Below are 230,686 nucleotides of genomic sequence, written 5' to 3' on the forward strand. Positions count from 1 at the left end.
CAGGGCCTGCGGGGCGATAGTGGTACTTGATCGTTGACCGATGCTGACCAGTGCTTCCGGGGCATCAAAGAGTTGCATCATCGGAATCAGCTGACTCCGTTTGATTTTGAAATAGATGCTCCGACGCTGGTTATCGGTCTTCAGTGAACCGGGGCCGTACATGGTTGTATCCAGACGATCGCCGACATACAGAATCGAATCACGAATGGCTTCCCCTTCAAGACGTTGAGGCGTGCGTCGCCAGTGCAGCTTGTTTTCGGGATCCAGCTTTGCCTTGTCTGCATCGAAGTCGGTCGACTGTCGATACGTAGCACTGAGCATGATCTCTTTATGCAACGGCTTGAGGTGCCACTGGTGTTTGATGAGCTGGTTCGCCAGGAAGTCGAGCAGCTCCGGATGTGTGGGGCGTTCTCCCTGCAGCCCGAAGTCGTTTGGTGTGCTGACGATGCCGGCTCCCATGTGATGCTGCCAGAGTCGGTTCACCAGCACTCGAGCCAGCAGAGCCCCGGCACCCTGATTGGTATCGGTCATCCAGTTGGCCAGTGAGGTGCGTCGATACGAGGTGGTCGCTGATTGCGGAGGTTCTTCAATCCACTTCTGTTCCTGCTTTGGGTTTCGCATCAGTACCTGCAAGAAGCCCTGTTCGGCGACTTTCCCCTTTTGATCGGTGTCACCCCGCGTGAGGTAGTATGTAACGTCGAAGAAGTCTTTTCCCTGGGTGTGGTGCCGAACCGGTTTGATTTCAGGACCTTCACTACAAATCATGACTTTCGTCAACGCGGGCTGTGGTTCTGTTTTCAGGTGCTGTTCGACCTTGCCGGACAATGCGACCCACTCCGAATCCTGTTTGCGATAGTAGCGCTTGAGAATCTGTTTTAGTCCTGCATTCAGCTTTTTCTGGTCTCCCTGCTCTACTAACTGCAGGGCCTGGGCCAGCTGTTCGGGACTGCCGGTTCCCGTTTTGACAGGAGGAGCACTCGCGCTGCTGACCGAGAATCGCGGGTGTCCAATGCTGTGGTTCACATTGTTGGTGAATGACATGGTGATTGTCAGCTCGGTTTCGCCTGTGAACTCCAGCGGCTTTTCCAGGTCAAAGACAATTGCCTGATCCTTGCCGATTCCGCCCAGGTCAACGGCCCAGCCGGATCCGTATTGACCATCGATGGCACTGGCTGCAGAGAGCGTGGTCTTGTTCTGCTCGTGCGTCGCACGAGCGTTGGTCAGCTTCAGGTCCTGGCTCTTCGCCTCTTTCTCATTCAGTGATTTGGCTTTGACCTTAAATGCGGTTAGCGAAAAATTGCCGTTCACCGCGCGACCGGGTCCCTGGTGGGGCAGGCTGCGATGCGTCAATGTTTCCAGGCGAATGGAACGCAGGGGACTCACACTGGTTTTCAGACGGAATGTGTAGTGATCCTGGTTGATGTTCGGGCCACTGACCAGGATCGAGCCATCTTCGAGTTTTTCAAAGCGGGCTTTCCCCTTAGATGAATGGCTGGTGACTTCGGGGACAATCCACTGATCCAACTGACTCCGATCGACTTTACCCTGCGTGAACCACTGTTCGAACTGCGGGTTGAGCTGATTCGCTTCATAGTCGCCTAAGGCTTTCACCAGCGGCGCGTGTGCCTGGTCAAAGGCGGCTTTCTCCCGCTGATATTTTTCGGGATCGAGATCGATTTCAATCTCGGTGCGGACGGTCGTGGTGAATGTCGAGAGCATCCGGTAGTAATCGCGGGTAGGGATGGGGTCAAACTTATGATCATGGCAGCGGGCACAGCCGACGCTCAGGCCCAGCATGGCCAGACCGGTGGTATTGAGCATGTCGTCCAATGCATCATAGCGGGTGCGTTCCACTTCATTGGCCGTGATCTGGGTTGGAAATACACCTGCGCCCAGAAAGCCGGTCGCCATTAGTGCCAGCGGATTTTCGGGAGCGATTTCATCCCCCGCCAACTGCCAGCGGACAAACTGATCGTAAGGCATGTCCTGGTTAAGGGCTTTGATGACGAAATCGCGGTAGTGATAAGCATAGTTACGGTCATAGTCGTGTTCGAAACCATGGCTCTCCGCGAAACGGGCGATGTCGAGCCAGTGTCGCGCCCAGCGTTCCCCGTAGCGGGGGCTGGCCAAAAGCCGATCGATCAGTTTTTCATAGGCGTCGGGACTCTGATCTGCCAGGAATTCTTCGATTTCCGCAGGTGTGGGGGGCAGGCCGATCAGGTCGAAATAAGCACGACGTATATAGGTTCGTTTGCTGACCTCGGCATTGGGGGTTAAACCTTGGGGTTGCTGGGCAGCGAGGATGAACTGATCGATCTCATTGCGGGCCCAGTCGTTGGATTTCACTGACGGGACAGCAGGTTGACTCAGCGGTTGAAACGACCAGAACTTGCGATCATCGTCTGTTACTGCGAGTGGGCCGGCTTCTGCTTTGTCGCCTGTGGCCAGGGGTTTGTCGTAGGGGGCCCCCAGGTCGATCCATTTAGAGAGGCTGGCAATCTCTTTGTCGCTGAGCTTCTTCTCCTTGAGCGGCATGTAGGGCTCTTCGCGGTGTTCGACCAGCGCCATCAGGTAGCTCTCTTTGCCAGTCTTTTCAATCATACCGCTGTCGAGCAGCTTCTTACGGGTGGAGAGGTCAAAGTCTCCTTTGACAGACTGGCCTCCATGACATTTCAGGCATTTTGCATCCAGCAGGGGGCGGACTTCCTTCTTGAACAGTTCCAGTCCCTGCTGCATTCGTTTCGCATGGTCTGCCGGAAGAGCCGGTTTCTTTTCGGCGGCGGTCAGTGCGCTGCTGGACAGGCTGGCGATTAACAACATGAGCGCGATCGTAAAATTTCGCATCAATGCCTCTTCGTCTGGAAGTTTCAGCGGGAATGAAGTTCTGGTATGTCAGGTCTCTTTAACTATGTCACAAAAGTGGAGCCGGGAAATCAATTACAAACCTGGTTTTCCGGCCTGGTAAAGTCTGGAAATCTCGTCTGAGGAAAGTGCCCGGCCAAACAGGGCAAACTCATCCAGGCGGCCATTCAGACTGCGAATGCTGTGTGCGCCTGAGTGATTCTGTGGACGCCAGTTTCCGATTTCCGCAGGTCCAATGACCAGCGGGACCGGTTTCTCAATTTTATGATGACTGACGGGAACGCCGTCCAGGTAATGTACGACCTCCCGCTTTTGCTGATCGTAAACCGTGACCAGGAAAATCCAGCGGCCCAGGTCGGTGGGCTGCAGGACGACGGGGGAGAAAAAGTTCTTCACCTCGCCGGTATTCACGCCGAGGATGATCTCCCCTTTGTCACTTAGCTGCCAGTGGGGATTTCCGGGTTTGAAGCCATCAGTCAGCATCAGGGAGCTCAACCAGCGGTCGAAGCCCTCGATGCGAACCCAGGCCATAAATGTGAGGGACTGGTATTCCCCCGGAATCTGCAGCCGCACACGGTCACTGGTTCGTTTGAACTCGAGTCCCTGTTTATCGGGCCAGCGACCTGAAGTCCACTGGCAGCCAACGATCGCGCCGTCGGTCGCAGAGGACAATGGCTGCCGGGCTTTGTTCTTCAGTGTTCGGACCCAGTGCGATGGTTCTTCAAAGTCATAATAGGCGAGCAGGCTCGGATCTGTTTTGAGACGTTGATTCTGCTCACGCCAGTGTGAAAGCTGCTGTTCCTGCTGACGGGCCGCGAGTTGAGAAAGTTCCTCGAGGTCGATCAGCGGTCGGATTGCTTCCTGTAACTCGTTGAGCGTTCCCTGGGCATCGAAGTTGACTCCTTCTCCGGTAGTCAGGCTCTGCAGCGGTGGAGCACTTTGCTGCTGGTTGGCAGCGTGCAGTTCGACCTTGCCATCAATAACCTGTACCTGCCCGTTCCCGGTTTCATCCAGGGAGAGGGTGAATTCCGTACCCAGATCGACCACGTTCAGTCGGGAGGTAGCGACGGAAAAGCCCTGGGCCTGTTCTGGAACAGAGGCACGCACCTTTCCGTATTCACAGAAGGCTTTAAGGGGGGAGATCAGCTTGATCGCTGCGGGACCTTCGATGAGCACCGATGCGCCGCTGATCATCTCGACCTGAATCGTACCGCTTTTCAGTTTCAACCAGCCGGCCGACAGACCGGCACCGGCCTGGAGATCGCGGGGTGTTTCCCACTCAACGCCCACGGCCTGGGTGAGCAGAGCGATGTGATCGGTTTGTGGTTCACTGGCGGCGGGAAAGTTCTCAGAGGATTTCGTTTCCGGAATATTAACGATTTGTGACTCTTGCCCGGATCCAATGCTCCAGCCGGCGTAATAGGAGAGCGAAAGCAGAAGGGTTGCCGCGACGACGGAGGAGATTAGTAACAGGACAAACCGAGAGGCATTCCACTGGGAGTCAGTTCGCATCTCAACATGCTGTGGGACCCACGGATCGGCGTCTCGTGTCTCGGCGGCCCAACTGGCCAGGCCGGAATGCACCTGCAGATAGTCAATGTAGAGCTGACGCTGGTCGGCATCCTCTTTGAGAATCTGCTCCAGCTCCGTCTGCTCGGATTCGCTGATGGTTTCCTGGAGCAGGGCATCGATCAGCTGAACAGTTCGATTGTCGGAAGAAGGGGATGAATTCATGAGCCTGCCTCCGTGGATGGTAGTGACTGCTGCATGCAGTCCATGAGTTTCAGACGCAGACGGGCGAGCTTTTTGTAGATCGCATCGCGGGAGCGGCCCAGCTGATCAGCAACTTCCTGAATCGTCTGTGGGCCATGGTAACAGTCGAGAATCAGTTTTCGGTTCTCATTGTCCAGTTTCTGAATGCAGTCCTGCAGAGCCTGTTTCCGCTGTTCTGACTCCGGCAGTGACTTATTCTGCTGGGCTGCGATCAGCGAGAGGACTTCATCGGAGAAATAATGACGGTCCCGGCTCTGAACCCGTTGGAAGTTCTTCACCTCGTAGAAAGCGATCCCGCAGGCCCAGGCAGCAAAACTCTGAGACGTATCGAAGGTCTGCCATTTCCGCCACAGGACCAGGCAGGTTTGCTGGAACACATCTTCCGCATCGGTCTGGTGCGGCAGCAGCGTACCGATAAAGCCCCGGATCAGGCTGTGATGCCGGGCCAGCTGAGTGACGAAGTGCTCATCAGGCACGGCGCCTGCCGTCGTTTCAGGATTTCCGGTTGTTTCTCGGTTTGAGTCCATACTGATAATCGTACACAAGGTCGGAGATTGGACGGTCTGTAGAGGGATTTTTTCCCGATGAGAACGGAATCAACGTCTCTGCTTTTGTATAAGTTCCTGTTTTGTATTGCTTTATAAGAATCTCGATTATATCAGTCTTTTCCACGCTTTACAGAAGATTTGATTTTTCCAGCGACAGAATGACCGACAGACAGTTGTTCAACTGTTGCGACCCTTGGGACAGTGCTTCATCGCGGTTAGTTGATTTCAGGGAAAAAGATTTTCAGACGCGGAACGTTTTCAGAACTGTCCCGCATTCTAGATCGAATCACAAATCTCGCTGGTCGCCCCACTTGCGAGTTTACGGTAGAACGGGTACTCTCCTTGAGTTATCATTTAACATTTCACCCTGCGCGGCGGTCTCTGCCGGGCAGCCTGTAATCTTCGTGACAACATACATCGATCAGAGTGGTATCAATCAATGGATGATCAAAGCCGGATTGTCATTACCGGAATTGGCCTGACAGCTCCGAATGGCAATAACCTGGAGGAATTTCGGCAAAGTCTGCTGGCAGGACGTTCGGGTGTTGTAGATTATGACATTCGTTACATGGGGCATGTCCTCGCGGGTGTCTGTGATTTCGATGAACTGCGCTATCAGAAACGCAAAGAGGTCCGCCGGGGAACGCGTGCGGGCTCTATCGCTGTCTACTGTGCGAACGAAGCCGTCAATCAGTCCGGCCTCGACTGGGAAAATGTCGCCCGCGACCGCGTCGGCGTTTATCTCGGCATTACCGAACATGGCAACGTTGAGACCGAGAACGAAGTCTACGAAATTTCGCAGTTCGATTACGATACAAAAGTCTGGTCGCACCACCATAATCCCCGCACCGTGGCGAATAACCCGGCGGGGGAAGTCACCCTGAATCTGGGTATCACCGGCCCGCACCTCACTCTCGGCGCCGCCTGTGCTGCCGGGAACGCTGGATTTATTCAGGGCGTGCAGATGCTGCGGCTGAATGAAGTCGATATGGCCCTGTGTGGTGGTGTTTCTGAGAGTATTCACACGTTTGGAATCTTCGCCAGCTTCCAGAGCCAGGGCGCTCTGGCCGTCAATGAAGATCCGACCAAAGCCTGTCGCCCCTTTGACGTGAACCGGAACGGCATCGTCGTTGCCGAAGGGGGCGCGGTCTGTACGTTAGAACGTCTTCCCGACGCACTGGCTCGTGGAGCTACTATTTACGGTGAAATCGTCGGCTACGCCATGAATTCCGATGCCAGCGATTTCGTGCTGCCCAACTCCTCGCGTCAGGCGGAATGTATTCGGCTGGCCCTCAATCGGGCGGGATTGGAACCCTCCGATATTGATATTCTGAGCAGTCATGCCACCGCCACCCACCAGGGAGATATCGAGGAAGCCAAGGCACTCGCTTCTGTGTTTGGAGATTGCCCGAATCTGGCGATTAACAACACCAAGAGCTTTATCGGCCATGCGATGGGCGCTGCGGGGGCTCTGGAACTGCTGGGGAACCTGCCCGCCTTTGATGATGGCATCGCGCATGCGACTTTGAATCTGGATGAGCTTGATCCGGAGTGTAAGTTGTCGCAGATCGTCGCCAACGAACCACGGCAGATGGAACAGGTTGAGTGCATTCTGAATAACTCCTTCGGGATGCTGGGAATCAATTCAGTTCTGATCGTGAAAAAGTACGCTACCTGAACTGAACGGTAGACATACCCCGCTTTTCCACTCTGCGCAGTCTGATTCTCTGCCTAAACTGAGCTTCCTTTCGTAATTAAGCCGCTTCTGCGCAGATTTTCTGAAAAACTCTGTGTTCTTATGACCTGAGTCGGTTTAAATCTCGGTTTAAATCAAGTTATAGTATTTTCCCCGAGGGGCGGGTTTTTGTTTCCCGGCTTCTAGCGGGGAGGTTGTTGGTTTGCTATAAGTGGCTTCCCCTCTCAGGGTTTCGCGGCGGATCTGTACATATCGCCGCTGGAAATCGACGTTACAGGATTTTAGAAAGTTTGGAGTTTCTGCATGGCGCCGGAACAAATCAGATCGGTTATCTTGGATATCTTGGCTCGAATTGCTCCCGATGAAGATCTTTCGGAACTCGATGATAGCGTTCCTTTTCGGGATCAGATGGAACTGGACAGCATGGACTTTCTGGATATCGTCATGGAGCTGCGAAAGCTCTATCGCGTGCAGATTCCGGAAGAAGACTACGGCGAACTGGTAACCATGGACAGCACCGTGACCTACCTGACTCCCCTCCTGAAGGATGCTGAAAGCACCGTCTGATTCTCCAACCTTCCCGACGCCATGACCTACGATTCGATTATTATTGGTGCCGGCCTTTCCGGGCTGGCTGCAGGAATCCGACTGGCGTACTATGGGAAGCAGGTGTGCATCCTCGAACGGCACACCACCATTGGCGGATTGAACTCCTTCTATCGCCTGCGCGGTCGCAATCATGATGTCGGTCTGCATGCCGTCACCAACTATTCGCCTCCAGGCGGAAAACGGGGCCCCCTGAATAAGATTCTCAGGCAGCTCCGTTTTCAGTGGGATGACTTCGACCTCAGCCCCCAATGTGGCTCTTCGGTCGTGTTCCCCGGTCATACTCTGCGGTTCAATAATCAGTTCGATTATTTCGAAGCCCAGATCGCCGAACAGTTTCCCAGCCAGATCGACGGCTTCCGACGACTCGTTGCTGACATCGACTCTCACAACATCGGCGATCTCGGACAGACCTGGATCTCGGCCCGCAAACGTATGGCGGAACAGATTTCCGATCCGCTGCTGATCAACATGTTGCTCTGCCCGCTGATGTTTTACGGCAGTCCCTCGGAGCACGATATGGACTTTAACCAGTTCGTGATCATGTTCCGCAGCATCTATCAGGAAGGCTTTGCCCGCCCCTACAAAGGGGTGCGGCTGATTCTCAAAAACCTCGTTCGCAAATTCAAAGAACTCGGTGGTGAACTCAAGCTCCGCGCCGGTGTCCAGCAACTGCTTACCGACGGTCAGCAGGTGAACGGCGTCATGCTCGATGACGGGCAGATCCTCCAGGCTAAAAACGTGCTTTCCTCGGCTGGATCCGCGGAAACACTCAAGCTCTGTGGCGCTGATGTCACTGCAGATGAACGTTTTACGCCGGGTGAAATTTCGTTCGTCGAAACGATCTCCGTGCTCGATCAACAGCCGGCGGAATTCGGACACGAGGAGACGATTGTCTTCTACAATGAATCGGAAGACTTCTACTACGAGCAGTCCAAAGAACCGGTCGACGTCCGTAGCGGAATTATCTGCTCGCCTAATAATTTCGAGTACGATCAGCCACTCGAAGAGGGCTCGATCCGCATCACGGCTCTCGCAAATCCCGATTACTGGATGAATCTCCCCGAAGACAAGTACGTCGCCGAGAAGAAATACTGGTACGATCAGATTCTTGAGTCCTCGATGCGTTACATCCCCGACTTCCGCCCGCACGTTATTGATGTGGACACGTTCACACCCCGCACCATTAAGAAATTCACCGGGCATATCAATGGGTGTGTGTACGGGGCGCCTCAGAAAATCCTGGATGGTACCACCCCCTTCGATAATCTCTTTCTGTGTGGCACCGATCAGGGCTTCCTCGGCATCATCGGTTCGATGCTCTCCGGGATCAGCATTGCTAACCTGCACCTGCTGAACGCGAAGTGAGCCGTTTACCGGCTTTCTGACATGCTGTACTTCTGCTTCACTGTGCGATAAATCCCCTGTTTCTATAACTCTGCGGCTGCGAATTGTCACACTTTTGTCACAGTATTCTCTTTTACTCTGGTATAGTAGACAAAGCCCCTGATTTTCGATAAACAGGAGAAGCAATGTTGTCATCTTACGCCCGGGCATGAGTCCCTTCATGGTCCCGTTTTTTCTTCTCTGCTGATTTAAATACGACGCTGAATTATTATGGCCAAAGACTTTTTGAAAGACGCAAAAGACGAATACGATGTCATCGTCATCGGTAGTGGTCTGGCAGGCATGACCTCCGCCAACATTCTGGCCCGGCAGGGGTACTCCGTGCTGCTGCTGGAACATCATTACCAGTTGGGAGGCATGGCCACCTGGTTCAAACGGCAGAACGGGCACATCTTTGACATCTCTCTCCACGGCTTCCCCTACGGCATGCTTAAGAGCTGCCGCAAATACTGGACCCAGGAGATCGCAGATAACATCGTCCCCCTGCGAGGCGTCCGCTTTGAAAATCCGCAGTTTTCGCTGGAGACCACCTTCACTCGTGATGACTTCACCCGCCTGCTGATCGAAAAATTCGGCATCGAATCCGAAACCGTCAAGAACTTCTTTGATACTGCCCGTAAGATGAACTTCTTCGACGATCAGGGCAAAACCACAAGAGAGCTGTTCGAAGAGTTCTTCCCCGGCCGCGATGATGTCGTCCGCCTGCTCATGGAACCGATCTCCTACGCCAACGGTTCGACCCTCGAAGATCCCGCGATCACCTACGGCATCGTCTTCTCGAACTTCATGCAGAAGGGCGTCTATACCTTCCGCGGCGGTACAGATCACCTGGTCAAACTGATCAAGGCTGAAATGGAACGCAATGGCGTCGATGTCCGCATCCGGACCCAGGTCGAAAAGATCGAAGTCACCCCCGACCGTCGCGTGACTGGCGTGGTGGTCAACGGACGTCGCATTGGCTGTAAGGCCATCATGTCCAACTCGAACATCAAAGGCACCATCCTCAACCTCGTGGGCGAAGAACATTTCGATCCCGAGTACGTCGAGGAAACCAAAGCCGTCCGTCTCAACAACAGCAGTACCCAGGTCTATATCGCGCTCAAGCCGGGCGACGAACTCGATTTCTGCGGCGACCTGCTCTTCCATTCCGAGCACAAAGGCTTCGATATCAAAGCCATGCTCAGTAAAGAGGTTAGTAGCCGTACCTTCTCGTTCTACTATCCCGAAACCCGGCCCGGCAGCGAACGCTCTCTGATCGTCTCGTCGACCAACGCGAATTTCAGCGACTGGGCTAATCTTCCCGACGACCAGTACGAAGCCGATAAGAATCATCTGATCGAGACGACCCTCGACTGCCTCGAACAGTACGTTCCCAACATCCGCGAACGTGTAGACCACCTCGAAGCTTCCACCCCGCGGACCTTCCAACGCTACACGCAGCACCTGCAGGGAGCCTCGTTCGGAACCAAGTTCGAAGGTCTCAAGGTCAGCAAGGAACTGCCAGAACAGATCGAAGGCCTGTACCATGCCGGCTCGGTCGGAATCATCATGTCGGGCTGGCTCGGCGCTGTGAACTACGGCGTGATCGTCAGCAACGACGTTGATAAATACCTGACACCCGCTGCCGCCAGCATCTGAACCGCAGCCCCTGTTCGCACAGACCCGCTCACACAATAGAAACGGATTGATCTCGTGAATCTGGATGAAATCAAAGCCTGTATTCCGCACCGGGAACCTTTTCTGTGGCTCGATGAAGTCGTCGCGCTGGATGAAAACAGCATCCACGCCCGCAAGTTCGTCTCATCCGATCTGGACCTCTTTCAGGGACACTATCCCGATCACCCGGTCCTGCCTGGCGTGATCCTCTGTGAAGCTGCGATGCAGGCTGCCGCTGTCTTCATCGCGAAGACGGATGCCCCGTCCAGCGACAAAGTACCCGTTGCCACCCGGCTGAACAACACCAAGTTCCGCCGGATGGTCAAGCCGGGAGAGACGATTGATATCCAGGTGACTCTCAGTGAAAAAATGGGTGGTGCCTGGTTCTTTACCGGCAAACTCTCGGTTGGCAAAGAGACCGCTGTCCGTCTCGAATTCGCCGTGACCGCAGCCGAGGCTTAAAACAAAACCCTCAACGCGTCGCTTATTTACCCGCAGACTGATCTTCAATCCGATACAGGAAATGCTCGGTGCGCAGGATCAACGACTTACCAGCGACCGCCAGCGATGCCACACAGCCTTCCTCCAGCTGGTTCGCAGCCAGTTCCTTGTACTCTTTTCCGGGCACAAACACCCGTGTGACTCCTTCACGGTCCGGAGCATAGATCTTTCCATCTGCAAAAATGGGAGAGGCTGAAAACGAACTGCGGTCCATCCGTTCTTTCCAGACCAGCTTGCCGGAGTCCTTAGCATCCAGGCACGACGCGATGCCCTTATCGTCGATCATATAGATCAGGCCGTCGATCAGCAGTTGTGACGGCTTGGAAGGAATCCCCTTCTGTTCGACCCATTTGACGTGCGAATCAGTCACGTTCCCTTTACCACCCGGATTGACGACATACAGATGGGCTTTCGGGAAACCGGTACCGACGTAGATCTTCTCTCCATCATACAGCGGACGATTGGCGGCGGAGTGCTGGGGATAATAGAACTTCCAGTACTCTTCTCCCGTCAGCGGGTTATAGGAAACGGTTGCTTTCGCCGCCGGGCTGATCAGCTGCACGCGTCCCTCGTATTCAATCACCCGGGGTGTGGCGAAAGCTTTTTTGGAATCGCCATTCTTGGTTCCGTATTCAATGTCGCGATCTTTTTTCCACACCTCTTTGCCGGTCTCTTTATCCAGTGCGACGATGTACTGGTAATCGTAACCATCATACTGCAGGATCAGCAGGTTCTGGTAAATGATGGGTGACGACCCCGCACCCCGCCAGTGATTGCAGGGATAATCGCGGCGTTCCCAGAGGATATTTCCGTTCTTCGTATCCAGGCAGGCGGTTCCATACGCACCGTAATGCACATAGATCCGTCCCTCTTCGATGATCGGGGTACTCGAGGCGTGTGAGTTACTCGGATCAATATACTGTGGCTTCTCCACGTCGAAGATTTTCTTGTCGATCAGAATCTTACCAGTGTTGAAATCGACACAGACCACTCCCAGCTCTTTCCCGTCCTTGGTTGAAGTCGTGACCCAGACCTGATCTTTCCAGACGACGGGAGACGACCAGGCCCGTCCGTGAATCGGCGTCTTCCAGACGATATTCTCTTTCTCGCTCCAGGTCGTGGGGAGTCCGGTCGCTTCCGATGTGCCGTCCGCATGGGGGCCTCGGAACTGGTTCCAGTAAGGTTCCTCAGCCGAGACACGAACCGGGGCAGTCAGAACCAGAGCCAGCAGACAGGCGGCGGAAAACAGACATCGTAAGTGGGACGCAGACATTACGGAATCCTGTATCGAAGTAGAAAATCGGGAAGGAGATTGAGATTCAATCGGACGACAAAACGCCGCCATATCGGGGGATAATAACTAAAGGAAGTTAACGTGCAGGCCTAGTTTACTGCCTCTTTCTGATTATAGAACCCGGCACACCCGATGCAATTGTAAACCGGCTTCAATCTGTTTCTGAGGATTCTTTACGAACGAACTCGACGTCGATGATATCCTCTTCCTTCACGGTGCTCTGTGTACTGCCGAAGTCTTGGAAGCCGGCGTGGCTCGAATGAAAGCTCGCATGACTCTGGACTTGCAGCATCGCTTTCTTGCGGAGCCATTCCCCGATATGCACCTTCAACAGTTCGCGAACGGGAGGAATCAGTAATGCGAATCCGAGCATGTCTGTCATGATACCAGGGGTGATCAGAAACGCTCCCGCGATCAGAATCATCAGACCGTCCAGCACAACACCTGTTGGCTGCTGTCCCTGAACCAGGTTCATCTGGATCTTCTTCCAGGCCTGCGCACCCTGTTTACGTGCCAGCCAGGCACCCAATATTCCCGTAACGACGACCAGGCCAAACGTGACGGTCGGACTGGTCAGCGAACTGAACCAGAGCAACAGCCAGAGTTCGGCCAGGGGAATCAGCGTGAATAACAGAAACAGGCGAAAGAGCACAGTCGGCCACCAGGAAAAACAGTTACTAAATGCGAGGCACCGGGGTTCATTCTATACCAAACCGACGCCTCTGAACATCCCCACCTTTCGAGACGGGGACTCTCTTTTTTCTGAAAAACGAAAATTCTCATAGGCCCGCAATCGTAAAAAATAGAACGTGTGAACGTGCTCAAAGGATCAAATACAGTGCATAAAATTCACTTGATTCGCACCTGCCGAATCGTATGTTGTTTGTTTCTGGCTCGCGCGCGAGGCGGGTACTCTCCGCACTGATCTTGCAGAACCGGTGTCACAACAGCATCTGAATTCGCGTCGATTTTCACCAGGTATCCACCAGAAACATTCCGAATGCATGCACGATGTTCCCCGTTTGAGCTGGGCACACGGAGACACAAACCAGCCAGACCAGGACAAAATCCGGGACGCATTGGGACAAAATTCCGGACACACCAGGACAAAATTCTGGCTTGACCTCCCCGAGCACATCAACAAGATAACGAACATCAAGAAAACAAAAAGCATCAGCTTCATCCTCCACTGAAAGTGCATCAGTCCTCAATCTCCTGAGCGGCAAGGCGCTAGCCGCCGGTAACCACGGTAAACCCTGTAATATTAAAATACGACAAAAACCATTTCGCTGACATCAGAGGGTGGGCTCGAATAACTTTCGGGCCGAGCGCAGCGAGCAGGAAACTGTCAGGGCAAACGTTTAAGCCAGCAACACAGTTCGATTCCAGAAAAGTAGGGGAGGACCTGCGTGTCCTCCCGCCTGGCGGCTATCAAGTTTCAGCGAATCCCCCGGGGGAAACCAGGAAACACTCCGAACAAATTACGTTGCGTCAAGCGCAATCAGATATCATAGGGAACGGCACAAACAGGAATAGAGGAAGATCTCCCCTGCACATCAGGAACCAGTGAAAATCAGCATCAGTAAGTCGCAGATTACAACGCAACCGAAAATCAGTCAGTGAATTTTCGTGCCTTTTGTGATTTTCGTCGTTTAAAACCATAAAAAAAAGTGCGAACCGCACAGCACGTTGTTCGCCAACGCGTCTGTGCCATTCGCACTTATTGAGAGTGACAGGCTCGCAGATAACTTCGCCCCGAAATAATGACTTTCGAGGTGCACTGCTCAAACTGAATCAATCTTACTTCTTCAAATCAAAATCAACCGTTGTCTGTCCCTTTTCCACGGTCGCTTTCAGACTGCTGTTCGCCGGGCTCGAGTATTTCGGCGGCAGGAGCTGTTTGGCTCCCTTTTCTTCGGCTTCCGCATCCGAGAGACCTTCTGGAACAGCGGTCCCATCGGGGAGAACCAGTTTGCTGATATAAACCTGGTACTCGCCAGGCAGGGCACCGCTGGATTCCTTCTCTGCTTGACCAGACATCTGCGGCTGCAGCGAATACTTTCCGCTGGCATCGGTCAGACCGTAGGCAATCGCATTTCCCTCCTGTGGCATGAAGTTGACCATCACACCCTCCAGAGGGGCACCATCTAAAGTCACAGTTCCTGTCACGGGAACCAGTTCAGAGACAAAATCAGGTTGTTCGGTGGAAGCACCACAACCCGGGAGCAGCAGGGCGGCAGCAGCCAGTAGAATTCCTGTCTGCACAGGACGTAAATTGAGAGTCAACATGAAGCACCTTCTATGAGGAACGGAGGGATAATCAAAAGCAGGGAGGAAGATAGTGAAACCCACCCGGGAAACCGCGGTAGCGGAACCCGGATGGTTCACCATTTGAATAGTTTCAAAGCACAGGCGCTGAGGGATGGGGATCACTGACGATCCGGTTCCAGCTTACCATTCGCCGAGAACGTTACCGTCGGCGATCCGCTCCAGGTTTTGTCGGATGGAACGATCGGTATTGTCGCCCATGAAGCGGACGGCACCATCACCCAGCAGCACATGCAGACCACCTACGTGAGAACTGCCGGTCGTGCCCCAGTCACCCAGCCAGGGAGTGAAGTCCCTGGATCCGCCCGGATAGCTGGAGCTGTTGCGAACGGTGCGGTTGGGGATCATGTCGCCCAGGGTCAGACCGATCTGTGTATAACCACGACCACCCCAGTTGGCGTTCGCTCCATTACCACAACAGGCCTGGCGGGTTTCTGCCATCATGGCTGTGTTGGACATCCCGTCGGTGACATCACGGGGACGGCACTTGCTGCCATCTTCGAACATGGTCCGCACGGTGGGGGAACGGTTCGTCCAGTTATTACAATGGTTGTAGGAGAGACGGTACACGATGAAGTCGTAATTCGTACGATGTTCGTTCGAACCGCCGGGAAGCATGTAACTGCTGGAGACCGGAATACCCTGGGGACCCGGATCGGACGGGCAGTTGAAGATCGCCATTCTACGATTCACGAGGTCAGCATTTGTGGTCGCACCGCCGCCGGGCAGGGGCGCTGAACCGGGGCTGTAATCGTCAAACGCGAGCGAGAAGTTCAGCTGATTATACAAGGCACTCTGATCAAGGAACGGCAGCAGCAACACCAGTCCATTACCATTCAGCGTATTGCCCGCAGCGGTACCGGAAGAACAGAGCCCCTTGGCAACAGAGCTGGGAGGGAAGACCGTATGAGTTTCGTTGTAGTTATGCAGTGCCAGTCCCAGCTGTTTCAGCTTGTTTCGGCAGTCAGACCGCCGGGCCGCTTCACGGGCCTGCTGAACCGCAGGTAACAGCAAAGCAATCAGAATCGCAATAATGGCAATCACGACCAGCAGTTCGATCAGTGTAAATCCTTTACGGGATCGGAGTTGTCTCGACATAAATTCATTTCCTCAAAGGTAAGATATCAAAGAAGTTATTGAGCACGTGCTTAACTCGCATCCGGAATCTTTATCATTATGTTATGTTAATATAAATATATGATATTATATAAAGTTTACAAACAATCACAATAGGAAAGATTGATATGAAGTCCAGAAAGGGAGCAGGGCATTAGCCCCGGTTGAAAGTTACTCGGCAAGAATCGTACGAATTTAGACACACGATCTACCTCAGCAGCATCATGAAATCCGCAGGTCATCAAACAAAAAATGCCTCCCCAACAGCGTCAGGAAGGCATTTAAATTTCGTGTATTTCGTGCTTTTCGTGGTAGTATAAAACGAATGTTCTTACGACCCACCTACTCAGGCAGCACCAGAACCCGTAACCGTTTCACATCGTATTGAGACGCGTTCGACATAAACGTCCAGTCACGGGTACGGCCGGAGCTGTTGCCGATACCCAGGTCTGCGTTCGGACCGCTTTTCCACTGGTTGATTGCGAAGATCGTCTGCTTCGCCTCAAAGTTATGCACCTGCATACTGCCGTAACCGTCTGAAGGTTCGGCCGGTTCATCGCCGAAGTCCCACAGGCTGGTACTTGCGTTCGGGATATTCGCCGAGTTCGTGGGACCATAGTTTCCGGGCCAGAACTCAATGTTGCCCCCCTTCAGCCCGGTCCCCGTTGCAATGCCCGCGACATTTGAAACCACATTTAGATTACTTACCTTCGTCTGGAAGTACGCTTTGCTGCCCAGTGTCGGCACGGCGATTTTCTTCAGGTCGTCCGTAAACGCGTCCATCGATGTAAATACATACTGGGTTTCTTCACCCGGTTTCTGAAGTTCCAGGAAATAGGCGATCCGCTTGAAGGGCTGTGTGAAACTTCCACTCAAATCACGCGTGTATGTGATGTCCTTCCCCAGGTTTTTCAGATCGAGGTCATAGATCAGCTTATATGCTTTGGATTCGTCGACTTTCAGTGACAGCCAGTCCCGTTCGGGAACCTTGCCGGCACGGAAGGGAGCAGCAGGCAGTCCTTCCTTGTTCGACAGATTCGGTTCGGCCAGTTTGTGCCAGCCAAACCGCATGGCTGCTGCCTCTTTGACCTTGGGAGAAGAGAGCACCACCGAGTCTCCCTCAATCACTGCGTCCGCGGGGACGAAGTCGGTCTCTTTGCCGATGATCTCAAACCAGCTCAGCGGCTTACCATCGCGCGCAACCAGGCCACTGCCCACATTGTCGAACGTGACCCGCAGCTTGTTACCCTCTTTCTTCAGTGATTTGAAAGTCGGTCCGGAATGAACCAGATCCTTCTGTCCGTACGTTTTCGCCAGCGCGATCAACGCCAGTCGCTTCCCAACGTCCTGTTTGTTGGTGGGGTGAATGTCTTTCAGATCGCCGATATCGTGAATGACTACCTGACCGGTATGTGGAATCTCCAGGGCCTTGTTCTGTGCTTCCCACAACAGGGGCAGAATGCTCGGCGATTCACTGCCATAGTGATAAGGGGCGATCTGCACGTACAGGAACGGGAACTCACCCTGCTTCCAGACGTCGCGCCAGCCGTTGATCAGGGCTTTCATTTTTTCATAATACATCATCCCTTCCACATGATTGGATTCTCCCTGGTACCAGATCGCACCACGCATGGCAAAGGGGACCAGCGGATGAATCATCCCGTTGTAGAGCGTTGTCGGCGAAGTATGACTGGTCAGCGGTTGAATCGACGCGGGATAAGCGGGAGCCGGCTGCAGTGGGGTTTCGGCGTTGAGCGCGACCTTCGCTTTGGTTGACCAGGCATCCAGTTGCTGCAGGTAGCGCTCCAGGACCGACTTGTAGGCACCGGTCGCGGGATTGGTCAGCTGCACCTGTTTGAAGATTGCCGCCAGGGCAGGCACCTTTTCAAATCCGACCGGAGGCGTCCACGGTTCAATGCGGGTTCCACCCCAGGATGAATTCACCAGTCCGATCGGCACATTCAGTTCCTGGTGCAGTTTGCGTCCGAAGAAGTAGCCCGCCGCCGTGTAGCCGCCTACTGTCTCGGGAGAACAGACGGTCCACTGGGCATCGACATCGTCCTGCGGAAAGCCTTTGGGAACGCGGGGAACCTTGATATGACGGATCTGCGGAAAATTGGCAGCCGCCTGTTCCTTTTCAAAATCATTACTCCGCGAAACGGGCCACTCCATATTCGACTGACCCGAGCAGAGCCAGACTTCGCCCAGCAGTACATCCTGGAATGTGACGGTGTTCTTGCCCTTCACAGTCAGCGTGACGGGATCGCCCACCACCTGGGCGGGCAGCTTGACCATCCACTTGCCCTGGTCGTCGGCGGTTGTCTCAACGCTGTCCTCTTTGAGTTGAACGGTGACCTGCTCGCCAGCATCGGCCCAGCCCCAGACAGGAATCTCCTGCCCCCGCTGCAGCACCATATGGTCGCCAAAAATATGCGGCAGCCGGACATCGGCCCGCACATCCGTCAGCTGAGAACAGAGTACAAAACAGGACACAAAGAGCAGAGCAAAACGGCGCAGTTTCAGCATGGCAGGCACTCATTCCCGATCAGGTGTTAGTAAGCAGAGAAGTTTAACAGGACCCACGATCATAATCCTGACCGGAATGATTCACAAGCAATACTGCTGACGCAGGATATTTGGCTGAGAAAGATCTGCCACAGCCTGCGAAAGAACTTTTCGTGTCTTTCGTGGTAGGAAAATTAAGAGTTACAGCACCCGACGCGTTTCGAGGTGCCCCTCCAGGAAAGTGATCTGTACCGGGGGGCCGGTCTCTTCCGGATTCCAGCCCGCTTTGAGCGCCTCCCTGATCAGAGTCTCGACCAGTTTCGGCGTAATCAGCAGTTTGCCCACCGTGTCATACTCAATGGAATAACTACCATTTTCAACGATGATGTTCTGATCGTCCGAGATCACGACCTCCAGTTTCTTCCCTTTACCGGAACTGTGCTGCACTACCAGAACCATAAACCCGGAGTCCCGCGAGGGACTCCAGCGGTATTCCCGATCGTCAACCACGATCTTTCTTGAGTTTCGTCTGGATAAGGTCATTCAGTTCTCTTCCGTGTGGAAACCATTCAATCCTCAATTCAGCACTTCTCCATCCGCGATCAGCAGCAGGAACTTCAATGTCTCTTTATTAATTTGCTCTGAGATGAATTTCACGGAGCCATCACAAATACCCACATTGTATCCCCCCTGGTGGAATCCGCCGAACTTCGGCAGTTTCTTACCGTCATAAGTAATGTCCTCCGGCTTGGTCCACGGAATATTCCGATCGGCTTCCACAATTGCGATCGTGTTCGAGGTGCCATCCGTGATATCTTTGAAAGACACACCCTGTTTATTGCCGAAAGCGGTGCCGTCACCGACCACCGCGAAGTAGGCACTGTTCGCAGGTTTTTTAGAACCAGGGTTCTGGAAAACGGGAACGACAGTTTCGGCAATCTTGCGATTGTGCTCGCTGTCCCACGGCTCGTTCATGCGATATTGATCGTAGAGTGCCTGCTGATCAAGATAAGGCAGCAGTTCCACCCGCCAGCTGTGAGGCGTCTTGCCATCGGGGCCTGTCACGACAGCGGGCGGAGAGTGGCCATACCGATCATGGTAATTGTGCAGGGCCAGCATGATCTGCTTGATGTTGTTCTTCGCCACCGAGCGGCGGGCTGCAGCGCGGGCCTGCATAACAGCAGGCACAGTCAGCGCAATCAATTGGGCGCAGGTTTCATCGTTCAGCGATAACGAAAACCGGACCTGCTTTTTATCTTGAGTGACCTTGGCTGAGCTCAGTGCCTCTTCAATCAGTTTAAACTGCAGATTCAACGGAGGAGGGAGTGGCCGACCTCGCTGTTCTGCAGCCGCCTTGAAAGACTGCAACATGTTTTTTCCCATCTCCAACAGACCAGACAGGGACTGTTTGATTTCCTGGCTGTGTTGTTCCTGATCGAAGATCAATTCCAGGGTGAGGCTCTTATCGACCGTGATTCCCAGGGCAGCAATATCAGAACGCTCCCACAGGGGAGAGAGCATTGGCCAGATCGGTATCCGCTGAGCTAACTGCTGGATCAACGGTCCTCCCACCAGCGATCGCGCTGTTTCCATATTCACGCCACCGGCAACGGAAGCAGAGGCCACAGGTTGCAGACGTTCCTGCCAGACCGAACTCTTTCGATCATTCATCTGCTCAATGATCTCTTTGATTGCACTGGCTTTATCTGACAGCACGAATACATGCTCATCCAGAAACAGGAGCGAATCACCATCGGTTGCATCCTGCGTCAGGAACGTTATGCCCTTATGAGTGGTTTCTTTCAGTTCGATTTTGGTGAACTTCTTCTGGATCTGCTGGCGATCCAGTTTCTGAGTTGATTTCACCACCACAACAAATTTGATTGGCAGATTGCCGGTCTCACCAGCTTGCAGCGGCATGTAGATGAGCGTAATCGACGTCACGTCGGTGGGATTGATTCCCAGCACGCCAAAGTCAGCATTCGTCTGGTATTCCTTGAGTGCCAGTTCCCGGATCGGCTTGTTCATCGAGGCCGACAGCAGCTGAGCAGGCCGGAACGCAATTACCCCCAGAGCCTTTTCCGGCACCAGATCCAGTCGAAACGGTTCCCGTTTCTCGGGAACCTTGTCTTGAGCCTGCAACTGTGCCGAACCGGTTACCAACAGGCACACCAGGGCTCCCACAGACAGAATTATAGAAAGCAAACGGGAACGGCTTCCCGGAGTTCTCAGTGAGCACTGCATGAAATTCTCCAATGAGACAGGATGTATGGCACTACGTGACAGGAGTATACTCCGTCGAGTATAGACGGACTGAGGGGGATTGCAAATCACGATCAGGAAAAAATCGGATCTCAGGGAGACCTTATGCTTTTATGGTCTCTGCTACCAAATGCATTTCATTCCTGCTCATAAGTGCGAACCTGTTTGTCGTCTTCCCATACACTCACTCTGGTACCCGGCGGGAATTCGAGCCTGGAAAACAACGAGGCTTCCACTTTGGGATTCAGTTCGGCGGATTGCACAGCGAAATCCATTCGCCAGGCGAGGACCGGTTTCTCTTCGCGACGGAACCGCGATGTCTTAAAACGTTTGATGGTCGCGCGGCGGGGATACCAGACGCCGGGCTGAAGCTCCCACCAGTCTTCGACGACCGCTTCTGATGACGGCAGGAATTCTGTTCCGCGACCATCGAAGCTCAGGATGCGCACCGGGATCAGGTTGCGGTCCTCTGCCAGCCAGTACTCGCGTCGCACGTGGGAAGTCTCCCTGCGCACGCGGATGCAGGGGTGTCCCTGGAATTCCACGGTGTCGAGTACCCGGATGTGGGGTTGTTCCCGGTTCTTATCCGAGGAGCTTCCCTGATCAGCGCGGGCCGCGTCGCCTCCCCGCAGAGAAACGGAAAGCGGGACACCTGTCAAACCGGTGCTCAGGAACATATGCGGGCGCGCCAGATTCGGAAGCGGCGGGACTCGATCAGTGATCTGACCGTTGAGGATACGCGGTTCTTTTTCCGCCGGAAACAAACTCTCACTCAAAATCCGGCAAACCTGACCGTTGCTGACCTCGGTCCAGATTTCAGTGCCGGTTTTGACTCGGTTGGGTTTTGATTTCTTCGCTCCGGGAGTGATGGGGCCGCCCAGGCCACCTGAGATGACCGCATGCTCCCCCTCCTCCCGGATCTGTTCGCGGAACTGCTTGCCTTGAGTCACCAGAGAGATCTTCGCCACTCGCTCAATTCGTTCTTTGCCCGGGATCGACAACCAGGTCTGTTCGTCGGTGTGTGAGCGGGTCAGTTCTACTTTGAGACTCGGATAGAGGCCTTCATTCTTCTGAAGCGCCTGAATCAGTTCCTGCAGTTTCGCTTCCGTTTCTGGGGGAGCGCTCGGGGAGACACTCGTCAGCAGGGTCAGGCAGAGGAAGCAAACGATTTGAAGTATCACGCGCATCAAGAAACTCCTGAATTCAGATGTCGTTGCCGACAGCGAATTGGTCAATCAGACGCTGTTCGACACGCATTATACAAAAATTCAGTCAGATTGACATGTTTTTCTGCACGGATCGCAGCACAAGAGCAGGGCGTTCTGCCAACTCCGGTCACGATTACCGGCTGCGGACCGGGAATAGACTCAAGTTGGATAATCGTTACATTCGATATATTTCAACAGGGTGTACTTGCGCACTTTTCAAACCGGTACTGTTTGGCTCTGACAGTCAAAAGGGGATGACCTTGAAAATCGATGCTGCTTCCAGTCTCAGCAATCTGCTGACGCCGAACAAGGACAAGCAAAACCAGGACCAGGCGGTGCAGAACATCTTCAGTGCGATGCTGGCCCAGGTGGGACGTCAGGGATATGTGTCTGCCGAGACGACCGACGCCGAGCCACCCACGGTTGAAAGCCTGCAGCGTTCCTGGGACAGCTGGTTCAACAGCCAGCGGACCGGTCGTTACAGCCAGGTTGAGAAACCCGAGGAACTGCAACAGTCCTTCGGCAATCTCATCGTGCGTGCCCATAACGAAGGGGGCTACGTCGATCCACAGAGCTTCCTGCAGAAACTCTCCCCTGAGGAACTGGCAGTCGTACAGAAAGTACAGGGCCTCGCCGAGCCGATTGACGTCGACGCGCTCACTGAGGAAGGGGCACTGAATCTCTTACTCCCGGGAGCAGCCCAGGTCGACCTGAATCGCGATGGCTTCACCCGTAATGGAGAAGCCTACAGTTTCCGCTTCCCGAACAGCAACACTCCCGCGGAGGTCGTCGCTGCCTGGAATGAAGCAACCCAGGGCATGGACTTCGGCCAGATCGCCACTGCGCAGATTCAGATGATGCTACCCATGCTGACGGCCAACATCGAAATCGACGAAAACGGACAGTTTGTACGCCAGCACCAGCCGGGGGATCCCGAGTTCAAAAATCCCTTCGCGAATGCAGACTACTCCTACAGCACCGCAGTCAAAAATCAACTCGAAGCCCTGGAAGCGAAGAAGAACGAACTCCCCGCCGACAAGTATGAGAGTCAGAAAGCGTTCTGGAGCAATCTCCAGCAGGCACTGCAGAAGCACGGTGCTGCGTAACGGGAGTAGGTGTATCACCCTCTAGAAGAACCTTTTCAGTTCGAACCGATGCCTGCCTTCTGATACAGCACCCGGTGGTTCGTCTCAAAGGCCTGCTCCATGACCTGGAAATACCATTCGGGTGAGAGACCAAACTGTTGGTCCAGTTCCGCAAAGCAGTCCTGAAAGGCGGCGTGTCCTTCGAGGATCTCATACCGCCCGGCCGTAGTGCTGAACCGCAGGGCGACTTCATCGTAAACCATCAGATCGATTTTATAGGTCTCGATTCGCGTCACATCAGACCAGCGGAACCCCGGTGTCACGGTGCCATCCCGCAACTGGAAATCAATGCCGTCAGCGACGCTCAGGTAATTGACGATATCCCGCTTCCGCGAGAACAGTCTGGAAATGAACTGGACGAGTCGGCTCGTCATGGAATCTATCCCGTATCAGGGGCTGCCTGCTGATTTAACTTGAGACGTTGTCTGTCCAAGACCTCTTTGATTTGACAAAAGATGTCTTGAAGTGGTTCAGGCCAGCCTGATTTCCCCTGTATTGAGGCAATCAGCTTGATGGCGCTGCTTTAAAGTGTACCGGTTAACGAAACCTTCCCAGCCGTATGAAATAAATCAATTCAAACTGGATTTCTAAATGTGAGATTCAATTCAGTTTAAACAAATCTGGTTTCCATTTTGAATTGGGACCGATTGTTTGAACAGTAGGAACAATTCAACACATGCATGGACAGAGCAGGCACCAGTTCAGCATGAACTTTTAAAGTTACCAGGAGGGTAAACGATGGGCCGTTATGGAAAACTGTTTTTAGTGGGCGTATTGATTGTAGCTGGAGGCTGTATGCCCGGCGTGCATGTAAAGAAAAACCCTGCAGATAAGGATAAAGGAATTCGCTACTACCGCCCCAAGCCGTACCTGTTTATTTACCCCGCTGGTCGTGAAACAACCTCGTATACAGATAAAGGGGTGAAGAAATCAACGGTGGCGGACAAAAGTGACGAGTTCGTGAACATCGAACTTCAGTATCTACCCGACTTCTCTGAGGAATATGCCATTGATGTCCGCACCGGTTTCGGTACCGCCAATGTCGAAATTACCCTGGAGGATGGCTGGAACCTGACTGGCATTAACCAGGACCTGGACTCGCAGACAGACGAAAACCTGCAGGGAATCGCCAGCGTATTGCAGTCTGCCAGCAGCATAGTTCCGGGCACGGATGAGGCAGCGCCAAAAGAGAAAGGCACTCTTGGAAAGACGCAAAAATTTGTGGTTCCTGCGACCAACGTCCCGCTCGGATATTACGAATCGGTTATCATTGAAACCTGTGTCGGGAAAAACAGAATCAAGAAGCAGCTCTGTGGCTGGCGGTATGTTGGCTTTGCTCCCTTCAACTCCTGTCCGGATATGCTTTATACCGGTCCAACCGATGAGGACGCAGACGCCATTTACGGGTTAGCCTTTCGGTATGGTGCCATGACGTTTGTCAAACTGGGAGAGATGAAATATCCAGATGTGTCTACGAGAAAACCCGTAGATACCATTGGGACAGTCCAGGTCAGTGATGAAATGGGGAACGTGACAGAATTGAAGCAGGACGCTGTACCACCCGCGCCTGGAGTCGGCTTGAAACAGGACAAGTTGTCACTGCCGCCGTCGCTCTACCAGCAAAAGCTCTGAGCAACAGATCCACAGAAAAGTAAATCAGAGTCGAAGAGACGCATCCGAAAACAAGTCCCTCACAATCGAGTGAGGACTTGTTTTCGTTTTTTACTTTTGCTTCAACAGTTGTTTTCCATCAATGACAATCCCCTCCGGGAAATCCAGCTTCGTGAAGGTATCCGCCGGGAGACTCGGGTCAAGTTCCACCGATTCGACGACATACGCCTCCTGCCATCCCACCTGTTGTTTCTTTTTCAGAACATACATGATCCAGTCCAGGCGGTCCGTATGAAATGTCCGGGGGAACCAGACGCCGGGACGCACTTCCAGCCACTCATCGACCCAGGTTTCGCTTTGTGGGATTTCTGTCGATCGGGAAAACTGATAAGTCATAGCCTGCACCGGAAGCAGATTCCGCTCGCGGGCCAGCCAGAGCACATCTCGATGTTCGGACTTGCCCGAGTTTCGCCTCCGGTCGATCTGCACTTTGATACACTTCAGCCCCTGGACCGTTTCCTCTCCCAGTATTTCTGTTGTATATGCTGTCCGGTTGTCGTAATTAGGCAGGCCAGGAGACGCAGCGACCGCGGAAGTTCCTTTCAGCCAGGTGGAGAGTGGAATCCGAGGACCATGATTGGACAGCAGCATATGCGGTCTTAACAGATTCTCCATGCGTAACTGTTCGTGGGTGATGTCGCCGTGTCCTCCTGTCTGTCGTTCATTGGTGGTGAGGCCCCGGTCCCGGTCATAGTGAAAGAATTTTTGCAGAGTCTCGCCATTATAGACCTGGCAGGACTGCTCTGTGCCAATGTTGAAATGATGATAAGGCTTGTCGGGGGGGACAATGTAACCCTGTTTAAAACGTCCTTTCGTCTGTTTTTCCTGACGGTATTTCTCTCCCTGCACAATCAGAGTCAGTTCCGACTTCAGATTCGTCTGCTTCTCGGGATCAGCGGGTTTCAGTGGTTGTTGATAGAGTAACTGCATCTGGAGCTTGAGATTCCTGTACAAGGCTTCCTGCTGTTCCACGTCTCGAATCAGTGTCTGCAGCTCTGCTGACTCCTTGCCCTGTGGCTGGTCAGCCTGGATGCGCGTAGCCGACATCAGTAACAGTACCAGCGATCCAGAAATCATAATCGATTTGACTGCCTGCATGGGGAACTCCTTTTATTCTTTTTCCGCCGGTCTTATTTTCTCTTCACCGACGATATATTTACTCTGCTGGTGATTGAACCGGGATCTCACCGTGGTCCCCTTGGGAAATATGAGGGCCGAAAATTCCTGCTTCTGCACTTCCGGATGGAGCGTGATCTTTTGAGCGGTGTACTGCCTCCGCCAGTCGATCTCGTAAGTACCATTATATTTGAATAAAATCAGATTATAGCGATCGATGTGAGCCTGAAGCGGGAACCAGACGCCGGGGCCCAGTTGCTGCCATTTGTCGACGAACGCCTCTTTGCACGGTTTCTCTCGTGAAAACCGGTCGTGATAGGTTATGATCTTCACCGGGATCAGGTTCCGCTCCTGGGCCAGCCACAAGATCTGCTTCGAGAACCGGACACCACTGTCATTCAACCGTTCGACTACGACCTGGGTGCACTTCAATCCCTGAATCTCCCCCGTCCCTTCAATCCAGGCTTTGACCTGGAATGGCTTGGGGTGAGCAGGTAATCCCGGAAAATGAACCATGGCTTTCTTTCCGCTCAAGAAAATCGAAAGCGGGACGTGGGGGGAGCTCTCGAGCAGCATGTGCGGACGTCCGTAGTTTTCCATTCGCTTGGGTAAATCTGAGATTTCTCCCAGTTTGTTCTGATTGCGTTGACCAACCGCGCGCGGGGATTCATGATCAAATTCATGGAAGCGACGATAGGTGGTTCCGTCAAACAGCGTCAGCGTTGTATTCATCCCCTCCAGGAAGTGCCTCTGATTTTTCCGGGGTTTCTGCGTAAGTAATCGAAAATTACCCGCAGTGGTCTCCTCCTGGCGGAATTTCTCTCCCTGTAACAGAATCGAGTATTCCGTCTCATTTTCGACCTTCCACGTGGGGCGGGTATTACCAGGCGGCTGTTGGTAATTCTCGTGCAGTTTCAGTTCCAGCTCAGAATAGAAAGCTTCCTGCTGTTCCAGTTCGTTGATCAGTGCCTGCAGTTCCTGGTCTTGTTCTGAATGCTGGTCCTGCTGAGGAGCGGCGGACAGGCTGATGGGTGTTAGCAGCAGCAGGTAGAGGCAGGAACCCACCACTTTCTGAAATATCGCCTGATTCGGTTTCATCACAATTGCTTTCTATCCAGAGCCAGTTCTCACTGATCCAGATCAATCACCAGGCACGGATTGCCTCCATAATGTAAAGCGACCTGTTTGTAATCACCATTGGGAATACACCATTCCACGACCATCTCTGTTCCGGGAGGCTGTTCAAAATCGTCGAACAGGATTTTTCCGTCATTGTCGACCCAGAACATCACGTCGTTGAAGAAACCTTCTATATAGTCCTCGTCGGCTTCCGAGGCCTCTTTTCCCGGGGGACTGAAACCATAATCATCCAGGTCGAGTTGCTCACGCTGCAGTACCAGAACACGCGTGTATTCCTGGTCATCATCAGGAAAGGTGGTCTTGCGATCCACAACCGCGACTTGCACGTAAGCAGCCGGGTTCTTCAAAGCCGCTTTCAGTTGATCCTGATACTTCACCAGTTCCTGCTGAAGCGTCTGCTCTTCTTCCGTCATTTCTTTGGGAGTGTAAGGTTTTGTGCAACTGCACATCAGCAGCGGTATCAGAGACAGAAAGCAGATGAATGGTTTCATGTTTGCAAGACTTCCATGCGGGGAATTGTAATGACAAGTGACAAACGTTTGCAGAAAAGAATGTCTCATTTGTGGAACATCTGTTGAGTCGTATCGGCAATCAGCACACTCAAGATGGTGAATTTGCAGATAGCGATCACCTGTTTATATCCTCTGATTGTATAGTGACTTGTTGCGAAATGAAAACATTTTTTCGTCGGGACATCCCGCACAATTCATCCAATCGCCGAGTCAAACAGGGATCGCTCCAGAATCTCTCAGGAAATCTGGGAGAAACACACACATCATGAAAAATGGGGTAAACTTAATGCTGGATAGATAAAACATTCCAGAGAAAACAGAATCATGCAGAATACGCAACACACCAAATCACGATTGCGTCGGTTTCATCAGCGTTCTGGTGCCGCCTCGGTTGAGATGGCCATCGTCGCTCCTCTTTTCTTTCTGATGATTATGGGGCTGGTTGAATTTACCCGTATGGGTATGGTCAAGCAGGCCCTGACCGACGCCGCCCGGGCCGGGTGCCGGAAAGCCGTGCTTGTCGGCACGATTACCACTTCTAACGCGGAATCCATTATCCGCGATCACATGCAGGCCACGATCGCCAGTGCCAATGATGCCAGCCTCTGCCGCATCAGTTTTGAGCCGACCGAGCTTGAAGGACTGGAATCTGGTACCACCATCACAGCTACCGTCGAAGTCAATTACTCCGACGTTTCCTGGATAGTTCCCCGCTTCTTGAATCAGTCTGTCCTGCGAGGACAGTCGACGATGAAACGGGAATGACCGTCCGCTCAACAATAGAACCAACGGGAGGAACTGAAGCATGCTCACCCAGCGCAAAACAGCTTTAGCTCAGAAATCTTCTCAACGAAAAGGCGTCGCAGCAGTGGAGTGTGCCCTGGTGGCACCATTACTGGTGCTGATTACCCTGGGAGCAATCGACTCTGGCCAGTTCGTGAACATGGCACAGGTCGTGAACGACGCTTCCTATGCAGGAGCGCGACAGGCATCACAGAATACGGCTCTCAATCAGTCCGAGGTTCGGGCTGTGGTTCTGAATTATTTCGTCCAGCAGTTTCCCCATGTCTCGGCCACTCAAATTGACAGTGCCTTAACGGTCAATGTTTACCGCAGTCTGAATATTTCACTGCTCGAAGGTGATCTAACAGCAGTTTTAAATGGTGATCTATCGACGCTCGTGACCGGAGAGCCGGTCGCCGTCCAGGTCATCTTTCGCTACGACTCCGTTCGCTGGTTAACCGGCTTCCCGGGACTTGACGGGAGATCCGTCGAGACCACCACCGTGATGCGACGTGAATGACTGTTGGCCAAATCAGAGCAGGTAAAAGTAGAAATCAGGTAGAGAGGCAAATGAAATGCGCGTTCATCGGACAGTAATCGCGAAAGACAGACAGCGACGGAATCGCAAAGGGGCAATTGCGGTCTTCACGGCCGTGCTGATGGTTCCCCTGCTGGGAATGGTGGCGTTCACGGTTGACTATGGTTACCTGCTTAAAAAACGGGCTGACCTGCAGCGTGCTGCGGATGCGGCTGTGCTGGCGGCGGTGCGGGATCTGCTTCCCGATGCAGACGGCTACCAGGACCTGGTGAAAGTCCGGGCGCGGGTTCGCGAGTATGTCGCCTATAATCTGAAAGACATTCCCGATTTCGTCGTTCTCGATTCTGATATAGAAATCGGTCGCTATGATCCCAGTACAGTCTATGATAACTTCACCCTTCTGGACTGGGGAACCTTTGATACCGTTCGAGTGACTTTGAGATTCGACCAATCTGCCAACTCGCCCGTCTCATTGTTCTTCGCCCGCATCCTGGGAATCAACGAGTCCGCCGTCCGTGCTTCTTCAACGGCTATCCTACAGAAGGGCAGCCTGCTGACACCAGGTGTCGGAGTCCTCCCTTTTACCATTCCCAAGTCGGAATGGGACAACACTGAGTTGGGAGAGGTCTGGAGCATCTACGGCGATGGTCGGCTGGAAGACAATATTGGAGCTGCGATCCCCGGGAACTGGGGGACCCTCGATATCGGCGGGAGTCTCAACAGTACCGACGACATGCGGGACCAGATTCTAAACGGCTTAAGGCAGAATGATCTGGACGCGCTGAATACGCAGGGACGTATTCCTTCGAATGAATACATCGACAGCCGGGTTCCATTATACATGTCTGGTGACCCCGGGCTCTCCTCCGGTCTGAAACTGGCCATCAATGCCATCGAAGGGCAGAAACGTCTGATTCCCATTTATGATTCTGCAGATAGTAGCGGCAGTCACGTGGAATTCCACGTCGTGGGCTGGGCGGTCTGCGAAGTCATCGACTCACACTGGGGTGGGGAAAAAAATACTTATCTGCGTATCAAGAAGTCGCATCTTTACGATGCCCTGTTGAAGCCACAGACCGATCTGAGCATCACGACAGGAGTCGTGGAAGGGGCCTTTGCTGCTCCGGCGATGGTGGAATGAGCCCGGACGAGATAGCTCGGAACTGAGAGGCCCGGGGTGGGATGCTTTAATGCTTCCGGGAGGGGCATCAGGCTCCCACCCTTTTTATTTTTTCCAGTGCTCGCTATTGTCTGCTTTATGCATCAGGAACCCGAATTCAGACAGTCCCGCGCGCTCCGCGACCTGCAATGGGCCATCGAAAGTCCCTCGCTCATTACGCAGCCCGATCAAGAGAGTGAACTTCCTGATCTGCCCCCACTCAACCTGATCGACCCACGGGAACTGGAAGCGTTTCTGGCACCTTATGCCCGCTTCCGCATTGGCGAATATTTCGAGGGACTGGTTCTCTACTGGCTGGAGCGGATTCGGGGCGTCAATATCATTGCCCAGCATCAGCAGGTCTTTGAAAATCAGCAGACCATCGGCGAAATTGATTTCCTGTTCCAGGACGAAGCGGGCGTCCTGACTCACTGGGAAACCGCCGTCAAATTCTATCTGTATTGCCCCGAGGTCAATGCGACGGGCAGCCACTTTGTCGGTCCCAATGTGAAAGATACTTTCGAGAGGAAGATGCGACGACTGTTCGCGCATCAGCTCCCGTTGAGCCAGCAGCATTTTTCGGATGTCACCCGCAGAGAGGCTTTCGTCAAAGGCTGGCTGTTCTATCATCCCGATCATGAACGTCCCACGCAGTTACCGGACCATCTCTCCCCGCAGCATGCCCGGGGCGTCTGGCTCCCCTTTCAAGAACTGGCCCGACTCTTAAATCAGGGACCGGATCCCCGTTTTCTCATTCGGGAAAAACCGGACTGGCTCTCCCCCGCATTCTGTAGCAATACAGACCCGGCACTGATCGATTATAACGAACTGCACCGCTACCTCGGAGCGCATTTCCAAAAGTCCACACGCCCGATTCTGATCAGCGTCTTAACCTTACACGACGCATTCTATCGCGAAAGCGAACGGGTTTTCGTCGTCCCCGACCACTGGCCGCAGATTCATTAACCAAATCGCTTTGTGAAAAGTAAATCACATCTCTGTTCCAGCGGACTCACTTCCTTCTGATTTGCACCAGATCTGTGTATAATCCCGCACCGTGTATGATAACGAAACTGCTGCAGCTGAATCAGATGAGACCTTGAGACCATAATGGAAGATCACTGGATATTACGCCGACGGGAGGATGAAGAAGGTTATCCCCGTAAGACGTTTAACGACCCCGATTCGGAGAATTACGAATCGCAGTTCCTGCGCGATAAAGCCCGGATTATTCACTCGTCCGCGTTCCGTCGTCTGCAGTCGAAGACCCAGGTCTTTTCACTGGGGGACAGCGACTTCTACCGTACCCGCCTGACCCACACCCTCGAAGTGGCACAGATTGGGGCCAGCATTGCTTCGCAATTACGGTTTTCCGGTCATCGGGATCAGATCTCCACCCTGATTCCCTCCAACAGCCTGATTGAGGCCATCTGCCTGGCACACGATCTGGGGCATCCTCCCTACGGGCATGGCGGCGAATACTCACTCAACAAATTCATGTATCAGGATGGTGGATTTGAAGGCAACGGGCAGACTCTGCGCATCGTCTGCCGTCTGGGCGAATTTTCGGAACAACATGGTCTCGATCTCACCCGCCGTACTTTGCTGGGATTGTTAAAGTATCCCGCCACCCATTCCCAGGTCGCCAACTACGACCAGGTCCAGGCGAATCATAGCGACACCAGTTCAAAACTTGCTCTTTATAAACCGCCCAAGTGTATTCACGACGACGATGCTGAACTCCTGGAGTGGATTATCGAACCATTTTCGGAATCCGACCGCGCGATCCTGACGGAACTCAGACCGAATCCATCCGGGCACACCAAAACAATCCGCAAATCCTTCGATACGTCGATCATGGAACTGGCCGACGACATCGCTTATGGCGTACATGACCTGGAAGACGCGATCGCCATGGGACTGGTTTCCGAAAAAATCTGGGAAGCCGAAGTCATGGAACAACTTCCGAATCATGCCGGAACGGAACTGGCGGATATCATCACCCGTTATACTGAGAAGCTCTTTTCCGGTTCGCATAAACAACTCAAGCACGGCATCAGCAATATCGTGGGCGGACTGATTCGTGATATCGAAATCCGCGATCTGGAATCGGGAGAGCATGAACTGATCCGCTTTAATGCCTGCCTCACAGCCGACTCGGCAGCGATTCTAAATATCCTCAAGAACTTTGTTTTCAAACACGTCATCAAACAGCGGCAGAATCAGATCCTGGAACTCAAAGGGCAGATGATCGTGGAGAAACTGTTCGAAGCAATCCTCGAGAATCCGGAACGACTGCTCAAGCCGGACGAATTCGCAAGCTTCAAAGCCACCGGCTCCAAACGCATCCTCTCAGACTACGTCTCAGGCATGACCGACGTCTACGCCAGCCGGCTCTACAGCAATCTGTTTCTACCCCAGTCCGGCTCCCTGTTTGATCAGCTTTAATGCGATCGTAGCTCACTCGGCCGGTTGAGGCAGTATTTTCATCCGGACAGAGTCGATCTGTTCCAGCGGTAACTTACGGATCCTGTAGCCGGCATCTCCCCAGCCGCTACTGCAATTCGAGCCACTTACCGACGAATTCCTGGCTTCGTCTGTGGCGACAACATCGATTCGCTGTTTCAATTCGACATTCGCATAATAATACCAGCTGACCGTCGACTGAAATTCAGGATTCTGATCTGCTGGTGCACGTTCCTGGAATTCGAAAGTCTGCGTACTTGAACTCATTCCTGAATAGAGATTTCCCCGATGGCTTTCAAAATGGATTAGCAGGGGACTCAGGACATGAGAAGTAAACTTTCGTGCCTGACCCTTGACCGGAAAGACTATCTCTGGAACTTGTTGATCTAGTGGCGACTCGCGTGTCGGTAATTGAAGCTGCTCAAAGTAAATCGTCTGGGCAGCGACGTTGGGTAACAGTTCAAAATGGTCGATCTCGCCCAGGGGCAGCATAATCCGGATGGGTGGAGTTCCCACGTTACCGGAAGACCAGCCACCTCGATCCAGCTTGATTCGCCTTCCCGACTTGGAAACAACCCATAACGTCGCTTTCAAATTCTCTCCCTGAATCAGATCGATAATCGTTTCGGAAGTATTCTGCTTGTTTTGGGCTTCTCCATAAAAGCCTGTATTCGAACTCCAGCCAATATGATTGCCGGCGGCCAGGTATTTGATTTCCAGCGTCGCTCCAGCGTGCTGTATGGTCGCTCCGATCTGAGAGGGAAGCTTGTAGCGAAAATGATCTGCCTCATAGTTATAGACCTTCAGCACCAGATCAATCGTCTTGGGCAACCGCTCCCACAGTGAGAACAGGTGAAATCGCCGCGGATCATCCCAGGTAAAGCCGGCACCATATTGAAAACTCCTTAAAGGAACCTTCGTCTGTGAGTCCAGCACGTTGACCTGTTCGAGATCAAACTGTGACTCGGCCGGAGACACCAGTTCAATCAGTGCGTGATCCATGTAAGAGGCATTGGAAAGTTCAGGCAAGGGGCCGCTGGTCGATTTAACGGAATGACCTTTGCCATCTTCGCTGAGGAACGTGCCGTCCGCCTGTCCGCGAGAGACACTCCCGATCGCGTAGCGGTTTTCATCCAGATCCAGTTCCAGGCTGCGGGTCCCTGCCGCGTCCTTGAGCCAGTTCGATTCCGCTGCCGTGCGGGTGAAGTCCCGTGGACGCGACCAGGTCTTCCAGACCAGCACATCGGGTAAGGTCCCCTGGCGGGACTTGGATTCAAACCAGCCCAGGTTCTGAAACTCGGCCTGATACCCTTCAGGATAAGACTGGCTGCTCGTACGAAAAACGGTGTCAAATACGGGCAGTTGCACGCTACCGTTGGCATCGGTGATCAGGCCGACATACTGTAGATTCAGGCTCGGATCCAGATAGTGATCCTTCACGCGATTGCATTCGATCGAAATAGCAGGGATCTCGATACCGGCTGCCGGTTTTCCCGTCCCCAGTTTGTAGGTCTGTGTCAGTATGACAGGGGCCTTCTCCAGCGACTGTTGAATCAGTCGCTGCGCTTCTTGTCGATTACCTTGCAGGCGATACCACGTCCCCAGCAGATACTGGGCATAGAAACATTGAGGGTTCTGTTTCAGAATTGCGGTCAGCTTGTCACGCGTCTCTGTATCGTTGAATACCCGCTTGTCGCTTCGCATGTGGAAATAGGTCTGTGACAGCTGCTTGCACTCCTCAATGACCGCTTCTTCTTTTTTATCAAGCTGAAAAGCCAGATTCCTCCAGCCGCCGATCCCCTCCAGCGTGGTAGAATTAACCGGTTGTTTTTCCGGTTGAATCCCCGGCAGCATGATCAAGGCGATCAACAGTACCAGGAACAGGGCAGGGTACCGCAGGCGGTCTCCCCGAAAGAGCGAGGCATCCATCAACCGCCGGATCCGTCGCGCGGTAGGATGCTCGCGATGCACAAACCCGAGGACCAGCGGCTCCGCCAGTCGATTGTGTTGACGCGACGCCGCCTCAATCAGCGTCTCGCAATACCGTTCCGGCTGTGCCAGCTCTCTGGCCAGCAGCAGATCATCGCAACAATCCTCGCGGGTCTGTCTGAGCGAACGGCGTAACCACCACAGAGCCGGATGAAACCACCAGACGATACTCACCAGTGTTTCAAACCAGCCAGCCAGCAGGTCCCGGCGACGGACATGTGCGAGTTCATGCGCGAGTACAATCGTCAGCTGATCCGCCTGCAATTCCTCTGCCAGCCCGCGTGGGAGTACAATCGTCGGGCGCCAGGTGCCGATAGCAAAGGGACCATCCGTTTCATCGGAGAGACGTAACGCCGGCGATGTTTTCATGTTCAATAGACCGGCGATCCTCGCGATCTCCGCATGCAGTGTACCACTCTCTTGCAACGCACTGGACCGCACAATCCGCCTCACCGCCGTGTAGCGACGCATGAGAACGACCAGGGCACAAACAACGCCACCGACATACAGGCACATCCAGAAAGCAGACCAGCTGAAATCAGATGTCGCAGAATGATTCGGAACGACAGGTGCAGGGGAGGCTGCAGGTTGAGGGATAGTCTCTTGGGTCTGAATATTCTCCGCTGATTCTGAATTCCGCACTCCGCCGCGCACAGCAGAGGAAGAATTGTCTTCCGTAAGCAAAGTAGTCTCAAGACTGTAGATGGGGGGCACCCTGACGACCTGCTGATGCATTGCCGATGACTGTGAAAAGAATCCGGTCGACAGCGTCATAAAAGGTGGAGTGGCAAATTTAAGCAGCACAACCAGTAAGATGGCATACCGCAGGGGAGCACTGATCCAGCGTCGTAAGAGAAACAACAGCACAAACACGAATCCCGCCAACAGCGCAGCCTGCCAGCCCGCTGCCAGCATCCATGTACTCCAGGCTTCCGGGATTTGCTGGAAGAAGTTGATCATGATTGGTCCCCCTTCTTCTGTTTCTGTTCGCGCAGATCATCCAGCAATTCCTGCAATTGGGTGATTTCCTCTTCGCTCGGCTTCCGCGTTTCAAAGAACGACGACATGAAAGCCAGCGTGTCACCGCCGAACACCCCCTGAAACAGATCGTTCAACAGATGCCGATACGCCCGCACCGACTCACGGGTGGCCCGAAACAGAAAGGCTTTCCCTTTGTCCCCCTTACGCTTCGTCACCAGCTTGCGGGCCTCCAGCCGCTTGAGCAGCGTCATCACAGACGAAGGCTCCATCTTCCGCACCGGCTCCAGCGCCTGGCTGATCTCTTTCACCGTGGCCTCACCCAACTGATTCAGGCAGACCAGGACATCACGTTCCGCATCCGGGATTTTTTCTTTCGGCTGATTCATGCCTTTATTAATAACGACAAATGTCTTTTTGTCAATAAGAAAAACGACAATTGTCAAAATGAAGATTGCTTTGAGCAATGCAGCATTTACCGGCCCAGTTTCAAGGGATCACCACTGGCAGGGATCTGGCTCAGATAGGGATTTCCGTTTCGCAGGAACTGATCCTCTCGATTCAGTTTTTCTTCCCCCTTCACATAGGTCGCGATCCACTCCTCTTCGCTGATATGTGCCTTGCGATGCTCAATCGCCAGACTGTCTTCGGAGAGAAATTCTGCGATCAGTGGGAAAAAATTGGAATAGCGACGATGACTGTATTCGCCATGTTCCAGATCGGGAGCAACATTCGAACCCCGGTAATACGTGTTTACCGTCAGTAAGCGGTCGCCGGGGTTAAGTTTATATTGGTGTGCAACGCGGTCGGGAAAGGCCAGCAGAGCCACGCAATCCAGTTCGTCTGTGTAGGCGGCAATCACCAGCTTGCCCGAAGTTGGCATGACCATCGCAGCCCGGCTGTCTCCCAGACGCAGATGCTCTGCCAGCAATCCCTGTGGATGTCGGATGCGGGAAAAGAGCCTCATGAAAAAAGGGAGTTCTTTTTTGAACGCCATTAATTTGCTGCGACTCAGTGAGATGCCCCCCGGATCGCTGGCATAAGAGTTATCATCGTGATATTTCGACATGAGATCAGCTGCATGATTTCCATTTTACCAAGAATATGAGTAAGCCTGTCTGAATAGTGACAGATTCCCTGACTTACTGCAAAGAGAAAGTGGTGGATTATTCAATTAAGATTCACGAGCTCAGCTGGATCCGGATCACTTTCTTCAGGAAGAATATCTCGGGACCTCTTTGAACCCGGAAATTGATGCCTTATTAAAACACCTGGTAGCAGTACCAATATCTTGATTTTCATACAGCTGCCCTTTTGCTGTTTTGTCATTTCTTCGTATCATGGAGATGACCCGCCGCAAAGTCGCACGCATCCACTGAGGAGAATCGGCAGATGAAATTGACGAAAGAACGCATCATCACGCTGCTGGTGGTCATCGCCAATGGCATCCTGGGAGCAACCATCGGCAAGTTTTCCGACAGCAGACTCTGGGAAGCGACGTTCGCCGTCCTGATGTCACTGCCCGGAATGCTCGTGATCTGGAATAAGGAAGCGTTGTCTGTCACCGGCCTGACGCGAGGACTGCGACGCGATTCGCCTCCATCACTGCTGGACCTGATCGGCTGGTTTTTCCTGCTCGTCATGCCGATACTCTATGTGTACGAACTCAGTAAGATATAAAACCAGCCAGCATGCAGATCGGTTATCCTCCCTGGATCGTTTTTTTTATAGTTCTGAGAACTTTTTAATACGACCCAGGTAAGAAATAACGGTAGCCGATGTTGTACCGTTACCTTATTTTCTGGAACATCGACAGCAGAAAAGATAAATTAGCCCCGGTCAGGCCGTCTTCGGTATGCATCGTTCGAATTAAGAAACGCGACCTGGTCAGTTATCCCGCTAACGTTGAATCCGATTAGAAAGACAGAGAGTCATGTGCACACGCGCCGTCTATTTTGGCAAGGAAAACCAGATCGTCACCGGTCGGACAATGGACTGGAAAGAAGAGATGCACACCAACCTCTGGGTCTTTCCGCGTGGCATGGACCGTGATTGTGGACTGGGAGAGGACTCCCTCACCTGGACCAGTCGCTATGGCAGCCTGGTGGCCTCCGTTTACGAAGGCGGGACAGCCGATGGCATGAATGAGAAAGGGCTGGTGACCAATCTGCTCTACCTGGTGGAATCAGAATACCCTCCGGCAGACGACTCACGACCGGCCCTGGTGATCACCGCCTGGGCCCAGTACGTCCTCGATCAGTTTGCCACCGTAGCCGAAGCAGTTGACGAATTGAGCCGGGAAGAATTCCGCGTAGTCCCCGTGGTTGCACCGAATGGCGCAGAAGGCACCGTGCATCTTTCGATCTCCGATCCAGCGGGAGATTCGGCGATCCTGGAATACATCAACGGGAGCTTGCGAATCCATCACGCCCGCGAACATCAGGTGATGACCAATTCCCCCATCTTTGACGAACAGCTGGCTCTCAACCGCTACTGGCAACAGATTGGCGGCACGGTCATGCTGCCGGGCACCAACCGGGCCGCGGATCGCTTTGCCCGGGCATCCTTTTACATCAACGCCTGTCATCAGTCAGCCGATGCCCGCGAAGCAGTCGCCAGCGTTTTCAGCGTGATGCGGAACGTAAGCGTCCCCCGTGGCATCAGTACTCCCGATCAACCCAATATTTCCACAACCATCTGGCGTACCGTAAGCGATCAGAAGAACCGCGTCTACTTCTTCGAAAACACGGCCAGTCCCTCACTGGTCTGGATCCGATTGAGCCAGCTCGATTTCAGCGCAGGCGCCCCAGTACAGAAACTGACACTGGACGGCAACCCCGACCTGGCCGGCGACCAGTCCCACGGCTTCCAACCCGCAGAACCATTCCAGTTCCTGGTTCCTGTAATGTGAAACTGGACCAAAATTCTTCCTGAGAGTCTAAACCACAAATACTTCGTCTCAGGCTTTCTCGATCTGCCGAGACGCTCATTTTGCGCACCGAGTATTCTGAGAGTGTTGCTGCCCTTCCAGGCAGGTTTACGGCCCTCGACATTTCGTAACCAGGTTAAGAAATGCATCATTTCCGTCTAATTGTGATTATTGCTTTAAGTGGCCTAATATTAGTAGGTTACGGTTAGAGTGAAGAACAAAATAAAGCAAATTGATGGAAAATTCTTATTTCGTCGGTAAGTGTCCGCCTTTACATACGAATGCTCTTAGTGGGATGTGTTCATTTGTGATTTGACACAGGCGAAATCACCCGAAAGTGTGATTTCTGGTGGTTGCTCATTCTTGATGCGAAGACCTCCGGTCCAGCGTCGTTCGCCTTTCCTGGCTGTCGAGTCATTTTCCCGCTGCGTACTTATCGTATTGTTCCGATTTATTTCTGGTTACGTTGAATGAAAGACTGAGTCATGAGTATTCCAAGACGCTCGCGATCACATCGAGGTTTTACCTTGATCGAACTGCTGGTGGTCATTGCCATCATCGCTATTCTGATAGCACTCCTGCTGCCGGCTGTACAACAGGCTCGAGAAGCGGCCCGCCGCAGTACCTGTAAAAACAATCTGAAGCAGCTCGGTCTCGCCCTGCACAACTATCATTCCACGTTCCAGATGCTGCCTCCCGCTTATGTGCGCGATCCCAATGTGGGAGATGATGAAGGCCACTGGACCTGGTCCGCATTTATTGCCCCCCATATTGAATTAACCTCGGTCTACAATGCGTTCCAGGTGGGAAACACCCCCGCCAGTTACGCTTTCGGCAACAATATTCAGGCTATGCAACAGACTTACCCCGTCTTTCGCTGTCCTTCCGATACCGGACCGGCAACGCATACGGAAGCCGGGTATACAATCGATTATTTTGTTTCAGGCAGCCGGACATCCAACGTCGGTGTTTCGGTCACCAATTATGTTGTCTCGAATAACAATGCCTATCACCGTGCGACCCGGGCGACTAACTATCTTGATGGCACCACGGGAGGCACCGGCGCATTCTGGGGCAACAGCAATTGTCGCTTCCGTGATGTGACCGACGGTTTGAGCAACACGATCCTGGCCGGCGAACGGGCCTACCAGATTCCAGGCAACCCCATGTATGCGGGCATGCTGTTCGCCGTCCGCGACAATCTTGGACTGGGGCCCACGTGTACCAACTGCTCCGGAAACACCGCTGCGAATCAGGGGCTGCTTAGCATTACCGGCACCACGCATTTTGGTATCAATCCGATCTCCTCAGTTGATCAGGCCAACGGCGGATACAGCAGCCGGCACGTGGGTGGTGCTCAGTTCCTGATGGGCGATGGTGCAGTTCGCTTCATCAGCGAAAACATCGATACGAACATCACCAATGGGGGTGTTGTCGACAGCACACTCGAACGTCTCTCCTCGATCTCGGATGGCGCCATTCTCGGCGAATATTAATCCGCACCACTGTTTTCTCAAGCGGCCGGGAGCCTATCGCTCCGCGGTTGCTTTCGTTTCGCAGTGCACCCCGCGCTGACGAACCCGCCACCTTTTCATTCAGATTCATCAAGGTTCTATCACATGTTCGTTTATCGTCTCGGAAAAATCTTCAGCGTCCTGATCATCGCCTGTGGAATGTGTGCCTGCAGCGGCAGTAATGGTCCCCAACTGGGCCAGGTTTCAGGAGTCGTGACTCTCGACGGAGAGCCACTGGAATATGCGCAGATTACATTTCAGCCTGAAAAAGGTCGTCCCTCGGTCGCAGAAACCGATAGTGCAGGAAATTACTCTTTGTATTACACGGGCACCAGCACCGGGGCCTTGATTGGTGCTCACAAGGTTGTGATTACTTCCGCCATGGATGCCTATTCGGACGAGACCGGCGAAGGTAAAGATCGGAAGGCACGTGCCGAACTGCTGCCGGCAAAATATCATACCCAGACTACGCTCACAGCCGAGGTGAAATCGGGCAGCAATCAGATCGATTTCCCGCTCACTTCAAAGTAACAGCGTCTCCCGCAGGATACACACGTTGCACACAATTAAATTGACGCACCAGAAAAGGGTGAGTACATTGGATTCCCGGAAGTACTGCTCTGTTTTCCAAAACCATAGCAGGCTTCCTGATCCATCCCATTTCTGCTTAGCATAAAGGTGCTCATTATGTCCGCTCCACGTTCTCTGCTCACTCTGGCCTGTCTGCTGGCATCGGTATCGGTCTTCGCGGGAGCACCGGAAGCCATTTCCACAGACCATTATCAGCAGACGCTGGCCTCAGATGATTTCTCCGAACAAGAGCTCGGCAAGCAGTGGCGCCTCTATAAAGGCTCCTCAGTCGTGAAAGACGGTGTGTTGCAGGGAGTGGAGCTCGAAGGGGGCGGACACGCGGCCGTCCATCAGTTGAAGACTGAACCTTACAGCGATGTCGAACTCACCGTCGATCTCAAGTTCGAGGGTTCACCTTACACGAACCTGACCTTCAATCAGCACAAATTCAAAGGCTCCCACGCAGGCCATCTCTGCCGCGTGGTGGTTTCGCCCACGAAAGTCACACTCCGAGACGGTAAGACCGGCGTCTTCAATAATGAGATCTTCAAGAAACGTCAGAACAAAGAAAAACTGACCGAAGCCGAACAGGAGATCCTGGAACGGTCCCAGGCCATCTTCCCGGTCAAACTGAAAAAAGGCGAGTGGTACACCGTCACGGTCCGCATCAAAGGGGACCAGATGCAGGCTTTCATCGACGGCAAGCTGATTGGCTCCCTCCGTTCCCCAGGCATTGCCCATCCCACCAAAGACATGATCGGCCTGGTCACCCCCAAACAGTCGATCCATTATGACAATGTCAAAGTCCGCGTACCTTAATCTTCCACGAGAGGAGAGGTCATGTCTGACGACTTCATCACCATCGCCACGACAAGCACCCCCACCGAAGCCAGCCTGATCCGCAACCAGCTGGAAGCGGAGGGAATTCGGGTCTATCTCTCGGACGAAGAGGCCGTCGGCATGGCCTGGTATCTTGGGAATGCACTCGGCGGAATTAAGGTTCAGGTCGCTTCTGAAGACGCCGATCGCGCTTTTGAACTACTCGATGAACACGATCCGGTCACCATCAGCGAGGAAGACTGGAAAACCGTCGAAGGCTTCGAGAACGGCTGGGTCGAGGATGAAGCCACGGATGACGATGCACAAGACACCGTTGGGGAATCGGCTGCTGAGCGAGACCTGGATCAGGAGGTGAATCGTGCTTTTAAAGCCGCCGTCCTGGGCATCATTTTTTTTCCGATCCAGGTCTATTCATTTTTCCTGTTGCTGGATATTCTCTTTTCCGGTCTTACGTTGACTCCATCTCAACAGAAAAAAGTAAGTATCAGTTTTCTGCTGGACTGTTTCGTTTTGTCGGCCTGGTCATACATCCTGTTCTTTCGCGGTTATTAATCCCAAGAAGTAGAGGGGGGGCCTGGCTGATTCTGATTACATTCAACCCCAGTACTCAATACTCTCCGCGTTTGCTGCTCTCAGTGGTCTCTGGTTTATCTTCGTCTATCCCCAGGCAAACAGACTCTTCAACTGAAACAGCTTCTTCAAAGCGGCATTTTCAGAAACTGAGACCTTAATTTCTGAAATTGAATGGAATAGAACCCATCTGAATCAGATCTCTATCAGTGAACTCACGAAACAATTTTCACTGAGACCGGGAATTGGTCCTGTCGATCTGAGGTGATGAGCATGCAACAGACTTATCGGCGCTGTCGTTCTATCTTACTGTTGACTCTGGTCTTGTACCTGCCGGGCTGCAGTATCGCGTACGAGTTACTGTTGGAAGGTCAACTGCTTTCCGGGGCAGAGCAACGGCCCGTGCAGGGGGCCACTGTGACTTTACTTCTCAGCAATTGGAAGTGTGCCTCTACAATCACTGATGCACAGGGGAACTGGAATCTCAAAGAGATGCTCAGTGAATCCAAATTCTGGCCCGGAAAAGAAGACAAACGCTGGACCGACCCGGATGAACTCAAGCTGCGGATCGAAACCGGCGGTCAGACCTGCATGGTTCCCTGTCCGCGCGTAGCCGCTCCGGAATCAGGCGGCGAAATCTATGCCTTCGTTATGACGGTACTCAAGGCGCATCCGGAACCGGAAAAGCAGGAGCCGCTGCCGCTGGAAGCGGTGCAACCCCAGAGTCGTTAAGAGACGACATATTCTTACTAAAGCGTCGCCCATTCAGTTGAAAATGATCCGGAACCAGCTTTTTTCCTTGGAATCTTCTTCTTTATGGAGATTACACTGGGAGTCAACACCTGCTCTCTCTGGGTAAGTTTTCTGAAGTAGAACATCTGAGACACGACCGGCAAATTTGATCGATGTTTATTAAACAACTGGAATCTCTGCGCGGGATTGCTGCGTTAATGGTCGCGCTCAGTCACTGTCTGATCGTGTTCGCCGTCGATCAGAATCCGATGATCTGGACGACCAGTCTCCGGGAAACGCAGGGGACCCAGGCCTTCCTTACCAGACTGCTGTTGATTCCCTGTAACGGCGGCGCCGCGGTGACGGTGTTCTTCGTTCTGAGTGGCTATGTCCTGGGACTGTCGCTCGATCGCAAGCCTCGACAGTCGCTGACGTATCTGGCGTTTTACGTGAAACGCCTCTTGCGAATCTATCCTGCGTATCTCGTCTGTCTCACGCTGATCATTGTTTCCATCATGGGATTTCACACTTACCAGCGGTTCCCGAATACGTCGCTCTGGTTTCAGGAGTGGTATCAGCAGAATATCACCTGGAACAACGCGCTGGCCAATTATACCCTGCTGGAGACAAACCTCAATCAGATCGCCTGGACGCTGAAAGTAGAACTGGTGATGTCGTTCGGCTTTCCGCTTTTTTATCTGCTCAGTCGAAGACGCGCAGAGAAAGGGAATTATATTATCCTGCTGATTCTGATGGCACTTTCCTGTATTCTACCGGGAATTATTTTTCTGTTGTATGGGTTTGTCTTCTACCTGGGACTGATGCTGCCGACCCTGATCGAAAGACTGAAACAGTCAGTCGCCCCGTCCGCCCGCAACACCCTGTTTCTGGTCAGTGTCATCGCGCTGCTCTGTGCCCGTTCCCTGTTTGCACCTCAGGAACGCTTTTTTACCGTCCTGCTCGAAGCCCTGGCTGCGGCCGCGATCATCGCCATTCTGGCGGAAGGAACCGTCAAGGTCTGGGGAAGCCGCATGCTGGAGTTGCCGCTGGTCCACAAACTCGGGCAGATTTCGTATTCCTTTTACATCTATCATTTCATCATTATGTACTGGCTCGCCTGGGGCCTGCTGCATCTGGTCAGTGCGGACATCACTGCGAATTATCCACTGCTGTTGAGCCTGCTTCTGGCTGTCGTTTCAGTCCCCCTCACTTTCGTGGTGGCCCAGCTTTCCTACCATGGAGTAGAACGCCCGATGATCGGCTGGGGTGCCCGCCTGGCAGAAAAAGTGACAGACCTGGCCCGAGCCTCTACCGCCCGCCTGCGTCTGCAGAGAAAATAGAATGCAACAGGCCTGTCGATTCAGCAGTTCCTCACGAAAAGTCTGTTTTCAGTCCGGCCTCCCATTCTTTCACGGAGGTCTTTGACGCTTCCAGTCGCTTCTGATAGTTTGCCTTGTCGAACTGATAACTTCTCCAGAACAGGACGCATATACCGAACACTGACACACTGATACTGAGGGTTGATTCATCCAGCCAGGGGAAATTGACAAACCGGTTAACGAACTGGATGAGCATATACACCAGCAGGAACCAACCGAAGAATGCGAGTTGTGAATTCTGTTCCGGATCGGCACTCAGTTTTCGTGCGACCATTCCCTTGCGTGGAGTCGAATAGCGTAAAAACAACCAAAGTGCTGTGGGCAATACAGGCGCAGTCAGCATGCGTGGTAAGCCAAATTTCCAGGCGGCGACCAAACCGAACACAGCTGTCAGGAGAATAAAGGGAAGCAACAGCCAGTCCCAGCGTTTGCGAGTGAGCAGGACTTCATTCTTGTCAGGCACGTGTATGGTCTGAGGATCATATCGCCTGAGGGGCATGGCGATGCGATGGCAAAACAGATCCCAGCCCTCTTGATGCGACTCGGGAGCCTGGTTTCGCAGGCGTTCCACGATCCAGAGACGGTCTTCATACGCAAAATTATCGAGATAAATCGTGCCTTTTTCAGTAAGCGTCTTCAGCTTGATGATTCCCGCTCCGCCACCGATCCAGCGCAACTGTCTGACACGCTCCAGGTCCAGTTCTTTTCGCAGCAATACTCCTCGAAAGATGATTTTAAAGCCATCAAATATGAGAGTAGAATAAATATAACTGAGGATCAGCCACAGAGAGCTCACGGTAAACAGACCAGATATCGAAGTAGAAATAATGGCCAATAGAGTTCGCCGGTCTGCTGGCACATCATCCATGTCAGCTAGCAGACATAAGACGGTCATGGTGAAGAATAGTACTAGACCAGCTAATCCGACATACAGATAATACTTCCGTAAGCGAAAAACACGATACTCCCCCGCCGATCCTTCACCTGCAACCATCTCAGAATTTCTCACATCTACGGGCCCACACTCTTCTGTTGAGAGGATCTGCTGCTTAACCTGTATTACTGAGAACGAGCGCCGGCTCTCACCGGTTCAAATTCATTGCCTGAAAAATGAGAAACCATGTACCACTTCCGGAAACCGGATTCCGCTCAGATTGACGACTTTCTTAAAGTGCAGGCACAGCAGGAGTTTACCTATTCGCAGGTGGAAGCCACCCGCAACCAGTCAGCCCCTGCTGGATTCCGCGTCGATCACAATCGCATCCGTCTGGGGCAGGGGGCAGCGGTTTATGAACAGGCAAAACAGGCCCTGGCGGAATGGCAGCATTATCGCTTTGACTGGCTGCATCTGCATCGCCTTGATGCCTCACCAGCCGCGGGACAGACCGTCGCCGCACTGGCACATGTGCTCGGAATCTGGGTTCTGAATGCCTGTCGGATCGTTTACGTGCTGGAAGAAACAGAGCCCCTCACCCGCTTCGCATTTGCCTACGGCACGCTTCCCGACCACGCCGAGTGTGGCGAAGAACGTTTCCAGGTAGAATGGCACCCCGAGGATGATTCCGTCTGGTACGATCTCTATGCGTTTTCCCGACCAAACACGCTGCTCTCCAAAATTGCCTTACCCTATGTCCGCAGCAAACAGAAACAGTTCGCCGGCGAGTCTCTGCAGGCTATGCACCAGGCCGTCGTGAAAAAATCGAATTAAGCGCGGATTCCGGCTGTGGAACTGCTAAACTGGTTTCCGCAAAACTGTCAGGTCCGGTTGAGTCAATCCCAGATGCAGCAGAGGAACAGATTGTGAGTCACTCGCAGACACTACCATCACATACGCCGGTTTTGATTGTCGGAGCCGGACCGACCGGTCTTTCCCTGGCCATCGAACTGGTGCGGCGGAACGTTGAGTGTCTGCTCATCGACCGCAATCCCGCACCGCTCCCCTTTGACCGGGCCACCGTGATTCACAGCCGCTCGCTGGAATGTTTCGAGACGATGGGCACCATCGACGAGTTCCTCGCACGCGGTCACATCATGCGGGGCTTCAACATCTTCGCCTTTGGCAAAAAAATCGCTCAGACCAGTTTTGAAAGTCTGGAGTGTCGCCATCCCTATGATCTGAATCTCGCTGAGAATGAAACCGAAGACATTCTCACCGCACGTCTGGAAAGCCTGGGAGGCCGGGTCTCTCGAGGCTGGTCATTGGAAGGACTGAATCAGACGGACACTGAAGTGACTGCCACTCTCAAATCGGCGGAGGGAGTCGAAACAACGGTCACCGCCGACTGGCTGGTCGGCACCGATGGTATTCACAGTCGTGTTCGCGAATCGATTGGAGTGGCTGTCGCCGGTCATCAGTATCCGGCCCGCTGGGGCGTCGTCGATGGCTATCTTCCCGATTGGCAACACGAACCGGACCGGGCCGCGATTCAGATTGACGCACCTGCCCTTAATCCGGTTCCCATGCCAGGGATGCGCTGGCGAATTTACTTCCGGGTTTTCGATGAAACCCAGATAGACGATCTGCTGGAGCAGATCGACTCGGGGCTGGCTTCCATCTCTCCCGGAACCCGTTTGCAGGATCCGGACCAGCCGATGCTCTATCATACCTTCCGCCAGTTGAGTGCGCATTACCGTTCCAGTCGGGTGCTGCTCGCAGGTGATGCCGCACACGCCTGCAGTCCCATTGAAGGGCATGGCATGAATACGGGCATTCAGGACTCCTTCAACCTGGGCTGGAAACTGGCGCACGTCATCAAGGGACAAGCCGGCGACGGTCTGCTGAACAGCTACGAGCTCGAACGCCGCCCCATTGCCAACGCGGTTGGTGCCTCGGGGGACATTGCCGAAGAATTACGCACGATCCCCGACGAACCAGCGGCTGTCGAACGGGTGAAGCGTGCCTTGTGTGCCATGCTGCTCCCCGCCCGGGGACAACTGCAGGCAGCCGAGGCCGAAACCGAAATCAGCTTTCATTATCGCGACAGTCCCCTGGTCCGAGGCTATCATGCCGCTGGAGCAGCTGCACAACAGAACTGGCTCGGCCCCCGACCCGGTGACTGTCTGCCCGAAGCCGGCCCGCTGTCCCATCCCCAGACGGACACAACACTCACATTGTTCGATTTGTTGAGATCGACCGGTCATCTGCTCCTCTGGCTGGCCACGGATGAGATAGAAGCACCCAATGCCGCTGATCTCGCATCCGTTCTGCAGCCCGGTGATACCTGCGTTATCATCTCCACAACACCGCCGGAAAAACTCGAACAGACAGATTCTACTCAGGCAAAATGGTTAATCGATGAAACGGGGAGCGTCCATGCAAAACTGGGGATCATCGATCCCACTCTGTTCCTGATCCGCCCCGATGGCCATATTGCTCTCCGCTGCGAACCTCCTCAACTGGAGCAGATAACGGCCTACTATCAAATTCTCCAGACATGAATTCCCCGTGATCTCTGTGAATCAATTTGTTCCCGGTCCAGGGGTGACAATTCCAGTGCTGTCAGCTATTTTGAATCTCTGATTCATTGAACAGACTTTCTGCTGAGGAACTACAACGATGTCATTTAAGCGATCCTCCCTGGAATTACTGCTACTGTTATTTGTCGGTTCATTTGCCCTTGCGCAGGAACCTGAACCAGTAAGGACTCTGGTTCCCAGAGACTGGGATCCCGTACAGGCCGGCAATCGAGTAATGGAACGTCTGGTGACCGTGACTGGCAAAGAGGTCAAAGGTGCCCACGATGCCGAAATGGTGCTGACGGGTAATCATGCTTATATCGTGGCTGAAGTCAACGACACCCGTGCCGGGGAAAGTGCGGGCTGGCCGGAAATCTACTGTGCCCTGTCGATCGTCAACCTCAAGACCTTAACGCTGGAGAAAGTCATCCCCTTCGCCCGCAGCGAACAGGTTTTTCAGAATGCCACACTGCCTGTGGGCGCCTGCTTTGTTCCCCGCATTCTACAGTTGAATGAGCACACGCTGCGTTGCTACTTCGCCAGCGAGCAACCGGGCAAACGACAGGCACAAACCTGGTATCGCGATTTTAACCTGCAAACGCAGAGTTTCGCTGATACCATCCACAAAGCAAAACTGAAGACCGCCGCGGGAACCTTCGAGATGCAGCCCCGGTATTTTCACGCCGATGCGGCGGCACAGGGATTCGGAAAGAGAGCGAAAGATTTCGGCCTCTATCTGTTTGATTCGTTTAAAGAGTTTGACGGCGAGACTTATGTCGCGATCAATAATTTCCCGGGCAAGCAGAACGCCCTCGCAAAAGTCAATTCAAGCTGTGACACGTTTGAAATCATCGGGCACTATAACGAACCACAGTCAGTCGCGCTCAGTGAGTCTGCGGTGAATCGCCTGCCGGACGGCACCTGGATGGCAATCTGTCGCAACGATGGCGGTAAACGGAATTACTATTTCACCATCAGCGCGGACGGGCGAAAGTGGAGCGTCGGCAAGCAGCTGCCATTCGTCCCTGATGGAACGAATTCCAAGCCGACATTCGATCGTTTTGGGGATACCTACTATCTTGGCTGGCAGGAAGCCAAAAAAATCGACGGCGTCACGCGGAGTGTCTTCAATATCGATATTTCACGAGACGGGAAAACCTGGGAACGCAAATACCGTTTTGAGACGCCTCACTCGTTCCAGTATCCCACGTTTTGTGAGTACGATGGAGCAATCTGGCTGGCAGTCACTCAGGGAGATCATTCGCCGAGTCGCAAAGAACGTATCATGTTCAGCAAACTGGAGGATCGCGGTGCATCTCACTCCAGGGTGGACCGCAAGCAGTAACCGGAATTAAGGCTTGGGCACCCGATTGATCGTCCAGTAAACCTCTTCAGCAAATGGTTCTCCGGACTTTGCTTTGAGATTCAACTTGAGATGCACCTGGTTCACCGGTTTCAGATCAGGCACCATTAGTTTCACGCTCTTCCCGTCTGCGGAAAGCAGGGCACTCTTGATGTTCAGCTTGTCTTTTCCGGGACGATCGGTCGCAGGAGAAAACATGTCTGAACCGTATTCGGGTCGCCAGTGGTAATTCCACTGCTCGGCGAAGTAAGATTTGAGATCCGAGGCACTCTTCGGATCGAGTGGGAAGTTGAAGTCAATCCGCAGACCGTCTGCTTCTACCTGGCAGTCCGTCACCATCGATAAGGGCTTGCCTGTGTAACGCAGCCGCTGAATCCCCTGGTCGCGGAGACCTCTGCGTCCCCCGCCGTTCCAGCCATCCAGTCCAACCGCATAAACCTGACCATCCGCCGGGTTGACGCGGGCCCGGTGGATACCCGTGCTGAAGTGAAAGGGGAGCTTAATGATCGCCGCCTGGCTCACATCCTCAAAATCCTGCAATATCAGATAATACATCCAGCCTTTACCAAAGCTGGTGTGCAACAGACGACCTGAAAGCGGTCCCCAGCGGGGATCATCTACCCACAGCTGGCCTCCTGAGGAATTGTCGTAGTCCTGAGGCATCCAGATCAACGGTTGATCAAATGTCTTCGGGGGAATCACCTTGCGATGATCGATCCGCCCTCCGTCAGGGGCCCAGTTCTTCCCACCTGCATGAGTCTGGACATACCCATAAAAACCGCCCGGCTTGACGAGGCTGATCTTCGAAGCGGGGATCCAGTTTCCCTGATTGTCACTGACGGTCATCCGGTCATCGGGCAGCATGCCCATCCCATTGGGGGTGCGAAATCCGGTACAGACAACGTCCCGCTGCTTGCCATCGGGCGAGACTTTAATCACCGCCCCCGGTAAGGCATAACTCGTGTATTGACCACACTTCGTGTAATAGAAATTGCCTTGTGAATCGGTCTGCAGATCGAAGTTGAAAGAGTGGAAGAATCGTGAGACATCGGTGTCTGCAGAGAAACTCTCATAGAAATCGGCTTCGCCATCCTGGTTCAGATCGTGCAGTCGCGTCAGACGATCCTTGCAGGTTACATAAATCAGACCATCGACTACCTTAATGCCGAAGGGTTCGTAGAGTCCTCCCGCGAAGCGTTTCCATTTCAGATCCAGGAGACCTTTGTCGAGACCGGAGACAATCCAGATATCACCCCCATGCGTGGAAACTACCATCCGTCCATCCGGAAAGAAATCCAGGGCCGAAGTCCGAAACCACGTATTCCAGGGCGTCTCACGCGGAATGGTGATCGTATCCAGGGCGTAAGCCCCCGTTTCGAGACCCGGATAACCCACGGTGGTCAGGACGTCGGGGCAGTTGGCTTTGCCACCCTGAATCAGGGACCGGGGATCAGTCACTTCTGTCTGCTCCGCTTCCCGGAACAGGGTTTGTGCCGCATCATAATCTGCCTCCTCTTTACCCATGAAGCAGCTGATCTCAATCAGCCGCGATTCCTGGTCGGCTGGAATCGAAAGCACGAAACGCTGTTTATCGTCGACATGCCAGGTCATCCCCTTTGTGTCTCCCCGGACGGCGCTGGCCGCAAACGTTCCCGTCTCAAGCTGCCCGCAAAAGGCGAATGTACCGGTAGCGTCTTGTGTGCGTTCCATTGAACTCTGGTTTCCCGGGCCAGCAATGAAGGCTACAGCATCGGGAATCTGAGGTGTTGCGGTGGACAGGACCAGTGCTTTCCCGGGACCGATTCGCAGGCTATGCCGGACTGCGGTTTTACCTGGGATCGCCTGGGGAAGTTCCAGGATCTCCCGATCATCAATGGCATAGGAAAGTACCAGCTGATTTCCATGCACGTAGTGACCGTGATATCGCAACCACTCAGCGGGCAGCGGTCCACGGGGACGTAATTTCTCACGAGGATAATCGAGCGTTCCTTCATGTCCCCACTGCCAGCCAGCCAGGCCGGCAAGTTGCTTGCCGTCTGGTTCTGGAACTCCTTCACCACGACCGCGGATATGTTGAGTTTCACTCAAATCGAGAAATCCGCCCTGCCAGAGTCCCGCCTGGTTCAAAGTATGCAAATCATAGGAGATCGTCGTCTCTGCATTCAGTTTGACGGTCAAGGCGCTGGTGGTGATTCGGGAAAGCTGTGAAGCGAGCGCCGGCCCGAAGTCACGTTCGATTTTCAGATCGAATTCCCCGGATTCCGTACCCGGGGGGAGCTGCTTGAGATAGTCAGGCGTCACCCGTTGATAAGCGGGGTTCCCCGGTTTCATGAACTTTTCGCGGATGTAATGCACGACCTGATAACGCTCTCTGGGGCTCAGATGCTGCATCGGGCCCATCAGCCCGTTTCCTTTTGAGAGTGTGAGAAACATCCGATAGGGATCTACACCAAATTTGAGCGGCTGTGTCCCGAAGGCCCGGGCGGTGGGGAGCGAAGGTGTATTGCCATCCATGCCGTGACAGTTCTTGCACAGACCGTGATAGATACGTTCCCCTTCGGCAAAGTCACGCTGGTTCATCCTCTTAATGATTCCTGCATGATCGAGGTTTTGGGTATCGTCTTTAACGATGAGTGCTTCCGCTGACGGCTTAAGTTCCGCTGCCCGTTGTGCACCGCCGCGGGCGATCTCAAAGACATAGCTGACCAGATCATAAAACTCAGCCTGATCGTGCAGCGTCGCCACGAGTCCCTCGGGCATCATCGACTTACTGCCGCTGGTTCGTTCGTCGATGTCGTCTTTGGGGACGACAATTTCCTGACCCAGGTTGGCTGCGTCGCGGAGCACCAGAGCGTCGGGACGCTCCTCTGCAACCAGGCCGGAAATCAGCTTCCCTGCGCTGGTGACGATGTTGACCGTTTCGAAGCCCTGCTTGATCTTGCGGGACGGAAAGAGAATCGATTCAACCAGGTATTCATCGCTGGCGTTTTGGTCTGCCTTAGTCAGGTCGGGACCGAGGGGAGTTGCGTTGGCTCCACTGTCGTGGCATTTGATACAGGCGGCGACCGATTTGTAGAAGACCAGTGCACCTCGTTCCGGATTCCCGCGCAGTCGGGCTTCTTGTGCCAGCCTGTTTAAGGGGGCCTGCCGGAGTTGTTGCTCCAGGGAACTCGACAGTTCCTGGGAGAAGATCAGTGAAGGAAACGCACAACAGAGCAGGCAAACCAGGAATGGCAGTCGCACAACAGCTTTCATCGAGTCGCTTTCTTCTGGCTGGTGTAGAATTCCGGCGGGTAAGCAGAATCGCAGGACTCTATCTTAAAAGCGACTGTCAGAACAATCCAGAATAGAACGGATTTACGCAGTGAAAATCCACTGTTCGTCTGAATGGGATGTATTCACAGTGGAACACCGGCAGAAGTGAAGAGAAGAAAGAAAAAGAGTGCCAGGAACCCCTCTGGGACAGGCTAAGCAGGCTGCAGATTCGATCTCGGAACTCGAAGCTGCAGTCGCCCCCAAGGAGCACACCATATGTCTCAAATTGATTCCCGGCACATTTGCTGTTTACACAGCTGAGATTAACTTACAAGGCTGGATCCTTCTTACGTTGCGCTCCTGGATTTAAGCGAGTCTGAACTTTGGCCAGAATGGCAGTCTGCTCCTCAGAGTCGAGGGCTCCATCCTGATTTGAGTCCAGAGCACGGAACATCCGCTGCAGTGAAGGAGGGACTTCGTTGCGACTGATGATCTGGTCCCGGTTGCGATCGAGTTGTCGAAAGATCGTATCATTCAGACCGAGTCCCGTTGCATTGGGGCGGCCGCTGAGAATTTTGGCCCGGTCAATCACAGCCAGTTGTTCCTGTCGGTTTAAAACTCCGTCACCGTTTGCATCAGCACCATTTAAACGGCTCTGTAATGGCGCGGGTACTTCATTGGCTGAAATCATGCCATCCCTGTTCCGATCCATCGACATCAACATCTGGGTGACCACCTCGACCGCATCCGTCGCAGACTGGTCTGTCGTAAGGTTGCCTCCTCTCATCATCATCTGCATCTGACTTCCACCGCCGGAAGCTCCGCCGCCACCTCTCTGGCACTGGCCGCCTCCCTGACCCATCTGCATCCCGCCACCACCGCCTCGCGGACCGCCGCCACCACGACCACCTCCGCCCCGCTGGGCAAAGGCGTCGCTGGCAAACAGCAGCAACGCAAACAAAGTGAGAAATGTACTGAGGTTTCGCATAAGCAGGTTCCCCCTTATCGGACTCAAAGTGTCGAAATAAAAAACAGCTGGCCCGATACTGTTGAAACGCGTTTTAATCAGTGCCCTTCACAGGTGCTCCATGGAGGCTGCCTGACAGAATCAGTTGGAGGATGGAATCGATCAGAAAGAATTCTGAACTCTAAATATGAAATATATATAAGGTTATGAAATGTATGTTTTCCGGGCCTGAGCGAAAGGTCCCTTCATTAACCATCAACGGGGAACCCCTCCTCGTAACTACCGGCATTATGAAAAAAAACTGGGATTGCAAGCATTTCGTCTGCAGGAGATAAATAGAGCTAGATGTGTAGTTTGGCGTATAATGGAATCAGACGCCTGAGATGTGTTTCAAGACGCTGGTCGCATAAAGGATCAAGCAGATGATGCTTTTACAGAATCAGGACTGGCGACGGAATTACGATCAGACGGTGATCCGACTGATCCGCGAAGTCTTTCCACCGAAACAATATCTGACCCATGTCGATGGCACCGACCTGCTTCGTACGTCCGGTGCTGAAGGCGATGCTATCCTCCGGGACTATGCTCACAAAACCTGGGATCAGGTGGATCACGCATTAATCTCGCGCTATCACGAAGCGCCTCTATCAATGTCTTATGCAGGGTTCCTGAAATTCCTGCCCGCGTATCTGGTCGATCTGTTTCATCCAGAATCAGAAATGCAGCACATTGTCTGGAACTGCCTGCTGGAGTACCGACTGGAGCCCCATCTGGGGTCTGAGCAGTTTGACCTCAACGACGATCAATTGATCTGCTGTCTGCTCGCATTTGTCCGATCCAGTGATTTCCCGCTGGACACGATGATGCCCCGGCGGACTGCCGAAGAATACTTTCACAATCCCAGTCCGGAATCCGCCTTCAACATGCTGACACACACGCTGCCCCACGAACGCGTGCTGGCCCTGCAGTCCCGCATTGAAGAAATCAACGACAGCTTCGTCATCGAACGCTGGGATCAGGGGTGATTCTTGACGAAAACTGAATTCAGTTTCAGAGACCTGTCTTCATTGATATGATGAGAAGGATGTCTTTCAGCCTGTCGGTTAAAGAGCTCACTTCTATACGTTAATCAGGAATAACAGGAACATGAAACGCGCCGCACAGTTCTTCGTCCTTCTCTGCACACTTATGATCGCCACAGTCGCTTCCGCGGAACGACTGGTTCTGGTGAGCGCTTCCTATCAGAAAGATCTTCTCGCGATCTGCGATGCAAAAGGTAAAGTCCTCTGGTCGTACAAAACCGAGGGGCCTGCCAAGGGGCACGCCGGCCATCACGATGTGCAGCTGCTCCCCAACGGCAACATCCTGTTTCATGACAGCTGGACCGGGCTCAAAGAGATCAATCTCGATAAAGAAATCGTCTGGACCTACGATTCAGCCAGCAGCAACGGCAACGCCGGGAAGCGGGTGGATGTGCATGCTTTCAAACGCCTGCCCAACGGCAATACGGTGATCGTCGAAAGTGGTGTCGGACGGATTATCGAAGTCGATCGCGACGGCAAGCTCGTGCATCAGTTCCCCTTGAAGAAAGGGGGCACACAATCCACGCGGCTGATGCGAGTCACTCCCGCGGGAACCTACCTGGTCTGTTCGGAACAGCCGGGCGTCGTGTTGGAATATAATCGTGACGGAAACATTGTCTGGGAATATCCGATCGGCACCCGCGTCTACGGCGCCCTGCGTCTTAAGAACGGGAACACACTGATCGCCTCGGGCAGCGGTCACAGCGTCCGCGAAGTTACCCCCGACAAACGGACCATCTGGGAAGTCAAAGAACGTGTGCCGGGCACGGATGTGGCCCTCCAGTGGACCACCTGTCTGCAGGAACTCGACAACGGCAATCTGGTCATCGGCAACTGCCACGCCGGCCCCGAGAATCCACAGATCCTGGAACTCGACGAGAACCGCAAGATCGTCTGGCAATTCGACGATTTCAACCTCGTCGGCAACGGCCTGGCCTGCTGGGAAATTCTGAATGACGAACAGTCGAAACTGGTGCGGCAGAAACTGCGGTCTCTTAACGCGAAGTCACCATGAGTGGAGAAACATATAGTACGATTCTTTGTGCCGTTGCTGCGGGAGATGCTGGACCAGCAACTGGCTCGGACAGCGGATAAACCGGTTACAAAACCGGTTGAGTGAAGCAGGCTGGTTTGCTTCACTCTTTCTCAATTGCGAGCGCTTTATCCAGTTGCTCGCTTACTATGTATTCCATGATCCGCATTCCATTATTCATTGTTTCTTCTTCAGAAATATTTTCGTCATCATGAATAGGGATGGAGAGTTTATTTGCAACATAGTAAAAATAGAGTTCTCCCTGTTCGTTCTCCAGAGACTGCTGGGTGGAGGCGATATGGCCATCCCGACCAATCACCAGGAAATTCAAATCTAGATTGGCGCCGTCATAGAGGATGTTCGTCTTACCTCCGTTTTGACTGGCCAGATCAATGGCGGCAGGCGTCTCAAATTGACGGAACTGATGGAATGCACGGATCTTATCAGCCTCCGTACCCGGTGGATGGACTTCCAGGAACACAACCCCTTTCTTTGAATACTTTGAATGGAATGCTTTCATAAATTTACGCATTTGTGCCAGCGGCTTTTCCATGTCTGCAGGAATCTGGGAGTAATCTGTTTCCTGAATTCCGTCGATGAACAATAGGAAGACGACTTTGCCACGCAGCGCTTCCAGAGACTGTGAATTGCCATCCAGCCAGGATTTCACCTGCAGAGGAGGTGCTGGTGTGCCAGGGGGCAACGCCGGCGGTGGTGATGCAGGCAGGGGTAGCTGTTTCGGTCGTCCCGCCACATATTTATTTCCATCCAGATCGTTTGTGTAAACAGCGCCTTGTGGAAATTCCCAGGCAAGCTCATCCTGCTCCATCGGTTTATTTGCCGTGAAACTGGTGACAGTCCAGATTTCTCTGCGTCCAGGAACTAAGGGCAGAGGTGCCAGCGATTGGGGGTCCAGTTTTTCCTCCCTGATTTTCTCATTCTGCTTCTGAATGCCGGGGCTGTCGACGGTGTAATTCTGGAAATGGATCTTGACCGGGTAGTAGCTGTCTGCGAACTGGTCGATCTGCTCGACTTCCAGGTGGCGATAGACCTCTCGCACCGCCTGCCCTTGGGCATTCACGTCGGTCATTTCCATACGCAGAGGCAAAAAGCCTCGCTCAGGATCCACCCAGATACGATAACGGTTGCGTAGCCCGGTCTGCTCATGGATAGGCGTAAAGCAGCCATCCAGGACAATGGTGCGACATCCCTCATGTTTTTTCCAGCCAATGATTTTGTACTGGTCTGCTGATCGAGTCATGAAATAATCCAGGTTTTGCCAGTCCTGTTTTTCATCCCACTGGAACTGGGAAACAGCCAGTGGGGCTCTGGTTTTGTGTGAGATGACACGATTGAAGTTATCTGTAATGCGTCCCTGTCCCTGGGGAAAGCTGGAAGAAGTACCGAACCACACGCGATAGGGTGGCGTTGCCCCTTTGATGGCGGATAAGACATCGATAGATTTAAAATAATGTGGGAGCGCAACCTGAGTTAATTTTCGAGGCGTTAGATCCAGTTCGGAGTCCTTTAAATTATTCGGCCAGCGGCGTTGAAACGATTTGCCATCCGACCAGAAAAAACTCCGTTCCGAAACCCAACCCGCCAGCCGGGACTTGACCTGATTCGCTGTTAAATTACTTTTAAGGAACTCGGCGTCTCTTAAAGTGGAACCGACAACGATTGCAAACTGCTCAGCATTGTAGACAACTTTTCCGTCTTCCGTTTTGAGGTCGGTATGTTTCAGTGTTGAAATCAATTCCGCTTCTTTCACCCTCTGGCGATCATTGTTGATACAGTTCATGTTCTCTTTAATCAGCACCTGGTACGTCATTTCCATCGGCAGCAACCGTTGAATATTGTCCCGGTAACCGTCCAGGATTTCTTCCACGCTCGGCAACTGGTCCGGTTTCTCTGCTACTTTGGTCTCCGCCTGCGAAGTACCCGGCAGGGGAGCCAGCGATAATAACAGCAGAGCGATTGTAGCCAGCAGGAATTTTCCCCGCCGCGAAATCGTATGCTGCAATGTGTCACACATAATCGACGTCAGACGCTGCTCCAGAATCCGCGCTGATCCTATGCCGGTGGCGACGGGAATGCGTTGCGCCTGGGAAACGAAGCCGGTCGCTTTGACGAGCACCTCTGCATACGCCCGCCGTTTGTCGGGTTCTGTCTGGGTAACCCAGGCATCACAACACGCCTCTTCGGTCAGACGGATTTCTCGACGCACCCACCACACGACCGGATACCACCAGTATAGCGCCGTGGTGGCAAGTTCGATCAGACGCACCCAGTGATCGCCGCGACGGTAATGCGCCAGCTCATGTAGCAGCAGTGTGTCTCGTTCTGCTTCATCCAGCTCTGCAAGCAGCCGTTCCGGCAGGATAATCCGTGCTTTGCAACAGAACGCCCAGAGCAGGGGAGAGATCGCGCCCGGAAGCAATACAACCTGTGGGGCCGACTCCAGGCCGATACGCGTGCCCAGTGCCCCGGCCCGTTGCTGCAGTGCTGCTGAAGCAGGCCGTGCGAGCTTCAGCAGTCGTTGGAAACGAAAGATACGAAGCGCTGCAATGAAGCAGCAGATCACTGTCCCGAGAGTCCAGATCAGAAATAAGAATGATGTCCAGGTCCATCCGCGGGCTGTGAAAGTGGCAGCCAGTCTCAGATACCAGGCTGGCTTGCTGACTGGGATCTCTATTGAAGTCTCAGCAGTTGAGGTCTCGGACCTCGTTTCAGTAATCGTAGCAGGAGACGATCCTTTGCTGGTCTCTTGCATTCGCTTTCGCAGAGAATTAAAAGCATTCAGTTCTGTGTTGGCGTTGGACTCGTTTTCAGCAAGCAGACCAGTGCCATCTGTCGCCGGTGCTGTTTCGACCGGTGAGACGCTCGCACCGGTGCCTGGTGAAAGCAAGGTGATCCGGGGCTGCCAGACGGGCGGGGTGATCAGTTTGATCAGCACAAGTAGCAGCAGCATGTGCAGCAGTGCCGGGTTTTTGATCCATCGGCGGAACAAGAGCACGAGCATAAACAGACCGCCGGCGATCGCCGCGTTACTGATCAGCAGTTTCCAGAGCAGATCCATGACCATCTCCTTATGGTTTTGAATTCTTTTTGGCAAGTTCGTCGATCAGATCCATCAGCACTTTCTGCTGCTTCCGGTTCAGATCCGTGTGTTGCGCCAGTTGTGTGAGCAGCGGCGTCAGCGAACCTTCGCACAACGTCTCCGCCACCTCCTGCAGGCGTCGCCCCACCAGATCGTCACGCGCGATACAGGCTTCATACACAAAGGCGATGCCCGCCGGTTCCCGTTTGACGAAGCCCTTTGTTTCCAGGCGTTCGAGCAGTTTTTTGACGGTGGAGTAATACGCGTCAACCCGGTCGGGTTCGAGGTGCTCTGTAATGACGCGAATCGTCGCAGGTCCCTGTTGCCAGAGGACCTGCAGTACGCTCAGTTCCGCTTCCGTCACATCACGGGGCGTCTTGACCATGCTCAATGCTTCCTTTTACTAGACCTGGGACGTTATGTCGCAGGCAAGGGTAGGACAGACTGTCCCAGGTGTCAAGACGGCATGGAAGAAAAGTTAGTCAGGTAAATTGCCCTAGCTGACAAAGACGAACTGGATGCTGATCCACAGATCGGTAGAGAAGGCGTTTGAATCACTCTGTTTTGGATGCCCGTTTGATTGAGATGTCTCCCAGGTCGCGCACCTCACCCGGCTGGAGCGGCTTTTCACCAGTAAGATCACCCAGGTGGATCGCAGTGCTGTTCTGACGAAGTTCGCGGGCATAGACGCGGTATTTTTTCCCGGGAACCAGACCCTTGATCCGAAAACGTCCGTTTGTATCAGTTTGATGTTTCGCCGATCCTCCTGATGTCTGCTCGGGATTCGGGGGCAGTAAAGCAAAGTTCGGAGTCTCTGCGGGGCTTTCGTAAACGTCAGAGAACATGAAATTGGCTTTCGGTTTTCCGAATTCATCGACAAGTCGACCCGTGACTTCCGCCCCGGGTTCGAGTGTGATTTTTAAATCCCGGGGATCTTTCTCATCGATGACATAAAAGCTGACCTGCCCGCTTTTGGGGTCAAAGACCTGTACCCTACGGGGGCGGTCAGGCCGAAAGCCCCTGATTTCCAGTTGACCGTCAGTGAAGCGATACCAGGTGGGGAAGTCTTCCAACATGCCGGTATACTTACCGAACGAAACCGGCTGGCCATTCTGCTGCACCACTTTGATTTTGAGGGTGCGACCCGCGTCAAACGGCAAGTCGACCTGGACAGATTCGGCATCTTCTGCCGGATTGACTTCAGCCAGAAAATGGTAGTTAAATGCAACCAACGCTGAAGGTGTCGTTTTCAACACGTTGATTCCCTGGGTCGTATCAATCAGGTTCACAGCGCCTCTGCCGCGCTGGTACTTCCTGAAATCGTCAGCGAGGACCGCGATGACTCCGGGTCCCGGCAGCACGGGAATCCGATAGGTGCCATCCTCCTTCAGACGGAAATAATTGGGGAGTAGCCCAAAAGACTCTTTGATCAGTTCGGCGAAGGGATTCCCCTTTAGTGGAGCATAGTCGATGCGTCCGCCGCGCACCGGTTCTCCTATGGCTTTATCAAACGCACGGCCTTCTGCCCAGACTCCCCGAACCAGTCCCACATCTCGTTGGAAGGCCGGACTCCCGGCTTTCAGCTCCGTTTTGAACTGGTAGAGCAGGTAAGGCTGATCCGGCGGAGGCAGAAAGATGATTTCGTTATTCCCGAGCGGAAGTCCTTCCAGGCGATAGCGTCCTTGGTCGTCGGTGACCGTATGGGTCAGGCCTTCGCTTTGGTGTATCACGCGGCGGCCTGTCAGGTGGTAACTTCTTAATTTGACTCCCGACAGGGGCTGGCCTGTTTTCGCATCGCGAACGACTCCTGTTACAGGCACTGATGGTCCGGCGATGTGTGTAAAATCACATGGATGATAGACGATGTTCTCCTTGGAATATCCACTGACCGATTTGGGGACTTCAATACGATTCCCTGGGCGGGTACGGGCATAGACTTCGCTGGCGGCAATTCCCGGACCGGAAATCAGCAGCCTGACGAGCCGCTCATCTCCCAGGCCCTGGAAAGTGAATCGGCCGTCTTGATCTGTGATGACGGTCGGAAGATATTCCAGCGTCGCACCACCCACATCATTCCCCAGGGATCCCGTCAGCAGAGGCATTAAATGAAAATGGTCGATCCCAGCCTTCTGAGTTGCCTGTTCCCACTCGTCAAGTTTTCCTGATTCCGAATATTTCAACCGGACAACTTCAACTTTGGCGCCAGGTACCGGCTGCCCTTCAATATTCACGACGCGGCCCGTGAGGGGAGTGTCATCTGCCACCAGCTGAAAGGTGGATTTGGCATTGAGAACTCGTTGCCGGATCTGATTTCTCTGTTCAGGGGAGTACTGAAAGTTGTCAATTTTTTTCAACACTGATTTGCGCATTTCCCCAGTAGCATCGAATTGATAGACACTTTCAATTACCGGGCCATAACCGTTGGCCAGGGCGACCAGCATACTGTCATTGTGGAGTGCAGCGTAGCGTGGATCTGTGGTGGGTATCATGATATTGAAAATCCCCCGTGCATCGGTGGTGGCCAGCCTGATTCGCTGGCGTTGATCCCAGCCGGTACTGACATAACCAATCGATGCATGCGGAACCGGTTGTCCCGCCGGACTGACGACATTCCCCCGCAAGTGTAATCCCGTGTTCTCGTTCTCCTGCTTTTGTTTTGCGGGTTGTGATTTCATCGCTGCCGCCAGAACATCGTCCGTCTGTGGCCGAGCATCTTCTTTTTCTACAGATCCTTCTGCCCGGGCGTTTACGAGCAGGGCGGCACTCGTGGTTGCTGAGACCCCCAGCAGCAGAATCAGGGCCACCCATTTCATCGGCAGGCGGAGCGTCAGTACGCGGGTCGAATCCAGAATTCGCAGCACGCGACGGCTCAACGCGGAGCGCTGTGAAACTATAGCCAGCCCCGTTTGGGGCGTCATTGGAGAGGCCGGCAGCCGTTCTGCAAAATCGACGAGCGTATTCGCGTAATGCTTCCGCCCGGAGCCGTAATGGATTACATAGTCGTCACAGATATCATCCGCCAGCTGTTCCAGTCGTCGCGAAAGCCACCAGACCAGCGGTTGAAAAAACAGAACCGCAGTTGCCAGACGGGCCAGCAGAAAATACAGGCAGTCCCGTCGTGCCAGGTGCGCCAGTTCGTGCAGAAAAATGTCCCGCAGCACAGCGTCCGACAGGTCCTTCTGTACCGGCAGCAGAATCAGTGGTTTCCTGATACCTGTCAGACAGGGAGCATGAACTGCGGGAGAGAGGCGAACCTTGGGGGGACGTTGTCCCAGACGTTCCGCTGTCTCCCGACAGAGGTTTTGCAGTGGCGCTTCGGCGGGAAGGCTGTTTCTGACAACACGCGTCATTCCCCAATACGCCCGTAGCAGTTTCGTCAATAGTACGAAAGTGCCGGATAACCAGATCAGCGTAATGCTCCAGGCGATCAGAGCTTTGAGACTGAATTCCGTTGGCTGGTTCTCGATCACTATTGTCGACACCGTCGCGTTATCTGCAGCGATGGAGGAGATATCTCCTGCTGCAGGAACTTTCCCGGTCATAACGGAATCTTGCGGTAAATGAATTGGCTCTAATGGAGCCTGTAACTCAGGAAACCCCTTACTGTCCCCAGTTTCAGTTGGTCGCGGACTCGAGACTTCAGTAGCGGGAGTGCTGTCTGTGACAGCGACATCATTGATCTCCCAGGCAGGAAGCAGGGCATAGCTGGTCGCACCCAGATGATGGGCAGCCAGGGATGCCAGCGGGCAGACGAGTATCGCCAGCAGAGTGACACACAGGATCACAGACTGAACAACCGGCTTCTGTCGACCACAGAACCGCATGGCCAGATAACCGGTCATTATCAGCAGAGTGGACTGCAGGAGCACCAGCACAGCAAAATAAGCGACCGTGGTCTTAATCATGACTCGTCCTCCTGCCCGTAGTGAATGCTCCGTGATTACTCGTCGTTGATCAGCTTCCGCAGCTGTTGCAATTCCGATTTGGGGATTTTTTCGTTCTCCAGCAGATAGGCAACCAGTCCGGCTGCGGAACCATCGAAAATATCATTGATCAGTCCACGCGTAGCCTCCCGCGTGACTTTGTCTTCCTTGATCAGCGGGTAAAACACAAACGTACGATCCTCGACGTCGTGGGCTACAGCTTGTTTGGCCTCCAGCTGACGCAACAGTGTCTGAACCGTACTGTGAGCAATGTTTGAATGCTGGTTGAGGGCGTCTGTAATCTCACGCGCATTGACGCGGCCTCGATCCCAAAGGACCTGCATGATCTGCAGCTGGACCCGACCCAATTGGCTGGCGTTCATCCGTCTCTCCTTGTCTGGATGGTCATTTACTAATATCAATTTACTGGAGTAGAATATGGTTGTCAATTTGAATTTTCAAGGAAATGATGATTTGACGCATGTCTCCCGCTTTCAGTAGCCAGCAGTGATGTCGATTTTAAAATGCTGGGGGGGAACCGTAGTGCTGCAGTTCCGGATGGGGATCATTAGACAGGATCGGGGCTGGCCTGTTATAGTGAATCGAATGCAAATTCCGTCAGTTTGCCGTTGGTCTTCACGCAGCGCTCTTTCAGGAAGGAAGTCATCTCCGATGTATTCAGTATTTTTGCGCCGGTTTCTATTCGCTGTTCTCTGCTGTATTGTTCTCAGTTCGGTTTCCACGCTCAAAGCAGCAAATCTGAATGCGACGCAACCGCCGAACATTGTCGTTTTTCTCGTGGACGATATGGGAATCATGGATACTTCGGTTCCCTTTCTGACCGACGCCGAGGGGAACCCCAAACGGTACCCACTCAACGATTATTACATCACGCCCAACATGGAACGCCTGGCAAAGCAGGGGATTCGTTTCAATAACTTTTACGCGATGAGTGTCTGCTCGCCGACCCGGATTTCCATTCTGACCGGCCAGAACGCAGCCCGGCATCATGCGACGAATTGGATCAATCCCCGTAAGAATAATGCGGGGCCCCAGGGACCGCCGGACTGGAACTGGGAAGGTCTCAAAAAGGAAGACGTCACGCTGCCACGCTTGCTGCAGAAGTCAGGCTATAAGACGATTCATGTCGGCAAAGGCCATTTTGGCGCTGACAACTTCCCCGGAGCGGAACCGCTGAATCTGGGATTCAACGTCAATATTGCCGGCGCCTCGTTCGGGGCACCGGGCAGTTATTATGCTGAGAAGAAATACGGACTGGGGACCCGCCGGGCACATCACGCCGTTCCCGGTCTGGATAAATATCATGGCACCGATACCTTCCTGACCGAAGCACTCACGCTGGAAGCGAACGCGGCACTGGCAGAAACGGTCAAGCAGAAGAAGCCGTTCTTCCTCTACATGGCGCATTACGCCGTGCATGCCCCCTTTGATTCCGATCCCCGCTTTGCAGACCATTACAAGGATTCAGGCAAACCAAAGAATGCACAGGCGTTTGCCACGTTGATTGAAGGCATGGACAAATCCCTGGGCGACATCATGCAGCAGCTCAATGAACTGGGAGTCGCGGAGAATACAATCATCTTTTTTCTGGGGGACAACGGTTCCGATGCACCTCTGGGGCATCAACACGAAGTTGCCTGTGCAGCGCCTTTGCGGGGCAAGAAGGGGGCTCACTATGAAGGGGGCATGCGGGTGCCTTTCATCGCGGCCTGGGCCAAACCGAATCCGGAAAATGCCAATCAGAAGCAGCTCCCCATTCCCGCAAATATGATTCAGGACCAGGTGGCTGCCGTCTATGATCTGTTTCCCACGATTCTGGATCTGACGCATACCCTGCCGCCCAAAGGTTATGTCATGGATGGAATGCCCCTCAATCAGCTGCTGTTGGGCGAGCAGGATCATTCTCGTCCGGAAACGTTCCTGATGAACTACCCCCATGCACCTCATCGCAGTGACTACTTTACGGTTTACAGGGACGGCGACTGGAAGGTGATCTACCACTATTTCCCCTCCAAACAATCGGAGGGTTCTCACTACCAGCTGTATAATCTGGCAAAGGATCCGTTCGAACAACACAACCTGGCAGAATCGAATCCACAGAAGCTCAAGCAGATGATGCAGTCCCTGATCGACAGTCTGCAATCTCATCAGGCACAGTATCCGGTCGAAGCTGCCGGCAGCAGCAAGCCAGTCAAACCGAAACTGCCTTCAACCTGAAAAAAATCACAGACTGAAAATCAACGACTTCAATCTGTAACTGGTACCAGCATGTTGGCGTCGCGGGCGATCACCCATTTGCCATTCTCTTTGTGCAGAATGGACAGTGTGTGGCCGACCCGCTTGATGGGATGTCCGCTTGGTGGAGTCACTTTGACGGCCATCTCAGTCCACATGTAGGCCCAGTCGCCCAGGACTTTGATCTCCTGAATTTCGCTGACACCTTCAATCTCCGGAACCGGCTGTTCGGGGTGGGGCTGCGCCGCTTCTTTGTAGGGCGCTTTCCCTACCATGGGAGGTTCACCCGGGACGAGGAATACGACATCCTCGGCCATCAGTTCCAGTACCTTCTCGGTGTCGCCTGCTTTTGTTGCTTCCAGCCAGGTGCTGACCAGATCACGAATTTCCTGTTCATCGCTTTGCATCACTTCACCATCCTTTCACATGTCGATCCTGTTGTTCATTCCTTATTGTTCAGGGAAACTCAAAATAGCCGGGTTTAAATTGCTGCATCCACCATTGCAGGGGAGTCAACTCATCGTCCAGATCTTCTGAGTCATTAATAATCTGTCTGATTTTATGCAGGTCGAGCGGTTTACCGGTCTCCAGGTTATATTCATCTTCCATGGCCAGCGCTTCTGGGAACCAGCGGATTTCTTCCAGCCACGGGAGTTGCCAGGCATCCATTTTTTACGATCGCGAAACTGGGAGGCCCAGCCAAAGGCCAGTAGTAGCCAGAAGAAAAACGAAAACAACGCAATAATCACTGCGAAGAAATAAGCAAACACCAGGAATGCTCCCAGAAGTGAGAACAGTCCCCATAATTCCCAGCGGCGTTTGCGACGCTGCCGTTCCCGGTCTTCGACATACTGCTCTCGGCATTCGTTGCAGAGTAGCAATGGAAACCAGACTTCTTTCCGGAATTCCTCCGCAGCAGAAGCGACGAGGGCGATGTCACCGGTGATTGTCGGGCGAATCCCCCCATCGTTCTTCATATGGCGTTCGATGAGGATATTCAGTTTGACGGGAATCAGAATGTCGGCTTCTCTACTTTCGCAATGATGACAGAGACCGTCAAACGGAGGCTCTTCTTTTCGGAACGTCATCAGTATCTTCTGCAGCGGTCGCAGGAGTGGGTAATTGTCTCCCGCCGACTGCTGCAGGGTAATTGTATCAGGAACTCTGACTGTCTTTTGGCAGGCCTCACAACGCTTGTCAGTGCCAGCTTCATGCAGCGCGACGCGAGCCCGCTTCCCGCAGTCACATTCAATATGATACTTCTCAGCCATCGAAACGGGCTCCCGCCTGCAGTCGGTGAGTCATTGATAGTCTAACGTCTATTATAGCGGGTTCTCAGCAAAGAGAAGAGCAGTCGTCGGGGGACGCGACGTTCTGTTCTGATAAATGATATTACGAAAATATTCAGAGACGACTCGTGGTTTTAGAGAGCGAAAGCTGTTCTCTCTGCAGTCGCTACCTGTTACCTGCCTCTGGTTTCCCGTTCGTGACGGACATCAGGAACTTGCGGAGTACTGTGGACGGAACCGCGAACCCGGCTGCTTCGATGTCCCCTTTTAAGATCACCAGGCCGATCACCTGGCCCCGGTCATCAAACACCGGACCTCCACTGTTGCCCGGGTTCACCGCGGCAGAAATCTGAATCAGCGGCTGATCGCGGAGCATCCGCTTCGGATTGCTGATGACGCCCGTGGTCAGTGTCTGCGAGAGGATGGTCTCTCCCAGTCCCGGATTCCCAATCACAGTCAGCTGTTCGCCCGAATCATAGGACGTACGGGAGCTCAAAATGACCGTCGGCAGATCGACTTTTTCCTTCAACTTGAGTAGCGCCAGGTCCTGATCTTCATCCCACAGAAGGATTGTCGCTTCCACTGATTTAACAGGGCCTTTTCCAGCCTGATACTCGACTATCAGCTTCTCATCCTCCGGGGCGGCATGGGCACAGGTCAGGATATAGCCTTCGCTCCCCACAACAAAGCCGGTGCCCGAACCGGTTTCAGACTTGATCAGCACCACTGTCGGATTAAATTGCTCAGCGATCTGCCGCGGCGTCTGTTTATTCGGTTTAGGATCCAGCTTCAGTGCCTGCAGTTCTGACTGCTTGACCGTGGGGACTGGTCGCGGTTTTTCCTCAGCAACAATGATTTTGCGTCCCACCTGCCTCAACTCTGTGGGCGTCAATTTGAGAGGCACCGCTCTCAGATAATTTCCCTGGAACGGATTCTGGCAATGGAACAGCAGCGATTTTCCGTCGGGTGAGAAAGCCAGGTCGGCGACTTTCACATCACCCAGTCCCCGGTCCAGCAGCAGCAGCTTATCCTCGAGAACTTTGCCGGTCTCACGGTCAAACAGCACGGCTGAATTTCCACCGGGCACCGCAACCATTTTTAAAGTGGGGTGGAATGCCAGCTGCGTACAGACGCCGCGGCCTTTGGTTTCGTAAGCCACCGGATTCTGTTTGAGCTGCTTCGCATTCCAACCCGCCAGGTTGCGTGAAAGTGAGGGAAAGCCGCCATTCGAGAGATACGTGATCCGATTTCCGTCGGGGGAAAGGCGAATGCCATTCCCATTGCCTCCCGCGTTGTCAATATACTGATAGATCACCGGCATTCCTCTCCGCAGTTTGAAGCTGATCAGAAAATCCAGATTACCATACTGGGGCACTTCCAGCAGACGCCAGCCGGGGTTGATGTGAAACTTCGTACCATTTCGGTAGAGATCCCGGTAGCCGGTATATAGCATTTTCCCAGACGGATCGACGCAGACCCAAGTTCCCAGAAGTTCATCCGGCGCAATCACCCGGGAAGTGCTTTCATTGACCACCAGTACCCGGTAGCGGGGAACTTCCATACCTGTTTTGATCGCAACATAGCTGATGTCCAGCTTTGGGTGGACTGCCAGATCGGTCATCTCCAGCACCGGCACGCCGGCTTTGTCCAGGGGAATGCTTTTTTTAACGCGGCCGCTCTTCTGATCGATCAGATCCAGTTGAAATCGCCCCTGATCGAGAGCCAGGAAAGTTCCGTCCCGCTCGCCAATAAACTCATAGCGTTCGGGCATCTCATGGGTTTGAACATCCTTGATGCCATCGCCGGTCATTCGATGGACTTTCTTCCCCTGTAGAACCAGAAGCGACTGATAATCCGGCGTCGGGATCAGCTTCGCAGGTTCTGGATCGAGGGATAAGCGGGGGAAGTTTTGCAACTTAGCGAGCCCCCCATACATTTTGACCAGATCGCGGGCGACGACTTCGACTTCCACCCGCTCAAAGGAGACCTTGTCCCCCTGTGTGACCTTGATTTTGAGTTCCTGTTTACCAACCTGTTTCGAACCGGGTTTCCAGGTCACGATATTCTTTTCAGTCAGGTTCACTCCCTGTGGTGGATTCATCAATTCATAACTGATCTCTGGTAGCGCGGGGAGCTGGTGCGAAAACGATTCTCCTTCGGCAACCAGAGCCGGAAACTTCAGCGGATTCGGTGCAGTGTTTTTTGCTGCCGGGGCAGAGGAGCCGGGAGCAGGATTTACGGGATTCGGTGTTGCGGTAACCAGACCGGGAGCCAGGGCCTCTTCAGGAATATCAAATGCGGGGGTTTTCGCTACCAGCATCTGGTTCTTACTCATGTCGAGAACAAACAGATGAGTCTCCTGATTCTCTGTAAAAGCGATCGGGTGATCCAGCAGATAGTCGCGAATCCGATAGATGCGATGGTAAATGTGGCTGAATTCCTGCAGGGGAAAATCGGCTTTCCGATCCTTCACTTCTTGCATCACAGCCGTTACCGGATAGACTTTCACCTCATCAGGGGTGAGGACATACAACAATTTACTGTTCCGGTCTGCAACCACCAGATGGTCCAGTTTATTTTTGACGCTGACCAGAGGTACTCCTCCAAAGACAATATTATTCCCAATCCAGAATGAGCCGGGCCAGACCTGATAGACGTAGGGAGTCTGAGAGATTCCCCCCTGATAGAGCGGTTGAGCGGGACGGTCGGAGACAAAATCCTCCCAGGCAAAGGCAGAGATCCCTCCGGACGGACTGAGATTAAACGAACCCTGCGTGATGACATATTTACCATCGAAGTTACAGGTGGCCAGGGCCGCTTTCATCAGGTGTCGGTCTTTATCAGTTTTGAGATCGAGATGATAAACATGACAGTCGCTGTAAGAAGCTTTGGGGCCTTCACCATGACAGGTGACCAGAATTTCATTCTGGAAATGCCGACCCTGGGGCGCACTCAGGTAAACGATGTGCGGCTTTTCGACAACCAGTTGATTGGTCTGCGCCCATTGGTCTTTGCTGGAGAAGACACTGACCGTTCCCTTTCCGTCATTAGCCACCATCAGTAACGGACCTCGACTGAGGACCGAACGCGGCGAAGGCGTGCTCAGGATCTTGATGGGGAGCAACGTCTGCGCATCCCAGATTGAAACCTGATTGGCTCCCTGGTGAGAGCAGATCAGGAATTTGTTATCCTCAGAGACCGTAAACGAAGTCACCGGCTCCGGTGTCGCCAGGCGACCAAATCTGATCACCGGCCTGTCAAAGTTCTGAGTCGCAGGTTGCGGCTCAACAGGGGCAGGGTTCTGTGGAGCTTCTGCGAGTTCGGTTTTGCCGGGCTGGGGTGACAGCTCCCGCACGACTCGAAAACCACGATCACAGCGGGTTTCATTGGCCCAGTCGCCGAGTCGGCGAGCGACACGACTGTCTATGGGCAGATAATCAAACGCACCACCGCGCAGCACTCGTTTTTTGCCTGTCGCAGGAATCTGATCTGGTGGCAGCTGATAGCTGTTATCCAGGTAGACGTCGCTGCACCATTCGCTCACATTGCCTTGCATGTCGTACAGACCGAACGGATTGGCTTTGAACGAACCGACGGGGGCAGTAAAAGGAATTCCGTCATCCCACTTCCCGCAACGGCTTTTATGAAAGGACTTATCACTCAACATTCTGGCCAGGGACTGATCGGAAGCGTTTTCGTTCCCCACCATTGACTCCTGTTGGTCGCCCCAGGCGAATGCGGCTTTCGTGCCGGCCCGGCCACAATACTCCCATTCCGCTTCGGTTGGCAGGCGGAAGCGGTATTTGCCATCCTGTTCGGTCAGCCAGTCGCAAAACGCGACGGCATCGTTCCAGGAAATATTGACCGCAGGGGAATTACTCTGCTGTGGAAAACCGGGATCTTTCCAGGAGAAGCGCGGATTCCAGTTCACAATTGCTTTCTGCTCTTTGATATAACCTCCGCCTCCCTTTTCGCTCTTTTCGGCGTCGGTCTTGTATTTCGTTTTCGCTACAAAATTAGAGAACTGCTGGTGGGTTACTTCGTACTTACCGATGTAAAAACCCTGTTTGATTTCGACTTCATGTTGTGGACGTTCCATGGGCCAGGAACCGGGCTCTGATTCCAGGCTCCCCATCAGAAACTTGCCCGGCTGGATATAAACCAGGTCGCCTGCCCGAGGATCGCGGATCGTTGCGACGACCGGTTTCTCTTTTGTGTCAGACGGCTTTGGATCTGCAGTCATCGGTTCAGCCTGCACAACGGGAGCAGATCTGGGTTCGCCTGAGATCTCCTGCACGACCCGAAAACCGATGTTCTGTCCTTTCCAGTCAGGCAGATTCCCGCGCCGGAGTGCCGCCCGGGCGTGGATTCCTTTACCTTTGGTCCACGAACCACCTCTCAAGACACGGGTTTTCGCGGCAGGAGTCCGTGTCGAAACCAGGGGATCGACGGTCACCTTTCCCGCCCGTTGTTGGTAAAGCTGGGGCACAAACCAGTCTGCGCACCATTCAAAGACATTCCCGTGCATGTCATGCAGACCGAAGGCATTGGGGGGATAGGATCCAACTTCTGTGGTACGACCCAGCGCCGGTCCTTTCGTGTTGGTTCCGTAAGGAACTCCTCCATGTGTGTTAGCGGACTGACCGTTATCGAAAATGCCATAATGGAACGCGCTGGTCGTACCGGCCCGACAGGCGTATTCCCACTCTGCTTCGGTCGGCAGTCGATAGGTCTTGCCTTCGCGGTCAGACAGCTTTCGGCAGAATCTCTGTGCATTCTCCCAGTTCGTGAATTCCACCGGGAAACGATCTGTCTTTTTACCGGCGACTTTGTCTTTCCCTTTCCCGCTGGCACTGAACCCGCTCGGGTTCTCACCCATGATGGTCTGGTACTCAGCCTGTGTGACTTCATAGGTACCAAGGTAAAACGGTCTGGTTAATGTCACTCGGTGCGGAGTTTCAAAATCCTGACGCTCTGCTTCCGTGGTGGGAGAGCCCATCGTGAATTCACCGGGGGGAATCAGAGTCAACTGCATGCCGATACTGTTGGTGATCTGTGGTTCTCGATTCAGCGAGGCTGACCAGTCAGCTTGTCCCTGCTTCGCCGTCGATTCATTGAAGGGGGCATTCAGCGGCGTAGCCTGGCGACGTTCAGTGCTTGCAGCAGCGGTCGACGCGGGAGCTGACGACGGTGGCTCCACTTTATCAGGCTCCAGTCGTTTGACCGGCATGTTTTCAGGAGGGGTGGATGTCGTTGGTTCTGCTGGAGCAACAGGCGTCGACTGTTCTGTCTGTGGTATCAGGGGATCGGTTTCCGCCTGTGTCGTCTCGGACGCTTCCGTGGAGTTCTCTGCAACTGACGAACTGGGAGGCTGAGGATCGGAACAGCCAACACTGCCCGCGAAAAGAAGCAGTGTGACGAGAAGCCCGAATCCATATCGGGGTACGTTGAAGCCAAGACGATAGCCTGCAGGGAACGCCATCTAAAACACCTCCTGATTCTTCGAGTCGCAGAGAAGAGAGGTCGCATTTGAATATGAACCGGCGCAATAGAATTCTGCACCGGATAAGAGTCGATTGACTTCGCTCCATCGTAGATCAGGCGTGGTCAGAAATCCAGTAGGAATTCAGCGGGGAGGGAATTGTTTGTGAATTCGAGATTCAGGCGGAAACATTCCACACATGAGTGCAATCAGGCTCGTCTTCCACCGGTCGAAAGCCGAGTGCCTCGTAGAAGGTACTCGCTGCAGAAGAATTTGTGCGTAACCGCAATTGCTGGAACACACCGGGACAACGTTGCTGAATCGCTTCCACCAGCAACCGGCCGACTCCTCGACGTCTTACCTCGTAAGCGACATACAACCGTCGTACCCGTCCGACATCATTGAGGGAGCAGTACGGATCCCGATTCAGACCGCAGACACCGACGATGCGATCTTCCCCTACCGCGATCAGCACACATTCACCTTCCCGGTCAAAACGATTAGTGCCTTCCCGCCATTCCTGCTGCAGTCGATCCAGCATGCGATACCCCTGTCTGCGGGCTTCTTCTGCCAGCAGATCCAGTTGATCGGGGTGGGCCAGTGGTTGCAGCGTGAGAGCCATGGACGGCTTTCCTGAGATATGGTGACGAGTATCCTGAATCAATTCAGACAATTTCAAAATACGCCAGGCTGGCCAGTAGCAGCAGGGCGATGCAGATAATCCAGATGGGGATAAATGACATCGGTCCGAGTCCGGGGATTCTGATATAACCTCCCGCCTCGGGATTGAGTATCGGGTCCTGCACTTCGTCGTTAGTAACACGCATGATGAGATCGATCAGCATCGTGGATGCGATCGCCACAGCCAGTATCAGTATCCGACTGTCGCTGAATTTCAGAGTGATAAACAGGCCCGCAAGTCCGCCAATGACGCAGAACAGGGCATTGAAGTTAAAAGGCAACATGGATTTTGAGTTTCCTGGAGCAGTCTCACTGCGTCCTTTGTATGAAGTATCGTTCTACCGGGCTGAACGCCAGTCTGCGAAAGTATCGAGATAAGACCAGCGGAACTGCTTCTGTTTGCGGTAACGCATATCCCGGTGGGCCAGTTGTTCTTTGACGAAAGCCTCGACGTTCTCGGGGGCGAGAAACGGATCCCGCGTCTGTCGCTGGAGCGCTGTTAAGGCGTCGATCAGACGTTGCTTCGTTTCAGCATAGTCGGGATCGTCGGCCAGATTGTTCCATTCGTACGGATCCTGCTGCAGGTCATACAGTTCGTATCGAGGTGGCGTCGACCAGCGCGCAAAAGCCGCTTTCGTACGGGGTGAAATCGTTTTCTGGTCGGCGGCAGTCGCCCCGGAGATGACAAAGTGGGGATGCGATTCATCCAGATAACTGTCTGCGATCAGGTTTTCAGTGCCGGGACGCGGATTGGAGATCAGCTTATAACGTGCGTCCCGCAACGAATGCTGGATATAGCAGTTCCGTGGAAAGGAACCGGTGGTAAAGCCGAAGATATACTCCCGCCAGTCTTTCGCAGGACCAGCAGTCAACAAAGGTTTCAGATCCCGCCCTGGCAGGTCCTGGGGGCTCGACATACCAGCAGCCGTCAGGGAGGTCGGTAACAGATCCACCGTGGAAGCCAGTTCGGTGCGGACCAGTCCCGGCTCCGCGACACCCGGCCAGCGAACTATCAGTGGAACACGCAGGCCCCCTTCATAGACGCTCCCTTTGCCCCGGGGGAACTGAGCGCCATGATCGCCGATGTAAATGACGAGCGTATTCTCAGCCGCTCCCGTCTGCTTTAGTTTTTCCAGCAGCAGCCCGACGCCGATGTCGAGTCGCGCCAGGCAGTTGTAATAATTGGCGACCTGTTCCCGCAGCCGGGGCGTATCGACGCCCACCCAGGGCATCGGCTTGACATCATCTGCGGAGAGCGGCTGGGCTGGTCTGCCATTCGCCTGTTTCAGGAACGGTAGATGCGCGTCGGGGAAGTTCACCGATAAAAACCATTGTTGTTTCTGTGCCTGTTTAAAGAATTCCCCCGCTTTGTCTGCATAAGCTGTTACCGGCTGACGACGATTGAAATTCGCGCCGGGAATGGCACGATAATCAAAGGGAAAAGCGGATTCCGGATTCACGTGCAGTTTGCCAATCAATCCGGTCAAATATCCCTGCTGTTTGAGCAGCGTCACAAAATTGGGTGTCTTTTTTTGATACATCGCGAATTTGTGGGTCGCCAGCCCAATCTGACCATTCTGGTGCGGATACTTTCCGGTCAGAAAACAGGCCCGCGACGGCGAACAGACGGAGTAGGGGACGAACGCATTTTCGAACCGCACCCCTTCCGCGGCCAGTTGATCCAGATGCGGCGTCTGTGCATACGGATCGCCATAGCAGCCCAGTTCAGGGCCATTGTCTTCTGAAACGATCAACAGGATATTCGGCGGGTTGATCGCATAGGCAGATGGAATGATCAGTACAAAATTAAATACGAGAAACCAGAAAGAACCTTTTGACGTTATATCCAGCCACGGCATCTTGTCTGCTCCAGGTAAATGGTGAAATATTCCAGATGCGGATCAGGGCGTTCCAGTTACTTGTCATCACCCTGAACCTGCTTCAGGATCTTGGAGAGCCGCTCAACGACTTCGGGGTGTTCCTGCCAGACATTCTTTGTCTCTGAGGGATCCTGTTTAAGATTGTAGAGTTGCCCCGTTGGTTCGCCCGGTTGGGGTTCGACTTCGCGGGCGCGGGTGAAGCCGCCGGAGCCCCGTTTGGGGACCATCTTCCACGGACCCTGCCGAACCGAAAAATGGCCCCACAGTGAGTGATGAATCGCGTAATCGCGTAGCGGCTGCTTAAGCTCTTTACCCAGCAGGGCGGGCAGAATGTTGACGCTGTCTTCTCCCTCACCGGCTGTCAGCTTTTGATCCGTGATCGCCGCACAGGTCGCCAGCAGGTCGGTCAGTTCCACCAGTTCGGCATTCGATGTCCCGGCAGGTGTCTGCCCGGGCCAGCGGACGATGAAGGGAACGCGGTGGCCACCTTCCCAGATGTCGGCCTTCGTACCCCGCAGGTGGGCGTTTCCCTGATGACCGCGGTCTTTGACGTACTGTCCCCGATGATTGGGCTTATAGTATTTGAGGTCGTCAGTTTCCTGCGGTGTCCACCAGTGATAGAGACCGCCGTTATCCGACGTGAAAATGAACAGGGTATTGTCCGCCTTACCGCTTCGCTGCAGGGCTTCCATGATCGCACCGACAGTCGCATCCACCTCGAGCACGAAATCACCGTATTCACCCGCAGCACTTTTGCCTTTGAATTCGTCGTTGGGTACCAGTGGCAGGTGTGGAGCGGTCAGCGGGAAATACAGAAAGAAAGGCCGCTCGGGGGATTGTTTCGCCTGTCGCTCGATAAACTGCACCGCCTCACCGGTCAGGGTAGGCATCACACTGCGGATTGTAAAATCGGGTGAGCGCATACCCTGGTCGACGGACAGAAACTCGGTCTGTATCCGTTCCGAAGGAATCGTAGGCAGAATCACGGGGCGATCGTTTCTGATGAAACAGAAAGGAGACATATTCAGAGACGCCGAGATTCCGAAGTAATAGTCGAAGCCGTTGGCCAGCGGTCCGCCGAGTATCGGCTGGGTGTAATCCACGTCATCTCCCACACGGGGACGCTGACGCCGGTCAATGGGAACCGCAGGCACGGGCTGGCCGTTCTGGTCAGTCCACTGCATACCCAGGTGCCACTTGCCGACACAGGCGGTGTCGTATCCCGCTTTTTTGAGCAGGGACGGGACCGTGGTCTGGTCCTGTTCGATGAGGGGCGGATCAAAGCCGTCCAGCACACGGTATTTCAACCGTGTCCGCCAGCAGTAGCGGCCGGTCAAAATTCCGTACCGCGTTGGCGTACAGACGGCTGACGGCGTATGGGCGTCCGTGAATTTCATGCCTTCCGCAGCCAGCCGATCGATGTGCGGAGTCGTAATCTTCGATGCCGGGTTGTAACAGCTTACATCACCATAACCGAGATCGTCCGCCAGAATATAGACAATGTTCGGCAGCTGATCCGCCTGAACCGTGTTCGGCAGAAACAGACTCAGGAGCAGCAGCGGCAGCAGAAACTGTGTACGGAAGAAGTGCGATACGACGTTCATCAGGTGAGACCTTCACAAGTGGAAACCGGGAGTGAATGATCTCTTTACTATACGGGGCACGCTAGAGAGAACGCAACTGAGACGGAACAGTGCAGAGAGTTCTTAAGGCGATTCCAGCTGCACCGGTATTAATACTTCTTCCTCATCATACATGAACATCACACCGCCGGTCGCAAAGGTCGGGACATCAGCGATCGTTGCCTGGCCTTCGGGGCTTTCCAGGATATGCTGCATCGCGGTCGCAGATTCCGCATACAGGCTGACAATCAGATAGTAAGGGGGCGGATTACCCGCTTCGGCTGACATGCATTTGCCGATCGTCCAGCCGGTGAGCCCTTTCATCTGTCTGGCCAGGGGGATGTGTACTTCGCGATAATAGCGATCGAATTCCGCAGGGTCTTCCGGGTGTCCATACATTACAGTCAGGCGATACATATTCGAATCCTCTGGTCAGATGAGAGAGAAATAAGACGTTTATCGGGGAGTCAAACGCAGCTCCCCGAACTGGCGGACCTGTGCGGTCAGCGCGACCTCGGTCGGGAGCCGTTCCATGGAACTGGCGCCATAAAATCCGTCAATGCCCGATACTCGATCAAAGATATACTGCGCGTCTTCGGGCATCGCGATCGGTCCACCATGACAGAGCAGCAGCACGTCGTCGCGTTCACTTTTGGCAGCATCGACCATCGTGCGGATTGACTCGACCGAGTCATCCAGGGTTTTTCCCGTCGTGGCTCCAATCGAACCACCACTGGTCAGCCCCATGTGTGCCACCACAATATCGGCCCCGGCAGCAGTTAACTGTTGTGCCTGTTCTGCATCGAACGCATAGGGAGTCGTAAGCAGGTCTAAATCGTGAGCCGCACGAATACAGTCGATCTCCAGGTCAAAGCCCATGCCGGTCTCTTCGAGATTGGCGCGGAATTGACCATCAATCAGTCCCACGGTCGGGAAATTCTGAATGCCGGCAAAACCCATCGCCTGCAGTTCCTGAAGGAACAGGTCACGCAGCAGAAAGGGATCAGTGCCGCACACTCCCGCCAGCACCGGTGTGTCATTGACGACAGGCAGAACTTCCCGTCCCAGTTCTTTGACGATTTCATTCGCATTACCATAAGGCATCAGTCCTGCCAGCGAACCTCGTCCGGCCATCCGGTAGCGGCCCGAGTTGTAGATCACAATCAGGTCGATCCCGCCTGCTTCTTCGCACTTGGCGCTCAGACCCGTCCCCGCACCTCCGCCGATGATGGGCAGTCCCGCAGCTACTTTCTCCCGCAGGCGTTTCAGGATGGCTGTTCTGGATTCCGGCATGGATGACTTCCTCGTATGATCAAAATTATTGAAAGCGATTCCCGCTCACGCGTGCAAAAGCCGAGACCAGCGCCTCGGCAAACGCAGCGTCGTTGATGTGACAGTCGTGTCGCGTGACCCGTCGATCTGCGGTCTGCTGAATTTCCTGTTCCAGCGTCTCGAACAGACACTGATCTGCCTGGGGATCATAGAACGCTTCGCCTGTTTTATCCAGCATCGAAATTCCTTGTTCAGGAATCAGGATTTCGACAGGCGAAGTAGAGCGATTGATCTTTTCTGCAATCCAGCGGGCGAACTGTCGGTTCTCTTCCGCCGTCGTCCGCATCAGGGTGACCTGGGGATTATGAATCAGAAACTGGCGGTCGGCAAACGGGGCGGGAACGGTTTCGCGGGCACCAAAATTGACCATGTCCAGAGCGCCCAGGCTCAGCACATAGGGGAGCCCCCGTTCGAGGATCACCTCAAACCGGCGTGGCCCGCCAGGCATGATGCCTCCTACGAGTTCATCGGCGACTTCGGTGGTGGTGATATCGAGAACACCCTCGATCAATCCATCGGCCACGAGTTTCTCCATCGCCTGGCCTCCGGTGCCCGTTGCATGGAAGACCAGCGGATCGAAGCCGCGTGCCTCAAGCTGTTCGCGGACCATGTCCACACAGGGGGTTGTCACGCCGAACATGGTCAGGCCCAGGGCAGGGCGGTCTGCCGGGAATTCGGAGCGGCGTGATACCATTCCCGCGATCGCGTGAGCTGCGTTGCTCAAGACCCGCCGCGAAACGGAATTCAACCCGGCGACATCGACCACGGAATACATCAGCGTAATATCGCTGAAGCCGACGTAGGGACGTGTATTTCCACTGGCCACCGTCGAAACGATCAGCTTGGGAAAGCCAACCGGCAGCGCCTGAAATGCCGGAGCAACCAGTGCTGTGCCTCCGCTGCCACCCAAAGCGATGACTCCGTCAACCCTGCCTGCACTGACTTCGGCGGGTAACCAGTGCTCAAGTGCCGTCGCCATCGCCGTAATCGCTGCGCCCCGGTCTGTGTGTCCCAGTACCTGTTCCGGCCCACCCGGGTGAGAGCCGGCAATGGTTTCAGCAGAGACATCCGCTCGCTCTGATCGACCCTGTGTGCTGACATCGACTAGAACCACATCAACACCGGCACGACGGATCACATCCGCAACGAAGCAGAGTTCCTCGCCTTTGGTATCCATCGTCGCCAGGGCATAGACGGTTGGTTGCATAAGAAACTTTCTGATCGTGGCTAGCTGAGATTGACTATGGATCGTGGTTTATAGTGTGGCTGTCGAGATCGAGATGTCAAGTCTTGCTTGAGACTCAGAAACCGCTCTTTCATTCCTGCTACAGTTTGTTAAGATCTCTCTGTCTTCGGGAAGCAGAGACGAACCATTTCATATTACCCACCTGTAAGGAATACACCCATGCTCAGAATGAGTCTGAACCCGCTGCTGACCTGCTGCCTGCTGACAGTTTTGCTCACGTCTTGCGCAAAGGAAGAGCCTGCTGCCAACCAGGCATCAGAAAATGGTGCCGAAACCATCGGCGATGTGAAACCGCTGGTGAACCGGGTGCTGACTCAGGAAGAACAGGCGCAACTGACGCCGGAGCAGGTACTCACAATGCTCAAAGAGGGAAATCAGCGCTTCGTGGCAGGGACGCTCACCGCCCGCGATCATTCCAAACTGGTTCGAGAGGCGGCTCTGGGGCAGTATCCCAAAGCGGTGATTCTTTCCTGTCTTGATTCGCGAATTCCTGTGGAAGACGTTTTCGATCGGGGCATCGGCGATATTTTCGTGGCGCGTGTGGCGGGGAACTTCGAAAATACCGACATCCTGGGCAGTATGGAGTTTGCCTGTAAGGTCTCGGGTTCCAAGCTCGTCTTTGTTTTGGGACACGAGAGTTGTGGCGCGATCCGCGGGGCGATTGACGGCGTCGAACTGGGCAATATCACCGCGATGCTGGCCAACATCAAGCCAGCCGTCGAGCACTTCAAAGATTACGAGGGAGAGCAAACGGGGCAGAACCCTGAGTTCGTCAAGATGGTCACCAAACAGAATGTGCTGGCAACCATCGATCGCATTCGGACCAACAGCCCGATTCTTAAAGAAATGGAACTGCAGGGGGACATCAAAATCGTCGGCGGAATCTATAACATGGATACCGGCACTGTCACCATGCTGGAAGAGTAGTGGCTGAGTCCCTGATCATTCTGATCGCAGGATTTTTTCCATCTTCTTCCCTTTGGCCAGTTCATCGACCAGCTTATCCAGGTACCTGACCTGCCGCGTTAACGGGTTTTCAATCTCTTCCACCCGATAGCCGCAAATCACGCCTGTGATAAGATGTGCGTTGGGGTTTAACTTTGCGCGTTGAAAGAATTCTTTGAACGTGATCTGGTCTTTGATCTGTTTCTGCAGTGCCTTCTCGTTAAAGCCCGTCAGCCAGCTGATCACCTGATGTAATTCTTCCCTGGTCCGACCTTTCTTTTCCACCTTGGTTACGTAGTGTGGATACACGGCAGCAAACGTCAGTTTGGCAACGCGTTCGTGATGATCGTTGGCACTGGTCACCTTGGGATACTCCTGTTTCGGGTTGTAGAGTTTAGTTGTGCACCGCTTCGCGAATACACTACCAGAGATTACGAGTTCGCTGGAGTTGCATGAAGGGATACCGCGTTATCATGATAAAGATAATTCAGGCTGGCAATAGTTTCCTCCTGAGATCCACCGGGTACCAGGAGTACTCAGGAATTTTGGAATCTGCATTGAAAAGCAGTCACTTTCTGAGTGCCATGTTTTCGTAAAGAATGTTACAATATTGTTGAAGGTGGACTCAGACACCTGATCAAATGGAGCCTTTGGGGCCGAAAATATCTGCAACATGATCATACAGCAATAACCGAAGGGGTTGTCATGCCTACATCCGATTTTCTTTCCCGCCGTCAGTTTGTCCTGTTAGCCGCTGCTGCCGCAGCTTCCCATCCTCTGCTGGCGCAAGGTGCCAAAAGTGAGGAAGGCTATCTCAACGGTCGTCTCTATAAAACCTTGAAAATCGGGATGGTACGGGCCGGAGACAGTCTCGAAGAGAAATTCGCTCTCGCCAAAGAAGCCGGCTTCGATGGTATTGAATTGAATACACCAGGCATCGATGTCAAAGAAGTCAACGCAGCTATCAAAGCGACCGGACTACCCGTCGATGGATCTGTCAACGCCGGCCACTGGAATGTACGGCACACCGATCCCGATCCCAAAGTACGTGCCAAGGCACTCGACAGCCTGAAGGAAGCACTCCGCCAGACACATGCCGTCGGTGGAAACACGGTTCTGCTGGTCGTCGGTAAGGGGAGTGATGGTCCGGAAGAGGAAATCTGGAAACGTTCGATCGACAATATCTCGAAGGCGATCCCGCTGGCTGCGGAACTAGGAGTTCCCATTGCAGTTGAGAATGTCTGGAACCAGTTCTGCTACGACCACGAAGGCGATCACAAGCAGACCGCTGAGAAGTTCGTGAAATACATCGACGAATTCGATTCCCCCTGGGTCGGTATGCAGTTTGATATCGGGAATCACTGGAAATACGGCAGCATGGGCGATTGGATTCGTCAGCTCAACAAACGGATCATCAAGCTGGATCTCAAAGGGTTCTCCCGCGAAATGGGCAAGTTCACCAAGATCGGTGAAGGCGATCTGGACTGGGCCGATGTCCGCAAAGCCCTGGCAGAAATCAAGTACGCTGGCTGGGCGGCCGCTGAAGTCGCCGGCGGTGATCTGGCACGGCTGAAAGAAATCTCAGCCAACATGGATCGCGTCTTCGGTTTGACTCCCAAATCTTAAGGCTAAAAAACAGACACTTTGCGGTGCAGGAGCACCTGTGTCGCATAGTGGCTGCGTTTTTTAGTTGCTTTCAGGCTCTGCCTTCGTCCCTTCTCTCACTTGATTGGCATATGCGGCGAGCCTGCCTCGCATTGCTTTAACGAGCATCCCGCGGAATTCGCCGGTTTTATCATCGGGAGCATCCAGAGGGAGGCCGCTCTGGTATGACTCGCGGATCCAGGCCAGGGCGTTTTGGGTCCCCGGTGCATCGAGATTTGATTTGACGTAGTCCAGCGTCGCGACCCGGAGTGGGTATTCGACACGGTGACACATGACATCAGCGTAGCAGGCGACTTCCAGCAGCGTGATGATGCGTTGTGCATCAACGGGAACTTCCGGGGATCGATGGACACGATCCAGAAGCTGCTTTGCCACCTCCGGTGAGATCTTTTCATCTTCCTGAAGTTGCTTAATCGCGTAAGGCAGGATGGGATGTCCGTTTTCGACAAACTCATCCACCGTGCCAGGCCAGGCTGCATCATCTGGAGCATACAGCAGAGCCATCTTCTCGAGCAGCGGTTCGGGGGGCTCGCTGAGAACGATATAGTCTTGAGACGTAGCAGACGGCTTTGTCGCTGCCATCTTTGATGACACCTCATCATAAGAGCATCCAGTGAGCAGCAATAAACCAGCCAGTAAAATAATGCATTTCATCATGGAAACCACTTCGATCAGAATTTGAAAAAAAAACTGATCTCTCTTAGAACGCCAGAGCTTTGTCCCGGTCCAGACCGGTTTTCCAGAGAGGAGCCTCTTTTTTGATGGCCGTCACGTTATAAGTATCGAAGGTCAGGGTCAGGCTGAAAGGTATCTCGGCATCCATGTCATAACTCCAGCTGTCATCATGTATGTAGTCGGGGGCGCCGATTGTGTTGAGCACTTCTTTGGCAGACATACCTGTTTTGACCTGTACTGCGTTTTTATGGCGTGGTTGTGTCTGCTTTTTCGGGGTGAAAGAGAATGCCTCGTCTCCTCTTTCGACCATAAAACCATGACAAGGCAGATTCCGGGGAGCAACTCCCAGCCGTCGAAGTGTGAGTTGAGCCGTCTGTCGCAGGTCATATGTACGATAGCGGAAGGGATCAATTTCATTATTGAAGTTCACGCCATCCGGATGACCTCGCGCAGAATTGGTCTCAGAGTAAGTGGATGTTTCCAGTGATTTCAGAAACGGAATGGCTTCGTGCAGATTTAAGCTCCCTGCCAGGTAAGCGGCCTGCAGCATCGACCATTCGTTGTCATCAAGTTCTATTTTTGTACGAGTGGCGGCCAGCACCAGTTGCTTTTCCGCTTCTAATGCAGGGCCGATCAGACTGACATCGCCTGAAACGAGTTTTCCTTTGTTGACGTCCACCAGAATGCGAGGCCCCCAGGCGGGACGAATCACGAAGATTTCACCTTCAGGCAGCTCGAAAAAGTACCAGGCAGCCAGACGGGACCAGTTGCTGCCACCCCACGAGTGATACACCAGCCGCTCGCTCTCCTCTTCCTGCAAGGCATCTTTCAGTAAATCGATCTCCCCCGTTTTCTTTCCCTGTGGAGATATGGTGATGAGGTTATCATTCGCAGCAAGGATCGCCGCCGAGCCCTGGTTAGAGACAATGATGATCCTGGGAGAGCCCTCTTTGGGGACTGCGATCTCAAACGAGGAATCGCCGAAGTTATATCGTTGTGGCTCCCGCATCGGCTGCTTGCGCGTCCAGATCGTTTTGCCGGTTCGCGTGTCGACACATTTGTAGGTGAAATTAGCCTGAAACGCCTTCCCATTGGGGCCCTGATTGTCGGGGGAAGTCGCATCCACCTGATAGTGTCCGGAGGGGGACTGGACATGAATGTCGAAGTAATAGCGATCCGTCGCCCGGGCGGTCATCGGAAGTGCAAAGAGTATGCAGCAGACGATAAATGGCTTCATGGCAGTCACCTTGTTAGTCATCCGTGAAAGACAATTGGGAATCGTATCACAATTCCAACTTGTTTATCGTGAGTCGGAAATGAATTGTCAAGATGACCTCAAGCATGAGGGGTTACGATAAGATCGAAAAGTCTGATGTGGAACAGGTTTGTAAGTTATTGCATGGGGCCGCCAAATCGCTGGAGGCGATAATACCGCAACGATTGGCATTCTTGAGTCTGGTTACGACTTCGAGAACCAGTACATCGCTCTCACTCAAACACGAGCCCCAATGCATCCAGCACCGCACCGCGTCGACCATGGATACCGATGACTTGTTTGCCCGCTCCTTCGATCACAGGTACCTCTTTGCCTGAGGGAGTCCCCAGCCAGTCGCTGGTGTAACTGTCATTCGGATCGAGCTGGCCGTCATCTGTAAGACGATAGAAGACGACTTGAACGGCGCTCACATATTTGGGAGCATCAATCTTCATCCCACCGACGGCGTAGCCCTCTTTCGCCATGACAGTAATATTCCGCTTTCGAGCTGGCTTGCGCTCTGAGAGTGGCGTCAGACTGCGGATTGCCGGTTCGCCCGCCCAGCTTCCCAGCGAACATTCAAATCCGAGCAGTGTTTTTCCCTCGGGGATCACTGACTGGAATGGGCCGCCCCCTTCAGCATTCCCAATCAGTTTCGATGCGGTCCCTTTCGTGGTCGCAGGCGTTGAGCGGGTAACGGATCGTGGCGGAATCGGATTGGGGAAACTCCCGGGCTGAGTGAGAACCGGTTGATTCCGGGGCAGCCCCGTCTCCGACTGCGGGGACGATGGATTGGGATTTCGCTGGATCGGGTTCCCTTGAACTGGTATTGGGATCGCGGGGCGTTCGAATTCGGGGCGGGGGATCTGCGGTCTCCGGTTCTCGCGAACAGCGATGCGTTGTCCCGCCCGTGGAACCCTGGTGAGGTTAAACGCCAGTCCCCCACTGAAAAGCAACACGCCCAATACTGCCATCCCAGCGAAGACTTTGGGGCTGAATCCCTGAGTATACCGCGCAGGTATCGCATCTCTTTTTTCTACCGGAATCCCGGCTTCGGTGAAGTGACGGGCCAGCTCCTTCAGCCTGATCTTCGAGGGAATACCGACCAGTTCGACCTCGTTATCGATAGAAAGCAACATGACGGAGAAGGATTTTCCCAGATCCTCGGCCGGGATGAAAGTGACGCGGGTGATGGCTGGATTGGGCCATTCAGAGATTTCTTTCCAGGAACTGATCAGAGCCAGTGAGACATAAGACCGCTGACGGATCAGATGATCGTCATAGATCCAGATCGAAGCAGAGACATGCTCCCGGCGCATAAATAGCGCCAGGCAGGCGGGGCCCAGCCCGATAAAGATTGAGACAAACATCGCCATCCCGAGCTCGGGTGGCTTGACGTTGAAGGCAAATAAAATCCAGAACAGACCACTGACAGCCGCCCAGACCGTCAAGGCGACACCCAGGCGAATCAAGAGATCCCCCCGCAGGCTGAGGCGCATGCCCAGTGGTTCCTGCCAGTAGAACTTATCAGAAGTGAGTTTGATCGGTTTGGTTAAGAAGTTCCAGATACCCATGTGGAGCACTCACAGAGTTAGAGGAAGTCTTAGAGAGCAGGCTGTTTTGAAGAAGAGCAACAGCGTACTGAATTCTCAGTAATATATCGTATTCTACTCTTTCGGGAGAAGCCAGAAAATGATGCCCGCGGATAAGCGAGATTCTTCACCGATTGACACTGCCTTAACTTGAGTTAGCTCAGTACGATTTTTCAGAAATTTCCATGTTGCCCTGATGCAACATGTGCAGATTCATCCCAATGTCGGTAACATGCGGTGTTCGTATTTAGCAAAGGGCTGAGTCCAAGCGAGTTGTCTGTTTTCTGGAAGTATTACGGCTGCTGAGGAAATGATCTGCATGACGTTCTGGCTTGGTATTCTGCTGACACTGTATGTTCTGCTGATGGTCGGTCTCGGCCTGTATGCCGGGGGCAGGGTACAAACGGAGGAAGATTACCTGGTTGCAGGACGGCGCTTGCCGCTCTGGCTGGCATGGGGGACGCTGCTGGCAACCTGGTTCGGGGCCGCCACAGTGCTGGGGGCCAGTGAAGCGGCACGAGCGGAAGGCGTGCAGGGGACGATACTCGATCCGTTCGCCTCGGGGCTGGCTCTGATCGTGGCTGGTCTGTTCTTCGCCCGGCGGGTCTGGGAGATGAAGCTCCTGACCGTGGGGGATCTCTTCGCACAGAAGTACGGTCCGAAAACGGAGCTGATCTCCAGCATCGTTCAGGCCCTGGGCTACCTGCCCTGGATCGCGGCTCAGTACCTGGCGCAATCGGCGATTCTCACTCATTTTTTCGGAGTCGACTCCACAGTTGCAATTCTGATCTCCGCCTTGTTTGTCACTTTCCTGACAATGATCGGGGGAATGTGGTCGGTGACCCTGACCGATACCGTCCAGATCTGCGTGGTGCTGATCAGCCTGGTGATGCTGGGCGTCAACTTCGCAGCCTCGGTGGGTGAGGGTTCCGTGGTGGTCGGAATTGAAACGACCTGGGAACGGACGCCACCAGAACTGCGGACCCTGCTTCCTGAAGCGGGACTGCTGGCTCTGCTGGGCTGGTCGACAACCTGGATCAACGGCATCTTCGGAAATCTGCCCGGACAGGATCTGATGCAACGGATATTCGCCAGTCGCAGCGGGGCGGTCGCCTCGCGGGCGTGCATCCTGGCGGGCTGTGTGTATATTCTGTTTGGTCTGTTACCCGTCGGACTGGGGCTGGCTTCGCGACAACTCTGGCCCGATGAACTGCCCCAGGGGAGTGATGGTCAGGTCCTGCTGGCACTGGCTGAACTACTGCTGTCACCCTTGGGAATCTGCCTGCTGGTCGTCACACTGCTGGCGATTGTCGTGTCTACCTGCACCAGCGCGATGCTTTCGCCGGCTGCGTTACTCTCGCATAATCTGTTGCATCGCATCAACTGGTTTGACCAGCGACGCCTGCTGACCAGTCGCTTGAGTGTCGTCATCGTTGCCCTGGCCAGTCTCCCTCTGGCGCTGGTGACCGAAGAGATACTGGAACTGCTCGAAAGTGCTCTGGCGGTGGGACTGGTGGCGCTGCTGGTTCCCTTTGTGGCCGGCGTCTATCTCAAGCCACGTGGCGAATGGCCGGGACTGCTCTCCATCGGTTGTGGTGCTCTGTTCTGGACGGCCCATCAGATCGCAGCGTCACTACTGGTCACTGACGAGGAACAGCTCGATTCCGTGTCTGCTCTTTTGCTCTCGATCCCTCCCGAGTTGACAGGTCTGCTGGCGAGCATACTGGGTTATCTGGTGGGACAACGTCTGCTGCACTCTCAGCCAGACTCAACTTTCTGATTGAGCTGCCGTAGTCTTTAACGCGTCTGCTCCGCCACGACCACGCGACGACGATAGGAGATGAGCGTGCATAAAAACAGACAGACCACAGAGATTGAAAGGGGAAACAGCATCGTCGTCAGCGAATAGGATTCCAGTGCCAGGAGTGCGAAGGTGTTCCTGAGGAAAAACATAAAGATGAAGAGCAGACTTTCTTCGTAGGGACGATCATAGGCTTTGCGGATAGTAGGACCGAAACCCAGCAGATCAATTGTGGTCAGCAGAATCACCGCCCACATGGGATTCGATGTGAAATACCAGCAGGGAATCGAGAGTAGAGCCGCACTGAAGAACAGCCGATCGAGGCGGGTGATCGAAATGTCTCCCCGTTTGACATAGGAGAGAAATGCGATGTAGATCGTAATCACTCCCGAAACGCCGATAGGCCAGGCACCGGTTCCCCCGTCCGCATCTAGCTGGGCGAAGAACACAATCAGTGTGGTCATACCCCAGATCAACCAGGAAAACAGGTGTGGCTTGGTTCTCCCTTTGAGAATGCCACGAATGTAGGGGATGAACGCCATGAAGGTGATGACGATTGCCAGCCCGCTGAAGATCAGTTTAAGACGGGGATCCATGGTGAAACCTGATGTGGTGGGCGTTCGCGGAACTCAACGTGCCATTCCGAGAAGCTTATCTTTAAATGGTTCCCCCGATGTTGTCAATGGAGTGCTGAAGCGATCACTTTAAAAGACTCGACACCGCCGGGAAAGAGGCGTACACTGACGCTATCATCAACCGGCTTCTATCTGTCTTTCATCTGAAACGGCCCTGGAGTGCTCCGCATGAAACTGCCTCGATTATTAAGTCTGCTCTGCTTTTCATTACTCTGCCTGATGTCGACGATGGGAGACTCACTTGCGGCTGACCCGGTGATCTTCGTTCCAGCCGCCGATAATGGCATTCAGCTTCCGGAAGGACTGACTCTTGGCCCCTGTTCGGCAGTTGACTTCGACAGTGAAGGGCGGATGTATCTGTTTCATCGCGGCAAGCAGCCGATTCTCTGTTTTGATCGTGAAGGCCGGTTCCTCCGTTCGTGGGGAGAGAACCTGATCGGTCAGGCACACGGACTCCGCGTCGATCAGCACGATCATATCTGGGTCACCGATATCGGAAATCACATGGTTTACCAGTTCGATTCCCAGGGGAAAATTCTGCTGGCCATCGGTCAGCCTGGCAAACCGGGGACCGGCGAGAACCAGTTTAATAAACCGACCGATATCGCCTTCGGCCGTCACGATGAAATCTATATTTCTGATGGCTATGGGAACAGCCGCGTCATGAAGTTCGCTGCGAATGGAAAATACCTGGGGCAGTGGGGCGAACCGGGAAAAGGGCCGGGACAGTTCAATCTTCCCCATTCGATTATCCTCGATCGACAGGGACGCATTCTGGTCGGAGACCGCGAAAATAACCGCGTGCAGGCCTTTAATTCCGAAGGCAAGCTGCTTGAGATCTGGACCGGCTTCGCTCCCTACGGTATGGAATTCGATGCTCAGGGAAACCTGTTCGTCGCCGATGGACGTGCCAACAAAGTGTTGCTGTTGAATTCCAGTGGAAAAGTCGTTCAGAGCTGGGGCCGCAAAGGGGCCGGACCAGGCGAATTCAATCTGCCTCACATGCTGACCGCGGACACCGCCGGTAATCTGTTCATCGCAGAAATCGGCGGTAAACGTCTGCAGAAACTCCTGCGGGAAAAATAAGCGCGGTTTAGAAGACTTCCCGGATGGGGTGACCACCATCGGTAAATTCGACAGGCAGGCCATCCGGTCTGCGAATGCGTGCTGCCGTATCGATACCCAGTTTGCGATAGATCGTCTCCGCATAGTCATAGGGAGTATAGAGTCGATCGGTTACATCGCCTCCTTCCTTGTTGGTTGCGCCAATCACCTGTCCGCCTGGAACGCCTGCACCAGCCAAAGCGACCGACATCGCCCGCCCCCAGTGGTCGCGGCCGCCCCATTTATTCACGCGGGGTGTGCGTCCCATCTCCGTGATGAAACAGACCAGCGTATCTGCCAGCAGGCCTCGCGTATGCATGTCTTCAATCAAAGCGCTGAAACTCCGGTCGAGGCTGGGCATCATGACAGGGTGAGGCAAACCAAATCGTTCCTGATTACTCATTCCCTGCGGTCCACCACAGGGACCTTTCTGGTAAATTCCCTCATGGTGATCCCAGTTCAGGAACACCCCTTTGGGTTGTCCGTAGCCGGGTCGATTCACATGCTCAGGAGGCTGAATCACCGTCACACTGACGAACCTCACTCCCGTTTCGATCAGCTTTCGACCCAGGAGATAACAGCAGCCACGATGATCGCGACCATAGCGGTCACGGGTTTGATCGCTTTCTGTAGATAGATTCAGAGAAGCCTGCACCCGGGGGCTCGTCAGCAGATCGACGGCGTTTTCGTAGTAAGCCTGTAACGTCTCCGCTGTCTCCGTTTTCGCAACCGCAGACCGGTCCAGTTGCGTCAGTAGCTCGCGTCGTTGCTGAAACCTTTCGCGACTGAGTTTGGGATTCAGTTGGAGTGACTTCACTTCCCAGCTGGGATCAGACAGGTTCTCCCCCAGGTTTCTGGTTCCCAGCTTCCACGGCGCCCTGCTGGCAGGCAGGAAACCGGTGCTGGTGACGTGATTGGGCATGTTGATGCCCGGACAGAAGATATACCCCGGCAGTTGCGGGCAGTCGGTGCCGATCTGATCGGTGACGACCGAGCCGATATCGGGGAAGTCAAACGAAGAATCGAAACGGTACCCTTTGAAGAATTCCTGGCAGCCTTCCTTATGACCTGCGACCCGGGCCGTGGTCATGGAGCGAATGACAGAGAGCTTGTCCGCCTGCCGGGCCGTCATGGGCATCAGTGACGAGAACTGGATCCCGGGGACATTGGTATCGATTGGCTGGTAGGGCGTGCGATGATCATAGGGAGCCTGGGGCTTGGGGTCCCAGGTATCCATCTGGCTGATTCCCCCTTCCTCGTAAATCACCAGTACCCGTTTGGCCTGACCGGGACGATGCCCTGTATTTTTGGCAATCGCTTCCAGAGCCAGCATGTCCGCAAGCCCGGCTCCCATCATTCCCGTGGAGATCGAGCGAAGCAGCTTGCGCCGGCCCGGATGGTGTTCCCTGCGGTTCAGCAGTCGCGATAAATCAAAAAGATTTGCCAAATCAGCCCCTCACATTCCCGTGTACGACAGGTTTCAGTCAGCGAGTCAGACTCAGAACAGTATCAGTACCTGTAATTCTCACAGATTGACACATAAAAGTAAATACATGTGTCGTGCTGGCCTGCTATTTATTGCAGTAGGTCAAAAAGCCACGTACTGCCGCCAGGTAGGCTTCCGGTTCATCGTCAGCAATCGCATGGGAACTGTTCGCGAAAATCTTCAAATGCGCGCGGGGAATTCGCTCCGCGATCAGCTCCGAATGCCGGGGCGGACAGATCCAGTCGTGTGCGCCTCCCAGCACCAGAGTGGGACAGCTTATAGAAGGCAACTGCTCAATCAAGTCGAATGTTTGCAGGAACGTGGTGAAGCCGAGATTCAGCTGTTCGAAGTTGCGGATACTGCGCGGCCAGCCTTTGTCCAGCTTCTCGGTGTCGAAACGGGTGGAATACAGGGGGCCCATAGTTTTGTAATACTCGTAGACCTGTTCCTGTGATTCGAATGTGCCCTCCCACAACCACTGGCAGACACGTTGCTGATCCGCAGTACCTCGCTCATTGACGATCTGCCGGGCATCTTCCATGAAGCGAAAACTGGGGGCAGTGGCAACAAGAATCAGGTTCGCCACACGCTCCGGATATCGAATGGCATAGCCCTGCGCGACCATCCCTCCATACGACGAACCCAGGACGGAGATCCGCTCCAGACCCAGGTGTGCACGCAGGGCATCCAGGTCATCGATGTTCTGGTCGAGCGTGTATGTCCTGGGATCAGCCGGAGAACTTCGTCCGGAACCACGATGGTCGACAAACACCAGTTGCGCGGTATCACGCAGCGCTGCCGAATTCGATTTGAAACTGGAATGATCGCTGCCCGGCCCGCCATGCAGTAGAAACAGCACCGGACGCTCGACCATCCGGTCTTCGCCAGGCACGAGCCCCATCCCATCGACATCAAAATAGATCTCCGTACCATTGATGCGGGCACGCATTCAGTGACTCCTCAGTTTACCCGAACAGTTCCATGATCGGCTTCCCTGTGGTCAGGGTCCGCAACAACCCTGTCGGATCCTGTGGGTTGTTGATCGGGATGTCCAGTGCGTGATAGATCGTCGCCGCCAGTTCTTCGGGGCGGACCGGTTTGTGGGTGGGATATTCACCATACTTGTTTGTCTTTCCATAGACCTGTCCCCCTTTAATGCCGGCGCCGGCCAGGATCGAGGAGAAGCACTTCGGCCAGTGCTGGCGTCCCGGGGGATCCTGTTTCAATACGTAGGGCGTACGGCCGAACTCACCAGTGACGACGACCAGCGTGTTATCCAGCATGCCCCGTTCCTTGAGGTCTGTGAGTAACGCGGCCAGCGCCTGGTCCAGCCGGGGCAGACAGAAGCCCATGCCGTAGGAACCGTTGCCGAACGCATTCCCCATCCCCATATTTCCGCCATGCATGTCCCAACTGCTGCTGGGCGGTCCCTGCTTGTCATGGTCGGCTTGACCGGCCCAGCCGTTGACGGTGACGAAGCGGACTCCCGATTCCACCATCCGGCGGGCCAGCAGCAGGTTCTGTCCCAGGGGATGCATGCCGTACTGCTCGCGAACTTTGTCCGGTTCCTCATGCATGTTAAACGCACGTCGGCCCTCGGCCCGCGTTAAGGCATCGTAGGTCTTCTCTCTCAGGTCCGACCAGTCTTTGACTTTCTGATCTTTATCAAGTCGCGTCGATTCCAGTCCGCGGAGCAGGGTCTTCCGCTCCTCAAACCGCTGTTCGTCATAGGGATTATAAATTTCGGGCGGCTTGAAGTCTTTCATCGCCGGATGATTGTTCGCCGAACCGACGAACACCGGGGCATAGGCCGAACCCAGGTAACCACCGATGCCGATATTCGGCGCACAGAACACAGGTGGTCCCACGCATTTGATGAGCCACGCATTGGAAACGAAGTTGCGTTTGCTCGGCTTGAACTTGGCGACGAATGAACCGAGGTAAGGCTGCTCGTTCGCGGCTCCCTGCTGTACCCGTTTTTCCGACTGCCCACTGAGCAGGTTATGCATCGCGTCAAAGTGATTGCTGATCGCGCCCGGATGCGACATCGAATTAATCAGGGTGAACTGGTCGGTCACTTTGGCCAGCTCGGTGTGCATCTCGTTGATCCGCATGCCCGGCACTTTGGTTTCGATGGGCATATAAGGCCCGCGATAATCGAGGGGAGCGTCCGGCTTCATATCCCAGGTATCGATGTGGCTCGGCCCGCCACACAGCAGGATGAAGATACACGACTTCTCCGCCGCGACCGCTTTCCCCGCCGCATCCAGCTTATCGCTCCCCATCACCACGCCCGGCATGCCGAGACTCAGTGTTCCCAGGCCACTCGCAATCATGGCCTGCCGACGGTTCATCTGAAATTCATCCATACTCAGCCTCATCAAATAAAACATAAGCCGGGTTTGATGTGTGGATTATACCAGTTTGACGCGCGTTGCAACATAATTCTCCGGGAAATCCGTTAAGTCGGGGCCTGACAACTGGTAAACGATTCGCTGCCCGACGGAGCAATACTGTCGGCGTGATCCACGATCTGCCGCAGGCGTTCTTCGGGACCGGGCGAATTATTCCAGATCTCAAAAGCCACGTTCAAAGCGGTCTGCATGCGGGGCTGGTCTGCATATTGTTTGACGAGTCGGTTGAATCCGTCCGCTTCATACTGGATGAGTTCCAGTTCCTGTTGAGCGTGGGCGAACTCCACACTGTTTCTGGTTTCGTCAATAAATTCCCGGATCACCTGCTCCACGACCGGCTGCATTCCCGGAATTGCTTCCAGCAGATAATGGTTTCTGCATCCCGGAATGTCGCCGCCTGTTTTGTTTAGTCTGACCCGCACCTGTCGTGCTTCGCTTTCCAGAAAATCGTTTTTATTCTGAATCATGAGTGCTCCTGCTTTCGGAAGTGAGGAAAAGTTTCTGAGAGATCCGCTGTAAAATATCCTGAAGTCGTTCCGACTGAAATTCGGCAGCGGTTAACGTTTGAAAAGTCCGACGCGACGAAGCGGTAATGTAGTGTTGCTGATTGCGGAGAATCTCCGTCGCGTGTGAAATCTGGATCGTCTGGCCCGGACAGACGCGGGACAAAACTTCGGGAATCGCCTCGGAACGCAGGGTGACCGCATTCACATGCGAAACCAGTTCCACGCCCACGCGGAATTCCGGCTGATACAGTTCCAGCACCGGATGTAACAAGCCGCGTTCGTTGCTGAGTGATGCTGTGTTGAACAGGAACCCATGCAGGCGGGCGATCAATTCCTCCAGCAGCTCCTTGATTGACTGTGCCAACATCTCCCGACGTAAGGACTCTGAACCCTCAGAAACCGCAAACGCCAGCAGCCCGACCAGTTCTTTTCCGCTGTCCAGCAGAAGAAACCAGTTCAGCAAAGCCTGCATGCGATTCCTCAGGGGCTCTGCACAATTCCCGAGTGACAGCGTTTCCAGCAACCGGGGATCAACGACCGGGGCTGCGCTGCCCCGCATCTGGGCGGCGATGTTCGCTTTCTCTTCACGGGGGAGATTCCAGTCATCGCTGAGCAGATACTCCGGCAGATTCGATTCGGCCAGGAAAACCAGAACTTCACTCACATTGAGATGATCAGTTTCGCTGAAAGTCTGCAACTCCCCGAGAAATTCGGTGATAGACTTCAGTCGCCACAACTGCTGACTGCATTTGAGATCGGCTTCGACACGAAAATCAGCATCAAACACCTGCTCAGGTTGGAAGAGGCTTTGATCTTGAAACTCACAGATCAGCCGCTGGTTCCGGTAGATGCCGGTGACTTTTGCATGGGGATCGATCAGCGTCCAACGCTTGGCGCTGGTCTGCATCAGAATCCCCATGTGAAACATCGGCGGTCGGAGTCGATCGATGCCAGGACGGGCTGTCATGAACTCCAGAAACGTTTTCAGCTCCGGTTTGAGTCTCACTTGCTGTCGATCTGCCCGTCTGAGAATCCCGCGGGCTACCCGCGCATCATGGCGGATCGCGATTTCAGATCCGGAGATCAGAGGCGTCGCTCCCAGGACAGGGGCTCCCGCCAGACGGGCGAAAGCGAGCAGGATCAACGCACGACCCAGGCAGTTCGGATTCCCATGTTTGTGGAACTGGCGAGGAAAGATCCGGTTACACGACTGGTTCGTCAAATCATCGCAGACATGCTTTACCAGTTCGGCTTGCGTTCGCACCGGTTTCGTCCGGGTTACTAACTGGTGAAAGAGTTCCTCGCAGATCACGTTTCGACGGGAGCCAGAACCGTCCGCATACTCTTTGGCCAGCGATTTCAGCTGAGGATTAAGCACTTCCATCGCAGACTGGATGGCCTGTTCGCCGAGTTGCGTGAGCGTCGAATTCAGCGGGAGTGATGTTGTTTTATGTGCAATGAATCGAGTGCGTTTTCGGCAGAAAGAGAGGATGCGTTCCAGGTCGGGATGCAATACTTCTCGTTGGTCGGGGCGCTGCCGCGGATTCTCAATCTCTAAAGAGCAGGGGAGCCTCTGGTTGACTGTAGTCATTCCCTCTCCGTTCGTAAGGCCCGCTCCTGGAAATGTTCGCGTCCCCTATTAATATCGCAATTCCCCGCGGGGTCAAGCACGGATTTCCACCACGAACATTTCGGCCCGACGGAGATTGTCCAGAGAGAAGTCTCACAAAATTCAGATTTAATGGCCCACCTCAGAAATTTCTATAACTGTTCAAATAAATATGTTACAATGCAGTCTCTTTAACAGCGAACCTGTCTTTTTATTCCCAGTTCTGGGGCTTTATCTTTCTTCATTTCTTGATGAGAGGAGGCTGTTATGTCTGCGTCTGCTTCTCACCGCTCGGTCCTGCGTTACATCTACAACCACAATCCGTTCTACGTGATTAGTGCCGTGCTGATGTTGTTCGCCGTGCGGTCTGCTTACGGAACCATTGAGATCGGTTCCATCAACTGCTGGATTATGATGGGCGTGCTGGCCGGGTATACCCTGTTGCTGGCGGGAATTGGAGTGCTGATCGTACGCTGGGGCAAAGTCTGGGAGGACGCCCGTTCGATTCTGCTGCTCCTGCTGCTGTTGTTTCTCGGTGTCTCGGTCAGCATGGATGACCTGTTCTCCCGCGTTTCCCAGGATCAGGGCCTGCTGCTGATGTGCGGCGGCTTTCTGTTCTCGGCACTGCTTTCCGAAGCCGTTCTCTGGGGCGCCGGCATTCGCCTGGGAGTTCGTTACCGGATTCCGTATCACCTCTTCCTGGCGCTGTTCTATGCGGCACCCTGGTGGTGTTCTCCCGAAATGCATCCCCGTTCGCCCGCCGAACTGGAATGGACCCTGTTTCTGTTCCCGGTCGTCGCGTCGGTCCTCTTTCTCTGTCTGTGGCCCGCCATCCGCGGAGGCGTTTCTTATGTGAAGTCCAACGGCACCCCCTGGGGCTGGCCCTGGTTTCCCTGGATCGCTTTCGGCATGATCGCCGCCTGCGTTGCCTTTCGTTCGTTCATCCTCTGCTTGACCTTCGGACCTGCTGGGCCGATGTGGATCAAACCGATCAGTGGCCCCCGCCTGATCTCCTTTGATACCCTGTGGGGGTTTTACTTCCTGATTCCGCTGGGATTCGTGCTGCTCATACTGCTGCTCGAAGGGGCGATTTCGACCCGTAACAAAGTCTTTCAGGCGGGACTGGTTCGCCTGGCACCGCTGCTCCTTCTGCTGGCCATGCCGATGTCGGGAGGACCGGTACACACCGGATTTCTCTTCAAAGTCACCGACGCGATTGGTTCTCCAATCTGGCTGGCAGCGTGGATGCTGGTCGGCTTCTATCTCTGGGCGGTCGTGCGACGCGTCCCGGATGCGATCTGGGGCGGAGTCGGAGTTCTGGCCCTGTTTACCATTGTTGGCCCGCAGACCCTGGGAACGCGGACCTTGATTGAACCGACTCCCTGGCCGCTCCTTTTGGACGGTGCGCTGATGCTGGGGCTGGGCCTCCGCCGACGTTCTTCGGGCATCTGCACCGCCGGCGTCATCGCTGCGACGCTGGGGATCTGGTATCTGATTCCCGATTCGATTCTCGCCGAGTATCGTTTTACGGCCTGTTTCCATCTGCTCTGGCTCTCAATGCTGGTCCTGGGGCTGACCATGAAAGACGATTTCAGTCGCGTCCTGCAATGTGCCAGCGCATTGTTGATTCCCCTGGTTTCCGTTGTGGTCATCCTAAATGAACGTGCTGCGGAAATTCCGCTGATCTGGCGTCTCTCCTATGTCGGCTTCTGGGCCGTGGGGTGTCTGTTGATCGCCCGGCTCTGGTCCAGTCGCTGGTTCAAGTTCTCCTTCGCCGCCACGGTCGGCATCCTGCTCTATACAAGTGCGACCTTCGCGTTTCGTCTGGCGATCCAATATCTCAGCCGAGAAGCGGTGATCGCCTTCATCTGGTCAGCCGCCGCCCTGATTCTCGCTTTCCTGATCAGCGCTCATAAAGCCCGCTGGCTCCCCGAGCCGGCCTGGCTGACCTTCCGCAAGGACGCACCTCCGGAACCGGAGATACTCCCCCGCCACTAGATATGACATCGGGTGAGGAAGAGTAATCGAAGTTGATTAATATCAACGGGGCAGGTCTCGAAAATCCGGGACCTGCCCCTTATTCTTTGAGAGCTAAGACTCCTCATGTAAATGCAGGCTGGGATCCTTATCACCACTGATCCGAATCAAGCGATCCGGATTCTGATACTGGGCCACCAGGTACCGCGTGAGGTCGATCTGCATTTCACGCATCGTGCCCAGGTACCGGCTCTGTTCCTGGTTCTTCGCCTGCTGGTGTTCCAGTTCAATCTGGTTAACCCGACGTCGAGTCTCTTCTTCGACGTGCTGTATTTCCTGTTGCTGATGAATCTCCTCATCGTGTTGCAGTCGCTGCAGGTGAATGTCGTGTTCGGTTTGCCGGGCTTCCATTTCCTGACGCTTTTCCGCCCGAATCGCTTCGCGGGCCAGTTGCACATCCGCCAGTTCCTGGGCCTGGATTTCCGTCTCTGCATCCAGCTTGAGCCGCGTTCGGGCTTCGATCGCACTGTCGTGCATCGCCTGCAGCGTCTCGCCAGCCGTGTATCCACGGTAGACGACCTTATTGATCTGGTAACCAATGCGGTTCGCCCGGGACAGCAGATTCTGGTACGACTCCAGTTCGTTTAACTGCTCGGTATCCCGTTTAAAGGCTTCAAAGGAACGCGTCCCGGCGAAATCGACGACGTCAGCTGTCACTGCATTGATAAAGTCAGCAATCGGATCATGCGTCTGGTCCAGCATCTTTTCAATGTCGGACAGCTCGAAAAAGATCATCAGCTTGACGGTCAGCAAGGCATCATCGGAAGTCCGCACATCGTCGACCAGGTAATAGGTCTGATCGGGAATCACCCGCAGCTTGTGAAAGCTGAGTGCCCGGGGCACCTTATGCGTCGGCGTCTGGGGATCGGCTCCATGCCAGCGAAACTCGTGCAACCATTCGTTTTCCTGCGGGACAAACAGCATCGGCCCCCGTTCTACGCGTCGCTGCACGGCCTCCCCGGACCTGCGATAAACCACGATCGCTTCGTGAGAATCAAGTTCCAGCGAATCCATCACCTTGATCGCCAGATGTTCGACCGGATCGTACCAGACCGACGTCGGCCCACGCTGGTGTTCACAATGCCCGTCGACAAATTCAATCGAGAGATATTCGTCCGCTCCTGCACTGTACTGCCTGAGCGACTCAATCGTCTTGCGAAACAGAATCATCCGCCGCGGACCGTCAATGTACTCCACCCGTCCCTTAAAATCCCAGACCGCAACCCGCTCACCCTGTCGAACTGTTTTAATACCGATCATGATACGTCTCCCCCTGCTGAACACTGTGATTGAAAAAGTGTCTCGAACAGCTGGCCCGGATTTCTGATAATTAAACAGATAGTGTTTAATATACACACATGGTAGTGTGGTAAGGACACTAAGTCAATGGTTGATATTTGAAAACAGTGGATGACCCGCTGATATCGGAAAAACGGACTGCACTCAAAGCGGTCAAATCCGGGGAGAAGAAGCCTCTGGCATACAATCCGCAATGGCTGACAGGGGACTTCGATCAAACGGTCCATTCCCTTTCGTCTGTTGATCGGGTAGTTTATTAATAGAACTCATTAACGCGTTCCCTCTCCTTTAGAGACGTATTCCTGAGGAACCCCATGCGCAGGCATTCTGTCACTCTGATCTGTTGTCTTACACTGCTTCTGCTTTCTGCTACGTCCGCAGTATCGGCAGCAGCGCAGCAGCGTCAACCACATGTGGTGATTATTCTCGCCGATGATAAGAATTAAGCTTTCTCTAAAAACGACCTTTCACCCCTGAATCAGAGTATTGATTGAAGAAACTCAGTGTTTCACGATCTAGTGAAATCCAGTTCATTTCAGGCAAATTCAGTTGGATTAACTACATTTTACTACATTACAAAACACATCTGCATTCAGCAGTAAAAATGTTTCAGCTTCAATTGGAAAGCCATTTACTCCTTCCTCCCACACCCATCTCATCTACACTGATTCGATCTGGATGACAGCGGGCTTCGAGTCCCATGGTCTCTTACCAACCAACCGACACCTCGGATGCGATTCATATTTTTCATCCCGGGTGATCCCCTACGGCTTCTTTCAAATTTCGCCTCGCGGCCGTTCCATTCCCCTTTCAGCTCAACTAAGAGTCCCCATCATCAAGGTCACCACCGAAAATATCATCCGACAAATCACGTTCCGAGTTCCTTTCACCAGCCGGTTGACTGTGTCCGGTCTTGTCTGTGTGTAACATGCCTGACTTACCACGGTGGAACGGCAGAAGCAACATGCCTAGCAGCCGATTAACCTGCCTTTCATCGGTGAAGGTCTTCACACCGATTTTCATCAGTTCATGGCCCTCTTGCGGTTGGTGACGATATGTTCCCAACAGGTAATCCCACCAGGGCAGATTGAAGCCGAAGTTACTGTTAGTCTCTCGATAGATCACTGAATGATGCACACGATGCATGTCGGGAGTAACGACGAACCACCTCAACAACCGATCGAACTGTTCCGGTAATTCTATATTACTGTGATTGAACATACTGGTTGCATTGAGCAGAACCTCAAAGGCAACCACCGCAATGACGGGTGGGCCGAGCACCAGTACTACGGACAATTTAATCAGGGACGAGAGCAGAATTTCCAGGGTATGGAATCGAAGTCCGGTGGTCACATCAAAGTCCAGATCCGCATGATGTACCATGTGCAGCCGCCAGAACAGGGGCACGGCGTGGAACATCACGTGCTGGAGATAGATTGCCAGATCGAAGACGACCACGGCCAGTAAAACCTCCAGCCAGAGCGGCCAGTCGAGGATGTGAAACAGGCCGTATTCTTGGGCGCCGGTGTACACCGCTGCCGCGACAGCTGTGACGGGTATGAGGATTCGAACCAGCATTCCATTCAGAACCACCAGACTCAGATTGCTGGTCCAGCGCCAGGGCTTGCCGGCCACCAGCTTTCGACGAGGGAGATACAGTTCCCAGAACGCCATCCCGATCAGGATCGACAGGAAACAGGCCAGTCTGACGATGACCACTATTGTAGGCTCTACATCATCCATTAATTGACTCGCTGAGAGATAGGATCCAGATGAGCTTCGAATTTCTGAAGGGAGACTGTTAAAAACACATTGTGCTGACTTAGAAAACGAGTACCTTGTCGGCGTCCATGGTCCAGTTCGTCAGTTCGTCCAGACTACTGCGATGGCAGCCCTCGATGAGTTCATCCTCGGTGACTGCCCGTGCATCCATGCAGGATGCACAGACTCCCACTTCTCCTCCGTGCTTATGAAACTGCTGCAACATGAGCTCCAGATTGTAGTATCCCTGCGGGACCTTCTGCCCTGACCTGGCACACGCTGCAGCATCTCCCAGGAGAAAGACTTTCACCTCGTTTCCCGCCTTCCGAACGAGACTGCCGGCAAGCCGGAGACCATTGTAAGAATACTCGTTGCCGTAGGGTGGCCCGTTGAGAATGATCAGATAGCTTGCCATGACAGTCTCCTCGAATTGATTTATCAGACCGGTTATTCTTTGGCCTTCTTGAATCCGGCCGCAACCAGATCCTTATAGCCAGGTTTGAGTGGCCGCACGTCGTAGCCGTGTTTCAACAGGTAGTCCGCTGCTCTGCAGGAGCGAATCCCGACGGCACAGTGGGTATAGATGACTTGATCTTTGGAAATCCGTTTTGCCAGTACTGACTTAGAGATTCCATTACGCAACTCACTGAGTGGCAGAAACGTCGCACCTGCGATATGACCGTTGTCCCACTCACCTTTCTCGCGCACATCCACCAGGACTGCTTTGTCGTTTTCCACATTTTTTTTAACCGTCGCCAGCGAATCTTTGGTAGGCTCCGCGCCGTTCAGGGTGCTCACCAGCAATCCTGCAGTGACAAAAATCAAAAGTAACGGTTTCAAAGCATTCATTGTGTTCCTCAAACTTTCTTATTAATCGTTGTAAAAACAGGTCTACATCTTCTGTTCTGTACTCTTTCCTATGATCTGGATCAGTCCTTGCAGGACCTGGTCGATTTCAGATCGGGTAGTCGTGCGTCCCAGGCTGAAACGGACTGTCCCCAGACCAATCTCTTGTGAGACTCCCATCGCCGCCAGCACCGGGCTGATCTCTACGCTGCCTGCATGACAGGCTGAACCGGTTGAGGCAGCCAGCCAGGGCAGACGAGCCAAAATTTCTCCGCCGATATGGTCGGGAAAACTGACGTTAAGTGTGTTCGGCAGCCGGAGTTCCGGATGCCCATTCAGCACAACATCTTCACCGAATATTGATTTCAGTTTCTGCCAGAAACTATCGCGGAGTTCCCGGGTCTCCGTCTGCTTCAGTGTCTGCTGCGCGAGAGCACAGGCGGCTCCCAGCCCGACAATCTCCAGAATATTTTCTGTCCCGGCTCGGCGCGCAGCTTCTTGCCCTGCTCCATGCACGAGTGGCTCCAGCTCTAACCCCTCGCGTACGTACAGCGCCCCCACACCTTTAGGTCCATAGAGCTTGTGGCTAGCGACTGTCAGTAAATCGACGCCCAGTGCATCCAGGTCGACCGGAATCTTACCTACCGACTGAGCTGCGTCTGTATGACAGGGGATTTCGTTTTCCCTGGCGATCGCTGCAATCTCCTCAAGTGGCTGGATGGTGCCGACTTCGTTGTTCGCGTGCATGATTGAAATCAGAACCGTGTTTTTCCGGATCGCACGTCGTACCTCTGCAGGATCGACCAGCCCCTGACCATCTACGGGTACACAGGTCAGTTCGGCTCCCAGGGACTGCAGAAACCGACAGGGCTCCCGGATCGTCGGGTGTTCGATCTGGCTGAAGATAAAGTGCGGAACCGGAGTTGCTGACCGTTTCGTGAAATAAATCCCTTTCAGGGCCTGATTGTTAGATTCACTCCCGCCGGAGGTAAACACAATTTCCGTCGCATCACAGCATAACAGTGAGGCGACCTGTGATCGGGCTGTTTCAATCGCATCACGGGCGGGGACACCTGACCAATGCAGACTGGATGGATTACCATATGCTTCGCGCAGATAAGGCTCCATCGCCTCGACGACCTGATCCGCCAGGGGCGTCGTCGCATTGAAGTCCAGATAGACCAGCTCTCTCATTGGACTGCCTGTTGACGAGAGGTGCCTGGTAACTTCGCGCGTTTTTCCCGCTGGCGGGCTTTTTCCAGTCGTGCTTTGTGAGCTTGGATCTCTTCTGGAGTGCGTTTCACAACGGGCTCATCACGGCCCACTAACACTAGCATGTCTTTAACGAGTCGGGGACGAGACAGGTAATAGCAGCGGAGTGCCCCGTCCTGGGCATAATCAACCAATTTTGCATGCCGCAGCACACCCAGATGTTGTGATATATTAGCCTGTCGAGCCGGCAGAAGTTCTTCCATGTCCGACACACATTTGGGGCCTGCCAGCAATTCCTGCAGGATGGACAGTCTTGTGGGATGTGAAAAGGCTTTCAGCATTTCTGCTGCCGGTTGTGTATCGAGCATGGTTTTACCGCTTCACGTAGCTTTGTTCGAATATGCGATTGTCCGAATATAATAGGCGAAACAATCTTACTCTTCAACTGAAGAAGACATCCATTTACACGAGAGTGTCAGCAACGTCGCTCCCCATCAGGAAAACCGAGCGATAACACTGACTGGAATGGGCCCGAATTACAGAGATAATCATGACACGGGCAGAACGCCTGCAAATGAGATCTCTATATTTCACAATCTGGATGAGATATACTTGGCAGCATGAAATCGATTATCTGGTACCTGCTGGCTGCTTTCGCTGAAATCGGAGGATGCTTTGCATTCTGGGTCTGGATTCGGCAATCAAAAAGTCAATTCTGGATAATACCTGGAATGTTATCGCTGGCGTTTTTGCATACGCTCTCACCAGAATTGATTCGTCTCACGCAGGCAGAGCTTATGCCGCCTACGGAGGCATCTATATCGTGTCGTCGCTGCTCTGGCTCTGGGTTGTTGAGAAGACTCAGCCGGATCGCTGGGATGCATTAGGAGCCACTATTTGCATCTTCGGAACATTAATCATCCTCTTCGGACCACGCTCTTAGCGTGGATTTTCAGTGTCAATTGATCCTCTATAACATTTACGTTCTTACCCAGCAGATCATTAACAGAAAAGAAATGATTCAATAACTCTGCAGTTATTCGGAAATTTCTTTTGATAAGATCGACGATATGAGTTCGGTCAACTGTGCTTCGCTTTGTTTGCCGAGTCGACGCTTGAAGACCATTCCCTGGTGAAACAGAAGGAATGCGGGAGGCGCATCAATTTCATATTTAGCAGCAGTGGCCGGGTTATCGTCGATGCGAATTCTGAGGATCTTAACGCGCCCCGCAAATTGCTCTGAGACCTGTTCCAGGATGGGGACCATCTCAACGCAGGGGCGGCACCAGGGAGCCCAGAACTCCACCAGCACTGGCTGGTCAGCCTTAAGGACCCTCTGCTGAAAATCCGAATCAGTAACCTCCAGCAAACTGGATAGTGAAAGATCTGAAGCTGCATTCTGACAGCCTGGGCTCAAAGCGCACAATAGCAGTGCAACAGCACAAAACGGAACAGGTAACCCACCTGTGATGTAGTGGGTTACCCGACTGCACCGCTGAAGCGCTTTCGCGTTCGTCTGCGGGCGGATCTCATTTCTCCGTACGAGCAGGCGGCTTTTTTCCGAACTTAACTTCATATTGGGCAATGAATTTTTCTTCCAGTTCTGGATGATGGATGAAACACTGCGAATCGGGACGTTTATGCTCTTCACACCAATCCCCCTTCTTCTGGAAATCAGCGGCGAGTTTGGTATTACACTGGGCGCAGATTTCTTCGGGAATGCCGTGCTCAGCACACCAGAAACCGTGCAGGTTATGCCCCTCTTCTCTGTATTCGTGTTCATGATCGTGCCCTTCTTCGTCATGCTCATGATGTTCTTCTTCGGCCTTGGCCACGGGAGCGGCTTCCTCTCCACTTTTCGCACACCCCGTGATCACCAGAAGTCCACACACAATCGCTGGGATTGCCAGACACCGAGTCCATAATACGTCAGTCATTTTTTCTCCTTTGATGGTACATTGACCAGTAAAATTAAACCGAAGCCGTTTCCGGCACTTGCCTGGAATCCGGATTGTTCGGTTGCGTTGGTTCTGTAGTATTGTCATCGTCTCCCTCATCCTCGTTGCGACTGCCGGGCAGATTGAAGACCACGTACAGCACACGTAAAACGAGCAGACTCATAATCGTGGCACTGCAGACGCCACCAATCACGACCGTGGCCAGGGGCCGTTGCACTTCTGCTCCCATACCGGTATTGAAGGCCATGGGGAAGAAGCCGAGGCTGGCCACCAGCGTAGTCATCAGGATCGGGCGCAGACGGGTCATGGCTGCCTCCTCGACAGCTTCATTGAGCGAACTGCCTCTGCGACGCAGTCGACGGATGGTTGAGACCAGAAGCATGTCATCCAGTACCGCGACACCGGAGAGGGCGATGAAACCCACGGCCGCGGAAATCGAAAACGGCATGTCTCTTATCCAGAGAGCGAAGATCCCCCCGATCCAGGCGAACGGTACGCCGGTAAAGACGCGAATCGAATCGATAAAGTTATTGTAAGTCATGTACAGCAGACCGAAGATCAACAACATCGCGACCGGGACGACAATCATCAGCCGGGCCTGGGCACGCTGCAGATTCTCGAACTGGCCTCCCCATTCGACATGGTAACGCCCGGCAGGCAGGGTTACCTGTTCGTCGACTTTACGCTGCGCTTCAGCAACAAAGCTCCCCATATCGCGACCGCGGACATTTGCCTCGATCGTAATCCGCCTTTGATACCATTCCCGCTTGATGGTATTCGGGCCTTCTACGATCTCAATGTCAGCGAGTCGCGACAGGGGAATCTGCTCTCCCTGAGGAGTGGCTACCAGGATCGATCCGATAGCGTCAGGGTCGGTCCGTGCCTGCTCAGGAAGCCGGATGATCAGCGGGAATCGCAGTTGTCCTTCATAGACTTCTCCTACATGCTTGCTGCCCAGTGATTCCACCAGGTCGAGTACGGTCCGTGCCGGAATGCCATAACGGGCGATTTCATCCTGGTCGATGTTAATTTCCAGCACTGGCTGACCAGTGACCTGTTCCACTTTTACGTCGGCAGCCCCCTCGATTGATTTGAGCACCTTCTCAATTTCAGAGGCTTTGGAGACCATCAGGTCAAGGTCGTCCCCGTAGAGAATCGCAGCCACGTCTGAACGGACCCCGGAGATCATTTCATTCATCCGCATTTCGATGGGCTGGGTCATCGCCAGACGCGGGCCAGGCAGATCGCGGAGTTCTTCCTGAATCTCAACCGTCAGTTCTTCCTGCGTGTCGGCGCGCGTCCACTCACTTCGGGGACGCAGTGTGACGAACAGGTCGGTCAGTTCCGTCCCCATGGGGTCCGTGGCAACTTCCGCCATCCCGACGCGACTCCAGACGTGCACGATCTCGTCTGGAAACTTCTCCAGCAGAACTTTCTCCATCCGGGTGTTATAGCGGATCGTTTCTTCCAGGTCGGTTCCCGCCAGACGAACTACATTGATCACCACTGCCCCTTCCGACAGGCGCGGGACAAATTCAGTCCCCAGATTCGGGGCGATCAAGCCAAAAGCCACAAACAGGATCGTGAGCGCAAAACCGATCACCGCTGCTTTGTGGTGCATGGTGAACCGCAGCACTGGTGCATACAGCCATTTCAGCACCCGGATCAGCAGTGGTTCTTTTTCCTTGAGATTTTTCGGGAGGAATAGGCTGGCGAGCACAGGCATCAACGTCAGTGAGAGCACCATTGACCCCGCCAGGGCCATTATGACTGTCAGTGCCATGGGACGGAACAGTTTCCCCTCGACTCCTTCCAGCGTCAGAATTGGCAGGTAGACGATCATGATGATCAGCTCGCCGAACATGGTAGGCTTGCGGACTTCGATGGCAGCATCCCGGATAATCTCCAGTCGACTGCGACCATCGGCGCCGTGTGCCAGACAGCGGACACAGTTTTCAATCATCACCACGGAACTGTCTACAACCAGACCGAAGTCAATTGCACCCAGGCTGAGCAGGCTCGCTGCGATGCCGAACTTCAACATGCCCGAAAAGGCAAACAGCATCGAAAGAGGAATTGCCAGGGCCACAATCAGACCGGCTCGCAGGTTCCCCAGAAATATAAACAGCACCGCAACTACGAGCAGACCTCCTTCGAACAGGTTCTTCTGCACGGTGTCTATCACGTGGTCCACCAGTTCGGTACGGTCGTAGACAGTCTGAATTTCCACGCCCGCGGGCAGTGTCTCCCGGATTTCTTCCAGTCTGGTTTTCAGAGCGTGAGTTACCTCATGGCTGTTTTCCCCCATCAACATGAAACCGAGTCCCAATACTGCTTCTCCCCGGCCATTGGCGGTCACCGTTCCACGACGAATTTCATGCCCTATCTGCACATCCGCCACATCTTTGACCCGAATTGGAACTCCGTCACGAGACGTGATGACCACATTTTCAATCTGTTCCAGATTGACGGTCCGTCCCACCCCATGGACCAGCAGCATCTGGCTGCGATCGGTAATCGTCCCTCCGCCGACATTCTGGTTGTTTTCGCGGAGGGCCTGGGCCACCTGGTCAAAGGTCAGTTCGTGTTTGATGATCTGATCCGGATCGAGGCGTACCTGGTACTGCTTCTCATAGCCCCCCCAACTGTTGACCTCGGCAACTCCCGGCACGGAACGCAACTGAGGTTTTACGACCCAGTCATGTAGCGTTCGCAGTTCGGTCAGACGTTTGACCCGTTCTTCGTTCGGTAGACGGGAAAAATCGACTCCTTCGTAGGTCAGAACATAGTGGAAGACTTCTCCCAGACCGGTCGAAACCGGTCCCATCTGCGGTCGCTGGATTCCCTCTGGAAGCTGAACTGTACTCAGCCGCTCACTGATAAGTTGCCGCGCAAAATAGATGTCCACTCCGTCTTCAAAGATCACGACCAATTGTGATAAGCCAAATTTCGAAATGGAACGCAAATCCTGTAGACCAGGCAGACCGCTGATTGCCTGTTCGACCGGGAAAGTAATCTGCCGTTCGACCTCATCGGGTGAAAGCGCCGGTGCCACCGTATTGATCTGAATCAGCACCGGCGTCGTGTCGGGAAACGCATCGATGTCGAGGTGTCTCAGTGAGATCACTCCGACGCCAGCAAAAACCACGGTACACAAAATGACCAGAGCACGGTGGCGCAGTGAAAAATCAATCAGCCAGTTGAGCATATGATTTCGATTCCCTTCTATTCAGCGCAACAGCCTGCTCCGAGGCTGTTCTTGAGAAGTTGTGCCCGCAAAACGTCGCTCCCCTGGGTCACGACGACTTCATCAGGAAGTAAGCCGGCGATGATTTCCACGCGATTGCCGTTAACGAATCCAGTACGAACGTTTCGCAGCTGAAAGACTTTGGGGCTCTCCGGGCTGTCGAAGTAATGCTTATTTCGAACAAAGACCACCTGACAACATCCCTCCCAGTGCACTGCACTCCGGGGAATCACGACCGCCTGTTTTTCCTGTCTCAGAATGATCCGGCCCGCGCCAAAAGTCTCATCGCGAAGCTGCCCTTCCGCATTATCGATTTCCGCCCTGACCTTTACCATCCGCGTCTGTTTATCAGCGGCAGTACTGATCCAGCTCAAGTTCCCGGTAACTTCCTTACGGCTTCCATTGGGTTGAAATCGGACCTGCTGTCCGACCTGGATCAAAGATGCCTCTTCCAGAGGAACATTGAGTATCAGCCACATCCAACTGGGATCAGCCACTTCAAACAGGGTCCGCTCCGGAGTGACGACCTCACTGGAAACGACGTTCCGCTCCGTAATCACACCGTTCATTGAGCTGCGAACCGGGATCAGGTTGGCTGAGGCGGTCTGTGATCGAAACTGCTCTGCCAGTTCGTTGGGAAAACCCAGGAAACGCAGGCGGTCGATCATGGCCTGCTTGCTGAGATTTGCAATCGAAGAAACGTCCACCGACAACCCCAAATTAGCCAGAGCCTGTTCGACGCTCAGAACTTCGGCCTCTTCCTTTGCTAGAATAGACTCTGCTTCCAGGATGTCTTTGCCTGCGATGGCCCCTTTTAGTCCATTCAAACGTTCAAAGTTTTTGCGTGCCAGTTTTTCAGCGACTATCGCTTTTACCAGATCCGCTTTGAGAAGTCCTACTTCCGCCGCGTCAACCACCGCCAGGATTTCTCCTTCCTGAACCTGGTCTCCCACATTTTTTAGTACCCGCCACGCAGTACCCGGCACGCGTGAAGAAAGATTGGCCAGACGTGTCGGGTCATAGCGGATTTCTCCTGTTCCCGATACCCACTCTGTTACAGATTCCTGGTCGACCAGTTCTACATCAACGCCAGCCTGTTGAACCGCCTCGTTGGAAGCAAACTGGATTCGCTTCTGATACACCTTGCAGGCGGCATTATTGTCTGGTCGCTCCCGCAGTGCGAGAGCACGATCAGCTTGTTGCATTGTTGCCTTAGTAATCACCGGTGTCTTTTTCAGTTCAGCGACATCGGGATTGTGCAACGGGCAGTTGTTGACACCATGCTCGGTACACCAGCCATAATCGGGGCTGGCAGGCATCAGGTCAGGGTTACAGATCACACACTTGGATTCGGGAACCCCGTGCTCTTCACACCAGTCCTTGAATACCAGCTTCGCCTGTCCCGTTAATTCTGCAAACGTCGGGATTTTCCAATGGTGGGTATGTCCGTAGTAACCGATGGCGACTAATACAGACATGACAATGATGGTGGGTAACCCATCCAGAAACCAGCGTCCGAGCTTCCAGACCAGTCCGTGGGGACGTTGATCAGTTGGAGCTGGAGTGTCGGGAGAAGACGTATCTGGATTAACAGAGGGTCGGCCTATAACAGATTGACTCATGAGATGTCCTTTCTTGCTCAATATGTTGAGAAGCAGGAGCCTGATAAAACGGTTTTTAAGCGATTGGAAACAGACACGGAAGTCAAGAAATCACCGCAAATTCAGCCGGAATCACGGACGATCAAAATCGACGGACTCCGGATAATCTACGATGCTCGTGTCGGACGCTTTAGAGCAGATAGGCGGCAGAAAGATGACAGATTTCCCGCCCAGAAGAGAGCGGCGGGAAGTGACAGCCTCGATTAGCAGTGTGCCTCAGACAGACGAGCCTGAATGACATGTGGGCAACGTCATTGAGGTCGACGACGAGAAATTCAGAGAAAGAGCCAGCATCGATCAGGCTGGGACAGTCAACCACAGTAGCGATCACGGCGCCCCCGCAAAAACAATTCGGCTGATTACCGTCCTGAGGGCACTTCGGTTGGACTGGTCTTTGTTCCTGGTTCTCAGAATGCTGATCCTGTTCTTCAGAATCTCTGTGATGGCAACAGGTTGCACTTGCAGTTTCCTGAACGGATACCGATTCAGACAGCGCAGCAACACAAGACCCCAGACATATGTCCCTACAAGGAAGATAGGGACATATAATCGCCAGGAAGGTCATTAAAATATTGATGGTGTGCTGCATGTACATACAAAACCCTGTTTGCCTAACTAATTTTAAGTATAGTCGGACTGATATTGGAGATCAATACTGTAACCTTAGAAATACAATGTGACGATCTCCTCATAGTATTGAGATCAGAGCCTGAAACGAGCGCCTTCTCCAGGTTTCCTGTCCTGAAAAAGACCTGCTTCAGATCAAAGCCTTGTTGTTCAAAAGTTGCTTCATACTTAATTGAGATGATGGACCTCTATAGTGCCGCAGGAGCAAAGTTACTCAAATTAGCGTTGCTTTGTTTCTGTAACTGCTGCTGAACTGCACGCAATCTTCCTCCGCCCCCCGCATCCTGAATTGCCGTTCCGATCGTCGCCGGGTTCAGGCCTCCAGTCATCTGCAGCCCTGATATTTCGACAGCCAGTCGATGTGCCCGGTTCAATGCATCAATGTACTCCAGGTTTGACTGGAAGTTGCTCTGTTGTACATTGAGTACGGCTAGAAAACTGAATTGTCCTTTCTCATAGCCTTTGATCATCAGTTCCAGCGCTTCCCTGAGTTCGGGCAGCACTTCTTTTCGCATCTGTTCTGCCTGGTTCCGCGCCAACATGTAATCTCGATATGAGGAGATCAACTGATCGCGCAATACCAGACGCACCCGTTCCAGTTCGCGCTCGGATCGGTTTACTTCGGAAACGGCATTATAGATGCCCCCTTGATTACGATTGAAGAGAGGAAGTGGAAGTGCTACCAGCGTATTAAATGTCGCGTAGTCTCCGATCGAATTGTAATCAGTAACAAATTGTAAAGTCACATCTGGAACTGGGACAGCTTCAGCACTGGCAAGCTGTCCGCGGGCGACACCGATTTGGCTTTCCGCCGTGAGCAACTGAGGACTTTCGGACAATAGACGCTGCCATTCCGACTCCAGATCAAATTCCGGTAAATCTTCCTCCGGTTGCATGAGCTGACTGACCGGTAATTCCGGACAGCCCACGATTACAGCGAGCTTCTGCCAGGCAGATTCGAAATCAGTATGCGCATTCGTCAGCGATGCACGAACTGTGGCGTTTTGCGCTTTCGCCTGCAACATATCCGTCCTCGGAACTTGCCCAGCCTTATAGAGTCTCTCAGCGGCATCCAGTGTCTGTTGTGAGAGTTGGGCGATTTCTTTCACCAGTTTTAATTGTTCCTGTGCTCCCAGCACATCATAGTAGCGCAACCTGACATCATTGATGACGCGCATCTGCTGAGCATCGAGCTGCAGTTGTGACGTTTGGATACCATAAGTTTCTGTTGCCTGGGCTTTATCCAATTTCCCTGCTGTAATAAATGTCTGCTGCACAAGAATACCATTTGATTGCGTATCACCATTACTGCTCGCTGTGGAGTTGACATACCCTACGGTTGGGTTTGGATAGAGGCCTGCCTGGGTCCAGTTCCCCCGTTCTTTCTCGATCTCCGCTCGTTGCAGAGCCATGGTGGGATTGTTCGATAGTGCTATCTGTTCAAGTTCCTCCAACGTCATCGTCTGGCTGGTTGGTGTTAATGGATTTTCCGAAGAATCTGTTTCTGGTACGTTCGGGCCTCCTGCCGGTGGTACAGGTGGTGGGATTTTACCTTCAAAAACTTCATGGTATGATGTTAAAGTCAATTTTTCTCTCGATTCGGCATGTGTCGTTTCTGCAAAATTATTGACTTCGACTTCAGAAGTAGATTCAGCTATCTGTGCAGCCTGTGACTGGCTGTCCTTGATGCCAACCATCTGCCTGTCTTCCTTTATTGAGCCAGCCTGATGGGCAGTCATCTGTCCACGATCTGAGGCACAGGAAGTTAAAAGTAGAGTGGGAATCAGGATCAGTCGAAATGATCTAACTGAATGTGATCCAAAGCTACTGAGTTTAATTAACTTTTCCGGCATTCCATGCATCACAGTTCTCCTGAACCTGATAATTCTAATCTCATAATCCATCCCAACGTATAATTTTGAGATGTTCTCGTTGGCCGATTCTCGAGCCCTCTCTTTGTAAGAGAGAGCTCGAGATAGACCGTCCAATAAAAGTCTTTCTTTAAGCTGTTTTCAACAGATTCTGGTCTGAACCTGCCTGGATGCGACCTTCAGAAAGACGTAAAGTTCTGCGGGCACACTCCGCAGCAGACAAATCATGTGTTACCATGATGACCGTGCGACCTTCCTCGTTGAATTGCCGCAGGAAAGCAAGAACCTGATCACGGGTCTCCGGATCAAGGTTCCCTGTCGGTTCATCAGCGAGGATGATCAACGGGTCGTTGGCCAGCATGCGAGCCAGTGCGACGCGCTGTTGCTGACCAATACTGAGTTCACTCGGTTTATGATGCAGTCTATCCTGCAGCCCAACCGTGCCCAGCAATTCCTCCGCCCGCTCCTGTTGCTCTGTTTTAAACTTTTGTGACAGCATCATAGGGACCTGAACATTTTCAATCGCGGTCAGATAAGGCACCAGATTGAATGTCTGGAAGACAAATCCAATCTTATTCTGTCTGACTTCAGCGCGCTGCTCAATCGGCAAATCATAAATTGATACGTCGTCGAGCAGAATGCGGCCTTCAGAAGGGGCCGACATTGCCCCCAGCATGGAGAGCAGCGTCGTTTTTCCGCTCCCGCTGGGACCGATGATCGCAGCGAACTCACCTCGCGCGATTTCAATAGAGGTCGAGTCTAGCGCGACCACTTCGTGCTGTTGCTTACAATATACTTTTTTAACAGATTCTAACTTTAACATTTAGTTATACCTCCTTGAAACAGAGACAGGGATCGAGGCGGGAAGCCTGGCGCGCCGGAAAATAACTGGCAGCCAGAGTGACCAGCACCGCAACCGTAGAGGCAACGATTGCCAGACTCGGGACTGGAAACACTGCTACACTCGCAAATACAGGTCCCAGAAAGACTGCTATCAGACTTCCCAAAACATAACCGCTAATCCCCCCGGCCAGGCCCAGCAGAGCCGCTTTTGCCAGGAACAACTGCGTGACGAATCTCGGCGTGGCCCCCAGAGCCATCAGCGTGCCGATTTCGCGACGACGTTCTATGACGTTCGCAAAGCTTGCACTCGCCATACTCGCACCACCGACGGCCACCAGAATCACAAGGAACAGGTACGATAGACTTGTCATCATCCGGTTAATCGAAACCTGAGTTTCGACCACATTGGCGATCGTCACCACCTTGGTACCGGGCAGTAATGACTGCAACTCCCCTACCAATCCGTTAGCGACGTCTTCGCAGCAGCCCATGACTTCAATAATATTCACAACCGGTCCTGTTCCTGACAGCCGTTGCACGGTATGCAGGTGGGCGAACACCCGACTGTCATCGACGGTCCCCGTCGAGGGAAGCACGCTGAGTACCTCAAACGTTTCCCCCAGAAGTTGGAGCTGGTCCCCTTCTTTCAGTCCCTTACTGGCGGCAAAATCAGAACCAAGCAAAACTTCAGATTGATTCAGGTGTTGCAGAGCCCTGCGTTCTGCCAGGGAGTCTGGAGCGTCCAGATTTTCATCAGCCACGTTAATCTTAGCTTTACAACCTTCATGCTTTTTGAATAGCATGCCGCCTCCCGACCAGGCATTCATCTTCTGTATTTCGGACTGTGGCAGGATGCCCGTCAGAATCACGTTGCGGTCGTCCAGTTTGGTGGGGACACAGAGTTTGGGGGTAATCGCTTCCACTCCGGTCAGTCCCGCCAGTGCCAGTTCAGCCACGTGTTCTTCTGGGATGGTTTCCTTGTGCATGTCTGCAGCATAATAATCCTGCAGTGTGACGCCTTCGGGGAGAATCAGTACGTTCGCTCCCAGTTCGTCAAGTTTACCAGCAACCTCCTGTTCTGAGAAAATTGTAACGTTGCGGATCGCTACCAGCGCTGTCACACTCAAAATGATTGCCAGCAGGCTGGCGATCAGCGCCGTAGGACGCTCTTTCATTTCTTTCCAGATTATTGTTCTCATTGTCATGAGAGACCTCCTTAAAGTATATGATGCAATGGTTTATTTACAGTGTTTGCAGCCTTCCACGCCGCAGCTTTTTCCAGCTTTTTTCAGCTCGGCAATCAGCTGCTGGCTGGTCACACTATTGTTGAACTTCCCGACCATCACACCAGGAGGTGCCATAAAAATGACAGACGAGTTTTGTGAGTCAGGCACTCTCAGTTCATTCAAAAAGTCGCGTTCGGTCGGCTCAGATTGTGAGACGGTAATTACTTCAACCGCGTTTTTGTAACAGGGCATCGATTGGAAATTCTGAACCCCATTGGGAATTCCTGTACTATTTGAGGCATTCACACACAGTAGCACCATTCTACGGTTCTGCAGATTCAACATGCACCGGGATTTGGCGGGGGATACGAATGCCTGCTGAATATAGTCAGCGTTGATCTGTTTCACATAGGAACCGGTGACCGCCCCATTGGGAGCAACTGCCAGCGTAAGCGGCATGGGCGCGCGTGAGACTCCATACTGTTCAACAATCTTGCGTTCCTGGGGATCGCCGGTGTTAACCGCCACAACGGACGCTGTGTTTTTGTCGGACAGATTCTGCTGCAGTGTGCTCCACATGCTTTTGGTGGTTGTATCCTGGTCTTTCCAGAACATGATAAACGTGTATTTATTCTGTTCCGCTGCGGAAGCACGTGATGCTTCCGCCTTGCTCAATGATGCCACCCGGGGCGTATTTTGAGCCGGGGAAACATTCGACATGGAAACCAGAAGAGTGCCTGCGGCCAGCAGACGAATACCATTATTTTTGAACAGTTTTAAAAAAGTGTGAGACTTCATATTATAAACTTCCTTACCTGTTTGTTGATTATGCTGCGATTTTGATCTGCAAAAAGAGGTAATGGGCTCGACCTGTAATTGCGCGCAGAAGCAGCGAAATGCAGTCTGATTTAAACAGACACAGGCGCAGCAGTTATCATTTGAATCAGAATTGAATTCAAAGAGACGGTCAGCAAGATTGCTGTGGACAATTAGTGACCGTTACTGCCAGTAGGCAAGCGAGCCCGAGAGAAATTTATAAGCGCAGCGGGAGTATTACAGCCGCCTGTGAAGTGTCATTCGCTACGTCATTCAGATGAGTTACGAAGTGGCAGGACTGATCCAGATTAACGACCAACGTCACCGGATGGGTGCAACTTTCCAGATGCACTACCGGCCCAACAGAGGCAAATATTTCGTCAGAAACATGACACGTACAGGGACATTCATGTTCTTCATCCAGCGGCAACTGCTGCTGGACTCCCTGTCTTTGATTCCACCGAGCACAACAGAAACAGGCTGTGGAAACAGCTTTGCAGTCACCGGATTCGTGCTGAACTGATTCTCCCTGCGCAGCAAATCCATGTCCCCAGCAGACCGGGCAGGGTTGCAGTAGTAGAACGATCATGAACAAGCGAATCAGTTTCATCACACATCTTAGCGAAAAAAAGTTTTACAGCATTCTGCCGGCTTGAAAGACTTTAGATAGACCTCAAGCAATCAATGGATTTTATATCCTGTATCCCTCGTAATCATACAAGACAAGCACTTCTAGCATCGACATGCGAAGTGCTGCCGCTTGATCACAACTGGATAATAATACTGGTTCTGTCGATTAGTCTAAAAACTTTCGACAAAGGCAGCGAAAACCGTGTAATCAATGCATATCCCCCATACATCCAGAGAGGGGATAAGGGTGTTGAATCCTAGGTTAATTAGTAAGATCTGCCAAGATCAAAACAGGGATGATATTAACTTAGTGGCAGGGCTTTACAAGCACCCCTCTTGCAACATCATGTCCAATCGCACATCGCCCCTGAAAAGTATCCAACGTGATCACACTGACCTCGGATGAAATATGATGGATCAGAATTTCAGAGTCGACGAGAACACCAATTTCTGAGAGATATCTCAGCGAATCTGCAGCCTGCAAATCGATCCGGACAACCTTGAGTGACTTGCCAACAGGAGCATCTGTCAATCGCAGAACCTGGTGCTCAGGCATCGATCCATCCTTTTGTGGAATGGGAGCATCACCTGGGTCATATTCAGGATGATTCAAAAAGTCATCGATATAATCAATCAGTCTGTCAGAAGCACAAGGCTCCAGTTGGAAGGCGTCTTTCTCCAGTGTTTTCCAGGTGACTCCCAACGACTGGCAAAAGAAGAATTCGAGAAGTCGACGCCGACGGACCGTACGGAGAACCTGTCTTCGACCGCACTCTGTCAGGATGGCCCCTTCATATGAGATTAAGTCGATCAACCCTTTTTGGGCCAGATCCTTCAGTACGCTACTGACTGTTCCGTTGGTAACTCCAATCGCTTTAGCAATCTTTCCGGTCGTGGCACGAGAATCATCTCCAAAAGTAGCGATACTTTCGATTGCCCAGAGATAGTCTTCAGGACGCGTCCGACGAAGATCACTCATTGTGCTCCCAATCTTAATGCAGGTACAAATATTCTTTGCAATTCAACCTCGGTTTTTTAATTACGCCAGAGATTTGTGAGATTGCAGTCTGCGATGACTGTTTAACTGGCGATCTGTCAATAAGATACTTTTCTTAGGCAACGTCTTCTGATAACCAGATGCTGTGCTCAGGATTTCGATGCGCTGTCTACCGGCCTAACAGATAGTTGCGCGTACTGAATGCACCACGCACAATTGTAGCATGCGCTACATCAAACCCCGACAAATGTAGCTTATGCTACAATTTGTGTCAAGCATAGAGAATCATCGCTCTCTGTATCCCCCGAATTGGCTGTCAGACCGGAAGTCGTGATGGAGAATTGCTTAAAAAGGTCGGTTTCAACCGGCAATTTTAATCAACAATCTTCACCGAAAGTCCGTGTGTCTGACATTTCCTCATTAGTCTCATAGTTTTGGAATACAAAAACCAGGGTTTTGGAATATCAAAACCGATTTACCCGTCGATCCTTATGACAATTAGTGATCACGAAAGTATCAACAGAATTTGTATCCCCCCCAAAATCAGCAAAAACTCTAGAAAGACTCAAATCGATGATACTCCGAATACTTAACAGTTACTGCCCATATCAAGTTTTGGTGGTCTGTGCGGTTCTGGCAGGAGAGCATTTGTACCAGCCTCCCCAGGCAATTGCCGATCTTCCGTTTGAAAATCCGACTCCCGCCTGGCACGAAAATATTACTCCAGTTTCAGATCAGGAGTCTGGTTTGCGCCCGCTTGAACCTGCCTCGATCTGTTCTGACAATGAATGCCAGCCCAGAGGCACCCTATTTCAATGGAGTTATGGAACCAGTTTTTCAGGAGGCCCCGATCTTGACGAACCTCTAGTCACTGACCGACCCGATTTCACTGAAGCGAGTTCAACTGTGGGCCGGGGAGTGGTTCAGCTCGAACTGGGATACACCTACATCTATGATGACGATGGTACTGCTTCTTCAAAATCTCATTCTTTGCCCGAACCTCTTCTGCGTTATGGTATCCTGGCAGACTGGCTGGAATTCCGACTTGGCTGGAACTATTCCAGCGATCAACTTGCTCAACTAAATGATATTTCCGGTAGTGAAGATCTTTACCTTGGCTTCAAAATTGGACTGACGCCACAAGAAGGAATTCTACCTGAAATGGCGGTCATCCCGCAGATGACTGTTCCCACAGGTTCAGATCAATTTACAGCGGGAGAAGTACTGCCCGGCTTAAACTGGATTTACAGTTGGGAAATCAACGACTTCATTTCGACGGGAGGCAGCACCCAGTTCAACCGCGCCATCGACGAAGTCACCACGAATGCCTTTACCGAATGGGCTCAATCATGGACAGTCAGTTACACTTTGACTGAAAAAGTAGGTGCATATACCGAGTGGTTTGCGTTTTTCCCTCAAAGTGCTGAGACTGCAAAACCTGAGTATTACTTTAATGGCGGATTTACCTATCTGATCAACAATAATGTGCAATGGGATATCCGGGCAGGCGTGGGGCTGAATGAAGCAGCTGACGACTACTTCGTTGGCACGGGGATCTCAATACGGTTTCTATAAGATTTCATCTGCTCATCACATTGTGATCGGCGCACAACTCACATCTAGAACAGTTCGAAAACTTGATCGTCCCTAAACGGTCGATAGTAGAAACAGGACTTCCCCAGTAATAGTGGTCGAGTTTTGACGCTTATGAATTAATCCACTTAGCATCAGATTGAGTTGTTCACATACTCCAATCTGCACTTTCATGAAATAGAATGCCAGTGAACGCACACGAATAGTGGTCAGTTCACGCATTCGCAGCTCGGCCCGTTCTCAAGAACACTCTGGTAACGGTGACTGGGCCGCGAGAAGCCGAGCATCTGGCAGGCACGCCGCTCACTGACTTCGTATTAAACCTGAAGTTCCTGCACCAGAGTTCGACGACGAGCGGGCCTCACAGTTTTTTTTGAGAACGTCCTAGAGGGTACCTGCCTGGAACATCTCGAACTGCGACGAACCGACGGCGTACCTTGATGCACTGGGAGCTCAGCGTAATCCTGATCCGACATCAGCGGGTGACTTCTGTCGACGGTTCAGCGAAGCTCACATTCAGAAACTGATGGACGCTCTTCATGAGCCACGTTTGAAAGTCTGGCAGCAGCAGCCCGACAGTTTCTTAGACCTGGCGATCAGCCTGCTAGCTTGACCATGGCACGTCCGAACACTACTCTATAGGATCACCTACTCGGACAGCGTACCAAAACTATAGATGCAAGCTCGATTAACCAAACGCAGTTGACTAGAGGAGTTTTTCATCGAAACACGATCGTATTATCTCGATGCAATTCGCCTGCTATTCATATTTGTTGCAGGTGGCGAACCACCTACAGGAGCAAATTCGGAAGGGGCTTCTTTGGTTTTTGCTGGGAATACACGCCTTTGTGCTTTTGATTTCTGGATGCGGTACCCTGACTATCTTGCTGACGAACTACTTGAGCGATTTGACCAGACCGGTGATAAAGCTTATCTCACTTTAGCTGAGAAAATATTTTCGAGTGAAGAACCCGATCTTCGCCGATTTCCGATGATTCGTTGGCGTTTCGGAGCCTACGAACGAATGGATGATGCTTTGTCAATTCTGCTTTCGCGTGGTCTCATACGAATCGGTGGTCGTAAATTAGTTGATACCGTACTTGAGACAGACTTCTTTGTTATGCCGAAAGCGATCCAAACCACCACGGATATCATATCCGAATATCCAACGCTTCAGTGGTATATTGATCGTGCTAATCTGGTCGCGGATATCGCAAATGGTCGTGGTGGTGCAGCACTCAAGAAGCGGCAATACCAGCGTATTGAATATGCGGACACTGCGCTGGGTGAAATAATTCCGTCAATCACAAACGATGTCCTCAATCGACTCGAAGAAAAGTTGAATCGAGTTGCAACTTAAGGCAAACGATGAATCAAAAAAACGTAAACCGTGATTGGGTCACATCGATTGCAGAACGTGCTGACGCGAACCCAGATAGTGTTGAGCAAATTCTTGCTGATTATCGAATTCAAGCTTCGCCTGTTGTACCAGCTCCTCGACGACTTCTGCTAAAACGTATTCATTTTTCTGGGATTAAAGATGGCGTCGATTGCTCAGGCGAATTCGAATTTGAGTGGGACAAACTCGATCATGGGCTATGGGCAATCCTGACCGACTCTAACCTGAAAGGGAAATCATCTGTCTTAGAGGTTGTGCGATGGTTACTTCGCGGACGACCAACCGCCAACCTACAGGATGACGTTCGTTCTTGGATTCGAGAATCATCGCTTAGCTTTCAACTAGATGAAGTCGATTACAAAGTTGAGATTCAGTGTGGAGACGATGTCACGGGCAAGCTGAGTCGTTTTTCAAGATCTGGAAACAAACGGAAGATAGGATGGTTTGGGAACGAGCTTGAATTTGAGGCGGTGATGTCGGACTTTTTCATGCGCGAGTTCGCGATGTAGCTGACGCAAAAGACGAAGTGTATTTTGAGCTAGGCATGTCCTGTCTTTCTAAGGCACTTACGTCGATTGAATCAAACGCTGTTGCTGCTGAACTTCAGGACGCTCGATTTTGGTTCAACAAATCTCTCGCAAGCCCGTTAGGTCGACCAGATTCAACTCTTTTTTTACTATGCACGGAAGTTCTAACTGAATTTTCCGTGGGAGAGCTGAATGGATCAGTGGAGTCGCTTGCTAATCAAATTGACAATTCTGTCCGTGATCTGATTATCTCACATCGGTCTAAATTTGATCCACCATGGCTACGTGCACGGACCTTCGAGGTCCTTTTGTGGGAACAGCTATCACAAGCCCTTCGCGGATTAGAGAACGAATTGCTTGAACCATCTTGGTATGAGCCAGCTGTCGTTATCGAACAATTTTTGTTGCCGATTTATAGTGCGAGTCGAACTATTCTAAAACTGAACCAGCTTGGTGGCATCGAATCGCTTGTCAGGCCGAGGATTGAAGGATCCTTGGCAGCAGTGGCAGGTCAAGCTCATCTGATGCGCAAATGGTTTTGCCAAAATCAATTCAGCGAAATCGCAAATGACGCGAAACATCTTTTAGAACAAGCTGATAAACTTGTATCGAAATATTCCGATGATCAGATACTCTTTGGTAAACAGAGTAATGGCCTCATTGAATCTCTGATTACTAATTCAAATCTCACTGCAAATCACAAGTCATTGATTATTAATGCAATCTACGATGCTTTCGAGGTTCATATGACTAATCTGACGAACGCTGAAACAATGGTAATTGAAACATGCCTGTTAGCTGTTGCGTCACAGTCTGACTATCATAAATCGAAAGATTCAAAACAACTATTCAATGCTATACTGCTTTGGACCATCACTTTTTTACACGCTCGCCTTGAAATGACTGTGAGGGATGAACCGGCTATCGCTTACCTTTTCAAACGAGCGGATGGAAATCTTGCCAAGGAAGATGATCTCCAGAGTGATTATAAAAAATTCATGGAGTCTAATGTTGCTGGCACGAAGATTGAAGTGATGAACGTTGGCGGGGGACGAGCAGATGTTTATTTCCAGTTTTCGGCAGAAAGAATTGTTGTCGAAGTCAAACGAGATTCAAAAGATTGTTCTTTCGATGCACTTGAAAAAGCATATTCATCCCAAGCCATGGATTATCAGAACATTAGCGCACGGCTGGGATTCTTGCTTGTTCTGGATCAAACCGATAGGGATGGAGCAGCAATGCACATTTCAGAGCTTGTGAAGTCGGTTGAGCTTATTCGCAAAGGAGAGACTCAGCCTAGGTTCCTCGTAATTATAAAGGTGCCTGGAGAACGTCTGCGTCCGAGCGAACAGACAAAACTTGCAAAAAAGAAAGGGTGACTTTAGGATTTTAGACAGTGCAGTATTCTTCATGGGTTTTGAGCGAACTTTTGTAACTTGAGATTGCTCTGCTGCAGTAGATTCGGATCGTTTTTTTTCTGCATTATTTGTGAGGATATGACGATCTCCTTGTGTTGACGTAGAGAGTAACATGTCAAATTGGTTCAGAATCGGATAGGGAACCAGATTCATCAGGATCTGCCTCAATCAAGTAGGATCACTTAGAATAATATCTGGAATCGGCGTTTCAATCTGGGTGATCAGACTCACTCTTTTTTCACTGGTAGGAGATCAGAACACGATCAGTTCAATGATGGTTTCTCGAAAAAACGATATGCGTAAAGCCCTATAACTTCATATTTCTAGTCTGGTATAATTATTATTTTTGGGGTGAGAAGTGTAATGGAGAATGGTGAAAATGATGATTGGGATAATTTAGAAGCAGATTTTTGTGAAAATAATGATTCCCAAGATGAGTATGAAGCTAAGATTCAAGAGTTAATTAATCAAGGGAAAGAATCTGGCGAATCAGAAGAAGATTCCGTATACAGTGGATTTTTATTCTCGTTACGTGCTCGAGTTAAATTAAAAGATCATGGTCTTTCAGTTGAAGATGCGATGTTGGTTCTTACGCAGGACAATGCAAACGTGAAACAAGGCAGCTTGGTTTATTCCGGAAAATGCGACAAAGGCTATGCTGAAATAGTTGTCAGCTCTTTTTTAACTGAGAAAGAACAAAATACGGGAGCTAATTATAAGGTGGTTACAGGCTACCTTAAATAAGATTATACGCTACGTCTCAACGCGTAAGTGGAGTGATAAATCAGGAGCTTCGCATCGTCGCAGTTCGAGATGTTCCAGGCAGGTGCCTCCAGTGAACAGGTTGAAGGCGATGTTGAGCACATGGTCGGCTTCGGAATACGGCATGTGAAACATAAAGATCGGACAGCAACGATTGATGCTCTCCATAATGCCCAACTGCCGAACCAACCGTTGCGCGACGCCAATTCCCCCACACGCAATGACCTGAGTCTTTTCCGCCAGTTCATATTTCACGTTCGGACACGTCAGCATCGGCGACTGCCCGTTCCAGTTGGCTTTATCGGTCCGTTTCTTCGTGCTACGCTTCCGTGCATCGAGTCGTCGTTGTATATTTTTCTTCACCTGAAAACCTCCCCGTGAGCCGATGTTTCTTGAACTACAATCAAATATACACCGGAATGCTACGGAGGTTTTCATCTTTCAACCAATTTGTCGACACCAGCTACGCTGGTTTAAGGACTAGGCAAGCAATGTTCCCAGCAGAATTGTGCCATTACAGCCGATGCCATGCCAAGCAACGCGAAATGGAAGCATTGTGTTTTCCAGTCTTTTCCTATCAAGTCTGGTCAATCAGGTTCGCCTTGATGTTTCTCGTGAACCTGAACATCAATTGTTGAATCATCACTGCGAACCTCGTAGTAACGCTCCAGCTTATGATAAACATTCACCATCTGATGTCCTGTTGAGAAGCTGTTCGGCTAAAGGTAATTCTCATTGCCCCAAATTATTTCCTCAATGATGCTGCTCTCATATTCGCTGAACGCGCCAGAGGCGATTGCAGGACAAACAGGGCTGCTTCGATCTGGTGGGGGGGTAAGTCAACGGTGGCGTCGAAGAGGGACCTCGACAGACGATCGCCCCCGGCGGTGGTACGCCGGGTCAGATTGTGGGCGAATTATTTGACGTGGAAGTTGATGATCATGGCTGCTCCAGCCGGTCGATTGAGGAGTCAGTAGAATCCCCTTCCGATATAATCGTGTAACGCCAGCCTCTTGCCCCTCTGATTGCCTGTATGTTGTACCCTCGTTCCCGAAGTGCCTCGACGCTGCGGGAAATGGTAGGAACGGAAACGCCCAATTTCTCTGCTAGTGCGGGCGTTGAATAACTTCCACTACGTATCAACTCCAGCACGGCATCAAGCCGCTGCTCGATCTCCATTGATCGCTGGTAACGCATTCTTACTCCACTATCGCCACTCGTGTCACTCATTGGCATGCACTCAATTATCACTACTGGTCTGCGATACCCTTGCATCCTGCGACATGATGTTGACATTCCAGAAATAAGTGATGAACGCGAATTTTTTCACCATTATTCTTCTTCCGTGCATGATGCGTCTCCTTGGCAAAGGAATCGGTGACGCGGATAGTCGAATCAAGAAACCCGCTACCTTCCAGCATCCCAAGCTCGCTTGTCCTAGAGAGAATATTCTTTTCAACATTGCCCATTGCATTGCTGACATCTCCGTCGAGAACATAACCAAGCATCGCAGCGTGACGTACACACTTCGCGTATTTCCCATCGACAAAGCGCTGCAGACCGTCCTTAACATACTCGCTGGCACACGATCGTTTCTTGCCGGAGACGATGGCGTTCAATCGCTTGGCTTCAAGGCACATGTAAATGTCTTGTTCCTGAAGTGACGGATAAAACACAATGTCCTTTCGCCCGGATTCCTTTGCGAGTTCCAGATCAAACTCAAGGTCTTCCCGAGAAATCAGGAACGGAAAGTGGTTTCTTTGCTTTGATTTGAGCATCTGAGTGTATAGCTGATCGGAAACAACATCCTCCAGTTCGCCAGGCTCTGGAACTGGAACCTGCTCCCACGAGTTAATGACGTAGTCAAATACCTGCGGAATGAGACTTTGCTCAAAGAAATCGTCCCAATGTTCGGCACCTCCGGTAATCATGCATTCCTCCGCGTCGGCCGCATGAGGATCGTAGCCGCAATTTCGTCTGCGTCATTGATCGCCGCGGTATTTGTCCAGAATCGCTGGCCAAGCGGCTTTGTGATGTAGAGCAAGTTACGGTCAAACACTTTCAGCCCACGTACCAATTCAAATGTCCCATGGCTTCGTGTAGAGGTATGCTGGAGGCTGTCCAACACATGCAGTAAATCATTACCGACTTCTGCAAGCCCAGTTGGCTCTTGCCCGCTCTTGGTCTTTTCGAGAACGACCATACCAACACCGACGGAAGAATCGGCTATGGTTTTGGCGTGAACCTGAAGGCCTTGCTTGGCCCATCCATTCAGTCGTTTGCAGAGCAGTGTGGCATAAGATTTACGCATTGCATGCTTACTGGAAAGGTTCGTTGGGATGTATACCCTTGCTCGCGAAGGCTGGATGCTAGTTAGAACATAGGCTGACGTGTCTTCAATGAGCATTCTCTCGAAGTTATCGACATCAAAATAGGCATAAACCAAGTCATCAACCTGACTCTGAACGTCGTCCGCAAGTCTCTGGCGGTCTACAAGAGGCCGTTTGGCTCGCTCAATAGCCTGATCAAAGAGCTTCGCTGACTTTTGCACAATGCTCCTGGCTTGCTTAGGTTGATCGCATTGGTCCGGGAATGGAAACGGCAATCGTAAAAGATCTTGATCGTGAACTTCTGGACGTGTGACACCCCAGTTTGCTGATGTGTGAAACAGGAAATAATGGGCCAGCGGACTCCTAAGGACGAATGAAAGAAATACTAGAAGATCGCGATCTACCTTGGGGCCATAAATACCACGCACCGAACTTCGAAACGATACAGAAAAATCTGTAAAAGCGCAGCGCGAAAATCCTCGTGTGATTAGCACATGGGGCCCATGAAATACTAAAAGGCTCTCTGCCGTGCGTCCGCGGCGAGCATTTACCCGATTGGATGGAAGCTCATTGCAGTCGTCTTCAAGAAGCAACGTGTTTAGGTTGTCACAATCCGCCTGGACAAACAGCTTTGATGGCAGCTCAATGGTTTTAGCATCCTCTTGAGAATCGCCGGGACCAAGAGGTTGGAATCCCTGCGCAATGATCCAAGGTTTGTTTTTGGGCTCTTTTTCTTTGGTTTGCCGAACGTTGTCCCGAAGCCGAGGATATATGGATAATCGCTCGATCAATTGGCGATCCCTGGGAGTTGTCCAGAAGTGCCCTTTCCAGATTTGTGGTGCATCATCACTTTTCAGATCATTAAGCACCTGACGCACGGTTAATTGAGATCTATCCTGCGTAGGGATTCTCAATATTTCAGCTTGTGTAATTGCCCAATCGGTCTTGGGTGTCCAGTAATCGATGACGTGCGTGCCGTCAACGGGTTGTTCCTTTCGGAATTTCACAACCAGACTTCCCGCCTTAGCATCTGCAAAGAGAAACATTCGGAAGTCAGTCAAATTGACTACCCGATCAACTGAGTGAGTGCGGAAGAATAACTGTTGAAAGCGAACAGCGGTATCATTGTGGTTGAATAGCATGCCATGAGGCATGACAAAGCATATCTTGCCATCATCCTCAAGATGGTCTGGTGCTTTCCAGATAAATGCAATCGCCATCTGACGATCGGGGTGCGGAAGTTTTCTTTCGATGCACCATTGTGCAGATGGAGCGTTTCGAACCTTGGAACTCCCCCAAGGAGGATTGCCAACAATTATATCAACCTTATAAGGTAGTGCTGCATTTTCCGTGAAGAAATCTGCGCAATAAATTGTTCCAGCCGCCTCGTGGCCAGCCTCTATTTCACCTGGAGTTGAAACCAGATAGGGGAGACGTTCCCACTTTCCTAACAGCTTTTGGATATCGGGAGGCGCAAGCTGGTCGAGAAAGGCGAGATATAGGCTGAAGGCGGAAATCTGGCAGGCACTACGATTGCTATCGATGCCGTAAAGGTTGTTGCGAAGAATGCCCATTAGCTCACGGGCACGTCTGTCATAACGTGCCCGGGGATTCTGAAATTTCCATTCTTCAGCAAGACGATTGAACAGCCCGACAAGAAAAATGCCTGAACCACAAGCCGGATCAAGGAATCGTTTGCCCAGAAGCGACGTTTCGCCTTCCAGCGTCAGATCCAGGACAAATTCTGCAAGGAATCTGGGAGTGTAAAATGCACCGGCTGCCTTCTTCTGCTCTTCCCCGGCAGCTTTCAGGAAGTGCTCGTAAATTGCGCTGATGGTCTCAATCGGAATGAACCCAAAATCGTAGGGCCAAAAAGACTGCTGGCCAGTGCGTATATCAGTACCATGGAAAAATCGATCCAGAATCTCAAGGTGATTCACCTTGACTTGTCGGCTCTCCGCCTCCAAGTCTGCACTAAACAGGTCGCCGTTGAAGTCTTCTCCAAGTTGGGTAAAGAGCAAATAGAGATCATTCTTGGCATCTGTCCTGGGTTTCTTTGCCAAGATGTCTCTTAAATGCTGCGCATCATCAATCCCAAGCGACGTGAGGTAGTCACTGTCGATGACGCCTCGATCGAAGAGGTAGCAGGTAAAAACCAGTCGACATAGCAGGGCATTAAGAGTCAGGGGTTCAAGCCGCGCTGCAGGGACTTCACCTAGTGCCTGGCGGGTTGCTTGGAGATTGCGGAGCAATTCCCGATCAACCCTCTTACCAGGGTCAAAGGAATGTCGATGGGTATGAAAATATTCACCCGACTCGACGGACAGCAGAAAGGATCGTAGCCGATTTTGTAGGCGGGGAAGGATTTCGACTAGCCCAGGAAACGGATGAGTATCAACCTGAGAGCTTTCTGGCGGTATAAGACCGGAAAACACCTGGACTTCGTCTGGAGCAATGACAACGAGGATCGGAGCAATACCTTGGTTCCAGAACGATCGATGAAGGTCGAGAATCTGGACCGGATCGATTTTCTTGACCAGTCGGAAGTAGATGACCGGACTGCGTTCCTGGCATAGAACACCATTGATATTAAGTTGCTCAAAAGCACGACGAAGTGCATGGGGCTGTGGTACTACACCCGCATCGTCGAGTTGCTCAATACTGGAAATAAAGTAAGGCGGCTCGCGATCATCGAGACCAAACAACTTCTTCCAGTCAGTTGAGGCAGTGGCGGCCACAAATTTGCCCTTTGTAGATTAGATCATTTGTAGAACCAGCTACTGCCAAATTCGCAGGCATTCCTTTCAAATCAGACACCGTAAACCATTTACTGGGAATGCTCTTGGTCACAAGCGACGACTTTTTCCACCAATTCTTACAGCACAATGTCTAGCAGTTAGTGATAGACTTGTCAAGGCTGATAACCTCAGCCTTGACTTGAACCTTGGCTATGTTATCGTCGCCATCGGAGTATTTCATCGCGGGGGGTTCGCAAGAACTGGCCCTCGACGAAATGCGACAATGGCAAAGGTAGCTAATGGGTGTCCCGAAAGTGAGTTCGTGCGGAATTTTACGTGTTAAAGCTTAGGTAGTGCGTCGTGGAGATTATTGCTATCGGGTCTCAATGTGGTCCCATTCTTGATATCTGGGTTAGAGATGGGTAATTTATCTGCTTTCTGCCGGGCTGTGCCCATCATTATTCTAGGTACGCTCACTCAGTATACGTTCAGAAAATGTTCCCAGTGATGAGTCAGGTGAATTCGGTGGTTGGGTATCTTCATATGGTGACCTGCAACCTTCGGTTTCAAAAACCAATAGTTATCAATTCAACAAATTAGGTTGAATCAAACTTACTCGAAGACACAACCATATTTAATTCAATCCTTATTATAAAATACGCAACGTATTTATATTTAAGTATTTACAACCTTTAATGGATTCATAATTTTCTCTGTTGTTGCCAATCCTGTTGGGATTCATGGTTAATTGGAGTTAAACAAGATTCGTAAGCATATTTTGGGCAAATGGGTTTTTCTTAAACTTAACAGCTTTTGAAATTCAACCCCTAGATATCAATTGCTGCTCGGATCGCACTAAGTATGAATTCCCAGTTTCTTTAAACAGACAATCATGACCAGATAGAGACCAATCATAACCATGGTTGAAAATGCGAAACTGGTACCGAAGCCCATTCCTTTCTTAAGCAAAAAAGGCAGCATGAGAAAAAAGATAATGAAGGCAGGACAAGCCAGAATACACTTTTTGAAAGTTCCGAAACCTTCTCTGTACTACCTGTGTCGATATATAACCAGATCATTCCAAGAAAAGAAACCAGTGGCAACGAAGCGAGAATTCCACCCCAAAGCGAGCTACGCTTGGATATCTCCGATACAGCAACTACTAACCCGGCAGTGAGCAGAATTTTGAGAACATAGTACATTATCTACTTTCATCGTATTTAGAGTATTTAAGCACTCGACTGTATCCAAAGGCCACCGCTGCCGTTTTACCGGCGGCGGCGACCTCAATGGAAACCATAATTATCACCAGACAGTTTATTCTTTGAACTCACCCTGAGAAGGTTTTCCATCGACTTCACCAAGAACCGTGCCCTCAAAGTCGGCAACATTACCGATGCCAGGATCTGTGCCGACGAATTTCGTCGCCTTCCCGTCGGTTTCATCCTGCGGTACCAGCTTCACTGTCATGGGGGGAACAACTTTTCCCTCTTCTGTCTTTGTCTCTTTTGTGGTTAGCGTCAGATTTTTTGCTGTAACCGCTACTGGTGTTTTCTCGTCGTTACCTATGAAAAGAATCATGCATTCATGCTTGGGATGATCCACTGTGAATTCGGCGTGATATTTTCCCAGATCAAACACCACCCCGCCATTTGGTCCTGAACCGTGTGGTGCATGTTCTTCGGTGCTGGTAGCTTCATTCTGTTTTTCGGCCTGTTGTGCAGTTTCCGTTTTCGGAGCATCGGTAGTGCCTTTGTCCGAGCAACCGGTGACGAGTAAAGCTGCCAACAGTAAGCCCAGCGATTTTGTGTACATCATTTCGTTTTCCTTTGCATGATAGAAATAGTTTACGTGTATTACATTCTTATACAGATCGCAGCAGTTCTTCATCAGAGCTTTTACTACGGACCAGTCGTTCGGCATCTTTCCCCGAGAATTTCCAGAATAAGCCGGGGTGAATAAAAAATTCGCAAAACGTTGAGGTTACCAAACCTCCTAAAATCACAGTGGCGACAGGGTATAAAATTTCTAACCCTGGTTTATTACCACCCACCACAAGAGGAATCAAAGCAATACCGGCGGTCAAGGCGGTCATCAGGACCGGAGCAAGCCTTTCCAAACTTCCCCGCAGCACCATGTTTTGACTAAACGCTTCCCCTTCTTCATCCATTAAATGAAAGTAGTGTGTCACTAACAGGATGCCGTTTCGCACAGAAATTCCCCCCAGAGATACGAATCCTACCATGCTAGCCACGGTAAGAGTCTGGTTGGTTAATACTAGTGCGAAGACACCACCAATAAAAGCAGTCGGAATGGCATTCAGGATCTGAAACGTGATCCGTGCTGACGGATAAAGCATCATGAGAACAATAAATATTCCAGCGACTGAAACTGCCGCCAGTATTGTAATCAGAAACGTAGCAGACCGTTGAGCTTCAAATTGTCCCCCAAACTCAACAAAGTAACCGGTTGGCAATGCGACCTGATCACGCACCCGTTCTTCAATTTCAGAGACTGCACTGGCGAGGTCACGTCCTGAGACATTACAACGGATTGTTTGACGGCGCCTGACGTTTTCTCGGTTGATCAAATTTGGTCCACTGGCTGAACCTGGGAAGTTGGCCACTTCTCGCAAACGTATTTGCCCCCGCCCATCGGGAAGATCAATACGTAGTTCACCCAGATTATAAGGATCTGAGCGATGCTCTTCGTTGAGTTTAATCACAAGGTCAAAACGTCTCTGACCATCTAAGACTTGCGATACTGCTTCGCCTTTCAACGCAGTCTGTACGAAGTCGGCTATGTATTCCCGACTCAGCCCAAAGAAAGCCAGCTCATCAGGTTTCAGGACTACATGTAACTCATCTACCCGTTCCTGTGGGTCGATAATGGGAGGTGTCACACCAGGTATATCAGTGATCGCATCGCGAACTTCTCCTGCCAACTCGCGCAGCTTGTCGAGGTCGTCTCCATACAGCTTAATCCCGACTTGGGCTTTCACTCCGGACAGCATATGGCTAATCAGGTGAGAAAGGGGTTGTTCCGCTTCAATCCCAACCCCTGGTACATTTGAGCGCAAATCAGAGAGTAGCGTATCCAGAAACTCGTCCCGACCATGGTCTGAGTCTGGGTTCATCGTCAAAATGTATTCACCCACGTTGACTGGCTGAGCATGTTCATCCAGCTCTGCTCGACCTGTCCTGCGAAAAAAGTGCAATACGGGACCATTCGGATTTTCTGCAGACTTCTGCAGTTTGACAAGTTGCGAATCAATCAGTGAGGATGCCTCGTTGGATGCTTTCAGCGACGATCCGCCAGGTAAAGATACATTGATTTGTACGCTTCCCTCATCAAATTTGGGAAGAAAGTCAGCTCCCAACTTTGACAATTCCCAGACACTGTAACCAACGAGTGCCCAGGTCAAAACCAATAGGATGCCTGCCCGCCGCATACTGAATCGAATCAGGAAACTCGCTCCCCATTTCAGCACTCGTAGTAACCGCCCATCCTGATGGGCATGAGTTGCCTTTGCTTGAGGCAGGAGGTAGTAAGAGAGTACCGGTGTGACAGTCAGTGAGACCAGTAAAGAAGCCAGAATTGAAACGATATAGGCAATTCCCAATGGGATAAACAAGCGACCTTCCACACCGGACAAAGCAAATAGAGGCATAAAGGCCAGGACAACGACTGCTGTCCCGAAGACGATGGCAGAGCGGATTTCTCGACTGGCTTCATACACGACCACAATGGCAGGTTTCGGATTGGGATTTAAATTGTTTTCTCCCAGGCGTCGAAAGATATTTTCCACATCCACAATGGCATCATCGACCAGTTCGCCAATGGCAACTGCAATTCCCCCCAGGGTCATTACGTTGATTGATAATTCTGTCCCAGACATGACCCCTACGATGCGAAATACCAGAGTTGTAATCACCAGCGACAATGGAATGGCTGTCAACGTGATGAATGTCGTGCGAAAATTCAGCAGAAACAAGAACAGCACGATCACGACAAGAATGGCTCCTATGACAAGCGCTTCTTCGACGTAGTAAATTCCTCGGTCAATAAAACTCTTGAGCTGAAACAGGCTGGTATTGATCACAATGTCGGCAGGTAGCGTTGATTCTGCATCACTCAAAGCAGCCATCACGTCGTCAGTCAGTTTTCTGGTGTCAGCATGTGGCTGTTTGACAATTGTAATAACCACACCGGCATGTCCATCAATACTGGCATCGCCCCGTTTGGGAGCCGGCCCTTCCACGATTTGTGCCACCTGATATAAAAGTACGGCACGGTCTCCATTCATTTTGACAGGGGCTTTTCGGAGCTCATCCAGGACGTCGCTTGTCAGAGCACCAAGACGACCAATCACCCTCACAGAACGCTCTGTCTGGCCTCCGATTATAAACCCGCCACTGGCATTCAGGTTATTTGACTGGACAGCGGCCTCAACATCCTGAAGTGATACGTTATATTCTTGCAACTTGATGGGATCAACCAGAACCTGATACTGCTTCTCATCACCGCCCATGACAATGACCTCAGCAATGCCAGTCAGCTTCAGTAGTCGCGGTCTGATTAACCAGTCCGCGGTCGTACGCAGATCCATTCGTTCTTCGAGAGGAGTCGGGAAAATAACGTCATAGGACCGTTTATTCCAGACAAATGCCACATCACGCCCAGGGTTTGTCTCATCCCATTTGGGATTCTCGACTTCAATTTTCTTCCACAAGCTGAGATCGTTTCGATTCACCGGATTCCAAACGGTCAGTTCAGGACTTGCTTCATTTCCTGTGCGTTCTGCCAGTAATCCCGTCTGCCCAACCGCAGTCAACTTTCCACCTTGTGGCCCCTTTCTGCGATGAATTCCAACATGCAGAATCTGCCCCATTATGGATGCCTGAGGTGTCATAATCGGACGGATGCCTGGTGGCATCGGTACATTTGCCAGACGCTCTGACACAATCTGTCGAGCGTACCGAGGTTCCGTCTTCCAACTGAACTCGATGTAAATGACATTCATGCCCTGACTGGATTGACTGCGGACATCTTCAACCCCGTTTGCCCCTAGGATCGCTGTTTCTATTGGATAAGTAACCAGCGTTTCGACTTCTTCAGAAGACATGCCAGGACACTCTGTTAGAATCACGACTCGAGGTCGATCAAGATCTGGGAACACATCAATAGGTAAGGTTGTCGTTAAATAACCCCCATAAGCCAGGACAACGACACAGGCGGCAAGCACCAGCGTTCGATGGGTCAGTGAGAGTCGGATGATTGAATTGAGCACGGTATTCCCCTAATTCCCTTCGTCTTCGTTCTTATGGAGACTGCCATCGGCGTGAATGTGGTAGCCTTCTGGTAAGTCGTCTCCTGATGAGGACTTCAACATACGGTTCAACTGTTCGGCAGAACTCTGTACTACAAACGAACCAGGCATGAGCGATCCATCATTCGCGATGACGGTATAGCGTCGGTCTCGTTCCAGTACTCGAACCGCCTTGCGTTGAAACGTATTGACGTTCTGGGTAAAAACAAATGCTTCAGCTCCGTCGCGGGCAACGGCATCCGTGGGAAGTACAAAGACGTTTTCGAGCTTTTCGACCCGGATCAAGATGCGGACTTTATGACCTGGACGAAACCGCCAGAGTATCTGGGTCATTCCATCTTGTTTCACAACTCTAGACTGATTTTCCAACGCCATACGAAACGCAAAGGTACGATTAATGGGATCTATGACATTTGCCAGATATTGAATCCAGAAAGTCTGATTAACGGGAGGCCAGTCTGCGATCGCGTTTTCCTGAAAGTCCACTTCAACTGGCCAACCGGCTTTGACACTTTGTTCAAGAAGTTGTGTTTCGTCTCGAAATGCCCGACCTTCTATTGCCAGCAACTGATGATTTGCCAGCAAACACAACATTTGACCGGTTCTGACTTGTTGGCCTAGATCTATTTTGCATTCCTGAACTTCAAAGGAGGGGGGGAGTCCAGTTTTACTTCCTCACCTGTCGCCTGCAGCACGACAGAGGTCCCCAATGGTTTGGATTCGCTAGCTTGAGAGGGAACGAGAATATTCAGTTCTTTGACGAAATTACCTGCAGCCACTTCGTTCAACTGATTTTGTGTAAAACTTCGACTAAGCAGTTCCTGACGATACCCTTTGATTGCCACTTTCAGTCGCGTGATTTCACTAGCGACTTCAATGATCCGGGCACCGGGGACTGCTCCTCCTGAAGATTCCAGGCGTTTCTTTTTTGCTTCGGCGAGTTTGATGTCTTGCGTATCTTTAAACAGTTTCGACTGGGTCTGTTGCAAAGACTCGCTAAGGATGCGGATCGTATAGAGCACATCCCCAGGGTGGACTGTGTCGCCTGGAAAATAATTCATTTTGTCGACCACTCCATCTACAGGAGAAACGATCCCTCGATCACTGCGACCGGGTCGATCCACTACCATGCCCGGGACCTGTAGCGTTTTCCAATAGGTCTCAGGCTGTATTGATTTGACCTGCAAGCCCAAATTGGCAATCGCCTGGTCTGATAGAATAATCTGCTCGGAAGCTGCGTTTTTCTTATCGCTTGCTTTGGTTGAAGCAGTAGAAACGTTATCCGATCTGGCGGTTTTGTTTTGTTCTAAAAGCGGCAACCAATTGTCACGCGTGAAATAGCCGGTAGCAATCAATATCGCAACGATCCCGATTGCCAGAATGGGTTTCACTATTTGAAGAAGTTTCTTCATGATTGTTCCTTTTCAGGTAAGGGAGGGACAGGAGCTAAAGGCCACTGATCTTCCAACATCAGTCCTGCAATTTCGCTGGCAGCCAGCCACATCTCGCTCATGGAGCGAATCAATTCCAGATTGGCTTCAGCTACAGATCGTTGTGCTTCCAGTACACGTAGGTACTCAAACTGTCCTCCCTGGTATGCTACCATTGAAAGTTCATAAGTTCGTTGAGCCTTCGGCAAGATTGAAACCTGGTAACGTTCAGCCCGTTCCCGTGCGGAAGCATAAGCTGAATAAGCGATCGCAAGTTGATCCATCAGTTCATTCTGTACACGCTCCGTTTGGTTCATTGCCACATTGATATTTGTTTCGGCAGACAATATGTTTCCCTGATTTTTGTTCCAAAGCGGGAGAGGAACACTAAAACCGATGTCCCAGTCATCGGACCGGTTCTGGCTCTGGCGAGTGTATCCCGTACCCACAGTAATATTGGGGATTGGTTCCACCTTGGCTCGTTGCAAGATCAAGCGGGCATGCTCAACTCCAATTTGTGCTGATCTGATTTCAGGGTGGATACTGAGCACGTAAGTGCTGACCTGATCCAGATTATAATCCTCTAGAGCAAGATCGAGTTCACCTGAAAGATGCTTAATAGGCATGTCCTGAATACCAACACTGGCAGCCAGTTTTCGATACGCCCCTGGCAACGCCTTTCTCGTCGCATCCAGGTCTGCACGATAACGTTCCAAATCAACTTCGAGTTGTATGACATCCAGCTCGGCTGCTTCTTTAGCTTTAACCAGAGCTTTTGAATTATTGACCGATTGCTCTGCAAGCTTTACCAGGTTCGAAAGGATATCTGACCGTTTTTGAAGAGTTAAGGCTTCGAAGTACGCTTGCCGTACTTTCGTAAAGACCTGAAAGCGTTCCGTCATCAAGTTGAGCGAGGCCTGATCCACCCTTTTGAGTGCGGCTGCCTGATCCAAATCCAGTTTGTTGGCTGTGACAAATTCCTGGCCCGCATACGCCGTCCAAATCCCCCCTGGACCGGTCCGGTCACTGATCTCATTACCTGTCACGCTCACAGTCGGGTTCGGATACAATCCAGCCTGAATAGCCCGGCCTCGAGCTGTTTCGATTGCCCAGGATACCTCTGCCAGACGAGGATTACTATCAAGAGTCAGGTCAATCAACTCTGGAAGACCAAGCGTTTGTGTCTCCGTTGGTTTGCTGACCTGAGATGATGTGTCTGTGAGGTTGATTTGTACTAATTCATCGTTTGGGTTCTTCAAATCAGAGTTGATATGTCTGACCTGATGAATGGTTGCTTCCTGGGGAATTTCCCGTTCGGAAGTCGCGTCAGAAATCATTGCTTTACCAGTCGAATATGAGGAGCTGGCACAACTTTCCGTGAACAGACCAATCCCAAGCAGAACCGCAGTAAGTAACGGGCGCATAAAGACCTCCTTCGCATCATGCGAAGATTTGAAAAAATGAACAGAGAGATAGTCCGACCATAAACAAAGGGTCGAATCGACAGAATTCTCCGCAAATCATTCAGGATTTGTCCTGAGAAGAATCGCGAAATTAGTCAACGCCAAAAGCAGAGAGCAGGACGTACCAACCTAATTTTGTGATACTGTCTGCGAAGAGTTCTATGCTTATATTAAATAAGCATGGTGGCGGACAAAGAGCGGGGAACTAGAATCAGGGGGCGCGCAGTCAAATACCGATCGTTCGGTTTCTGTGAGTTGCGGAAATTCAAAAGATGAATTGCATCCGATGATGTCCCATTGAAACAGGACTTTGATTTCCGTCTTAAGAGTTGAACGCGTACCTGAGATCACATCAATACTATTAAGATAGATCGCAGAGGAATCGTGATCAGATGAACTAGTAAACTGTGGAAAGCCCTGATTTTCAGAGCTCTTATGGTGGTCATCCTGGTGGCTGTGTTTATCCGCCTCATAGTGATGAACGTGGCCGTGAGAGTCATCAATGGATGATTTATTCAGATGAATATGCGCGTAAACCATGCCCTGCAGGCAGGTTGCCTCCATGAGAGTGGCCGAAGGCAACTGACTGGGTCAGCAGCATCCACGGCATCAGGATTAGGGAGCAAATTCTTCTATTCATACCCATATTTTCGGTAGAAAAACCAATAATGTTGAAGTTATTCTAACGCTCATATCACTAAAGTCCAGACTCACTCATCCAAAATACCCTGTCTGCCCCATTTTGATTTAGTCCGATCACATTCCAAGAGTCTTCAAAGTTTCAGCAAAGGCTGATAGATTCATTAAGAAACCTTGAAATTCGTTTTACAGCTCAACTGATTTTATCGTTTTGATATTTCAGGACTTTGCAATTCAGGACTGGCTATTTAAGCGATCTTGATTTTCACGAGATACCGACGAGATATATAGCGAAACTAATCTTGAAACCAGGATTGCAAAATAGAACTGGCCAAAGACAGCCTGAAGATAACAGGCTGTTTGAGCTGGCCCGGATACAGGAATGATATCTCCATAGCCCAGTGTCGCCATAGTCACGAACGATAAATAAATCAACGGTTGTAAGTTTGAGTTACTTAAAGTGACTGTTTCGGATGTAGAGCTTACCAGGTCATACCGAAATGCAGCTGGATCAATGACTATGATCATTGAGTATAAGTACGCCCAGAACAGTCCAGCCAGCAAATAGAGACAGACCGTCCCGATAATTGTATCCAATGTCACTTGATTGTCATCAAAAACGGCACTGAGTACATGGTAGAAGACAAACGCCAGGAAAATGATCACCAAAATGTTATGGAGGATCGTTAGGGAATCACTGTGAAAAAGAAAACTGCTGACATTCATAACCAGCATCAGGAATACGATCGTCAGACCAATGCCTAATGTCTTGTGACGCTGACAAATTGAGATAACTGCTGTCAGCAGGACCGCTGAAAACAACAGGCAGAAGAAAATCACAGAGCCTCTACTGCTACCTGTAAAGGCTGTTCCTATCAGTAATGTCAGTATAGAGCAAAGTAAATATGAGAACTTACCAAATCGATGGTGTACTTCCCGGTCAATTGCTTGGTTCGTCATTGTCGTTCCCATGATCCGCTGATTCATACTGATGCGGTAGGCTCTCTAAGTAGCCTGAGACTTGTCTGGAATGACATACACAATTGTCGTAGCAGGTATAGGTTAGTGGAGGAGGATCACAGTACTGGCAATCGATCTCACAACTAGAATAGCTGTGGTAAGTCGAGGCGCAACCTGTCATCATGATCGCTCCCAGCGTTGCGAACCAGCGCATCCACTTTTGAGCGTTATCCATCTTAAGCTCCTTCAATAGCAACCTCGTATATTTCGATTGCAGTAAAAACTTGTCTATTATGGTTCTACAGGTAAAGGTAAATTATCTAAAGCTTCAGGTGCTGCCGGTATGGGTTGCAAAGCCTGGGTATCAATTCCACCAATGACTCGTTCTAATTCTGCCAGCGATTGTCCTAATGAAGCTTCGAGCCGCAGGTAACTCACCTCAAACCGCAGCAATTCTCTCCAGTTATCCACCAACTGTAAAAAGTCGACTTCTCCGGTGTTATAGGCCTGGCTGGAGACTTCCAGTGTCTGGCGGGCTTTGGGGAGAATATCTTCACTGAACAGAGTTAACAGATCCTGCTGGCTTTTGGCTTGAGCAAATAGGTCCGCGACTTCTTCAAGTGTTTCGTCTTTCAATGAATCATAAGTTCGGGCCGTTGATACTGCTTTTGCCTCTGCGGAGCGAACTGCTGAATCCAACTTTTTTCTGTAAACCGGCAGGTTAATTCCTGCCGTGATTAAAAATGAATCGTTTCCGTTGGCAACAGGACTGACACCGGTAGATCCGACATCGATCCAGGTGGCCCCCAAAGTGACATCCGGTTTATACGCAAGGCGCGCCAAGTTTAGAGCTTGCCTGTCTTTTTCGAGTGTTGCTAATTGTGCATGCAACTCAGGACGAGAGGCTATCGCCTGACGTTGCAGCCAGTCTAAGTCGGCAGGTAGAGATCCCGGTTCGATATGTTCGAGTGCCAGTAATTTTGTCTGAGGTGAAATATGCAACAAACGAGCAAGTTTTGCCTGACCACTCACTAGCTTTTGTTCCAGACGAATCAATTCATTTTCGACATTCGAGATTTCCAGTTCAGCACGCAACAAGTCCTGCTGACTGACTTTTCCTGTCTTGTAACGTACGTTAGCTACGTCACGAATCTCGACTAATAATTGTTTATCTGCCTCAGTTACATTAATAGTCTGCTGAATAAAATAGAGTTCGTAATAGGCTCGTTTTACTTTAGCAACTGTGGCTAGTTCGACTGCTGCCAGTTGGGCTCTTGTCTCGTTTGTCTGTGATTCAGCCAGTTCTCCCTGTGCATTCAGTTTCCCGCGAGCTGGGAACTTCTGTGATATATTCAAGGCAAACTCCTGAGGGCCAGCAGCGGTCTGGACCTGTTCCGGATAAAACGTCATCCCCAGATTTGGGTCTTGCAAGCTTGAAGCAACAGGGACTTGATAAGCATTGGCTTCGACACGTTTTCGGGCAGCCTGGATATCCGGGTTTTGAGATAATGCGTACTGAATATATTCTTCAACCGAATGGGGCCCCTCCAAATCAGCAGCGACTGGATTGACTGTCTCTTGAGTCGGCGAGTATGCGGCTTGATGAACAGCCTGGGAAACTTGAGCGTACCCGGGGTCGTGGATCTGCTGCGCAGATTTACAACCGTTCAATAGTAGAAACAAGCTTAAAAAATGAACTGTATACTTCATGGCCATCCTTGGCCTCCCCCCGTGTTATGATCGATAACGACACATATTAGTTGTCATCGGTAAATTTGATTTGACCGAAACAGAGATTACTACTAAATCTTCAGTGAACCGAATTCGCACGTAACGATATTTCGGATTAGGTAATATCCAGTTCTGTTTACTGAGGGACTGACTGAACTTCCTCGTAAACTGTGGATGCCTGATGCTCAGAATTTTTCAGATGTGGAACCAATTCACATTTTAGCGCCAACAATGTCAGGTCATCATTCGGCGAAGAATTACAACGCCACTCAGCTATCACTTCATTGATTTTCATGATAGCGACAATGAGCGGCCTCTCATTCACTAGAGAGAACCAGGATGTTAATCGTGCTAACCCGAAGAGATCGCCTTTAGAGTTGGCAGATTCTGTCACGCCATCACTGAAGAGTAAGATCCGATCGCCCGGTGACAGAACGGTGTCTAATTGTTCCCATTCGGCATTTGCATCTAGTCCAATTAATAACCCCGTGCTTTTAAGGGAATCGAGTGATCCGGAATCTCTTATCAGAATCCCAGGAAGATGACCTGCACTGACCCATGATAAGGCACGCGATTCAGGTTTCCAACGTGCAAGAAACATTGAAGCAAAATTGCCTGGTAGGATCGTTGCCGCAAACTGACGATTTACTTCTTTTATTATCCGGATCAGATCGAATGGGGATTTTTCTGAAGCGGCCAATAGTAGTGATTTCAACATCGCTGCTCCCATCGCGGCTGGAACACCGTGACCACTTACATCAGCTATGCAAATTAACCATGATCCGTCCGATAGTGGTAAAAAATCGTAGTAATCTCCAGCAACGCTGTCCGCCGGTTCAAAAATGTGTGCTGTTTCAAGACCCGGAATCTGAACACCTTGGGGTAGTAAATACTGTTGTATCTTTCGTGCCTTCTCCATCTGATAACGACGGTCGCGGTCATTATCATTTAGTGACATACTCATGGAATTGATGGCCGTTGATAGCTGATTGATTTCACTACTGGAGAATGACGGGGCGACAGCCCCTAATTGTCCGGAAGTTATATTTTCGACTGTCTTCAACAATTGACTTAATGGCCTACCCACAATCTTTAAGAGCACGTAATTGACGATGCCAGCAGCCAACAATCCTAATATTCCCAGAACGGCAAGCTGAATTAGAACCTTCTTTCGTATCGCACGGCGCACATTTTTTAATGTTTCAATTACAAATACACTTGCTTCTTCACCAGACTGATGTCCGACGACAAGCTGGTGTTGACTGAATTCGTTCCATTGAATCGATTGTGGTTTTGAAAAATCGTATTGAGATAATATTGATCTGCTCTCAGGAGAAGAATTTCCAGCTTTCAGGTAAGTGCCATGCATGCTAACTATGATTTGATGACCGGGAGAAGCCGACTTTCGCATCTCCGAGCAGACTCTATCAATATACCCCTGGACGTCACCATGACTATGATCTTGTATCAAATGTGAAACGGCGGACTGAATCGCAATAGATTCATCATTCAAGCCGGTTCGCATTTGATCTGTCGCATTTTGCATCTCCCTATGATATTGCAATATCAAGAGACAAATTAGTGCGATACTGAGTGTGATATTAACGGACAGCAGTAACTGAAACCTGATCGTTCGAGGTTTATTCTTAATGGCAGTTATTCTGGTAAATAATGCTGACATGATGTTAAATATTCTTCATTCGATGATGAAATTAGACAGCAGAATAAAAATGCTAAAAGTTGAATTTGTTATATGTGCTTTTACAAAAGAATCCATGGAACACCTGAGCGTCGTTTGTTAGCGCAACATTCAATCACTCAGGTGTTCCAACTCAGGAGTCGACCTGAAATAAGTAACGTATTCTTAAGCCTGCAAAGATTGCTTCTCTCACTTACGTAATGTCGCGGCATACAATTCGTCGACCTTGCTCAGATAGGTTTCCGGATCTGCAGCGATCTTTTTGGTACAAGGAGGGCAACAGACATAAACTATCCGCCCGTCTACAATGGTCCATTTCGGTTTCTGTGGCAGCTCTTTTTTCATCACCGGGCACATGTGCTGTGCTTTTGCAAAATTGCCATGAATTGTCGACCAGTGCTGAGGGTCGACCTTGCTTTTTAAGCAGCCTTTACAACACAGGTAAACAGATTCTTTACCGACATTGACTTTGATTGGCTGACCATGATTACCCAGTTTCTGTCCCGAGACCGGACAAATCTGCTGGGCCTTGATACGTAACTGATCGCGTTGACTTAGCTTTCCATCGGCCTGTAGTTGTTGTGCCTCTAACAGGTTCTGCCCACAGACTACGGTTCCTGCTACGACAGCCAGTGCAAAAATCATTTTGATACATTTCATAATATTCTCCTTAAAACTAAAAAACGAATTCAGACCCGACTAGGAAACGGGCCCGGTAAGTGCTGGATCGAACGACGAATTCTGCGATCCAGACTGTTGTTGATCCTGACAGAGCACGTGTCCCTGCAGCCCCACTCTAATTTTGAATTCCAGGTATGCACAATAGATGGTAGGGACGATGAATGTAGTGAAAGGTTCGACCAGCATGCCACCCAGCACAGGCAGTGCCATCGCGCGGGCCACATCTGCCCCGCGCCCCTGCGAAATCAATACTGGCAGCAGGGCAAAAATCGTGGTCAACGTCGTCATTACACAAGGGCGAATGCGTTTCAGCCCTGCTTCATAGATGGCTTCGCGTAAGTCAGCGATGCTGGTAACCGAACGGCGTTTCAGTGTCTGCTGAATGTAGGTAGCCATCACCACGCCATCGTCAACCGCAATACCAAACAGAGCGATAAATCCGACCCAAACTGCGGTATTCATATCCACGCCCATCCATGCTACAGCAATCATTCCACCGGCAAAGGCCACCGGAATCCCCGAAAAGACGATCGCCGCGATGGCCAGATCTTGAAAACTCAAATAGATAATCAACAGATTAACCAGCAGTACTGTGGGAATGATCCACATCAGTCGCCGGTTGGCTTCGATCTGGTTCTGAAACGACCCCACAGCCTGTAACTCGAAATTTCCATCGGGAAAGGTCAGTGTCCCGTTTTCCCGAGCAGCCCGTAATGCAGACATCACCTCATCAACGGTTTCCAGATCCCCAGAAGCACCTGAAGGAGAGAATGCGACGTGGGCAACGAGACGGGCATCTTCGCTGTTAATCGCCCCTGGCCCCCAGGTCGTAGTAACGTCTGCCAGACGTTCCAGGGGCACAATATCTCCGCCGTGTGTCACCACGGATACCTGACGTAAATCATCCAGATCCTTGCGGACGCTCCGTTCAAAACGGACCTGTATCGGGTAGCGTTCGCGACCTTCCACTGTCGTAGTGACATCGATTCCTCCTAACCCGGCAGACACGATCTGATTTACCATCATCGTCGTCATGCCATAGCGGGCGGCTTCTTCCCGGTCGACTTCGAATTCATAGTAAGGCTTGCCCATCACAATGTCGGGATTGACGGTTCCCGCGTTGACATAATGGTTCTGCTTCAGGTTTTTTGCGACTGCCAGCGATGCTTTTGACAAGCCCTCCAAATCGTCGCCGTAAACCCGAATCGCCATTGAGGCCTTGATGCCGCTCTGCAGCATGACGACACGTCCTTCGATCGGCTGCAGAGGTGAAGCCGGTGTTACCCCCGGCAGGGTAGCCACTTTGTTGATTTCGTCCCAGATCTGTCTTGCGGTTATCCCTTCCCGCCATTCGGCGCGGGGCTTGAGCATGACATAAGTTTCGACCATTGCCGCTGGTGCCGGGTCGAGTGCAGATTCCGCGCGACCAATTTTACCCAGTACATTTTGCACTTCCGGGATCTCTTTGATCAACGTATCCTGGGCCTGCAAGATCTCCATCGTCTGAGAGAAACTGGCAGCTGGATACAGGCTGGGCATATAGAACCAGCTGCCTTCATCCAGGGCAATCCAGTCATCCGACTTCAGTCCCGTAAAAAAGTGTTTCGCATCCACATAGCCGGGCACCTCGTTAAGGTCTGCTCCGAGTAGCGAGACGACCTGTTCCAGGGGACGTAACACCGTCGGCAAGCCCAACCAGGCGCCTGCCCCCAGAACCATGATCATCGCGGGGATAGAGAGCATCAGCAGCTTATGCCGTAGCGCCATCCTGAGCCGGCCCGCATACAGAAACCGCACAAAACGACTGGCGGGATTCTCTTCCATGGAACGAATTTTCTCGCACGTTACCCACCAGCCCAGCAGAAAACCGGCTACCGCAGCAAAGACAGTTGCCGCATACAGGGTCAACGACGACCCTTCGGCGATGTGGTCTCCCCAGACAAACCAACAGAGGGCGGCTGTGAGACAGCCTACGCCCGCGCCTGCCGCCAGTTGTCCCCAGCGGGGGATTTGCGAACTGCGGAGAAAGATCCGACAGAGCATCGGCAGCACGATCACCGCTACAATCAGGCTGGACACCAGCGCGAACGTCTTAGTCCAGGCAAGTGGAGCGAACAGTCTATGATCACGGCCGGTCAGAAAAAAGACGGGTAGAAAGCTGATGATCGTCGTACTGACGGCGGTGATTACGGCGGGGATCACCTCAGCGGCTGAATCACGGATGACGGTCAGCCGCTGCTGGGGACCACCCGCAGAACCGTTGGCTTCCCAGTCGGACAGGCTGCCATAGATGTTTTCCAGAATGATAATCCCCATATCGACCATCGTGCCGATCGCAATCGCGATACCTGCCAGCGACATGATATTGGCATCGACACCAAAAGTTTTCATGGCAATGAACGACATCAGCACCGCCATGGGCAGTGTGATGGCAATAATGATGCTGGCGCGGATGTGCAGCAGAAACAGAACCATAACCGCGATGGTGATGATCGTTTCATGAATTAACGCTTCGGTCAGCGTGGAAACCGTCTCGTCGATCAAGACACTCCGATCGTAGACGCCATGTATTTTTATTCCACCCAACTCCGTCTCCAGAGAATCAATTTTGGACTGAACACGCTCGATCACTTTACGGGGGTTCTCACCATAGCGCATCACCACCACCCCCCCCACGGATTCATGTCCATTAAAATCCAGGGCACCGCGTCGGAAGGCAGGACCGGTCTGGACCTGGGCTACGTCGCTGATACGAATCGGCACGCCTTTGCTGACGGTGATCACCGTACTGTTGATCTGTTCGATGGTTTCCTGTTCCGTTTTATCCGCACCGATAAAACCCTTGCCGCGAACAATGAATTCCATCCCGCCCGTCTCGACGGTCTTGGCGCCGACGTCGATGTTTGATGCCTTGACCGAATCAATTACCTTGCTGAGCGGGATGTTATGGTAGCGGAGTTCATCCGGGTCAACTTCGATCTGATACTGTTTCACATAGCCGCCAATCGAAGCCACCTCTGCCACACCGTCTACTGACTGGAGCGCGTACTTAATAAAGAAGTCCTGCTTCGATCTCAACTCAGCCAGATCCATATCTTTTGGCGGCTCAAGCACATAGTAGAATATTTGTCCTAAAGCAGTGGCATCTGGTGCGAGTGTTGGAACCACACCCTCCGGTAGAGAACCGTTGACTGTAGTCAGTTGTTCTGCCACACGAGAACGGGCCCAGTAGAAATCGACATCATCGTCAAACGTAACCTGCACGAAGCTAAAGCCGAACATGCTTTTGCCACGGACACTTTTGGAACCCGGTACCGCCTGTAACGCAATCGAAAGTGGATATGTAATCTGGTCTTCCACATCTTTCGGAGACCGTCCGGCCCATTCAGTGAGCACGATTACCTGGTTTTCGCCCACATTGGGAATCGCATCGATGGGAACCTGTTGCGCCGAGTACCAGCCATAACCGAGCAGAGCAACGGACAGTAGTACAATCAGGAGTCGTTGACGGAGGCAAAAATCGAGTACGCTGTGAATCATTGTCGAGCCTTCTTATTCTGTCCGGCGGCTGTTTGTGGTGTGACGGGCCGTGGTGGTTTCAGTTTCAAAGATTCGTGTTCTATTTCCATGTCCATAGGCATATCAATTGGGGGCAGGCTGTCGTCAAATTCCATGATTTCAGGCATATCCAGGGGGGGGAGTTCCATATCATTCCCTGAGTCGAACTGATTCTTCGATGCATCTGCAGTTTTGATTATTTCCAGATATTTCTGAGGATGTTCCAAAAGACTTTCGCGGCAGCCTTCACAACAGATGAAAACAGTTTCTCCATTCACGTCTACTTTGGGAGGTGCGCCCATCGAACCTAGATACATCATGGTTACCGGACAAATCCGTTGATTTTCGACCAGTTTTTGGTCTGTTTTAGGGAGTTTCGAAAGCGTGGCCAACATCGTTTCCGACAGGCCTTCATCCGGCAGCGGTTCGGCCCGAGTCGGATCAATCAGAGAAGGATTACCCGCCAACTGCATCTGCGAATCGATCAGGAAGTTCCCCCTGGTCGCCACCTGTTCCCCTTGTGTCACCCCTTTCAGGATCACGATCTGCTCACCACAGATCGGACCGAGTACGACGTTGCGTATCTCAAAGCGACCTGGCTTGGTTTCGACATAGAGCACACTGTGTTCGCCCGCCATCAGAACCGCATCGCGGGGCACTGTGAGCGCTTCACTCTCAGCAAATGACTGCGACACATAACCATACTGCGACGTGGGAACCAGATCTTGGCCTGACAGAGGGCACTTACCGGAGGCTTTGGCGATAATATGAGGATGTCGCGGACAAATCCAACAATCCGCTAACTCGGAATCATAGATGCCGCTTGACTTTGCTTTGCTTCCCGCAGGAAGGGAGATCGTCGCGCGTGCATAATCTCCGACGCGTAACTGTCCTTGTAGATTCGGTATCACAATCCGCACACCCACCGTACGAGTCTGGGGATCGACCTGAGGATCGATAAACGCCACACGGCCGGAAATGGTCTCATCGGGCTGAGACTGGATAATCGCCTCGACTTTCTGTCCGTAACGGATCGCTGCAGCATCTTCAGGAAACAGCTCGAGCATCAGCCACAACTGCGAAAGATCGGCCAACTGATAGATGACCTGACCTTCTTTGACATACTGGCCTTCGATGGCCTGTTTTTTGATCACCGTTCCACTGATGGGGGCACATAAATGCATTCGGCTATTAGCAGTGCCCGTTTTTTCGATTTCGTCGATCTGTGACATTGTCATGCCAAGTTCGACTAACCTCTGTTTCGAACTCTGATAGAGATTTTCGTTAGTCTGGATCACCCGCTGAAGTGTGGCAGAGCGACTGTGCTTTAACGCTTTTTTTGCCAGAAGCAGCTCGACCTGACTCGAATAAAGCAGGGGCGAGTAAATATATGCCAGATGATCTCCCTGTTTGACTTCGACACCGGTGAAGTCGGCATAGAGTCGTTCAATACGACCGTCCACATAGGCAGACAGTGTTTTAAGGTTGCCTTCGTCATAGCCCAATTCACCCACGGAATGGATTGTATGAGTCAGAGGGAGTGATTGGACCGTTGCGGTTTGAATATTGGCAATCCGTCTGGCAGCGGGATCAATGTGGACTGCGCGGGGATCTGAGTTCGAGCCATCGGAAGTCGCGGGCACAAGCTCCATTGCACACACCGGACACCGGCCGGGTTCTGATTGAGGCGGGGTGCACATCATCGGACAAATATATTTGATGGCTTTGCTGAGAGCAGAACCGTGACTATGGCCTCCTCCGCCTGCAGTAATAAATCCCATCTGCTGGGCGACTCCCAGTCCGGCGATCAACAGTGCCCCACACAGCAGAAACAGTGCTGGTTGTACCAGTAGTCGAATCCACCAATGGCGTGTCTCCTGTTTGCGCTGAGAGGCTGCATTATCTACAGCGCAGATCTCACTTTTATTAGAATTATTCATACCAACCTCAACAGAATTGTTTCAGCCAACTGTAATCTCTTAGGAAAATGGGGTCTGTCCGTTTTACTTTGGCCAGGGATTGATGAATCGAAAACGCATCAACTCTGGAGCGTGTTAATACAACTGTAAAACAGGGGCAAACTGCGCGCACAAAGACAGCAAAGGCGTGAGATCAGATCAGCCAGCGGCAAAGAATCTCTTGCTGGCGAGGAATGGGCCGAAATGAGAATGGCAGGGTGTCAAACGTAGCGTCTGCTTGCGATTGTTTCATGCAGACAGCAAACGTGACGACCAGTGCGGCTGCGCGCCGGGATGATTCACGTTCATGTGAACTACGATTTTCATCCGGAGCGGCAGGAAGTTCCTTCTCGACTGAACATCGGCATTGCAGCTGATGAGATGATTGAGAGCAGCAACTGTATTCCGCTTCAATCAAGGGTAAGCAGCAGCACGCTTCAGTACCACAATGACTACCAGCCTGCGCTAACGGAACAATTCCCCCGAAGAGAGTTGCTGCCACCAGCACACAGGAAGTCAATGAGTGAATAGAAAACGGAAACATCGCTACACCAGTCAAAAGGAAAGTCTCATTTGTTTTAAGGCCCAGACTTACGACAGTCAAGTCTGAATTCTGTTCACGCTAAGCTGAGCAATTCTCATGGTCTACCCTAATACTGGATTTTTAAAGACTTTGCATCGTTTAATGCGATCAGAAATTTGTTACTGATTGCGAAACGATAGCGCAGGGAAAAAAAACAGACGTGTGAGCAGCGCGTAAAGATATTGCTAAAACTAACCTATAGCGTGAAGCGGCAAAGAGATACGCAGCGATCAAGGGACACCAGAGATGCTGAAATACAGCGAGGTTTTCCCAATTTTGGTGGCTGATCGACAAGAGTCGTCACCACCGTCAACTGTGACAGGCTCACCAATTTTTCGGAAGGATTTTTCGCGTCTGATGACGGTACAAGGGGACTAACGGGCTGGCTTTGCTTACCACAATGACAGTTTGTCCCGCAAGAGCATGAACCAGGTTCTGCAGCCTGAGTTTCGATACAACAGGCGTCTTTTTCTGACTGTGACTCACAACCAGAGGCAGAGTCTGTCGTGATTTCTGTACCCTCTCCACAATGGCAGATTGGTGCACCCGTACAACAACAGCAGTTCGTGAACGATAGAGAACAACCAAGGCTACAGTTACAGGAAGCAGCAGGTAGATCTTGCAATGGAACTGTCAGCATAGCTAGACAGATCAAAATGCGAGTCGTGATTGTATTAGTCATCCACATGAAAGAAAAACCCTTTATTCTCTGCTGCCCTGTGTCAGCGAGGAAGTTTCTATCCATTTAAATCGGTCCATACAGAAATGAACTACAGGCGAACTATCTGGAAATCGTCAATCTTTTCAGGATGTGTCGCAAAAATGTAGATGCTAAAGATTTGGGTAGACTGCGGGAGTATCTTCATAATCAGACATAGAGTCAATAGAGGTTACGCTTGCATCTCTATCATGTAATCGATGCAGAAACTGGTGAGATGAAAATCTCCAATCTGAATCTGAACTCATTACATTTCAATCACTTCCATCATCAGGGGAGGCGATTCATTACATAAATAGAATGGCCCCTTTAAGTTCGTTCTGTCGATTATGCCAACCCAAATGGACCAATTCTCCCGCAGTTATATTTCAATGTTGCCAGGTCACTATTTCTTCAAAGTGAGCTAAAAAAAGCTGATATTTACAAATTCAAAGTAAGTCGTGAAGAAACCGGTATCATCACGCATCCAATACCAGCGATAGCGTTCAATTTAACATTTCAAATATTTTTGGGAGAAGATCATGAAACACTCACGTCTCTTATTAGCAGGAATCTGTTTTGCTATCGTCGCGCCTGCGATATTGTCAAAAGATCTGTCGGCGTTTGCCCCGCCGGGATCGCGCCCATATATGGGAAAGCCTCACTATGGGTCGAGCACTTTCCGTTCATCGCGCAACATGAATCACGCGAGAGATTATTCTCGTGACCTCTATTACTATACTCGTGATGCTCAAACCATCGACCCAGAACTGGCAAGGTCAGAGTCCACAGAACTCGCGCGGAATATCGACGCTACGAAAAAGGAACTCGCCACGATCCGCAAAGAGTACGCCGGAGATAAAGAAGTCCTGGCGAGCTTAAAGGTAATTGAAGACCATCTAACGAATGCAACAGCACAACACAAGAAACTACACGCTGAATGCCAGATGGACACGTTCGATCGAACTGCTGGGATGAAATGCTGCAGTGACATCACCAAAGAGTTGGAAAAAGCGATGGCTGAGCATGCAGCGCTGATGCGTAAACTCGAAATTAAGGAACTAGCCAATAGTAAGAAGGAAACCACACCAAAAAAGTAAGTGTTTGTGATCTCTCCAACAATACTGGCGATCCTTACAGACAATGAAGGAGAGCATTATTTCATATTTTGACAAATTGAATACCTGCAAACGAGAGGGGATTCACCAAGGAAGTTGCTGTTCTTCCTTGGTGCCTTCGGATCTAGACGGATGAGAAATTCAAGATTTCATTGATTTTGTTTGTCAGAGTCGAGGCAAGGCCGCTCGCACTTCGTTCCAGCGATTGCTGCTAAAGGCCGAAGAGGAAATGGCTTAGAAAGCGACCATCCTCAATGCTCACGACAGCAAGTTCTCTCTGGCCTTAAAATAGATTGATGCGGAATACAAACATGATGCTGCCAAAGACACCATGATAACACGAAGGCGAAGCTCGAAAATCAGAAATAAAAGAGGTTTCCGTCTAGATTCTCAGTTAAAAATCAGTTGAATGAGGAGCGTTATAATGAACTACGCCACAAGGACCAAGAATTTTCAAATTGTTTTGACTTTGGTCGCAGTCCTTTTCTTATTGAGTTTAGTCAGTTTGAGGACAGTCCGCGCACAAAGTTCTACAGCGAAAGGTAGTCCTCACACGAATCACACTTCAGGCAAGTCAACCACCGGTGACCAATCGTTAGCCGCTCAAATTCAAGACTTACAAACCAAAGTGGCGAAACTCGAAATGACGTTACAGCAAAAGCACGATGGCAAAATGGGCTCCGGGATGAAAAGCAATCCGATGAAGGACATGATGGGGAAAGGTATGGGAAAAAAAGTTGGCATGGGCATGGCAACAATGTCTGGGCAGCGAATGTCTGAAATGGGAATGATGAATGGAAAAGGAATGTCGGGAATGGCAATGATGGGACAGATGAAAGGCATGGGGCAGATGCAGATGCCGTCGGCATTGCCTGGGTTTGCCGGCGCATCGCACATCTATCATATTGGCGCCACCAGTTTTTTTCTCGACCATTCACAGCACATCACGTTGACTCAAGAACAACAAGTAAAGCTGAATCAAATCAAGGAAAAGGTGTTGTTGGGTCAGGCCACATTTGACCGTTGGATTTCGGAGGCAGAGCAGGAACTTTGGGTGTTAACCAGTTCCGATACGCCCGCCGCGGCCAAGATTGAGACCAAGATTCGTGAAATCGAAAAACTCCGTAGCGACAAGCGGATCGCCTACATCCGAGCAGTCGGGGAAGCAGCCAGGGTTCTCACTGACGAACAACGTCAAACTCTCGTCGGAAACTTGTCTCCGGATCACCAGACGACGGGGGCGCGCGAATAGAACTAAGTCATCACTCACGCGGGAAAAGGTCTGAGAATAGTTACTAAATTTTTTATAGAGCAAGATGAAGAATAAGTAAGAATACGAACAATAACCACCGCTACGGCAACGTATAATTTGCCATGAGCAGAATTTTGTGAACTAGAAGCACGAGATCACGTTTAGCAAATGATTTGTTTGTCACGGCATCCAACTATAGCGATTCAAAATGCTGCCAAAGCTTTGAATGCTGCCAGGTCTGATTCTGGCAGTCAATTGGGGGTGGGAAGCAAATCATCACCTCTGTGGCAAAGACAAAGTCCACCCAAGTAGATTCTGAAATCATTAAGACTCTCGACGAAAAACCCTCTTGTAATGTAACAAGGAACAGTTTTATGTCAAAACGAAAAACAAAATCGACGAAGTTTAACTGCCACGCACCAGACGCTGAAGTTGTGTTTTTGGCCGGTACATTCAATGACTGGCAAATGGATGCAACACCGATGACAACGGACGGCAAAGGTAACTGGACTACCGAATTGAAATTACCACCCGGGAGGAGTGAATATAAGTTCGTCGTGGACGGCCAGTGGTGCTGTGAGCCAAACTGCCAGACTTCGGACGAATGCCCCAAATGTGTTCCGAATGACTTCGGCACGCTGAACCGGTTCGTCGATGTCGTATGATTTTCCCCGTACATTACGGGCAATGAAAGGAGAGACGAAAAACAGCACGTTCACAATATACGGTCAGAAAAACCATGTTTGTCCTCAACTAACTAGTTAAAGGAGCCACGCTCATGACAAAGAAAACTAACCTCATCAGCAAGCTTAGCATCACTACTGGACTTACACTCGCTATTTCGATGATGGTGTGGTGGTCCGTTGCAGCCCAAGCAGATGACAAAAAACATGATGCTCATCATGGGCATGATGCGGTCCATATGAACCACATCAAGACCCAAGCAGAGGCGGAAGCTCTGAAGCCGGGAGACTCGATTGCCATGGCGTGTAGCATGTGCAAGCATGTGATGGTCCAGCATGTGACTAAGGACAAATCGCATGTCAAAATGCTGACTATTGGCCAAAAGCACAAATGTGCCGCTTGTGGCGGTAGTGTCGCTGTTGTTGGTACCGGTAAAGGCAAAGGAAAGAACGAAGAAGTGAACCATGTTTGCTCGAAGTGTGGTGATGACGCGATGTTTGTCTGTGCGACCAAGCCTGGCAGCGGTGCTAAACACCATCACTAACCAGGCAAAAAGAAACCTGAAATAGTTAAGACTTAATCTGACCGTGAGGGTCAGGACTACACCAAGCTGTCACCGTAGGGCAGAATCCCAACCTGCCCTACGGTTGTATAAGTCCCTGTGGGGAGTCAAATTCGCTATGTGCCGATTCGTCCTTTACATGGAGGCCGAGATCACTCTGAATGTCTTAACAACGCGCCCATCTAACCGAGCATCGTCGATAATCATTGCGTCTGAGCCACTCAACGACGAGCCAGACTGAGAACCCGTTCCGCACAACCATCTGTTACCGATACTTCCCAACCGTTCAATGCAGCTGCGAGGCATCGGGTGATCGCTCATGGACATAAAATCTGTCACCATTATCGCCTTGGGAATCATTCTCTTCGGTCTTGTTTCGGCGCGATTGCGGCAGAGTGTCGTCACTGCACCAATGGTCTTCGTCTTATTCGGTCTGTTGATTGGAGATGCGGGCTTTCGCCTACTCGAATTCCAACTGGCAAACAACGCAATATATTTTCTTGCTGAACTGACTTTGGTCATAGTCCTGTTCACAGACGCATCGCGGATCGACCTGAAACTGCTGTACAGGGAACATAATCTGCCGGTCCGGTTACTGACGATTGGACTGCCGCTTAGTATTGCTTTCGGTACCCTTATCGCTTGGTTGTTATTCCAAGAACTGGGTTTTTGGCAGGCCGCTGTATTGGCGACGATTGTGACGCCAACTGATGCCGCTTTGGCCCATGTTGTGGTTACGAATAAATTAGTACCGATTCGAATTCGCCAAAGCATCAGCGTCGAAAGTGGTTTGAATGATGGGCTATGTCTACCACTGTTTCTGATCTTTTTGTGCGGCGCACGTGTGGCTGAGCATCCAGAGTCGACCGCGTATTGGGTTCGTTTTACCGCGATGCAAGTCGGCCTTGGTCCACTGGTCGGCATCGGAGTTGGCTACGTCGGGGGTAAACTGATTGAGCATGCGTCACGACGCGAGTGGATCAGTCATTCGTTTCTCGAACTCACGACACTCGCCCTAGCACTGCTCTCTTTTGGTGCAGCCGAGTTAGTCGGCGGCAACGGTTTCATTGCGGCCTTCTGTGCAGGACTGACCATCGGAAACGTCTCGCGAGCACTCTGCGGCGCAGTTCGCGAATTCGCAGAGACCGAAGGGCAGTTACTAACGTTGCTGGTATTTCTAGTTTTTGGTGCCGTCCTGCTGCCGCAGGCCTTTGCCAACATCACATTCCTTGGGTTTTTCTACAGTATTATGGGATTGACTGTGCTAAGGATGCTGCCTGTGGCAGTGAGCCTTGTGGGAACACGGCTGCGACGGGATACACGTTTGTTTGTCGGCTGGTTCGGACCACGCGGAGTTGCATCGATTGTATTTGCTTTGGTGCTGATGGAAGAAATTGCTATCCCTGCTCGGCAGGAGGTCTTCGCAGTAGCCATGGCGACGGTGGCTTTAAGTGTGTTCAGTCACGGATTAACTGCCTATCCTGCAGCGAAATGGTATGCTCGTCGCACAACGGCCACGAAGAAATTGGGTGCAGCCGCTGAGCACGAATCAATCAACGAAATGCCGTTTCACCGATACTGAGGTAATTTCCACGGACGCGAACTCATGGCGTGTTGACGAAGTTCCGGAAGTGGAGAACGTTTTTGCGTTTGTCATATATATGATGCGCCGTGCATCAACGGGGATCAATTGGGACAGGATAGTGGTTCCAATATTGCTGGCCGTGGAGGGCTTGTGTTGCCAAGGCCGTAAAAGAAGAAAAAAATCTACTACATTCTGAAGAATGCCGTCCTAAGCAGCATCTAAGGAACTATAGGAGACTGGTGCTCTCTAAACCGAGTCAGCATTCAGCCTTGAACAGGCTATAGCAGACATGATTTCAAGAGGTAGTAACGATGGCCAAACAGGAAGTTAACGGAATTTTTGAGGACGCCATTGGTCGACTTGATCAGGCAGCTGAATTCACAAAAATTGATAAAGAGGCAATCGAGCGACTGCGGCACCCCAAGGCTGTGCTGCAGGTCTCAATACCGGTTCGCATGGATGATGGCTCGCTACGGATTTTTCAAGGATTTCGTGTCCGACACGACGACACACGTGGACCGACAAAAGGTGGCATCCGCTTTCACCCAGGCGTGTCTCTGGATGAAGTAAAGGCGCTGGCCTTCTGGATGACCTGCAAGTGTGCCGTGGTGGGCATCCCATTTGGAGGCGGAAAGGGTGGCGTGATTGTTGACCCAAAACAACTTTCACGGATGGAGTTGGAACGGCTGAGCCGCGGATTTATCGGACAAGTCGCAGACTTCGTTGGGCCAGAAACTGACATTCCGGCCCCGGACGTGTATACAAACGCCATGATTATGGGTTGGATGATGGATGAATATTCAAAAATTCATCGCCAACGTATACCGGCTGTGATCACCGGCAAACCAATTCCTTTGGGCGGTAGTCTAGGGCGTGACGACGCGACGGGCCGTGGAGCATACTATTGTATTAAGGAATTGGAGAAGCTGAAGGATTGGCAACCAACCGACATTCGTGTTGCCGTTCAGGGATTCGGAAATGCGGGACAACACGTCTCACGACTGCTACATGCTGACGGTTACCGTATCGTCGCCATCAGTGATTCGCGAGGTGGTATCTATCGAGCCGAAGGACTTGATATTCCAAGGGCCATCAAGTTGAAACAAGAAGGCCAGATGATTGGTGGCGTCTATAGTGAAAGATCAGTATGTGATTGTCCCGTTTGTGGAGACGCTGAGTCCAAGTGCAAATGTACCACAAATGACCCAGCTACGGGTGAATCAATCAGCAATGCCGATCTGCTGGAATTGGGCGTGGATATTCTGATTCCCGCCGCGCTGGAGAATCAATTAACCGCTGACAACGCCAGCCGAATCAAGGCGCCAATGATTGTCGAGGTCGCCAATGGCCCCACAACAAGCGCTGCTGAAGAAATTTTGGACAAACGAAACACGTTCGTGGTTCCGGATATTCTGGCTAATGCGGGGGGCGTTACAGTAAGCTACTTTGAGTGGGCTCAGAACCGTGCGGGATATTATTGGACGCAAGATGAAGTACAAGATCGCTTGCAGCGCATTATGGCTCGGGAGTTCAACGCGATATACGAACTGATGACAAATCTCGCAATCAATATGCGAACGGCAGCCTATGCTCATGGATTGAACCGAATCAGCGAAGCGATTGAGTCACAAGGCACCCACCAATATTTCTCGAACGGCATCGTCTCAAATTAAAAATGAGAGCGAGACCAGCGTAAGTTAATCGCCGCAATGAAAGCTGATGTGAGAGTGACTGGAGACAGCATGCGTAAAGACTTGATTCTGAACTTTAGGGCAATCCCTTGGACCAGTGTACCGTTCCTTGCTGTGCTCGGCCTTGCGTTCATGGTAACGTCGCTCACCTATGGGCAGGTGTCTCCCGAAGAGCACAAAAAACATCACCCGGGACAGGCTGGAACAGGTAACGCAGGACCGGCGGGCAAAAACCCTGGCATGATGGGGGGCGGCAAAGGTGGTGGCATGGGCGGAATGATGGGAGGCGGGAAGGATAGCGGCATGGATGTCATGATGGAGAGAATGGGCGCGCCCAAGCCCAAAGAACTGTACCCCAAGCTGATGGACCTGCCCGACCTACCCATGGAAGAGCGGGCTGTGATCGTACAGGAAGCCCACCAGCGGATGATGGAAGGCGCGAAACTGCTAGCCACTGGGCTTGACGAACTGACCAACACCGTACCTACCGACGATTTCGCTGCGATGCAAGTGGCCACGGCCAAGATGCGAGAGGGTTTAGCGCAATTTGAAAGTGGTTTGGCTGCTCACCGTGCAATCGACGAGGGTAAAGCTCCCCGCAACGTCGCTTTACAATGGTTTAAGCGCGAGATGCACCTGCTGCCACCTGCAGGTGCGAAACCGACGGGAGTGCGGCTCTGGGGCATGACGCCCTTTCACACAGGAGTGATGGTTTTACTGAGTGTCTTCGCTGCCGCTATGATTGCCATGTACTTCTTTAAGATGCGTCGTGCATCGGCGCTGCTTGATAAACTTATCACAGACGAGTCGGCTAACGAAGGTGCCAGTACGACGAAGGTTTCTCCCTCGACCAGTCTGCCATCAGATTCACTGACTGAACCTGAGCATCCTGCAACCTCGAAGGATTCCAATAAGTCGGCAACCGTTGCCGATTGTTGCAATGATTCGGAAGAGACTTGCCCCAGTGACGAGGAATTAACTGATCGGCCAGATATCTCAGCAGGTCTCCTGCCGATTCGTAAGAAGAAGCTATGCCGGTTGCGGGTGGCCCGCATCAACCAGGAAACACCCGACGTAAAAACTTTTCGGCTGGTCGCCTGCCATGGGAGCGGCATCCCTTTTAATTATTTGCCAGGTCAGTTTCTCACGCTCACGTTGCCGGTCGGCGAAAAACCGATCAGGCGAAGTTACACGATCTCTTCATCGCCAACCCAGGGATACTACTGTGAGATCTCAGTCAAGCGGGAAGAATATGGCGCGGGCTCTCGATATCTTCACGACGAATTAAAAGTTGGCGACACAATCGAAGTGCAGGCCCCTAGTGGCAAATTCATATTCACAGGCAAAGAGGCAGACAGCATTGTGTTGATAGCTGGTGGCGTGGGGATCACGCCGATGATGAGTGTCACCCGCGCTCTGACGGACATGGTCTGGAATGGTGACATCTACTTTATCGTGGCCTGTCATGACCCTGAGCATTTCATCTTCGAGTCCGAACTTAAGCGGCTTCAGGAGCAACATGAGAATTTGCATGTTTTCGTTGCGATGAGTCGCATCGAAGAGGAAAGGGATGGCTATCGGAAGGGTAGGCTATCGCGAGACTTATTAGCTGAGTGGGTGCCAGAAATTGCTTCCAGACGGATTCACATCTGTGGTCCGGTTGCGATGATGGATGCAGCCAAGAAAATGCTGCTCAAACTCAAAGTGCCTATGGAGAGCATACACACCGAGAATTTTGGAGGCGAACAGAAACCACAAGTACGAGCCAAAGAACGAGCGAAGGCGGCTGGGACGGACATTGCTGAGACTGGCGGAACGGTGACCTTCAGTAAGTCAGCCAAGTCAACACAATTTCAGGTGGACGAGACCGTTTTGGAGGCTTCCGAGCGGGTGGACGTTGACATCGACTATTCCTGCCGGGTTGGCTCGTGTGGGGTGTGCGTAGTCAAACTCCTGTCAGGAAAAGTTTCCATGGAAGTTGAAGATGGCTTGGAACCGGAAGACAAAGAGACAGGAATGATTCTTGCCTGTCAAGCAAAATCATCCGGCAATGTAAGTGTAGAAGCGTAAGAAGATGAAAGAGCGTGAAAAAATCGTAGTGACTGGTTTGGTGGTGTTGATGCTCATCACCTGGCTAGGTTTCCCGTTTCACGAATCACCACGGTTCGCAGGCAGTTTATGGGGCGGAATGTTCGGTGTGACTGGTGCGCTGCTGATGCTCGTGCCACTTGCTTATATGATCGTCAAACGCGTAAAACGACTCAAGAAAGTTGTGACAAAGTACGTCTCCATGCGGACACTGCTGGCGTGGCACATTTATGCGGGAGTCACTGGACCAATCCTGGTAGTGATCCATAGCGGCCACAAGTACGAAAGCCCACTTGGTATCGCTCTGACAGCGATGACGTTGCTGGTTGTGGTCAGCGGCTTTGTGGGACGATACCTGATGAACCAGATCTCTACAGAAATCCGCGAGAAGAATGCCCAGCTTGGTAAATTGGAAATAATTTATGATCACACTAAGAAAGAACTGGCGAATCGTCCTCAGGAAACCCACATAGTCCGTAACTTCACTGGCTTCTTTTCCAGACAGGCTGCGAGATTCTTCCTTACAGAGAAATCCTTGCCGCAAACAAATGATGCCTTTGCTTCGTCCCCTCGCGAAATGGTTCGCTTGGCCGAGGCCATTGCCGATGTCGAGTACGCCATTGCAACCCATGAGAATTTTAAAAAGTGGTTTGGAAAGTGGCTCAAGTTGCACATCATAATCTCGTTCATTTTGTACGGACTGTTGGCTCTACACGTGTACTTCGCGATCTATTTTGGTCTGAGGTGGTTTAGGTAAGCATCATCTTTAACTGACATGTCCCAGGAGAAAAACCATGAACACGACACTTCGACTTAATCAATTTGTGACCGGCTTCTTTATTGCGACGATTCTGACCGTGGGGTCCGCTGGTTCATTCGGTAAAGAACCGACGGCTGTAACCGCGGAGTCCATCGTTGAACTTTTGCAGAAGCGTCAACTCGTACTTTCGCAACTTGTAAGAGTACAAACAGAAGCTTATCGCAACGGAGAAACTGGTATAGAGTCTGTTGTACAGGCGCGTCAGCAACTTCTGCTGGTGAAACTCGAACTCGCCACTAGTCATGAAGAGCGGATCAAGCTGCTGGAGAGATCTATTAAGTTGGCGAGTGAGTTGGAGAAACTTGCCGAGGCGAAACATAAATCCGGGAATGGTTCCGCGGCAGATATTCTGAGCAGTCAGTCAGATCGCCTGAAAGTGGAAATCAGACTCGTACGTGAGCGACAGAAGAAAAAGCAGGGCTGAAATGACACATGAAAAGCAAATGGATCTACATTGTTGCAAGCATTTTGTTCGTCGTTCTGTGGATCATGACGTCGAGCGAATCTGCGCTGAAACAACCCGCAACCTGGCAACGCTTGGCCGAACCCGGCCAATTGTCGGCCGCTCATGCGCATTTGGAAAACAATTGCGCCGCATGCCACACATCGGTCACCGGCATCGAGACGTCGAAATGCATCGTCTGCCATGCCAACAACGAGTCTCTTTTGCAACGGCAACCGACGTCGTTCCATGGCAGTATCAGTAGCTGCAAAGAGTGCCACTTGGAACATCAAGGCCGAGGAAAACGTGCGACAAGTATGGACCACGTGATGCTGGCCAAGATAGGTATGCGCCAATTGAAGGATGATGATGTAAACAACAAATTGCTGACTTGGTCGAAGTTATGGGTGCCACCGCACGCCAACATAACGCCAGACGAAGTGGCCCTCAATTGTGCCACCTGCCACTCAAACGATGACCGCCATTTCCAACTCTTCGGCCAAGACTGTGCTCAATGCCACGCTACGGACAAGTGGATGATTGCCGAATTCCGACACCCATCCCCCAATTCAATGGACTGCGCGCAATGTCACCAGGCACCGCCCAGTCACTACATGATGCACTTCAAAATGATTTCAGCCCGCGTTGCTGGTCGGCCACACGCTCGTGTTGATCAATGTTTCCAGTGCCACCAGACAACATCTTGGAACGACATCCTTGGGGCTGGCTGGTACAAACACCATTAGCATCGTAATGGTTTATCGGCAAGGAAGGCAAAATCAAATGAATCATACATTCGACCGAGATCCATCAACCAAAATGGTTACCGAGATAACCGCTCGAAGAGAAGAAGCGCTATCGCATAATGAGAAACCTGACAACCAAGGAAAATTAACAGAACGGCATCATGATCGGCTGAAGTGTATCGTGCCGGTTCATACACTGAGCGGTGTTATTCTGGGAATTTTGATTTTGCATCCCGTGACAATGGTCATCTATTGTTTCGAATTTCATCCGGAACTTACGGATGTCCGCAAGCGACTGAAAGGTTCGCCTCAGAAAGTAAGACGCGCAGAAATTCTGCTGAAGGCAGATGTGCGGGGACCAAACTGGACAGACAAGAAGATTGCTGAAGCGTTTTCATGTCGCGTTCAGACCATTGAAAATCTCCGCAAACGGCTCGTCGTCGATGGATTTGAGATTGCCTTAAATGGCAAGACTCGGGAGTCACCACCGAGACAGAAAGTTCTTGTCGGCAAACAGGAAGCGCGGGTGATTGCCATGCGTCTGGGGAAACCGTCAAAAGGATATGTAAACTGGTCGCTTCGGCTGCTGGCAGAACGGGTAGTGGAACTGGGACTGGTCGAATCGATCAGTCACGAAACAATTCGTCAAACGCTTAAAAAAACGGTATAACACAGCGCAAAATTCAGTACTGGGTGATTTCACCAGAAGCCGACGCCGAATTTATTGCGTCGATGGAAGAGGTTCTAGACACCTATGAAGCCCTTTACAACAGTGAATATCCCGTGCTGTGCATGGATGAGCAACCCGTTCAGCTTCGCAAAGAAGTTCGCCAGCCCATACCGGCAACCAGAAAACAGGCACGTCGAGTCGACTATGAATATGAGCGGTGTGGAACCGCCAGCGTATTCCTGTTTACGGAACCTCTGTCGGGTTGGCGTGAAGTCCGTGTCCGCGATCACAGGACCAAAGCCGACTGGGCGATTGAAATGGAACGGCTGCTGACAACGCGCTACCGTTCTACCAGAAAAGTGTCGTCATCTGCGACAATTTGAACACGCACACCAAGGGGGCATTTTATGAAGCATTCCCCGCAGAGAAGGCGCGGTCGCTGGTGCAGCACGATGATATAACGATCGTGCTGGCTGCTCTGGATAGCCACACCTCGAGCTACCGATAAAACTGATGTGGTATCAGTGGCATGGTCTCGGTTACCCGTTGATAGACCGTTTATTTTCTGAGACAGTTACAGCAGTTCGGCGTTTGTCAGGTGCCAGCAATTGGAGTCGTGCAGGACTTCCATTTGAAAGTCTTTAAACTGGGGATTGTCATGCACAAAGACCTGGGTCGACGACTTACGTTGAAAGAACCCGAATCGCGAAAGCATGTTTGCGATTTCTTTTCGACCAAAATAATTCATGACGATCGTTTCCATTCTGATCTGACGGCAGTGCTGGATGAAAGCCACCAGTAACTGTTGGAATGATTTCTGGTCGCGATAGAAAAAGTCCTGAATTCCCGCTGCATGGTCACCATTTCGGCCGGTTTCCCCAATCACATAAACCAGATAGCCCAGTAGCTCCTGCTCACGGTTCTCCAAAGTCATGATCTGGAAGCGAGTCGACGGCTCATGACAAAAACGCCATTCCAGAAATTCGCGCGTGCGCTCGACCATGATAAGATTGTGAGCATGCTTTTCAAAAAGTCGATGAAACCGTTCATCAATCGGTGCGTCATTATTTACTTTAAGACGATGCGACTTGAATGTTCTGGATTCGAGAGAGTAGAGATTAAGTGCCAGATCAATGAGTACTGTCGCTCCTTTTCTGACAAATCTGTTCGAGATTTTATTCTTAAGCTTGTATTCACTGCGCAGCGGTTTGACCCAATGCTGGAAGGTGCCGATTTGTTTGTAGCGACATCGTTTAAAGACCGCCGCCGCAGTTTCCGTCATGCCATACACAAAGTGAAAGTCCGTTTCGGGCAGGTGAGAGATTAAGGCGCGTTGCAGTTTGAGCGCTGCCTGAGCCGATGTGTGTGCTTCATCGATGTTGATTGCTTCAGCCTGACCGACTACAAAGGACTGGCCGCCATAGTTCATGCGCCTTCGCAACAGGCCAGTAGAACCAATAAGTTTACCGACTGATTCTTCCCGGGCCAGCCAGCAGAGGTTTTCACCAAATGGATTCTGCCGTTGAGACCAGTTAAACCACTGGGGGTCGTTTTTCTGAAAATTCCGATTGATCAAGGAAATCAGTTCTTTCTGATCGTCACTCGGTTTGGCCTGGGTGATAGAGTAGCCCATGTTATTTCAGCTCGTTTCTGGAAATGAAAAGTGCAATTATTCCTTAGACAGTCGTTGGTGAAGTCTAGGTCTCGGGGACATAAAGTCAAATTAGCTCTGATCAAGATGATTTCTGGTCTAGTTTGCATACTATTTCTCTCTTTGAAGTTGGCTTTCAATTTAGACGGTAGAAATCAACTGGAACATGGGGTCAAACAGGAGCACATCTTCTGTGACAAACTCTCGGGCACTAAAACTGATCGACCGTTTTTATTGCTTTGACAAGTAAATTTGCGAAGTGGAAATACTCTCCTTGTTTGGAAGCTAGGCTGTCTGAGACGACCACTACGTTATCTCGCAACTATGATCGAAGAGCTGAAGGAACGAGAAATCGGATTTCGTTCGATTATTGTCGGTATCATCGATACAACAACACCTTCAGGAGAACTGATCTTTCACGTCTTCTCTGCTCTCGATCAATTCGAGCAGCGACTTATACAAGAGACAACTAAAACAGGCTTGGCTGCAGGGGATGACGATACCGCTACATCAAACGCCGCACAAGCGGTGACCGGAAACCAGCGAACCTGGAACGCGAACCGACACAAATTCCGATGCCCCAGAGCCCTTCTACTCGCATCTTAATTCGACCGGACACCTGATAATTGGTCGTTGCTATTAAAGTAACCGATTCAGGAACTGAGCGAGCGCCGGACTGTAGAGTGCCGCATCGTAATTTGATCGCGAATTCCACGCCGCTTCGCGCAATTTCGCAACCAGCGAACGGTCAGCAAGCGTCTGTGCGAGTTCGTCTGCCGTGTCGAACTCTAACAGGGGGTAATCCCTCAGGTAGCTCTTGATGGCACCATAACCCTGCCTCGGAATTGCCACGGGAACCCCCGCAGCCACGCTGGTGATTAATCGGTCGGGAATTGTCAGGTAGAAACGGTCGTCGCGTGCACATCCCTGAGTGTTATACGCGATCAGACTCGCATCAAATTCACCAATTTTGTCGATCAATTCTCGCATCGGAAGTGGTGAGAAATGGCGGCGATGCGGGTGACCATCATCCGTCTCGGGCGACCGGGCATGGTGTAAATCAATGCCCGTACCGAGGATGCTGTTCATTAACGGACGCACGTCGTCGGCCGTAGTGGCTGTGGGACTGCTCATGTCTGTTCGCCCGACGAAAATCAAACTCGGACTCGCCGCCGTGCGACGCAGTTCGCAAGTCGCCTGAAAGCTTCGAGGCCAGCAGGGAGGGATGACGACCGATGGTGGAAAGCCGGTGCGAAAGACTCGGCCACGCACATACCCCTCGGTCAGGTCCGACGGAAACACGATTCCATCCAGAAATCGGGCGGCCCTTCGCAGATAAAAGTCCTGCCGGAGAATTCCACCATGTGACAAGGCCAGAGGGTAACACAGCAGCAGTAATACCACTTTGACATCTGGACGGGCCTTTTTTATCGCCAGCAAATCAGGCAGTGGCAGTGTTCCCCAGTAGCCGATGACAATTTTTGATTGAGTTTCGTCAAGCGTGGACAGTACGGAATTCAGATATGCGGAGTCACTGGTTCCCCATATCTGATCTGTCAGTCGAGAAATTTTCGATCTCCAATTTCTCCGGTTCTTCGTGGCACTTTGGGAATCCGGTAGATTTCCAAAGCCGGCCACATGACCGTGCAGCATGGCCTGCAGGCTGTCGGTGTGTTCGCACTGCGAGTCGGTACCGAGTATTGTAACAATAGTTCGCAGTAGTGAAGAACAGCCGCTCATGAGATCACGCTGAGTTGATTTAGTGTGCGGAATACATAAACGCAGCCAAGCTCCCTTTGAATTAAAGGTTCGCCCTCCCTGTCGATTGCAATTTCTCCACCATTGCCTGCTCCTTCCATAGCCAATGCAAGATGGGTAGCAGTTTGATAGCGGGCTTCGCTCACACTAACGTTGTAGAACACGGTGGTGGCCCCGAACAACCAGCCCAGAATAAAGATTTCCAGCGCACCCACTATCATTTCCCAACGCATGATTTTCTCCCGCTCAGTCTTGCTGCTTGAGGTGTCCATCTTCACCGTGCCGGTGTCCGCGCATCATGAATAAATGGCACGAGAACATAAGAACAACAAAGACAAACATCGTCACACCTTCGCCGACGCCGAACAAAGTTAGAATTAAAATCAGCAAGAACGGCAGCACACAGCCTATCAGCATGTGGACAAAATGTTTCACAATACCTCCCCCTCGTCGGTCATTCTTGCTGAATCTTACAAGCGCAGCCGCGCTATAGGGGTGATTAAAATAGTACTTATGTCTCGGCTACTCTTTTTTCAACTTAGCGAGATATTCATCGAGATTGCTGAGCAGCTTACCTTTGCAGCCATCGCAGCAAATCCATACTGGCTGACCGTTAGCATCGACTTTTTGAGGTGGTCCCATCACACCGAGCATCTTACCTGAGACAGGACAAACATGCTGTTTCTCTGCTGAAGCTGCGTCTTCAGTAGACAATTTCGAAAGTGCGACGTTCATTTTTTCCATGTCAGTTTGTCCGTTCATACCCTGGTGGCTGTGGTCGACGTGGCCATCGCTTGTAGAAGGAGAGCTTGAGTCAGTTGGTTGAGTACGATCAGAACCACAACCAAATAGGAAAATTGAAATAAATATGACTGACAAGAGACTAAAAGGAACCATGTATTTCATCAAAATCCTCGTATATCTAAGAAACAAAAACCACCATGTCCACATAACGACTTTGCAGCACCTTGTTTTAGATGCACAATCACTACAGTTTCTTCATGAAAATGAAATTCTTTTTCGAGATGATTTACGAATGGAATTTCTGTCAGATCAACGGACCTGACTTATCAGCAAAGATCGGAAGTCTCCTTAGCCTCATATTAATTTGACGAATAATATGAAACAGTACATCAATACTCGTAGTTGTTCTGAGCCAAATGGTATGCTACGCTGCTCTAGAGAAAATACATCTCATCATTAATGATCAGGCATTATCGTGAATTTGCTTAGAATCAGGGTAAGTCAAAGATGCAACCTTTTGTTTCATGCTCATTTTTTGAAATCCCATGAAGAAACTTACTTGCCGTGGCATCTAAAAACACAACAACATCGAAGTATGTTAGCGATGCGACTGAAATTGACGCTGGCCTATTAGAAAGATGTCGTTCAAAAAAACGTAGTGCACAACAGTGCCTCTACGAGTTGTGTCATCGGCAAGTTTACCGGCTCATGGTTCGCACCGTTGGATTACAAGATGCGGGAGATGTAACTCAACAAGTTTTTCTACAATTATTTCGTAAGATTGACCAGTTTGAATCTCAATCGAAGTTCGAAACTTGGCTTTATCGACTTGCCATAAATGAAGGACTTCAACACCTTAGAAAAGGACGTCGTTGGAATTTTCAAAATCTCTCACACGAACCGATGAGCCAACATAATCCCGAATTTGAACGTATAGATCATAAGGAACTATTGGAAGTAGCTCTGTCAAGAATCGAGCCAGAGTTACTTTCAATCTTCGTACTCCGTGAAGTTCAAGGTCTGTCATATCGCGAAATCGCTGAAGTCATGGAAATTCCAGAAGGAACCGTTGGATCACGGCTGAATCGCGCACGACGCGAATTACAGCAGCAACTTGCTGATCTGGGTTGGGAGCCGTAACATGAATTGTTCCGAAGTTCAAGAATTACTTTCCGCCTACTATGATGGCGAGTTAGCAGATGACCAAAGGGACCGCGTGTCGGCACACATCGGCACTTGCACAAAATGTGCAGGAGAACTTACTGGGTTCGAAAAACTCTCGCGAATGGCCAGCGTTCTCAGCGAGCCTGTGCCAACTCAACAAATTTGGAGTCAAATCAATCAGAAATTAGACGAGCAGTCTATCTGCGAAAATCCCATTCTCAAACCAGTTCATAATGATCATCGGCTTTCGTTCTCGGTTCCTAAGTTGTTTGTTTTGGCAGCAACAATCCTCACTGCTGTTGGAATCAGCTGGTTCACTTATCAGTCATGGTTTACTCATGGTAATCATGATCATTTCACAGTAGAGTTCGGTCATTATCTTGACGAATTTGTCCGCGATCCTGATGTGGCTCAACAGATTCTACTTGAGAAGTACGAGAACAAGCTCATTGACCCTAATCGAGCGGTCGAGCAAGTAGGCTACCGGCCATCCGTTGCCAACGGTCTGCCCGCCGAATATACCCTTGAATCAACTCATGTCATCAAGATGCCGTGTTGCACTTGTGTACAATCTATCTGTAAACGAAACGATGGCAGCAAATTGGCTATTTTTGAGCATGACGATAAAGAAACTAAAGAATGGTTCGGGGACAGGCCCAATATTTCAGTCTATTGTAAAGATAAGCAATGCTGTCTGGTTGAATTAGATAAACAAATCGCTGCCAGTTGGAAACAAGGGTCGCGTCACATCACATTGATTGGGGTACAGGACGTTGCTGAAGTCAACGAAATCATTTCATGGTTGAATGAGAAAAAACAGCCCGTTCTGAATTGATGAATCAAATTCGTATATTTCTTAAAAGACAAACAAAGAGAAACACAAACAGACTTGTGAATGTATAAGTTTCGATGGTCAAATCTCAAGCGAAAGAAAGCCTATATCTTATTGGCTATACTATGTTTGAACAGAAAATACCCGTTTGTCATGATGAATAAAGGCCGATTATGAATGATTCATTTCAAGGAAATTGGTGGAGTCGCATCTATGGCAAACATACTGGCAAGTTATGGATAGGGCAGGCAGCCGTTCTACTAATAATCGGCTTCAGCATTGCATGGTCAATGAAAGATAGTTCATCGACGGTCAATTCAGCCAAATCCAGTGAGACTCATACAGAGCACAAAAATGTGTCTCAAATCTGGACATGTTCGATGCACCCCCAGATTCGCCGTGATGGTCCAGGTAAGTGTCCTATCTGCGGTATGGAATTGGTGCCTGTCACGACATCAGCAGGCGGCATACGGACGATTAAAATCAGCCCCACTGCGCGGAAGTTGATGAGAATCGAGACTACACCTGTCGAGCGACGTTATGTTACAGCAGAAATACGTATGGTCGGAAAAGTCGAATATGACGAAACAAAACTCTCATATATCACGGCATGGGTTTCCGGCCGCCTCGACCGGCTGTATGTCGATTTTACTGGTATCGAAGTCAAGAAAGGTGATCATCTAGTCTACATTTATAGCGAAGAGTTATATGCTGCTCAAGAGGAGTTAATTCAGGCATTAAAATACCAACGTGATCGCACTTCCTCTTCCACAAAACTCGTACAACCAATTGATCTTGTCGCATCCGCACGTGAAAAACTACGGCTTCTTGGCTTGTCAGCTTCACAGATCAAAGACATTGAACAGCGTGGTGCCCCGACTGATCATATCACCATTTTCTCGCCGATTGGCGGCGTCATAATCGAAAAGCTGCGGCAAGAAGGAGACCGCGTGCGCACTGGAGATCGAATCTATACTGTTGCTGACTTGAATCAGGTGTGGGTTAAACTCGATGCCTATGAATCTGATTTGGTTTGGCTCCACTACGGGCAAAAAGTGGAATTCACAACTGAAGCATACCCAGGCGAGACTTTTACGGGCCGCATTGCGTTTATTGACCCTGTATTAAACAAGGATACCCGAACCGTCAAAGTACGAGTCAATGTGCCTAACAAGGATGGCAAGCTCAAACCAGAAATGTTTGTACGTGCCGTAGTACGTTCACAACTCGCTTCGGGAGGACGCGTGATAGATGAAGATCTTACGGGTAAGTGGATTAGTCCTATGCATCCTGAAATTGTCAAGGACGAACCTGGAAACTGCGATATCTGTGGCATGCCATTAGTTCGGGCCGAGACATTAGGTGACGTTATGGGCAATCCTGAAAACAAACCGAAACCACTTGTCATTCCAGTATCGGCTGCACTCCTCACTGGTACACGAGCAATTGTATATGTTGAAATTCCTACTGCGAAAGAACCTACATTTGAAGGCCGTGAAATTGTGTTAGGCCCGCGTGCAGGTGCGTACTACCTTGTAAGAAACGGACTAAAGGAAGGAGACCTTGTCGTCACCAACGGTAACTTTAAGCTAGACAGCGCTCTGCAAATTTCCGCCAAGCCGTCAATGATGACACCCGAAGGAGGTGGCGGCGGTGGCGGCGGCGGACATGATCATGGTGGCGCAAAGAGCGAGAAAAAAACGCAGCAGGGTGAAACAGCAGGCCAGCAAATGACGTTGCCTTCCCAGTTCCGTTCACAACTTGACGCAGTATTAAATGCGTTCAATAGTGTCACAACGGCTGTTGAAGAAGCCGATTTGGCAAAAATCCGTGCAGCCTTTGATCAGTTGGGAGTGAAGTTGAGTCAAGTCAACAAAAAACAACTGACAGGCCATGTAGAAATGCTTTGGCGTGAATTTTCAATGTTACTATCAAATGACGTAGTTGAAGGACGTGATGTCGCGTCGTTGCAAGATTCTGATCGGATTTATCTTCAACTAAAACGACACATTCAGCGAGCTCGCGAGCAATTTGGTCTGACCCACAGCAACCATCAGCAAGCGATCATCAAGATCGACGTGCCTATCGAGTTTCAGAATCAATTGTTGCCATTGTTAGACACTTACTTTGCACTAGCGAATTCCCTGGCATCGGATAACGAAAAACTTGCATTGGCAACAGGTCCTAAGTTGCGTCAGGTACTCGGTACGATCCAAACATCGCATCTGAATGAGAAAGCATTAACAGTTTGGCAGAAAGAATTTGGCAATCTCAGCAAGATTACAGATCAAGTCATCGAGGCTAAAGACATTAAATCGATGAGAGAAGCGTTCACTTTACTTTCAGAAGAAATCTTGGTCGTTATAAAGACGTTTGAAGTAGGAAATAATCGGCCTCTCTACGAACTGCATTGTCCGATGGCATTCAAGGGGCGTGGAGCGATTTGGCTCCAGAATAATGACCAGATCAGAAATCCCTATTTCGGAGCCACAATGCTCAAGTGTGCGGATCGAGTCAACTTGATTTCGTTCGACAAGGAAAAACAGGGAGCTCACACCAACCATAAGGGACATAGTCACTAAAAACCGTAGGGCATCCCTGTCCATGAATGTCAACAGGAAAAATGATGGTAACTGATTCCGAAAATCCCAATCTAGTACCTGAGCCGCATTCTTTGCTCGACAAGACTATCTGGTTCTGCCTGAATAATAAACTGGTTGTCTTGTTGATGGTGATTGTAATCCTCGTCTGGGGCGCGATGGTGGCTCCATTCGATTGGGACTTGGGTAGCCTACCACGCGATCCAGTGCCGGTAGATGCAATTCCTGACATTGGCGAGAACCAGCAAATCGTTTTCACGCAGTGGATGGGGCGTTCACCTCAAGATGTCGAAGACCAAATTGGGTATCCGCTCACAGTTGCCTTGCTCGGCCTCCCCGAGGTCAAGACGATCCGTAGTTACTCGATGTTTGGTTTCTCCACGATCTATGTGATCTTCAACGAAAAAGCCGAGTTCTATTGGTCTCGTACGCGAGTACTGGAGAAGCTCAACAGTTTACCCACAGGGACGCTCCCTGAAGGCGTTCAACCAACACTAGGACCTGACGCAACCGCCCTCGGTCAGATTTTTTGGTATACGCTCGAAGGATACGATCCGGATGGAAACGTTGTAGGAGGCTGGGACCTGCACGAGTTGAGAACCACACAAGATTGGTATGTTCGTTACGCACTGAATTCAGCGGAAGGTATCAGTGAAGTCGCTTCGATTGGTGGATTTGTCCAGGAATATCAAATTGACGTTGACCCCGACGCCATGCGAGCAAATAAAGTAAGCCTGGGAGAAGTATTTAATGCCGTTCGTATGACGAACGTAGATGTCGGCGCACGTACGATCGAGTTGAATAAAGCGGAATACGTCGTTCGTGGCTTGGGTTTTATTAAGCAAGTTGAAGACCTTGAAAAAACGGTTCTCAAAGTTCATGACAACGTCCCCATCACGATCAAGGACGTTGCGAAAGTGACTTTGGGGCCCGCGCTTCGGCGTGGTGCGCTCGATAAAGAAGGTGCAGAAGTTGTTGGCGGCGTATGCGTTGTCCGCTATGGTTACAACCCTCTAGCGGCGATCAAGAACGTCAAGAGAATGATCGGCGAGGTATCACCGGGGCTGCCAACTAAGGTATTGATCGACTTCAAGAAAACAACGCGAAAGGAGATCACACAGTACGCAAAGGCACATGGCTTCGATGCCTATGAAAACGATTTACTTAACAACAGCGCATGGGTTCAGCATTTACGATCCTTGGACCGCAACAAGCGACCCGAGTGGGCTACGATCAGTCAGATCACTGTTGTCCCTTTCTATGACCGCACTGGATTGATCTATGAGACGCTTGGGACACTGAATACTGCGCTCACTGAAGAAATTCTAGTAACAATCATCGTCATTCTGATCAGCGTCATGCACCTGCGAAGTTCTGTGTTAATCAGTGCTCTGTTACCACTCGCCGTGCTGATGTGTTTCATCGGGATGAAAACCTTCGGCGTAGACGCGAATATTGTAGCGCTTTCTGGTATTGCCATCGCCATCGGCACAATGGTCGATATGGGGATTATTCTCTGTGAGAATATTCTCAAACATCTGGAAGAAGCTGATCCAGACGAAGACCGATTGAAAGTCATTTTTAATGCGTCGCGCGAAGTGGCAGGCGCAGTGTTGACGGCTGTCTCCACGACCATTATCAGCTTCTTGCCGGTATTTACGATGATCGGTGCTGAAGGCAAACTATTCAAACCATTGGCGTTTACCAAGACTTTTGCTTTGATTGCATCAGTCATTGTAGCCTTAACGATTATTCCACCAGTCGCTCACGTATTGTTTACGGGGCGCTTACGTTCTGAAGCACTCAGGCGGTATCTCCACTGGAGTGTGATCATAGTTGGTATGGTTACCCTTCTGCTCGCTATTCTAGCCGCTATGCCTATGAGTTCAGACAGCTCGATAACTTACTTTTCTATTCCGTGGTGGGTCGGAGCTATTGTAATGGCATTAGGCACGTACAAACTGCTGGAATCCCGGATACCTAAAAGTCTGCATCAGTTTGGTCCCTGGTCCGCGAATGGCGTTGCTGTGGTAGTGGTGGGGCTGATTTTGACCGATCACTGGCTTCCGTTAGGACCGGACAAGGGTTTTGTTCGGAACCTGATATTCGTTGTCCTGTTGATTGGTGGTTTGCTGGCGTTCTTCCAAATCTTTCAGCGATTCATCTACGAACCGCTGCTGCGCTGGTGTCTAAGAAACAAGGCACTCTTTCTAATGATCCCCATTGTGATACTGATGCTTGGAAGCTGCGTCTGGTTGGGATTTGATCGTGTTTTCGGGTTTTTCCCCGCGCCGATTCGTAACTCGACTCCTTGGAAAGCGGTCGCCAATACATTGCCAGGGCTAGGCAAAGAATTTATGCCCCCTCTAGACGAAGGATCGTTCCTTTACATGCCAACCACGATGCCGCATGCATCAATCGGCGAGGCAATGGACGTGCTTCAACTTCAAGACCGCCTGTTGATTTCGATCCCGGAAGTAGAATCTGTTGTCGGCAAGGTAGGCCGTGTGGACAGTCCGCTTGATCCCGCCCCCATCTCGATGATCGAAACAGTCATCACATACAAGTCTGAATATGTAACGAATAAGGAAGGGCATCGTCTTAAGTTCCGTTATGATGATACCAAGAGCGATTTCATTCGGGACGAAAAAGGGAATCTTATTGAAGACCCCAACGGACGAGCATTCCGTCAATGGCGTGACCACATTCGCTCTCCCAACGATATCTGGAAGGAGATCACCGCTGCGGCAGATTTGCCAGGCACAACATCTGCACCGAAGTTGCAGCCGATAGCTGCGCGAATTGTGATGCTGCAGAGTGGTATGAGAGCGCCGATGGGTCTCAAGGTGAAAGGCCCTGATTTGGAAACCATCGAGCGTGTGGCGCTGGACATCGAACAACTTCTGAAAAAAGTACCCTCTGTAGAGGCATCAGCTGTAATTGCAGATCGAATTGTTGGCAAACCATACCTGGAAATCGATATCGACCGCGATGCTATAAAACGATATGGTTTGCACATCCGCACTGTACAGGATGTGATTGAAGTTGCCATCGGTGGGCAGAAAATCACGACGACAGTGGAGGGCCGCGAACGTTACCCAGTGAGAGTACGTTACGCACGTGAGCTACGCGACGAGATCGAGACACTTGACCGTATACTCGTACCTACACCGGCAGGACAGCAAATTCCACTCGAACAACTCGCCAAAATTCGTTACACGCGCGGTCCGCAGACCATCAAGAGCGAAGACACGTTTTTGTTAGGCTATGTGTTGTTCGACATGAAGCCTGGTAATGCCGAGGTCGATGTAGTTGAAGAATGCCAACGCTACTTAAAACAAAAGATTGATGATGGTACATTGGTTCTTCCGCCGGGAGTCAGTTACGCTTTTGCGGGTAGCTATGAAAATCAAATTCGCTCGCAAAAAACACTGATGGTCGTTTTGCCTTTAGCTCTGTTTGTCATCTTTTTGATCTTGTATTTTCAATTTCGCTCGGTCATCACCACTTCACTTGTATTCAGCGGTATCATGATTGCCTGGTCTGGCGGATTTATCATGCTTTGGCTGTATGGCCAATCATGGTTTTTAGATTTCAATCTATTCGACACCAATATGCGGACTCTGTTCCAAGTTCACCAAATCAATCTAAGCGTCGCAGTCTGGGTCGGCTTCTTGGCATTATTTGGGATTGCGTCCGACGATGGCGTGGTAATCACATCCTATCTCGATCAAAGTTTTCGAAAACGACGCATCAGCTCCGTCAAAGAAGCGCGTGATGCAACTCTCGCAGCTGGCGTGCGTCGCGTCCGACCATGCTTGATGACAACCGCGACAACGATCCTGGCCTTGATCCCTGTGCTTACATCCACGGGCCGTGGCTCTGACATTATGGTTCCGATGGCGATACCCAGCTTTGGTGGCATGCTGATCGAAGTCATGACGATGCTGGTCGTGCCCGTGCTCTATTGCAGTGTGATGGAATGGAAACTTAAGCTGGGAATCGAAGACCCGCGTTTTGAGGAAGATGCAAAAGCGTAACCTTCGACGAAGCTGTTTAAAACAGCAATTGCTTATCAGTGCTTTTCTATTACGCGGTTTATACTCAGATGAAATTCTAATATTTATCGAGTTGTAATCCCACTTCTCGTGGAATGTCCCCTTTGTTTTTCGTCGATATTTGAATAGCACTCTCTTTTTTCGAAGTGTGAATATAGCAAATTATTCGATTTAGCCTTGACCCTGTAGTATGGTACAGGCTCGATAATATCTATAGATGAAGGAAACAACCATGAAACTACTAACAATCGGAAAGGTAGCCGAGCAGGCTGGAGTCGGTATTGAAACCGTTAGATTCTACGAGCGCGAAGGCTTGTTAGAGAAACCAACCCGCTCTGCATCGGGTTACCGACAGTTCAATGTTGATGTTGTCAAACGACTCACGTTTATTAGCCGGGCCAAGGAACTTGGATTTACGTTGAAAGAAATCAAGGAACTCCTATCGTTGCGAGTGGATTCAGAAATCTGTTGTGAGGATGTAAAGGCCAAAGTTGACGTGAAGATAGCCGACATCGAAAGCAAAATTGCTACTCTCCACAAGATCAAGAAAGCCCTGGTTCGACTTTCCACGGCGTGTGGAAAGAGAAAGCAGACAGCCGAATGCGCCATTTTAGAAGCACTTGACGGTAGAAAGTCAACACTAACTCGAAAAGAATGACTATGGAACTCACTATGTCCAGGACAGCCACTTGCCCAGAATGTGGCGGCAAAAGCAAAGGAGTAAAACCACTCACACTTAGGGCGTTGCTCAAGAATGAATTCGTGAGCAACGTTGATGACGTGGAATACAAATTTTGTAATGCCACTGGGTGCAGTGTCGTTTATTTCGCCGACAGCCAGACTTTCACAAAAGATCAGCTCAAAGTACCAGTGGGAGTGAAAGAGACGCGCGGCGCACGGCCTTTGTGCTACTGCTTTGGATATTCTATAGCCACGATCAAAAAGGAACTTGAAACAAAAGGCCGGTCGGATGCTCTAGACGACATTCGGAAGAAGATGAATAATCCTGGTTGCCGATGTAAAACCGAGAATCCAGCGGGCGCATGCTGTCTTGGCAGTGTTACTAAAGGTATCGCCATTGCCACATCAGAATTAGACAAATCATCCAGCAAGTCGAATAGAGCGGATACCATAACAAAAGTAGGAACGATCCTATCTGCGATTATGGCATCCAGTTGTTGTTGGTTGCCTTTGCTATTGATTTTGTTCGGTTTTTCAGGTGCGGGGATTGCTGGCGTTTTAGAATCATACCGGCCAGTATTCAGCACTTTAACAATCGGTTTTTTGACGGCAGCATTTTATTTTACTTACTGGCCCAAGCAGACGGTCACGGGTGGCGCCTATTGTATCACCGATTGTTGCTCTAACTCCGGCACCTCGAAACGTAATCGATTTAATATGATGTCCATGAACAAAATCATGTTGTGGGCCGTGACGGTTGTTGCCGTTGTGTTTATGTTGTTCCCAAATTACATAGGTTTCATCTTGGCCAGGAGAGAAAGCGACGAGGTAATCACATCAAGTAACCCACTCATCAAAACGACCTTCGTAGCCATCGAAGGAATGCACTGCGAAGGTTGTGCTGCGATTGCTGAGAAGTCGATTATGGATGTGCCGGGAGTGTTAGCAGTAAAAGTGGACTATACCGGGAAATATGCAAACATCGCTACAGAATCATGCTGTAGTTTTCCAAATGAAGACATCCTGAATGCAATACAAACCGCCGGTTATACCGGCAAAATTCCAAAAGCAGTTGAAAACAATTAACTCTGTTCGTCTGTTTGCAGGTATGTAGCCTGCCAGATGGTCGAACGCTTTGTAAAATGGAGGTTGTCATGAGAAATAAATGGTTGTGGGCGGCGTTAATTGCATTACCTTTGGGGGTTGGTGGTTTAGTCTATACTGATGTGCGCGCCAACGCTGACACTCAAAGCAACAGTGCCGATTTTGTCTGCCCAATCACGGGTGAGGAACTTCCTTGCCCCAAGTGTTGTCCACTCAATTGAGTGAGGAAAGATCGTCGGCAAAAGCGATTCCCGATGTAATGAATCATCGGGAATCGTTTGCTGTCGTTTCATAACTCGCTATATCCAGTGACAAACTACCTCAAAATGTTCATTTATATTAGAACCCTTTAATACGATCATGTTCATCTGCCTATCTGGACTGAGATAATTCTAAGAGTCGTTCTGTTTCGCGTGCGATCATGTGTTCTTCGCGAGTTTGAATGAGTAAAATGCGACCTGCTGACTGGATTGTTGCGAGATCACAATCCGCATGAGCACTTTGATTTTTGACCTCGTCAAGTTTCAGCCCAAGAAATGGTAGTTTGTCACATACGCAGCTTCGCAACAGCGGAGAATGTTCACCGATACCGGCAGTAAAGACTAAGCCATCGATGCCTCCCAGCAAAACCGCAAGAGAACCAATGGTTGACTGGATTCGCTCTGTAAACAATTTCATCGCCAGTTGAGCGCGTTCGTTTTTGGCTTGGGATGCCTGTTCAATTTGGCGAAAGTCAGAGGAAATTCCCGACACTCCAAGCAAACCAGATTGATGATTCAAACTTTGATCGAGCTGCTCAGGATCGAAGTCTTTTTGTTTCATCAAGTAAATCAAGATTCCAGGATCGATCGAGCCGCTGCGGGTACCCATCATTAACCCTTCCAGCGGTGTGAACCCCATCGTTGTAGCCAAAGGGCGTCCGCCATGCACGGCAGTCGCAGAGCAGCCGTTGCCTAGATGACATATTACCAATCGAAGAGAATCGTCGTATTGCCGACCAAGCACTTCTGCGGCACGTGTCGAACAGTATTGATGGCTGATCCCGTGAAAGCCAAATCGACGAATACCGTATTGTTCATACCATTCGTAAGGGATTGGATAAACATAAGCACTCGGCGGCAAATCAGCAAAAAAAGCAGTATCAAACACAGCGACATGCATAGCTTCTGGAAGATATTTTTGTGCTGCTTTAATCGTCATCAATGCTGGTGGATTGTGTAGCGGGGCGAGTTTGGAGACTTGTTCTAACGATTGAAGAACCTGTTCGTTAATGAGCGTTGGCTGGCAGAAATATGTACCGCCGTGAACGATGCGATGACCGACAGCTCGAATCGATTCGCCCAGGTTGATGTCTGCCAACACATGCAGAATCCATTTAACGGCCTCATGATTATTCGAAATATCCGAATGAGATTGCGTTTGACTCGCTGCTTGAGTTTGTAATTCTAATATGACTTTTTCAGATTGAGTTTGCCAATCTATCACACCTCTGGCAAGTTGTTCGTGAGCCAGTTCATCGAACAGAGCGAATTTGAGCGTACTAGATCCGGCATTCAGCACGAGAATCGACATTGAATCAACCTCACTGTTCCCCTCCCGGCCAAGTCCAGTTTTGAACTTCCGGCATATCTTCACCATATTCGGAGATGTAATGTTTGTGTTCGATTAGTTTGTCTCGAACGGCTTGTTTTAAGTAGGCTGCTTTAGCGCCGAGATTCGGCACACGGTCGATTACATCTTGAACAAGATGAAAGCGGTCGAGATCATTCAGAACAACCATGTCAAACGGTGTGGTTGTTGTCCCTTCTTCTTTGTAACCGCGAACATGAAGATTTTTGTGATTCGTTCTGCGATACGTTAATCGATGGATCAACCAAGGATAGCCATGGAACGCAAAGATGATAGGTTTGTCGGTCGTAAACAGACTATCGAAGTCCTTATCAGAGAGTGCATGTGGATGTTCCCGGGGAGATTGGAGCTTCATCAAATTGACGACGTTAATCACGCGTACCTTCAACACAGGTAATTCTTGACGAAGGATATCGACGGCGGCCAACGTTTCGAGTGTGGGTACATCGCCACAACACCCTAAAACAACATCGGGTTCGCTTCCCTGGTCACTACTCGCCCAATCCCAAATACTGATTCCCGCCGTCGTATGCTTGATAGCTTGATCCATCGAGAGCCACTGTGGCGAGGGTTGTTTACCAGCTACAATCACGTTTACATAATCACGACTACGCAGGCAATGGTCTGTGACGGAGAGCAGACAGTTTGCATCTGGTGGCAGATAGACACGAATGATCTCAGCTTTTTTGTTAACAACATGGTCGATGAAACCGGGATCTTGATGACTAAATCCGTTGTGATCCTGCCGCCAGACGTGTGATGACAACAAATAGTTAAGGGATGCGATAGGTCGCCGCCAGGGAATTTCCTTGGAGACCTTGAGCCACTTCGCGTGCTGGTTAAACATCGAATCGATAATGTGGATGAACGCCTCGTAGCAATTGAAAAAACCATGCCGCCCAGTCAGCAGATAGCCTTCCAACCAACCCTGGCACTGGTGCTCGGAAAGCATTTCCATCACACGGCCGTTTGGTGAAAGGTGATCATCAGTGGGCAATATCTCGCCCATAAAACTACGTTCTGCGACATCAAATACGTCTGCCCAGCGATTTGAGGCGTTCTCATCTGGACTGAAGATGCGAAAGTTTTGTGACTCAAGATTGAGATTCATCACATCACGGATAAACTTGCCTTGCACGCGCGTTGCTTCGGCTGTGACACTTCCCGGATACGAGACCTCAACGGCATAGTCTCTAAAGTCAGGAAGTCGCAAGCTCTTCAACAGTACCCCGCCATTTGCATGTAGGTTTGCTCCCATCCGCCGCTCGCCTCTCGGCGCAAGATCTGCGATCTCCGTTCTGAGACAACCACTCTCATCAAACAATTGCTCAGGCTTGTAACTCTGCATCCACTGTTCTAGTAACTTCAAGTGATCCGGATTCTCGTGCATCTGTCCTAAAGGTACCTGGTGGCTACGCCAACTGTCTTCAACCGGTAGACCATCGACTTCCTTGGGGCAGGTCCAACCTTTGGGCGTTCGCAGTACAATCATCGGCCAGAGGGGACGAGTGGAATCCTGGTCCTGTCGCGCATTGGATTGAATATGTTGAATCTCTTGAGTGACTTGATCCATTGTCGCAGCCATAAGCTGGTGCATCTCTTGGGGATCGTGACCTTCGACATAATACGGATTGTATCCGTAACCTCGCATAAGATGATCCAGTTCCTCATGACTGATACGGGCCAAAACAGTTGGATTCGCGATTTTGTAACCGTTCAAATGCAGGATCGGCAAAACAACTCCGTCACGCTCTGGATTCAGGAACTTGTTGGAATGCCAGCTTGTGGCGAGTGGACCTGTTTCTGCCTCGCCATCACCAATCACACAGGCCACGATCAGGTCTGGATTATCGAATGCTGCCCCATAAGCGTGCGATAATGCATAACCCAATTCACCACCTTCGTGGATACTGCCGGGCGTCTCGGGGGCTACGTGGCTGGGGATACCACCGGGAAAACTAAACTGTTTAAACAGTCGCTTCATTCCCGCTTCATCTTGCGTGATATTCGGATAATGTTCGGTATAAGTTCCTTCCAAATAGGTATTCGCTACCAGCCCTGGCCCCCCATGTCCTGGCCCTGTGATGAACATCATGTTGAGATTGTGCTGTTTGATGATCCGGTTTAGATGCACGTAGATAAAATTTAACCCCGGCGTCGTTCCCCAATGTCCAAGCAAGCGCGGTTTGATATGTTCTTTGCATAACGGTTTTTTTAGTAGCGGATTGTTAAATAGATAAATCTGGCCGATCGATAAATAATTTGCCGCTCGCCAATAGGCATCGATGCAATTCAATTCTTGTGTAGAGAGGGAACTCGACATGGTATTTCTCTCAGTTAAATGTTGTTACAAAATTTGCACGGAGTTTGATGATATCGCCACAGTCGATTGTGCTAACACAACAATGCTACGCTGATTGACCCGATAAGAGTCCTTTTCAAAAGGGATTTCTGCCTCGGGATCCACAATATCAATCGGACTGGGGAGTGAAGTGTCAATAACACGGTTCCAGACACTCTCTGTTTCTGCGTGAATAGAAAATAAACGTGGCTTAGTTGAGCCGTTGATCATCACATAAAGATCACGGTCATTAGTGGACGTGCCACGTAAGCAATAAGCCAGGACTTGAGAATCAGCTGACATATTGACTTCTGGTTGTTCTGCGCCAAACCATTGAATGTCGTCACGCCAAAAGGTGGAGTGTCCAAGCAAAGAATGCGATTTACGGAACGCAATCATTCGTTTGAAAAAGCAGAACACCTCTTGGTTTTCTTCAAATCGCCGCCAATCGAGCCAACTTATTTCGTTATCTTGATTGTAAGGATTGTTGTTACCACTTTGCGTTTGCATAAACTCATCACCCATACGAAACATGGGGCTGCCATTCGCCAGCATGAGCAAACAGCAAAAGTTTTTGGTCTGTCGTTTGCGTAAGTTGACGACCTCTTGAGGCACTTGTTCAACGCCTTCCCAGCCGCTATTCCAGCTAAACTCATTCGGCCCATCGTGATTGTTTTGGCTGTTTACATGGTTGTGTTTATGATTATACGAAACGAGGTCATACATCGTAAAACCATCATGCGATGCAACATAGTTCACACTTTGAAAGGGACGAAATGCATGGACTGTATCATCAGGAAATAAGTCGCTACTTCCATATAAACGCGTCATCAGATCGGGAACCAGTCCACAATCTCCTCGTATAAACTGCTGCGCTGTATCACGAAACCGAGCATTCCACTGCATCCAGGTACGCCCTGGAAAGGATGCGCCAAGTTGATACAAACCCGAAGCATCCCATGGTTCAGCGATTAAGCGAACGTTGGCTAAATCCGGATCGCCGGCGATCTGGTCAAAAAGAGGTGGTTGACTTAAATCGATACTTCCATCCGATGTTCGTGAAAATACTGAGGCCAGATCAAATCGAAAACCATCGACATGCATCTCCTTTGCCCAATAGCGCAAGCTATCCACGATCAAACGACGGACCGTAGGAGATGATGTGTTTAAAGTATTGCCTGTGCCACTAAAATTTGCATAGGGTGATTTCAAGTTAGCCGATGCAATATAGTAAGTTGCGTTGTCAATTCCGCGATAACTGTAAGTTGGTCCTTGATCGTCTCCCTCGCAAGTATGGTTATAGACCACATCCAGAATCACTTCAATTCCAGCCTTATGTAACTCACGGACCATCTCACGAAACTGGCTGTGCTGCTCGCATGAAGATTGGTTCGTTGAATATTCATGGTGAGGTGAGAAGAAATTCAGGGGCATGTAGCCCCAATAGTTTTCATCTGATGGGTCGAATTGAAAAACCGGCATCAATTCGATGGCGGTTATCCCAAGCTCTTTAAGATAGGGGATTTTCTCGATGACTCCTGCAAAGGTTCCCCGAGCGTCATCAGTTATGCCGGAGCTTGGATGTTGTGTGAAGCCACGAACATGCATTTCATAGATCACTAAATCGGTTCCATGACGTAGCCGTTGTTCATTTCCCCAATCAAACGGACATCGGCAAACGTCAAGACGGCCCAGCGGTGCAGAACCTCCATTGGGTCCGGGAAGCCTGGCCGCATCACGCTTGAATTTCGCCGGGAAGAAGACGCTTCGTGCGTAGGGATCGAGCAATACCTTCTCGGGATCAAACGCATGCCATGTGTCGGTCACTTTGGCCGCCGGTCCGTCAATTTGGTATGCATAGTATACCGCATCGCCAGCTTCTGAGATGGGCACGCGACAATGCCAGACTGGTCCAGACTTGTTTTTGAATGGATCAAGCTGAAGTGAGTAACATGGAACACGTAATTCATTTCCTAGGTACAACAGCAGAGTAACTTTTGAGGCGTTAACAGTATCAATTGCAAAGTTATATGCCTGCTCTGACTCTAACCATGTAACGCCAAGGGGAGAGGGTGTTCCTTCAGACGTTTCCCATTCCGGCCCCCTAATTGAGGCACTTGAGTCAAAAACATTCACGACTGAAGTTCCGCAATGTCGGCAGATTGCTTGAATAGTGCTGTGTAACATTGGCAATCCTTTTTTAGTGTCCCTACCGAACTCGCTCGAATTCAACTTGAAGATTAAGCAGTTCTGATCGCAAACGATCAATTTGCCACTGCAGGTGATGTAGAGGATCCGCTTTGATCTTGGGTTGCTTTGCTCGCTCCAAAGCCAATCGAGCGAGGTCTACCGAAAGTTGCAGACGTTGTACCTCGTCATCACTTACAAGTCCGGCTTGGCGTTGGTTGACGTCTTTGGCCCACACCAATTGCTGTTCTGCAAGTGTCACATCATTCTTCACGTTTTGAAGATGGGTAGTATGCAAGTCATGGTCTGTTTTAGTCATTGCGCGTTTGAGCAGCGTTTCCGTATAGTCGACCTGATTCTGCAACCGAATCATCATCAGCTTTGAAGTCAGATTAGGAACTCGTTGATTGGCTTTCACCGCCCTCTGCAAGTCATGCTTAGCAAGTTCCAACTTCTTTTGGAAGTATCGAACATCGACACTCCCAGTGGAAGGTGCTGTATCTAGTGACATGGCAAACGGAACTTGCGTTATCGCAAATATGAAAGTTAGTATCAAAACGGAGACTAAAATACGTCGACGAGTTTTGGTGAAAACTAGAATCGTTTGGATCAAAGTACCAGTTTTTGTCATGACTATTTCCTTTCAGATTCGTGTTAGTAACAATTTCTGATTCCAGCGTTGATACTTCTCTGACACCGATTCTTCACCCAACTCAACCCATAAAAATTGATACACAATAAGGTTAAGCTGGCAATCAACCATGGATAGTCCAGATAATTTCTACTCGTAGTAAGCCTTCAAGACGTATTGCTGTATCATTCGCTGTGTGTTGAAGTAGGATGCATTCAATGCAATCGCATGAGACATAATTCTCAACCAAGAGTCTCTTTGTTCATAATACCGCGGTAACACGATATTTTGGAGCTTTTCATAAAGTAATTCTGCATCTTGATCGGAGCAATCGGCCTCTCCCATATCTGAGGATTTGGCATCACCAATAGCCCAACCAGTTACGTCTTCAATACGATCCTCAAGCCACCATCCGTCAAGTATACTTAGGCTTGGGACACCATTCAGGGCTGCTTTCATACCACTGGTACCCGAAGCTTCCAACGGTGGCTGTGGCGTATTGAGCCAGACGTCGACGCCAGAGGTGATGAACCGTGCCAAGTCCCAATCATAATTTTCCATGTATACAATCTTCACTTCGGGAAGCATCGTGTCCTTCAGCCGGACGATCTCTTGAATCAATTGCTTACCCTGCTCATCTTGTGGGTGGGCTTTCCCAGCAAAAACAATTTGCAAATTCCCTGCCTGCTCCGCTAAACTCTTCAGTCGAACCCGATTCTGCAGCAACAAATTCGCTCTTTTGTAGGCCGTAGCACGACGCGCAAAACCGAGCGTGAAGATTTCGGCATCGAAAGAGGCTTCTGTACGTACATTGATCTCATCAATGAGATCCTGCTTGGCTGTTTGATGCGCCTCCCAAAATTCAGTAGCCGGAATCGACAGCGCACCACGAAGGCTGGCATTGTCTGCGCGCCAACCTGGCAGAAAGCGATCAAAAAGCTTTGCGAATGAAGGTGCGGCCCACGTTTCTAAATGGATTCCATTAGTGATATGGTCGATCGTGTAGTGATGGTCAGTGTCACGTGGCACAAGCAGTTTTCTTGAAACCTCGCCGTGCTTCTTCGCGACGCCGTTGACATAATGGCTGAGATTGAGTGCAAGATAGGTCATGTTCAATTCGCCGGCACAGCAAAACACTTCGTGATTATCAAAGAGATCAGATCGAGAAAGCGTACGCTGGACTTGATCAATTGGGAACCTGTCATGCCCCGCAGGAACCGGAGTATGAGTCGTGAAAATGCAGCTACGGCGAACCGTTTGCACATCTTCGGTGTTAAAGGGCTACGATCAGACGATTTTGCGCTTTCATCGAGTAATTCAAGCCCCAGCAGGGCCGCGTGCCCTTCGTTCATATGAAAACGTGCGACATCATTGTAGCCGAGCGCACGTAACACACGTACGCCACCTACTCCCAGCACGACTTCTTGGCAAAGTCGGTAATGACTGTCGCCACCATAAAGATTGTTAGTCAAGGTACGATCCCAGTCCGAGTTTTCATCCAAATCAGTATCCAGCAAGAGAACCGGAATCACATGTCTGCCGCATCCGGTCACCTCGTACTTCCAGGCGCGCAGTTGCACGTAACGACCTTCGATGGTCACGTCGGTTCGTATTGGTAGCTCGTGACAATATCGCTCAATATTCCATGGAATTGGATCTTCATGCTGCCACCCGGACGCATCTAAGCTCTGTGAAAAGTACCCCTGGCGATGCATCAGCGTAACGGCGATCATTGAGATGCCGAGATCAGCAGCGGCTCGGAGCGTATCGCCTGCCAGCATTCCAAGACCGCCACTGTATGTCGGTATGTCTGGGTGAAGCGCAATCTCCATCGAAAAGTAAGCAACAGCTGGTCGATTTATTTTATTCATCTATCAATTCACCCGGTAGAAAGACTGTTTTACCGTATTATCATGAATGCAGACTGTTGCTATAACTCCTTCTGCACTACAAGCTCGTTGACAATATGAGTCATACCCTGTATCGAACGAAGCTGTTCCTGAGCGATTTGCTTCAGAAAATAGCTCGAAACAGTCCCTCGAATTACAATAACGCCGTTTTTTTGCTCGCACTGAACTAATTTGAGCAAGGCATACCTACTTGAATGCAATCGCTGCCTCGCAATGGTGGCGAGGCAGCAATTTGACGAGTTAGACGACTCGTCCAGCGAATGCGTCGTATCGAACTGATTAGAATCATGGTTCATTTCAGTTTTCTCTTTAAGCATACTTGAGCAACCCTGTGTCGTTTCTTGTCGATACCGGCCACAAGTGGCTAGCCGTCGCATTGGAGATACCGAAATATTCACTGAGTTTCCTCTCTTGAAAACATAATCCCTCGAATACGGTCATTGACTACCTGTCGCTTGATATAGCCTACCTTCCACGGCAGCAGCTTCTGCGAATGCTGCAGCAGTAGGCACGCTTTAAACAACAGATTGGGCTGGCCGTTTCTTCGGTCTGGACTTCAACTTGAGCTGTATTCGACACTGGCTGGATCAATGATTCCGGTAACCCAGACGAGGGAGGCGGACTCAGCAGACCAAGGACAAGTATGCTAGCAGAAAGTGATTTGAGCAACATGACATTCTCCTCGTAGCTAATGAACTGTAATAAATGGAGATATTCACAGGTTAAATAGCGATCACTGTTTAACCGCGTTGATCGCTATTTAACCGCGTTCCATATCCTTTTGATGCCATACCGACCTCAGTACTTCACCGAAACTTTCACTTTTAGGAGAAATGAGACATATGTAAAAAACTCATTCCGTCAATCAATAATATACAACTGTCGTAAGCAGTCTGAATATCTTGCTAGGGAACGGAAGATGATCTCATAGGTTGAAAATCTCGCAGCAAAACCAAGAGCACAAAGTTGATTTAAGTTACGGCGGTATATGGCATTTTAGCCAAATTCTTGTTGGGAATAGATAGAGGGGATTAATTTTCTGCTTAACTGTGATCCCGACAAAAACTTCGATCATCGCTAACTACAGTCTGAACTTTCATTTTACAAATCTCTAAAAAGCATAAAAAGAGCCATGAGGATCATCGTACTATTTTCGATGATGGTAACCGCAGACATTGGCAGATTAAACACTGTTCCCAGACAGGCGCATTGAATCACCTGGCGTTTTCTTACAGCTTTAATGACGCCAATTAATCCGACTCCCATCACGACAAGTGTGACAGTATTTACTAAAGCCGGTAACCAACCCATTATAAATGCCATCCCAAGCGAAAATTCAAGAAACGGGTATAGCAACGCGTAGAGACGTGACCGTTTTGCCACAATATCATAAGTCGCGAAGGCGTCGGCAAACTTACTTACATCAAGCAGCTTAAAGAAGGCAAAACCTAAAAAGAAGAAACCCATAAAGAAACGCATGAAGTTTTCCCAAACCCATCCCGCTTCTTGTGCAGCTGTCAAAATCACTGCCGCACCACAGACGTAAAAGATAACGAGAAGCAAGGGCTTATAAGTGCTGATTTTTAACCCCTGTTTCTCATTGGTTAAATGACTCTGCCGTTCTTCGGTAATACCCTTAGTGTCCTCCTGATTTTCAGTTATCTTTGCTTCGAATCCAGCTCCCTTCACAGCCTCGACTAGTTTCTCACGAGGGGTAGTGCCGTGCATTTTTGCTGTTACAGTTTTGAGTTCATTTGACAGGTCTGCTTCCCACTCAACAATCTCAGAGTTCTGATCCAGGACTGGCCGTAATTTTTCTAAGCAGGAATTACACTTCATGTTTGTGGAAACAGTCACCTCTTGAAGTTGATCTACTTGCTTAACTATAGTCATTTTTAATTCTCCGCATTCTATGTGTGACAGTTTTTTTATCAGGGGAGATAATTGATTCGATAATAGGGCAGCCTGATAGAGTACCATGGCCACTGCACTTCTTATGCAGCGAAGCCAGGGTTGATTCGAGACGTTGCAGATCTTCTATTTTATGTCTAATTTCAATCAATTTACGGCCGGCCAGCTGCTTGACCTCTTTCTTTGATGTAGAAGGCTGGTCTGCAAAACCCAGCAACTGTCCAACTTCTGCGAGAGTGAACCCAAGCTCCTGTGCTCGTTTGATAAACTGGATTCGTTCTATGACCTCCGGCGGATACTCCCGATAAGAGGACTGTGCTATCGGCTGTTCGATCAGCCCCTTTCTTTCATAAAAACGCACCGTCTCAACACCAACTCCCGATGACTGTGCGACTCGTCCTATTGTCAACTTGCTCATATGCATCTCCTGGAAACATTATAAACTCCGTACTATGGTACGGAGTCAAGGGGTAATTTCTATGTAGAGAACAAACCAGGAGAAATGCTGGAAATTATCAAGCTTTTCGGCTGCGCATGGCGTCGTTAGTCGCCTGTTTGGTTTTTGTGAAGAAATAGCCACTCACCCAGGAAAATTAAGATTAAACCGGCAAGAGAAACATAGATTACCAGCATATCCGCCTGGGCTTTAACTACCAGAAACGCTCCTAAAATGACAACGTCCAATATCATTGCCGTGATTAAGACAAGACTACTGGCCTTCACCTCTTTGCGGAGGTGATAAAATACTCCCCAATGGATGGCGATATCCATGATGAGATAAAAGATGGCACCGAGCGAGGCGATACGACTTAAATCAAAAAAAACCGTTAATAACATCGCCATGACAACGGTATACACCAATGTGTGTTTTTGGATGCTACCTGGCATTCCAAAATGTGAGTGCGGTACTAACTTCATGTCTGTGAGCATAGCCAGCATACGAGAAACCGCAAAGACGCTGGCAATCACACCGGAAACGGTGGCGACAATCGCAAACAATACAGTAAACCATACACCATAATCTCCAAAAGCAGGCCGAGCAGCTTCTGCAAGAGAATAGTCTTTCGCTTTAATGATTTCATCGACCGTCAGACTTCCTCCCACAGCCAGCGTCACAAGCATATATAGAACCAGACAGAGGGCAATCGAGATGATGATGGCTCGTCCTACATTTTTATGAGGATTTTTAAGTTCGCCACCGCTATTTGTAATCGTAGTAAAGCCTTTGTAGGCCAGAATTGCGAGCGCCACAGCTCCGAGAAACTCTCCCGGTCCCGCACCGGTTTGATTAGACGAAGTATTTTCGAATGAAAAACCGGAAGCCCACAATCCCCCGATTGCAAAGAGAGCAATCCCGCCAATTTTGATAAATGCAGTGAAAAAGGATAGCTTTTCTATGAATTCGTTACTCAAGATATTCACGAAAAAAGTGAATGCAAGCAAACCGACTCCGAGAGCGACCACTAACCATTCATTTTCGCCGACGTTGAAGAGTTGCAGTGTGTACGTACCAAAGGTCTTCGCGACCAGGCTCTCATTGATGATCATGGAAAAGTACATCAGCAGCGCAAATGCACCTGTTAGCGCTGTTTTACCGTAAGCCTTCTCAAGAAACATGGCGATGCCACCCGCGGATGGATAGGCGTGTGCCATTTTTACATAAGAATAAGCACTGAAAGATGCCACGATTGCTGCTGCCAGAAATGCGAGCGGGAACCATTGTTTCGCTAGCTCAGCAACTTGTCCGGTCAGGGCAAAAATACCGGCACCGATCATCACGCCCGTGCCCATCGCAACAGCACCAGTCAAAGTCAGACTGTTCTCTTTATACTCGGATGAGTTCTCGTCGGAATGTTCCATGCTGTGACCCGTTAACGCCGCATCTACGGCTTTGGAGTATTGTGTGGTGAAGTTGATTGTGGTATTGAGTTCGACTTCTCCACTTTCATTGATTTCTGTACTGCTCTGTTTTGGAGCAGAGTACACATAACTTCACTTTCAAAAGCAATCCGCGTGCCACTATGCAGATCTATTGTGCCAGTCTCCAGAACTACGATTTTCCGGCCCTAAGCCAGATAGGAGATCAGTTCCGGCATGGATCTGGTCGGCCAGCAATCACTTTGAGCGATTTTCCACCGACTCTGACAGAACAGTGGATAGGCCCCAGTGAAGATTAGAACTGTCTCAAGGTCGAGTAATCGGAGATTCAAAACGGAGATTGCAATACAAGTCGTTCGTATCTGGATGAAAGAGCAAGTTGATGACGTTTCGGAATCAGCCCATTTGTTGGTTGCAAGGACTGAATGAAATTACGTATCAATGACGTATTGCTGTGCGAATGTTTTTACGCAGGTCATACAATTCTGCATTGCGACTGTCTGAGACTTATTGGTTTACAGATTGGTTAATTCGTGATTGAGTATAACGTCAACGCTATCGATTCCAGTCATTGTGCGTCGACAAAGTCTGCAACACGACTTGAATGAATGTGCGTATTTGTGTGAATCACAATGTAGATGCCTATCACACATTTTAATGAATTTGGCAAACAGGTAACTCGTATTTCAAAAAAGGATCACATCAGTGCTATATTGGATGTTAGGCATGATGTGGATTCAACGGCGTACTCGAATTCGGCGGGATGGGATCGTCGGTTGTCATCAACTTATCGTATAGATCCGGTGGCAGTACTCGCATCACAGTAAATAGCCCTTTGACACCTTTATACCAACCTTCGCGCATCCCCTGAGTTTCGCGACGATCGGTTAATTTTTTCATGTCTTCCATTGTCATCGGCATGCTATAGTCATTCGCCTTTTCCATCTGCATCTTGCCAGCGTGCTTACCTTCCATTTTCATATCCGACATCCCCTTCATGATTTGTGGATAGCCAGGAACCTCGAAACCCGGATCGTTCTTTTTCTGGCGAATGATGGGCCCGACTTGAGATACCATATGGTTCATCATGTGGTGAAACATGTGACAATGGAGTACCCAATCTCCGGGATTATTAGCCACGAACTCTACATCCCGCGATTGCGCTACCCCCACGATCACCGTATTTCCCGGAATCCACGCTGTTTCCGGAATGCGGCCCCCCTCGGTTCCTGTCACCCAAAAAGTGTGCCCGTGCAAATGCATTGGATGCTGATGCAGCGTACTGAAGTTTAGAAATCGAATGCGGACCCGTTCGCCTAACTTACAAACCAGTGGTGTCGTGTAAGGGCCACACCGCCCGTTGATTGTAAGAAAGTTCCAGTCCATGGAGATCGTATTGGGAATGTGCGCGTTGGGTAACATCGAAAACTGCTGAGTCATTAACACGAAGTCACGATCCACGGCAGGTTCAAAAGCCACTTTGGAATGAACAATGAAAGGCACCACCATTCCGATGGCTTCCTGCATCGCCACATGCGGATGTAAGAAAAAACTACCTTCCTGATGCACGTCATATTCATAGACAAAGGTCTTGCCCGGTTGAATCAAGTCTTGTGTAACGGCAGGTATTCCGTCCATGCTAATGGGGAGTTCCAAGCCATGTGAATGCAGAGTCGTCGGCTCTGGCAAATCATTGCGAAAAACAATACGTACTCGTTCTCCTTGATACATTTCTAATACAGGACCGGGAAACTGGCCGTTAAATCCATACGCGTCCATCCAGATCCCCGGGAGCACTTCTCTACGGGTGGGGGTCGCCTGCAAATGGAACTCGCGCGCACCATTTACAATTTTCCCGCTCAATGTTTTCAAATCAGGTGCAATCACATTGACTGGTGGCTCCCCCGCTTTTCGCAATCCGGGCACGAGTTTCCCTCGGTCAGTCGGACTACCAACTGGGCCACCAGTGCCTGGATGCATACGAGGATATGTGCCTCCCTGACCTTGATATTTATCGGAAGAAGCTCCGCTTTCCGATGACTGCCCCATAGCGGTCCCCGCAGCAAACAATCCGGCCGTGGCTGCCGCACCCTGCTTTAGAAAGTCCCTGCGGTCATTTTGAGTACCCATTGATAGGCCTTTCATTTTGTTTTATTTCGTTTTGCTAAATGATCGTTGTTCATCGTCTCTTACGATTACCGGGGTTTGGGAACGGCATTGATATGTCCGCCACCCACTGGCGCAGGAGGCTCGGCCAGTCCACCTGTCAATAGCATACCGCTAATGGCAATCTCACTTTCATGATACTTTAATTGACTCATGATATAGTCTGCCTGCAAATTGAGATAGATCTGCTGTGCCATCAACACATCAGGCCAGGGAGCGCGCCGCTCCTTATAACTATGATGTAACAGATCGTAGGCTTGCTTACCCTTAGGTAACATTTCATCTCTGTAAGTTTCTACATGCTGACACGCGGTCTGATAATTTCTAAATTCTGTTGAAAGTCTGCTCATCAATGATAATTCCAACCGTTTCACATCCGCCCGAGATCGGTTGAGATCGGCTAAGGCCTGATCCACGGTGCCTTGGTTTTTGTCGAAGATAGGAATAGGTAACCCGACGGTGACCCCTGCTACTGAGTTATCGGTCTCGAAATTATGACCGAAATTGACATCGACCAGGATATTAGGTATCGGTTGGACGCGTTCACGTTCTACGGTTATTTCGTCATGTTGCACACGTTCCCAGGCAGCAACGATTTCAGGACTGCTTTCTAATAACTGATTGAGCGCCGAATTCCAGTCATAAAATTCCTGAGGAGGCTCAAGCCTCCCTCTAAGAGTTGTACATTGTAATTCAGGAGTACCCACCATCGCCACCAGATTTCGCCACTCCTGTTCCAAGTCGTTCTCAGCCGCCTGCTGTTTCAATTGTGCGCGATGCAAGTCGACTTCCGCCTGCAACAGGCCGGACTGATTCGTCTGTCCTAGATTAAGCATCTCTTTATGTGTTTGTAAATTATCTTTCGCATTCTCCAGAAGTTTACCTTGGACTGCGAGTAACTGCTGCGCTGCCAGTGTCCGGTAGAAATGAATCCGCACGTCATTCAAGACACGCGTGTACTGGGCCGACAAGATGGTTTCCGCAACAGCGACCTGCTTTGTCCATTTCGCGCGACTGAGCTTCAGCTTACCACCTGTGACAAATTCCTGTGAGACGAATGCCCCCTGTAATTCACCAGCCGTGCCATTGATGCCAATTTGATCGCTGGCATACCCTACAACCGGGTTTGGGTAGAGTCCCGCCTGATAGGCTGCGCCTCGTGATGCTTCGACTTGCGCTGCCGCCTGGACCAGCGTCGGATTATTGGCTTGTGCCAAAGCTTCTAGCTCATCCAGTGATATCGCAGTACTTTGGCTTGCTAAAACATCACCCGGCATGGGGAGAAGAAGTGGATCGTATTTCTCTACTGGTAACTCAATTGACTCTTGATGCGATACGAGTCGTGTTTCAGTCTCCGAGGTTGCATCATATTCTGCTTCCGCATCATCGCGCACAATGACTTGCGAAGTTTCATTTTCTGCTGGTACAGGTTTTTTACCTATTTGATTAGCAACATCCCTTTTCGTGCTGGTTGCACATCCACTAATTAATACGATTGCCAGTAAGATAGAAATTAGATTCTTTGAATTCACCACGGCCCCCCGAAGTCTAGAACTAGCCGCGCAAATTCTTCACGCGCGATTCCCTTAACGTATAGTTATCGGCGGGATCTGTACTATTGTGTTATTGCAATATATCGATTGTAACGGTTTTCTGTAGAATAGAATGATGGTGGCATCTAAACATCATGTCCAATGATGGTTACGATAATATTCTTTTCTCATCCCGAAGAAGAAAAACGCCAAATCTACCATGTCGAGAGCATTTAAGTACGAGTTGATCGCGCTCCACGTTGGTTTGTGATGCAGCTGATTCAGCGTGTGAATAGAGGAGACTGCCACATTTGAACTAATAAAGTCGGCAGAACTCACTCAATTCGGAGTCTCTAATGGTCGTCACGCAGTTCACGAACCTTGGCCAGCCATTCAACGAGTCCTTGTCGAAGATGTTGGGTAAGTTGAAGCAAAACACCGCCGTATTCAATTGCTCGATTGACTTCAGCATTTGCGAGGAATTCGTCACCAGTGACTTTGTTGGGTGGCAAATCTTCTACTGTCCGTAGCGGAAGCGCAGGCAGTGAGGGACGTTGCCCCGAAATTAATTCCGGATTTGATCAGCTGGGATTGCCTTCATTAACAGCAAATTTGAGCAATACCAGTTTCCGAATTTGGTGAACGCACAGTGGTTCGAGGAGGATGCGTGATCGTTTTGACTCAACGTGCCGTCGTCATGACAACAACACATTGACAACGAGAGCTTAGCTTTGTTTGTTATAAAACACCGTGTGACAGTTTGTTATGTCTTAATTTTAATGGTTGGCATAAATAATGCCTTTTGTGTCGAGTCATCAACAAACAAAGAAAAGCCTTAAAGCTATTGAGGTAATCATACTCACGAAATGAAAAGGAGATCCTATTATGATACGTTTCGCACTGTTTCTCGGTATTCTCGCTGCCTTGACAGCATTCACGACCAATCCGGCAAAGGCAGCAGATAACTCTTATGTACATGGATATCTTGGCCACACCTTGTCGGGGCACGGATACCTTTCGTCCGGATATGGTCACTCGACTTACAGGCAGCGTCTCCAACACGGTTATGTCAACCACGGGTATTCTGCACGTGAGTATGGACACGGTTCCTTCCGGCAAAGCCACATCGACCGCGGCTATTACAATTACCCATCCTATAGTCACCGCGGTGCAGTCCAGATTATGACACCGCATCTAGATTTTCGGTTAGGTCACTAAACGGGTTAGCTTAGTCAGTGCCGAAGTGAATAGCTTCTACCAAGAAAGGGTTAGCACTGTCCCTTAGACTTCTCACTCTCAAAATTCTCGAAAAGGATTCATGAAAAGATACTTTTTTCAATTCCTGCAAACCCTGAGTGGAATTGATAGCAAGTCGAACACTTTTAAGTCTCACTGTCATTTTGAGTTAGCGAAAGTCACCGAAATCTATTTGAAATACGAACTATCTTTTGAATTTATCTTCAAATTCCAATGAATAATCTGGAATGGTTCTGCATCTAACCCCTCGACTGCAAAATTGCTTTGCAGTCGAGGGGTTTCTATTTCTAGTTAGATGTTCCAAACATATTCAGTTAGAGAAAAGCATGAAAGCAGCTATATCAAGATTGTGTCGAAAATTAACTATCAAAACGTTTTCGCGTAAAACAAAACTAATGTTAGAACGATTCAAAGGAGTTGATTTTTTAACTGTAATACAACCTGAAGAAATTGGATATGACCCTCATGTTGTGTATCGGTCTTCTCCTTCTGGAAATAAATATTTAATACAATTACTAAAAGATATTAGTGTTACAAACGCTGACTCTATTATCGATATTGGCTCCGGAAAAGGTAGCGCAATGCGATCAATGCTAAAGTTTCCCTTTGCAGAAATTGCTGGAATTGAGTTGTCAGAACAGATCGCTGCAATAGCAATAAATAATTTCAAAAAACTAAGGGCGAATAGATGTCATGTGTTTAGTTGCGATGCAACGGCATTTCAGAATTATGGCCACTATAATATGTTTTATTTCTATAACCCATTTCCGGCTGATATTATGTCAGAAGTGATTTGCAAGATAGATGAGTCTGCCCGAGGAAGCGATAAAGAAATACTAATTATATACAACAACCCAGTTTATCATGACTCAATCATTAGTTTTGGAGCGTTCTCGAAGGTCAAAGAATATCCTGATGAATGGGGAAATCAAATCTTTCTTTATTCAAATAAAAGTCTGGAACACTCCAGATTGAATCGCTAATTTTGTTGATGAAAAGAGTTCAGGGATTTAATCGTTGAGCTTGTGAATTATTCTCCATGATAAAGACGTATGCTGTGTTCAGCATCAAGATAAAGCAATCTGTTCGTCAGATAACGTACTCATAGAATAATTCTGGTTGCGATTTAAATATAGAATAGAAAACAACCTATCCCCCCATACCATGACTATATTGAGAATCGAAAAAAAAGTAGTGAGAACCTCAAAATAATGTCATTTGACATGAAGAAAGCACGAGTAGGTTGCATCCAATATCGAAGAAGCCGGGAATGTGCGCCCCTCTCTTTACACATCACAACGACATGAACTAGCAGGAACGTGTTATATGGCGATTGATCCAATTTGCGGGATGCAAGTTGAAGAAGCAACAGGGTTAAATTGTGAGTTCGGTGGAGCAACATTCTATTTCTGCAGTAAGAATTGTAAAGAGAAATTCCAAAGGCAACAGACTTTGGCTGCTCTACTGACTCCAGACAATCAGCATTCCAGCATGAAGACCGGTGCTGGTAAAAGCCATGGAAATTGTAATCCTGAATCAGAGCTGGGAGGTAAAAACGCCACAACAAAACATGCAGTAGCTGCAAAGTCCCACAAATATTTCTGCCCAATGTGTGCAGGAATCGGCAGTGATAAACCCGGCGAGTGCCCAAAGTGTGGAATGGCCTTAGAATTAGTCAAACCAGAACTTGCAGAGTCTCGAACAGTTTATACGTGCCCGATGCACCCGGAAGTTGAGCAGAATGAACCAGGTACATGTCCAAAGTGTGGGATGGAACTGGAACCGAAGTATGTAACCGCGCTTGAGGAAGATGACGACACCCAACTTAGGAGCATGACACAACGATTCTGGGTCGCTGTAGTTTTGGGGATACCGGTACTGCTGTTGGCGATGTTGCCAATGCTCGATAAGGCACTGGAATTTTCACCGTTTGTTTCGTCTTGGGTTCAATTTGCGCTGAGTTCACCGATTGTACTCTGGGCTGGCTGGCCGTTCTTTAAACGTGGTTGGCGGTCCTTAGTCAATTGGAACTTAAACATGTTCACATTGGTCTCGCTTGGTGTTGGTGCGGCATATTTATATAGCACAGCCGCGGTGCTGGTGCCCGGAATGATTCCAGATTCTTTCAAAGAAAATGGTCACGTTGCTGTATATTTTGAAGCTGCTGCCGTAATCATTGCCTTGGTATTATTGGGACAAGTGCTTGAATTACGTGCCCGTCGTCGAACTGGCAACGCAGTTCGTGAACTTTTATCACTAGCACCACCAACGGCCCGTGTTGTCGTTAACGGGCAAGAGCAGGAGCTTCCATTAGAAGAAGTTCGCGAGAGCGATATTCTCAAAGTAGTTCCTGGCGAAAAAATACCCGTTGATGGAGAAATCATTTCCGGCAAGAGTTCGATTGACGAATCAATGTTAACCGGTGAACCAGTTCCGGTCTCGAAGCAGACGGGCGATCTAGTGATGGGCGGCACGGTGAATCAGACTGGTTCGTTCCAAATGCGAGCAAAACATGTAGGTGAGGGTACTGTATTGTCACAAATTGTGCGGATGGTTGCTGACGCTCAACGCAGCCGTGCACCAATACAACGTATCGTTGACGTGGTAGCAAGCTGGTTCGTGCCCGCAGTAGTCTTAATCGCCATAGTTACATTTGTTGTTTGGGCATGGTTATCTCCAGAAGAACCACGGCTTGGTTTCGCTTTGATCAATGCTGTCGCAGTGCTCATTATCGCTTGTCCTTGTGCGTTGGGCCTAGCCACGCCGATGTCAATCATGGTTGGCATCGGTCGTGGAGCACAGGAAGGTGTACTGATCAAAGACGCCGTAGTCTTAGAAGTCCTGGAGCAGGTGGATACGATTGTCGTTGATAAAACAGGTACACTGACGGAGGGACGGCCCAAACTCACTGAATGCATTCCTACAGAGTCCATTTCAGAGAAGGAGCTATTGGAATATGCGTCAGCGGTCGAACGAAACAGCGAACATCCACTAGGCCGTGCCATCATCGATGCTGCCAGGGAAAAAGGAATTGACTTGGCAGCAGTTGATGAGTTTGATTCCACAACCGGGGGTGGAGTATCAGGAACGGTTAAAGGAAAGAGCGTTTTGATTGGTAAACTTGACTTTCTTGTCGATCAAAGAGTTCGTAACATTGAGACAATGCGAGAACGTGCTGAAACGCTGCAGCACGATGGTCATACAGTGATGTTCGTTGCTGTTAATGGGCAATTCGCCGGACTACTGGCCGTCTCTGATCCTATCAAAGCGTCAACCCCCGACGCTGTGCAAGAACTACACGATTTGGGCTTACGAATTATTGTGCTCACCGGTGACAACAAGCGTACTGCCCTGGCAGTGGCCAAGAATCTTGGCATCGACGAAGTGGAAGCAGGCATTAGTCCACAAGACAAAAACGCGAGAGTACGAGCACTGAAGACAAAAGGTAGTAAAGTGGCGATGGCTGGCGATGGTATTAATGACGCACCAGCACTTGCTGAAGCTGACGTAGGTATTGCGATGGGGACAGGCACGGACGTGGCCATCGAAAGTGCCGGTGTGACGTTAGTGAAAGGAGACCTACGTGGCATTGTTAAAGCTGTCCGATTGAGTCGCAGTACTATGCGCAATATCCGCCAAAACTTATTCTTCGCATTTATCTACAATATTCTTGGCGTGCCCGTTGCCAGTGGAGTACTGGTTCCGTTTCTTGGAATGGGGGCTCTGTTGAATCCTATGATCGCTGCAGCTGCAATGAGTCTTAGCTCAGTTTCCGTCATCGGCAACGCTTTACGTTTGCGGCAAGCTCAATTATATAAGTAATGAGTATCGATCAAAATGAACCCTTCGGAAAGTTGAATACATTATGGATAATATTCTCCCAAAACCATGGGAATTGCACCCTGCACTGGTCCACTTTCCAATTGCATTTCTTCTGGGGGGCGTTGTACTCTTACTGTGGGCGTGGTGGAGAGCGAACGAGATACAGCATCGAGTGGCCGCAGGAATGTTGCTGGTCGGAATGGTTTCGGGTTGGCTCGCCTCCACCGCAGGCGGATTGGCATACTTTACGGTGCCAGCTCATACCGAACAAGGCCACGTACTCATGTACTGGCATTTGGGATTTGGATTGGCGATGCTCATTCTCTTCACTTGGCTATCGACAGTAAGCTGGCGAGGGCGAACAACAGCAGCCACTAAGCTGCAATTGACTGTAGCATTGTGTGGAGTTGTGCTATTGATGCTAACCGGTTATCTCGGTGGTTTAATAGTCTACCATCACGGTGCGGGAGTTAACCCGAATATCCTTGCTCCGGAAATACGTGATGGCCACTCACATGGAAATAATGAGCAACATGATGTATCGGTCCATGAGCACTAACTGCGGTAAAAAAAGGTTAAAGCAACTGGCATCGACCAATATGAGAAACTGTTTTCGTCTGCGGCACAAGAGAACTTGATTCATTACGCGATCATGACAGGCTCTCAACTCTGAACCAGTTGGGCCGTTATAAATCTAAGGTAATCGTGATTAAAATACAGTCTGAACTTCGAATGATCTATTGGCACTTGACCAGCATTTAAAACTACGAGATAGGCACGGTTTCAAAATGTGAAGATTCCCAGAAATAGTGGGCGATTTAAAAAGAGTGTCAACTATTCTGAGGAAGAATAACAAGAGAAAACAGTATTCGAAATATAAACCCAAATGTCCACGGCGTTCAATTCCTGCTGAAGACGCATGTTCCTAATTCATTCGACCTGATCACCATTTCTAATACTACTAATAAATAGCGTGACCTTTACTCAAAATTGATTTCAAGAATCGAGAGAATATTTCATCTCCTTTCTAGTTCGACTGTCCTACATTCGTTAGCGTTTCGATTGAGAAAAAAAAGATTCTGTAGCCATAAGTCGAACTGATACTGTTTCAAATATCAGCAGAAAATTTGCTCTGAACTAGAAAATCCATGATCTCTGATAGCTAAAATAAGGATAACGGGCCACCACTACAGGTGGCCCGTTATCCCATGTTATTTCTTTTGCTTTTCTCTAATATGTCTGCCCATTTTAAACTTCATTTTAAGTATGTTTCACCAGCGAGAAGATTGAAGGTCGTATCAAAATCAACAGGAATAGTTCGCAGCCAGCGAGTGAATTGATGAACCATAAGTCCTGCAGCAATGCTGGCTGCATAAATCGTACTGCGTGATGTACAGCTTCCGGTTTGTGCCTCGTTTTGTGGGAAAAGTGTTTTCGCATACTGTTTCATTCCATGATGCTGAGTTGCTGTCAGTATCCGAATTGTTTCTCCCAGCATTCTTCCATCTGTCCAGAAATCGCATTTTCTGTTGACGGATCGCCAGATCACCGCACGGGCTGATATCGAGTCCACACAACAGAAGACAGCCTCACCCACAGGAACGGACACTCGATAACGATCCATAATCACCGTTACCTGAATTGAATCGTCAAGCTCCTGGATGGCTCTGGCTGTCGTGTCTACTTTAAGCTGCCCCAGATCCTGAGCTCGGTATCCCTGAGTCGTGATATTGGTCGACTCCACACTATCAAAGTCAATCAGCTGAATCCGTGGTGTCCCAATCGCCGCCAGTTGCAGCGCCACCTGACGACCAATGGCCCCCACTCCGATGACGGTTGCCGTCAACTGAGAAAGCCGTTCCGCCGGGATCAGGTCACTTTGTCTTTGGAAACGATCGATAGTCACATTTAATGTATTCAAATCTGTTCTCCTTTCAATTCGTAATCAGCAAAGAGCCAGTCTTCATCCCAGTCAAAATCTGCGGTCTGATCAAAAGCAGACTGGAACAGGCGACTGTTCTGTTGCGGATGCACATGACTTAAATACTCATCCTCCCAACGTTCTGGATCACTACCGGCAAATGTTTGAGAGTAATCCCGTTTTACTGGGATTTCGTATTCTGCCGTCGGACCCACATTAAATTTTAACCGAGCATATGTTCGCCCTGTCCGCGCCAGAATGAACATCACGGCCCAATCGGATCGACCAAACACACGGTTAAAAGTATTTTCATCGGTCTGGCTGGGCAAGGGACAATCTCCCGGATGCGTATGAATCCAGATCCGACCAAACTGTTCTGGACGGAGGCCCGCGTCCACCTGGTCGTCAAAGAAATTCGCGACCGCCTCATCGTCGAAGGCCACGTGAGCCACCGAGCAGGTCTGTTCCACAAGCTGCAGGTCCTGCACCAGCAGCAGATCCTCCTCTGATGTAATCCCAAAGCCACCAACTTCGGTGTCTCCGTAATCACGCAGGTACAACAGTTTCGCCCAGGCAGTCGGACTGAACCGCAGTTGCGGTAACCGGGTTTGCTGATGAGGCCTGGGTTTCCGGTAATTCTTCCTCTGTTTCTTCGAGTTCTTCTTCCGCATCACAATCAGAGCACCTTTCATTTTCAAGTAAACAGCGTTGGCAGCAGTCAGCATGACACTGTATGCACTGTTGCAGACAGGACGAACAGCAGTGGCCGTGACAGCCATCACAGTACGACAAACACTCATGGCAAAACGGACAATCGCAGTCCGAACAATCCTTAGTACACCCCGTGCAAAGTGTGATTTCACAGTTATCACAGCGGGTTTGCTGGTTGGCTGCGATCACATCGGCGCACTCGGTACATTCAACACTGTCCCAGTCACTGAGCGCCACATAGGGACTGTCGCGGTTATAAGTTTGTAACAGGCTGGCCACCATCGTGAAAAAATCAAACAGCCGTCCCTGTTCCAGCGACCGGCGTATGACTTGCCGTCCATCCCCTTCACAGACGACATCAGATTGAATATGGGGATGTGTGACACAGTCATTGGTAAACGCCGGATGCGGGTCCGTGGCGAACACGCGATAAGGGGACCCGTTATCCATTTTCAGATTTGCATAATTGAGACGAATCTCAAAAGGGCCCAGATAGACGCCTTCCAGTTTAATCGGTTCTGTACTGACAGAGATGGTCTGGGCACGGAGATCCAGCTGCAGCTCACCGAATTCTTCTTCTAAAGACCGCAGTTCTGCATAGAGTTCCCTGACGGAAGAAATCTGCTGCGGAGATGTATCAGACGACAATTCACCATGTAAAGTTGTCAGTTCCTGGATCAACTGGGTTACACCAGTTTTCAGTTGTCGTTCCAGTTTTAGTGCAGCCGAATCCCAGCCTCTGCGTTGTGCTTGTTGGCGTTTCCGTAGTAACCGGTCACAGTACCACCATGTCTGGAATGGCATTTCATATAACGACGAGGGTTCTTCAGACACCAGACAGTGATATATTCGACTGGCAGTCCGCCAGAGTCGTTTTCGTGGATGCTTCATTGTCTCCTCTTTCAAAAAATGGATTCCAGGGCGGACTGCCGGGGACGAGACCCCGACAGTCCGTGGAAATACAAAAACTAGGACCGCGCCCCCTCAATCTTCGTCGGAGTGATCGAAATTCGGTCCCCGTCCTGTAACTGCTGGTCCGGGGGGCACGGCTGGCGATTCACGCGAATCAGGTAATCGCGGGCTTCCGCATCTCCCATCTTCTGCTCAAAAAGTTGTGCTACCGTGGTTCCTGCGGGGACATCGATATAATCAGCGAACCCACCGCCATCGTTGTTGATCAATAAAAGTTTCATAAAAGTCCTTCCAGTTGTTGTTTGAAAATGTTTAAAAACACACAATGTTTGTTTATGTGAGCAGCCGTCGTTTGCGACGCCGTTTCCTGCGGCGTGTATTGCTTTTCACACCCCGTCGTCCCTTGATGCGTCCGGCGTGCAGCGTTTGCAGCAGGACTGACTGCGATTTTGATCGTACACTGAGGATCTTTGGGACAGTTCGACAGCATTCGCTCGTTTGAAGATCAGCCCACCACTGGTTCATGGCGTGCCCCTTGTCGCTCGGAATTTAGTCGATTGGCTTCCAGTTCATCCCAGTCAATGATGTAAGGGCCCGACTCTTCTGCCTCGGGATCAATGACTTCCTCGGGCTCCGCTAATAAGAAGCCCAGACGTTTTACGGTCGACATGCTTTCGCCGGTTGCCAGGGCCACGGCCCGATTTAAATCTGCCTGTCTCATCAGTTGTCTCCTTCAAAACGAAAATGTTTAAACAAAAAAAACCGGTCCTGCGGGCAACAAACCTGCGGAACCGGGGCAAACCAGTGATAAAATTAAGTTGTCAGTTCTCAAGGACCGGTATCTGGCGACAACCAATGCTGTTCCAGCCAGTCCGTTTCGGATTCCAGGGCAGCACTCCGCTGCGTAAACGGGCCCAGCTGGGGCCCATTCACGGGGGACAGATCGACCAGCCATTGACCAGCTGCATTCGGTTCGACGTAAGAGCCACGTGAAATGGTCAGTCGACCGAGAGTTGCCAGGTTAAAGGCTTCTGAGTAAACGCAGTGAACCGTCCCCAGTGGTGAGATCAAAAGTTTCATGTGGATTACCTCACTTGGGAGTTCGAATAATCTGACGCCGTGGTCGATCGATTAACAGACCATCCAGGGCTGCCTGGACGCCAGACAATTCTGATGCGACCTGCTGACGGAGTTCACCCCGTTTTCGCAATTCCTGGGGCTGAATGCCCTGCACGATTCCCTGGCACTGGGCTACCAGCACATCCAGCTGCTCGTTAGAACGGACATTCAGGGATCGGAAGCGTTCAAAAAACTCATGCAGGTTCCCGATGGCGGAATCACGAAATACTTTGGGCCGGCCATCGGCCTGGCCACTCAATCGATCCGTCAGATGCGACACAAGTTGTGACAGTTCGCCCAGAAAGGCGTCTTCCGCCAGCCTGACTGCTTCTTCGAAGCGTAACTGCACGCGCTGGCACTCCTGCTCATACAGTTCCGGATTGAGTTGCCTTAAATAATCCGGTGGTTCAACGCTGGGAAAGTCCCAGGACACTTCGAACAGACCTATCAGGGTCAAGGGATAATCGTCGTCATTGAAGAGACTCCCCAGGCGTTCCCGGGCCGCTGACTTCAGGGACAGGTATTGTTCATCCAGCTGTGAGACAGCCTCGTTGAGCTCTTGCGTGAACTGGTGCATCTGGTCCTGAAATGCAGTCAAAGCATCCTGCCGCAGTAACCGTATTCCGGATTCCGGAAAGGGCAGGCTGATGGAAGTCCAGTACGAGCGCACCCGCTGACGGACCGCATTCACGGCCCGGAAACGGGGGTGTCCGGTATCCAGTAGTTTCTTGCCCGCACTCAGGAAGGTCCCTTCTGCCCCAAACGATTCAGCGGCCTGAGTCTTCTGGTCGCGTGTCAGTGACTTGCGCGTACCAAACCATTCAAAACTGATGCGCGTAGCACACATCGTTGATCGCAGCCGATCGATGGGATCGGTGCGGGTATTTACTTCTTCGATAGCAGTTATGGTCATATTAGCTCCTTAAATAGAGTGTGGTTTAGTTTCTGTGGGGATCACGAGAGAGATTTCGGCGTGAACGCGAACCAGAACGTTCGTCATTGCTAAATACGCCTGGTTGTTCTGCAGACAGACAGCGTCTGCTGGCCCAACGCCTGAGACGGGCCACCGATTCGGCGGCGGTGACAGCTACGGGAACCACGTTTTCAGCGGCCTTGATTAAAGGGACTTCGAGCAGCGCCGCCAGACGACAGCAGGCCCGGATTTCCGAACCGGTCCAATGCCGGTCGTCCGGCAAACGTTGATCGGACGTAAGACCAAACAGTTCACGGTACAGCCTCCAGATGGCCTGCTTCTGGTCATCTCCCGGTAAATCGAGAAAGAACAGTGCATCAAAGCGTTCGGCCCGCACGAACTCCGGTGGCAGTTTGGAAATGTCGTTGGCGGTACAAACTACAAACACGTCCGAAGTATGGTCGTTGAGCCAGCCCAGCAGCGTACCCAGCATGCGTGTCGAAACGCCGCTGTCTGACTGTCCAGAAGAGGCAGAGCCACTCAGCCCTTTCTCGACCTCATCAATGAACAGGACGGCCGGCTGCATCGCATCCACGATCCGAAGTGCTCTACGAGTTCGCTCCTCGGTCTGACCTAAAAGCGAAGCCATTAGAGCCCCCACGTCGAGTGTCAGTGTGGGACGCCCCGTCTCTTTTCCCAGTGCTTTGGCAAATGCGCTTTTACCGGTTCCCGGAACTCCCAGTAACAGCACGCCTCTTGGACGAATGACCGGTGCATCCTGGGAACGGGGGCGGAGTGCACGCAAGCAAAAGGCTTTGAGAGACTCCAGACCGCCCAGCCCAGCAAACGATTCCGATCCCTGGTGCAACGATAACAGACCGCTTTTCAGTAGCGTCTGGGATTTCAGCTCCAGTACGACCGAGGCTTCGATGCGTCCATGCCGCACCAGGGAGAAACTGAAGGCCCCTTCCGCTTCATAACGGGTCAGACCCGAGGCAGCGTCCAGGACACATTGCAGTTCAGGTCCCTCCGGCAATTCTCCTGTTTCCGTGGCGATACTGCGGGCAATTTCCAGCAGCTGATCCCGACCAGGAAGTTCATGTTCCAGGCAGACAAACAGTTTTTCCAGTTCTGTAGGGATCTGGACCAGGCTGGAAAGGATGACAATAAATGTCCGTGCCTGTTTACCCAGATTGATCTGTTGTGTCAGCGCCTGAATGATCTCCGGCGAATTGATGAAGCAATGGAAGTTTTTAAGGACCAGCAGCGTGGGATGATCCGGATCGGCCTGACTGCTCAGACAGTGAATGGCAGCCAGGGGATCGAGGAGCGACGTGTCGCGGCCTTCCGCGAGTTCCGTTCCCTGCAGGCCCCGGTCAATGTCCCATGAGAATAGCCGCCAGTCTTCGCTGTGACAGAGCCGAGACATTTCCAGCAATGCCTCATCATGTTCGTGGCTCTGAATCCAGATCCCGGTAAAGCAGGCGCGTACGTTCTCCGCAAGTCTTTCGGATAATAACATAAGAGTTTCCTTGATGGTTTGAAGTAAAAAGAAGGTGTGAAGTGTATTAAGCGGTTCCCGCCAGCTGGCCGATCGTTTCCAGCCAGGAAATGATTTCCCCGTCAGGATCGCGTTCCTGCAGTAGGGAAATTGTCATCTGTTCGACCGCGCTGGTATTGAGCCAGTGCTTGGCCCGGTTTCTGAGTCGGACCCGGATTCGACGAGTCAGTTGTTTCCAGCTATAGTCATCATGCCGACTGTCGAATACCCGCTGCGCCACTTCCGACGCTACACAATCATGGTCACCGAATTCAACAGTGAAATCGGCAACAGCCTGAATGGCTTGCGGATGCAGGTAGTTCTCCAAGCTCCGTTTCCGTGTCAGCACAGCACGACAAGGGATTCGTCGATTAATCTGAGCAACAAGCTCTTCCCGCTGTTCCCTCTCAGGGGATGCCTCTCCGTCTAAGAGATAAAATTCGGGAATTTGGAGCGGAGCCAGCCGACTAAGCCAAGCCCGGGGGTGGCCGCCAATGGGCAGGAAAATGAGTTCCTTGTCGCGTTCCATCGCGGCCAGGTCAGGCAGTGTGGGATGTGCCGTATGCAGGAGCGTCGAGATGCGGGTCAGAAATTCAATATCGTGTGCCCCTTCAACGACGACTAGAATACGTACCGGGTGGGGATCTTCGGGAATCGGGTCCGGTAAGACCTGCGTGTATTGATTTGCGAAAACTAATTCTCCTGTGTTAATTGGTTGGATTGATGTTGAACGGCCTGGTGGTATTCGGAGGTCAGCAGTTCTGAGGAGACCTTTCCCAGAGCCGCTTCCAGAAACCGGCTGGCGTCTTTGCACCGGGAGCCGGTAAAGCCGCGGGTTTCGATGCGGGACTGACCGTCCGTTGAAAAAATAATGTTGATTGTTTTCAATGGTCTGCTCCGATCTGAATGGTGAGTTTAATGGAACCGTCGCTGAGCTGGTTTTCGTGGACGGAATGACCCTTCCGGCGCGCTTCCAGACGGCATTTTTCCACGCCGTAAAATTGCAGCAGTCTGTTGAGTTGAGCCGGCTCTCCCCAGCGACCTTCAAAGTTGTCAAATCGAACCTGGCCCTGTTCGACATCGAACACAACTGGATACCGCCAGTCGGGGAGACGGACCGCGTATCCGGTGGCTTCTCCGCTAAACAGGGGAACGGTTTCGTGAACGGGTTCTCCCAGTTCGAGTCGGCGGCAGGCCAGGCCCAATGCCTCAGAGTCGCGGACCTCCGTTTGGATGGTGACAATATGTGACATTTCAGGTTTCCCTTTCTGTAGATGAGTTATCAGGAGATTGAAGTAAATCCGTTAACCGGAGTTTGGCTGGATCTGTTTTCGCAGGTGGCATCAGCCGTGGTTCAGATGAGACCAAATCGTCCAATAGTAATTCTGTGATCTCATTCTTGTCTGCGGGTTCAACTTTCTGCTGCAGTAACAGCCAGCAAATCAACAGGGGCAGCAGACTGACCACGACAAACGCCACCCTGGTGATCGCAGCCGCAATGATCGGATCTCGGTTTCGGCGGTCGGCGATTTCGCGGCGTTCTGCCTCCAGCTGATCCCGCTGGTGACCGATCTCGTTTCGCTCGGTTTGCATCTCGCGCTGCAGAGTGACCATTTCCTGTCTGGCGTTGGCGTCTGCTTCCACCAGCTCGCGTGACCCCGAGGCGACTTCCTGCTGCAGTTCCGACATCCGGCGGTTTTGATCCGCCTGTCGTTCCAGTTGCTGGGTGGCCAGTTCGGCCACACGGCTGTTTTCGTCAGGGCTACAGCTGACTCCGATCAGTAGGATCAGTGTCAGCGTGATTAGCAGAGTCTGTTTTTCCATGTGCCCTCCAGCGTTGAATCAGGTGTCTGAGAATTCCCTGTAGCGCCAGCCGCAACCGCCGTTCCTTGATCAAAGCGACGACGGACAGCAACAGAGCGACAGAGACGAACGTTAAAACCATGTATTCCAAGCAAGGCTCCTTTCTTTCTAATAAGGGGAACTGTGTGAAAAGCAAAACGCCCCGCATTCCAAAGTAATGCGAGGCGTTTTAACTGATTATGTTTTTGAATTACGGGTGACGGTAAGTGACAATAGCTAAGCTGCGCACCTATTAATCATGACACGTTTCGAGCCAAAATTTAGATACAGTGTGTGAAGCCACTATGCAGAAGTAACTTTCTCAAAAGATTTCAAGTTCTGTAGCTGGAACTTAACCCACCTAAACCTGAAATGGATCACGTTTTCGTGGAACTTTATGTTCAAGAGACCATATTAAAGGTTGTCTGAGCGATTGAATGAAATTTTGAAGGGGAATTCATTTACCAGATTCCGTATCGACATTGAGCGTCGTTTTATATTTGTAATTAGTGTGGGGAAAAGAGATTTCGAAGTCGATCCTGTCTGGATCGAAATCCAGTCCTCCCTTTGGTGTATTAAAACTCTTTGTTTCTCCTTTCATCCAGGAATCATGATTCCAGAACCAGACTTTCGATTGGTCACCTTTTCGAAATGCAACATCAACTCGACATTGGGGAAGCAAGGAAACTCCGTTTAAGGTAAGTTGAACGCCACGCTGAGTGTCCCAGACTATTCCCGCTTGATACGGTTGGTAGGAACCTTGAAAACTCAGGTCTTTACAGATTTGAGCAATGTCTTTGTCTTTTTCCGCTCCCTGATAAACATAATGAATCTGCGTGGCAAACTGCGGTGAATAGATTGTAATGTCCAATTCTTGCACGTGTGTGACAGTCGTCTTTTCCACTGTTCGTCCCAAGACTTCCTCTCCGCTTTGATATCGCCCCCACATGCTGGTATTAGCTGGCCATGTTTCTAGGAAATGTACGTTTTTTCGAACCTTTCCGCTTGCCCCAGTCAATTGCACCACAATGGTACAATCTTTAAGTGTTTCCCCACGGTTCTGAAGTACAAGCCAATCATTTGGTCCGGAGTCTCCCCAGGACTCATTAAAATCGACTACGATACGACCAGCCGAATCACTTAAGGTTGCCGAATACTTTTCAGCAACTTTGGGAAGCAACAGTAGCGCTGCTTCAAGTTGATCGACTGCGGCAATAGCTGACTGTAATTCTACATTTAAAGCGTTCTGCTTCGCCTCTGCATCAAGGCCACGGTGATAGCTACCCAAAAAATTACCAAAGAATCCATCAAGCATCGAACCTACAAACAGTGTTCCCTCATCGGCAGGCTTTGGCAGGGCGTTCAAATTGTTAATACATTTCAAGAATAAGGTATTCGCATTTTGGACTTGATCAGAAAGATACATAATCTCTTTATCGTTCGATTTGATCTCACGTAAGTCTAATAAGGTGGACTGTACATCCGCCATAATTTCCGCTATCTCGCGATTATCCCGAAAATGGCCTGGATCAGATTTCATCTCCATACTGAGGTGTGAAGCAAGCACTCGGTATTCTTCAGGCAAGGGTTTACTGGAGGGGGTTGAGTTTTTAGGGAGGTTACTTGCTGTTGTGTCGCCGCCACATCCCGAAAGTGTGAGAGCCAACGGTATCACGTATACAAATGCAATTATTTGATTCACCGAAATGATGCTTTCGATGGTGTAGCTGATTCTCCTTGATAGTTGCAACATTGATTTTCTCCTCTTTTAATGGCGAATGTTTTTGAATACCTGCACTCTGATTGTCCAAGTTTACACTCAATAATGATACTTATAATCCGTGGTGTTATCGTCATTGTCAAGTGTTAAATGCTCGTATGACTAAACGAGCAGACATATTGATGAGATTTGGAAAGCGAGTCCGCAAACTGCGCAAAGAGCAAGGCTACTCTCAAGAGAATTTTGCTTATGCCTGTGAGCTGGACCGGACTTACGTCGGCGGGATCGAACGGGGGGAACGAAATCTTTCATTACGGAATATCGAACGGATCGCCGATACACTCGAAATCAGCCTGGCAGAACTGATGGATGGGGTTTGAGGGAGTTTAGACCTCTGGTTCAGCAACCAGGACGACTCCCAGTTGGTCAGAGTCGTCGTTTTTTTCCAGTATTGCATCTGCCGGGTTTTCAAACAGACGGGGATTCTTTACCGTTGTCGCATCATGCTGGCATACAGCATACCGTAGTCGCGCTGTCAGAAGCTGAGTCTGCAGCCGTTGGATATCTTCCTGCTCCCATTTCTGATTTACTGCGGGATCACCGGCATAAATTGTGAGCAGATTTGAATCTTCGAGATCCATTTCTTCACACCAGAACTGCAGGGCAGCTCTGATCAACATGATTTCTTGTCTCGTTAGCATTGATCTCCTTTCTTGACTTTATCAATTCGATCAAAGAGGATTTGTGTGTTTTCCCCTGGAATGAACTGGGAGGCTGGCTGCCACAATGATGAAGTTCGGATTTGCCGATGGCTGGTATCAATGCATTGGATTTTACAGTTGTTTCCACTGACCCTAAGTTTTGACATGTTTGTTGCATCGTCAATACACCTTAGTTTCGATTTGCTATTTTTAGATCGGCTTATCCGCTGAACCTGTGGCATCCCTGGCATCAAAATCTGCTGGATGTTGGTTTTTCAACCAGATACGAGCAATCAGGTGCCCAATCAACTGAGCCAGTTCTTGACGCCTGTCAACAAGATCATTCTTGACTCCCGGCTCTGCAGATTTGACTTGGGATGTAGAATGTATCTTCTGTTTCATTCACATCTCCTTTTTACATGAATACATAAAAAAAGCCCGATAAGAAATGAAATCCAATATCGGGCAAGTTCAACACGAAATGTCACAGTGCGACCAGCGGCCGCAAAAACATCTTTCTATAAATTCTCCTTTCTAAGAATCAGCTGGGCACATATCAGTTTTTAGAATTGCCATTCACCGGCTCACCAGACCGTGCATTACCGCGTCGTGAGCGACCGTCTGGCATGGTTTCTCCCAATTCGGCGTAAAACTTCCTCAGCGCTAGTGTCAGGCCTCGTGGGCCGTAATCAAAGTCGGGTGCCATATCCTTAATAAGTATACCTTGTTCATAAAGCTCCTTTGCTTTTGATAATGTTTTTTTACGACGGTCGTCCGCCGTGGGAACGGGAAGGTTTCGTGAAGTATGCCACCATGAAATCGCTTTACCGATGATAGTATCATTCGTCTTCAGTTTTCTGGCGATCACAAGGTAAGGCAGCCCCTGATCTGCCAACTGCACAGCTTCATCGGCCAGTTGCCGGTAAAGCGGCAACGATTCCTGTTTATTAGGCAGTTGCTTACGACGTCGACGTCCGTCAGGGACAGGCAGTCCGCGAGACCGAAACCAGTGCTTGATAAGAACCGTAATGTAACTACGTGACTTACCCATCTCTTTGGCTATCTGCTTACAGAGCAGCCCCTCATCAGATAGGGCTTTTGCTTCTTCAGCCTGTCTATCGATCAGCTTTTCTGCTTTATAGTCGATAATCACTTCTTTGCCCTGCCGCTGTCCTGCATCGGCAGTCAGACCTGTGAGCTGACTGGAGACGGCAGAAACTACATCCACAACGAACCGGCCCTGTAACCACCCTTTATTCTGTCTGCGCTCCCCCATCTGATATAGGTCTATTTGACCCCCAGTCAGCAGATCGATGATACGGCGGGCGATTCGAAAATCAGTTTCATCTTCAGAAAATGAAGCAGATGCGATTAAATTGCCAAACTCATCAAGTAAAGCAGTTACTTCCTCAGCTGTCGGTATAACGACACCTTGACTTTGTGCAGTTTCCAGGGAAGTCAGTTCTACTGAAACGGCAGCGTACTGTCCCCGTAACTCTTTCAGAAGCAGCTCTGTCTGTTTTTGCTCTGCATCCGATTCACCTGGAGAACGACGATTGAACTCAATTTTACTCATCAGCTTTTTCGCTTCAGAGCGTAATTGACTTAAACGTTCTGGATCAGGCTTTTGAACCGATTCAGCCGCCTGCTGACAGGCAACGATGATTTCCAGCACCAGCTCAGAATCAGATCGGATCAATTCTACAAGTTTTTCACACGTTAATTGTAACGCAAGCTCCCGGTTGAGATGCGTATATAGGGGGCGATCCTCAGCTTTAGTAGCACGACATAATGGACAAAGCAGGCTCCGGCCGTATGGGCCCCCTACGACGAGCTTACGACCATGCTCAGGGCAAACAAAAAGTTGCCGTAACAAACGCGGCCTTGCCTCTTGAACTTTATCCAAGGGCTTTCGACCGGATTTTTGCTTTTCGTTTGCCAGAAGGTCCTGGACCCGGTACCACTGCTCGTCTGAAATGATCCGTAGATATTCAAACTGCTGTGACTTGAGGGGCTCATCGCGTTCGACCTGTTTGGCATAATCCTTTTTGCTCAACCATTCGGTCTCTTTTGCACCATAACACCAAAATCCCCGGTAGGCTGGACGCATCAAATGCTTTCGTACCAGCTCATGCGTCCAGATGCCTGTTAAGGATTTATTGGGAGCAGGTGCATTGGGATCACCATTCAGGTCTTGAGCAATACGGTCCATACTTTTACCTGCCACATACCAGTCAAAGATCTTTTTGATCCAGGGTGCCGTTTCTGGATCTATGACTATCTTCTGTCGCGGTCGCTTTTGTTTGGTAAATTGACCTGGAACATCTTGCCCCGTATAACCCAACGAAAGTGAAGTACAGACCATCCCTTGCAGAAACAAAGTCTCATGTGCTGCCTGTATATGAGCGCTATGCATTCCTGCATAGATTTCATCCAGAAAAGAGTACATCTGGAGCATCATTCTCCAGTTATCTCCATCTGCTGTGTCCAGTCCCGACTTCACAAAAATGGCACGAAGCCCGCGTTCTACCAGTTCTTCTTCAACAAACTGCATTGATTTGTAGTTTTTGCGATACAGCCGGGACGTCGTAAATACCAGGAGAACTTCGAACTCTTTATTTTCAATGGCCTCTTTTAGCTGGTTAAACCCGGAACGGCGTTCTTTCTTGCCGCTCACAGCCAAATCATAGAAGATTTTTTCGCGTGGTATGAAAATTCCAGCTTTGATCGCTGCCTCAAAGATAACGCGAATCTGATCAGCAATCGATTCCTGAAAGCGGGAAGAAAATCTCGCATAAGCGGCCCCTATCGATTCTGCTTGTTTGCGAGGAAGTTTGGCGTGGTATTCTGCCACGATCGCATCAATTTCTCCCGCTGTCTTAAGTACTAAATCCTCGCGTTCTTGAGCAATCTGCTCACGTGTCCGAGTTACCTTAGTTTTGTAGTTTGGCTTTAACATGAAAGCACTCCTTAAAAGAGGTTTTGCCACCCAGCCAACAGACATATTTCTTCGAACGTCGAAGACTTCAAATACAAGTCGCAGGTGGTACGAGTGCTGAGCATAAAAATGGAATGTCGCACAATTGTCGCAGCGTGCGACATTGAAAGAAAAAATGGCGGGACCGTAGAAAATTTTTCGAAAACCAGAAAAAGCCCGTACTATCCTTCACCGATGGGAGCGGTTTTCGCTAACGGGCGCCCTGTAATCGAGCAGTCAGGACGATGAAATGGCCATAGAATAGCGTCCTGAATGCTAAATATTCCCTACTTATTATGACACAAAAAGCGTATTAATTTAGCCTATGATGCGGTTAATGCCAGCACATCAAGAGGAGAGACTGCCGACTGAAGCTTACTTTAAGAATTAATACTTCTAGATTTTCTGGTAGGAACTCTGTTTAAACCTCCAAGTCCATCAGACTGCAGTAAAATAATGTTGTCACTATCTAATTCCAGACGATATCCTTGGCCGCGAATAGTTTTAATCAGTTGGTTTAATGCTTCGCACCCGTTGAGCAATTCTTTGAGACGAGTACGTCGCGAACTAATTTTCTGACCCTGAGGCTTATATAGCATCTCTTTATCAACAGTTCTTCCCGGGTTGCATGCCAGAATCCATAACAAATTCCATTGAACAGTTTCAGTGTCCCATTTTTGGACAATAGGTTCTCCATCCCAAAAGACCTGTCGCGGTGAATGATCAACTAAAACCAGACGGGATTGAGAGCAAGCCCAGTCGATCAAATCCTCAGGGCTATCCGGAACTTCATAAATAGGCTTGATGTCCATCAAAGCTTGAGCAACTTTTCGGATTACTGCAGGATTACATAATGAAGCAGGCTCTTTCTTTATAAGTTTGAAAGTACCATCTAACTGCTTCTCAACATGTTGGATTTCTCCGGGAGGTCGTACGACACATCTTCGAAAAGATCGTGATCTCACTTCTACTTCACTTGAATCTTCCACGAGCCAATTCAATTCAGGACGATCCGCGTAAGACAAATAAATTAATGATAAAGTTGTGCAAGCATCTCGGAGAGTTTTTTGCTTGGATTTCAGACATACTTTTTGTAATTCCTTGACTGAGGAATCTAATTGCGTCACACAATCCATAAGAGAAGAAAAATCTTTCATACTTTGCTCATCATCTATCCGTATATTCGCAAAGAAGAGTCTATATATTTGATCTAAAATTTCTTTCCAATATTTTATGCGGGCAAACATGCTGTCACAGACATGATCAGCTGGTGTTTTATTCTGCTTGTAATTTCGAAAATTATTTGTGTGCTGATTATTGAAATCCTCTAATAACAATTGCTGTGTCGGCTGATAAAAATCCTCTGCATGGACAAGGTCGAACCAGCGTCTCTGAGCAATGAAACGTATATCATTAATGTGGTGTATGGGAATCCTAGCCTGATAAACGTAGGGAAAGCAGGCTTCCAATTGAACTGCAAATTTAACCAAGCAATCATCGACATACTCCACAAGTTTGCGTTCTCGCGTCTCCGTACCTTTACTTAAGTGTGAAGCAGACCAAAGAGTATTTGACTGAAAAGTCGTTAAATCGACCAACTCTTCTACAACAGGACAAACACTCTCTTTTAACCACGCTTCAATAAGATCTGATTTCTCCTCCGTCATATTTATTTCTTGAAGCGGACCTAAATCCTCAAACCCCTGTAATGCCAACAATAATTTATTCATCAAAGTATCAGCTCAAAATTAAGATCGAGATAAAACGGATCACTTACAACAGAATCCGGTTCCATTCCAACGCATATTAGTCCAATCGAGATCATTAGACAGCAATATTTTTCTATCGAACCTAGTTCGTTCCTTGATATCTATGCCCACTGTTGAAAGGCAAGGGTTCATATTTACAGTGAGGAAGTTTTTTAATGCCCGGCTACACGAACGCTTATCAGGCAAATTATTTAACTTTTTTCTCAAAAATCTTCCCCAAGCAGTCAATTGTCGCGTCATGCGACAATTGTGCGACCCTCAATTGCGACAATCTGATGATCGAGATGACCACTGGGTCAACAATATCATCACTTTGTATCGACATTCGGGTCGGACATGGCAACAGACTGGTTAACAGCACAGCAGGCAGCAGAAGAACTCGGGATCTCAGTCCTGACGTTTTACGACTGGCTTGCGCAGTCAGACTGTGGTGAGTTTGTACTACGCGGAACCGCTGTGGAAATCAAATACTTTCAGGGAGGCCGGAGAGGACAGGGGCGGATTCGTATCGAAAAGAGTGAAATCGGACGCATCAAAGAAGAAATGCGTGTCAAACCTCAGACTAGGATACACCGTCACAGGGCGACAAATTCCAAACAGTTTCCAGGCATTACGGTACCATTGGGGCGACCAGATTAGCTCAAAACACTTACGTTGAGTCCTATTCTTGTCTACAGAGGCGGCAGATACTGAGTATTTTCAGCTGAGTAATATTCAAACTAAAGCTGATTTTGGAGCGTGGTTTACATTCCAATTGCCGTCCACAGAGGCTCCTGATAATGCTGTCCCCACTCACGGCCATAATGATCAAAGGCCACTTTGGGAGTATCCCCCATCAACTCTGCTAAAACTTCAATGGAACATCCCTGTCCCTCATTCCAGTAGCCGGCGAGCATCCGATGCGCGAATGTATGACGGCAGGTATAAGTCGAATACTGCTTGCGGACAGGATCATTGAGCCATCCTAGGTCCTGTCGTATTTTACGGAAACGTTGCACGCCAGCCACTTTCGTCCAGGCACCTCCTCGCGAATTCCGAAAAAGAGTAGTTGTGGGATCAGCTCCCACTTCCTCAATCATTTGTCGTGTCAATTCAGCGACCTCAGACCGCACAGGAATGGTACGTGTCTTCCCAGTCTTGCTGGCATAGACCCGCCATTGCATACCCCGCTCAGATTCAATGACATCATTGGCAGTAACACGGGCCAGTTCACAAAAAGGACGTAGTCCTGTATGAATTCCAGCAAACAGGAAATTGCCAAAATAATCATCGGTAGCAGAATACAGCAATTGCTCATCTTCTTCACTGAAAGAATGGAGTCGTGGGCACTGCGGTGGTTTTTGCATTCCCACCAGGGGATTGTGAATGGAGCCGACTTCCTCTGTGTAAAAATTAAAGGCTGCCATCACGATACTCATCGCATTCCGCTGTGTCGCCGTCGACTTCCAAGTAGGATGGCTTTCCACCCAATGTTGTATGTGCCCTTTCTGTAATTCGTCCACGGCCAAAGCACCACAATAGGCGCACAGTTCATTCAGATACCGTGCCACTTCAGCATGGTAATCCGAGCTGAGGTTTCCATGTTTAAATCGAGCTTCACAATGTTCAAGATACCGCGAGCACACCATGGCAACTTGTATCACCACCTTACTCTTCTGTTCTGGAGTCGGCAACCAGTCCCCATCAGCTTTCACCCGGGCCAGTGCCAGTTCTGCAAGTTGACTGTTCTCTTTCCCGCGAACAGGACGCCCTGTGGTATCAACAAGACGCAAACGTTTTTTCGTTCCCGGTGGCGTGAAATACCAGGAATCCGTCTGTTCCCAATACCAGGCACGTCCGCGGGAACGCCTTTGACGGGATTTTGATTTTTCTGCCATTGATCAACATGGTCCTTATTTTGTCTTCGTTGAAGCAACTTTACGTCTCGAGTTTGTACTACCTGACCTGCTCGTTTTCTTAGTAGCTTTGGTCTGCTTTCGTTTTGTTTTAGACTGACTGTCTTTGGGTCCAGTAGAACTTTCACCAATGGCATTCCATAAGGGGTCCTGGTAGTTCTGAGCCCATTCTCGACCATAATGCCGAAAGGTGGTCGTGGGTGTGTCACCGATGAGTTCAGCCACTGTTTCGATTGAGGCACCTCTTCCATCCGTCCAATACCCGGACAACATTCGATGTACGAACGTGTGACGGCACGTATAGCAGGAGTACTTGCCTTTGACTGGATCATCATTCCATTTCAGTTTTTTCTTTAATCCGATAAACCTCAGCACACCATTCATGCGTTTCCAGGGATTTCCTCTTGTATTTCTGAAGATGGGTTTCCCTGATCCCTGAGGGGCAGTTTTCATCAACTGACGAGTGAGCTTTGCTATCTCCGGTCGGACAGGGATTTTCCGCGTCTTATCAGTCTTACTGGCGTACACCCTCCACATCATGCCGCGATCGTGTTCCTCAATATCATCGGCCGTCAAACGGGCCAGTTCACTAAAAGGACGAAGTCCAGTATGAATCGCAGCAAAGAGGAAATTGCTGAAGCAGGGCTCACAAATATCGTATAGTGCCTGCTCTTCTTCGGGGGAGAGAGAAGCCAAGCGTGGATTTTCTTTCGGCTTCTTGAGCCCTTTAATCGGATTGACTACTCCGAACATCTCTTCAGCGCGGTTAAACGCGGCATTCACAATCGAGATAACACTCCGACGTGTGGCCGGGCTCTTCCAAGTCTCGTGACTATCAATCCATTCCTGCACATGTCCTTTTTTGAGATCAGAAACTGGAAGCGCTCCACAGTAGCCACAAAGGTCATTCAGCCAGGCAACTGAGTTAATACAATGCCCTTTGCTCATTGTGTTTTTTTCCAGACTGCGTTCACAGTACTGCAGATATTCAGAACAAACCCGTGCTACCAACCAGGGACCATGATTTGCATGAATAGTTGTTTCATCAGACCAGGTTAGTTTTTCTCTGGCCAGTGCGATTTCGGCTTCGCGTTTCTGTTTTTTACCGCGAAGTCGCTCGCCTTTTTCGTCGAACAGCGCAATCCGTTTTTTGGTACCTGGCTGGGTATAGTACCAGCAGTCCGTCTGCTTCCAATGCCAGGCGGAACCATGTGTTTGACGTCGTTTTGTGCGTTTTTGTTTCATGCTGTTCCGCTTCATCAAAAATGATTCGGGTAATGATTTGCTTGACCCGCTGGTTCCATTGGCTGATACTAAAAGGTAATAACTTGCAATCCCCGAGAAGAATCACTTTGATTGGAGCCATTATGCAACCTGCAGCAGTAATTTCCGGGCTTGATGAAAAATCATCAAATAGATATTTACTACATAATATTACTACACTCATCCTTACAACACTGACATTATACATTGTGTTTGGTTCGCTTAATATAGCATATTCCTCTGAAAAGAAGAGTGTACCTAATATTGTATTTATACTTGCCGATGATATGGGCTACGGTGACGTCACCGCTCTCAACGCCGACAGCCGGATCCCGACACCCCATCTCGATCAACTCGCCCGTCAGAGCCTGACCTTTACCGATGCCCACGCCGCAGGCTCTTATTGTGTCCCCTCCCGCTACGGCCTGCTCACCGGCCGCTACATGTGGCGCACCCGCCTGGGTTCGGGGGGCAACCTCGCGAATCTCGCCGGCACCCTGATCGAACCGGGTCGTAAAACAATCGCGAATGTTCTGCAGGAGGCGGGCTACCAGACCGGACTCGTCGGTAAATGGCACCAGGGCATCGACTGGAAGCTGCACGACGAAAGCGAACGGACACAGATCCGCGTCGATCCCAACTATCAGAACTTTAAAAATATCGACTTCGCCTCTCCGGTATTGAAAGGTCCGCGAGACTTCGGATTCGCTTACTCCTTTGGCACCGCCGGTTCCGCGGAGATGAATCCCGCCGCCTTTATTGAGAACAACCGCGTCACCGTCATTCCCACAATGACTTCCGCCCAGGCCAAAGCACAGCACGGCGAATGGTTTGGCCGGGACGATAACATTGTCGCCGCCGGCTATACCATGGATCGACTCGTTCCCACGCTGTCGAACAAGGCCTGCGAGTTCGTCGAAACCGCGGTCCGCACGAAACCAGACCAGCCCTTCTTCCTCTATTACGCGATGACCACGCCCCATAACCCGATCGTTCCCCACAAGGAATTCGTGGGCAAAAGCAAAGCCGGCGCCTATGGCGATTTCGTCGTTGAGCTCGATCACCACGTCGGCAAGCTGCTCCGCAAGCTGGACGAGCTGGGCATCGCGGACAACACCCTCGTCATCTTCACCAGCGACAACGGCCCCGTGAACCGTACGAAAGGGTATTCCCAACGCTGGGTTCGCGGCGATACGATGATTTACGGTCACGACAGCAACGGTCCCTGTACCGGCTGGAAAGGGGGCCTCGAAGAAGGGGGGCACCGCGTTCCGTTTCTCGTGCGCTGGCCCGACGTCATCAAGCCGGGCGAAACCTGTTCGACCACCATCGTCTTCAACGACGTCCTGCCCACGCTGGCAGAAATGCTGGATGTCCCGCTCGACAGCAGCACCGCAGAAGATGGCGTCAGTTTCTACCAGGCCCTGCAAGGCGAAGCGCGGCCTGTATCCTTCCACAAGGCGATTGTCCACAATCATCACAACGGCACGTTCGCCGTCCGACAGGGACCATTCAAGCTGACGATCCGCGGCCCCAAAACGGTCGAGCAAGTTCTGGATGACAGCATCCCCGTGGCGTATACCCTGTATAATCTGGATCAGGACATCGAAGAAACCACCGACATCGCAAAACAGCAACCGCAGCAGGTGCAGCAGATGCACGCTCTCTTGAAACAATATATCAAGGCCGGCAGAAGTAACGGCAGTGAAAGACCCTGAAGTAACGTCTCTTGCCGGGACAATACCGGTATGCTGGTTTATGATCATTGTATTTGTTTCCTTGACCAATTTGACAGCCGAGGCCTCCCATGCAACTTGATCCCTTTCATCTCGCGTTTCAGGTGCGTGACATTGCCGAAGCCCGCGCCTTTTATGGTGACCTGCTCGGCTGTAGTGAAGGTCGCAGCGCCGAGACCTGGGTCGACTTCAATTTCTTCGGTCAACAGGTCGTCTGCCATCTGAATCCGGACATCGGTCCCGACGGCAGCATTGCAGCCCATGTGAATCCCGTCGACGGTCACGGCGTGCCTGTCCCCCATTTCGGCGTTGTCCTCACCATGGATCGCTGGCAGACCCTGGCTGATCGCCTCCGCGAACGACAGATCGAGTTCGTCATCGAGCCCTACATTCGCTTCCAGGGGCAGCCGGGCGAACAGGCCACCATGTTCTTCCTCGACCCCAGCGGCAACGCACTGGAATTCAAGGCCTTCCAAGATATTGAATCGCAACTGTTTGCTACCTGAGGCGGAGATAAACGTTTTAAGACAAGCAATTAGATGCAAAAATGAGTTAAACTCTATCCGACTACCGTAATTCACTTCCCTGTCGTTTTTGAAATCGTCCGGAGTAATGATGGAAGAATTCTTATACCTGAAAAAATCAAGACGATTCTGGGGCTGGACGGTATGCCTGTCGCTCATCTCAGCCATCCTCTCTCCGTTTCTCAGCATCAACGCGGTCCTGAATATCATCACCAGCATCTCGCAACGCTGGGAAGAGACAGACCAGCAGCAGCCGTTCGAATTCATTGTGGACATTCTCAATAACTCCCTGGCCGCCCTGAGTGCCGGGGCCACCGCGATGCTGGTCTCTCTGGTCATCTTTCTGATCTCGCTCATCCTGTATCTCAAGCGGGGCAAAGCCATGCTGGCACTCACGGAAAGAGCGCTCACCATTTTGGAATCAACGCCGGAACACGCTGAAGTCCCCTCCACCGAATGACCAGTCACCGAAAATAAAATATTTGCTGTGCAATACACACTGGAATTATCTCTCCCGGTCTGCGCGTAGAACTGAATAAACTGAACTTGATTCGCACTTTCCGATCCATAAAGTGTTGCAATTGTGCTTCGCGCGCGAGGCGGATGATGCGTGCACTGGAATCTGCGACACAAGTACCCCAGGTTCACCTGAATCGCCGTCTTTTTTTGCCGTTTTTCACCGGAACACTCAGCACCGGTTCCCGTTGTCTCGTACAATTTCAAAGCATTTCGGAGCCATTTCAGCGAAACTGAGCGGCAACTCACCGGAAACTCAGAGCGGAAATTCTGCTTGACACCCCCACGCCGATCGCGATGATCAGCCCCGTCACGCAGAGCGAAAGAAACTAACAACAAAGCCGAGCAAGCCCCGTGTGTGTTGAGTCCTGATGCGACAGATACCATGTAAGACTCCCAGGCAAACAGAATTAACAATCTTTCAGCAGCGGTTAGAAGTTCCCCGCTCACCAAAACGCACTCATCATACGCAGCGGCTCCTCCCCGGCGAGGTAAACATTCAGAGCCAGATTACCCCGCAAATCGCTCTCACACTACCTGCACAAAACTGCTAAACTCCCCGCATGTCAGGTTCGTGTAAGAGCAGGGCAGGGACGCAAGTCCTTTGAGGAACCCGTCCCGGAAAAAACCAATCGAATCAGGATGTCGATGATGAAATTCAGGAAGCTTGGAAATACGGATCTAACGGTTTCGGAAATCTCCCTCGGATGTTCCGGCTTCTGGGGCAATGCCCGCTTTCCGGAGCGACAGGCTGCAGACATCATTCACACCGCGTTTGACGCAGGTGTCAACTTCTTTGATACGGGGCACAACTACTGCCACTTCCACGCGGAACCCCGACTGGGACGCATTCTGAAACCACTGTTCGCACAGCATGACCGATCTCAGTTCGTACTCTCCACCAAGGCCGGCACCATCGTTCCCTCCGCCCCCCTGGTTTTCCGCAATCGTCCCAGTAAAGATTTTTCACCCGATTACATCGAAGCCACTTGCGCGAAGTCGATTCAGAATCTGAACTGTGAGTACCTCGATATCTTCCAGCTGCATGGCATCACGCAGGACCAGATTACGCCAGCACTGATCGACCGACTGAGCTCTATGAAAGAACGGGGCATGTTCCGCTGCCTGGGCGTCAACAGTCATTCCGCGGCCGACCTGCTCTATATCGCCGATCATCCCGAACTGTTCGACATGGTCCTGCTCGACTTCAACGTCCTGCAACTCGACCGGGAACCCGTCATCCGCAAACTGGCTGAAGTAGGCATCGGGGTTGTCGCGGGAACCGTGCTTGCCCAGGGACACCTCGTGGCAGGCAAGATCGGCTCCTTCAAAAGCACCGCCGATCTCTGGTACCTGGCCCGGGCACTGCTCAAATCGACGGGCCGCCAGTTCTCACGCAACGCCCAACCGATGCGGGAAGCCCTCGCCACAGTAGAAAACCTGACCCCGGCCCAGGCCGCATTTGCCTACGTGCTCGCCAATCAGGATATCTCAAGCTGCGTATTCGGCACGACGAAAATCAAAAACCTGAGCGAGATCCTCGCGGCTTCGGAGCAGAGTCTCTCGGCAGACGTCAGAGCCGCAATTCGCAGCACCTTCGAACAGATCCCTGAAAGGATCAGCGCCTGATCGGGCAGGTCTCTGGTGCTATCGTACCAGCACATTCAATCGAACGCGAACCGGATTTGCCGGGACTGGCGTTCTTGCACAGGCTTGCCCACTTCAATTTCCACCCGACCATCCTTCCATTTCGCATCCGCGTAATCCGGCACTCCTTTCGGGTAAATCGCCTCGACCGATTTCACCCTCGCAGGTTTCCCGTTGACCTGCAGGTTACCGAACGTGACCGTCAACCGGGGAATCTCGTCCACCGGGATCCGCGCACCATAGACTTCCACAAAACTCGCGATCCTGGGTGACAGTTTCAGGTTCTCTCCCGGAAATCGCAGGGCCCCGATGAAAATCGTCTCATTTTTTGCCCGCGATTCCAGGAACGCACCGACCCACGTGCAGGGCTTGCCGTTGACCACCTCCCGGTCCAGGCGGACAATCTTGTAGGTATACGTCCCTTGAGACCACTTAAAAGGACGCCGCACGCTGACAAAATCGCCTTCGTGGCCGGAGCTCTGGAAGAACCCACCCTCGCCCGGTCGAATCGCCTGAGGGCTCCGCTCGCCCCACATCGACATCAGCAGTCCAGGCCCAATCTGACGCAGTTGACGGTTCTGCAGAGTGTAGCCGTCGGACTGTGTCTGCAGGCCTCCGTAAAAGGGCGTCTGACTCAAATGTCCCAGCCCGATCGGGGCGATATACAGTCGCTTGGTCGCCGGCACATCATCACTGATGGTCACATCGATGCTGTAACTCTCAAACGGAACTTCTTCACTCATCTCCCACCACAGGTCCGCCAGGTGCCACGGCATCGGATTATACTTCGGCTCCTCTGCACAGACGGTGCCGGCAAACAGACCAAGAAACAGGAAAGTGAAACCGTATCCGGGAAATCTGTTCCAGAGCATTTTAGCCACTCCTTCATGCAGCAGGGAAAGTTCAGTAAAGTTGTACCACTGGCAGCGACTTGTCTTCAGCCCTGGGTAAGATCTCCCAGGATATGCGGATGCAGATCGACTGTGAACGGCTCAAAGAACGTCACGTCATTCCCGTCTTCACCGGACTCAATCTGATACGGAACGTAGATGTAACGCGATAATCCCTGGCTGACCACATGCACGCGGAGACCATCGCTGGACGGCGGCTCATGTTTTTCGGGAATATTTACATCACAGGCCAGGGCAGAAGCCACGATGTCGTTGTTCTGCGTCTGTTCCTGCAGAGCCTTGTCCAGGGCCTGGTAAATATCTTTCTGGTCAGGCTGCGCTCCTCCCAGGTCCGCTCTGACCGCGTTCAATTCGAGTGCGGGTGTCAGGAGAGCACCAAACGGATTGAACCCGCCCGACTCCTGCAGCATCGATTTGGCCTGGTCGTAGCAGTAATTGAACAGCTCATAAATCTTGTCGGAAGGCACTTCCATTTTCGTTATCCCGTCCTGAATGCGGTTTCAGCTTAACGTGAAGTGTGTATTTGACTGTCAGCTGTATGTTTCAAGCTGACAACCTGTATCCTAAGCACATGGATTTCTCACTTCAACCATGTGTCAGCATCTACAGCAGCAGGGTGAATCACCTTGTATTAAAAATATTTGTGATTCAACTGTAAATCATTTAAAATCAAGGGTTGCAGCTGAACGGAATCCCATATAAGAAACATCTCACCAGGGGAGAGAACTCATGCAGCGCTCAATCACAAACCTGAGGATCCTCGTCACCGTCGCGACTCTCACAGCACTCACCGCCGTGGTCTCGGCCGACGATAAGCAAGCAGCCGCAATTCAAAAGGACCGCAACCTGATCGCGGGTACCTGGCAGATCGAGGTGCTGGAGATCAACGGCAACCGTTCAGCGGGGGAAGATGTGAAACAGCTCACCGTCGTCAACGGCGCCGATGGAACCTGGAGTCTGCGTTCCGAGGGGAACGAGGTCGGTCGTGGGACGACCACCATCGATCCCTCCCAACGCCCCAAAACCATCGACATCCAGCCAACCTCCGGACAGGACCAGGGAAAAACCTACCGGGGCATCTATGAACTCGGCAAAACAAGTCGCAAACTCTGCTTCGCCCCTGCCGGCAAAGACCGCCCCGCAGATTTCACCACGAACGCGGAGAATCAACACATCTTCGTGAAGTTCAAACGCCTCCAAGCGACTCAGGAAAAAGAAGTCCCCTGAGCGTTCCAGATCATCAATGATGCAGGGGCGATAATCGCTGTCGTATGCATCCATTAGCCGCAGGGCGTTAGCCCCGGTTCTTCCAAATCATCAACGATGATTTGGAGTACAGCCTCGTAGAACACACGCGAAAACCAATACTGAAATAGTATCTGGCCACCAGTTTCATCCAGCGTCTATAATAATATAACAGCGATTCACAACCACTCACCACCGGGAAACGAAAATAACCCCATGCTGACACAATACTGTGTACCACCGTCTCAATTCATCAGAGCCGCCCTCGTGACACTCTGCCTCCTGACCAGCTCCACTCTGATTCAAGCTGCAGACTTCCGCGTCGCCACTCCCGCTGAGCTGGACTCCGCCAGAAAATCCGCCCACCCGGGAGATGTCATCACCCTCGTCGGCAAAGACTGGCACGATGTCCGTCTGAAACTCAAACTCAAGGGCACGCCGGAGCAGCCGATCACCGTGCGTTCTGAAGTCGCGTTCACGGGGGCCTCCTCGTTGAATCTTAACGGCGAACACGTCATCCTTAACGGTATGACCTTCCGCGACGGGAGACTGGAGACCGGTCACGTCATCCTGATTCGCGGCGCACACAACAGGGTCACCCGCTGCACCATCGAAGCCTATAACCCCGATAAGATCGACTCCCGCTATCAGTGGCTCAGCCTCGACGGGCATCATCACCGCGTCGATCACTGTCGATTCGCCGGCCAGAACCATTCGGGAACTACGCTGGTTGTCTGGCTGGATGAAGAGGGCGAAGTTGGCCGGCACCGCATTGAACGCAATCACTTCCTCAACCGCGCACGCGGGAACGGCAACGGATTCGAAACCCTCCGCATCGGCACCAGTGAAACTTCATTGAAATCGGCCCAGTGTGTCGTCTCAGAAAATCTGTTCGAAAACTGCGATGGCGAAATCGAACTCATTTCCAATAAGTCATGCGATAATATTTACGAACGCAATACCGTCATCGGCTGTGCCGGTGCACTGACGCTGCGGCACGGCAACAACTGCATCGTCCGCGATAACCTCATCCTGGGTAACGGCGACCGCCATTCCGGCGGCATCCGCGTCATCGGTGAAGGGCACCAGATTAGCGGGAATCACATCGAAGGAGTCGGCGACCGGATCGACGGTGCGATCGCTTTGAGTGCCGGTGTCGAGAATCCGAAACTGAATCAGCACGCCCAGGTCCGGAATGTACTCATCGAAAACAACACGCTGATCGACAATGCCGGTAAGGACATCGTCCGTGGCCACGGTCTGGGCAGTCGCTACCGTACGCTGCTCCCGGAAAATATCACCGTCAAAAACACCCGCCACTCCGGCAAGCCCACCATGAAACAACTCAAAGCCACAGACGTCGGCCCTGATGCCCAACAGAAGTAGGAGCATCCACCATGGCCGAGGGGCTGCTGTTACTCTTTTTTTCATGGCTTCAACAGCAGAAAAGCCAAATTAGCCGCAGGGCATTAGCCCCGGTTGAAACGACTTTGGTAAAAACTTTCAGGTCACGAAACACGAGCTCGCCATTGGTTCTGGAGTTCGCGTCAACCATTAATACCGGCGGCTAGCGCCTTGCCGCTCACAGAAACGGGTGGGCCCGAATAAAATTGGGGCCGAGCGCAGCGAGCAGGAAACTGACGGTATGAAATTCCTGAATAATCATCTTCACAATAGCGGTTTGACATCATCCAGACCTCACTGCTCCAGCTCTGCCTGCGGTTGTTGAAACAGCAGCGCCACCTCCACCAGCAGCCGTTCTGCAGGGGTGAGCGACTCCCGTTCCTGGATCACCTGCTTCGCCACCGCGGGGACGTTCGTCAGCAATCCATCCACGCCCCGGTTCATCATCTGCGACATCATGGCCGGGTCATCGACCGTCCACACAAAGACCTCTTTCCCCGCTGCATGCGCCCGCTTCACAAAATTCCGTGAGGAGAAGTTTGCGTTCACGGCCAGAAAGTCCGCTTTAATCTCTTTCAGGTTGCCTGCATAGACGGAGAGCAGGACACCGCACTTCCAGTCCGGTCGCAGGGCTTTGGTCTTCGCCACCCCCTCCGGCTTGAGCGACATGATCATCACCTGCTCGGCCATACCCGCTGCTTCGACAACGTCTACCACCCGCTGCTCCAACTGCTCATCGTGGCCGTAATATTTCAGCTCAATAATCACGCCCACCTTGTCTTTGCACAACTGCAGCACGTCGGATAACAGAGGCACCCGTTCTGCGTTGAATTTCGGATCCTGCCAGCTGCCGATGTCGATGCCTGCCAGGTCAGCCTGTTTCGCATCCCAGACCTTAAGCGGATTACGTGACAGTTTCATGAAATCGCTATCGTGAATCACGACCACTTTGCCGTCCGCCGATTCCTGCACGTCCAGCTCAATCCAGTCGGCACCCTCGTCAATCGCAGCCTGAAATGCGGCTATGGAATTTTCGGGAGCCGCTTTGGAGGCACCTCGATGTGCCATCACCTGTGTTTCAGTTTCGAGATTCAGCGAACGCTCCAGCGACACATATCCGATCAAAGCCGCCAGCAGAAAACCCGCGACCCCCACTGCGGCCAGGCGGGACGGGGTCAAAAGCGGTTTTTCGCGCTGCTTCACTTCCAACTGGCTGGCCTCGATCGCGGCACTGGCGGCGGAATGCATGCGCAGATAACCATGAAATAACAGACCCGCGAAGGCAATCGTCGCAAACAGGTTCAGAATCAGGCTGCTCGCCGACAGGATAAACAGCATCAGCCCCACCCGCGTGGCCAGCATCAGCAGGGAGCCGACCGTTGTGGGAATCAGGAACCGCCCCGCGAGACCCACGAGCGCAACCAGCACCAGATTCAGAATCAACACACAGATCACCCAGGTCACCAGCCAGATCAGGATCGGACGACGTTGACCGGACACCAGCTGTTGACTGGCCTGCAGACCCTGGGCGGGAGGCGTCTGCTCGAACAGAATCAGGGGCAGCGCCAGGAACCAGCCGGAATAGAGTCGAAACAGGATCACAGCCAGAATCAGCACCAGTACGACACCGATGCCGACGGCGACTTGGAATTCGGTCGGACGTTCTTTGAGATAAAAATTGATATCGTATTCACCCAGCAGACCGAAATAGACAGCCCCGGCAATCAGCAGAAATGGCACCAGGCTGAGCAGCGTCCAGCCGATCATTTTCGCGGTTACTTTCAGTACGTCGGCCGCGTGTCCTGCGGCAAACCGCAGGGAATCAAGCATTCCCAGCTGCTGCCCCCGATGTCGGGCCGCCAGGATGGCCAGCAGCGACGCCTGTTCCAGCGCGACGATACTCAGCCAGACCGCACCCAGAATAATTGCACACAGCCAGCCGAAAGGACCGGCAAAGAACAGCGCGATATCCACGTCGGTCAACACACTTTGACCTGCGATCGCCAGCAGGAAATGAAACAAACCCGCCAGTAACGGCGTCAAAATCACAAACGCCAGCAGTTTATAGAGCAGATCGGTCGCAACCAGTGGACGCCAGGCGGCACCCAGGCTGCCTGCGATCTGACGGATGAAAGGTGAGAGAGACATGTCTGCTTCCTGTTCTGGTTCAGGCAGAGATTCAATCCGTCGACGAAAAATGCTCAGTCAGTCCGTTGCTGCGCGCGAGGCGAATCCTATCTTACCGCAGTTCACCTTAGAAAATCCAAACAACATGGAAATGGTTGCCGAAAAAACAAAAAAACAACGAGACCTCCCGACCGCAGAGTACGTTCTTGCAAATGGCCCTATACGCCCTACATCCGGCTCTTTACCCGGGTGTGCAGGCGGTCACAGTTTCTTCAGGTCACCTGCAGAATGGCTTTCTGTGTCGACGGTCTCCTGATACAGTATACGGGTAGAGGGTGTCCGGACTTGAATACCAGCGATCGCGCAGGGAGAAATATCATGGATGACAACTGGGATGAAACTGACGATGATCCAACAGAATATCTGCCCGAGGTCACCGACCTCATGCACCGGCTCTTAAACTCCCATCGCAAATCGCCCGACGAAGCCGACTTTCAACGCTTCCCGGGCATTCCCCTCGAAGCCCTGGACGAGGCCTACCGGGATCTCAGCACACTCGGCCTGATGGAATATACCGACGAACTGGTCACCATCGGCGACCATCAACGGCGCAAACTTCGCCTGACCCGGGAAGGACTGTGAGATCTCCCTTCAGTCAAAGCTCACCTACTGCTTTCCACTGCGAAGCGTGTAGACGCAACTGTTACATTGAGCGACTTGAGTGTATGTCAGATGAAACGCCAGCCAGTCCGAATTCAGGTCACACGGAAGTCCGGTGTAAGTCGCATGGGGGAATTTACAACTGAGATAATCCCTGTCATTGAGCCCATAGCTACCGATTGCAGATCGCTTTGACAGGGAATCCGCTTCGTCGTCGAGGGGATTCCAGTTGTCGAGAATCCGTACATCGAGTTCGACCACATTATTGGAGCGAAAGATCAGCATTTCCTCGTACAGGACGCAGAAGAATATACCCCCGCGTGTAGATCGGAAGTCGCCAGTGGTCCACTGGTATATTCAGCGTCGAGGGTAATCTGAGAGAGCGGGTTAACGGCCATAGGGAACTCTGCTGTAAAGGTGCGAAGTCTGGTTTCCTCTTTCTGTTGAGACAAACATAGGCAAACACAGGTTCGGCTGCTATCATACCCGCGACATCAGATCCCCCCCGTCATGAAGGCTCACTGCCCATGTTTCGCAACCTCATCGACAAAATCAAAAGCCTGACAGACGACGGACGTGAACCCTTCGATCCGGCAACACTCGATGATCCCGTCGCCCTCCGCACCGACTGGTCCCCACTCAAAGGGGGCGGAGCGAACTTCTGCACGCGGAAACTGGTGCAGGTCTCCCCCCTGCGTTACGAATTCCGTGCGGCAGCGGGCGCCATCTGCTTCTACCTGATCTTCTTCGGACTCGGGGCGGCCGCCCTGGTTTTCTCGATTTCTCAAATCATCAGCAGCGGAAAAATCATCGCACCGGAGATTCTCATTCCAGGCGGCGTCGGTCTCGTCTTCGCCATCATCGGCGGCTTGATGCTCTACTTCGGCACCCTGCCGGTGGTCTTCGACAAGCAGCACAACTGTTTCTGGAGAGGCAGAATCCCCGACGACGAACTGATCTACGCCACCGCGAACGAACAGCTGATGCCCTTCCAGGAAATCCATGCGATCCAGTTGATCAAAGAATATATCCGCAGCAAAAACAGTTCGTATCACAGCTACGAAATGAATCTCATCTCCCGCGACGGCGTCCGCACCAACGTCGTCGATCACGGCAACCTCGATAAAATACAAGAAGACGCCCAAACCCTCGCCGAGTTCCTGGAAGTCCCGATCTGGAATGGAATCTAAACGGAGATTCACGCATTTCCCGCTCCACCCAAATAACGGCATCGCCCCAGCCACCGGTTCAAACAGCATTCTCCCTTCCCTACGCAGTAATAGAAATTAGCCGCAGGGCATTAGCCCCGGTTGAAAGCCCCAACAAACAGAGCACGCGACAAAAATCATACACGGTCCAGCCACAACAGTCGTAGGGACCGTCCCATGTATCGGCCCGCCTGGCAGAAAGCGAATTAGAGTAAACGTGAAATGGTCCAATAAAACTCACCCGAAAAAGAGGGTGGGATCGAATGCAATTCGATCCGAGCGCAGCGAGCGGGAGGTCGCAGCTGCCGCGATCAAGATATAGAATAACCACCAACTTAATGGAATACCCGGGTATGGAATGTCTGTTCCGTATCGCACGTCTCGCAAAACAACGATTCACCATGAATGCCGGAAACAGCAAAGCCGCACGAGTGAAATCGACGGGATGAACTGCTAGACTCTCTGTCTTCAGTTGATGGTAAAACCAGAAAACGCTGGTCAAAGCGTGCGATATCACCCGGTTGAGTAGAGGCGAGGAACATTGAAAGTCATTGTGATCGGCGGCGGTGCAGCCGGATTCTTCGGGGCAATCGCGGCTGCGGAAAACGGTCACCAGGTGACGATCCTCGAAGCCGCCTCCTCCGTCCTGGCGAAAGTCCGCATCTCGGGTGGCGGTCGTTGTAACGTAACGCACAGCTGCTTCGAACCCCGCGACCTGGTCAAGAGCTATCCCCGCGGCGGAAAAGCACTCCGCGGTCCCTTCACCCGCTTTCAACCGGCAGATACGATCGAGTGGTTTGAGTCGCGCGGCGTCGCCACCAAAACCGAAGCCGACGGCCGCATGTTTCCCACCACCGATGATTCCGCCACCATAGTCAACTGCCTGATGACCGCAGCGGAAAACGCGGGCGTCGTGATTCGTCTGCGTGCCAATGTTGCCGCGATCGAACATCACGAATCCAGTTTTACCGTCACACTGCAGACGGGCGAATCAATCAACGCGGATCGCATCCTCATGACAACCGGCGGCAGTCGCGCCGGCTTTGAATTAAGCGGTCGCCTCGGTCACACAATCGTGCCCCCGGTCCCGTCGCTGTTTACGTTCAAAGTCAACGATCCGCGCATCAAAGACCTGCCCGGCGTCGCGGTGGAACAGGTCGAGTGTCAACTGGTTACCAGTACGAAAACATTTACCCAGTCGGGACCAATCCTCGTCACACACTGGGGCCTCAGCGGACCGGCGGTATTGAAACTTTCTGCCTGGGCAGCCCGCGAACTCTTTGAGGCCAATTACAACGCCTTGCTCCGCATCAACTGGCTGGCAGGAACGAGTGCCGACCAGGCACGCGAACAGTTAAACGCTTTCAAGTCAGCGCAGTCGAAGAAAAACATCGACGCAGCCAGTCCCTGGCAGTTCCCCAGACGGCTATGGAAGTCGCTCGTCGATCACAGCCTGGTGCGCTGGGCCGAACTTTCCAAAAACGGATCGCAGGCCCTCGTCAAAGAACTGACAGCCGGCGAATTCCAGGTCACGGGCAAAGGCGTCTTCAAAGAAGAATTCGTGACCTGCGGCGGCATCGACCTGAACGAAGTCGATTTCCGCACGATGGAGAGCCGCCTCTACCCCGGCCTCTATTTCGCCGGTGAAATCCTCAACATCGACGGTATCACAGGCGGCTTCAACTTCCAGAACGCCTGGACCACAGCCTGGATCGCCGGCAATGCGATGTGAAAAAGAAGAAGACCGGCCGACAGGGCTATCGATAGGCCACACTATCAAACCCACAAAAGCCAGCAACCCCTGGCAGCAGGGCCTTAGCCCCGGTTGAAAGCCCCAACAAACAGGACACGCAACAAACATCAAACCACATCAGTCGTAGGGGCCGACCCAAGTGTCGGCCCGCCTGGCAGAGAACGAAAAAGAGTAAACGTGAAATGGGCCAATAAAACTCACCCAAGAAAGAGGGTGGGATCGAATGCAATTCGATCCGAGCGCAGCGACCAGGAGGTCGCAGCTGCCGCGTTCGAAACTGGGTAAAAGCCACCAACTTCACACCCCACCTGAAACCATCACATATCAACGTCGGACAGCCTCTGTTTCATTTTCCGTTTCAGCAGGAAAACAGCAACAATCAATCCGACCAGTCCTCCGGCGTAACCGGCATTATGAATCGTACCCACGATCGCAAATCGTTTGAGCGTGGTTCCGGAAAACTGTCTTTCAAAACCCAGGAATTCCTGAGCATCAAAGACATAGTAATTCAGGTATCCCGCGACGCCACCCAGAATGCCGGCACCCATGGCACAACAGGCGATGATCGCGAACCCCTGCAGAATATCGCGGCGGGCCGTTTGTAAATCATCACTGTTGAAACTCATCCGCGCGAGAAACCAGCCGGAAAATAAGCCCACCCACCAGGTCGCGAGGAAGCCGATGATGCCCACATACAGCCGCTCAGGCAAATGAAAATCCGCATAACGAAACTGGTGGAATTTGAAATCGGTGAAATATTCCCGCGAGATCGTATAGCTGATCTGATCATGCAGCATCCCATAGAATCCGCCCAGTAGCGCCCCAAACCACAGGTACGGCAGAATTCTACGCACGTTTCTGACTCGGGGAACAATCCAGTTCATTTCAGTTCTCGATAGGGGACACAGTTGGCTTGCTCCTCTATAATGAAATCAAAGCCCTTCACCACAGCACGGAGAGTGGATCCGGGCACAACAGTCGTAGGGGCCGACCCATGTGTCGGCCCGCCTGGAGAGAAACAAATTTAGATCAAATGCGCCATGGGGCCTGACAAGCCCTGTTCCCTGCATGGCATTGATTTGAATCTATAGATCTTACTGAAATAAAGAACGACAGATCGCCGCCTGATCTGATAATTCGGGAAAAGTATTTGCTTGGTATTTGGATGCTATTCCTTAACATAGATCGCAAAGTAAGTAGTAGTAGCAGTACCTATTCCCAGACAACCGGGTTGCTGTGCCTCAAAAACCGAGTGGAGTTTGTATCCAACTTTGGCGCGTTTTGTGAATTGGTCAGCCAGATCCTTGATATCTTTGTTCGAAAATCGACCACCAATAGGTTCAATGCGATATTCCATTTCTACTCTCCAGTAGTTCTTAAGGTAGATCGACTCCACCATTTCCAGGACGACAACGAAGTAATCTCCTGATGGTTAGCACCATTCCTTTAATCATGCCTTTTTTTCTAAATGCTAATTCCGCATAGTGTGAGCAACTTGGCTCAAAGACACATCGACTGCCAATTTTTGGTGATATGTATTTGCGGTACCAGCGAAGAGATTTGATAGCAAGAAAAAGACGTAAGGGACGACGAGGAATGCTCATCGCTTGAATCGAAGTATCACTCTCTGTAGTTCCTTTCAGTATCCGTTCTATCGTCGGGATGTGAATCGGGTTCACATCACATTCATAGCTGTCTCCCTGAATCTCGATTCTCTTCATGATATTGAATTGACTGGGTTATTGATTGCGTGCGTTTACAAGTTGATAGTACGCAACAAAACACCTATGCTACACTCTATTTGGCAGGTGTTCAATTGGGAAGTGTGTAAATCTGGTGAGTGTCAATGGGCTGAATAAATAATTGGTGCGCAATAAAGTTAAGCACCAAACACGAAGGAACTTTTCACGGTTTGTGAGACGAACTGAAGTTCCCCACAAATAGTAGGCTCTCTCAAAAGAGGATCTTTTTACTTTAGAAATGGTTTCACCAATGGCTGGCTTTAAACATCTATCTACAGCGAATGTAGCTGATAAGTTCATCGGAATATGCTTACTCTTCATCTGTGGGCTTTTGTTCTCTTGCGGCAAAGTAAATCACCCTGTAGATCCGCCAGAAGACACTGTATCACAAGAAAAACTTACTGGCAGCGAGAATCTAGACCTGAAAACTCCCCAGTCACTGCCCGCCGAAAATCAATCTCCGAAATATGATGCCAATCAGCCTGAGTATTTAAACCCCGATTGGATCGAATACCAACTCAATCAAGTTGGCATTGATCGATTGATTGAGGAATACAATAAAGAATCCGACCCGAACACCCAAACTATCAGGGCCGCCCTGAATCTTTCAAAACATATTTTGCGCGACCATCCCGAGGCATTGAGAGAACAACTTCAAGCCAGGTTGTTGAACCGATCGGAGCCCGTTTTTAAACCATTTCAGAGTCTACCGCACGATCAAGTTCAGCTCCGTTCCGAATGGCCCACTTTCAATCAACCCGATGGCCCTTTAATGTGGACTCTTGCAGGACACCAGAGATCAATCAATTGTGTGGCGATAACGCCTGATGGGAAACAAGCCATTTCGGGTGCAGATGACGATACGTTGAAAGTATGGGATCTCAAGAATGGTGAGCTGGTCCGAACTCTCAAAGGACATTCCAGCTGGACTAATTGTGTCGCGATTATCTCAGATGGAAAACAGATTATTTCAGGCTCAGACGATGAAACGCTGAAGGTGTGGGATCTCGCTACTGGAAAGCTACTCAAAACCTTTGAAGGACATACTGGTGCAGTGAATGCCGTGGCAGTGACTCCAGATGGAAAGCAAGCTGTTTCCGCATCAAACGATAGAACATTAAAAGTATGGGATATTCAAAGTGGAGAACTGCTCCGAACACTTAAAGGACATTCAAGTCTGGTGAATTTTATAAAAATAACGCCAAATGGTAAACAGGCCATTTCTGGTTCGTTTGATGAAACAATAAAAGTGTGGGACCTCAACAGTGGAAAAGAACTCCGCACAATCAATATTCTCAGTTTTCGCGTAGCGGTGACATCAGATGGAAGCCTGGCTGTTTCCAGTCCACAGGAAAATACGCTGGAAGTGTGGGATCTCAAGAGCGGAAAGCTACTTAAAACACTTGAGGGACATACGGGGCCGGTCAGTTGTTTGACAGTGACTCCAGATGGGAACCGAGTTATTTCAGGTTCGCTGGACACAACGTTGCAAGTATGGGATCTAAACAGTGGAAAGCAACTCCAGACACTTGAAGGACATGCGCATCATATTAAGTGTCTGGTGGTGACACCAGATGGTAACCAGGTAGTTTCAGGTTCAACCGATGATACGCTGAAGGTGTGGAATCTGACAAAAGGAAAGATGCCCTGGACACCAAACGGCCATTCTAAGGTTGTGAATTGTCTCGCCATCACTCCTGATAGCAGTCAGTTTATTTCAGGTTCAGGGGATACAACATTAAAAGTGTGGGATCTAAGTGACGGAGAACTTCTCCAAACTCTTATAGGCCATGAACAAGAAGTTTTTTGCGTAGCGATTATGCCCGATGGAAAGCAAGCCATTTCCGGTGCATTTGATAAAACACTGAAATTCTGGGACTTATCCAACGGAACACTTCTACAAACTCTGAAAGGACATGCACACTCGGTAAGATGCGTAGCAATCACACCCAATGGGAAAAAAGCCGTCTCAGGTTCGATTGACAAAACGCTAAAAGTGTGGGATCTGGCAAATGGAGAGATGCTTCAGTCACTCGAAGGCCATAACGACTCTGTTCTTTGCGTAGCGATGATGCCCGATGGAAAGCAGGCCATTTCAGGTTCATGGGACACAAGCCTGAAAATCTGGGATCTGGCCAGCGGGAAATTATTCGGATCTCTCGAAGGGCATACTGGTGTGGTCAACTGTGTGGCTTTGACTCCAAACGGAAATCAGTGCATTTCTGGTTCATACGATAGTACGCTAAAAGTGTGGGACCTAGCCAGCAGGAAGCCACTTCAAACGCTCAAGGGGCATACTGAAGCGATCAATTGCGTGGCGATAATGCCCGACGGGAAGCATGCGATTTCCGGTTCGAATGATAAGTCGATAAAGATGTGGGACCTCACGAGCGGAAAGGCGATTGCAACATACTGGTTCGATGATATTGTGAATAGTATTTCG

At 51.0% G+C, this 230,686-nt stretch carries 187 protein-coding genes and 2 pseudogenes (2 of these 189 running past the window's edge); 72 read left to right on the forward strand and 117 right to left on the reverse strand.

Annotated features, from left to right (window positions below):
* From F1728_RS27070 to F1728_RS27080, 3 genes are all read right to left on the reverse strand, one after another.
* On the reverse strand, positions 1-2,844 hold the 5' portion of the coding sequence (locus tag F1728_RS27070; protein ID WP_155366647.1) for a DUF1549 domain-containing protein. Its footprint begins 279 nt before the window's first position; only the first 2,844 of its 3,123 coding nucleotides appear in the window; the start codon lies at positions 2,842-2,844; the stop codon falls past the left edge of the window.
* 93 nt (positions 2,845-2,937) lie between these two features.
* Positions 2,938-4,596: a LamG-like jellyroll fold domain-containing protein gene (locus tag F1728_RS27075; RefSeq protein ID WP_155366648.1), complete on the reverse strand. Its 1,659-nt coding sequence runs from the start codon at positions 4,594-4,596 to the stop codon at positions 2,938-2,940.
* Positions 4,593-5,162, reverse strand: coding sequence for a sigma-70 family RNA polymerase sigma factor (locus F1728_RS27080; protein WP_155366649.1), 570 nt, complete (start codon positions 5,160-5,162; stop codon positions 4,593-4,595). The genes F1728_RS27075 and F1728_RS27080 overlap by 4 nt, the downstream gene beginning before the upstream one ends.
* A gap of 460 nt (positions 5,163-5,622) precedes the next feature.
* Between F1728_RS27080 and F1728_RS27085 the strand changes: the two genes are divergently transcribed.
* The 5 genes from F1728_RS27085 to F1728_RS27105 all read left to right on the forward strand — a co-directional run bounded on the left by F1728_RS27085 (position 5,623) and on the right by F1728_RS27105 (position 11,010).
* Positions 5,623-6,861 carry a beta-ketoacyl-[acyl-carrier-protein] synthase family protein gene (locus tag F1728_RS27085; protein ID WP_155366650.1) on the forward strand — a complete coding sequence of 413 codons (1,239 nt, stop codon included), beginning with the start codon at positions 5,623-5,625 and terminating at the stop codon, positions 6,859-6,861.
* Between the two features lie 321 nt (positions 6,862-7,182).
* The gene (locus F1728_RS27090) at positions 7,183-7,446 is read left to right on the forward strand and encodes an acyl carrier protein (RefSeq protein ID WP_145041949.1); all 264 of its coding nucleotides are present in this window, start codon (positions 7,183-7,185) and stop codon (positions 7,444-7,446) included.
* A gap of 21 nt (positions 7,447-7,467) precedes the next feature.
* On the forward strand, positions 7,468-8,853 hold the full coding sequence (locus F1728_RS27095; RefSeq protein ID WP_155366651.1) for a phytoene desaturase family protein: 1,386 nt from the start codon (positions 7,468-7,470) through the stop codon (positions 8,851-8,853).
* 249 nt (positions 8,854-9,102) lie between these two features.
* The gene (locus F1728_RS27100; RefSeq protein ID WP_145187510.1) at positions 9,103-10,530 is read left to right on the forward strand and encodes a phytoene desaturase family protein; all 1,428 of its coding nucleotides are present in this window, start codon (positions 9,103-9,105) and stop codon (positions 10,528-10,530) included.
* Between the two features lie 54 nt (positions 10,531-10,584).
* Positions 10,585-11,010 (forward strand): 3-hydroxyacyl-ACP dehydratase FabZ family protein, encoded by a 426-nt coding sequence (locus F1728_RS27105; protein ID WP_155366652.1) that lies wholly within the window; start codon positions 10,585-10,587, stop codon positions 11,008-11,010.
* Between the two features lie 22 nt (positions 11,011-11,032).
* On the opposite strand, the gene F1728_RS27110 is transcribed toward F1728_RS27105, so the two are convergent.
* The 8 genes from F1728_RS27110 to F1728_RS27145 all read right to left on the reverse strand — a co-directional run bounded on the left by F1728_RS27110 (position 11,033) and on the right by F1728_RS27145 (position 21,741).
* Positions 11,033-12,322: an outer membrane protein assembly factor BamB family protein gene (locus F1728_RS27110; RefSeq protein WP_155366653.1), complete on the reverse strand. Its 1,290-nt coding sequence runs from the start codon at positions 12,320-12,322 to the stop codon at positions 11,033-11,035.
* A 172-nt stretch (positions 12,323-12,494) separates the two neighbouring features.
* Positions 12,495-12,995, reverse strand: coding sequence for an FxsA family protein (locus F1728_RS27115; RefSeq protein WP_145041944.1), 501 nt, complete (start codon positions 12,993-12,995; stop codon positions 12,495-12,497).
* Positions 12,996-14,143: 1,148 nt separating this feature from the next.
* Positions 14,144-14,632, reverse strand: a complete 489-nt coding sequence (locus F1728_RS27120; protein ID WP_155366654.1) for a carboxypeptidase-like regulatory domain-containing protein — start codon at positions 14,630-14,632, stop codon at positions 14,144-14,146.
* A 162-nt stretch (positions 14,633-14,794) separates the two neighbouring features.
* Positions 14,795-15,769: a DUF1559 domain-containing protein gene (locus F1728_RS27125; RefSeq protein ID WP_155366655.1), complete on the reverse strand. Its 975-nt coding sequence runs from the start codon at positions 15,767-15,769 to the stop codon at positions 14,795-14,797.
* Between the two features lie 360 nt (positions 15,770-16,129).
* Positions 16,130-18,313: a sialate O-acetylesterase gene (locus F1728_RS27130; RefSeq protein ID WP_228030368.1), complete on the reverse strand. Its 2,184-nt coding sequence runs from the start codon at positions 18,311-18,313 to the stop codon at positions 16,130-16,132.
* A 180-nt stretch (positions 18,314-18,493) separates the two neighbouring features.
* On the reverse strand, positions 18,494-18,835 hold the full coding sequence (locus tag F1728_RS27135) for a hypothetical protein (protein WP_155366656.1): 342 nt from the start codon (positions 18,833-18,835) through the stop codon (positions 18,494-18,496).
* A 33-nt stretch (positions 18,836-18,868) separates the two neighbouring features.
* Positions 18,869-20,464 carry a DUF1559 domain-containing protein gene (locus tag F1728_RS27140; RefSeq protein ID WP_194242547.1) on the reverse strand — a complete coding sequence of 532 codons (1,596 nt, stop codon included), beginning with the start codon at positions 20,462-20,464 and terminating at the stop codon, positions 18,869-18,871.
* A gap of 227 nt (positions 20,465-20,691) precedes the next feature.
* Positions 20,692-21,741 carry a hypothetical protein gene (locus F1728_RS27145; protein WP_155366658.1) on the reverse strand — a complete coding sequence of 350 codons (1,050 nt, stop codon included), beginning with the start codon at positions 21,739-21,741 and terminating at the stop codon, positions 20,692-20,694.
* Between the two features lie 281 nt (positions 21,742-22,022).
* On the opposite strand from F1728_RS27145, the gene F1728_RS27150 reads away from it, so the two are divergent.
* Positions 22,023-22,868, forward strand: coding sequence for a hypothetical protein (locus F1728_RS27150; protein WP_155366659.1), 846 nt, complete (start codon positions 22,023-22,025; stop codon positions 22,866-22,868).
* Between the two features lie 35 nt (positions 22,869-22,903).
* On the opposite strand, the gene F1728_RS27155 is transcribed toward F1728_RS27150, so the two are convergent.
* A complete protein-coding gene (locus F1728_RS27155; RefSeq protein WP_155366660.1) occupies positions 22,904-23,281 on the reverse strand; it encodes a hypothetical protein in 378 nt (125 codons plus the stop codon).
* Between the two features lie 364 nt (positions 23,282-23,645).
* On the opposite strand from F1728_RS27155, the gene F1728_RS27160 reads away from it, so the two are divergent.
* Positions 23,646-24,539 carry a hypothetical protein gene (locus F1728_RS27160; protein WP_155366661.1) on the forward strand — a complete coding sequence of 298 codons (894 nt, stop codon included), beginning with the start codon at positions 23,646-23,648 and terminating at the stop codon, positions 24,537-24,539.
* A gap of 90 nt (positions 24,540-24,629) precedes the next feature.
* Here F1728_RS27160 and F1728_RS27165 read toward each other — a convergent pair whose 3' ends face one another.
* Genes F1728_RS27165 through F1728_RS27175 form a run of 3 tightly spaced genes read right to left on the reverse strand, consistent with a single transcriptional unit; the run spans position 24,630 to position 27,325 of the window.
* Positions 24,630-25,676: a hypothetical protein gene (locus tag F1728_RS27165; RefSeq protein WP_155366662.1), complete on the reverse strand. Its 1,047-nt coding sequence runs from the start codon at positions 25,674-25,676 to the stop codon at positions 24,630-24,632.
* 12 nt (positions 25,677-25,688) lie between these two features.
* A complete protein-coding gene (locus F1728_RS27170) occupies positions 25,689-26,792 on the reverse strand; it encodes a LolA-like protein (RefSeq protein ID WP_155366663.1) in 1,104 nt (367 codons plus the stop codon).
* Between the two features lie 29 nt (positions 26,793-26,821).
* Positions 26,822-27,325 (reverse strand): hypothetical protein, encoded by a 504-nt coding sequence (locus F1728_RS27175; protein WP_155366664.1) that lies wholly within the window; start codon positions 27,323-27,325, stop codon positions 26,822-26,824.
* Between the two features lie 345 nt (positions 27,326-27,670).
* Between F1728_RS27175 and F1728_RS27180 the strand changes: the two genes are divergently transcribed.
* The 5 genes from F1728_RS27180 to F1728_RS27200 all read left to right on the forward strand — a co-directional run bounded on the left by F1728_RS27180 (position 27,671) and on the right by F1728_RS27200 (position 32,274).
* Entirely contained in the window at positions 27,671-28,111 is a 441-nt protein-coding gene (locus F1728_RS27180; protein ID WP_155366665.1) for a TadE/TadG family type IV pilus assembly protein, read from the forward strand.
* A gap of 40 nt (positions 28,112-28,151) precedes the next feature.
* Complete coding sequence (locus F1728_RS27185) at positions 28,152-28,649, forward strand: TadE/TadG family type IV pilus assembly protein (protein ID WP_155366666.1); 498 nt, start codon at positions 28,152-28,154, stop codon at positions 28,647-28,649.
* A 55-nt stretch (positions 28,650-28,704) separates the two neighbouring features.
* Positions 28,705-29,808 carry a pilus assembly protein TadG-related protein gene (locus F1728_RS27190; RefSeq protein WP_155366667.1) on the forward strand — a complete coding sequence of 368 codons (1,104 nt, stop codon included), beginning with the start codon at positions 28,705-28,707 and terminating at the stop codon, positions 29,806-29,808.
* A 117-nt stretch (positions 29,809-29,925) separates the two neighbouring features.
* Positions 29,926-30,792: a DUF1853 family protein gene (locus tag F1728_RS27195; protein ID WP_155366668.1), complete on the forward strand. Its 867-nt coding sequence runs from the start codon at positions 29,926-29,928 to the stop codon at positions 30,790-30,792.
* A 144-nt stretch (positions 30,793-30,936) separates the two neighbouring features.
* Positions 30,937-32,274, forward strand: a complete 1,338-nt coding sequence (locus tag F1728_RS27200; RefSeq protein WP_155366669.1) for an anti-phage deoxyguanosine triphosphatase — start codon at positions 30,937-30,939, stop codon at positions 32,272-32,274.
* A gap of 12 nt (positions 32,275-32,286) precedes the next feature.
* On the opposite strand, the gene F1728_RS27205 is transcribed toward F1728_RS27200, so the two are convergent.
* From F1728_RS27205 to F1728_RS27215, 3 genes are all read right to left on the reverse strand, one after another.
* A complete protein-coding gene (locus F1728_RS27205) occupies positions 32,287-35,241 on the reverse strand; it encodes a M56 family metallopeptidase (RefSeq protein WP_155366670.1) in 2,955 nt (984 codons plus the stop codon).
* Positions 35,238-35,648 carry a BlaI/MecI/CopY family transcriptional regulator gene (locus F1728_RS27210; RefSeq protein ID WP_155366671.1) on the reverse strand — a complete coding sequence of 137 codons (411 nt, stop codon included), beginning with the start codon at positions 35,646-35,648 and terminating at the stop codon, positions 35,238-35,240. Before F1728_RS27210 ends, F1728_RS27205 begins: the two co-directional genes overlap by 4 nt.
* A gap of 86 nt (positions 35,649-35,734) precedes the next feature.
* Complete coding sequence (locus F1728_RS27215) at positions 35,735-36,328, reverse strand: hypothetical protein (protein WP_155366672.1); 594 nt, start codon at positions 36,326-36,328, stop codon at positions 35,735-35,737.
* A 323-nt stretch (positions 36,329-36,651) separates the two neighbouring features.
* Between F1728_RS27215 and F1728_RS27220 the strand changes: the two genes are divergently transcribed.
* The 8 genes from F1728_RS27220 to F1728_RS27255 all read left to right on the forward strand — a co-directional run bounded on the left by F1728_RS27220 (position 36,652) and on the right by F1728_RS27255 (position 43,754).
* Positions 36,652-36,939: a hypothetical protein gene (locus F1728_RS27220; RefSeq protein ID WP_155366673.1), complete on the forward strand. Its 288-nt coding sequence runs from the start codon at positions 36,652-36,654 to the stop codon at positions 36,937-36,939.
* Between the two features lie 253 nt (positions 36,940-37,192).
* Positions 37,193-38,170, forward strand: a complete 978-nt coding sequence (locus tag F1728_RS27225; protein WP_155366674.1) for a linear amide C-N hydrolase — start codon at positions 37,193-37,195, stop codon at positions 38,168-38,170.
* Positions 38,171-38,673: 503 nt separating this feature from the next.
* On the forward strand, positions 38,674-39,684 hold the full coding sequence (locus tag F1728_RS27230) for a DUF1559 domain-containing protein (RefSeq protein ID WP_155366675.1): 1,011 nt from the start codon (positions 38,674-38,676) through the stop codon (positions 39,682-39,684).
* A 123-nt stretch (positions 39,685-39,807) separates the two neighbouring features.
* Positions 39,808-40,233, forward strand: coding sequence for a transthyretin-like family protein (locus F1728_RS27235; protein WP_155366676.1), 426 nt, complete (start codon positions 39,808-39,810; stop codon positions 40,231-40,233).
* 156 nt (positions 40,234-40,389) lie between these two features.
* On the forward strand, positions 40,390-41,091 hold the full coding sequence (locus F1728_RS27240; protein WP_155366677.1) for a family 16 glycoside hydrolase: 702 nt from the start codon (positions 40,390-40,392) through the stop codon (positions 41,089-41,091).
* A gap of 21 nt (positions 41,092-41,112) precedes the next feature.
* Positions 41,113-41,664, forward strand: a complete 552-nt coding sequence (locus tag F1728_RS27245; protein ID WP_155366678.1) for a putative signal transducing protein — start codon at positions 41,113-41,115, stop codon at positions 41,662-41,664.
* A 291-nt stretch (positions 41,665-41,955) separates the two neighbouring features.
* On the forward strand, positions 41,956-42,414 hold the full coding sequence (locus F1728_RS27250; RefSeq protein WP_155366679.1) for a hypothetical protein: 459 nt from the start codon (positions 41,956-41,958) through the stop codon (positions 42,412-42,414).
* Between the two features lie 173 nt (positions 42,415-42,587).
* Positions 42,588-43,754 carry an acyltransferase family protein gene (locus tag F1728_RS27255; protein WP_155366680.1) on the forward strand — a complete coding sequence of 389 codons (1,167 nt, stop codon included), beginning with the start codon at positions 42,588-42,590 and terminating at the stop codon, positions 43,752-43,754.
* A gap of 31 nt (positions 43,755-43,785) precedes the next feature.
* On the opposite strand, the gene F1728_RS27260 is transcribed toward F1728_RS27255, so the two are convergent.
* Positions 43,786-44,508: a hypothetical protein gene (locus F1728_RS27260; protein WP_194242548.1), complete on the reverse strand. Its 723-nt coding sequence runs from the start codon at positions 44,506-44,508 to the stop codon at positions 43,786-43,788.
* Positions 44,509-44,913: 405 nt separating this feature from the next.
* Here F1728_RS27260 and F1728_RS27265 point away from each other — a divergent pair, with 405 nt between their 5' ends.
* The 3 genes from F1728_RS27265 to F1728_RS27275 all read left to right on the forward strand — a co-directional run bounded on the left by F1728_RS27265 (position 44,914) and on the right by F1728_RS27275 (position 48,594).
* On the forward strand, positions 44,914-45,501 hold the full coding sequence (locus F1728_RS27265) for a DUF1990 family protein (RefSeq protein WP_155366682.1): 588 nt from the start codon (positions 44,914-44,916) through the stop codon (positions 45,499-45,501).
* 92 nt (positions 45,502-45,593) lie between these two features.
* Positions 45,594-47,231, forward strand: coding sequence for an FAD-dependent monooxygenase (locus F1728_RS27270; RefSeq protein WP_194242549.1), 1,638 nt, complete (start codon positions 45,594-45,596; stop codon positions 47,229-47,231).
* Between the two features lie 118 nt (positions 47,232-47,349).
* Complete coding sequence (locus tag F1728_RS27275; protein ID WP_228030369.1) at positions 47,350-48,594, forward strand: sialidase family protein; 1,245 nt, start codon at positions 47,350-47,352, stop codon at positions 48,592-48,594.
* A 6-nt stretch (positions 48,595-48,600) separates the two neighbouring features.
* Here F1728_RS27275 and F1728_RS27280 read toward each other — a convergent pair whose 3' ends face one another.
* Together F1728_RS27280 and F1728_RS32360 are read right to left on the reverse strand one after the other, a co-directional pair.
* Positions 48,601-51,867: a DUF6797 domain-containing protein gene (locus F1728_RS27280; protein WP_155366684.1), complete on the reverse strand. Its 3,267-nt coding sequence runs from the start codon at positions 51,865-51,867 to the stop codon at positions 48,601-48,603.
* A 328-nt stretch (positions 51,868-52,195) separates the two neighbouring features.
* Positions 52,196-52,855, reverse strand: coding sequence for an EF-hand domain-containing protein (locus F1728_RS32360; protein WP_155366685.1), 660 nt, complete (start codon positions 52,853-52,855; stop codon positions 52,196-52,198).
* Between the two features lie 401 nt (positions 52,856-53,256).
* On the opposite strand from F1728_RS32360, the gene F1728_RS27290 reads away from it, so the two are divergent.
* Positions 53,257-53,859: a hypothetical protein gene (locus F1728_RS27290; protein WP_155366686.1), complete on the forward strand. Its 603-nt coding sequence runs from the start codon at positions 53,257-53,259 to the stop codon at positions 53,857-53,859.
* A gap of 121 nt (positions 53,860-53,980) precedes the next feature.
* The gene (locus tag F1728_RS27295; protein ID WP_155366687.1) at positions 53,981-54,931 is read left to right on the forward strand and encodes a beta-propeller domain-containing protein; all 951 of its coding nucleotides are present in this window, start codon (positions 53,981-53,983) and stop codon (positions 54,929-54,931) included.
* Positions 54,932-55,052: 121 nt separating this feature from the next.
* On the opposite strand, the gene F1728_RS27300 is transcribed toward F1728_RS27295, so the two are convergent.
* From F1728_RS27300 to F1728_RS27315, 4 genes are all read right to left on the reverse strand, one after another.
* Entirely contained in the window at positions 55,053-58,028 is a 2,976-nt protein-coding gene (locus tag F1728_RS27300; RefSeq protein ID WP_194242550.1) for a M56 family metallopeptidase, read from the reverse strand.
* Between the two features lie 10 nt (positions 58,029-58,038).
* Positions 58,039-58,434: a BlaI/MecI/CopY family transcriptional regulator gene (locus F1728_RS27305; protein WP_155366689.1), complete on the reverse strand. Its 396-nt coding sequence runs from the start codon at positions 58,432-58,434 to the stop codon at positions 58,039-58,041.
* 169 nt (positions 58,435-58,603) lie between these two features.
* A complete protein-coding gene (locus F1728_RS27310) occupies positions 58,604-61,954 on the reverse strand; it encodes a M56 family metallopeptidase (protein WP_155366690.1) in 3,351 nt (1,116 codons plus the stop codon).
* Between the two features lie 35 nt (positions 61,955-61,989).
* Positions 61,990-62,355 carry a BlaI/MecI/CopY family transcriptional regulator gene (locus F1728_RS27315; RefSeq protein WP_145441351.1) on the reverse strand — a complete coding sequence of 122 codons (366 nt, stop codon included), beginning with the start codon at positions 62,353-62,355 and terminating at the stop codon, positions 61,990-61,992.
* A 289-nt stretch (positions 62,356-62,644) separates the two neighbouring features.
* On the opposite strand from F1728_RS27315, the gene F1728_RS27320 reads away from it, so the two are divergent.
* The gene (locus F1728_RS27320; RefSeq protein WP_155366691.1) at positions 62,645-64,210 is read left to right on the forward strand and encodes a sulfatase; all 1,566 of its coding nucleotides are present in this window, start codon (positions 62,645-62,647) and stop codon (positions 64,208-64,210) included.
* 29 nt (positions 64,211-64,239) lie between these two features.
* On the opposite strand, the gene F1728_RS27325 is transcribed toward F1728_RS27320, so the two are convergent.
* The 10 genes from F1728_RS27325 to F1728_RS27370 form a co-directional block, all read right to left on the reverse strand.
* The gene (locus F1728_RS27325; RefSeq protein WP_155366692.1) at positions 64,240-64,635 is read right to left on the reverse strand and encodes a YybH family protein; all 396 of its coding nucleotides are present in this window, start codon (positions 64,633-64,635) and stop codon (positions 64,240-64,242) included.
* Positions 64,636-64,740: 105 nt separating this feature from the next.
* A complete protein-coding gene (locus tag F1728_RS27330; protein WP_155366693.1) occupies positions 64,741-65,499 on the reverse strand; it encodes a hypothetical protein in 759 nt (252 codons plus the stop codon).
* Between the two features lie 184 nt (positions 65,500-65,683).
* A complete protein-coding gene (locus tag F1728_RS27335) occupies positions 65,684-70,999 on the reverse strand; it encodes an SUMF1/EgtB/PvdO family nonheme iron enzyme (RefSeq protein WP_155366694.1) in 5,316 nt (1,771 codons plus the stop codon).
* A gap of 178 nt (positions 71,000-71,177) precedes the next feature.
* Positions 71,178-71,621: a GNAT family N-acetyltransferase gene (locus F1728_RS27340; RefSeq protein ID WP_155366695.1), complete on the reverse strand. Its 444-nt coding sequence runs from the start codon at positions 71,619-71,621 to the stop codon at positions 71,178-71,180.
* A gap of 43 nt (positions 71,622-71,664) precedes the next feature.
* Complete coding sequence (locus F1728_RS27345) at positions 71,665-71,964, reverse strand: hypothetical protein (protein ID WP_155366696.1); 300 nt, start codon at positions 71,962-71,964, stop codon at positions 71,665-71,667.
* A gap of 54 nt (positions 71,965-72,018) precedes the next feature.
* Complete coding sequence (locus tag F1728_RS27350; protein WP_155366697.1) at positions 72,019-73,539, reverse strand: sulfatase family protein; 1,521 nt, start codon at positions 73,537-73,539, stop codon at positions 72,019-72,021.
* Positions 73,540-73,595: 56 nt separating this feature from the next.
* Complete coding sequence (locus F1728_RS27355; protein ID WP_155366698.1) at positions 73,596-75,164, reverse strand: sulfatase family protein; 1,569 nt, start codon at positions 75,162-75,164, stop codon at positions 73,596-73,598.
* A gap of 102 nt (positions 75,165-75,266) precedes the next feature.
* Complete coding sequence (locus tag F1728_RS27360) at positions 75,267-75,599, reverse strand: EthD family reductase (protein ID WP_155366699.1); 333 nt, start codon at positions 75,597-75,599, stop codon at positions 75,267-75,269.
* A 39-nt stretch (positions 75,600-75,638) separates the two neighbouring features.
* Complete coding sequence (locus F1728_RS27365; protein WP_155366700.1) at positions 75,639-76,475, reverse strand: phosphoenolpyruvate hydrolase family protein; 837 nt, start codon at positions 76,473-76,475, stop codon at positions 75,639-75,641.
* A gap of 25 nt (positions 76,476-76,500) precedes the next feature.
* Complete coding sequence (locus F1728_RS27370; RefSeq protein ID WP_155366701.1) at positions 76,501-77,721, reverse strand: Tm-1-like ATP-binding domain-containing protein; 1,221 nt, start codon at positions 77,719-77,721, stop codon at positions 76,501-76,503.
* Positions 77,722-77,919: 198 nt separating this feature from the next.
* On the opposite strand from F1728_RS27370, the gene F1728_RS27375 reads away from it, so the two are divergent.
* A complete protein-coding gene (locus tag F1728_RS27375; RefSeq protein WP_155366702.1) occupies positions 77,920-78,687 on the forward strand; it encodes a carbonic anhydrase family protein in 768 nt (255 codons plus the stop codon).
* Between the two features lie 15 nt (positions 78,688-78,702).
* Here the strand turns inward: F1728_RS27375 and F1728_RS27380 are convergent, their stop codons facing one another.
* The gene (locus F1728_RS27380; RefSeq protein WP_149337869.1) at positions 78,703-79,068 is read right to left on the reverse strand and encodes a DUF2200 domain-containing protein; all 366 of its coding nucleotides are present in this window, start codon (positions 79,066-79,068) and stop codon (positions 78,703-78,705) included.
* Between the two features lie 342 nt (positions 79,069-79,410).
* On the opposite strand from F1728_RS27380, the gene F1728_RS27385 reads away from it, so the two are divergent.
* Positions 79,411-80,331, forward strand: a complete 921-nt coding sequence (locus F1728_RS27385) for a sugar phosphate isomerase/epimerase family protein (protein ID WP_145441321.1) — start codon at positions 79,411-79,413, stop codon at positions 80,329-80,331.
* Positions 80,332-80,391: 60 nt separating this feature from the next.
* On the opposite strand, the gene F1728_RS27390 is transcribed toward F1728_RS27385, so the two are convergent.
* The 3 genes from F1728_RS27390 to F1728_RS27400 form a co-directional block, all read right to left on the reverse strand.
* Positions 80,392-80,952 (reverse strand): hypothetical protein, encoded by a 561-nt coding sequence (locus F1728_RS27390; protein WP_155366703.1) that lies wholly within the window; start codon positions 80,950-80,952, stop codon positions 80,392-80,394.
* A gap of 118 nt (positions 80,953-81,070) precedes the next feature.
* Positions 81,071-82,282 carry a hypothetical protein gene (locus tag F1728_RS27395; RefSeq protein WP_155366704.1) on the reverse strand — a complete coding sequence of 404 codons (1,212 nt, stop codon included), beginning with the start codon at positions 82,280-82,282 and terminating at the stop codon, positions 81,071-81,073.
* 251 nt (positions 82,283-82,533) lie between these two features.
* The gene (locus F1728_RS27400; protein ID WP_155366705.1) at positions 82,534-83,874 is read right to left on the reverse strand and encodes a jacalin family lectin; all 1,341 of its coding nucleotides are present in this window, start codon (positions 83,872-83,874) and stop codon (positions 82,534-82,536) included.
* 337 nt (positions 83,875-84,211) lie between these two features.
* Between F1728_RS27400 and F1728_RS27405 the strand changes: the two genes are divergently transcribed.
* A complete protein-coding gene (locus F1728_RS27405; protein ID WP_194242551.1) occupies positions 84,212-85,672 on the forward strand; it encodes a sodium:solute symporter family protein in 1,461 nt (486 codons plus the stop codon).
* A gap of 17 nt (positions 85,673-85,689) precedes the next feature.
* On the opposite strand, the gene F1728_RS27410 is transcribed toward F1728_RS27405, so the two are convergent.
* Positions 85,690-86,289 (reverse strand): hypothetical protein, encoded by a 600-nt coding sequence (locus tag F1728_RS27410; RefSeq protein ID WP_155366707.1) that lies wholly within the window; start codon positions 86,287-86,289, stop codon positions 85,690-85,692.
* Between the two features lie 207 nt (positions 86,290-86,496).
* Between F1728_RS27410 and F1728_RS27415 the strand changes: the two genes are divergently transcribed.
* Complete coding sequence (locus tag F1728_RS27415; protein WP_155366708.1) at positions 86,497-87,414, forward strand: peptidyl-alpha-hydroxyglycine alpha-amidating lyase family protein; 918 nt, start codon at positions 86,497-86,499, stop codon at positions 87,412-87,414.
* A 7-nt stretch (positions 87,415-87,421) separates the two neighbouring features.
* Here the strand turns inward: F1728_RS27415 and F1728_RS27420 are convergent, their stop codons facing one another.
* The 5 genes from F1728_RS27420 to F1728_RS27440 all read right to left on the reverse strand — a co-directional run bounded on the left by F1728_RS27420 (position 87,422) and on the right by F1728_RS27440 (position 93,429).
* On the reverse strand, positions 87,422-88,879 hold the full coding sequence (locus F1728_RS27420; RefSeq protein ID WP_155366709.1) for a DUF1501 domain-containing protein: 1,458 nt from the start codon (positions 88,877-88,879) through the stop codon (positions 87,422-87,424).
* Between the two features lie 124 nt (positions 88,880-89,003).
* Positions 89,004-89,867 (reverse strand): alpha/beta fold hydrolase, encoded by an 864-nt coding sequence (locus F1728_RS27425; RefSeq protein ID WP_155366710.1) that lies wholly within the window; start codon positions 89,865-89,867, stop codon positions 89,004-89,006.
* 16 nt (positions 89,868-89,883) lie between these two features.
* Positions 89,884-91,287: a DUF1501 domain-containing protein gene (locus F1728_RS27430; RefSeq protein WP_155366711.1), complete on the reverse strand. Its 1,404-nt coding sequence runs from the start codon at positions 91,285-91,287 to the stop codon at positions 89,884-89,886.
* Between the two features lie 92 nt (positions 91,288-91,379).
* Positions 91,380-91,799, reverse strand: coding sequence for a hypothetical protein (locus tag F1728_RS27435; protein WP_155366712.1), 420 nt, complete (start codon positions 91,797-91,799; stop codon positions 91,380-91,382).
* Entirely contained in the window at positions 91,786-93,429 is a 1,644-nt protein-coding gene (locus F1728_RS27440) for a hypothetical protein (protein WP_155366713.1), read from the reverse strand. The genes F1728_RS27435 and F1728_RS27440 overlap by 14 nt, the downstream gene beginning before the upstream one ends.
* A gap of 285 nt (positions 93,430-93,714) precedes the next feature.
* Here F1728_RS27440 and F1728_RS27445 point away from each other — a divergent pair, with 285 nt between their 5' ends.
* Complete coding sequence (locus tag F1728_RS27445) at positions 93,715-95,445, forward strand: hypothetical protein (protein WP_155366714.1); 1,731 nt, start codon at positions 93,715-93,717, stop codon at positions 95,443-95,445.
* A gap of 93 nt (positions 95,446-95,538) precedes the next feature.
* Here the strand turns inward: F1728_RS27445 and F1728_RS27450 are convergent, their stop codons facing one another.
* The 6 genes from F1728_RS27450 to F1728_RS27475 form a co-directional block, all read right to left on the reverse strand.
* Positions 95,539-96,744, reverse strand: coding sequence for a hypothetical protein (locus tag F1728_RS27450; RefSeq protein ID WP_155366715.1), 1,206 nt, complete (start codon positions 96,742-96,744; stop codon positions 95,539-95,541).
* An 858-nt stretch (positions 96,745-97,602) separates the two neighbouring features.
* Positions 97,603-98,526: a sterol desaturase family protein gene (locus tag F1728_RS27455; protein WP_155366716.1), complete on the reverse strand. Its 924-nt coding sequence runs from the start codon at positions 98,524-98,526 to the stop codon at positions 97,603-97,605.
* A 79-nt stretch (positions 98,527-98,605) separates the two neighbouring features.
* A complete protein-coding gene (locus tag F1728_RS27460) occupies positions 98,606-98,959 on the reverse strand; it encodes a DsrE/DsrF/TusD sulfur relay family protein (RefSeq protein WP_155366717.1) in 354 nt (117 codons plus the stop codon).
* A gap of 32 nt (positions 98,960-98,991) precedes the next feature.
* Entirely contained in the window at positions 98,992-99,393 is a 402-nt protein-coding gene (locus F1728_RS27465) for a rhodanese-like domain-containing protein (protein WP_155366718.1), read from the reverse strand.
* Between the two features lie 42 nt (positions 99,394-99,435).
* Positions 99,436-100,584: a cysteine desulfurase family protein gene (locus F1728_RS27470; protein ID WP_155366719.1), complete on the reverse strand. Its 1,149-nt coding sequence runs from the start codon at positions 100,582-100,584 to the stop codon at positions 99,436-99,438.
* A complete protein-coding gene (locus F1728_RS27475; RefSeq protein WP_155366720.1) occupies positions 100,581-100,970 on the reverse strand; it encodes an ArsR/SmtB family transcription factor in 390 nt (129 codons plus the stop codon). The genes F1728_RS27470 and F1728_RS27475 overlap by 4 nt, the downstream gene beginning before the upstream one ends.
* Positions 100,971-101,222: 252 nt before the next feature.
* On the opposite strand from F1728_RS27475, the pseudogene F1728_RS27480 reads away from it, so the two are divergent.
* Positions 101,223-101,545, forward strand: a pseudogene (locus F1728_RS27480) (YnfA family protein).
* A 93-nt stretch (positions 101,546-101,638) separates the two neighbouring features.
* On the opposite strand, the gene F1728_RS31940 reads toward F1728_RS27480, so the two are convergent.
* The 9 genes from F1728_RS31940 to F1728_RS27520 all read right to left on the reverse strand — a co-directional run bounded on the left by F1728_RS31940 (position 101,639) and on the right by F1728_RS27520 (position 114,460).
* Positions 101,639-102,178, reverse strand: a complete 540-nt coding sequence (locus F1728_RS31940; RefSeq protein ID WP_228030887.1) for a thioredoxin family protein — start codon at positions 102,176-102,178, stop codon at positions 101,639-101,641.
* Positions 102,132-102,539: an RND transporter gene (locus F1728_RS31395; protein ID WP_194242553.1), complete on the reverse strand. Its 408-nt coding sequence runs from the start codon at positions 102,537-102,539 to the stop codon at positions 102,132-102,134. Before F1728_RS31395 ends, F1728_RS31940 begins: the two co-directional genes overlap by 47 nt.
* A gap of 34 nt (positions 102,540-102,573) precedes the next feature.
* Positions 102,574-105,768: an efflux RND transporter permease subunit gene (locus F1728_RS27490; protein ID WP_155366722.1), complete on the reverse strand. Its 3,195-nt coding sequence runs from the start codon at positions 105,766-105,768 to the stop codon at positions 102,574-102,576.
* 17 nt (positions 105,769-105,785) lie between these two features.
* Entirely contained in the window at positions 105,786-107,429 is a 1,644-nt protein-coding gene (locus F1728_RS27495; protein WP_155366723.1) for an efflux RND transporter periplasmic adaptor subunit, read from the reverse strand.
* 854 nt (positions 107,430-108,283) lie between these two features.
* Entirely contained in the window at positions 108,284-109,957 is a 1,674-nt protein-coding gene (locus tag F1728_RS27500) for a TolC family protein (RefSeq protein WP_194242554.1), read from the reverse strand.
* Between the two features lie 139 nt (positions 109,958-110,096).
* Positions 110,097-110,789, reverse strand: a complete 693-nt coding sequence (locus F1728_RS27505) for an ABC transporter ATP-binding protein (protein WP_155366725.1) — start codon at positions 110,787-110,789, stop codon at positions 110,097-110,099.
* A gap of 4 nt (positions 110,790-110,793) precedes the next feature.
* The gene (locus tag F1728_RS27510; protein ID WP_155366726.1) at positions 110,794-112,014 is read right to left on the reverse strand and encodes an ABC transporter permease; all 1,221 of its coding nucleotides are present in this window, start codon (positions 112,012-112,014) and stop codon (positions 110,794-110,796) included.
* A 33-nt stretch (positions 112,015-112,047) separates the two neighbouring features.
* The gene (locus F1728_RS27515) at positions 112,048-112,833 is read right to left on the reverse strand and encodes a hypothetical protein (RefSeq protein WP_145190939.1); all 786 of its coding nucleotides are present in this window, start codon (positions 112,831-112,833) and stop codon (positions 112,048-112,050) included.
* A 955-nt stretch (positions 112,834-113,788) separates the two neighbouring features.
* Positions 113,789-114,460 (reverse strand): metal-dependent transcriptional regulator, encoded by a 672-nt coding sequence (locus tag F1728_RS27520; RefSeq protein ID WP_155366727.1) that lies wholly within the window; start codon positions 114,458-114,460, stop codon positions 113,789-113,791.
* 519 nt (positions 114,461-114,979) lie between these two features.
* On the opposite strand from F1728_RS27520, the gene F1728_RS27525 reads away from it, so the two are divergent.
* The 6 genes and pseudogenes from F1728_RS27525 to F1728_RS27545 all read left to right on the forward strand — a co-directional run bounded on the left by F1728_RS27525 (position 114,980) and on the right by F1728_RS27545 (position 120,159).
* The gene (locus F1728_RS27525) at positions 114,980-116,053 is read left to right on the forward strand and encodes a transporter (RefSeq protein WP_155366728.1); all 1,074 of its coding nucleotides are present in this window, start codon (positions 114,980-114,982) and stop codon (positions 116,051-116,053) included.
* A 405-nt stretch (positions 116,054-116,458) separates the two neighbouring features.
* Positions 116,459-116,669: pseudogene (locus tag F1728_RS32865) on the forward strand (IS1380 family transposase); the annotation flags it as partial.
* A gap of 222 nt (positions 116,670-116,891) precedes the next feature.
* Complete coding sequence (locus F1728_RS27530; RefSeq protein WP_228030370.1) at positions 116,892-117,431, forward strand: hypothetical protein; 540 nt, start codon at positions 116,892-116,894, stop codon at positions 117,429-117,431.
* Between the two features lie 8 nt (positions 117,432-117,439).
* Positions 117,440-117,979, forward strand: coding sequence for a hypothetical protein (locus F1728_RS27535; protein WP_155366730.1), 540 nt, complete (start codon positions 117,440-117,442; stop codon positions 117,977-117,979).
* A gap of 17 nt (positions 117,980-117,996) precedes the next feature.
* Entirely contained in the window at positions 117,997-119,376 is a 1,380-nt protein-coding gene (locus F1728_RS27540) for a hypothetical protein (RefSeq protein WP_155366731.1), read from the forward strand.
* A gap of 402 nt (positions 119,377-119,778) precedes the next feature.
* Positions 119,779-120,159, forward strand: coding sequence for a hypothetical protein (locus F1728_RS27545; protein WP_155366732.1), 381 nt, complete (start codon positions 119,779-119,781; stop codon positions 120,157-120,159).
* A gap of 9 nt (positions 120,160-120,168) precedes the next feature.
* Here the strand turns inward: F1728_RS27545 and F1728_RS27550 are convergent, their stop codons facing one another.
* The 15 genes from F1728_RS27550 to F1728_RS27615 all read right to left on the reverse strand — a co-directional run bounded on the left by F1728_RS27550 (position 120,169) and on the right by F1728_RS27615 (position 144,675).
* Positions 120,169-120,540, reverse strand: coding sequence for a hypothetical protein (locus F1728_RS27550; RefSeq protein ID WP_155366733.1), 372 nt, complete (start codon positions 120,538-120,540; stop codon positions 120,169-120,171).
* Between the two features lie 576 nt (positions 120,541-121,116).
* Positions 121,117-121,473, reverse strand: coding sequence for an HTH domain-containing protein (locus tag F1728_RS32780; protein ID WP_390642824.1), 357 nt, complete (start codon positions 121,471-121,473; stop codon positions 121,117-121,119).
* On the reverse strand, positions 121,428-122,108 hold the full coding sequence (locus tag F1728_RS27560) for a hypothetical protein (RefSeq protein WP_155366735.1): 681 nt from the start codon (positions 122,106-122,108) through the stop codon (positions 121,428-121,430). Before F1728_RS27560 ends, F1728_RS32780 begins: the two co-directional genes overlap by 46 nt.
* Entirely contained in the window at positions 122,105-125,245 is a 3,141-nt protein-coding gene (locus tag F1728_RS27565) for an HsdM family class I SAM-dependent methyltransferase (protein WP_155366736.1), read from the reverse strand. The genes F1728_RS27560 and F1728_RS27565 overlap by 4 nt, the downstream gene beginning before the upstream one ends.
* 1,317 nt (positions 125,246-126,562) lie before the next feature.
* A complete protein-coding gene (locus F1728_RS27570) occupies positions 126,563-127,063 on the reverse strand; it encodes a hypothetical protein (RefSeq protein ID WP_145187216.1) in 501 nt (166 codons plus the stop codon).
* A 46-nt stretch (positions 127,064-127,109) separates the two neighbouring features.
* Positions 127,110-130,535, reverse strand: a complete 3,426-nt coding sequence (locus tag F1728_RS27575; protein WP_145187213.1) for an efflux RND transporter permease subunit — start codon at positions 130,533-130,535, stop codon at positions 127,110-127,112.
* A gap of 9 nt (positions 130,536-130,544) precedes the next feature.
* The gene (locus F1728_RS31945; RefSeq protein WP_228030371.1) at positions 130,545-131,168 is read right to left on the reverse strand and encodes an efflux RND transporter periplasmic adaptor subunit; all 624 of its coding nucleotides are present in this window, start codon (positions 131,166-131,168) and stop codon (positions 130,545-130,547) included.
* A gap of 29 nt (positions 131,169-131,197) precedes the next feature.
* Positions 131,198-131,986, reverse strand: a complete 789-nt coding sequence (locus F1728_RS31950) for an HlyD family secretion protein (protein ID WP_228030372.1) — start codon at positions 131,984-131,986, stop codon at positions 131,198-131,200.
* Positions 131,983-133,428, reverse strand: coding sequence for a TolC family protein (locus F1728_RS27585; RefSeq protein ID WP_145187210.1), 1,446 nt, complete (start codon positions 133,426-133,428; stop codon positions 131,983-131,985). The genes F1728_RS31950 and F1728_RS27585 overlap by 4 nt, the downstream gene beginning before the upstream one ends.
* Positions 133,429-134,340: 912 nt before the next feature.
* Positions 134,341-135,093, reverse strand: coding sequence for an ion channel (locus F1728_RS27590; protein WP_155366737.1), 753 nt, complete (start codon positions 135,091-135,093; stop codon positions 134,341-134,343).
* Positions 135,094-135,357: 264 nt separating this feature from the next.
* Positions 135,358-136,782, reverse strand: a complete 1,425-nt coding sequence (locus F1728_RS27595; protein WP_145187202.1) for a TolC family protein — start codon at positions 136,780-136,782, stop codon at positions 135,358-135,360.
* Between the two features lie 151 nt (positions 136,783-136,933).
* Positions 136,934-138,478 (reverse strand): PP2C family protein-serine/threonine phosphatase, encoded by a 1,545-nt coding sequence (locus F1728_RS27600; RefSeq protein WP_145187199.1) that lies wholly within the window; start codon positions 138,476-138,478, stop codon positions 136,934-136,936.
* A gap of 207 nt (positions 138,479-138,685) precedes the next feature.
* Entirely contained in the window at positions 138,686-139,156 is a 471-nt protein-coding gene (locus F1728_RS27605; RefSeq protein ID WP_145187196.1) for an amidohydrolase family protein, read from the reverse strand.
* Between the two features lie 39 nt (positions 139,157-139,195).
* Positions 139,196-142,717: an efflux RND transporter permease subunit gene (locus F1728_RS27610; protein WP_145187194.1), complete on the reverse strand. Its 3,522-nt coding sequence runs from the start codon at positions 142,715-142,717 to the stop codon at positions 139,196-139,198.
* The gene (locus F1728_RS27615; protein ID WP_145187191.1) at positions 142,714-144,675 is read right to left on the reverse strand and encodes an efflux RND transporter periplasmic adaptor subunit; all 1,962 of its coding nucleotides are present in this window, start codon (positions 144,673-144,675) and stop codon (positions 142,714-142,716) included. Before F1728_RS27615 ends, F1728_RS27610 begins: the two co-directional genes overlap by 4 nt.
* A gap of 1,840 nt (positions 144,676-146,515) precedes the next feature.
* On the opposite strand from F1728_RS27615, the gene F1728_RS27620 reads away from it, so the two are divergent.
* The 12 genes from F1728_RS27620 (at position 146,516) to F1728_RS27675 (ending at position 158,014) form a co-directional block, all read left to right on the forward strand.
* A complete protein-coding gene (locus F1728_RS27620; protein ID WP_145187188.1) occupies positions 146,516-147,073 on the forward strand; it encodes a hypothetical protein in 558 nt (185 codons plus the stop codon).
* A gap of 442 nt (positions 147,074-147,515) precedes the next feature.
* Positions 147,516-148,343, forward strand: coding sequence for a hypothetical protein (locus F1728_RS27625; protein ID WP_145187185.1), 828 nt, complete (start codon positions 147,516-147,518; stop codon positions 148,341-148,343).
* A gap of 374 nt (positions 148,344-148,717) precedes the next feature.
* Complete coding sequence (locus F1728_RS27630) at positions 148,718-149,008, forward strand: glycogen-binding domain-containing protein (RefSeq protein ID WP_145187182.1); 291 nt, start codon at positions 148,718-148,720, stop codon at positions 149,006-149,008.
* A 113-nt stretch (positions 149,009-149,121) separates the two neighbouring features.
* Positions 149,122-149,571: a hypothetical protein gene (locus F1728_RS27635; RefSeq protein WP_145187179.1), complete on the forward strand. Its 450-nt coding sequence runs from the start codon at positions 149,122-149,124 to the stop codon at positions 149,569-149,571.
* 337 nt (positions 149,572-149,908) lie between these two features.
* Entirely contained in the window at positions 149,909-151,171 is a 1,263-nt protein-coding gene (locus tag F1728_RS27640; protein WP_145187176.1) for a cation:proton antiporter, read from the forward strand.
* Between the two features lie 314 nt (positions 151,172-151,485).
* The gene (locus F1728_RS27645; RefSeq protein WP_145187173.1) at positions 151,486-152,847 is read left to right on the forward strand and encodes a Glu/Leu/Phe/Val family dehydrogenase; all 1,362 of its coding nucleotides are present in this window, start codon (positions 151,486-151,488) and stop codon (positions 152,845-152,847) included.
* Between the two features lie 69 nt (positions 152,848-152,916).
* Entirely contained in the window at positions 152,917-154,935 is a 2,019-nt protein-coding gene (locus tag F1728_RS27650) for a 2Fe-2S iron-sulfur cluster-binding protein (protein ID WP_197996665.1), read from the forward strand.
* A gap of 4 nt (positions 154,936-154,939) precedes the next feature.
* Positions 154,940-155,710, forward strand: a complete 771-nt coding sequence (locus F1728_RS27655) for a hypothetical protein (protein ID WP_145187170.1) — start codon at positions 154,940-154,942, stop codon at positions 155,708-155,710.
* A gap of 37 nt (positions 155,711-155,747) precedes the next feature.
* The gene (locus tag F1728_RS27660) at positions 155,748-156,197 is read left to right on the forward strand and encodes a TolC family protein (protein ID WP_145187167.1); all 450 of its coding nucleotides are present in this window, start codon (positions 155,748-155,750) and stop codon (positions 156,195-156,197) included.
* An 8-nt stretch (positions 156,198-156,205) separates the two neighbouring features.
* On the forward strand, positions 156,206-156,961 hold the full coding sequence (locus F1728_RS27665) for a cytochrome c3 family protein (protein ID WP_145187164.1): 756 nt from the start codon (positions 156,206-156,208) through the stop codon (positions 156,959-156,961).
* Positions 156,933-157,631 (forward strand): helix-turn-helix domain-containing protein, encoded by a 699-nt coding sequence (locus tag F1728_RS27670; RefSeq protein WP_145187161.1) that lies wholly within the window; start codon positions 156,933-156,935, stop codon positions 157,629-157,631. Before F1728_RS27665 ends, F1728_RS27670 begins: the two co-directional genes overlap by 29 nt.
* 23 nt (positions 157,632-157,654) lie before the next feature.
* Positions 157,655-158,014, forward strand: a complete 360-nt coding sequence (locus tag F1728_RS27675) for a hypothetical protein (RefSeq protein WP_145187158.1) — start codon at positions 157,655-157,657, stop codon at positions 158,012-158,014.
* A 191-nt stretch (positions 158,015-158,205) separates the two neighbouring features.
* Here the strand turns inward: F1728_RS27675 and F1728_RS27680 are convergent, their stop codons facing one another.
* Entirely contained in the window at positions 158,206-159,264 is a 1,059-nt protein-coding gene (locus tag F1728_RS27680) for a GNAT family N-acetyltransferase (RefSeq protein WP_155366738.1), read from the reverse strand.
* A 270-nt stretch (positions 159,265-159,534) separates the two neighbouring features.
* On the opposite strand from F1728_RS27680, the gene F1728_RS32785 reads away from it, so the two are divergent.
* Complete coding sequence (locus tag F1728_RS32785; protein ID WP_145187152.1) at positions 159,535-159,888, forward strand: recombinase family protein; 354 nt, start codon at positions 159,535-159,537, stop codon at positions 159,886-159,888.
* 33 nt (positions 159,889-159,921) lie between these two features.
* Here the strand turns inward: F1728_RS32785 and F1728_RS27690 are convergent, their stop codons facing one another.
* The 4 genes from F1728_RS27690 to F1728_RS27705 form a co-directional block, all read right to left on the reverse strand.
* Positions 159,922-161,022 carry a hypothetical protein gene (locus F1728_RS27690; RefSeq protein WP_145187149.1) on the reverse strand — a complete coding sequence of 367 codons (1,101 nt, stop codon included), beginning with the start codon at positions 161,020-161,022 and terminating at the stop codon, positions 159,922-159,924.
* The gene (locus F1728_RS27695; protein ID WP_145187146.1) at positions 161,019-161,273 is read right to left on the reverse strand and encodes a hypothetical protein; all 255 of its coding nucleotides are present in this window, start codon (positions 161,271-161,273) and stop codon (positions 161,019-161,021) included. The genes F1728_RS27690 and F1728_RS27695 overlap by 4 nt, the downstream gene beginning before the upstream one ends.
* Positions 161,274-161,286: 13 nt before the next feature.
* Positions 161,287-161,475: a hypothetical protein gene (locus F1728_RS27700; protein ID WP_145187143.1), complete on the reverse strand. Its 189-nt coding sequence runs from the start codon at positions 161,473-161,475 to the stop codon at positions 161,287-161,289.
* An 87-nt stretch (positions 161,476-161,562) separates the two neighbouring features.
* Positions 161,563-161,946: a hypothetical protein gene (locus F1728_RS27705; RefSeq protein WP_145187140.1), complete on the reverse strand. Its 384-nt coding sequence runs from the start codon at positions 161,944-161,946 to the stop codon at positions 161,563-161,565.
* A gap of 402 nt (positions 161,947-162,348) precedes the next feature.
* Between F1728_RS27705 and F1728_RS27710 the strand changes: the two genes are divergently transcribed.
* From F1728_RS27710 to F1728_RS27735, 6 genes are all read left to right on the forward strand, one after another.
* On the forward strand, positions 162,349-162,924 hold the full coding sequence (locus F1728_RS27710) for an RNA polymerase sigma factor (protein ID WP_197996664.1): 576 nt from the start codon (positions 162,349-162,351) through the stop codon (positions 162,922-162,924).
* 1 nt (position 162,925) lies between these two features.
* A complete protein-coding gene (locus F1728_RS27715; RefSeq protein WP_145187138.1) occupies positions 162,926-163,783 on the forward strand; it encodes a zf-HC2 domain-containing protein in 858 nt (285 codons plus the stop codon).
* A gap of 170 nt (positions 163,784-163,953) precedes the next feature.
* Positions 163,954-166,362 carry an efflux RND transporter periplasmic adaptor subunit gene (locus F1728_RS27720; RefSeq protein WP_145187135.1) on the forward strand — a complete coding sequence of 803 codons (2,409 nt, stop codon included), beginning with the start codon at positions 163,954-163,956 and terminating at the stop codon, positions 166,360-166,362.
* A gap of 44 nt (positions 166,363-166,406) precedes the next feature.
* Complete coding sequence (locus F1728_RS27725; RefSeq protein WP_390644271.1) at positions 166,407-170,420, forward strand: efflux RND transporter permease subunit; 4,014 nt, start codon at positions 166,407-166,409, stop codon at positions 170,418-170,420.
* Positions 170,421-170,670: 250 nt separating this feature from the next.
* Entirely contained in the window at positions 170,671-171,096 is a 426-nt protein-coding gene (locus F1728_RS27730) for a heavy metal-responsive transcriptional regulator (RefSeq protein ID WP_194242555.1), read from the forward strand.
* 2 nt (positions 171,097-171,098) lie between these two features.
* A complete protein-coding gene (locus tag F1728_RS27735) occupies positions 171,099-172,205 on the forward strand; it encodes a putative iron-sulfur cluster-binding metallochaperone (protein WP_228030374.1) in 1,107 nt (368 codons plus the stop codon).
* Positions 172,206-172,330: 125 nt separating this feature from the next.
* Here F1728_RS27735 and F1728_RS27740 read toward each other — a convergent pair whose 3' ends face one another.
* From F1728_RS27740 to F1728_RS27795, 11 genes are all read right to left on the reverse strand, one after another.
* Positions 172,331-172,516, reverse strand: coding sequence for a hypothetical protein (locus tag F1728_RS27740; RefSeq protein WP_155366741.1), 186 nt, complete (start codon positions 172,514-172,516; stop codon positions 172,331-172,333).
* 79 nt (positions 172,517-172,595) lie between these two features.
* Positions 172,596-173,795, reverse strand: a complete 1,200-nt coding sequence (locus F1728_RS27745; RefSeq protein ID WP_155366742.1) for an acetate/propionate family kinase — start codon at positions 173,793-173,795, stop codon at positions 172,596-172,598.
* Between the two features lie 10 nt (positions 173,796-173,805).
* Positions 173,806-176,175, reverse strand: coding sequence for a phosphoketolase family protein (locus F1728_RS27750; protein ID WP_155366743.1), 2,370 nt, complete (start codon positions 176,173-176,175; stop codon positions 173,806-173,808).
* Between the two features lie 24 nt (positions 176,176-176,199).
* On the reverse strand, positions 176,200-178,380 hold the full coding sequence (locus F1728_RS27755; RefSeq protein ID WP_194242556.1) for a glycogen debranching protein: 2,181 nt from the start codon (positions 178,378-178,380) through the stop codon (positions 176,200-176,202).
* A 22-nt stretch (positions 178,381-178,402) separates the two neighbouring features.
* Complete coding sequence (locus F1728_RS27760) at positions 178,403-179,011, reverse strand: hypothetical protein (protein WP_145187118.1); 609 nt, start codon at positions 179,009-179,011, stop codon at positions 178,403-178,405.
* Positions 179,012-179,161: 150 nt separating this feature from the next.
* A complete protein-coding gene (glgP, locus tag F1728_RS31955; protein WP_197996660.1) occupies positions 179,162-180,274 on the reverse strand; it encodes an alpha-glucan family phosphorylase in 1,113 nt (370 codons plus the stop codon).
* A gap of 1,748 nt (positions 180,275-182,022) precedes the next feature.
* Positions 182,023-182,814 (reverse strand): heavy-metal-associated domain-containing protein, encoded by a 792-nt coding sequence (locus tag F1728_RS27775; protein ID WP_145187112.1) that lies wholly within the window; start codon positions 182,812-182,814, stop codon positions 182,023-182,025.
* Entirely contained in the window at positions 182,801-183,250 is a 450-nt protein-coding gene (locus F1728_RS27780) for a MerR family DNA-binding protein (protein ID WP_194242558.1), read from the reverse strand. The genes F1728_RS27775 and F1728_RS27780 overlap by 14 nt, the downstream gene beginning before the upstream one ends.
* Before the next feature lie 125 nt (positions 183,251-183,375).
* Positions 183,376-184,692, reverse strand: a complete 1,317-nt coding sequence (locus tag F1728_RS27785) for an APC family permease (protein WP_145193830.1) — start codon at positions 184,690-184,692, stop codon at positions 183,376-183,378.
* A 738-nt stretch (positions 184,693-185,430) separates the two neighbouring features.
* Positions 185,431-186,855 (reverse strand): multicopper oxidase family protein, encoded by a 1,425-nt coding sequence (locus F1728_RS27790; protein ID WP_228030377.1) that lies wholly within the window; start codon positions 186,853-186,855, stop codon positions 185,431-185,433.
* Between the two features lie 50 nt (positions 186,856-186,905).
* Positions 186,906-188,408 carry a TolC family protein gene (locus F1728_RS27795; protein WP_145187104.1) on the reverse strand — a complete coding sequence of 501 codons (1,503 nt, stop codon included), beginning with the start codon at positions 188,406-188,408 and terminating at the stop codon, positions 186,906-186,908.
* Positions 188,409-189,991: 1,583 nt separating this feature from the next.
* Between F1728_RS27795 and F1728_RS27800 the strand changes: the two genes are divergently transcribed.
* The 3 genes from F1728_RS27800 to F1728_RS27810 all read left to right on the forward strand — a co-directional run bounded on the left by F1728_RS27800 (position 189,992) and on the right by F1728_RS27810 (position 194,046).
* Positions 189,992-190,648 carry a protein-L-isoaspartate O-methyltransferase family protein gene (locus F1728_RS27800; protein ID WP_194242559.1) on the forward strand — a complete coding sequence of 219 codons (657 nt, stop codon included), beginning with the start codon at positions 189,992-189,994 and terminating at the stop codon, positions 190,646-190,648.
* Positions 190,649-190,991: 343 nt separating this feature from the next.
* Positions 190,992-193,487: a heavy metal translocating P-type ATPase gene (locus tag F1728_RS27805; RefSeq protein WP_145187099.1), complete on the forward strand. Its 2,496-nt coding sequence runs from the start codon at positions 190,992-190,994 to the stop codon at positions 193,485-193,487.
* Between the two features lie 43 nt (positions 193,488-193,530).
* On the forward strand, positions 193,531-194,046 hold the full coding sequence (locus F1728_RS27810) for a DUF2231 domain-containing protein (protein WP_145187096.1): 516 nt from the start codon (positions 193,531-193,533) through the stop codon (positions 194,044-194,046).
* A 696-nt stretch (positions 194,047-194,742) separates the two neighbouring features.
* On the opposite strand, the gene F1728_RS27815 is transcribed toward F1728_RS27810, so the two are convergent.
* From F1728_RS27815 to F1728_RS27875, 13 genes are all read right to left on the reverse strand, one after another.
* Positions 194,743-195,408 carry a HesA/MoeB/ThiF family protein gene (locus F1728_RS27815; protein WP_145187090.1) on the reverse strand — a complete coding sequence of 222 codons (666 nt, stop codon included), beginning with the start codon at positions 195,406-195,408 and terminating at the stop codon, positions 194,743-194,745.
* Entirely contained in the window at positions 195,405-195,968 is a 564-nt protein-coding gene (locus F1728_RS27820; protein ID WP_194242560.1) for a hypothetical protein, read from the reverse strand. Before F1728_RS27820 ends, F1728_RS27815 begins: the two co-directional genes overlap by 4 nt.
* Entirely contained in the window at positions 195,955-197,010 is a 1,056-nt protein-coding gene (locus tag F1728_RS27825) for a hypothetical protein (protein WP_145187087.1), read from the reverse strand. Before F1728_RS27825 ends, F1728_RS27820 begins: the two co-directional genes overlap by 14 nt.
* Positions 197,011-197,087: 77 nt before the next feature.
* Positions 197,088-197,312 carry a MoaD/ThiS family protein gene (locus F1728_RS27830; protein ID WP_145187084.1) on the reverse strand — a complete coding sequence of 75 codons (225 nt, stop codon included), beginning with the start codon at positions 197,310-197,312 and terminating at the stop codon, positions 197,088-197,090.
* A gap of 224 nt (positions 197,313-197,536) precedes the next feature.
* The gene (locus tag F1728_RS27835; RefSeq protein ID WP_145187082.1) at positions 197,537-197,752 is read right to left on the reverse strand and encodes a hypothetical protein; all 216 of its coding nucleotides are present in this window, start codon (positions 197,750-197,752) and stop codon (positions 197,537-197,539) included.
* Positions 197,753-197,859: 107 nt separating this feature from the next.
* Positions 197,860-198,111 (reverse strand): hypothetical protein, encoded by a 252-nt coding sequence (locus tag F1728_RS27840; protein WP_145187080.1) that lies wholly within the window; start codon positions 198,109-198,111, stop codon positions 197,860-197,862.
* A gap of 10 nt (positions 198,112-198,121) precedes the next feature.
* Entirely contained in the window at positions 198,122-199,063 is a 942-nt protein-coding gene (locus F1728_RS27845; RefSeq protein WP_145187078.1) for a hypothetical protein, read from the reverse strand.
* A gap of 25 nt (positions 199,064-199,088) precedes the next feature.
* Positions 199,089-200,585: an AAA family ATPase gene (locus F1728_RS27850; protein ID WP_155366744.1), complete on the reverse strand. Its 1,497-nt coding sequence runs from the start codon at positions 200,583-200,585 to the stop codon at positions 199,089-199,091.
* 46 nt (positions 200,586-200,631) lie between these two features.
* Positions 200,632-200,931: a hypothetical protein gene (locus F1728_RS31960; protein ID WP_197996659.1), complete on the reverse strand. Its 300-nt coding sequence runs from the start codon at positions 200,929-200,931 to the stop codon at positions 200,632-200,634.
* Positions 200,932-201,296: 365 nt separating this feature from the next.
* Positions 201,297-201,491: a DUF2997 domain-containing protein gene (locus tag F1728_RS27860; RefSeq protein WP_145187075.1), complete on the reverse strand. Its 195-nt coding sequence runs from the start codon at positions 201,489-201,491 to the stop codon at positions 201,297-201,299.
* On the reverse strand, positions 201,488-201,856 hold the full coding sequence (locus F1728_RS27865) for a DUF1257 domain-containing protein (RefSeq protein ID WP_145187073.1): 369 nt from the start codon (positions 201,854-201,856) through the stop codon (positions 201,488-201,490). The genes F1728_RS27860 and F1728_RS27865 overlap by 4 nt, the downstream gene beginning before the upstream one ends.
* A 1-nt stretch (position 201,857) precedes the next feature.
* Positions 201,858-202,427, reverse strand: coding sequence for a hypothetical protein (locus F1728_RS27870; protein ID WP_145187071.1), 570 nt, complete (start codon positions 202,425-202,427; stop codon positions 201,858-201,860).
* Positions 202,428-202,902: 475 nt separating this feature from the next.
* Positions 202,903-204,198 carry a hypothetical protein gene (locus F1728_RS27875; RefSeq protein ID WP_145187069.1) on the reverse strand — a complete coding sequence of 432 codons (1,296 nt, stop codon included), beginning with the start codon at positions 204,196-204,198 and terminating at the stop codon, positions 202,903-202,905.
* A 125-nt stretch (positions 204,199-204,323) separates the two neighbouring features.
* Here F1728_RS27875 and F1728_RS27880 point away from each other — a divergent pair, with 125 nt between their 5' ends.
* Positions 204,324-204,545 carry a helix-turn-helix domain-containing protein gene (locus F1728_RS27880; RefSeq protein WP_145187067.1) on the forward strand — a complete coding sequence of 74 codons (222 nt, stop codon included), beginning with the start codon at positions 204,324-204,326 and terminating at the stop codon, positions 204,543-204,545.
* Between the two features lie 6 nt (positions 204,546-204,551).
* Here F1728_RS27880 and F1728_RS27885 read toward each other — a convergent pair whose 3' ends face one another.
* The 4 genes from F1728_RS27885 to F1728_RS27900 form a co-directional block, all read right to left on the reverse strand.
* Complete coding sequence (locus F1728_RS27885; protein WP_145187065.1) at positions 204,552-204,866, reverse strand: hypothetical protein; 315 nt, start codon at positions 204,864-204,866, stop codon at positions 204,552-204,554.
* A gap of 210 nt (positions 204,867-205,076) precedes the next feature.
* Entirely contained in the window at positions 205,077-205,268 is a 192-nt protein-coding gene (locus tag F1728_RS27890; RefSeq protein WP_145187063.1) for a hypothetical protein, read from the reverse strand.
* Between the two features lie 154 nt (positions 205,269-205,422).
* Positions 205,423-207,825 carry a recombinase family protein gene (locus F1728_RS27895; RefSeq protein ID WP_194242561.1) on the reverse strand — a complete coding sequence of 801 codons (2,403 nt, stop codon included), beginning with the start codon at positions 207,823-207,825 and terminating at the stop codon, positions 205,423-205,425.
* Positions 207,826-208,223: 398 nt separating this feature from the next.
* On the reverse strand, positions 208,224-209,573 hold the full coding sequence (locus F1728_RS27900) for a winged helix-turn-helix domain-containing protein (protein WP_145187059.1): 1,350 nt from the start codon (positions 209,571-209,573) through the stop codon (positions 208,224-208,226).
* 375 nt (positions 209,574-209,948) lie between these two features.
* Between F1728_RS27900 and F1728_RS27905 the strand changes: the two genes are divergently transcribed.
* A complete protein-coding gene (locus F1728_RS27905; protein ID WP_145187057.1) occupies positions 209,949-210,251 on the forward strand; it encodes a helix-turn-helix domain-containing protein in 303 nt (100 codons plus the stop codon).
* Positions 210,252-210,355: 104 nt separating this feature from the next.
* Here F1728_RS27905 and F1728_RS27910 read toward each other — a convergent pair whose 3' ends face one another.
* Complete coding sequence (locus tag F1728_RS27910; RefSeq protein WP_145187055.1) at positions 210,356-211,489, reverse strand: tyrosine-type recombinase/integrase; 1,134 nt, start codon at positions 211,487-211,489, stop codon at positions 210,356-210,358.
* Between the two features lie 15 nt (positions 211,490-211,504).
* The gene (locus F1728_RS27915) at positions 211,505-212,752 is read right to left on the reverse strand and encodes a tyrosine-type recombinase/integrase (protein ID WP_145187053.1); all 1,248 of its coding nucleotides are present in this window, start codon (positions 212,750-212,752) and stop codon (positions 211,505-211,507) included.
* A 305-nt stretch (positions 212,753-213,057) separates the two neighbouring features.
* Here F1728_RS27915 and F1728_RS27920 point away from each other — a divergent pair, with 305 nt between their 5' ends.
* The 4 genes from F1728_RS27920 (at position 213,058) to F1728_RS27935 (ending at position 217,175) form a co-directional block, all read left to right on the forward strand.
* Entirely contained in the window at positions 213,058-214,488 is a 1,431-nt protein-coding gene (locus tag F1728_RS27920) for a sulfatase family protein (protein WP_194242562.1), read from the forward strand.
* 89 nt (positions 214,489-214,577) lie between these two features.
* A complete protein-coding gene (locus F1728_RS27925) occupies positions 214,578-215,012 on the forward strand; it encodes a VOC family protein (RefSeq protein WP_155366747.1) in 435 nt (144 codons plus the stop codon).
* 109 nt (positions 215,013-215,121) lie between these two features.
* Positions 215,122-215,490: a hypothetical protein gene (locus F1728_RS27930; RefSeq protein ID WP_155366748.1), complete on the forward strand. Its 369-nt coding sequence runs from the start codon at positions 215,122-215,124 to the stop codon at positions 215,488-215,490.
* Positions 215,491-216,194: 704 nt separating this feature from the next.
* Entirely contained in the window at positions 216,195-217,175 is a 981-nt protein-coding gene (locus tag F1728_RS27935) for an aldo/keto reductase (RefSeq protein WP_194242563.1), read from the forward strand.
* Between the two features lie 35 nt (positions 217,176-217,210).
* Here F1728_RS27935 and F1728_RS27940 read toward each other — a convergent pair whose 3' ends face one another.
* Positions 217,211-218,065 (reverse strand): DUF3472 domain-containing protein, encoded by an 855-nt coding sequence (locus F1728_RS27940; protein ID WP_155366750.1) that lies wholly within the window; start codon positions 218,063-218,065, stop codon positions 217,211-217,213.
* Between the two features lie 65 nt (positions 218,066-218,130).
* Positions 218,131-218,577, reverse strand: coding sequence for a hypothetical protein (locus F1728_RS27945; protein ID WP_155366751.1), 447 nt, complete (start codon positions 218,575-218,577; stop codon positions 218,131-218,133).
* Positions 218,578-218,833: 256 nt separating this feature from the next.
* Between F1728_RS27945 and F1728_RS27950 the strand changes: the two genes are divergently transcribed.
* Both F1728_RS27950 and F1728_RS27955 read left to right on the forward strand, forming a co-directional pair.
* Complete coding sequence (locus F1728_RS27950) at positions 218,834-219,331, forward strand: TIGR03067 domain-containing protein (RefSeq protein WP_155366752.1); 498 nt, start codon at positions 218,834-218,836, stop codon at positions 219,329-219,331.
* Positions 219,332-219,565: 234 nt separating this feature from the next.
* Positions 219,566-220,735, forward strand: coding sequence for a polysaccharide lyase 6 family protein (locus F1728_RS27955; RefSeq protein ID WP_155366753.1), 1,170 nt, complete (start codon positions 219,566-219,568; stop codon positions 220,733-220,735).
* 312 nt (positions 220,736-221,047) lie between these two features.
* On the opposite strand, the gene F1728_RS27960 is transcribed toward F1728_RS27955, so the two are convergent.
* A complete protein-coding gene (locus tag F1728_RS27960) occupies positions 221,048-222,901 on the reverse strand; it encodes a glycerophosphodiester phosphodiesterase family protein (RefSeq protein ID WP_155366754.1) in 1,854 nt (617 codons plus the stop codon).
* A gap of 357 nt (positions 222,902-223,258) precedes the next feature.
* On the opposite strand from F1728_RS27960, the gene F1728_RS27965 reads away from it, so the two are divergent.
* Entirely contained in the window at positions 223,259-223,522 is a 264-nt protein-coding gene (locus F1728_RS27965) for a hypothetical protein (protein ID WP_155366755.1), read from the forward strand.
* A gap of 24 nt (positions 223,523-223,546) precedes the next feature.
* On the opposite strand, the gene F1728_RS27970 is transcribed toward F1728_RS27965, so the two are convergent.
* On the reverse strand, positions 223,547-223,825 hold the full coding sequence (locus F1728_RS27970) for a hypothetical protein (protein ID WP_155366756.1): 279 nt from the start codon (positions 223,823-223,825) through the stop codon (positions 223,547-223,549).
* Between the two features lie 242 nt (positions 223,826-224,067).
* On the opposite strand from F1728_RS27970, the gene F1728_RS27975 reads away from it, so the two are divergent.
* Together F1728_RS27975 and F1728_RS27980 are read left to right on the forward strand one after the other, a co-directional pair.
* Positions 224,068-224,730 (forward strand): hypothetical protein, encoded by a 663-nt coding sequence (locus F1728_RS27975; protein WP_155366757.1) that lies wholly within the window; start codon positions 224,068-224,070, stop codon positions 224,728-224,730.
* A 559-nt stretch (positions 224,731-225,289) separates the two neighbouring features.
* Positions 225,290-226,480: a BaiN/RdsA family NAD(P)/FAD-dependent oxidoreductase gene (locus tag F1728_RS27980; RefSeq protein WP_155366758.1), complete on the forward strand. Its 1,191-nt coding sequence runs from the start codon at positions 225,290-225,292 to the stop codon at positions 226,478-226,480.
* Between the two features lie 338 nt (positions 226,481-226,818).
* On the opposite strand, the gene F1728_RS27985 is transcribed toward F1728_RS27980, so the two are convergent.
* The 3 genes from F1728_RS27985 to yidD form a co-directional block, all read right to left on the reverse strand.
* Complete coding sequence (locus F1728_RS27985) at positions 226,819-227,385, reverse strand: hypothetical protein (RefSeq protein WP_155366759.1); 567 nt, start codon at positions 227,383-227,385, stop codon at positions 226,819-226,821.
* Between the two features lie 284 nt (positions 227,386-227,669).
* The gene (locus F1728_RS27990) at positions 227,670-227,858 is read right to left on the reverse strand and encodes a hypothetical protein (RefSeq protein WP_155366760.1); all 189 of its coding nucleotides are present in this window, start codon (positions 227,856-227,858) and stop codon (positions 227,670-227,672) included.
* A 19-nt stretch (positions 227,859-227,877) separates the two neighbouring features.
* Complete coding sequence (gene yidD, locus F1728_RS32790; RefSeq protein ID WP_390642857.1) at positions 227,878-228,222, reverse strand: membrane protein insertion efficiency factor YidD; 345 nt, start codon at positions 228,220-228,222, stop codon at positions 227,878-227,880.
* Positions 228,223-228,493: 271 nt separating this feature from the next.
* On the opposite strand from yidD, the gene F1728_RS28000 reads away from it, so the two are divergent.
* Positions 228,494-230,686: the 5' portion of a WD40 repeat domain-containing protein gene (locus tag F1728_RS28000; RefSeq protein WP_194242564.1), read on the forward strand. It continues 87 nt past the right edge of the window; only the first 2,193 of its 2,280 coding nucleotides appear in the window; the start codon lies at positions 228,494-228,496; its stop codon lies off the right edge, out of view.

This window comes from Gimesia benthica (assembly GCF_009720525.1).
GTDB classification, from domain to species: domain Bacteria; phylum Planctomycetota; class Planctomycetia; order Planctomycetales; family Planctomycetaceae; genus Gimesia; species Gimesia benthica.

What these genes read in the sequence shown, in the direction of transcription:
- F1728_RS27075 (WP_155366648.1), bottom strand. Translation starts at nt 4,596, where the DNA reads ATGAATTCATCCCCTTCTTCCGACAATCGAACTGTTCAGCTGATCGAT.
- F1728_RS27080 (WP_155366649.1), bottom strand. Translation starts at nt 5,162, where the DNA reads ATGGACTCAAACCGAGAAACAACCGGAAATCCTGAAACGACGGCAGGC.
- F1728_RS27085 (WP_155366650.1), top strand. Translation starts at nt 5,623, where the DNA reads ATGGATGATCAAAGCCGGATTGTCATTACCGGAATTGGCCTGACAGCT.
- F1728_RS27090 (WP_145041949.1), top strand. Translation starts at nt 7,183, where the DNA reads ATGGCGCCGGAACAAATCAGATCGGTTATCTTGGATATCTTGGCTCGA.
- F1728_RS27095 (WP_155366651.1), top strand. Translation starts at nt 7,468, where the DNA reads ATGACCTACGATTCGATTATTATTGGTGCCGGCCTTTCCGGGCTGGCT.
- F1728_RS27100 (WP_145187510.1), top strand. Translation starts at nt 9,103, where the DNA reads ATGGCCAAAGACTTTTTGAAAGACGCAAAAGACGAATACGATGTCATC.
- F1728_RS27110 (WP_155366653.1), bottom strand. Translation starts at nt 12,322, where the DNA reads ATGTCTGCGTCCCACTTACGATGTCTGTTTTCCGCCGCCTGTCTGCTG.
- F1728_RS27120 (WP_155366654.1), bottom strand. Translation starts at nt 14,632, where the DNA reads ATGTTGACTCTCAATTTACGTCCTGTGCAGACAGGAATTCTACTGGCT.
- F1728_RS27125 (WP_155366655.1), bottom strand. Translation starts at nt 15,769, where the DNA reads ATGTCGAGACAACTCCGATCCCGTAAAGGATTTACACTGATCGAACTG.
- F1728_RS27130 (WP_228030368.1), bottom strand. Translation starts at nt 18,313, where the DNA reads ATGCTGAAACTGCGCCGTTTTGCTCTGCTCTTTGTGTCCTGTTTTGTA.
- F1728_RS27135 (WP_155366656.1), bottom strand. Translation starts at nt 18,835, where the DNA reads ATGACCTTATCCAGACGAAACTCAAGAAAGATCGTGGTTGACGATCGG.
- F1728_RS27145 (WP_155366658.1), bottom strand. Translation starts at nt 21,741, where the DNA reads ATGCGCGTGATACTTCAAATCGTTTGCTTCCTCTGCCTGACCCTGCTG.
- F1728_RS27155 (WP_155366660.1), bottom strand. Translation starts at nt 23,281, where the DNA reads ATGACGAGCCGACTCGTCCAGTTCATTTCCAGACTGTTCTCGCGGAAG.
- F1728_RS27160 (WP_155366661.1), top strand. Translation starts at nt 23,646, where the DNA reads ATGGGCCGTTATGGAAAACTGTTTTTAGTGGGCGTATTGATTGTAGCT.
- F1728_RS27165 (WP_155366662.1), bottom strand. Translation starts at nt 25,676, where the DNA reads ATGCAGGCAGTCAAATCGATTATGATTTCTGGATCGCTGGTACTGTTA.
- F1728_RS27170 (WP_155366663.1), bottom strand. Translation starts at nt 26,792, where the DNA reads ATGAAACCGAATCAGGCGATATTTCAGAAAGTGGTGGGTTCCTGCCTC.
- F1728_RS27175 (WP_155366664.1), bottom strand. Translation starts at nt 27,325, where the DNA reads ATGAAACCATTCATCTGCTTTCTGTCTCTGATACCGCTGCTGATGTGC.
- F1728_RS27180 (WP_155366665.1), top strand. Translation starts at nt 27,671, where the DNA reads ATGCAGAATACGCAACACACCAAATCACGATTGCGTCGGTTTCATCAG.
- F1728_RS27185 (WP_155366666.1), top strand. Translation starts at nt 28,152, where the DNA reads ATGCTCACCCAGCGCAAAACAGCTTTAGCTCAGAAATCTTCTCAACGA.
- F1728_RS27190 (WP_155366667.1), top strand. Translation starts at nt 28,705, where the DNA reads ATGCGCGTTCATCGGACAGTAATCGCGAAAGACAGACAGCGACGGAAT.
- F1728_RS27195 (WP_155366668.1), top strand. Translation starts at nt 29,926, where the DNA reads ATGCATCAGGAACCCGAATTCAGACAGTCCCGCGCGCTCCGCGACCTG.
- F1728_RS27200 (WP_155366669.1), top strand. Translation starts at nt 30,937, where the DNA reads ATGGAAGATCACTGGATATTACGCCGACGGGAGGATGAAGAAGGTTAT.
- F1728_RS27205 (WP_155366670.1), bottom strand. Translation starts at nt 35,241, where the DNA reads ATGATCAACTTCTTCCAGCAAATCCCGGAAGCCTGGAGTACATGGATG.
- F1728_RS27210 (WP_155366671.1), bottom strand. Translation starts at nt 35,648, where the DNA reads ATGAATCAGCCGAAAGAAAAAATCCCGGATGCGGAACGTGATGTCCTG.
- F1728_RS27215 (WP_155366672.1), bottom strand. Translation starts at nt 36,328, where the DNA reads ATGTCGAAATATCACGATGATAACTCTTATGCCAGCGATCCGGGGGGC.
- F1728_RS27220 (WP_155366673.1), top strand. Translation starts at nt 36,652, where the DNA reads ATGAAATTGACGAAAGAACGCATCATCACGCTGCTGGTGGTCATCGCC.
- F1728_RS27225 (WP_155366674.1), top strand. Translation starts at nt 37,193, where the DNA reads ATGTGCACACGCGCCGTCTATTTTGGCAAGGAAAACCAGATCGTCACC.
- F1728_RS27230 (WP_155366675.1), top strand. Translation starts at nt 38,674, where the DNA reads ATGAGTATTCCAAGACGCTCGCGATCACATCGAGGTTTTACCTTGATC.
- F1728_RS27235 (WP_155366676.1), top strand. Translation starts at nt 39,808, where the DNA reads ATGTTCGTTTATCGTCTCGGAAAAATCTTCAGCGTCCTGATCATCGCC.
- F1728_RS27240 (WP_155366677.1), top strand. Translation starts at nt 40,390, where the DNA reads ATGTCCGCTCCACGTTCTCTGCTCACTCTGGCCTGTCTGCTGGCATCG.
- F1728_RS27245 (WP_155366678.1), top strand. Translation starts at nt 41,113, where the DNA reads ATGTCTGACGACTTCATCACCATCGCCACGACAAGCACCCCCACCGAA.
- F1728_RS27250 (WP_155366679.1), top strand. Translation starts at nt 41,956, where the DNA reads ATGCAACAGACTTATCGGCGCTGTCGTTCTATCTTACTGTTGACTCTG.
- F1728_RS27255 (WP_155366680.1), top strand. Translation starts at nt 42,588, where the DNA reads ATGTTTATTAAACAACTGGAATCTCTGCGCGGGATTGCTGCGTTAATG.
- F1728_RS27265 (WP_155366682.1), top strand. Translation starts at nt 44,914, where the DNA reads ATGTACCACTTCCGGAAACCGGATTCCGCTCAGATTGACGACTTTCTT.
- F1728_RS27275 (WP_228030369.1), top strand. Translation starts at nt 47,350, where the DNA reads ATGTCATTTAAGCGATCCTCCCTGGAATTACTGCTACTGTTATTTGTC.
- F1728_RS27280 (WP_155366684.1), bottom strand. Translation starts at nt 51,867, where the DNA reads ATGAAAGCTGTTGTGCGACTGCCATTCCTGGTTTGCCTGCTCTGTTGT.
- F1728_RS32360 (WP_155366685.1), bottom strand. Translation starts at nt 52,855, where the DNA reads ATGCGAAACCTCAGTACATTTCTCACTTTGTTTGCGTTGCTGCTGTTT.
- F1728_RS27290 (WP_155366686.1), top strand. Translation starts at nt 53,257, where the DNA reads ATGATGCTTTTACAGAATCAGGACTGGCGACGGAATTACGATCAGACG.
- F1728_RS27295 (WP_155366687.1), top strand. Translation starts at nt 53,981, where the DNA reads ATGAAACGCGCCGCACAGTTCTTCGTCCTTCTCTGCACACTTATGATC.
- F1728_RS27300 (WP_194242550.1), bottom strand. Translation starts at nt 58,028, where the DNA reads ATGGATCTGCTCTGGAAACTGCTGATCAGTAACGCGGCGATCGCCGGC.
- F1728_RS27305 (WP_155366689.1), bottom strand. Translation starts at nt 58,434, where the DNA reads ATGGTCAAGACGCCCCGTGATGTGACGGAAGCGGAACTGAGCGTACTG.
- F1728_RS27310 (WP_155366690.1), bottom strand. Translation starts at nt 61,954, where the DNA reads ATGATTAAGACCACGGTCGCTTATTTTGCTGTGCTGGTGCTCCTGCAG.
- F1728_RS27315 (WP_145441351.1), bottom strand. Translation starts at nt 62,355, where the DNA reads ATGAACGCCAGCCAATTGGGTCGGGTCCAGCTGCAGATCATGCAGGTC.
- F1728_RS27320 (WP_155366691.1), top strand. Translation starts at nt 62,645, where the DNA reads ATGTATTCAGTATTTTTGCGCCGGTTTCTATTCGCTGTTCTCTGCTGT.
- F1728_RS27325 (WP_155366692.1), bottom strand. Translation starts at nt 64,635, where the DNA reads ATGCAAAGCGATGAACAGGAAATTCGTGATCTGGTCAGCACCTGGCTG.
- F1728_RS27330 (WP_155366693.1), bottom strand. Translation starts at nt 65,499, where the DNA reads ATGGCTGAGAAGTATCATATTGAATGTGACTGCGGGAAGCGGGCTCGC.
- F1728_RS27335 (WP_155366694.1), bottom strand. Translation starts at nt 70,999, where the DNA reads ATGGCGTTCCCTGCAGGCTATCGTCTTGGCTTCAACGTACCCCGATAT.
- F1728_RS27340 (WP_155366695.1), bottom strand. Translation starts at nt 71,621, where the DNA reads ATGGCTCTCACGCTGCAACCACTGGCCCACCCCGATCAACTGGATCTG.
- F1728_RS27345 (WP_155366696.1), bottom strand. Translation starts at nt 71,964, where the DNA reads ATGTTGCCTTTTAACTTCAATGCCCTGTTCTGCGTCATTGGCGGACTT.
- F1728_RS27350 (WP_155366697.1), bottom strand. Translation starts at nt 73,539, where the DNA reads ATGCCGTGGCTGGATATAACGTCAAAAGGTTCTTTCTGGTTTCTCGTA.
- F1728_RS27355 (WP_155366698.1), bottom strand. Translation starts at nt 75,164, where the DNA reads ATGAACGTCGTATCGCACTTCTTCCGTACACAGTTTCTGCTGCCGCTG.
- F1728_RS27360 (WP_155366699.1), bottom strand. Translation starts at nt 75,599, where the DNA reads ATGTATCGCCTGACTGTAATGTATGGACACCCGGAAGACCCTGCGGAA.
- F1728_RS27365 (WP_155366700.1), bottom strand. Translation starts at nt 76,475, where the DNA reads ATGCCGGAATCCAGAACAGCCATCCTGAAACGCCTGCGGGAGAAAGTA.
- F1728_RS27370 (WP_155366701.1), bottom strand. Translation starts at nt 77,721, where the DNA reads ATGCAACCAACCGTCTATGCCCTGGCGACGATGGATACCAAAGGCGAG.
- F1728_RS27375 (WP_155366702.1), top strand. Translation starts at nt 77,920, where the DNA reads ATGCTCAGAATGAGTCTGAACCCGCTGCTGACCTGCTGCCTGCTGACA.
- F1728_RS27385 (WP_145441321.1), top strand. Translation starts at nt 79,411, where the DNA reads ATGCCTACATCCGATTTTCTTTCCCGCCGTCAGTTTGTCCTGTTAGCC.
- F1728_RS27390 (WP_155366703.1), bottom strand. Translation starts at nt 80,952, where the DNA reads ATGGCAGCGACAAAGCCGTCTGCTACGTCTCAAGACTATATCGTTCTC.
- F1728_RS27395 (WP_155366704.1), bottom strand. Translation starts at nt 82,282, where the DNA reads ATGAAGCCATTTATCGTCTGCTGCATACTCTTTGCACTTCCGATGACC.
- F1728_RS27400 (WP_155366705.1), bottom strand. Translation starts at nt 83,874, where the DNA reads ATGGGTATCTGGAACTTCTTAACCAAACCGATCAAACTCACTTCTGAT.
- F1728_RS27405 (WP_194242551.1), top strand. Translation starts at nt 84,212, where the DNA reads ATGACGTTCTGGCTTGGTATTCTGCTGACACTGTATGTTCTGCTGATG.
- F1728_RS27410 (WP_155366707.1), bottom strand. Translation starts at nt 86,289, where the DNA reads ATGGATCCCCGTCTTAAACTGATCTTCAGCGGGCTGGCAATCGTCATC.
- F1728_RS27415 (WP_155366708.1), top strand. Translation starts at nt 86,497, where the DNA reads ATGAAACTGCCTCGATTATTAAGTCTGCTCTGCTTTTCATTACTCTGC.
- F1728_RS27425 (WP_155366710.1), bottom strand. Translation starts at nt 89,867, where the DNA reads ATGCGTGCCCGCATCAATGGTACGGAGATCTATTTTGATGTCGATGGG.
- F1728_RS27430 (WP_155366711.1), bottom strand. Translation starts at nt 91,287, where the DNA reads ATGGATGAATTTCAGATGAACCGTCGGCAGGCCATGATTGCGAGTGGC.
- F1728_RS27435 (WP_155366712.1), bottom strand. Translation starts at nt 91,799, where the DNA reads ATGATTCAGAATAAAAACGATTTTCTGGAAAGCGAAGCACGACAGGTG.
- F1728_RS27440 (WP_155366713.1), bottom strand. Translation starts at nt 93,429, where the DNA reads ATGACTACAGTCAACCAGAGGCTCCCCTGCTCTTTAGAGATTGAGAAT.
- F1728_RS27445 (WP_155366714.1), top strand. Translation starts at nt 93,715, where the DNA reads ATGTCTGCGTCTGCTTCTCACCGCTCGGTCCTGCGTTACATCTACAAC.
- F1728_RS27450 (WP_155366715.1), bottom strand. Translation starts at nt 96,744, where the DNA reads ATGATCGGTATTAAAACAGTTCGACAGGGTGAGCGGGTTGCGGTCTGG.
- F1728_RS27455 (WP_155366716.1), bottom strand. Translation starts at nt 98,526, where the DNA reads ATGGATGATGTAGAGCCTACAATAGTGGTCATCGTCAGACTGGCCTGT.
- F1728_RS27460 (WP_155366717.1), bottom strand. Translation starts at nt 98,959, where the DNA reads ATGGCAAGCTATCTGATCATTCTCAACGGGCCACCCTACGGCAACGAG.
- F1728_RS27465 (WP_155366718.1), bottom strand. Translation starts at nt 99,393, where the DNA reads ATGAATGCTTTGAAACCGTTACTTTTGATTTTTGTCACTGCAGGATTG.
- F1728_RS27470 (WP_155366719.1), bottom strand. Translation starts at nt 100,584, where the DNA reads ATGAGAGAGCTGGTCTATCTGGACTTCAATGCGACGACGCCCCTGGCG.
- F1728_RS27475 (WP_155366720.1), bottom strand. Translation starts at nt 100,970, where the DNA reads ATGCTCGATACACAACCGGCAGCAGAAATGCTGAAAGCCTTTTCACAT.
- F1728_RS31940 (WP_228030887.1), bottom strand. Translation starts at nt 102,178, where the DNA reads ATGAAGTTAAGTTCGGAAAAAAGCCGCCTGCTCGTACGGAGAAATGAG.
- F1728_RS31395 (WP_194242553.1), bottom strand. Translation starts at nt 102,539, where the DNA reads ATGACTGACGTATTATGGACTCGGTGTCTGGCAATCCCAGCGATTGTG.
- F1728_RS27490 (WP_155366722.1), bottom strand. Translation starts at nt 105,768, where the DNA reads ATGCTCAACTGGCTGATTGATTTTTCACTGCGCCACCGTGCTCTGGTC.
- F1728_RS27495 (WP_155366723.1), bottom strand. Translation starts at nt 107,429, where the DNA reads ATGAGTCAATCTGTTATAGGCCGACCCTCTGTTAATCCAGATACGTCT.
- F1728_RS27500 (WP_194242554.1), bottom strand. Translation starts at nt 109,957, where the DNA reads ATGCATGGAATGCCGGAAAAGTTAATTAAACTCAGTAGCTTTGGATCA.
- F1728_RS27505 (WP_155366725.1), bottom strand. Translation starts at nt 110,789, where the DNA reads ATGTTAAAGTTAGAATCTGTTAAAAAAGTATATTGTAAGCAACAGCAC.
- F1728_RS27510 (WP_155366726.1), bottom strand. Translation starts at nt 112,014, where the DNA reads ATGACAATGAGAACAATAATCTGGAAAGAAATGAAAGAGCGTCCTACG.
- F1728_RS27515 (WP_145190939.1), bottom strand. Translation starts at nt 112,833, where the DNA reads ATGAAGTCTCACACTTTTTTAAAACTGTTCAAAAATAATGGTATTCGT.
- F1728_RS27520 (WP_155366727.1), bottom strand. Translation starts at nt 114,460, where the DNA reads ATGAGTGATCTTCGTCGGACGCGTCCTGAAGACTATCTCTGGGCAATC.
- F1728_RS27535 (WP_155366730.1), top strand. Translation starts at nt 117,440, where the DNA reads ATGAATCAAAAAAACGTAAACCGTGATTGGGTCACATCGATTGCAGAA.
- F1728_RS27545 (WP_155366732.1), top strand. Translation starts at nt 119,779, where the DNA reads ATGGAGAATGGTGAAAATGATGATTGGGATAATTTAGAAGCAGATTTT.
- F1728_RS32780 (WP_390642824.1), bottom strand. Translation starts at nt 121,473, where the DNA reads ATGTCAACATCATGTCGCAGGATGCAAGGGTATCGCAGACCAGTAGTG.
- F1728_RS27560 (WP_155366735.1), bottom strand. Translation starts at nt 122,108, where the DNA reads ATGATTACCGGAGGTGCCGAACATTGGGACGATTTCTTTGAGCAAAGT.
- F1728_RS27570 (WP_145187216.1), bottom strand. Translation starts at nt 127,063, where the DNA reads ATGATGTACACAAAATCGCTGGGCTTACTGTTGGCAGCTTTACTCGTC.
- F1728_RS31945 (WP_228030371.1), bottom strand. Translation starts at nt 131,168, where the DNA reads ATGTTGTGTTTGCTGGCAAATCATCAGTTGCTGGCAATAGAAGGTCGG.
- F1728_RS31950 (WP_228030372.1), bottom strand. Translation starts at nt 131,986, where the DNA reads ATGAAGAAACTTCTTCAAATAGTGAAACCCATTCTGGCAATCGGGATC.
- F1728_RS27585 (WP_145187210.1), bottom strand. Translation starts at nt 133,428, where the DNA reads ATGCGCCCGTTACTTACTGCGGTTCTGCTTGGGATTGGTCTGTTCACG.
- F1728_RS27590 (WP_155366737.1), bottom strand. Translation starts at nt 135,093, where the DNA reads ATGAATCAGCGGATCATGGGAACGACAATGACGAACCAAGCAATTGAC.
- F1728_RS27595 (WP_145187202.1), bottom strand. Translation starts at nt 136,782, where the DNA reads ATGGCCATGAAGTATACAGTTCATTTTTTAAGCTTGTTTCTACTATTG.
- F1728_RS27600 (WP_145187199.1), bottom strand. Translation starts at nt 138,478, where the DNA reads ATGTCAGCATTATTTACCAGAATAACTGCCATTAAGAATAAACCTCGA.
- F1728_RS27605 (WP_145187196.1), bottom strand. Translation starts at nt 139,156, where the DNA reads ATGAAATGTATCAAAATGATTTTTGCACTGGCTGTCGTAGCAGGAACC.
- F1728_RS27610 (WP_145187194.1), bottom strand. Translation starts at nt 142,717, where the DNA reads ATGATTCACAGCGTACTCGATTTTTGCCTCCGTCAACGACTCCTGATT.
- F1728_RS27615 (WP_145187191.1), bottom strand. Translation starts at nt 144,675, where the DNA reads ATGAATAATTCTAATAAAAGTGAGATCTGCGCTGTAGATAATGCAGCC.
- F1728_RS27620 (WP_145187188.1), top strand. Translation starts at nt 146,516, where the DNA reads ATGAAACACTCACGTCTCTTATTAGCAGGAATCTGTTTTGCTATCGTC.
- F1728_RS27625 (WP_145187185.1), top strand. Translation starts at nt 147,516, where the DNA reads ATGAACTACGCCACAAGGACCAAGAATTTTCAAATTGTTTTGACTTTG.
- F1728_RS27630 (WP_145187182.1), top strand. Translation starts at nt 148,718, where the DNA reads ATGTCAAAACGAAAAACAAAATCGACGAAGTTTAACTGCCACGCACCA.
- F1728_RS27635 (WP_145187179.1), top strand. Translation starts at nt 149,122, where the DNA reads ATGACAAAGAAAACTAACCTCATCAGCAAGCTTAGCATCACTACTGGA.
- F1728_RS27640 (WP_145187176.1), top strand. Translation starts at nt 149,909, where the DNA reads ATGGACATAAAATCTGTCACCATTATCGCCTTGGGAATCATTCTCTTC.
- F1728_RS27645 (WP_145187173.1), top strand. Translation starts at nt 151,486, where the DNA reads ATGGCCAAACAGGAAGTTAACGGAATTTTTGAGGACGCCATTGGTCGA.
- F1728_RS27650 (WP_197996665.1), top strand. Translation starts at nt 152,917, where the DNA reads ATGCGTAAAGACTTGATTCTGAACTTTAGGGCAATCCCTTGGACCAGT.
- F1728_RS27655 (WP_145187170.1), top strand. Translation starts at nt 154,940, where the DNA reads ATGAAAGAGCGTGAAAAAATCGTAGTGACTGGTTTGGTGGTGTTGATG.
- F1728_RS27660 (WP_145187167.1), top strand. Translation starts at nt 155,748, where the DNA reads ATGAACACGACACTTCGACTTAATCAATTTGTGACCGGCTTCTTTATT.
- F1728_RS27665 (WP_145187164.1), top strand. Translation starts at nt 156,206, where the DNA reads ATGAAAAGCAAATGGATCTACATTGTTGCAAGCATTTTGTTCGTCGTT.
- F1728_RS27680 (WP_155366738.1), bottom strand. Translation starts at nt 159,264, where the DNA reads ATGGGCTACTCTATCACCCAGGCCAAACCGAGTGACGATCAGAAAGAA.
- F1728_RS27690 (WP_145187149.1), bottom strand. Translation starts at nt 161,022, where the DNA reads ATGAGCGGCTGTTCTTCACTACTGCGAACTATTGTTACAATACTCGGT.
- F1728_RS27695 (WP_145187146.1), bottom strand. Translation starts at nt 161,273, where the DNA reads ATGCGTTGGGAAATGATAGTGGGTGCGCTGGAAATCTTTATTCTGGGC.
- F1728_RS27705 (WP_145187140.1), bottom strand. Translation starts at nt 161,946, where the DNA reads ATGAAATACATGGTTCCTTTTAGTCTCTTGTCAGTCATATTTATTTCA.
- F1728_RS27715 (WP_145187138.1), top strand. Translation starts at nt 162,926, where the DNA reads ATGAATTGTTCCGAAGTTCAAGAATTACTTTCCGCCTACTATGATGGC.
- F1728_RS27720 (WP_145187135.1), top strand. Translation starts at nt 163,954, where the DNA reads ATGAATGATTCATTTCAAGGAAATTGGTGGAGTCGCATCTATGGCAAA.
- F1728_RS27725 (WP_390644271.1), top strand. Translation starts at nt 166,407, where the DNA reads ATGGTAACTGATTCCGAAAATCCCAATCTAGTACCTGAGCCGCATTCT.
- F1728_RS27730 (WP_194242555.1), top strand. Translation starts at nt 170,671, where the DNA reads ATGAAACTACTAACAATCGGAAAGGTAGCCGAGCAGGCTGGAGTCGGT.
- F1728_RS27735 (WP_228030374.1), top strand. Translation starts at nt 171,099, where the DNA reads ATGGAACTCACTATGTCCAGGACAGCCACTTGCCCAGAATGTGGCGGC.
- F1728_RS27740 (WP_155366741.1), bottom strand. Translation starts at nt 172,516, where the DNA reads ATGAAACGACAGCAAACGATTCCCGATGATTCATTACATCGGGAATCG.
- F1728_RS27745 (WP_155366742.1), bottom strand. Translation starts at nt 173,795, where the DNA reads ATGTCGATTCTCGTGCTGAATGCCGGATCTAGTACGCTCAAATTCGCT.
- F1728_RS27750 (WP_155366743.1), bottom strand. Translation starts at nt 176,175, where the DNA reads ATGTCGAGTTCCCTCTCTACACAAGAATTGAATTGCATCGATGCCTAT.
- F1728_RS27755 (WP_194242556.1), bottom strand. Translation starts at nt 178,380, where the DNA reads ATGTTACACAGCACTATTCAAGCAATCTGCCGACATTGCGGAACTTCA.
- F1728_RS27760 (WP_145187118.1), bottom strand. Translation starts at nt 179,011, where the DNA reads ATGACAAAAACTGGTACTTTGATCCAAACGATTCTAGTTTTCACCAAA.
- F1728_RS27775 (WP_145187112.1), bottom strand. Translation starts at nt 182,814, where the DNA reads ATGACTATAGTTAAGCAAGTAGATCAACTTCAAGAGGTGACTGTTTCC.
- F1728_RS27780 (WP_194242558.1), bottom strand. Translation starts at nt 183,250, where the DNA reads ATGAGCAAGTTGACAATAGGACGAGTCGCACAGTCATCGGGAGTTGGT.
- F1728_RS27785 (WP_145193830.1), bottom strand. Translation starts at nt 184,692, where the DNA reads ATGGAACATTCCGACGAGAACTCATCCGAGTATAAAGAGAACAGTCTG.
- F1728_RS27790 (WP_228030377.1), bottom strand. Translation starts at nt 186,855, where the DNA reads ATGAAAGGCCTATCAATGGGTACTCAAAATGACCGCAGGGACTTTCTA.
- F1728_RS27800 (WP_194242559.1), top strand. Translation starts at nt 189,992, where the DNA reads ATGAAAGCAGCTATATCAAGATTGTGTCGAAAATTAACTATCAAAACG.
- F1728_RS27805 (WP_145187099.1), top strand. Translation starts at nt 190,992, where the DNA reads ATGGCGATTGATCCAATTTGCGGGATGCAAGTTGAAGAAGCAACAGGG.
- F1728_RS27810 (WP_145187096.1), top strand. Translation starts at nt 193,531, where the DNA reads ATGGATAATATTCTCCCAAAACCATGGGAATTGCACCCTGCACTGGTC.
- F1728_RS27825 (WP_145187087.1), bottom strand. Translation starts at nt 197,010, where the DNA reads ATGAAGCATCCACGAAAACGACTCTGGCGGACTGCCAGTCGAATATAT.
- F1728_RS27830 (WP_145187084.1), bottom strand. Translation starts at nt 197,312, where the DNA reads ATGAAACTTTTATTGATCAACAACGATGGCGGTGGGTTCGCTGATTAT.
- F1728_RS27835 (WP_145187082.1), bottom strand. Translation starts at nt 197,752, where the DNA reads ATGAGACAGGCAGATTTAAATCGGGCCGTGGCCCTGGCAACCGGCGAA.
- F1728_RS27840 (WP_145187080.1), bottom strand. Translation starts at nt 198,111, where the DNA reads ATGAAACTTTTGATCTCACCACTGGGGACGGTTCACTGCGTTTACTCA.
- F1728_RS27845 (WP_145187078.1), bottom strand. Translation starts at nt 199,063, where the DNA reads ATGACCATAACTGCTATCGAAGAAGTAAATACCCGCACCGATCCCATC.
- F1728_RS27850 (WP_155366744.1), bottom strand. Translation starts at nt 200,585, where the DNA reads ATGTTATTATCCGAAAGACTTGCGGAGAACGTACGCGCCTGCTTTACC.
- F1728_RS27865 (WP_145187073.1), bottom strand. Translation starts at nt 201,856, where the DNA reads ATGTCACATATTGTCACCATCCAAACGGAGGTCCGCGACTCTGAGGCA.
- F1728_RS27870 (WP_145187071.1), bottom strand. Translation starts at nt 202,427, where the DNA reads ATGGAAAAACAGACTCTGCTAATCACGCTGACACTGATCCTACTGATC.
- F1728_RS27875 (WP_145187069.1), bottom strand. Translation starts at nt 204,198, where the DNA reads ATGTTGCAACTATCAAGGAGAATCAGCTACACCATCGAAAGCATCATT.
- F1728_RS27880 (WP_145187067.1), top strand. Translation starts at nt 204,324, where the DNA reads ATGACTAAACGAGCAGACATATTGATGAGATTTGGAAAGCGAGTCCGC.
- F1728_RS27885 (WP_145187065.1), bottom strand. Translation starts at nt 204,866, where the DNA reads ATGCTAACGAGACAAGAAATCATGTTGATCAGAGCTGCCCTGCAGTTC.
- F1728_RS27890 (WP_145187063.1), bottom strand. Translation starts at nt 205,268, where the DNA reads ATGAAACAGAAGATACATTCTACATCCCAAGTCAAATCTGCAGAGCCG.
- F1728_RS27895 (WP_194242561.1), bottom strand. Translation starts at nt 207,825, where the DNA reads ATGTTAAAGCCAAACTACAAAACTAAGGTAACTCGGACACGTGAGCAG.
- F1728_RS27900 (WP_145187059.1), bottom strand. Translation starts at nt 209,573, where the DNA reads ATGAATAAATTATTGTTGGCATTACAGGGGTTTGAGGATTTAGGTCCG.
- F1728_RS27905 (WP_145187057.1), top strand. Translation starts at nt 209,949, where the DNA reads ATGGCAACAGACTGGTTAACAGCACAGCAGGCAGCAGAAGAACTCGGG.
- F1728_RS27910 (WP_145187055.1), bottom strand. Translation starts at nt 211,489, where the DNA reads ATGGCAGAAAAATCAAAATCCCGTCAAAGGCGTTCCCGCGGACGTGCC.
- F1728_RS27915 (WP_145187053.1), bottom strand. Translation starts at nt 212,752, where the DNA reads ATGAAACAAAAACGCACAAAACGACGTCAAACACATGGTTCCGCCTGG.
- F1728_RS27920 (WP_194242562.1), top strand. Translation starts at nt 213,058, where the DNA reads ATGGGCTACGGTGACGTCACCGCTCTCAACGCCGACAGCCGGATCCCG.
- F1728_RS27925 (WP_155366747.1), top strand. Translation starts at nt 214,578, where the DNA reads ATGCAACTTGATCCCTTTCATCTCGCGTTTCAGGTGCGTGACATTGCC.
- F1728_RS27930 (WP_155366748.1), top strand. Translation starts at nt 215,122, where the DNA reads ATGGAAGAATTCTTATACCTGAAAAAATCAAGACGATTCTGGGGCTGG.
- F1728_RS27935 (WP_194242563.1), top strand. Translation starts at nt 216,195, where the DNA reads ATGATGAAATTCAGGAAGCTTGGAAATACGGATCTAACGGTTTCGGAA.
- F1728_RS27940 (WP_155366750.1), bottom strand. Translation starts at nt 218,065, where the DNA reads ATGCTCTGGAACAGATTTCCCGGATACGGTTTCACTTTCCTGTTTCTT.
- F1728_RS27945 (WP_155366751.1), bottom strand. Translation starts at nt 218,577, where the DNA reads ATGGAAGTGCCTTCCGACAAGATTTATGAGCTGTTCAATTACTGCTAC.
- F1728_RS27950 (WP_155366752.1), top strand. Translation starts at nt 218,834, where the DNA reads ATGCAGCGCTCAATCACAAACCTGAGGATCCTCGTCACCGTCGCGACT.
- F1728_RS27955 (WP_155366753.1), top strand. Translation starts at nt 219,566, where the DNA reads ATGCTGACACAATACTGTGTACCACCGTCTCAATTCATCAGAGCCGCC.
- F1728_RS27960 (WP_155366754.1), bottom strand. Translation starts at nt 222,901, where the DNA reads ATGTCTCTCTCACCTTTCATCCGTCAGATCGCAGGCAGCCTGGGTGCC.
- F1728_RS27965 (WP_155366755.1), top strand. Translation starts at nt 223,259, where the DNA reads ATGGATGACAACTGGGATGAAACTGACGATGATCCAACAGAATATCTG.
- F1728_RS27970 (WP_155366756.1), bottom strand. Translation starts at nt 223,825, where the DNA reads ATGCTGATCTTTCGCTCCAATAATGTGGTCGAACTCGATGTACGGATT.
- F1728_RS27975 (WP_155366757.1), top strand. Translation starts at nt 224,068, where the DNA reads ATGTTTCGCAACCTCATCGACAAAATCAAAAGCCTGACAGACGACGGA.
- F1728_RS27985 (WP_155366759.1), bottom strand. Translation starts at nt 227,385, where the DNA reads ATGAACTGGATTGTTCCCCGAGTCAGAAACGTGCGTAGAATTCTGCCG.
- F1728_RS27990 (WP_155366760.1), bottom strand. Translation starts at nt 227,858, where the DNA reads ATGGAATATCGCATTGAACCTATTGGTGGTCGATTTTCGAACAAAGAT.
- yidD (WP_390642857.1), bottom strand. Translation starts at nt 228,222, where the DNA reads ATGAAGAGAATCGAGATTCAGGGAGACAGCTATGAATGTGATGTGAAC.